This window comes from Pontibacter russatus, from assembly GCF_009931655.1.
Lineage (GTDB): Bacteria > Bacteroidota > Bacteroidia > Cytophagales > Hymenobacteraceae > Pontibacter > Pontibacter russatus.
Map to the genome: position 1 here is coordinate 2895882 of NZ_CP047984.1, position 230686 is coordinate 3126567.

The 230686-nt window shown below is 55.7% G+C and carries 202 protein-coding genes, 5 tRNA genes and 1 pseudogene (2 of these 208 only partly in view); 125 read left to right on the forward strand and 83 right to left on the reverse strand.

Annotation, left to right across the window (positions count from 1 at the left end; genetic code table 11):
• Positions 1-282 carry the final stretch of a hypothetical protein gene (locus GSQ62_RS11775; RefSeq protein WP_161889685.1) on the forward strand. It extends 1107 nt beyond the left edge of the window, so only the last 282 of its 1389 coding nucleotides appear in the window; its start codon lies off the left edge, out of view; its stop codon occupies positions 280-282.
• A gap of 166 nt (positions 283-448) precedes the next feature.
• Here GSQ62_RS11775 and GSQ62_RS11780 read toward each other — a convergent pair.
• A tRNA-Phe gene (locus GSQ62_RS11780) sits at positions 449-521 on the reverse strand.
• 166 nt (positions 522-687) lie between these two features.
• On the opposite strand from GSQ62_RS11780, the gene GSQ62_RS11785 reads away from it, so the two are divergent.
• The 10 genes from GSQ62_RS11785 to GSQ62_RS20865 all read left to right on the forward strand — a co-directional run bounded on the left by GSQ62_RS11785 (position 688) and on the right by GSQ62_RS20865 (position 11023).
• Positions 688-2061, forward strand: a complete 1374-nt coding sequence (locus GSQ62_RS11785) for a (Fe-S)-binding protein (protein ID WP_161889686.1) — start codon at positions 688-690, stop codon at positions 2059-2061.
• Positions 2062-2203: 142 nt separating this feature from the next.
• A complete protein-coding gene (locus GSQ62_RS11790) occupies positions 2204-2989 on the forward strand; it encodes a (Fe-S)-binding protein (RefSeq protein ID WP_161891423.1) in 786 nt (261 codons plus the stop codon).
• Positions 2990-3133: 144 nt separating this feature from the next.
• Complete coding sequence (locus GSQ62_RS11795) at positions 3134-3616, forward strand: hypothetical protein (RefSeq protein WP_161889687.1); 483 nt, start codon at positions 3134-3136, stop codon at positions 3614-3616.
• Positions 3617-3643: 27 nt separating this feature from the next.
• The gene (locus GSQ62_RS11800; RefSeq protein WP_161889688.1) at positions 3644-5593 is read left to right on the forward strand and encodes an OmpA family protein; all 1950 of its coding nucleotides are present in this window, start codon (positions 3644-3646) and stop codon (positions 5591-5593) included.
• Between the two features lie 270 nt (positions 5594-5863).
• Entirely contained in the window at positions 5864-6748 is an 885-nt protein-coding gene (locus GSQ62_RS11805) for a hypothetical protein (RefSeq protein ID WP_161889689.1), read from the forward strand.
• Between the two features lie 164 nt (positions 6749-6912).
• Positions 6913-8082, forward strand: a complete 1170-nt coding sequence (locus tag GSQ62_RS11810; protein WP_161889690.1) for an AIR synthase related protein — start codon at positions 6913-6915, stop codon at positions 8080-8082.
• Positions 8083-8407: 325 nt separating this feature from the next.
• A complete protein-coding gene (locus tag GSQ62_RS11815) occupies positions 8408-9085 on the forward strand; it encodes an outer membrane beta-barrel protein (protein WP_161889691.1) in 678 nt (225 codons plus the stop codon).
• A gap of 30 nt (positions 9086-9115) precedes the next feature.
• Positions 9116-9805: an outer membrane beta-barrel protein gene (locus GSQ62_RS11820; RefSeq protein ID WP_161889692.1), complete on the forward strand. Its 690-nt coding sequence runs from the start codon at positions 9116-9118 to the stop codon at positions 9803-9805.
• Positions 9806-9862: 57 nt separating this feature from the next.
• Entirely contained in the window at positions 9863-10636 is a 774-nt protein-coding gene (locus GSQ62_RS11825) for a DUF4476 domain-containing protein (protein ID WP_161889693.1), read from the forward strand.
• A 192-nt stretch (positions 10637-10828) separates the two neighbouring features.
• Positions 10829-11023 (forward strand): endonuclease domain-containing protein, encoded by a 195-nt coding sequence (locus GSQ62_RS20865; RefSeq protein ID WP_237587146.1) that lies wholly within the window; start codon positions 10829-10831, stop codon positions 11021-11023.
• Between the two features lie 244 nt (positions 11024-11267).
• Here GSQ62_RS20865 and GSQ62_RS11835 read toward each other — a convergent pair whose 3' ends face one another.
• Positions 11268-11768: a DUF4293 domain-containing protein gene (locus tag GSQ62_RS11835; RefSeq protein ID WP_161889694.1), complete on the reverse strand. Its 501-nt coding sequence runs from the start codon at positions 11766-11768 to the stop codon at positions 11268-11270.
• A 64-nt stretch (positions 11769-11832) separates the two neighbouring features.
• On the opposite strand from GSQ62_RS11835, the gene GSQ62_RS11840 reads away from it, so the two are divergent.
• The 3 genes from GSQ62_RS11840 (at position 11833) to truA (ending at position 14695) form a co-directional block, all read left to right on the forward strand.
• A complete protein-coding gene (locus GSQ62_RS11840) occupies positions 11833-13032 on the forward strand; it encodes an acetyl-CoA C-acyltransferase (RefSeq protein ID WP_161889695.1) in 1200 nt (399 codons plus the stop codon).
• A 289-nt stretch (positions 13033-13321) separates the two neighbouring features.
• Entirely contained in the window at positions 13322-13873 is a 552-nt protein-coding gene (locus GSQ62_RS11845) for a GAF domain-containing protein (RefSeq protein ID WP_237586603.1), read from the forward strand.
• A gap of 78 nt (positions 13874-13951) precedes the next feature.
• A complete protein-coding gene (truA, locus tag GSQ62_RS11850) occupies positions 13952-14695 on the forward strand; it encodes a tRNA pseudouridine(38-40) synthase TruA (RefSeq protein WP_161889696.1) in 744 nt (247 codons plus the stop codon).
• A gap of 63 nt (positions 14696-14758) precedes the next feature.
• Here the strand turns inward: truA and GSQ62_RS11855 are convergent, their stop codons facing one another.
• Complete coding sequence (locus tag GSQ62_RS11855; RefSeq protein WP_237586604.1) at positions 14759-15139, reverse strand: PH domain-containing protein; 381 nt, start codon at positions 15137-15139, stop codon at positions 14759-14761.
• Positions 15140-15552: 413 nt separating this feature from the next.
• On the opposite strand from GSQ62_RS11855, the gene bshC reads away from it, so the two are divergent.
• Both bshC and GSQ62_RS11865 read left to right on the forward strand, forming a co-directional pair.
• Positions 15553-17115: a bacillithiol biosynthesis cysteine-adding enzyme BshC gene (bshC, locus tag GSQ62_RS11860; protein ID WP_237586605.1), complete on the forward strand. Its 1563-nt coding sequence runs from the start codon at positions 15553-15555 to the stop codon at positions 17113-17115.
• Entirely contained in the window at positions 17115-17693 is a 579-nt protein-coding gene (locus GSQ62_RS11865; protein WP_161891426.1) for a 5-formyltetrahydrofolate cyclo-ligase, read from the forward strand. The genes bshC and GSQ62_RS11865 overlap by 1 nt, the downstream gene beginning before the upstream one ends.
• Here GSQ62_RS11865 and GSQ62_RS11870 read toward each other — a convergent pair whose 3' ends face one another.
• The 6 genes from GSQ62_RS11870 to mnmD form a co-directional block, all read right to left on the reverse strand.
• On the reverse strand, positions 17694-18782 hold the full coding sequence (locus GSQ62_RS11870) for an endonuclease/exonuclease/phosphatase family protein (protein WP_161889698.1): 1089 nt from the start codon (positions 18780-18782) through the stop codon (positions 17694-17696). It lies immediately after the preceding gene.
• A gap of 238 nt (positions 18783-19020) precedes the next feature.
• Positions 19021-20028 carry an aldo/keto reductase gene (locus GSQ62_RS11875; protein ID WP_161889699.1) on the reverse strand — a complete coding sequence of 336 codons (1008 nt, stop codon included), beginning with the start codon at positions 20026-20028 and terminating at the stop codon, positions 19021-19023.
• 242 nt (positions 20029-20270) lie between these two features.
• Positions 20271-20582: a hypothetical protein gene (locus GSQ62_RS11880; RefSeq protein WP_161889700.1), complete on the reverse strand. Its 312-nt coding sequence runs from the start codon at positions 20580-20582 to the stop codon at positions 20271-20273.
• A gap of 207 nt (positions 20583-20789) precedes the next feature.
• Positions 20790-21839 carry a DUF748 domain-containing protein gene (locus GSQ62_RS11885; RefSeq protein ID WP_161889701.1) on the reverse strand — a complete coding sequence of 350 codons (1050 nt, stop codon included), beginning with the start codon at positions 21837-21839 and terminating at the stop codon, positions 20790-20792.
• A 155-nt stretch (positions 21840-21994) separates the two neighbouring features.
• Positions 21995-22489 carry a glutathione peroxidase gene (locus GSQ62_RS11890; RefSeq protein ID WP_161889702.1) on the reverse strand — a complete coding sequence of 165 codons (495 nt, stop codon included), beginning with the start codon at positions 22487-22489 and terminating at the stop codon, positions 21995-21997.
• Positions 22490-22604: 115 nt separating this feature from the next.
• Entirely contained in the window at positions 22605-23285 is a 681-nt protein-coding gene (mnmD, locus tag GSQ62_RS11895; RefSeq protein ID WP_161889703.1) for a tRNA (5-methylaminomethyl-2-thiouridine)(34)-methyltransferase MnmD, read from the reverse strand.
• A 270-nt stretch (positions 23286-23555) separates the two neighbouring features.
• On the opposite strand from mnmD, the gene GSQ62_RS11900 reads away from it, so the two are divergent.
• The 3 genes from GSQ62_RS11900 to rlmN all read left to right on the forward strand — a co-directional run bounded on the left by GSQ62_RS11900 (position 23556) and on the right by rlmN (position 26078).
• On the forward strand, positions 23556-23984 hold the full coding sequence (locus tag GSQ62_RS11900; protein ID WP_161889704.1) for an acyl-CoA thioesterase: 429 nt from the start codon (positions 23556-23558) through the stop codon (positions 23982-23984).
• Between the two features lie 197 nt (positions 23985-24181).
• Entirely contained in the window at positions 24182-24766 is a 585-nt protein-coding gene (locus GSQ62_RS11905) for a hypothetical protein (protein ID WP_161889705.1), read from the forward strand.
• A 238-nt stretch (positions 24767-25004) separates the two neighbouring features.
• Positions 25005-26078, forward strand: a complete 1074-nt coding sequence (rlmN, locus tag GSQ62_RS11910) for a 23S rRNA (adenine(2503)-C(2))-methyltransferase RlmN (protein WP_161889706.1) — start codon at positions 25005-25007, stop codon at positions 26076-26078.
• A gap of 90 nt (positions 26079-26168) precedes the next feature.
• Here the strand turns inward: rlmN and GSQ62_RS11915 are convergent, their stop codons facing one another.
• The 5 genes from GSQ62_RS11915 to GSQ62_RS11935 all read right to left on the reverse strand — a co-directional run bounded on the left by GSQ62_RS11915 (position 26169) and on the right by GSQ62_RS11935 (position 31436).
• Positions 26169-27131, reverse strand: coding sequence for a YihY/virulence factor BrkB family protein (locus tag GSQ62_RS11915; RefSeq protein WP_161889707.1), 963 nt, complete (start codon positions 27129-27131; stop codon positions 26169-26171).
• A 446-nt stretch (positions 27132-27577) separates the two neighbouring features.
• Positions 27578-29032, reverse strand: coding sequence for a DUF4403 family protein (locus tag GSQ62_RS11920; protein WP_161889708.1), 1455 nt, complete (start codon positions 29030-29032; stop codon positions 27578-27580).
• Between the two features lie 96 nt (positions 29033-29128).
• Positions 29129-29446: a thioredoxin family protein gene (locus GSQ62_RS11925; RefSeq protein ID WP_161889709.1), complete on the reverse strand. Its 318-nt coding sequence runs from the start codon at positions 29444-29446 to the stop codon at positions 29129-29131.
• Positions 29447-29540: 94 nt separating this feature from the next.
• On the reverse strand, positions 29541-30269 hold the full coding sequence (locus GSQ62_RS11930) for a DUF3891 family protein (protein ID WP_161889710.1): 729 nt from the start codon (positions 30267-30269) through the stop codon (positions 29541-29543).
• A 192-nt stretch (positions 30270-30461) separates the two neighbouring features.
• On the reverse strand, positions 30462-31436 hold the full coding sequence (locus tag GSQ62_RS11935) for an NAD-dependent epimerase/dehydratase family protein (RefSeq protein WP_161889711.1): 975 nt from the start codon (positions 31434-31436) through the stop codon (positions 30462-30464).
• Positions 31437-31751: 315 nt separating this feature from the next.
• Here GSQ62_RS11935 and GSQ62_RS11940 point away from each other — a divergent pair, with 315 nt between their 5' ends.
• From GSQ62_RS11940 to GSQ62_RS11955, 4 genes are all read left to right on the forward strand, one after another.
• The gene (locus tag GSQ62_RS11940) at positions 31752-32870 is read left to right on the forward strand and encodes a hypothetical protein (RefSeq protein WP_161889712.1); all 1119 of its coding nucleotides are present in this window, start codon (positions 31752-31754) and stop codon (positions 32868-32870) included.
• A gap of 170 nt (positions 32871-33040) precedes the next feature.
• Entirely contained in the window at positions 33041-34231 is a 1191-nt protein-coding gene (kbl, locus tag GSQ62_RS11945; RefSeq protein ID WP_161891427.1) for a glycine C-acetyltransferase, read from the forward strand.
• 98 nt (positions 34232-34329) lie between these two features.
• Positions 34330-34617: a hypothetical protein gene (locus tag GSQ62_RS11950; protein WP_161889713.1), complete on the forward strand. Its 288-nt coding sequence runs from the start codon at positions 34330-34332 to the stop codon at positions 34615-34617.
• Positions 34618-34638: 21 nt separating this feature from the next.
• Positions 34639-34836, forward strand: coding sequence for a PLDc N-terminal domain-containing protein (locus tag GSQ62_RS11955; protein ID WP_161889714.1), 198 nt, complete (start codon positions 34639-34641; stop codon positions 34834-34836).
• Positions 34837-34941: 105 nt separating this feature from the next.
• On the opposite strand, the gene cdaA is transcribed toward GSQ62_RS11955, so the two are convergent.
• Both cdaA and folP read right to left on the reverse strand, forming a co-directional pair.
• Positions 34942-35787: a diadenylate cyclase CdaA gene (cdaA, locus tag GSQ62_RS11960; protein ID WP_161889715.1), complete on the reverse strand. Its 846-nt coding sequence runs from the start codon at positions 35785-35787 to the stop codon at positions 34942-34944.
• Positions 35784-36650 carry a dihydropteroate synthase gene (gene folP, locus GSQ62_RS11965; RefSeq protein ID WP_202621776.1) on the reverse strand — a complete coding sequence of 289 codons (867 nt, stop codon included), beginning with the start codon at positions 36648-36650 and terminating at the stop codon, positions 35784-35786. The genes cdaA and folP overlap by 4 nt, the downstream gene beginning before the upstream one ends.
• Before the next feature lie 35 nt (positions 36651-36685).
• Between folP and GSQ62_RS11970 the strand changes: the two genes are divergently transcribed.
• From GSQ62_RS11970 to GSQ62_RS11985, 4 genes are all read left to right on the forward strand, one after another.
• Positions 36686-37231 (forward strand): DUF1599 domain-containing protein, encoded by a 546-nt coding sequence (locus tag GSQ62_RS11970; RefSeq protein WP_161889717.1) that lies wholly within the window; start codon positions 36686-36688, stop codon positions 37229-37231.
• 224 nt (positions 37232-37455) lie between these two features.
• Complete coding sequence (locus tag GSQ62_RS11975; protein WP_161889718.1) at positions 37456-38547, forward strand: BT_3928 family protein; 1092 nt, start codon at positions 37456-37458, stop codon at positions 38545-38547.
• 138 nt (positions 38548-38685) lie between these two features.
• Positions 38686-39195 carry a shikimate kinase gene (locus GSQ62_RS11980; protein WP_237586606.1) on the forward strand — a complete coding sequence of 170 codons (510 nt, stop codon included), beginning with the start codon at positions 38686-38688 and terminating at the stop codon, positions 39193-39195.
• Between the two features lie 96 nt (positions 39196-39291).
• The gene (locus GSQ62_RS11985; protein ID WP_161889719.1) at positions 39292-39900 is read left to right on the forward strand and encodes a sterol desaturase family protein; all 609 of its coding nucleotides are present in this window, start codon (positions 39292-39294) and stop codon (positions 39898-39900) included.
• 98 nt (positions 39901-39998) lie between these two features.
• Here GSQ62_RS11985 and GSQ62_RS20680 read toward each other — a convergent pair whose 3' ends face one another.
• Positions 39999-40169, reverse strand: a complete 171-nt coding sequence (locus GSQ62_RS20680; RefSeq protein ID WP_202621777.1) for a hypothetical protein — start codon at positions 40167-40169, stop codon at positions 39999-40001.
• Positions 40170-40782: 613 nt separating this feature from the next.
• Here GSQ62_RS20680 and GSQ62_RS11990 point away from each other — a divergent pair.
• The gene (locus tag GSQ62_RS11990; RefSeq protein WP_161889720.1) at positions 40783-42294 is read left to right on the forward strand and encodes a malate:quinone oxidoreductase; all 1512 of its coding nucleotides are present in this window, start codon (positions 40783-40785) and stop codon (positions 42292-42294) included.
• Between the two features lie 469 nt (positions 42295-42763).
• On the opposite strand, the gene GSQ62_RS11995 is transcribed toward GSQ62_RS11990, so the two are convergent.
• The 3 genes from GSQ62_RS11995 to GSQ62_RS12005 form a co-directional block, all read right to left on the reverse strand.
• Entirely contained in the window at positions 42764-43399 is a 636-nt protein-coding gene (locus GSQ62_RS11995; RefSeq protein ID WP_161889721.1) for a hypothetical protein, read from the reverse strand.
• Between the two features lie 421 nt (positions 43400-43820).
• Positions 43821-44339, reverse strand: coding sequence for a GyrI-like domain-containing protein (locus GSQ62_RS12000; protein ID WP_161889722.1), 519 nt, complete (start codon positions 44337-44339; stop codon positions 43821-43823).
• Positions 44336-46105 (reverse strand): ABC transporter ATP-binding protein, encoded by a 1770-nt coding sequence (locus GSQ62_RS12005; RefSeq protein WP_161889723.1) that lies wholly within the window; start codon positions 46103-46105, stop codon positions 44336-44338. Before GSQ62_RS12005 ends, GSQ62_RS12000 begins: the two co-directional genes overlap by 4 nt.
• A gap of 250 nt (positions 46106-46355) precedes the next feature.
• Here GSQ62_RS12005 and pheS point away from each other — a divergent pair, with 250 nt between their 5' ends.
• From pheS to GSQ62_RS12030, 5 genes are all read left to right on the forward strand, one after another.
• Positions 46356-47381 carry a phenylalanine--tRNA ligase subunit alpha gene (pheS, locus tag GSQ62_RS12010; protein ID WP_161891429.1) on the forward strand — a complete coding sequence of 342 codons (1026 nt, stop codon included), beginning with the start codon at positions 46356-46358 and terminating at the stop codon, positions 47379-47381.
• Between the two features lie 236 nt (positions 47382-47617).
• On the forward strand, positions 47618-48475 hold the full coding sequence (locus GSQ62_RS12015; protein WP_161889724.1) for a 3-hydroxyacyl-CoA dehydrogenase family protein: 858 nt from the start codon (positions 47618-47620) through the stop codon (positions 48473-48475).
• The gene (locus tag GSQ62_RS12020; RefSeq protein ID WP_161889725.1) at positions 48468-48893 is read left to right on the forward strand and encodes a Rieske (2Fe-2S) protein; all 426 of its coding nucleotides are present in this window, start codon (positions 48468-48470) and stop codon (positions 48891-48893) included. The genes GSQ62_RS12015 and GSQ62_RS12020 overlap by 8 nt, the downstream gene beginning before the upstream one ends.
• Before the next feature lie 125 nt (positions 48894-49018).
• A tRNA-Asn gene (locus GSQ62_RS12025) sits at positions 49019-49092 on the forward strand.
• A 397-nt stretch (positions 49093-49489) separates the two neighbouring features.
• Positions 49490-50746 (forward strand): hypothetical protein, encoded by a 1257-nt coding sequence (locus tag GSQ62_RS12030; protein WP_161889726.1) that lies wholly within the window; start codon positions 49490-49492, stop codon positions 50744-50746.
• 389 nt (positions 50747-51135) lie between these two features.
• Here the strand turns inward: GSQ62_RS12030 and GSQ62_RS12035 are convergent, their stop codons facing one another.
• From GSQ62_RS12035 to GSQ62_RS12075, 9 genes and pseudogenes are all read right to left on the reverse strand, one after another.
• Positions 51136-53343, reverse strand: a complete 2208-nt coding sequence (locus GSQ62_RS12035) for a family 43 glycosylhydrolase (RefSeq protein WP_161889727.1) — start codon at positions 53341-53343, stop codon at positions 51136-51138.
• A gap of 202 nt (positions 53344-53545) precedes the next feature.
• On the reverse strand, positions 53546-53725 hold the full coding sequence (locus tag GSQ62_RS21160; RefSeq protein ID WP_394351320.1) for a hypothetical protein: 180 nt from the start codon (positions 53723-53725) through the stop codon (positions 53546-53548).
• Complete coding sequence (locus GSQ62_RS12045) at positions 53697-53846, reverse strand: hypothetical protein (RefSeq protein WP_161889729.1); 150 nt, start codon at positions 53844-53846, stop codon at positions 53697-53699. The genes GSQ62_RS21160 and GSQ62_RS12045 overlap by 29 nt, the downstream gene beginning before the upstream one ends.
• A gap of 83 nt (positions 53847-53929) precedes the next feature.
• Positions 53930-55492, reverse strand: coding sequence for a glycoside hydrolase (locus tag GSQ62_RS12050; protein ID WP_161889730.1), 1563 nt, complete (start codon positions 55490-55492; stop codon positions 53930-53932).
• Positions 55493-55616: 124 nt separating this feature from the next.
• On the reverse strand, positions 55617-57254 hold the full coding sequence (locus tag GSQ62_RS12055) for a RagB/SusD family nutrient uptake outer membrane protein (protein ID WP_237586607.1): 1638 nt from the start codon (positions 57252-57254) through the stop codon (positions 55617-55619).
• Positions 57255-57303: 49 nt separating this feature from the next.
• Positions 57304-60387, reverse strand: a pseudogene (locus tag GSQ62_RS12060) (SusC/RagA family TonB-linked outer membrane protein).
• A 163-nt stretch (positions 60388-60550) separates the two neighbouring features.
• Positions 60551-64756, reverse strand: coding sequence for a hybrid sensor histidine kinase/response regulator transcription factor (locus tag GSQ62_RS12065; protein WP_161889732.1), 4206 nt, complete (start codon positions 64754-64756; stop codon positions 60551-60553).
• 740 nt (positions 64757-65496) lie between these two features.
• Positions 65497-65907, reverse strand: a complete 411-nt coding sequence (locus tag GSQ62_RS12070) for a hypothetical protein (RefSeq protein WP_161889733.1) — start codon at positions 65905-65907, stop codon at positions 65497-65499.
• Positions 65908-66045: 138 nt separating this feature from the next.
• Positions 66046-67830: an ABC transporter ATP-binding protein gene (locus GSQ62_RS12075; RefSeq protein WP_161889734.1), complete on the reverse strand. Its 1785-nt coding sequence runs from the start codon at positions 67828-67830 to the stop codon at positions 66046-66048.
• 153 nt (positions 67831-67983) lie between these two features.
• On the opposite strand from GSQ62_RS12075, the gene GSQ62_RS12080 reads away from it, so the two are divergent.
• From GSQ62_RS12080 to coaE, 8 genes are all read left to right on the forward strand, one after another.
• Positions 67984-69084, forward strand: coding sequence for a Glu/Leu/Phe/Val family dehydrogenase (locus tag GSQ62_RS12080; RefSeq protein WP_161889735.1), 1101 nt, complete (start codon positions 67984-67986; stop codon positions 69082-69084).
• Between the two features lie 152 nt (positions 69085-69236).
• Positions 69237-70412 (forward strand): transcription antitermination factor NusB, encoded by a 1176-nt coding sequence (gene nusB, locus GSQ62_RS12085; protein WP_161889736.1) that lies wholly within the window; start codon positions 69237-69239, stop codon positions 70410-70412.
• Between the two features lie 83 nt (positions 70413-70495).
• On the forward strand, positions 70496-70801 hold the full coding sequence (locus GSQ62_RS12090) for a YtxH domain-containing protein (RefSeq protein ID WP_161889737.1): 306 nt from the start codon (positions 70496-70498) through the stop codon (positions 70799-70801).
• Between the two features lie 3 nt (positions 70802-70804).
• Complete coding sequence (locus tag GSQ62_RS12095) at positions 70805-71803, forward strand: isocitrate/isopropylmalate dehydrogenase family protein (protein ID WP_161889738.1); 999 nt, start codon at positions 70805-70807, stop codon at positions 71801-71803.
• Between the two features lie 44 nt (positions 71804-71847).
• Positions 71848-72396 carry a DUF1573 domain-containing protein gene (locus tag GSQ62_RS12100; protein WP_161889739.1) on the forward strand — a complete coding sequence of 183 codons (549 nt, stop codon included), beginning with the start codon at positions 71848-71850 and terminating at the stop codon, positions 72394-72396.
• A gap of 37 nt (positions 72397-72433) precedes the next feature.
• Positions 72434-72742: a preprotein translocase subunit YajC gene (gene yajC / locus GSQ62_RS12105; protein WP_161889740.1), complete on the forward strand. Its 309-nt coding sequence runs from the start codon at positions 72434-72436 to the stop codon at positions 72740-72742.
• Between the two features lie 40 nt (positions 72743-72782).
• The gene (locus GSQ62_RS12110) at positions 72783-73751 is read left to right on the forward strand and encodes a YbbR-like domain-containing protein (RefSeq protein WP_237586608.1); all 969 of its coding nucleotides are present in this window, start codon (positions 72783-72785) and stop codon (positions 73749-73751) included.
• Between the two features lie 4 nt (positions 73752-73755).
• A complete protein-coding gene (gene coaE, locus GSQ62_RS12115) occupies positions 73756-74352 on the forward strand; it encodes a dephospho-CoA kinase (RefSeq protein ID WP_161889742.1) in 597 nt (198 codons plus the stop codon).
• Positions 74353-74546: 194 nt separating this feature from the next.
• On the opposite strand, the gene GSQ62_RS12120 is transcribed toward coaE, so the two are convergent.
• Positions 74547-74621 (reverse strand) — tRNA-Val (locus GSQ62_RS12120).
• 211 nt (positions 74622-74832) lie between these two features.
• On the opposite strand from GSQ62_RS12120, the gene GSQ62_RS12125 reads away from it, so the two are divergent.
• Positions 74833-77328, forward strand: a complete 2496-nt coding sequence (locus GSQ62_RS12125; RefSeq protein WP_237586609.1) for a DUF3971 domain-containing protein — start codon at positions 74833-74835, stop codon at positions 77326-77328.
• Between the two features lie 374 nt (positions 77329-77702).
• Here the strand turns inward: GSQ62_RS12125 and GSQ62_RS12130 are convergent, their stop codons facing one another.
• The 3 genes from GSQ62_RS12130 to GSQ62_RS12140 all read right to left on the reverse strand — a co-directional run bounded on the left by GSQ62_RS12130 (position 77703) and on the right by GSQ62_RS12140 (position 81293).
• On the reverse strand, positions 77703-78869 hold the full coding sequence (locus GSQ62_RS12130) for a mechanosensitive ion channel family protein (RefSeq protein ID WP_202621780.1): 1167 nt from the start codon (positions 78867-78869) through the stop codon (positions 77703-77705).
• A 9-nt stretch (positions 78870-78878) separates the two neighbouring features.
• Complete coding sequence (locus GSQ62_RS12135) at positions 78879-80105, reverse strand: Glu/Leu/Phe/Val dehydrogenase dimerization domain-containing protein (protein ID WP_161889745.1); 1227 nt, start codon at positions 80103-80105, stop codon at positions 78879-78881.
• A gap of 114 nt (positions 80106-80219) precedes the next feature.
• Positions 80220-81293 (reverse strand): anhydro-N-acetylmuramic acid kinase, encoded by a 1074-nt coding sequence (locus tag GSQ62_RS12140; protein WP_161889746.1) that lies wholly within the window; start codon positions 81291-81293, stop codon positions 80220-80222.
• Between the two features lie 184 nt (positions 81294-81477).
• Here GSQ62_RS12140 and GSQ62_RS12145 point away from each other — a divergent pair, with 184 nt between their 5' ends.
• A complete protein-coding gene (locus tag GSQ62_RS12145; protein ID WP_237587147.1) occupies positions 81478-81732 on the forward strand; it encodes an ArsR/SmtB family transcription factor in 255 nt (84 codons plus the stop codon).
• Between the two features lie 127 nt (positions 81733-81859).
• Here the strand turns inward: GSQ62_RS12145 and hemA are convergent, their stop codons facing one another.
• Positions 81860-83143: a glutamyl-tRNA reductase gene (gene hemA, locus GSQ62_RS12150; protein WP_161889747.1), complete on the reverse strand. Its 1284-nt coding sequence runs from the start codon at positions 83141-83143 to the stop codon at positions 81860-81862.
• Between the two features lie 112 nt (positions 83144-83255).
• Between hemA and GSQ62_RS12155 the strand changes: the two genes are divergently transcribed.
• Together GSQ62_RS12155 and GSQ62_RS12160 are read left to right on the forward strand one after the other, a co-directional pair.
• Entirely contained in the window at positions 83256-84437 is a 1182-nt protein-coding gene (locus GSQ62_RS12155) for a sensor histidine kinase (RefSeq protein WP_161889748.1), read from the forward strand.
• A gap of 95 nt (positions 84438-84532) precedes the next feature.
• Positions 84533-85468 carry a GNAT family N-acetyltransferase gene (locus tag GSQ62_RS12160; protein WP_161889749.1) on the forward strand — a complete coding sequence of 312 codons (936 nt, stop codon included), beginning with the start codon at positions 84533-84535 and terminating at the stop codon, positions 85466-85468.
• Positions 85469-85566: 98 nt separating this feature from the next.
• Here the strand turns inward: GSQ62_RS12160 and GSQ62_RS12165 are convergent, their stop codons facing one another.
• Both GSQ62_RS12165 and dusB read right to left on the reverse strand, forming a co-directional pair.
• Complete coding sequence (locus GSQ62_RS12165) at positions 85567-86472, reverse strand: DMT family transporter (RefSeq protein ID WP_262886659.1); 906 nt, start codon at positions 86470-86472, stop codon at positions 85567-85569.
• Between the two features lie 177 nt (positions 86473-86649).
• Positions 86650-87645, reverse strand: a complete 996-nt coding sequence (dusB, locus tag GSQ62_RS12170) for a tRNA dihydrouridine synthase DusB (protein ID WP_161889750.1) — start codon at positions 87643-87645, stop codon at positions 86650-86652.
• A 53-nt stretch (positions 87646-87698) separates the two neighbouring features.
• Here dusB and GSQ62_RS12175 point away from each other — a divergent pair, with 53 nt between their 5' ends.
• The 4 genes from GSQ62_RS12175 to GSQ62_RS12190 all read left to right on the forward strand — a co-directional run bounded on the left by GSQ62_RS12175 (position 87699) and on the right by GSQ62_RS12190 (position 91722).
• On the forward strand, positions 87699-88667 hold the full coding sequence (locus tag GSQ62_RS12175) for a CPBP family intramembrane glutamic endopeptidase (protein ID WP_161889751.1): 969 nt from the start codon (positions 87699-87701) through the stop codon (positions 88665-88667).
• Between the two features lie 52 nt (positions 88668-88719).
• Entirely contained in the window at positions 88720-89547 is an 828-nt protein-coding gene (locus tag GSQ62_RS12180; RefSeq protein WP_161889752.1) for a phosphatidate cytidylyltransferase, read from the forward strand.
• Positions 89548-89641: 94 nt separating this feature from the next.
• Positions 89642-90916, forward strand: a complete 1275-nt coding sequence (locus GSQ62_RS12185) for a Glu/Leu/Phe/Val family dehydrogenase (RefSeq protein ID WP_161889753.1) — start codon at positions 89642-89644, stop codon at positions 90914-90916.
• A gap of 122 nt (positions 90917-91038) precedes the next feature.
• Positions 91039-91722, forward strand: coding sequence for a phosphatidylserine decarboxylase family protein (locus GSQ62_RS12190; RefSeq protein WP_161889754.1), 684 nt, complete (start codon positions 91039-91041; stop codon positions 91720-91722).
• A gap of 205 nt (positions 91723-91927) precedes the next feature.
• On the opposite strand, the gene GSQ62_RS12195 is transcribed toward GSQ62_RS12190, so the two are convergent.
• Positions 91928-92410 carry a GAF domain-containing protein gene (locus GSQ62_RS12195; RefSeq protein WP_161889755.1) on the reverse strand — a complete coding sequence of 161 codons (483 nt, stop codon included), beginning with the start codon at positions 92408-92410 and terminating at the stop codon, positions 91928-91930.
• Between the two features lie 95 nt (positions 92411-92505).
• Complete coding sequence (gene ribD / locus GSQ62_RS12200) at positions 92506-93543, reverse strand: bifunctional diaminohydroxyphosphoribosylaminopyrimidine deaminase/5-amino-6-(5-phosphoribosylamino)uracil reductase RibD (protein WP_161889756.1); 1038 nt, start codon at positions 93541-93543, stop codon at positions 92506-92508.
• Positions 93544-93865: 322 nt separating this feature from the next.
• On the opposite strand from ribD, the gene prmC reads away from it, so the two are divergent.
• The 4 genes from prmC to rfbA all read left to right on the forward strand — a co-directional run bounded on the left by prmC (position 93866) and on the right by rfbA (position 97992).
• Positions 93866-94720, forward strand: a complete 855-nt coding sequence (gene prmC, locus GSQ62_RS12205; protein ID WP_161889757.1) for a peptide chain release factor N(5)-glutamine methyltransferase — start codon at positions 93866-93868, stop codon at positions 94718-94720.
• A 181-nt stretch (positions 94721-94901) separates the two neighbouring features.
• Entirely contained in the window at positions 94902-95933 is a 1032-nt protein-coding gene (galE, locus tag GSQ62_RS12210; RefSeq protein WP_161889758.1) for a UDP-glucose 4-epimerase GalE, read from the forward strand.
• Positions 95934-95944: 11 nt separating this feature from the next.
• Positions 95945-96994: a dTDP-glucose 4,6-dehydratase gene (gene rfbB, locus GSQ62_RS12215; protein WP_161889759.1), complete on the forward strand. Its 1050-nt coding sequence runs from the start codon at positions 95945-95947 to the stop codon at positions 96992-96994.
• Between the two features lie 137 nt (positions 96995-97131).
• Complete coding sequence (gene rfbA, locus GSQ62_RS12220) at positions 97132-97992, forward strand: glucose-1-phosphate thymidylyltransferase RfbA (protein ID WP_161889760.1); 861 nt, start codon at positions 97132-97134, stop codon at positions 97990-97992.
• Positions 97993-98075: 83 nt separating this feature from the next.
• Here the strand turns inward: rfbA and chrA are convergent, their stop codons facing one another.
• Complete coding sequence (gene chrA, locus GSQ62_RS12225) at positions 98076-99248, reverse strand: chromate efflux transporter (RefSeq protein ID WP_161889761.1); 1173 nt, start codon at positions 99246-99248, stop codon at positions 98076-98078.
• Positions 99249-99317: 69 nt separating this feature from the next.
• Positions 99318-100292, reverse strand: a complete 975-nt coding sequence (locus GSQ62_RS12230; RefSeq protein WP_161889762.1) for an isopenicillin N synthase family dioxygenase — start codon at positions 100290-100292, stop codon at positions 99318-99320.
• A gap of 103 nt (positions 100293-100395) precedes the next feature.
• On the opposite strand from GSQ62_RS12230, the gene GSQ62_RS12235 reads away from it, so the two are divergent.
• Complete coding sequence (locus GSQ62_RS12235; protein WP_161889763.1) at positions 100396-101235, forward strand: hypothetical protein; 840 nt, start codon at positions 100396-100398, stop codon at positions 101233-101235.
• Between the two features lie 303 nt (positions 101236-101538).
• Positions 101539-101928 carry a Dabb family protein gene (locus GSQ62_RS12240; RefSeq protein ID WP_161889764.1) on the forward strand — a complete coding sequence of 130 codons (390 nt, stop codon included), beginning with the start codon at positions 101539-101541 and terminating at the stop codon, positions 101926-101928.
• Between the two features lie 66 nt (positions 101929-101994).
• Here the strand turns inward: GSQ62_RS12240 and floA are convergent, their stop codons facing one another.
• The 3 genes from floA to proS form a co-directional block, all read right to left on the reverse strand.
• Complete coding sequence (gene floA, locus GSQ62_RS12245) at positions 101995-102981, reverse strand: flotillin-like protein FloA (protein WP_161889765.1); 987 nt, start codon at positions 102979-102981, stop codon at positions 101995-101997.
• A gap of 10 nt (positions 102982-102991) precedes the next feature.
• The gene (locus GSQ62_RS12250) at positions 102992-103465 is read right to left on the reverse strand and encodes an NfeD family protein (RefSeq protein WP_161889766.1); all 474 of its coding nucleotides are present in this window, start codon (positions 103463-103465) and stop codon (positions 102992-102994) included.
• A 213-nt stretch (positions 103466-103678) separates the two neighbouring features.
• A complete protein-coding gene (proS, locus tag GSQ62_RS12255) occupies positions 103679-105157 on the reverse strand; it encodes a proline--tRNA ligase (protein ID WP_161889767.1) in 1479 nt (492 codons plus the stop codon).
• Positions 105158-105354: 197 nt separating this feature from the next.
• Here proS and GSQ62_RS12260 point away from each other — a divergent pair, with 197 nt between their 5' ends.
• From GSQ62_RS12260 to GSQ62_RS12270, 3 genes are all read left to right on the forward strand, one after another.
• Positions 105355-106530, forward strand: a complete 1176-nt coding sequence (locus GSQ62_RS12260) for a hypothetical protein (protein ID WP_161889768.1) — start codon at positions 105355-105357, stop codon at positions 106528-106530.
• Positions 106531-106563: 33 nt separating this feature from the next.
• Complete coding sequence (locus GSQ62_RS12265; protein ID WP_161889769.1) at positions 106564-108129, forward strand: OmpP1/FadL family transporter; 1566 nt, start codon at positions 106564-106566, stop codon at positions 108127-108129.
• Positions 108130-108317: 188 nt separating this feature from the next.
• Positions 108318-110555, forward strand: a complete 2238-nt coding sequence (locus GSQ62_RS12270; RefSeq protein WP_161889770.1) for a S9 family peptidase — start codon at positions 108318-108320, stop codon at positions 110553-110555.
• Positions 110556-110639: 84 nt separating this feature from the next.
• Here the strand turns inward: GSQ62_RS12270 and GSQ62_RS12275 are convergent, their stop codons facing one another.
• From GSQ62_RS12275 to GSQ62_RS12285, 3 genes are all read right to left on the reverse strand, one after another.
• On the reverse strand, positions 110640-112532 hold the full coding sequence (locus GSQ62_RS12275) for a chloride channel protein (RefSeq protein ID WP_161889771.1): 1893 nt from the start codon (positions 112530-112532) through the stop codon (positions 110640-110642).
• 231 nt (positions 112533-112763) lie between these two features.
• Entirely contained in the window at positions 112764-114209 is a 1446-nt protein-coding gene (locus GSQ62_RS12280) for an aldehyde dehydrogenase (RefSeq protein ID WP_161889772.1), read from the reverse strand.
• Positions 114210-114526: 317 nt separating this feature from the next.
• Positions 114527-115315 (reverse strand): SDR family oxidoreductase, encoded by a 789-nt coding sequence (locus tag GSQ62_RS12285; protein WP_161889773.1) that lies wholly within the window; start codon positions 115313-115315, stop codon positions 114527-114529.
• Positions 115316-115437: 122 nt separating this feature from the next.
• Here GSQ62_RS12285 and GSQ62_RS12290 point away from each other — a divergent pair, with 122 nt between their 5' ends.
• The 12 genes from GSQ62_RS12290 (at position 115438) to GSQ62_RS12345 (ending at position 131272) form a co-directional block, all read left to right on the forward strand.
• A complete protein-coding gene (locus GSQ62_RS12290) occupies positions 115438-115977 on the forward strand; it encodes a 3-hydroxyanthranilate 3,4-dioxygenase (RefSeq protein WP_161889774.1) in 540 nt (179 codons plus the stop codon).
• Positions 115978-116247: 270 nt separating this feature from the next.
• Positions 116248-117312 carry an amidohydrolase family protein gene (locus GSQ62_RS12295; protein ID WP_161889775.1) on the forward strand — a complete coding sequence of 355 codons (1065 nt, stop codon included), beginning with the start codon at positions 116248-116250 and terminating at the stop codon, positions 117310-117312.
• A gap of 271 nt (positions 117313-117583) precedes the next feature.
• Positions 117584-118858 (forward strand): kynureninase, encoded by a 1275-nt coding sequence (gene kynU / locus GSQ62_RS12300; protein ID WP_161889776.1) that lies wholly within the window; start codon positions 117584-117586, stop codon positions 118856-118858.
• A gap of 120 nt (positions 118859-118978) precedes the next feature.
• On the forward strand, positions 118979-120442 hold the full coding sequence (locus tag GSQ62_RS12305; RefSeq protein WP_161889777.1) for a potassium/proton antiporter: 1464 nt from the start codon (positions 118979-118981) through the stop codon (positions 120440-120442).
• Between the two features lie 233 nt (positions 120443-120675).
• Entirely contained in the window at positions 120676-121083 is a 408-nt protein-coding gene (locus GSQ62_RS12310) for a hypothetical protein (protein ID WP_161889778.1), read from the forward strand.
• A gap of 237 nt (positions 121084-121320) precedes the next feature.
• The gene (locus GSQ62_RS12315; RefSeq protein ID WP_161889779.1) at positions 121321-121497 is read left to right on the forward strand and encodes a hypothetical protein; all 177 of its coding nucleotides are present in this window, start codon (positions 121321-121323) and stop codon (positions 121495-121497) included.
• Between the two features lie 313 nt (positions 121498-121810).
• Complete coding sequence (locus GSQ62_RS12320) at positions 121811-124045, forward strand: cation:proton antiporter (protein WP_161889780.1); 2235 nt, start codon at positions 121811-121813, stop codon at positions 124043-124045.
• 288 nt (positions 124046-124333) lie between these two features.
• Complete coding sequence (locus GSQ62_RS12325) at positions 124334-126589, forward strand: cation:proton antiporter (protein WP_161889781.1); 2256 nt, start codon at positions 124334-124336, stop codon at positions 126587-126589.
• A gap of 106 nt (positions 126590-126695) precedes the next feature.
• A complete protein-coding gene (locus tag GSQ62_RS12330) occupies positions 126696-127622 on the forward strand; it encodes a mechanosensitive ion channel family protein (RefSeq protein WP_161889782.1) in 927 nt (308 codons plus the stop codon).
• Between the two features lie 199 nt (positions 127623-127821).
• The gene (locus GSQ62_RS12335; protein ID WP_237586612.1) at positions 127822-129099 is read left to right on the forward strand and encodes a cation:proton antiporter; all 1278 of its coding nucleotides are present in this window, start codon (positions 127822-127824) and stop codon (positions 129097-129099) included.
• Positions 129100-129244: 145 nt separating this feature from the next.
• On the forward strand, positions 129245-129823 hold the full coding sequence (locus GSQ62_RS12340) for an alpha-ketoglutarate-dependent dioxygenase AlkB family protein (RefSeq protein ID WP_161889783.1): 579 nt from the start codon (positions 129245-129247) through the stop codon (positions 129821-129823).
• Between the two features lie 69 nt (positions 129824-129892).
• Positions 129893-131272: an FAD-dependent oxidoreductase gene (locus GSQ62_RS12345; RefSeq protein WP_161889784.1), complete on the forward strand. Its 1380-nt coding sequence runs from the start codon at positions 129893-129895 to the stop codon at positions 131270-131272.
• Positions 131273-131296: 24 nt separating this feature from the next.
• Here GSQ62_RS12345 and GSQ62_RS12350 read toward each other — a convergent pair whose 3' ends face one another.
• The gene (locus GSQ62_RS12350; RefSeq protein WP_161889785.1) at positions 131297-133795 is read right to left on the reverse strand and encodes a TonB-dependent receptor plug domain-containing protein; all 2499 of its coding nucleotides are present in this window, start codon (positions 133793-133795) and stop codon (positions 131297-131299) included.
• 235 nt (positions 133796-134030) lie between these two features.
• Here GSQ62_RS12350 and GSQ62_RS12355 point away from each other — a divergent pair, with 235 nt between their 5' ends.
• Entirely contained in the window at positions 134031-134531 is a 501-nt protein-coding gene (locus GSQ62_RS12355) for a DUF4168 domain-containing protein (RefSeq protein ID WP_161889786.1), read from the forward strand.
• Between the two features lie 69 nt (positions 134532-134600).
• Here GSQ62_RS12355 and GSQ62_RS12360 read toward each other — a convergent pair whose 3' ends face one another.
• A complete protein-coding gene (locus tag GSQ62_RS12360) occupies positions 134601-136160 on the reverse strand; it encodes a hypothetical protein (RefSeq protein WP_161889787.1) in 1560 nt (519 codons plus the stop codon).
• Between the two features lie 113 nt (positions 136161-136273).
• Positions 136274-136408, reverse strand: coding sequence for a hypothetical protein (locus GSQ62_RS21005; protein WP_262886631.1), 135 nt, complete (start codon positions 136406-136408; stop codon positions 136274-136276).
• A gap of 119 nt (positions 136409-136527) precedes the next feature.
• On the opposite strand from GSQ62_RS21005, the gene GSQ62_RS20685 reads away from it, so the two are divergent.
• Complete coding sequence (locus tag GSQ62_RS20685) at positions 136528-136881, forward strand: hypothetical protein (RefSeq protein WP_202621781.1); 354 nt, start codon at positions 136528-136530, stop codon at positions 136879-136881.
• Positions 136882-137176: 295 nt separating this feature from the next.
• Positions 137177-138220 (forward strand): methyltransferase domain-containing protein, encoded by a 1044-nt coding sequence (locus tag GSQ62_RS12370; RefSeq protein WP_161889788.1) that lies wholly within the window; start codon positions 137177-137179, stop codon positions 138218-138220.
• A gap of 69 nt (positions 138221-138289) precedes the next feature.
• Here GSQ62_RS12370 and GSQ62_RS12375 read toward each other — a convergent pair whose 3' ends face one another.
• The 4 genes from GSQ62_RS12375 to GSQ62_RS12390 form a co-directional block, all read right to left on the reverse strand.
• Complete coding sequence (locus tag GSQ62_RS12375) at positions 138290-138814, reverse strand: hypothetical protein (RefSeq protein ID WP_161889789.1); 525 nt, start codon at positions 138812-138814, stop codon at positions 138290-138292.
• Positions 138815-138916: 102 nt separating this feature from the next.
• Positions 138917-140059 carry an FAD-dependent monooxygenase gene (locus tag GSQ62_RS12380; RefSeq protein ID WP_161889790.1) on the reverse strand — a complete coding sequence of 381 codons (1143 nt, stop codon included), beginning with the start codon at positions 140057-140059 and terminating at the stop codon, positions 138917-138919.
• A 71-nt stretch (positions 140060-140130) separates the two neighbouring features.
• Complete coding sequence (locus GSQ62_RS12385; protein ID WP_161889791.1) at positions 140131-141192, reverse strand: lysylphosphatidylglycerol synthase transmembrane domain-containing protein; 1062 nt, start codon at positions 141190-141192, stop codon at positions 140131-140133.
• 107 nt (positions 141193-141299) lie between these two features.
• Positions 141300-142073 (reverse strand): segregation and condensation protein A, encoded by a 774-nt coding sequence (locus GSQ62_RS12390; protein WP_161889792.1) that lies wholly within the window; start codon positions 142071-142073, stop codon positions 141300-141302.
• Between the two features lie 358 nt (positions 142074-142431).
• Here GSQ62_RS12390 and dxs point away from each other — a divergent pair, with 358 nt between their 5' ends.
• The 3 genes from dxs to GSQ62_RS12405 all read left to right on the forward strand — a co-directional run bounded on the left by dxs (position 142432) and on the right by GSQ62_RS12405 (position 146517).
• A complete protein-coding gene (dxs, locus tag GSQ62_RS12395) occupies positions 142432-144354 on the forward strand; it encodes a 1-deoxy-D-xylulose-5-phosphate synthase (RefSeq protein WP_161889793.1) in 1923 nt (640 codons plus the stop codon).
• A gap of 229 nt (positions 144355-144583) precedes the next feature.
• A complete protein-coding gene (locus GSQ62_RS12400) occupies positions 144584-145366 on the forward strand; it encodes an alpha/beta fold hydrolase (protein WP_161889794.1) in 783 nt (260 codons plus the stop codon).
• Between the two features lie 212 nt (positions 145367-145578).
• Positions 145579-146517 (forward strand): NAD(P)/FAD-dependent oxidoreductase, encoded by a 939-nt coding sequence (locus tag GSQ62_RS12405; protein ID WP_161889795.1) that lies wholly within the window; start codon positions 145579-145581, stop codon positions 146515-146517.
• 328 nt (positions 146518-146845) lie between these two features.
• Here GSQ62_RS12405 and GSQ62_RS12410 read toward each other — a convergent pair whose 3' ends face one another.
• The gene (locus GSQ62_RS12410; protein ID WP_161889796.1) at positions 146846-147268 is read right to left on the reverse strand and encodes a lipocalin family protein; all 423 of its coding nucleotides are present in this window, start codon (positions 147266-147268) and stop codon (positions 146846-146848) included.
• Positions 147269-147475: 207 nt separating this feature from the next.
• Here GSQ62_RS12410 and GSQ62_RS21090 point away from each other — a divergent pair, with 207 nt between their 5' ends.
• A complete protein-coding gene (locus tag GSQ62_RS21090; RefSeq protein WP_161889797.1) occupies positions 147476-147796 on the forward strand; it encodes a LysM peptidoglycan-binding domain-containing protein in 321 nt (106 codons plus the stop codon).
• A gap of 286 nt (positions 147797-148082) precedes the next feature.
• Here the strand turns inward: GSQ62_RS21090 and GSQ62_RS12420 are convergent, their stop codons facing one another.
• Entirely contained in the window at positions 148083-148502 is a 420-nt protein-coding gene (locus tag GSQ62_RS12420) for a nucleoside-diphosphate kinase (protein ID WP_161889798.1), read from the reverse strand.
• Positions 148503-148730: 228 nt separating this feature from the next.
• Between GSQ62_RS12420 and GSQ62_RS12425 the strand changes: the two genes are divergently transcribed.
• The 3 genes from GSQ62_RS12425 to GSQ62_RS12435 are packed head-to-tail and all read left to right on the forward strand — an operon-like array spanning position 148731 to position 151285.
• The gene (locus tag GSQ62_RS12425) at positions 148731-149756 is read left to right on the forward strand and encodes a DHH family phosphoesterase (protein ID WP_161889799.1); all 1026 of its coding nucleotides are present in this window, start codon (positions 148731-148733) and stop codon (positions 149754-149756) included.
• Between the two features lie 20 nt (positions 149757-149776).
• Positions 149777-150742, forward strand: a complete 966-nt coding sequence (locus GSQ62_RS12430) for an FKBP-type peptidyl-prolyl cis-trans isomerase (protein ID WP_161889800.1) — start codon at positions 149777-149779, stop codon at positions 150740-150742.
• 27 nt (positions 150743-150769) lie between these two features.
• Positions 150770-151285: an FKBP-type peptidyl-prolyl cis-trans isomerase gene (locus GSQ62_RS12435; RefSeq protein ID WP_161889801.1), complete on the forward strand. Its 516-nt coding sequence runs from the start codon at positions 150770-150772 to the stop codon at positions 151283-151285.
• 81 nt (positions 151286-151366) lie between these two features.
• On the opposite strand, the gene recO is transcribed toward GSQ62_RS12435, so the two are convergent.
• From recO to GSQ62_RS12455, 4 genes are all read right to left on the reverse strand, one after another.
• Entirely contained in the window at positions 151367-152080 is a 714-nt protein-coding gene (gene recO / locus GSQ62_RS12440; RefSeq protein WP_161889802.1) for a DNA repair protein RecO, read from the reverse strand.
• A gap of 136 nt (positions 152081-152216) precedes the next feature.
• Positions 152217-154559: a type IX secretion system anionic LPS delivery protein PorZ gene (gene porZ / locus GSQ62_RS12445; protein ID WP_161889803.1), complete on the reverse strand. Its 2343-nt coding sequence runs from the start codon at positions 154557-154559 to the stop codon at positions 152217-152219.
• Between the two features lie 163 nt (positions 154560-154722).
• Positions 154723-155316: a thymidine kinase gene (locus GSQ62_RS12450; protein WP_161889804.1), complete on the reverse strand. Its 594-nt coding sequence runs from the start codon at positions 155314-155316 to the stop codon at positions 154723-154725.
• A gap of 89 nt (positions 155317-155405) precedes the next feature.
• Entirely contained in the window at positions 155406-155726 is a 321-nt protein-coding gene (locus GSQ62_RS12455) for a 2Fe-2S iron-sulfur cluster-binding protein (protein WP_161889805.1), read from the reverse strand.
• An 18-nt stretch (positions 155727-155744) separates the two neighbouring features.
• Here GSQ62_RS12455 and GSQ62_RS12460 point away from each other — a divergent pair, with 18 nt between their 5' ends.
• The 4 genes from GSQ62_RS12460 (at position 155745) to GSQ62_RS12475 (ending at position 159440) form a co-directional block, all read left to right on the forward strand.
• Positions 155745-156869: a hypothetical protein gene (locus GSQ62_RS12460; RefSeq protein WP_161889806.1), complete on the forward strand. Its 1125-nt coding sequence runs from the start codon at positions 155745-155747 to the stop codon at positions 156867-156869.
• A gap of 292 nt (positions 156870-157161) precedes the next feature.
• Complete coding sequence (locus GSQ62_RS12465; protein WP_161889807.1) at positions 157162-157554, forward strand: hypothetical protein; 393 nt, start codon at positions 157162-157164, stop codon at positions 157552-157554.
• Between the two features lie 312 nt (positions 157555-157866).
• Positions 157867-158304, forward strand: coding sequence for a hypothetical protein (locus GSQ62_RS12470; protein ID WP_161889808.1), 438 nt, complete (start codon positions 157867-157869; stop codon positions 158302-158304).
• Between the two features lie 143 nt (positions 158305-158447).
• Entirely contained in the window at positions 158448-159440 is a 993-nt protein-coding gene (locus GSQ62_RS12475; protein WP_161889809.1) for an AAA family ATPase, read from the forward strand.
• A gap of 764 nt (positions 159441-160204) precedes the next feature.
• Here GSQ62_RS12475 and GSQ62_RS12480 read toward each other — a convergent pair.
• The 7 genes from GSQ62_RS12480 to GSQ62_RS12510 form a co-directional block, all read right to left on the reverse strand.
• A complete protein-coding gene (locus GSQ62_RS12480) occupies positions 160205-160906 on the reverse strand; it encodes a gluconate 2-dehydrogenase subunit 3 family protein (RefSeq protein ID WP_161889810.1) in 702 nt (233 codons plus the stop codon).
• A gap of 17 nt (positions 160907-160923) precedes the next feature.
• Positions 160924-162666, reverse strand: a complete 1743-nt coding sequence (locus tag GSQ62_RS12485; RefSeq protein ID WP_161889811.1) for a GMC family oxidoreductase — start codon at positions 162664-162666, stop codon at positions 160924-160926.
• A gap of 333 nt (positions 162667-162999) precedes the next feature.
• Positions 163000-164466 (reverse strand): Gfo/Idh/MocA family protein, encoded by a 1467-nt coding sequence (locus tag GSQ62_RS12490; protein WP_161889812.1) that lies wholly within the window; start codon positions 164464-164466, stop codon positions 163000-163002.
• Positions 164467-164592: 126 nt separating this feature from the next.
• A complete protein-coding gene (locus GSQ62_RS12495; RefSeq protein WP_161889813.1) occupies positions 164593-166161 on the reverse strand; it encodes a RagB/SusD family nutrient uptake outer membrane protein in 1569 nt (522 codons plus the stop codon).
• Positions 166162-166191: 30 nt separating this feature from the next.
• Positions 166192-169311: a SusC/RagA family TonB-linked outer membrane protein gene (locus tag GSQ62_RS12500; RefSeq protein WP_161889814.1), complete on the reverse strand. Its 3120-nt coding sequence runs from the start codon at positions 169309-169311 to the stop codon at positions 166192-166194.
• Between the two features lie 1113 nt (positions 169312-170424).
• On the reverse strand, positions 170425-173280 hold the full coding sequence (locus GSQ62_RS12505; protein ID WP_161889815.1) for a TonB-dependent receptor: 2856 nt from the start codon (positions 173278-173280) through the stop codon (positions 170425-170427).
• Between the two features lie 80 nt (positions 173281-173360).
• Positions 173361-174731: a hypothetical protein gene (locus tag GSQ62_RS12510; RefSeq protein ID WP_161889816.1), complete on the reverse strand. Its 1371-nt coding sequence runs from the start codon at positions 174729-174731 to the stop codon at positions 173361-173363.
• 572 nt (positions 174732-175303) lie between these two features.
• Between GSQ62_RS12510 and GSQ62_RS12515 the strand changes: the two genes are divergently transcribed.
• From GSQ62_RS12515 to rodA, 32 genes are all read left to right on the forward strand, one after another.
• On the forward strand, positions 175304-176494 hold the full coding sequence (locus GSQ62_RS12515; RefSeq protein WP_237586613.1) for a porin: 1191 nt from the start codon (positions 175304-175306) through the stop codon (positions 176492-176494).
• 210 nt (positions 176495-176704) lie between these two features.
• Positions 176705-177706, forward strand: coding sequence for a PstS family phosphate ABC transporter substrate-binding protein (locus tag GSQ62_RS12520; protein ID WP_161889817.1), 1002 nt, complete (start codon positions 176705-176707; stop codon positions 177704-177706).
• 75 nt (positions 177707-177781) lie between these two features.
• Positions 177782-178657: a phosphate ABC transporter permease subunit PstC gene (gene pstC, locus GSQ62_RS12525; RefSeq protein WP_161889818.1), complete on the forward strand. Its 876-nt coding sequence runs from the start codon at positions 177782-177784 to the stop codon at positions 178655-178657.
• On the forward strand, positions 178650-179507 hold the full coding sequence (gene pstA, locus GSQ62_RS12530; protein WP_161889819.1) for a phosphate ABC transporter permease PstA: 858 nt from the start codon (positions 178650-178652) through the stop codon (positions 179505-179507). Before pstC ends, pstA begins: the two co-directional genes overlap by 8 nt.
• Before the next feature lie 7 nt (positions 179508-179514).
• The gene (gene pstB, locus GSQ62_RS12535; protein ID WP_161889820.1) at positions 179515-180279 is read left to right on the forward strand and encodes a phosphate ABC transporter ATP-binding protein PstB; all 765 of its coding nucleotides are present in this window, start codon (positions 179515-179517) and stop codon (positions 180277-180279) included.
• Between the two features lie 75 nt (positions 180280-180354).
• Complete coding sequence (gene phoU, locus GSQ62_RS12540; protein ID WP_161889821.1) at positions 180355-181035, forward strand: phosphate signaling complex protein PhoU; 681 nt, start codon at positions 180355-180357, stop codon at positions 181033-181035.
• 336 nt (positions 181036-181371) lie between these two features.
• Complete coding sequence (locus GSQ62_RS12545) at positions 181372-182013, forward strand: heme exporter protein CcmB (RefSeq protein WP_161891433.1); 642 nt, start codon at positions 181372-181374, stop codon at positions 182011-182013.
• A 135-nt stretch (positions 182014-182148) separates the two neighbouring features.
• Entirely contained in the window at positions 182149-182814 is a 666-nt protein-coding gene (gene ccsA, locus GSQ62_RS12550; RefSeq protein ID WP_161889822.1) for a cytochrome c biogenesis protein CcsA, read from the forward strand.
• A complete protein-coding gene (locus tag GSQ62_RS12555) occupies positions 182801-183082 on the forward strand; it encodes a CcmD family protein (RefSeq protein WP_237586614.1) in 282 nt (93 codons plus the stop codon). Before ccsA (GSQ62_RS12550) ends, GSQ62_RS12555 begins: the two co-directional genes overlap by 14 nt.
• 131 nt (positions 183083-183213) lie before the next feature.
• Positions 183214-183639, forward strand: a complete 426-nt coding sequence (locus GSQ62_RS12560) for a cytochrome c maturation protein CcmE domain-containing protein (protein ID WP_161889823.1) — start codon at positions 183214-183216, stop codon at positions 183637-183639.
• A gap of 92 nt (positions 183640-183731) precedes the next feature.
• On the forward strand, positions 183732-186329 hold the full coding sequence (gene ccsA / locus GSQ62_RS12565) for a cytochrome c biogenesis protein CcsA (protein ID WP_161889824.1): 2598 nt from the start codon (positions 183732-183734) through the stop codon (positions 186327-186329).
• A gap of 106 nt (positions 186330-186435) precedes the next feature.
• Complete coding sequence (locus GSQ62_RS12570; RefSeq protein WP_161889825.1) at positions 186436-187269, forward strand: Rossmann-like and DUF2520 domain-containing protein; 834 nt, start codon at positions 186436-186438, stop codon at positions 187267-187269.
• 78 nt (positions 187270-187347) lie between these two features.
• The gene (locus GSQ62_RS12575; protein WP_025608925.1) at positions 187348-187677 is read left to right on the forward strand and encodes a 2Fe-2S iron-sulfur cluster-binding protein; all 330 of its coding nucleotides are present in this window, start codon (positions 187348-187350) and stop codon (positions 187675-187677) included.
• Positions 187678-187758: 81 nt separating this feature from the next.
• A complete protein-coding gene (iscX, locus tag GSQ62_RS12580) occupies positions 187759-188001 on the forward strand; it encodes a Fe-S cluster assembly protein IscX (RefSeq protein WP_161889826.1) in 243 nt (80 codons plus the stop codon).
• A gap of 198 nt (positions 188002-188199) precedes the next feature.
• Positions 188200-188697, forward strand: coding sequence for a KdsC family phosphatase (locus GSQ62_RS12585; RefSeq protein WP_161889827.1), 498 nt, complete (start codon positions 188200-188202; stop codon positions 188695-188697).
• Between the two features lie 119 nt (positions 188698-188816).
• Positions 188817-189011 (forward strand): cold-shock protein, encoded by a 195-nt coding sequence (locus GSQ62_RS12590; protein ID WP_161889828.1) that lies wholly within the window; start codon positions 188817-188819, stop codon positions 189009-189011.
• 105 nt (positions 189012-189116) lie between these two features.
• Positions 189117-189959 carry a geranylgeranylglycerol-phosphate geranylgeranyltransferase gene (locus GSQ62_RS12595; protein WP_161889829.1) on the forward strand — a complete coding sequence of 281 codons (843 nt, stop codon included), beginning with the start codon at positions 189117-189119 and terminating at the stop codon, positions 189957-189959.
• Between the two features lie 201 nt (positions 189960-190160).
• On the forward strand, positions 190161-190607 hold the full coding sequence (locus GSQ62_RS12600) for a Fur family transcriptional regulator (RefSeq protein ID WP_237586615.1): 447 nt from the start codon (positions 190161-190163) through the stop codon (positions 190605-190607).
• 41 nt (positions 190608-190648) lie between these two features.
• Positions 190649-191146: a PaaI family thioesterase gene (locus GSQ62_RS12605; RefSeq protein ID WP_161889830.1), complete on the forward strand. Its 498-nt coding sequence runs from the start codon at positions 190649-190651 to the stop codon at positions 191144-191146.
• 148 nt (positions 191147-191294) lie between these two features.
• Entirely contained in the window at positions 191295-192101 is an 807-nt protein-coding gene (locus GSQ62_RS12610; RefSeq protein ID WP_161889831.1) for a hypothetical protein, read from the forward strand.
• 126 nt (positions 192102-192227) lie between these two features.
• A complete protein-coding gene (locus GSQ62_RS12615; RefSeq protein WP_161889832.1) occupies positions 192228-192440 on the forward strand; it encodes a hypothetical protein in 213 nt (70 codons plus the stop codon).
• The gene (locus GSQ62_RS12620; RefSeq protein ID WP_161889833.1) at positions 192427-192744 is read left to right on the forward strand and encodes a type II toxin-antitoxin system PemK/MazF family toxin; all 318 of its coding nucleotides are present in this window, start codon (positions 192427-192429) and stop codon (positions 192742-192744) included. Before GSQ62_RS12615 ends, GSQ62_RS12620 begins: the two co-directional genes overlap by 14 nt.
• 125 nt (positions 192745-192869) lie before the next feature.
• Positions 192870-193949 (forward strand): Gfo/Idh/MocA family protein, encoded by a 1080-nt coding sequence (locus tag GSQ62_RS12625; RefSeq protein WP_161889834.1) that lies wholly within the window; start codon positions 192870-192872, stop codon positions 193947-193949.
• Between the two features lie 111 nt (positions 193950-194060).
• On the forward strand, positions 194061-194762 hold the full coding sequence (locus GSQ62_RS12630; RefSeq protein WP_161889835.1) for a galactosamine-6-phosphate isomerase: 702 nt from the start codon (positions 194061-194063) through the stop codon (positions 194760-194762).
• A 116-nt stretch (positions 194763-194878) separates the two neighbouring features.
• Positions 194879-195667, forward strand: coding sequence for a phytanoyl-CoA dioxygenase family protein (locus tag GSQ62_RS12635; RefSeq protein WP_161889836.1), 789 nt, complete (start codon positions 194879-194881; stop codon positions 195665-195667).
• Between the two features lie 121 nt (positions 195668-195788).
• A complete protein-coding gene (gene purN, locus GSQ62_RS12640; RefSeq protein WP_161889837.1) occupies positions 195789-196394 on the forward strand; it encodes a phosphoribosylglycinamide formyltransferase in 606 nt (201 codons plus the stop codon).
• An 18-nt stretch (positions 196395-196412) separates the two neighbouring features.
• Positions 196413-197936 carry a bifunctional phosphoribosylaminoimidazolecarboxamide formyltransferase/IMP cyclohydrolase gene (gene purH / locus GSQ62_RS12645; protein WP_161889838.1) on the forward strand — a complete coding sequence of 508 codons (1524 nt, stop codon included), beginning with the start codon at positions 196413-196415 and terminating at the stop codon, positions 197934-197936.
• A 318-nt stretch (positions 197937-198254) separates the two neighbouring features.
• The gene (locus GSQ62_RS12650; protein WP_115565171.1) at positions 198255-199280 is read left to right on the forward strand and encodes a rod shape-determining protein; all 1026 of its coding nucleotides are present in this window, start codon (positions 198255-198257) and stop codon (positions 199278-199280) included.
• Positions 199281-199289: 9 nt separating this feature from the next.
• Positions 199290-200156: a rod shape-determining protein MreC gene (gene mreC / locus GSQ62_RS12655; protein WP_161889839.1), complete on the forward strand. Its 867-nt coding sequence runs from the start codon at positions 199290-199292 to the stop codon at positions 200154-200156.
• The gene (locus tag GSQ62_RS12660; RefSeq protein WP_161889840.1) at positions 200146-200679 is read left to right on the forward strand and encodes a hypothetical protein; all 534 of its coding nucleotides are present in this window, start codon (positions 200146-200148) and stop codon (positions 200677-200679) included. Before mreC ends, GSQ62_RS12660 begins: the two co-directional genes overlap by 11 nt.
• Positions 200676-202502: a penicillin-binding protein 2 gene (gene mrdA, locus GSQ62_RS12665; protein WP_161889841.1), complete on the forward strand. Its 1827-nt coding sequence runs from the start codon at positions 200676-200678 to the stop codon at positions 202500-202502. Before GSQ62_RS12660 ends, mrdA begins: the two co-directional genes overlap by 4 nt.
• A 3-nt stretch (positions 202503-202505) precedes the next feature.
• A complete protein-coding gene (rodA, locus tag GSQ62_RS12670) occupies positions 202506-203840 on the forward strand; it encodes a rod shape-determining protein RodA (protein ID WP_161889842.1) in 1335 nt (444 codons plus the stop codon).
• 189 nt (positions 203841-204029) lie between these two features.
• Here the strand turns inward: rodA and GSQ62_RS12675 are convergent, their stop codons facing one another.
• From GSQ62_RS12675 to mutS, 4 genes are all read right to left on the reverse strand, one after another.
• Positions 204030-204515 carry a hypothetical protein gene (locus GSQ62_RS12675; protein WP_161889843.1) on the reverse strand — a complete coding sequence of 162 codons (486 nt, stop codon included), beginning with the start codon at positions 204513-204515 and terminating at the stop codon, positions 204030-204032.
• A 420-nt stretch (positions 204516-204935) separates the two neighbouring features.
• Positions 204936-205019 (reverse strand) — tRNA-Leu (locus tag GSQ62_RS12680).
• Positions 205020-205101: 82 nt separating this feature from the next.
• Positions 205102-205174, reverse strand: a tRNA-Gly gene (locus GSQ62_RS12685).
• A gap of 287 nt (positions 205175-205461) precedes the next feature.
• Complete coding sequence (gene mutS / locus GSQ62_RS12690) at positions 205462-208086, reverse strand: DNA mismatch repair protein MutS (protein ID WP_161889844.1); 2625 nt, start codon at positions 208084-208086, stop codon at positions 205462-205464.
• Between the two features lie 505 nt (positions 208087-208591).
• Between mutS and GSQ62_RS12695 the strand changes: the two genes are divergently transcribed.
• The 5 genes from GSQ62_RS12695 to GSQ62_RS12715 all read left to right on the forward strand — a co-directional run bounded on the left by GSQ62_RS12695 (position 208592) and on the right by GSQ62_RS12715 (position 214864).
• The gene (locus GSQ62_RS12695) at positions 208592-209131 is read left to right on the forward strand and encodes an RNA methyltransferase (protein ID WP_161889845.1); all 540 of its coding nucleotides are present in this window, start codon (positions 208592-208594) and stop codon (positions 209129-209131) included.
• A 421-nt stretch (positions 209132-209552) separates the two neighbouring features.
• Entirely contained in the window at positions 209553-212045 is a 2493-nt protein-coding gene (locus tag GSQ62_RS12700; RefSeq protein ID WP_161889846.1) for an outer membrane beta-barrel family protein, read from the forward strand.
• A gap of 225 nt (positions 212046-212270) precedes the next feature.
• Positions 212271-213284 (forward strand): dipeptidase, encoded by a 1014-nt coding sequence (locus GSQ62_RS12705; protein ID WP_161889847.1) that lies wholly within the window; start codon positions 212271-212273, stop codon positions 213282-213284.
• Between the two features lie 180 nt (positions 213285-213464).
• Positions 213465-213650, forward strand: coding sequence for a hypothetical protein (locus GSQ62_RS12710; RefSeq protein ID WP_161889848.1), 186 nt, complete (start codon positions 213465-213467; stop codon positions 213648-213650).
• A gap of 554 nt (positions 213651-214204) precedes the next feature.
• Positions 214205-214864: a hypothetical protein gene (locus GSQ62_RS12715; RefSeq protein WP_161889849.1), complete on the forward strand. Its 660-nt coding sequence runs from the start codon at positions 214205-214207 to the stop codon at positions 214862-214864.
• 202 nt (positions 214865-215066) lie between these two features.
• On the opposite strand, the gene GSQ62_RS12720 is transcribed toward GSQ62_RS12715, so the two are convergent.
• The 4 genes from GSQ62_RS12720 to GSQ62_RS12735 form a co-directional block, all read right to left on the reverse strand.
• Positions 215067-215624, reverse strand: a complete 558-nt coding sequence (locus GSQ62_RS12720) for a DUF4142 domain-containing protein (RefSeq protein ID WP_161889850.1) — start codon at positions 215622-215624, stop codon at positions 215067-215069.
• A 132-nt stretch (positions 215625-215756) separates the two neighbouring features.
• Positions 215757-218075, reverse strand: coding sequence for a M20/M25/M40 family metallo-hydrolase (locus tag GSQ62_RS12725; protein WP_161889851.1), 2319 nt, complete (start codon positions 218073-218075; stop codon positions 215757-215759).
• Between the two features lie 137 nt (positions 218076-218212).
• Positions 218213-218995: a TerC family protein gene (locus tag GSQ62_RS12730; RefSeq protein ID WP_161889852.1), complete on the reverse strand. Its 783-nt coding sequence runs from the start codon at positions 218993-218995 to the stop codon at positions 218213-218215.
• Positions 218996-219164: 169 nt separating this feature from the next.
• Positions 219165-219662 (reverse strand): YajQ family cyclic di-GMP-binding protein, encoded by a 498-nt coding sequence (locus GSQ62_RS12735; RefSeq protein WP_161889853.1) that lies wholly within the window; start codon positions 219660-219662, stop codon positions 219165-219167.
• 647 nt (positions 219663-220309) lie between these two features.
• Here GSQ62_RS12735 and GSQ62_RS12740 point away from each other — a divergent pair.
• Positions 220310-220744, forward strand: coding sequence for a GNAT family N-acetyltransferase (locus tag GSQ62_RS12740; RefSeq protein WP_161889854.1), 435 nt, complete (start codon positions 220310-220312; stop codon positions 220742-220744).
• 10 nt (positions 220745-220754) lie between these two features.
• Positions 220755-221303 (forward strand): lipocalin family protein, encoded by a 549-nt coding sequence (locus GSQ62_RS12745; protein ID WP_161889855.1) that lies wholly within the window; start codon positions 220755-220757, stop codon positions 221301-221303.
• Positions 221304-221350: 47 nt separating this feature from the next.
• Here the strand turns inward: GSQ62_RS12745 and GSQ62_RS12750 are convergent, their stop codons facing one another.
• Complete coding sequence (locus GSQ62_RS12750; RefSeq protein ID WP_161889856.1) at positions 221351-221812, reverse strand: DUF4174 domain-containing protein; 462 nt, start codon at positions 221810-221812, stop codon at positions 221351-221353.
• A 148-nt stretch (positions 221813-221960) separates the two neighbouring features.
• Between GSQ62_RS12750 and GSQ62_RS12755 the strand changes: the two genes are divergently transcribed.
• Both GSQ62_RS12755 and GSQ62_RS21010 read left to right on the forward strand, forming a co-directional pair.
• Positions 221961-222503: a YfiT family bacillithiol transferase gene (locus GSQ62_RS12755; RefSeq protein WP_161889857.1), complete on the forward strand. Its 543-nt coding sequence runs from the start codon at positions 221961-221963 to the stop codon at positions 222501-222503.
• An 850-nt stretch (positions 222504-223353) separates the two neighbouring features.
• On the forward strand, positions 223354-223485 hold the full coding sequence (locus GSQ62_RS21010) for a hypothetical protein (protein ID WP_262886632.1): 132 nt from the start codon (positions 223354-223356) through the stop codon (positions 223483-223485).
• A 127-nt stretch (positions 223486-223612) separates the two neighbouring features.
• Here the strand turns inward: GSQ62_RS21010 and GSQ62_RS12760 are convergent, their stop codons facing one another.
• The 8 genes from GSQ62_RS12760 to GSQ62_RS12795 form a co-directional block, all read right to left on the reverse strand.
• Positions 223613-224143, reverse strand: coding sequence for a DUF2911 domain-containing protein (locus GSQ62_RS12760; protein WP_161889858.1), 531 nt, complete (start codon positions 224141-224143; stop codon positions 223613-223615).
• 162 nt (positions 224144-224305) lie between these two features.
• Positions 224306-224800 (reverse strand): GDYXXLXY domain-containing protein, encoded by a 495-nt coding sequence (locus GSQ62_RS12765; protein ID WP_161889859.1) that lies wholly within the window; start codon positions 224798-224800, stop codon positions 224306-224308.
• Positions 224790-225863, reverse strand: coding sequence for a DUF4401 domain-containing protein (locus tag GSQ62_RS12770; protein ID WP_161889860.1), 1074 nt, complete (start codon positions 225861-225863; stop codon positions 224790-224792). The genes GSQ62_RS12765 and GSQ62_RS12770 overlap by 11 nt, the downstream gene beginning before the upstream one ends.
• Positions 225850-226818: a DUF2157 domain-containing protein gene (locus tag GSQ62_RS12775; RefSeq protein WP_161889861.1), complete on the reverse strand. Its 969-nt coding sequence runs from the start codon at positions 226816-226818 to the stop codon at positions 225850-225852. Before GSQ62_RS12775 ends, GSQ62_RS12770 begins: the two co-directional genes overlap by 14 nt.
• 191 nt (positions 226819-227009) lie before the next feature.
• Positions 227010-227861 (reverse strand): hypothetical protein, encoded by an 852-nt coding sequence (locus GSQ62_RS12780; RefSeq protein ID WP_161889862.1) that lies wholly within the window; start codon positions 227859-227861, stop codon positions 227010-227012.
• A gap of 546 nt (positions 227862-228407) precedes the next feature.
• Positions 228408-228959, reverse strand: a complete 552-nt coding sequence (locus GSQ62_RS12785; RefSeq protein ID WP_161889863.1) for a hypothetical protein — start codon at positions 228957-228959, stop codon at positions 228408-228410.
• Between the two features lie 269 nt (positions 228960-229228).
• Entirely contained in the window at positions 229229-230197 is a 969-nt protein-coding gene (locus tag GSQ62_RS12790) for a sterol desaturase family protein (RefSeq protein WP_161889864.1), read from the reverse strand.
• Positions 230198-230428: 231 nt separating this feature from the next.
• Positions 230429-230686, reverse strand: partial view of an O-methyltransferase gene (locus tag GSQ62_RS12795; RefSeq protein WP_161889865.1) — the end only. 618 nt of this gene lie beyond the right edge of the window; only the last 258 of its 876 coding nucleotides appear in the window; its start codon lies off the right edge, out of view; its stop codon occupies positions 230429-230431.

A 230686-nucleotide genomic window follows, 5' to 3' on the forward strand; every position in this document is an offset into this window, starting at 1 on the left:
TTTAAGACAGAACGAGGTCGCATATTTAACTTTGCTTTGCCTTACCCGTTCGAAAATAAAGGCATTGGTTACAACTCCGCAGAGTTTGCTCAAATGAAAGCCGATATTGCCCAATATGGATCCCTTGTAGAGAGAGCCTGCGATCTAATACGACATTTTGAACTCGACCTTTACGATAATGCAATTGTGCCTGTTGCTCTGGCGCATCGGCATGCTTCTATCAGTATTATGCCAGGAGGTAAGGTGCTCGATCTGCTAACTAGAGCAAGCTTGTCCCGTTGAGGAAGATTCATCGTGGTAGAGGCTATTAGAAGGTAATAAGCATGTCGGTGGAAAGGCGAGCCTGTGGCTTTTAATCCGTAGGTGATACACTGGCCTTGTCTCACGTTTTCTTCAATATAGAAGCATATAAACAAAAAACCCTCGCCGTTTCTGGCAAGGGTTTCTGTGGTGATGAGTGGAATCGAACCACCGACACAAGGATTTTCAGTCCTTTGCTCTACCAACTGAGCTACATCACCAGCTCTGTTGTTGCCCTAATTCCGAAGGGTATGCAAAAGTAGCAACCAATTTTTAAGTAGCAAACAGAATCCGGTAAAATATTTTATAAAGCGCCTGCAACGTATATTATTCTGCGTATTCTGCTATCTTTAACTATAAATTAGTATGTATAACGAATAGTTTGCCGTGATAGGAATAGAGAATATCATCTTTTTGGTAGTGGCTGCCGTCGGCATCGGGCTGTTTGTTTGGCAGATCCGCAAGATCCGCAAAAACGTGCTGATGGGTCGGGACACAGTGCTGGCCGATAACCCGTCGGAGCGCCTCAGCAAGGTGCTGCTGGTGGCGTTCGGGCAGCAGAAAATGTTCAAGCGCATGCTGCCTGCCGTGCTGCACCTGTTCGTGTATGTCGGCTTTCTGGTCATCAACATCGAAGTAATCGAGATTCTGATTGACGGCGTCTTTGGCACGCACCGCATCCTGGGCTTCGCCGGAGTGCTGTACAGCGGGTTGATGTTTATCAACGAGATACTGGCAGCCCTGGTCATTGTGGCCTGCGCTGTTTTCCTGTGGCGGCGCAACGTTACGAAGGTGCCGCGCCTGGCTAACGGGGTAGAGATGCGTGCCTGGCCGAAGCTGGACGCCAACATCATTCTGGTGGTGGAGATTGTGCTGATGCTGGCGCTCTTCGTGTTCAACATTTCGGACCTGAAACTGGCGCAGTTGCGGGGCACCCATATAGCCGGGGCTTACCCCATCAGCTCCCTGTTTGTGAATGCGCTGGGCAGCGACCCGGAAACCTTATATATGGCGGGCCGCATCGGCTGGTGGTTCCACATCCTGGGTATTTTGGCGTTTATGAATTACCTGCCGAGCTCGAAGCACTTCCACATCATCATGGCTTTCCCCAACGTGTATTACTCCAAGCTGCTGCCCAAGGGGAAGTTCACGACAAACCCGGCGATAACGCATGAGATAAAGGCCATGCTGGACCCGAGCTACCAGCCGCCTGCCCCGGAGGTGGATGCGGAAGGCAATATGGTTATCCAGCGCTTCGGTGCCAAAGACGTGGAAGACCTGGCATGGAAGCAACTGATGGACGCCTACACCTGCACCGAGTGCGGCCGCTGCACATCGGTTTGCCCGGCCAACATCACCGGGAAACTGCTTTCTCCGCGCAAAATCGTGATGGACACCCGCGACAGGATGGAGGAGAAAGGCGAGCACCCGGCTATTTTCGCCCCGAACCACTACAAGGAGTTAGGGGTGGAGCGCGTGCATGTGACGGAGGAGAACACCCTGCTGCGCGGTTATATCACGCCGGAGGAACTCTGGGCCTGCACCACCTGCAACGCCTGCGTGGAGTCCTGCCCGGTGAACATCGACCAGCTTTCCACCATCATGGACCTGCGCCGATACCTGGTGCTGGAAGAGTCTGCCGCACCGGCTTCGCTGAACGCCATGTTCACCAACATCGAGAACAACGGCGCCCCTTGGGCCTTTTCCCCAGCCGACCGCTTTAACTGGGCGGAGGAGCTATATATGCCGAGTAAAAATTAGACAAAAGAATTTTTAGATAAAGGATAAAAGACTACATGATACAGGACCTGAGTTTTAAGTCCTTTATCTTTTGTCAAACAGTCCTTCGTCCATTTCAAAAACCCAGATGAAAGAAAATAGAAGACTAGTGAAAGTGCCTACTATGGCGGAGATGGCTGCCAGCGGCGAAGAGCCGGAAATCCTGTTCTGGGTGGGTTGTGCGGGCGCGTTCGATGACCGCTACAAGCGCGTGACGCGGGCCTTTGTGCAGATTCTGGAGCACGTGGGCGTGAAGTATGCTGTGCTGGGCACCGAGGAAAGCTGCACCGGCGATCCCGCCAAGCGTGCGGGCAACGAGTTCCTGTTCCAGATGCAGGCCATCACCAACATCGAGGTGATGAACGCCTACAACGTGAAGAAAATCGTGACGGCCTGTCCACACTGCTTCAACACCATCAAAAACGAGTACCCGGACCTGGGCGGAAACTATAAGGTAATACACCACTCTACCTTTCTGCAGCAACTGATTAACGAAGGCAAGGTGCATGTAAAGGGAGGCGAGGCCTTCCAGGGCCGCCGCATTACGTACCACGACTCCTGCTACCTGGGCCGTGCCAACAACATATATGAGGCGCCGCGCGAGGTGCTGGCCGCTCTAGATGCCGACCTGGTGGAGATGAAGCGCAGCCGCGCCAACGGCCTTTGCTGCGGCGCCGGCGGTGCCCAGATGTTCAAGGAGCCGGAGCCGGGCCGGAAGGATATCAACATCGAGCGCACAGAAGAGGCACTCGCTACGCTGGGCACTGCCGGAAACAGCGTGATTGCCACGGCCTGCCCGTTTTGCATGGTGATGATGAACGACGGCGTGAAGAACAAGGACCAGGAAGAAAACGTACAAGTTTTCGACATCGCCGAGCTCGTCGCGCAGGCCGAAGGGCTTAGCAAGTAATTGTTGGTTGTTAATTGTTGATTGTTAAATGGCTATATTGTTAAATGGTTGAATTGCTGAAAATCCATTTCATATATAATTCAACCATTTAACAATCAGCAATCAGCAACCAACAACAACCAACAAACAATCAACCCAACCAAAATGTACATCCCTTTTAACGAACTGCCGCCACATGCGCGGCTTTGGATATACCAGGCTAACAGGCCTTTAACGGAGGCGGAGCAGGCTAAAATAAAACCGCTGCTGCAACGTTTTGCAGAAGAGTGGAGCAGCCACGGCGCTGGCCTTCAGGCCTCGGCTGAACTGCTGCACCACCAGTTTCTGGTACTGGCCAATAACGAGACGGCCGTCGCCGCCAGCGGTTGCTCCATCGACAAGTCGGTAGGGTTTGTGCGGGAACTGGAGCAACTGCTGCAGGTCACTTTCTTCGACCGCACCCGACTGGCTTTCCTGAAGGCCGGAGCGGTAGAGATGGTGCCGATGCAGGAGCTGAAAAGCAAAGTTTCGGCGGGCGAGATAGATGAGAATACCCTTTACTTTGATACCTTGGTGAATAATTACGGGGAGCTGCAGGAGGCATGGCCGAAGCCTGCCGGCAACAGCTGGCTTTCCCGTTACTTCTGATTCGGCGAAACCTAACCACACGTGTTCATGCATGCAACGCTGCCACTTAAGACCATTGCGCAACAACTCAAAACGATAAGTGCATTCCTGCTGCTCCTGCTGCTGTTGGGCGGCTGTGCGGGCCAGTACATCAGCAAAGGCGACAAGCGCTTTGGGGAGGAGCAGTACGAGCGCGCCATCGAGTTTTATAAGCAGGGCCTTGGCAGCGCCGGCAATGCGGGGGAGGTAAACTACAAAATCGCCGAAGCCTACCGCCTGTCTAACCGCATCGCAGAGGCTGCGCCGTTCTACAAAGCCGCGCTTGACGCCAACTTCCGCAAAGAAGACGCCTATTATTACTATGGCATTGCCCTGAAAGCCAACGGCCAGTACGAGGAGGCCCTCCGGCAACTGCAGGATTATGTGCGCGTAGGCACCAGCCCGCAGCTGAAGGCACAGGCCGCACGCGAGGTAGAGAACCTCAGCACCATCAGCACCATCCTCAAAAAAAGCACTCCTTACGAGATAGAGAACCTGGAGGCGCTGAACTCTGAGGCCTCGGAGTTTGCGCCATATGTGCGCGAGAACGAACTGGTGTTCTCCTCCACCCGCGGGCCGGGCAAGGAGTATATGGGCAACGGCGAAGGCTTCCTCGATTTATATACCGCCACGCTCACCGACTCTGCCGCAGCGATGGGAGGGGCCGTGCGGCCATATGAGAACATCAACGCAGAAAATATCCACGACGCGCTGGCCACCTTCACCAACGAGGGAACCACCATGATTTTTGCCCGGGGCAATCAGGGCACCAAGAAAGGCCGCCGGAACGTGGATCTCTTCCTGTCCAACCTCCGCTCCGGCGCCTGGACCACGCCGCAAATCCTCAGCATCAGCGACCGCGAGGCCTGGGACTCTTCCCCGGCTTTCTCGCCGGACGGCAAAACGCTGTACTTCTCCTCCAACCGCAAAGGCGGCCTGGGCGGCAACGACATCTACAAAACCACCCTCGACGACAAGGGCCGCTTCTCCACGCCGGAGAACCTGGGGCCGGATATTAACACACCCGGCAACGAGAGCTTCGTGTCGGTGGGGCCGGACGGCACGGTATATATAGCCTCCGATGGTTTGCCCGGTTTAGGCAGCCTGGATTTGTTCCGCATCGAGAATGGGAAGCCCGTGAACATGGGCCAGCCCATCAACTCGCCCGGCGATGACTTCGGGATATATATAGGGGAAGGCAACATCGGCTATTTCTCCTCCAACCGCGAAGGCGGCAAGGGCGGCGACGACATTTACCGCTTCGTGAGAACGGACCGCAAACTGGTTAACTTCTTCGTGGACGGCATATTGTACCAGCAGCGGGATGGCGCAGGGCAGCAGCGCACGGTAGTGCCTGACAACACTGTGCTGCTGCAGGATGCGAACGGCAAGGTGCTGACGATGGCAAGCACGGACGCGAACGGCCAGTTCACCTTCGCCCTCGACTCGGCCTCCACCTACTCGCTGGTTTCGGAGAAGCCCGGCTTTTTCACGGCGCGCGAGCGCATCACGACGGTAGGCAAAATGCCGTCGCAGCAGGAACTGACGAAAGATGTGAACGAGGTGCGGCTGACGGCAGAACTGGTGCTGAACGAGATTGTGAAGGAGAAGGCCATTGTGCTCGAAAACATCTTCTACGACTTCGACAAGGCTGATATACGCCCGGATGCCGCCCTGGAACTGGACAAACTGGTGCAGGTGCTGGAAGACAACCCCGGAATCTCGATAGAACTCAGTTCCCATACCGACGCGCGCGGCAGCGATGTGTATAACGAAGATTTGTCGCAGCGCCGCGCCGAGTCTGCCGTGGAGTACATCATCTCGAAGGGCATCGACCGCTCCCGCATCACGGCCAAAGGCTACGGCGAGAGCCGCCCGGTGGTGCGCAACGCCGACACCGAAGAAGAACATCAGCGCAACCGCCGTACCGAGTTCAAGGTGGTGCGTATACAGGAGTAATCAGTGTAGCGCTACAAAGTAAACGGGCAGCAGGAGGTCTTCTCCTGCTGCCCGTTTTGTTATATAGGACGTATATATACCCCGAGAGCCTTTGCGCCGGATTATGATGCCGGGCCTCTGGCCCAGAAGGTCGGCCTGTCCCGAAGTATCTTCTTGGAAAGACTCCACATTCATCTCAGATTATAGTTGTAAAAAGGCGGCTGTTGTTTCCGTCCTTCTTGTTATATCGCAACAGGTTAATGTATCAGGGGTGCTGTAATCAAACTTAATGTGATGAATGTCAGGTGCATTTTAAAGAAATCGATTGCTAAGAGCATCATTTTAACAGGGCCTGCTATATGCCTTGTGGCACTTGCCTCTGGTAACCTTCACGCGCAAAGAAAGCACTATACACCGCCTGCTTTAGTAATGCCGCTGCACGCTCAAAGGAATCAGCTACATACTTCATTGGGAATAGGCCGGGGAGTGGATATTAACCTTTCTTATGCCCTTAGCGACCATCTGGCAGTGTTTGCCACTGGAACGCTTCATAACGGATGGTCGAGAAACAGGAGTCTTTTAGCGGGAATGTTAGGGGGGCACCCATCTTATTACAAAAAAGACAACCAGGCGCTTGCAGGTGGTTTAGGGTATTTTTGGAGACCGGATGCTAATTCGTCTAAAAGGTTTGAGACATATGTCGGAGCAGGTAAGTTTTACGTGGATGTTTATCGTGAATCCGAGAAGGGAACCGGTTATTTTATTTCCAGCGTACAGACCGGTTACTGGAGCCTGTTCTGGCAGCTTAGCTCCGGGAGAAAAGTAAAAAAATCTGAAATGGCCGCTGCGGTCAGGATTTCATATTCAAATTATGATGATTTGTATCATAAAGATCAGGGAGGGATGTACAAGCCAAGTGTAACCGAGGGGCTATGGGGAATGCACATTGACCCTGCGCTGAGCTACAGTTACCTATGGCGCAGCTTTAAGTTCAATGGACAGTTAGGCTTTTCCTGGCCTCTTTTCAAGGTAGCGGCCAAAGAAACTCGCACAGAGTACTTTTTAGGAGAAGAAATCGTAACAACCGAAGTGGAAAGGCAATCCGTAGGGCTGGCAGGACTGGCAAGGCTTAGCGTGCAGTATACATTCGATCTTAATCATAAGGCTGATAAGTAAGGAGCCAAGTGCTATGCTCGTTATTCAGTCCCGGCAGCAGGGCTGTTCCATGATAAGTAAGTGCACTTTTAGTTTCTCTAGGTTTTCCCATTCCCATCTTTCTGGCTTTTTATCGCTCTTATTCCCACATGCTTCGTAAATTTGCTGGCAAACCATACTTATTTATGGAAAATAGATACCTGCGCCGCGGCGTCTCTGCCTCTAAAGAAGACGTACACAACGCCATCAAGAACATAGACAAAGGGCTTTTCCCGAAAGCATTCTGCAAGATCATCCCCGACATCCTCACCAACGACCCGGAGTACTGCGCTATCATGCACGCCGACGGGGCCGGCACCAAGTCGTCGCTGGCCTATATGTACTGGAAAGAGACCGGCGACCTGAGCGTGTGGAAAGGCATCGCCCAGGATGCCGTGGTAATGAACACTGACGATCTGCTGTGCGTGGGCGCGACCGACAACATCCTGCTGTCCTCCACCATCGGGCGCAACAAGCACCTGATTCCGGGCGAGGTGATTGCGGCCATTATCAACGGCACCGAAGAGGTGCTGCAGATGCTCCGCGACAACGGCGTGGGCATCTATAGCACCGGCGGCGAGACGGCTGATGTGGGCGACCTGGTGCGCACCATCATTGTGGACAGCACCGTGACGGCCCGCATGCGCCGCGACGAGGTGATCTCGAACCACACCATACAGCCCGGCGATGTGATTGTGGGTTTCGCCTCCTACGGGCAGGCCACCTACGAAGACGAGTACAACGGCGGCATGGGCAGCAACGGCCTCACCTCGGCCCGCCACGATGTGTTCCACAAATACCTCTCGGCTTCTTACCCGGAGAGCTACGATCCGGAACTGCCCGTGGACCTGGTATACAGCGGCAACTACCGCCTCACCGACATCAACAAGGAAACCGGCCTGGAGATGGGCAAACTGGTGCTGTCGCCGACGCGCACGTATGCGCCCATTGTGATGGAGATACTGAAGGAGCACCGCCCGCACATCCACGGCATGGTACACTGCAGCGGCGGCGCGCAGACCAAGGTGCTGCACTTCACGGAGAAAGTACACATCGTTAAAGACAACCTGTTCCCGGTGCCGCCGCTGTTCCGCGTGATTCAGGAGCAGAGCCACACCGACTGGAAAGAGATGTACAAGGTCTTCAACATGGGCCACCGCCTCGAGATTTACCTGCCCGAAGCCTACGCGCAGGACCTGATTGCCATCTCCAAAGCATTCGGCGTGGAGGCGCAGGTGATTGGCCGCGTGAAGAAGAGCAGCAAGAACGAGCTGACCATTCGCAGCAGACACGGCGAGTTTTACTACGAGGGATAGCCAGCCATCAAATACTATATAAAGCGTAACTTTATATATAAGCCACGGGCCAAGCGCCTGTGGCTTTTTTCGTTTTATGATGTTACAATATTGCGCTTGTAGCTCTTTCAGAAAGGGGCGGAGTATGCATTGAAAGGGGTTTTAAAGGAGGGGAGTCAAAGAAAAGTTGAATTTGCGATGTTACAAAGCAGCTACAAAACACCTTGTTATTGGCAGTAAAACAGTATATTATTAGTGTAATAAATCTATATATAGTTAATTATATGAAGAAACTATTTTCACCCCCCCATTCTCTAAAGGCCTTCCAATTAGCAAGTTAATGCTGATGAAAAAATCTCTATTAGCTGTCCTGCTGCTTCTTTCCTCCTTTGCGGCAGCCGCACAGCAGCAAGATACGGCTAAACTTTCCGCTGAAGTTGAAAAAAGGTTCTATGTAGGAGTAGGGGTAAGCACTGTATCCTATATGCTTTCTTTTAACAGCATGCTGGGAGGGAGCATAGAGCCTTTGGTAACGCCACACATAGGTTACAGACTGAATCGAAGGCTCAATGTTCAGTTAAGCATAGGTTATGACAAAGACAGAGAGGCTTTTGGTGGAACATACTTTGAGAATGAGGAGGACGAGGATAAGGGAATACTAACTTACGATGATAGCTACAATACCACTTGGGGCTGGGCTGTACCAATTATGCTTGAATTCACTCCTTTTAACACAAACAAGCGACTACAGCTTTATACCACCGCCAAACTTGTGCCTACATACGGCGCCTCCGAATTCCAGAGTATAAGAAGACGTGAGGGTATCACGACGGTTCTGGCAACGGATGAAGGTTCTGGCTTCAATACTTTCTTTATTGGCGGACTGCTCCTGAAGTACAGAATTAACCGCCGCATAGATGCATACTTGGAGGGTAACTTAATATACAAAGACCTACAAAAGTATAGCCCATATGCGGAATATGGTCCAAAGACTTTTGGGATAGGCATTAACTACAAGCTATAGTCGAAACAGGAGAGCTATAAAAGGCACTTTATGAAATATTTACTGCCATCCCTTTTCCTGCTTTTCTCCTTTACGGCAATAGCGCAGCAGCCTGCAAAAGATAGCGCAGATGAGGGCAAGCTATATATAAGCGCTGGCCTAACAAATCTTGGGTACCACATTTACTACGACGAGCCAAAAAGCTCGGGGTCTATAAGGTCGGGCTACTTCCATCCTATCTCATTAAATATTGGATACAAAGTGAATGAGAGAATCAGGGTGCAGGCCGGGCTTGCTTACGGGTGGAGTAAAGACAGTGGGGAATGGTCTCCTGGTTCTGCGGATACTTTATTGTATCAAGACTACTCCCGAACGCGCGCCGTAGCAGTTCCTCTTTCCGCTCAGTTTGTGCTCTTCAAGGCTTTCAGGCGATTTCCTGTATATGGCACCGCCACCCTGATGCCTGCGTTTGGCTCTACCCAAGCAAAGAGTACGGAAACTCGCCACGGTGTTATCACATCCACCGAGGCGAAAGACAGGGGCATGAATGTGTTTGCCACGGCTGGCCTCGGCTTTAACTACAAAATCAGCAACCGGTTTACAGGGTACCTGGAATACCTCTTCTTCAAGACGAACCTGACCGGGAAGAATTCATATCACCACGACTGGAATCAGTTTGCGACAAAGTCAGAGCAGATTTACTGGTCTCTGGCGCTTGGCGTCAACTACAGGCTGAAGTAGCCTTTTCTGGCATAATAATTGGCTTCTCAGGAGTATAAGCTAAAACCTATACTCCTGATGAAAAAGCTTCTACTTCCGATCCTGCTTGTGCTGCTGGCGCTGCCGGTATGGGCACAAGCCTCCGTCCTCACCTTCAAAGCCGAGCGGGGCGAGCTGTTCCAGGTAAGGCTGGACGGGCAGACCATCAACCATACGCCCTCCACGTTCGTGCGCCTGAACAACCTGCGGCCGGGCAGGCATTACCTCGAGTTCAAGGTCAGGAGCCGGCATGGCGTATATAATCTGGGGCAGCGCGTGCTTGTACGGAACGGGGTGGAGTCCAACTATGGCGTGCGCACTGTGGGCAGAAGCGGGAAGGCCTACCTGCGCCTGCTCCGCGAAGTACGGGTAGCGCCGCCCGTTGTCGTGGTGCCGGTGCCGCGCTACCCTGACCGGTATGAAGACCGCAGGCATGACGGCCGCTATGAGGAACCAAGGCATGACGACCGCAATGACCGCACGCCTCCCCGCTACGAAGACTACGACGACGATGCCTGCCGCAACCTGCTGACAGCCGAGGAAATGGACCACCTGGTGCAGACCATGCGCAGCCGCGACTCCGAGAGCACCAAAATGAGCATCGCCCGGGAGGCCGTGCGCAACGGCAGCATCGCGGCAGAGGACCTGAAGCGCGTGCTGCAGGAGTTTGAGTTCGAAAACGCCCGTGTGGAATTCGCCAAATACGCCTACGACTACCTCTGCGACCGTGAGCACTTCTACTACATATACGACGCGTTCAGCTTCGACAGCAGCGTAGAGGAACTGGAGCGGTACAGCAATGGCAGGAGATAGGGTGGAGTTAGAAAGTTTAGAAGTTAAATCAGAAAATTTCCCTCCCTGGAGGGGTTAGGGGTGGGTAATCTTTGCAACATGAAGCGCAGAATTATATCATATAAGCCTTATTTGAAAGAATTGGCAAAGTAACTCCGCCATAATAGCACGCTTTCGGAGGCGCTACTTTGGAATGAGCTAAAGAACAGGCAACTGCCCGGGCTTGATTTCGACAGGCAGAAGCCGTTAGGCAATTTCATCGTTGACTTCTATTGCAAAGAATTGGTGTTAGCCATTGAAGTGGATGGAGACATTCACGACTATAAGCATACGGAAGACGTAGCAAGGCAAGCGACGCTCGAAAGCTTAGGTGTGTCAGATTCCTTCGGTTTGATGATGCCGAAATAAAGCATAACCTTTCCAATGTTACCAAGGAGATTGAAGAATGGGTTAAGGAACACCGGAAGGTGTAAATACCCACCCCTAACCCCTCCGAGGAGGGGAATCTACGACAGACTTATTTGCCGGGTCCCTGTCGCAACTTTAGAGAGTTATATATAAAAGCCGCTCCCGGAAGTTAATCCGGAAGCGGCTTTTCTTTTTAAAGCGTTCTCCGCTCTAATTCAGTTATTCAAAACTCAGTTATTCAAAATTACCTTAGCCTGTCTACAGACCGCACCAGGTCTTCGTCGCGTTTGATGAAGCGGTTGGAGAGGGCGTTCAGCAGCAGCGCGAGCAGCGACATATAAAAACCGGAGTGGTACGAGCCGTTGCCGTCTGCCTCCACCATGTCCGCGCCCACGTACAGCGCGTAATAGAGTGTGGTGCCAACAAGGGCGGCCAGCACCAGCGTGTTCAGCAGGCCCAGTTTCATCTGGGTCAGGCGGCTTTTGAACTGGAAAATCTCGTAGGCGGCGATCGCGGCGGCGGCAATCGCCAGCAGGCCGATGGCAAAGGTGCCGCGCTCCGGAAGCGTGCCGGCCCCGGCAGGCTCACCCTCCGCGTTCAGGACGGTAGACTTAAGGTTCCAGGCCGTAAGCACGACCGTTTCGCGGGTGATGGTATCAGTTTTAGACCAGAGCGGCAGAAACAGCATCGCCACCATCGCCACCACCAGCAGGAACAGAAACACGGATTGAATTCTTTGTATCATAAGGGGGTTGATTAACTTGCCATGAGATGCAAAATTAGACAAAGACCTGTAAAACAAAAATAAGATGCGCGCGGCCTATATAGTGGATATCATCCGGACCCCGGTCGGCAAGTTCGGGGGCGCCCTCAGCACCGTCCGCCCCGATGATATGGCGGCGCACGTATTAAGGGAAATAATGGCGCGCAACCCCATGCTGGACCCCGAACTGATTGAGGACGTCGTGCTGGGGGCCGCCAACCAGGCTGGCGAGGACAACCGCAACGTGGCGCGCATGGCGGTGCTGCTGGCAGGGCTCCCCAAGGAAATCGGCGGCGTGACCGTGAACCGGCTGTGCGCCTCCGGGCTGCAATCCATCATCGACGCCGCGCGGGCCATCTCCTGCGGCGACGGCGAGGCATATATAGCCGGCGGCGTGGAGAGCATGACGCGCGCGCCCTTTGTGATGGGCAAGTCAGAGACGGCTTTCGGGCGCACCGCCGAGGTATATGACACCACCATCGGCTGGCGCTTCGTCAACGAAAAACTCTCCAAGCTCCACTACCCGTACGGCATGGGCGAAACGGCAGAGAACGTGGCAGCGCGCTACGGCATTTCACGTGAAACCCAGGACGAGTTTGCCCATCTCTCACAGGTGAAATACCAGGCCGCCGCCGGGGCCGGTAAGTTCAAAGGCGAGATAGTGCCTCTATATATACCCCAGCGCAAAGGCGGGGATATAGCATTCGATACCGACGAGCACCCGCGCCTGACGTCGGTGGAGAAACTGAGCACGCTGGCCCCTGCTTTTAAAAAGGGCGGCACTGTGACGGCGGGCAACGCATCAGGCATCAACGACGGGGCCGCGGCGGCCATCGTGGTGTGCGGGGACGTGCTGAAGCGCTACAACCTCACCCCAATGGCGCGCGTGGTGGCTGCCGCCGTGGCTGGCGTAGACCCGGCATATATGGGCATCGGGCCGGTGCCTGCCACGCACAAAGCCCTGAAGCGCGCTGGCCTGCAGCTCCACGACCTCGACCTGGTAGAGTTGAACGAGGCCTTTGCCGCGCAGGCCGTGGCCTGCATGCGTGAACTCAACCTGGACCAGGAAAAAGTAAACGTAAACGGCGGTTCCATCGCCATAGGCCACCCGCTCGGGGCCAGCGGCACCCGCATCTCTGCCACGCTGCTGCACGAAATGAAGCGCCGCGACAACGTGAAATACGGGCTGGCCACCATGTGCGTGGGCGTAGGCCAGGGTGTCGCGGTGATATATGAGAAAGTGTAAAGCCCAGGCCTCCCAGCGTGCACACTTTCCCCGAAGCATTTCGGGAGCTCCTGCGAGCTCCTGGGGAGGCTTCAAAGCAAAAGCGGCTGCCTCCATTTGCGGAGTCGCCTATTACTTATTTTTATACTTTTTTTCACTTTTTCAGAACTACACACAAGCCGGTCTACGTATGCCTTGTTAGTGGATAGCACCAAAACGTGGCTGCCGCACAAACAAGTCTCCATAGCAACAATTCCATATATAAATCCAGGGGAGCATCGGCTGCCTCCATCAAAATAGGTCAAAGCGCGTGACGGAACGGGAAATTCATAACACGTTTATCGGGGTAAGCATCATTCCTGATAACGAAGAAGATAGATTGCAGAAACTGAAGGAGTACGACATACTGGACACGCCCGAGGAGGGAGCCTTCAACCATATAGCGGCCATGGCCACGCACATGTTCAATGTGCCGATTGCGCTCGTTTCGCTGGTGGATGCGGACAGGGTGTGGTTTAAGGCGAATGTGGGCATGGAAGGCGTGGCGAGTGCGCGCCGGGGCGAGAGCCTGTGCTCGCTGGCGGTGCTGAACGAGGGACTCACCATCTTCCCCAATGCCGCCACCGAACCCTGCCTGCTGGCCAACCCGCTGGTTTCCGGCAACTTTGGCCTCCGGTTTTACGCGGGTGCCCCGCTCACAACGGCAGACGGCCTGAACATCGGCACCTTCTGCCTGGTGGATAAACAACCCCGCGAGTTTGTGGAAAGCGACCAGAGAATGCTGAAGCACCTGGCGTCGATGGTGATGGAGGAGATAGAGAAGCGCTACCTGCGGCGCAAGGCAGAAGTTCCGGAGGTATAGAGTAACCGCGGCTACAAAAGCATGGGGCAACGCGCAGGCATATAGGGCTTGCGGGTTATTTTTATACCTTTGCCACCTATGCGTTACTTTCTGGAGATAGCCTACGACGGCACGCGCTTCCACGGGTGGCAGGTGCAGCCCAACGCCCTGTCGGTGCAGGAGGTGCTGGACGACTGCCTGAGCAAGGTGCTGCGCCAGCCCGTCAGTTCCACCGGCAGCGGCCGCACCGACACCGGCGTACACGCCAGCCAGCAGTTTGCGCACTTCGATGTGGCGCAGCCGCTCGACGCGCAGCAGGTGGTATACCGCCTCAACCGCATCCTGCCAACCGACATCGCCGCCATCAGCCTATATGAAGTCCCGGACGATGCCCATGCCCGCTTCGATGCCCACGCCCGCACCTATCACTATCATATCACTTTCGCCAAGAATCCCTTCCGGCGCTACCACGCCTACTACCACAGCCGCCCGTTGGATATAAAGCAGATGAACATGGCTGCCGCGCTCCTGCTGCAGCATGAAGACTTCACCACCTTCAGCAAAGTGAAAGGCGACACCACGCACTACCGCTGCCATATATATGAAGCTATATGGCGGAAGCAGGGGGAGGAGTTGGTCTTCACCATCAGGGCCAACCGTTTTCTGCGCGGCATGGTGCGGCTCCTCGTCGGCACGCTCGTGGACGTGGGGCGCGGCAAACTGACGGTGCAGCAGTTCGGGCAAATCATCACCAGCCAGGACCGACGCAAGTCCAGCGGGGCAGCCCCCGCAGAAGGCCTTTCCCTGGCCAAAGTGGAGTACCCGGAGGGCCTGCTGGCATAAAGGACGCAGGAGTAGGACCTGGGGCTTTAAGCCTCATAAAAGTGAGTAGGTGGAGACGGTAGCCTACTTCAGCACATACTTGCTCAGCACCCGGTACGCCTCGTTGATGTTGTCGCCTTTGCGGAAGTCCTGCTTGATGGTGGGCGTGGTCTCTCCGGTCAGCCATATCTTCAGTTCCGCGTCAAAGTCCATCATGCCGGCGCTCTCTTTCGAGAACGTTTTGATGCTGCCGTAGGGAATGCTCTGGTAGTCGATTTTGGAGCCGGTGAGGCCCTGCTTGTTCACCAGAATCAGACGCTTGTTGGTGAACACCAGCATGTCCCGGATCAGGCGGTACGCCCGTTCGATGCGCTCCTCGTCGATTAGGATCGGCTCGAATTCTTTCGCCAGTTTTTCGATAGACACCTCCGAGGCGTGTCCCATCATGCCGCTTAATAATCCCATGGTTTTATATATGTTGGTTGTGAATACTTATGTACGTGTGGGGGCGGATAGGTTGGTGGTGGTTGTCTGAATCAGGATTTTCAGGATGTATATATTGAGAAATCTACTGGCACAAAGCAACTGCATATGCTCCTCCTGACCTCGCGGTGTCTTTCAGACCCGCGAGCGTCTGATGCCGCAAGCGCTTGCGGCGTAGCGACCAGGACACTCACAGGTCTGGAAGACGCTGTGAGGCCTTATGTTTTCCCCTCATCCTGTGCATCCTAAAAATCCTGAAAATCCTGATTCAGACAAAGAAATAAAGCCGTTACTTTGTGCCGTAGCCGGAAAATCACAGAGGGCTGCAACACATTTCCGGGTTAGCTGTTAAAGAGGCTATACCCCAGGCAAACACGTAGATGGAAGTATCCACCATGAAGATAACAAAGCTTGACTACGCCGCGACCGGCGCCTTCTCCCAAACCATAGCCGATTACCTTTGTCGCGACGAGCGGCTGCGGCCCTTCTACAACCGCTTCCCGACCGTAGAGGCGTTTGAGGCGCAGCTGAAAGAGAAAAGCTTCAGCGACACGCAGCGGCAGACGCTGCACCGGGCGCTGCAGGAGCAGTACAGATCCATCGCCGACATCAACCCAAAAGTGCAGCAGAACATCGACCTGCTGCGGCAACCGAACACCTACACCATCACCACCGGCCACCAACTCAACATCTTCACCGGCCCGCTGTACTTTATATATAAAATCATCACCGCCATCAACACCTGCACCCAACTGCAGGAGAAATACCCGGACTATAACTTCGTGCCGGTGTACTGGATGGCCACCGAAGACCATGACTTCGCCGAGATCAACCACTTCAGCCTGTTCGGGAAAAAGTATGTGTGGGAGACGGAGCAGGCGGGCGCCGTGGGCCGCTTCACGACGGAGGGTTTGGAGAAGGTGCTGGACGAGTTGCCGGAGGCTTACCCCATTTTTGAAGACGCTTACCGCCACAGCAAAAACTTGGCAGACGCCACCCGTGCCATCACGCATGCCCTGTTCGGGGAATATGGCCTGGTGAGCGTGGACGGCGACCACGCGGAGCTGAAGAAGGCGCTGACACCGGTGGTGGAGAAAGAACTGACCGAGCAACTGTCGAACAGGCTGGTGGAGGAGGTGAACGCGCAGTTGGAGCAGCTGAGCTACAAGCAGCAGGTGTACTCCCGCGAAATCAACCTGTTTTACCTGCAGGACGGGCTGCGGGAGCGGATGGTGCAGGAGGACGGCCTATATAAAGTGCTGAACACCGACATCCGCTTTAGCCGCGAGGAGGTACTGCAGGAGGCGCAGGAGCACCCGGAGCGTTTCAGCCCGAATGTGATTCTGCGGCCGCTGTACGAAGAGCTGATTTTGCCGAACCTGGCCTATATAGGCGGCGGGGCAGAGGTGGCCTACTGGTTCCAGTTAAAGAAATTGTTTGAGGCCTACGAGGTGGCTTTCCCGGTGCTGATGCTCCGCAACTCCGGGCTATATATAAACCGGGGCAACGCCAGCCGCATGCATAAATTAGGCCTGAAGCCAGAGGACATGTTCATGGACTACCCCGAACTGAAAAAGCACCTGTCGGACCAACTGCACGAAGACGAAATAAACCTGGAGGCACAGCGCGAAGCCGTGGCCGCCGCCTTCGCCGGGGTAGAGAAGCTGGCGGGCGAGGTGGACCCGACGCTGGTGAAAGCCGTGGGCGCCGAGGCGCAGAAAGCTTATAACTCGCTGCAGATGCTGGAGAAGAAGATAGCCAAAGCCCGCGACAGCAAACATGAGCAGACCTTTAAGCAACTGGAGAACCTGAAGGAAAAGCTGTTCCCGGGCGGCAGCCTGCAGGAGCGGCACGACAACCTGCTCACCTACCAAACCAACAACCCTGATTTCATCCCTGCCCTCGTAGAGGCCTTCGACCCGCTGGAGTTCAAATTCACGGTACTGGAGGAGGCGTGATGCAGAAGGCGGAGCTACGCAAACGGATGCTGCAGCAACGGCGGGCCCTGCCGCCGGAGGAGGTGCAGCAGCGCAGCCAGCGCATCGCCGATACGTTTTTCCGCTACTTCCCGCTGCAGGCGGGCCAAACGGTGCATATATTCCTGCCCATCCTCAGAAACAACGAAGTCAACACCTGGCCCATCATCGAGCGGCTGCGGCGGGAGCACCCCGAGGTGCGTGTGGCTGTGCCGGTAACAGACGCTGCCCAAAACATGCTGACGCACCACCACCTGACAGACGAGGCCGTGCTGGTGGAAAATACCTGGGGAATACCCGAGCCGCAGCAGGCGCAGGTTATATATGCCGACGCTGTGGATATGGTGCTGATCCCTTTGTTAGCCTTCGATAAAACAGGTCACCGCGTAGGCTACGGCAAAGGCTTTTATGACCGCTTCCTCGCCGACTGCCGCCCGGATGTGCTGAAGATAGGTTTGTCGCTGGAGCCGCCTGTGGAACATATAGCCGATGCAGATGCCTTTGACGTGCCGCTGGACGCGGTGGTGATGCCGGAGGGGGTGTGGCCTGCAAAGCAGTAGCTACTTCTCCTCCCGGACCTCTTCAAATCCTTCCTGTATCGTTTCAGAGGCTTCCTCTAAGGTGTCTTCATCGGCCTCCGGCTCTTCCTGCTCGTACTTGTTTTCTGGGGCGAAGCTCAGCTTGATGTACATCGGGAAGTGGTCTGAGCCGATGTCGGGCAGCCGTTCGATCTGCAACAGCTTGAAATGATCGGAGTGGAAGATGTGGTCGAGGGGCCAGCGCAGCAGCGGGTAATTCGCGTTAAAGGTGCTGTAAAGCCCTCTGCCCACGCGCGGGTCCAACAGGCTACTCACTTCCTGGAAAAGCTCCGTGGTGCGCGACCAGGCCACGTCGTTGAAATCACCGGCCACCACCACCGGATACTTTGAGTCCGCTATGTCCCGGGCCACCAGCACAATCTCGGCATCACGTTTCTTGGAGTTAGGCGCTTCGGTGGGCACCGGGGGCTTGGGATGTACTGCGTGCAGTTCTACCCATATGCCGCTCCGCAGCTTTACATAGGTTTTGATAGACGGGATGTCCTCCTCCAGCAGGTAGTCGACCCTTTTCTGGCGCAAAGGCAGCTGGCTGTACAGGTGCATGCCGTACGTGTTGTGGAGCGGTATCTCTACCCGGTAAGGGTACTTCCTTGTAACTGGTTTGAGGGCTTTCTGCCATGCCGCGTCAGACTCCAGCAGCAGCAAAATATCCGGGGTCTTTTGCCGGACGAGCGCCATTAGCTTGCTATGGTCCTCGTTGCTCATGAGCACGTTTGATACCAGGATGCTCAACTCGTCTGCTTGTGTGCTGTCCTGCTGCTGTGCCTGTCTCACCTGCTCAGGGGCCATCAGGGTATAGGAATAAATTTTGACAGCCTGGTATATGATAGCAACGCCCAGACCGGCAAGGAGCAGCTTGTCGCGCTTGCGGCGCCTGCTGCCCAGCCAAAGGTAAAGCAGCAGGCAGAGCAAAGCTAAAGCGGCAAGTTGCAGGCGAGGGTAATCAAATACACGCACATACCATTCCTCAATGTCAAGCAGGGGCAGCGCAGTAGCAAGTATAGAGAAGGTCCCTAAGGCTTGTACAACAACGATGGCTGCTCTCTTCATATATATGGACGGGAGTATGTGCTTCAGCTTCAGTGGAGGTAAATATTGGTGAAGGTAGCATTTTCTGCCGTAATGTACGCACATGGATGGGTGCGGAGTAGCAGGTCCAGCGCAATGCGTGGCATACGCGTGATTGGCTTGCAATCAAAAAGCAGATGGGTTTATGATTGGGTATGCTAAGAAAAAAAGGCAGCCACCATATATAGCAGCTGCCTTTTCCATATATAAAAATCTGAGATTATACCTTTGCGGGCTTCACCAGTTCCAGCTTGTTCAGCTCTTCGGTTATAAAACTGATCTCGTCCGGGCTCAGTTTCACGTTAAGTGCCTTGGCGTTTTGTGTGGCCTGATCTGCGTTGCGGGCACCGACCAGCGCGATGGTGATACCCGGCTGCTCCACCGTCCAGCGGATAACGAGCTGGGACAGTGAGGCACCCTTTTCGTCGGCCAGTGGCTTTATCTTTTGCAGGAACGCGTTGGTGCGCTTCAGGTTCTCGTCCTGGAAGAAGTAGAGGTTGGCACGGTGGTCGCCTTCGCCGAACCGGTGGCCGGGCTTCATCTTGCCCGTCAGCAGGCCGCGCTCCAGCGGGCTGTAAGCCAGTATAGACTTGCCTTTTTCCAGGCAGTAAGGCACTACTTCGGCCTCAATGTCGCGCTTCACCATGCTGTAGGGCACCTGGTTCGATACCAAGTTCACGTACTTCTCCGCCTCCTGCATCTGCGCCACGTTGTAGTTGCAGACACCGGCGTGGCGCACCTTGCCTTCCTTTATCAGCTGGGCCACCGTCTCCATCGTCTCCCCGATAGGCGTAGTCACATCGGGCCAGTGGATCTGGTACAGGTCGATATAGTCGGTTCGGAGGCGGCGCAGGCTGTCCTCGCACTCTTTGATGATGCTCTCGCGCCCGGCATACCGGTGTATGTCAATGTCGCGGCCACTGTTGTCTTTGCTTTTAAAAGCGAGCTCGCCCTTTTTCAGGTCCCAGCGCATGCCGTACTTGGTCAGGATCTGCACCTTGTCGCGGGGCAGGTCCTTGATGGCTTCGCCCACGATTTCCTCGCTGATGCCCTGGCCATATATGGGGGCCGTGTCGATGGAGGTGACGCCGAGGTCGTAAGAGGCCCTGATGGCCTGAACGGCGTCTTTTCTTTCTGTGCCGCCCCACATCCAGCCGCCGGCTGCCCAGGCGCCGAACGTAACGACGGATACGCGGAGGTCGGAGTCTGCAATCTTTCTGTATTCCATGTCTGCTTTGTGTGATAGGTTCTCTATAGGCTCCACTTCGGAAGAGCGGGATAAGGCTAACAACGCCAGCGCGGGCAATAGGTTTAGCGGCGGCGGTGCGGATAATGGGTAAAAGGCTGTGCTGCAGTGGCTTAAGTTGGTGCTGAATTTGGTGAGGGTATATATGGGCCGGCAGGGGAAGGCAAAAAATAAGCCCCTCCCAGTTTTGCCGGGAGAGGCTTGCACAGCAGTAGCGGCGCTGGTTATTTGGCTTTGTTATAGACGATTTTAAACTTGTTCAGGTCGGCCACGGGGCCAAACTGGGTTTGCTCGATGGTTTTGCCCCGCAGGTAAATTCTGCGCAGGTGTACCTCGGCCGGCGACAGGTTTTTGGTGAAGTCAGAAGAAACCACCTTCGTGTAAAATTCCTTCGCCTCCTTCGACTCGCCCCTGCCAAAAGCATGCTTCGACTCATTCTTGTTCACAGGCAGGCCCGGAATGATCTGGTAGGAAGTAAAGACTACCTCATACCGGGGCTGGCACGCTTTGACAACTTTTTTAAGCAGCGTCTTCATATAGGATTAATTAAGTTATAGATGCTCTGTCTCTTCAAAAGAACATGCTTATTTTGAAGTTTGCTAATATTTTTGTTCCTAAATATGGCTGCTGTGCAATATTCTTTTCTACATATAAAGTTTTATGGGTTACGTTATATATGGGTAATTTCTGAGGCCGTATGAGGAGGGTTGCTGCAGGCAAAACTCAATTTATGAAGGGAGATGTTAATTTTCGTCTTCCTCTCTGTCTCTTGCTTTTCCTGCCTCATTCTCAAGGCTTTTGTGGAAAGCGTCGATAAAGGCGTGCCGCAGGATGTTCACGAACGTGCGCCAGGTGCTGGTGCCGGGGTTGTTGATGCTGCCAGAGATGGGCACCTGCGTGGCGATCTGATCTCTTTTCTGATTTTCGGCTGCCTCCGCGAACAATCCAATAACAGCCTCTTTGGCGGCGTGAAGAAAACCATCTTCTTTTTTGTCTTTTTCCCAGTTCAGTATTTTTACCTCTTCCAGGAAAGGCTTCACGAACCCGTCCAGCTGGCCATCCGTCAGCTTTACCCTGCTGTATATATCCAGCCGGCCCCTTTCCACGTCAAACTTCGCGCTGGCCCTGATGAAGTCGTTCAGGCTGGTCAGGTCCACCCCGGTCAGTTTCAGGCGCATGTCGAGGTCGGGGATTTTCTTCAGGAAATTGCCTTGCATGTAGACCCGCAGCAGGCCGCCGCCAACCGAGCGCCCGGAAGCCGTGACCGCAGAGGGAAGCGCCGTGGTCGAATCGGCCACGTTGGCCAGGTTCAGGGCCACTAGTTGCAGGTTTTCAACATGCATGCTTACGTCCGGGCTGGCGCTGAAGTCCAGGTACGCCACCCGCCCGTTGTTGATTACAAAACGGTTGATGGTGATGGGCATCAGGTCTTTCATCACCTTGGTCCAGTCGTCCTGCGTGGCCTGCTGCGCGGTGTCTGTCGCCGCCACAAGGTTCATGCGGGGCTGCTCCATCACCACTTCCGCCACAAGCTTTCCTTTAAAAAGGGATTTCCACTCAATAGACAGATCGGTTCGGGGGATTTGCAGAAAGGGGTACTCCGGGTTTCCGTTTTCCTCTGCCAGCACCAGGTTGTCGATGGTATAGGCGCCCCTGTAGAGGTGCAGGTCAATGTCGGCCACATGGCCGGTGTCGCCGGGCAGCGCATCCAGCGTTTTGTTCTCGTAATCTTTCACGAGATAGGGCAGGGCCACCCGCACAGCGAGCAGCAGGAGCATAACGGCCGCCATCATGTAAGTAGACCTCCTGAAACGCATGGCAATAGGGTAAACGCTTCGCTGCTTCAGGGGCTAAGCACAAGGGCAGGAACCCTGAAAGCAACGTTATATGTACGCAGGCGAGGTGGCGGCAGGTTTTCCGGGAAGGGGGGGACAGCGGAGCCCGAGGTTTAGCTTTGCGTCTTTGCCAGCAGCTTCGCTATATATGGCTCAAGCTTCTCTGGTTTGGTGATGGGGGCAAAGCGTTTCACAGGCTTGCCGCTGGCATCGATCAGGAACTTGGTGAAGTTCCACTTGATGCGGCTGCCCAGGATGCCGCCGAGCTCCGACTTGAGGTACCTGAACACCGGGTGCGCGTGGGGGCCGTTCACGTCCACCTTGTCGAACATCGGGAAACTGACGCCATAGTTGATCAGGCAGCCTTCCTCGATTTCCTCCTTGCCGCCCGGCTCCTGGTTGCCGAACTGGTTGCAGGGGAAACCCAGCACCACCAGCCCCTCGTCTTTGTGCCTGCGGTAAAGCGTTTCCAGGCCTTCGTACTGCGGCGTGAAGCCGCACTTGCTGGCCGTGTTCACCACCAGCACCACCTTGCCCTTATATGCCTCCATCGGCACCTCCCTGCCCTGCAGCGACGTGGCCGATAAGTCGTAAAATCCTGATGCCATGCGTGTGGTGTATGTTGTGTTACCTTAGACGGAACGTGTAGGGGCAAGGTTATATGCCCGGCCTGCGGCCATATATGCAGCGGCAGGAAAGGCAAGTACGTAAGGCAGAGACGGGCTACAGCACCACCGGCTTCACACCGCGCGTCATCTCGCGCTTGCCCGGAGGGCCGGGCAGCGCCTCCACCTCGAAGCCGGCGGCTTTGAGGCTGCGCTTGAAAGAGCCCTTGGCGCAGTACGTCACCAGCACACCGCCGGGGCGGGTGGCCTTGTACAGTTTCTCGAACACGGCGTCCGTCCAGAGTTCCGGCTGCTTCTCGGGGGCGAAGGCGTCGAAGTAAATGACATCGTAATAAGAGCGCGGCGGGACGAACTCCTCCAGCGTTTCGTGTATCTTCTGCAGCGTAAAGTACGGGATAATGTCCACCGGCTCGTTCCAGGGGCTGTCGTGCAGCTGGCGGAAGTAATCGAGCAGCTCGGGGTTCAGGATAAACTGCCCATACTGCAGTTGCTGCACCACCTCAGCGCTGAGCGGGTGCTTCTCCAGCGTGTCGTACTGGATAAAGGCCTTCTGCGCCAGCGCCACCGGAAACGTGAGGATGGCATTGAGGCCCGTGCCGAAACCGACCTCCAGCACTTTTATATCCTTTTTACTCTCCAGCACATGCTCCAGCCCGTGCTTTATAAACACATGCTGCGACTCCTGCAGGGCCCCGTGCACGGAATGATAATGCTCGTTCAGGTCTGCCACGTAAAGGGTGTTAGAGCCGTCCTTGGTCTGTCGAATTTCGAGGTGCATCTTTTTTATGTTACCTTACAAAGATACGCATTGTACGGGCCTGCCTGCAATATATGGAAGCCGAATATGCTACTAATTTCTTGATAAACATCAATTGTTATATGGCTACATTGCCGCATGGATAAATGGTTAAATGGCTATATGGTTAAATGGTTGTTGTCGGATAAAGCTACATACCCGGTTATGAGCCATTCAACAGTTTAACAATTCAACCAGTAGGCAATTCAACCATTTAGCAATCAAACTATTCATTCATCAAACCAGCAACCTATGGGCAGAGTAAAGGTAGACATACCCGGACACGTACACTTCGAGGCCAGGATTCCTATCCGCATCACTGACCTGAACTACGGCGCGCACCTGGGCAACGACGCGCTGCTCTCCCTGCTGCACGAGGCGCGGATGCAACTGCTGCAGCACTTCGGCTACGGAGAGCTGGACATGGGCGGTGCTGGCCTGATAATGGCCGATGTGGCCATCAGCTACAAAGGCGAAGCTTTCTACGGCGACACCTTATATATAAAAATGGCTTTTGATGACCTGAACAAATATGGCTTCGATGTGACCTACCACGTCCTGAACCAGCACGGCAGGGAGGTGGCGCGCGCCAAAACCGGCATGTTGTGCTTTGATTACAAGGCCCGGAAACTGATGCCGCTGCCCGCTGGCGTGAAAGCGAGGCTAGCGGCAGGCGCCTGAAATTTCAGTTCCTGCGTTAGGAAGGAAACACCTGACCGTATGGAAGATGATTTTGTCGTTCCGTCTCCTCAAAGAGAAAAATTGAAAGTGCGCTTTCGTTATATATAAAAATGGGCCAACACAATTTCCCGAACGTACACAGGATGTGCCCGGCCTCTGACGCAAGGGAGTAACAAAACCCAGTGATTTGCCAAAGCATGAAGCCACTCATAAGACACCTGCTGCTGCTGACACCCCTGCTCCTGTGCTCCTGCGTCACCTCCCGGAAGGTGGAGGATTACCTGGAGAAGGCCGAAAACCAGCCAGTCGCCGAGGCCATCGTCTCGGACTGGCTGGAGCAGAACCGGGAGTGGTACGCCGCAAAAGCCGCCAAAGATTTCCCGGCCAAGGACAGCATCGTCATCAAAAAAGAGCCAGTGCTCGTGCCCCTCTTCATCAAAGGCGAGCCCATTCCCCAGCCTGAGACACCAGCCCCGCGCAGAGTGCGGATGCCTCAGGCTGCGGTGGAAAGCCCGGATGTCTCTTTCTTTCAGAAGACCATCAAAGAAAAGGAACAACTGCTGCAGGAAAGCCTGGCGAAGGCGGAGGCTGCGCGCGCAGCGCTGGCGGTGGAGCGCAGCGCGCACCGGGAGACGAAGCAGCGCCTGAAAACTACAAAGGCAGAGCGTGACTACTACGAGGAAAAAAACCGGAAAAAGGTGTGGGCCCTGGTGGCAATGGGCATCTTCGCCGCTTTATATATCATCTTTAAAGTGGCGGCCTCGCGGGTGCGGGTATCGTAACGGTGCATATACAGGCTATAGGGTGGGGGATATAAAATGGCAGCCTGGTGTTTCTCCTGGGAGAAGGCGGGCCAGCCGTGAACGAAAGCCCTTGAATTATGTTTACCTTTGTGGGGGTAAAAGCCAGCAGGCGCGCCGTTTACAGGAAACTTTACTGCCGCTTACCGGAGTCCGGCCATGTATAGGCTTTCCTCCTTTTGGATAATCAGTTATAGAAACAGAACCGTACCTTTGCAGCATGACATTGATTGCAGACATAGATATTTTAAATAAGAAAGACATCCGGAAACTGACGCTCGACGACCTGAAGGCGTGGCTGGTGGAGCAGGGGGAGAAGCCTTTCCGTGCCAAGCAGGTGTACGAGTGGCTCTGGAAGCATTCGGCGCAGTCGTTTGCGGAGATGAACAACGTGAGCCTGGCGCTGCGCGAGAAACTGGAGCAGCACTTTTCCATCAACGGCGTGCAGGTGGCCACGCAGCAGCTGAGCAAAGACGGCACCATCAAATCGGCCTTCAGGCTATATGACAATAACATTGTGGAGGGCGTGCTGATTCCGCACAACGAGCGCAAGACGGCCTGCGTGAGCAGCCAGGTAGGCTGTTCGCTTACCTGCAAGTTCTGCGCCACCGGCTACATGGACCGCATCCGCAACCTGGATGCCGCCGAGATATACGACCAGGTGGTGCGCATCAACGAGCAAAGCCTGAAGCAGTACGGTGAGCCGCTTAGCAACATTGTGTATATGGGCATGGGCGAGCCGCTGCTGAACTACGCCAACGTGATGAAGAGCATCGAGCGCATCACGGCGCACGACGGGCTGGGCATGGCCGCCCGCCGCATCACGGTGAGCACGGCTGGCATCGCCAAGATGATCCGGAAGATGGCGGACGATGACGTGAAGGCCAACCTCGCGCTGTCGCTGCACGCGGCCAACGACGAGAAGCGCAACCAGATCATGCCCATTAACGAAACCAACTCGCTGGAGGCCCTGACCGACGCGCTGAAGCACTACCACGAGGTAACGGGACGCAAGGTGACCTACGAGTACATCGTGTTCAACAACTTCAACGACACCCTGCAGGACGCGGAGGAACTGCTGCGCTTCTCCCGGATCATCCCCTGCAAAATCAACCTCATCGAGTACAACCCGATAGAGAATGCGGATTACGAGAACACCGACGAGGCCCGCTGGCAGGACTTTATCTACTACCTCGCCGACCGCGGGGTGCAGGTGAACGTGCGCCGCAGCCGTGGCAAAGACATCGACGCCGCCTGCGGCCAGCTGGCCGTGAAAGAGAAGCAGGCCGTTTAAAACCTGTCGCCCTATATAAAGAAGCCCCTGCTGTAGCTACAGCAGGGGCTTCTTTATATAGGGCCAGCCGAGTCGGGGGTTATGATTCCACTACTTCGGTTCGTAGCGTCCCTGCGGCCTTGGCCTGCCGCTTTTGGTGTCGTGCGGCTCGTCCCGTACCTCCCGCAGCTCCACAAACACGGCATGCGATTTCGGGCGGATGTGCTGGCCAAACTTGTCGGCGTACTGCTGTGCCAGTTCCGAGCCGAAGAAGATGATCAGGGACGAATAATAAATCCAGACCAGGATGACGATGATGGAGCCTGCCGCGCCGTAGGCCGAGCCCGGGTCGCTGGTGCTGATGTAGAAACTGATCAGGAACTTGCCCAGCGCGAAAAGCAGCGCCGTGACGATGGCCCCAACCCAGACGTCTTTCCAGCGGATGTTGGCGTCGGGCAGGTATTTATAGATCAGGGCAAACAGCACGCTGATGATGCCGGCGGAAAGCACAAAATCGACCAGCCGGATAAAGAAGACGGCTATATCGGGGAATATCTTGGAGAGGTAGCCGCTGAGCACCGAAATGGCCGTGCTCAGCACCAGCGACACCAGCATCAGGAGCGCGATGCTCAGCACGATGCCAAACGAGAACAGGCGCACCTTCAGCATCTTCACAAAACTGTTGTTCGGCTTCGGCTTCAGGTTCCAGACACTGTTCAGCGACTCCTGCAGGGTGGCGAAAAAGGTGGTGGAGGCGAAAATCAGCACCCCGATGCTTATCCAGAAGGCGATGCCGCCCGACTCGTTCGTGGCCGCGTTCTGCACGATATTCTCGACCTCCTTGGCGGCTCCGGCTCCAATAGCGCTCCCTATCTGCTTCGACAACTCCCCTGACACTGCCGCCTCGCCCCATATATAGCCAGCGGACCGGATGATGATGATCAGGAGCGGCGGAATTGAGAAGATGGCATTGAACGCCAGGGCCCCCGCCAGCCGGAACGAGTTGTTGTCCATGAACTCGGAAGCAGAGGTCTTTATCAGGGAGAATATACTTTTTGCATTTATTTCAGCCATACCAAGCCTGTTGTTTTGTTCTTTTTGCAGGCACACCTTCTGATACGGCGGCCTTTTTATATAGGTTAATGCACAACTTCGGCAAAAAAACCAGTAACATGGCGCATTTCGGCAAGCGGGAAGCAGTAGAAGCGGGCTTTCCGGCTATATAGGGGCAAGAGGGCGGGCATATAGAAGGCGGGTCATATATGCTCCAACTACAGCAATTTAATTTTTCAGTGATGGGAGCAAGTCCTGTATCCCTGCAGCATTCCCGAACCCCGAGCCGGGGTTTTGTATATCCGAAGTTGTGAAGCACTTCAACCATAAAACCTGAGCTGCCAGCTGCTTACTTGGCTAAGCATGACCCGCGCCAACCCCCCCAGGGAGAGGAATTCCTGCAAAAGGAACTTATTCCCCTTCTGGGAGGGGCAGGTTTTTGGACAGATTATATAGGGATGGGTAAACTACAGCTTGTCGACGGTGGCCGTGAGGCTGCCGGTGGCGTTTACCACGGCTTTGATGCCCTCCGGGGTCAGGTAGATGTTTTCGGGGGTGATGTCCTGGATGCTGCCGCGCAACAGCAGCGACTCGTGTACGCGCCCCTGCCTGTCGAGCGTGGCCTGCAGCAGCTGTTTGGTGTCGTGCAGTTGCTGCTGCACGGGTATGCTCACCTGCTGCTGAATCATCTCAGTGAATTTGTTCCTGGCGAGCCAGTCGGCGGCGTTCAGCAGCTTGTCTTTCGTATCCAGGTCATACTCCACGTCGCGCACCCGGATGGAGGCGGAGGCGGCATCGTAGTAAGGCGTGCCGCGCAGGTATATTTTGCCCGCCAGCTTTTTGGTGAAGAGGCCTGCCTTGGTCCTGCCGTCAATGTCCAGCATCAGCACCAGTTGCTCCCCGTTTGGCGTCATGGACGCGTCCTTCACCGTTACCTGGCTTTTCCCGCCGTCAAATTTATAAGTCTGGTTGGCGACCTGTTTTTGCAGCAGCTGGCTGGCCTGCGCATACGGGACGGTGGCCGTCAGGCCGATTTGTATGTCGTCCGTCAGGCGGTTGTCCACTATCAGTTTGGGCAGGTTCCTGTTCAGCTGCACCTGGGGCTTCCCGCCGGTGGCGACGGCTATATAGGACGTGATGCCGAGGCGGGAGTGCAGGTTGCCGCTCCGGGCGGAAAGCGGCGCCATGCGCACTTCCTGCGGCTGCACCGTGAGCCAGGCGTTCAGGGCATTGTCCAGCTTGACGGGCTCCTGCAGCAGCAGCCAGGCGTCGGCCACATATTTCTTCATGTCGAGGTGCTGCTGCAACTCCTTGTCGAGCTGTTTGGAAAGGGAGCTTAGCTGCTGGCGCAGCGCCGGCTCCACAAAGCGGGCCAGGCCAATCTTCAGCGGGCCCAATTCGAGCACGGGTTTGGTGTCGCCCCACTCAAAGTCGCCGCTCGTGGTGGTGGAGATGCGGTAATCCTCCGTCAGCCTGATGCTGCTTTCCGTTTTGATGACCATGTCGAAGCGGGTGTCCTCAGTCTTGTCGATGGCAGGGCAAAGCTTGCAGGGGTCCCACTTCCAGCGGCCCTTGGCGTATATATGCAGCGGCACACTGACGTAGATTTTGTCCTGCTCGGCCCGCACAGCCATCCGGCCCTTCTTCGTGACCGTGACGGCCACGTTGTCGTCGCTCAGGTCCGTGTCTTTATATAGTACGCTGGCCACCTCCTGGTTCAGTCGGTTTTCGAGGGCGGCAATAGAGACGGAAACGGGCACCGTGATGGACGAAAGCCGCGGCTTATATATGGGTGCCGCCGAAGCGGTTGCCGCAGGGGCCTCTGTGTGGAGTTTGCTTGTGCTGGAGCAGCCTTGGAGCGCTTGGCCAAAGGCGAGGATAAGCAACAGGAAATAAACTATTCGAAGGTATGATTTCTGCACTGGTTCGCTGGATTTAGAAAAGTGGCGCAAGTTACCACAGCTTTTTGATTGCAGCTATACAGGGCCATATATAGGGCGGAGATTTTTAGCTGCCAGCTACTTCAGTTTGTCAAGCAGAATCTTCATCTCTGCTTCGTTCGATACCAGGCCGCACTCACGCAGGGTGCCGTTGCGGTAGGAGGCAAAGAAAGGCGTGCCCGACAGTTTTACCTCCTGGCTGGAGACAGGGTTCTCAGAGGCGTGCATGCGCACAAAGGCAATGTCGCTATAGGCGGGGCTTGCAGCAAATCGGGCGTAGGAGGGGGCCAGTTGTTTGCAGACCGCACAGGCCTCATCCACGAACTTCACGATTACTTTCTCTCGCTCAAATATCAGCTGCCTCAGGTCTTCGTCGTTGGATTCTGCAATGGACATGCGCGTAGGAAACAGGGTGTGTGAATGTTTTATATACAGACGGGCAGCGGGGAAGATTGGTTCAATGTGGCGTGCCTCATTTCAGGTCGGCTGCTCAGGAAGCGCCCAGCGTCCACTCCCTATACTGCGGCCTGGCCCCGTGCAGCGCCTGCGCCAGTTCCAGGTCGTTTCTGAACTGCAGTTGCGCCAGCACCCGGTACTCCACCTGCACCCGCAACTGTTCCGGGGCAAAGGGCCACGGCTCCACGCGCAGTTCGCTGTTTTGCAGTTGCCTCACAAAGTATGCTTTCCCATCCGGCCCAGCCGTTATCTCCAGGGCGCGCGCATCGGCGGGCAGCTCGTTGCGGCACAAAATCAGGGAGAGGCGGTCGCACCACTGCATGATGGCGTAGGCCCGCTCCGCCTCTTTCCGGCTGATGCCCAGGTGCTGGCGGCACGTGCGTTGCAGCGCCTTTTGCTCATCCAGAAAGGCAGTGGCGCTTTTGTGTTTCCCGCGCTGGCCCTCATACAGGAAGCTCATGTGCATGGAGGTGAGCAGCGCGACCCAGCGGCTCTGGAAGCGCACCGCGTGCATCAGGGCCCGCGCCTGCTCCAGGGTGGTGGGCAGCAGCGTGAAGTCGGCTGGGGCGCCAGCCGGTGTGAGGCCGTCTTTCCCGCGCCAGGTTTTCTGCCGGTTGTCGTGGTTGGCGATGGCGATGATGGTCTCCACCCAGTGCGGAGACTGCAGGTCCGGCTTCAGGTGATACGCCAGTTGTGCCGCCAGCACCCCGTGCGCCTGCTGATAGATGATTTCCCAGCCTTGCGGCACCGTGTTCACAATCATAAAAACAAATGCGCTGTTCCGGCTATATAAACTGGTTTTCGGGGCGAAGGTTAAGGAGTAACATTGTCCCTTCTGATTTCTCGATCTGAAAGAATAGAACACAGGAAACTCCCCTCCTTGGACAAGGGGGCAGGGGCGGTTTGAAATAAGCCGCATAAAGCACCACCAGTGATGTAAAAACGCATATATAACTTAAACCGCCTGCGCCGCCTTCAGCCTTTTCAGGTTAGCGATCATGTCCTCGGTCATGGTGTCGAGGTTATAGGCGGGCTGCCAGCCCCAGTCCTGCCGGGCAACGCTGTCGTCGACGCTTTTCGGCCAGGAGGCCGCAATTTGCTGGCGGGCGTCTGGTTTATAGACGATGTCGAAACCGGGGAGATGCTTTTTGATGGATCCGGCGATTTCTTCCGGGGAGAAACTCATGGCGCCCACGTTGTAGGAGTCGCGCACGCTGATCTGTGCTGCCGGCGCGTGCATCAGGTCCAGGGTGGCTTTCAGGGCATCGGGCATATACATCATGGGCAGGTACGTGTCCTGGTTCAGGAAGCACTCAAAGGTTTGGCCGTTCAGCGCCTTGTGGTATATATCCACCGCGTAGTCGGTGGTGCCGCCGCCGGGCAGCGATTTGTACCCGATGAGGCCAGGGTAGCGGAGACTGCGCACGTCCAGGCCAAGTTTCCGGAAATAGTACTCGCACCAGCGCTCGCCAGCCTGCTTGCTGATGCCGTACACGGTGTTCGGGTCCATGACGGTATGCTGCGGCGTGTGCTGGCGGGGCGTATGCGGGCCGAACACGGCGATGGAGCTTGGCCAGAACACTTTGCCCACCTGCTGCTCCAGCGCCAGGTCCAGCACATTGAAAAGGCCCTCCATGTTCAGGTGCCAGGCAAACTTCGGGTTCTTCTCGCCGGAGGCCGACAGCACGGCGGCCAGGTGGTATATCTGGCTGAACCTGTACCTGGTGGCTAGATCAGCGAGCACCTTTTTGTCCAGCACATCCACCTGCTCAAACGGGCCGGAATCGCGCAGGTCGGCTTGCCTGGGTGCCGCAACGTCGGCCGCCACCACGTTGGCGGGGCCATATAGGTCGCGGAGCGCGAGCGTAAGCTCGGAGCCCAACTGCCCGCAGGCGCCTATCACTAATACCGTTTCGGATGCGTTTGCCATTGTTCCTGCTAAAACTTTGCGCAAAGTAACTTATTTCGGGGCAATCCTGAAAGTAGGGGCCGCAAGAATGATGTGGCGCTTTGCCCTACGGGGCGCAGCTGCTAAAACTTGGGCATCCTATCCCAAAGGTGCGGCAGGCCGTACAGGTATAGGCAGAGGCATTGGCTATATATAGCCGCCTGGCGCAGACTGCGGGGGCAAGCAGATTTTATACTATATTTGTAAAGGATACGGCGCTTTGGTGCCTCCGCGCTGCCCATACGCCCGAAGCCCGTAAATTGCAGCGCAGCAGCAGGAAGGCAAAGCCACTACAGCATGACATTTGAAGAATACCTGATAAAGAAACGCGTGAATCAGGCGGCGTTTGCGGCCGGTGAACCTGCCCGCTATTCGGCGTGGCAGGACATGTACGCCCAGATGCACCAGAACAGTTTTTATGTAGCCGTGAAAATGCAGCTGAACAGCGTGCGCCTGCGCTATCACCTGGCAGAGGAGGATATACCCAAGCCCGCGCCAGCCGCAGCCGCGGAAGCCCCGCGCCCCGCTGCCCGGAGAGCGGTGCCCGCCCGTCCGGTTGCCGCCGCGGCAACGGAGGCTCCCATCATAACGGATGCCCCGCAGGAAACATCAGAAGAGAAAGGAGCTGCGCCTGCACCCAGGCCCGTAGTGCGCCGCCCCGCCGCCATGCAAAAACCAACGGAAGAGAGCGCCACGACAGAAAAGCCGGCAGGAGAACAGGCCGCGGCACCAACTGCCCGGCCAAAGCCAGTCATCAAACGGCCTGTTATATCCAGGCCAGCCACAGAAGAGGCGCCTGCAGCAGAGAGTGATGCCATGCCGCCTGTAGCAGGCGACATGCCAGTTTCAAGGCCAAGACCGGTAATAAAAAGGCCTGCGGCGCTGCAGCCAGGACAGGAAAAAGGAGAGGATAAAGCCCCTGACGCAGAACAGCCTGTTACAGCAGAGGTGCCTTCCGCCAAACCTGTGCGGCCAAGGGCAGTGATAAAGCGGCCAGCAGCGTTGCAGCAACCTTCGGAGGAAAAACAGGAACCACCGCAGGAAACAACCACAGAAGAGGCGCCTGCTGCAGCGGAAGAAGCTCCCAAGCCGCCGCGGCCACGCCCGGTGATGAAGCGGCCAACGGCACTTCAAAAACCACCTGCCGAAATGCCTATACCGGAAGATACACCTGCCGCCGCGACGGAAAATGCGGCAGCACCGGAGCAGCAGCCAAAACCGCCGAGGCCGCGGCCGGTCATCAAGCGCCCCGCGCCCCCGGCACAAGCTGCAGGAGAGAAGGAGGTGCCGACTACGCCGCCGCCTCCGGCACCGGAGGCTCCTGAGGAGGCGCTGCAGCCAAAGCCGCCGCGTCCGAGGCCCATCATGCGGCGACCGCCACCAAAACCGGAGGAAGGCGATGCGGCAGGCATATGAGTGTTTGATCGAGAATTACCTGCGGTATATATAAAAGCGGTATATACTATAAATTCATAGTCGTCAATTATATATAAAGTCTTGTGTCTCGATACCTGATACTGGTGTCCTTTCACGTAGCGGTATATAGCATCACGAACAACGAGAAACGAATAACGGACAACGAAAATATGTACGAAACCTTAAAAGCAGACCTGGAGCAGCAACTGGCCGAAATCCAGGAGGCGGGACTCTATAAAAAGGAGCGCATCATCACCACGCCGCAGGGCGCCGACATCAACACCACGGCGCAGACGCACGTGCTCAACTTCTGCGCCAACAACTACCTGGGCCTCTCGGCGCACCCGCGCGTAATAGCGGCAGCGAAAGAAACCATCGACACGCACGGCTACGGCATGAGCTCGGTGCGCTTTATCTGTGGCACACAGGACATCCACAAGGAACTGGAGCGGAAACTGTCGGAGTTTCTCGGCACAGAAGACACCATTCTGTATGCCGCCGCCTTCGACGCCAACGGCGGCGTGTTCGAGCCGCTGTTCGATGCCGAGTCGGCCATTATATCAGATGCCCTGAACCATGCGTCCATCATCGACGGCATCCGTTTGTGCAAGGCGCAGCGCTTCCGCTACGAGCACAACAACATGGCAGACCTGGAGGCAAAGCTGCAGGAGGCGCAGGGGGCAAAGCACCGGGTGGTTGTGACAGACGGGGCCTTTTCGATGGACGGCACCATTGCGCAACTGGACGTGATCTCGGAGCTGGCGGAGAAATACAACGCCGTGCTGCTGGTCGACGACTCGCACGCCACGGGCTTTATGGGCAAAACGGGCCGCGGCACGCACGAGTACCATCACGTGATGGGCAAGGTCGATATCATCACTGGTACGCTGGGCAAAGCGCTCGGGGGCGCGATGGGGGGCTTCACCTCCGGCCACAAGGAGATTATCGACATGCTGCGGCAGCGCTCGCGGCCCTACCTGTTCTCCAACTCGCTGGCCCCGTCTATCGTCGGCGCTTCCATCGCCGTGCTGGACCTGCTGAGCTCCACTACCGAGCTGCGTGACAAGCTGGAGTGGAACACCAAATACTTCCGCGAAAAGATTACGCAGGCGGGCTTCGATATCAAGCCCGGCGACCACCCGATTGTGCCGGTGATGCTGTACGACGCCCCGCTGGCGCAGGAGTTTGCCGCCCGCATGCTGGACAAAGGCATCTACGTCATCGGTTTTTACTACCCGGTGGTGCCGAAGGGGCAGGCGCGCATCCGGGTGCAACTCTCGGCCGTACACGACCGGGAGCATATAGACAAGTGCATCAGCGCGTTTGTGGAGACAGGGAAAGAGCTTGGTGTCCTGAAATAGGCGCAACAGGCCTTTTGCAGCGGCAAAGCCACCCCCGGATTTGGGAGTGGCTTTGCTATTTCCTATCTTGAACAGGCAATGACAGTAACGACACAGCGATGAACAACATAAAAATAAAACCGGGGCAGCTCTTATTGGGCACTGTGCTGTCGTGGCTGGTGATTTCTTTCCTGGCATATACCACGGCGGGCTTACGGGGCGAGGAGCACCTAACGGGCACGCTGCTGCAAATCGCGTTCTACTTTTCTGTGCTGCTGTCGGCGGAGGCCTATATCAGCATGCTGCTGAACCCGCAGTGGACGCGTGTGAACTTCGGCATGGTGCTGCTGCTCTGCGCGCCCGCGCTGCTTTACCTGATGTGGTTCGTGAGCGAGAAGCTGTTTTAACCCGCAAGCAGCCTGCAACCCATGGACCTGTTGAAGAACGCCCCTCTCATTACGTTACTGATTGCCCTTAACTATTCTTTGGTGGCCGTATCGCTGGTACACCTCATTTTCCGGACACACTACACGGTGGGGCAGCGGCTTACCTGGGTGGTGGTGCTGTGGGTGCTGCCAGTGCTGGGGCCAGCGGCCTACTGGCTCTTCTGGCTCCGGCGGAATTAGCAAAGCCTTTCAAAAAAGTTCGCAGAAACAACGGCATGCCTAACAGCTATATATAGCCGGTGCATGCCATCGCTCATAATCCCGCTGCGGTGCCATATATAGCGGTTAGGCCGCGCTTGCTGACTTCTCGGAGGCCGGGGCGGTTGTTGCCCGCTGGTCTGTATCGAAGAGGAACTGGTTCAGTTTGAGGCGCAGGTCGGCGGAAGAGAGGTTGCGGTAGGCCTGCCCGTTGCGCACCAGCGCGATCTGCCCCGTCTCCTCCGACACCACCAGCACGATGCTGTCCGTGATCTCCGTCAAACCGATGGCCGCACGGTGGCGCAAGCCCATGGAAGCCGGGATTTCCTGGTTCTCTGAAACGGGCAGAATGCAGCGGGCCGCTTTGATGCGGTTGTTGGAGATGATGACCGCGCCATCGTGCAGGGGGCTGTTCTTGTTGAAGATGGACATGAGCAGGCGCTTCGAGATCACGGCGTCAATCAAATCACCCGACTCGGCGTAATACTTCAGCTCGGAGCTTTTGGAGAAAACAATCAGGGCGCCGGTGTTTTTGCCCGCCAGCGATTTGGCCGCCTCTATAAAAGGCGTCAGGCTGAGCTTCTCGGCCTGCTCGCGGCGCCACGGGAAGCCCCGGAAAAAGCGGTCGTTGTTGAAGGCAGTGGTCTTGCCGATCATCAGCAGGAAACGCCGTATCTCCGGCTGGAACAGAATGATGGCCGCCAGCACGCCCACACCCATAAACTGGCCCAGGATAATGCTGAGCAACTCCATGCCGGCGGCGCGCACCACCAGGTACAGCAGGTAGATAGAGAGCAGGCCCAGGAAAATCTTCAGCGCCACGCTGCCCGTCAGGAGTTTGTACAACTGGTACAGCAGCACCGTCACCAGCAGGATATCGATGATATCGAGCAGCTCTATCTCTAAAAAGCCTATGCTGAATAAAAAGATCAAAGTATTGTTTTCTTATAGAGTTCCACTGTTTGCTTCGCTTCTTTTACGTCGTGTACCCGCAGAATGGCTGCACCCTTCATCAACGCCACCATGTTCAGGGCTATTGTGCCGGTGAGCGCGTCAGCCTGCCCGATGCCCAGCGTTTTATAGACCATCGACTTGCGCGAGAGCCCGGCCAGAACCGGCAGCCCGAACACACGGAGCTCGTCGAGGCGGCGCAGCAGTTCAAAGTTGTGGCTTACGGTTTTGGCGAAGCCGAAGCCGGGGTCCAGGATGATGTCTTTCACGCCCAGTTGTGTTAGCCGCGCTACCTGTTCCTGCAGTTCGTCCACCACTTCTACTGCCACATCCCCGTACTTAGCCAACGTCGTCATGGTCTGCGGCGTTCCACGCATGTGCATGAGTATATAGGGCACCTGCAGCCGGGCCACCGTCGGGAACATGGCCTCGTCCAAATGCCCGCCCGCAATGTCGTTGATGATGGCCGCACCTGCCTGCACCGCCGCTTCGGCCACCGCCGCCCTGAATGTGTCTACAGAAATCACCGCCTCCGGGAAGTTGCCGGCAATGGCTTCGATGGCTGGCGCTACTCGGTCAATCTCCTCCTGCACAGGTATATCGGTGGCGCCGGGCCGCGAGGAATAACCGCCAATGTCCAGCATGTCTGCGCCGTCGGCCAGCATGGCTTCGGCCCGCTGCAGCACCTCTTCTGTGGAGCGGAGGCGGCTGCCGGCGTAGAAAGAATCGGGGGTGACGTTCAGGATGCCCATGACCAGCGGGGCGTCCAGGAGCAGGAGCTTTCCGCGGCAGTTGAGTGTGGATTTTGTGCTAAAAAGCGTATCTTTCGCTTCCAAAGTTGGCATGTACGTCTGTTGATTTTAAAATTAAAGCTAAAAACTTGATTAATCAAACACTTCAGGAATATGATCAGGTCGTGCAGCGTTGCAAGGACACCTTTGTGAAGAAAACGCAGGATTATGGCACTGCCTGGCGCATATTGCGGCTTCCCTCCATCACCGACCAGATCTTTATCAAGGCGCAGCGCATCCGCTCCATCCAGGAGAAAGGGAAGCAGTTGGTGGAGGACGATATAAACGGGGAGTTTGTGGGCATCATTAATTATTGCATCATTGCGCTGATGCAATTGCACCTGCCCCCCGACGCAGACATGAACCTGTCGGCCCAGGAAGTGGAGCGGCAGTACATGCACCACATCGAAGAGAACATCAAGCTGCTGAACGCCAAAAACCACGATTACGGCGAGGCGTGGCGCGACATGCGCGTGAGTTCCATCACCGACATCATCCTGATGAAGCTCTACCGCACCAAGCAGATCGAAGACAACGCGGGGCAGACGCTGATCTCGGAGGGGGTGGAGGCCAACTACCGCGACATGATCAATTACGCTGTGTTCGCTTTGATAAAGCTGGGGTTTGCGGGGTGAGAGACTTCCAACCACCCCTAACCCCTCCTTGTCTAAGGAGGGGAGTCGGCCTATAGTAAAGCAGCGTAAAAGCTCTGTAGCTATAGTTTTTAATCGCAAGAAGTAAAAGTTTAACAAAATGCATCAGAGGCTAAGGTAGTAGGGGAATCTCCCCTCCTTAGACAAGGAGGGGCAGGGGTAGTTAGACCCGGAACTCTGACACGATACAACACATGAAATAACCAATGAAATATATAAGCACGTTCTGCTGGCTGTTTGTAGGAGTCCTGTTCATCTTTTCGGGGCTGATTAAAATAAACGACCCGGTGGGCACCGCCATCAAGCTGGAGGAGTATTTTGAGGTTTTCTCCACGGACATATCCCCGATTTTTAAATTATTCGAGCCGTACTCGCTGTTCCTGTCTATTTTTCTGAGCGCGGCGGAGATCGTGCTGGGAGTGGCGCTGCTGGTGCGCTGGCAACTGAAGGTGGTGATATGGGCGCTGCTGCTCATGATCGTGTTCTTCACTTTCCTCACCTTTTACTCGGCCTATTTCAACAAAGTGACGGACTGCGGCTGCTTCGGCGACGCCATCAAACTGACGCCCTGGGAGTCGTTTATAAAAGACGTGGTGCTGCTGGCCATGATCCTGGTGCTGCTGTTCACGCAGGAGCACCTGCGGCCCATCATGCGGCAGGCATCGGGGGCGGTGATCACCATCATCACGGCGGCTATCTCCATTATGGTGGGCTGGTACGCCTACGAGCACCTGCCCTATATCGATTTCCGGGCTTACAAGATAGGCAACAACATCCCGACGCTCATGCAGCCCTCGGCCCCGCTGCGGTACAAGTACATCATGACGAAGGGCGGGCAGCAGGAGGAGTTCGAAACATATCCCACCGACCCGGCCTATGCGTTTAAAGAGATGGTGGCCATCAACCCCGAGGATGGGCCCAAAATTACGGACTTTAACGTGTGGAACGACACCGCTGACTTTACGCAGGAGGTGCTGACGGGCAAGAAACTGCTGATACTGGTGCAGAGCGTGGACAAGGCCGAAAGGGCGAACTTCGAGGATATAAACAAACTGGTGAAGGCGGCAGAGCAGCAGGGCATTACGCCGATGGTGATAACCAGCAGCAGCGGCGCTGATTTTGAGGTGTTCCGCCACGAACTGAACCTGGCCGCCCCCTACTATTACGGCGACGGCACCGTGCTGAAGACCATCATCCGCTCCAACCCCGGTATCCTGCTGCTGCAGGACGGCACCGTAAAAGGCAAGTGGCACCACAACGACACCCCGGATATAGAAGAGGTAACGGCGCTGCTGTAGGCGTTGTTCGTGTTTCGTTATTCGTTTCTCGTGGTAGGCGCGCCTGCAAAATGAGGATATATAGCTAAGCACAAACCTTCGCCATAATTCCTTCAAGCATGGTGCTCATTTCTAATTCATAATTTCTAATTGAAGAAAATGAGAATTTTCCTGATAGGCATGATGGGCAGCGGGAAAACCACGCTGGGCAGGCAACTGGCGGCGGATCTGCACTGCCCCTTCGTGGACCTGGACGCATACCTGGAGCAGCGGGAGGGCCGCAGCATCGCCCAACTTTTTGAACAGGAGGGGCAGGAGCGGTTCCGGGAGATGGAGCGGGAGGCGCTGGAGGCCGTGGTGCAGGAATATGGCCATGCCGTCATCTCCACGGGCGGCGGCGCCCCCTGCTTCTTCGACAACATCGGATTTATGAACCACCACGGCAGAACTTTTTTCCTGGATGTGCCTGTCGAAGAGATTTCCAGAAGGCTCCTGGCCTCTGACCTGCAGGTGCGGCCCCTGTTGGCTGGTAAAACGCAAGAGGAGATTAAATCTTTTCTGCTTAAAACATTAAGCCACCGCAGGCAGTTTTATGAGCGCGCCGGCACCACGCTGCAAGGTGGAGATATAAGCGCTGTGTTGTTGCAGCAGTTGCTCAACAATAACTAAGGAGGTGCGTTAAATGAAAGATATAAGGACACTCCACGCGACGCACCCACCAAATTAAGTAGTTTTGCAGCATCATAAGTAAAGCAAAATATCCCTATGAAACCTAACCACAAAGGACGCGCCCAGATTTTCGAGAACCCCGTACTTGAGAGACTGACCCGAACGCACATTTCCCTGCCCATCACCATTTTCGTTGCCTTTGCCGCAGGCCTGGTTTATTATGGCATCACGCACAGCTTTATCGGGGTGATAGAGGCTGTCGGCCTGTTCTTGATTGGCTGGCTTCTTTTCTCGCTGCTCGAGTATGTGGCGCACCGCTTCCTTTTCCACATGAGCACCGACACGCCTGCCAAAGCGAGGATACAGTACACGTTTCACGGCAACCACCACGAGTACCCCAAAGACAAGGAGCGCCTGGCCATGCCGCCCATCGTGAGCGTGCTCGTGGCATCGCTGCTGTTTTTCGTGTTCAAGCTTGTATTCGGGCCGCTCGTGTTTGGCATATTGGCGGGCTTGCTGTTTGGCTACGCCATGTACCTGTTCGTGCATTACGCCGTGCATGCCTATGCGCCGCCCAAGAACTTCCTGAAGACGCTCTGGATACACCACAGCATCCATCATTACAAAGACCCGAACGTGGCCTATGGTGTTTCGTCGCCGCTCTGGGATTATGTGCTGGGCACTATGCCCAGGCGGTCGAGGTAAGCACCCTGTATACCACACCCGCAACCATATATAAATCAGAAAGGGAGCCTTTGAGGCTCCCTTTCTGATTTATATATGGTTCTATACTCCCGGCCCCCTCAGCCTCTGAACTTGCGCACCAGCCAGCCAACCAGCAGCACCACTAGCACGATGATGATGACAGCCGTCCACATGCCAGCCTCAAATATATCTCCAACAAGTTCGCAACTGCTCAGCGTCAGTGTGAGCAGCACGAGCAGGGTCATGAGGTAAACGCGTATATTTTTCATTTTCTTAGATGTTAAAAAGTCCGGACTGATTTTGAATATGGCTGGCAAGGCATCATCAGTCGCTTATATGATAATATTGCCATGTTAGCTGTTTACTGGCACTGGCCGAAAAAGGTTGAGCATACGGCGCTTCCGCGCAACTCCGGTAAGCGCAGAACGCGGAAAAAGCCGCCGGCGCCAGGCCTCCCGGACGCACCGGCAAAAGGCGGCCAAGGCTTTCGCGGACAAGGCCGGGCGCGTTCAGAATTTCACTTTCCCCGGAACAGCCGCTCTGTAAGGAGGCCGCCAGCCGCACCGGGCGGGGGAGATGGCCACGCGTTGTGCCCCGGCACCGAACATACCGCGTCACCGGCTGTTTATTCTGACAGTAAGCTGAGTTCCGGCAGGCGGGACAGTTATATGTGGCACAAAATCTCCGGGCCAGACGCAGCTTTTTTAGCCGGTGTGCTGTAAGTTTGCCGCTATAAGAGCAAACAAGGGAGCGGCCCGGAAATGCGCCAGGTCGCGGCATATAATTGAGAGGTTTTATGGCTCGTCGGCGCATAAAAACGTACGCTTTCTAAAGTTTGAAATGTTTTACCGACTTCATTGTCTTTCATAATTTATATATAGGATGAACCATAGCAACAATTCCGCAGATCCTGATGTAGTGCTGATCGGCGCTGGTATCATGAGCGCCACGCTGGGCGTGCTGTTAAAGGAGCTGCAACCTGACATAACCATCGAGATTTACGAGCGGCTGGATATGGCGGCGGCTGAAAGCTCCGATGCCTGGAACAACGCCGGTACAGGCCACTCCGCCTTCTGCGAACTGAACTACACACCGGTGCTCGCCGACGGGTCCATCGAGACGTCCAAAGCTGTTAAGATTGCGGAGTCGTTCGAGGTGTCGAAGCAGTTCTGGGCCTACCTCATCGAGGGCGACCTCATCAAGATACCCGGCAACTTCATCCGGAGCATCCCGCACATGAGCTTTGTCTGGGGCGATGCCAACGTCCGCTTCCTCGACAAGCGCTACAGGGCGCTCACGGAATGCCACCTCTTTAAAGGCATGGAGTACTCCGAGGACCCGAAGCAGCTGGCCGAGTGGATGCCGCTGATCATGGAGGGCCGCGACAAATCGCAGAAAGTGGCCGCCACCCGCATGGAGATAGGCACCGACGTGAACTTTGGGGAGCTGACCCGCCGCATGTTCGATTACCTGAAGGAGCTGGACGGCGTTACGCTGCACTTTAACCACGAGGTGCGGAAACTGAAGCGGCAGCCGGACAGCAGATGGCAGATAAAGGTAAAAGACAGGGCCTCAGGCGGCAAGCGGAAAGTAAAGGCGAAGTTCATCTTTATAGGGGCGGGCGGCGGCTCGCTGCACCTGCTCGAGAAATCGGATATACCGGAGGGCAAGGGCTATGGCGGCTTCCCGGTGAGCGGCCAGTGGCTGAAGTGTACAAACCCGGCCGTGATCAAAAAGCACCAGGCGAAGGTATATGGCAAGGCTGCCGTGGGCTCGCCGCCCATGTCGGTGCCGCACCTCGACACCAGGATGATCAACGGGAAGCGGGAGCTGCTCTTCGGGCCCTATGCGGGCTTCTCCACGAAGTTCCTAAAGAGCGGGTCTTACTTCGACCTGGCGCGTTCCATCAAAGTGAACAACCTGCGGCCCATGATGGCGGCCGGCATCAAGAACATCCCGCTCACCCGCTACCTCATCGACCAGGTGCGCCAGTCGCCGGAGGACAGGATGGCGGCCCTGCGGCAGTACTTCCCGAACGCCAGGAGCGAGGACTGGAAACTGGAGATGGCCGGACAGCGGGTGCAGGTAATCAAAAAAGATCCCAGGCACGGCGGCGTGCTGGAGTTCGGCACCGAGGTGGTGAGCGCCGCCGACGGTTCCATTGCCGCGCTGCTGGGCGCCTCGCCGGGGGCCTCCACGGCCGTGTCCATCATGCTGGACCTGCTGGGGCGCTGCTTCAAAAACAAGCTGAACTCCGCGGAATGGCAGGCAAAGCTGAAGCAGATGATTCCTTCTTACGGAGAGCCGCTCGGAGACGACGCCCGGCTGCTGGAGGAGGTCAGGGAGCACACCAGCGAGGTGCTCGGCCTGAAAAACATTGAGCAGCTACACTAAGCTACGATAAGTTATATATAGCAGAGCCCCTCCGGTGCGGTCAGATGACATCACATGCTGCCACGCCGGAGGGGCTTCCTGCTTCTACACCAACTCAGGCTGTAGAAATCGGATAAATACCCTTATTAACTACGCCTCGCACACACTCGCTGGGGCTATATATCCAACTGCCCCTCCTTAGACAAGCAGGGAGGTTCCTCTTGCTTCTTCTCCTTGCAGGCAACTGGCAATGCATGGGTATATAGGCTGGGCTTCATTTACAGGTATCTCACCAACTATAGGTACCATCGTTTGAAGAAGCAGGAGCAGACTCCCCTCCTGGGGTAGAAGCCCTCTACAAGGGCAAGGAGGGGCAGGGGTGGTTCGAAACATATACAGCTCTTGATCCTGACATCAGTCGCTCGAGTCCTTCAATAAAGTGCCGCTATATATAAAGCAGCAAAAAGGGAGAAAGTCGGACTTGCGCGGTTCAGTCGGTGCCCCTGGTTGTCAGGTGGGGGCCTGCGCCGGGGGCGAAGAGGCGCAAAAACTCGGTGGGCGCGGCCTCAAAATAGTCCTCCTCCAGGTTATGCGCCGCCATCAGGTGCCTGCAAACCTTCCCCTCATGGGCAAAGGGCAGCTTAAACCGGACGACATGCTCGCCGTCTACCAGGCGGGAACTGACCATAAACAGGGCGTTGTTTCGGTACCAGTGCCTTTTGCGGATGGCGAACCGCACGCTGTTCACAAAATAGTGGTCGAGCACGGTGCTTCCCCGGCCAGTGTACACCTCAAAAAAGTTCGTGACCTGCAGGTAGTGCGTCTTGCCGTCTCTGGCAGCCACCAGGGCACTGATTTCCGCCAACTGCCCCTGTGTGAAATGCACCACCTGCTTCTCATCCGGCACGTCCACCACCAGCAGAAACCAGGGCGACTTTTTGTAGGCTACCGTAACAGGGCGGACAAAGCGGAGGATGGCGTGGCTCTCCCGGACATCCGCAACATATGCTTCCGTGGCAGTCTCCTCCGCCGCCCCGAGCGAGGCCGTGATGTTTCCGAATTTCTCTTGCGCAGCGGCTGTTGTAGCCAGCAGCAGCGCAAGCAGGTAAAGTAAGCAGGTTTTCATGTAAAGGTAAAGGCTGAGGATGCGCGTGTTTACTGGTAATTGTCTCCGGTTAAGTACGCCACAAATATATAGTATATTATATATTAAGCAACCTATATATAACTGATCATTCGGTTTTTAGAAGGATCAGCTATCCTTTGTCACCTATATGGTATAGAAAGGCGCCTTCTCCATCAATCACATGGCGGACCTGGAGGAGTTTCAATCGCACCTATATGGTATAGAAAGCTGGAACAGCGGGGCTTATTGTGCGGTACGGGAACCAGGCTTCAATCGCACCTATATGGTGTATGCTGTGTCTGCAAACCTGTATAAGGGGGCAGGAGGCGGGGCAATAGGTTTTCCCATCCATGCTCCGAGTCTACAACCTGAAGCATGTGTGTTGTCGGAGCAGCGCAGAAACCGCTCACTTTATATATCCTCACTTCTTCACGGGCACCTCCACCACGCCCCGGTCACTCGCCGGGAACCACTCCACGTAAAAGTCCTCCAGCTTCAGGTTCTCTTGGTCGGCATATTCGAAAACGGCGGCGTAGAGTTTTCGTGGCAACAGGGCTAAATCAGCGTTTGCCTCTGCATGAACTACTTTGCGGCCACCCGGCACCACGCGCAGTTCGTAGCCTTCCGGAAGGGTTACGCTTGTGTCCGGTATGATGACGCCGATAAAAGCACGAATACTATCAGCGCTTTTATCAGGGTTGTTGTAGTAGATGTTGCCTAAGGTGCCAATCAGTTCGCCGCTCTTCATTAATCTGGCGGATATTCTAAAAGCGCCCTGTAAATCTTCATCTTTTAAGGAACCTTCAAATGGGATACCCGCCACATAGATAGTTTTGGAAGTGGTAACGGCAACCTCCGGCTCCGTGAAGCCGCCGAGGTAGGTGTACAGCACCAGCAGCACAATGGCCAGGCCAGCCATTACGTAAAAGAATTTTTTCATAAGTCGATCATGTTCTTGTACTGCATCCTGTACAGCTGCGCGTAGTAGCCGTTGTGCTCCAGCAACTCCTCGTGGTTGCCCATCTCCTTCAGCTCGCCGCGGTCCAGCACAATAATCTTGTCCGCCTTCTGGATGGTGGACAGGCGGTGCGCAATCACGATGGAGGTGCGGCCGTGCATCAGCTGGTCGATGGCGTACTGGATCAGTTCCTCGGTTTCGGAGTCAACGCTGGAGGTGGCCTCATCGAGGATGATGATCTCGGGGTTATAGACCATCGCGCGCACGAACGAGATCAGCTGCCGCTGCCCCCCGGAGAGGGTGGCGCCCCGCTCCATCACCTGGTAATGCAGGCCGCCCGGCAGCCGCTCGATGAACCTGCGCGCGCCCACCAGATCGGCGGCCTCCCATATCTGCTTTTCGGTGATGGCCTTGTTGCCCAGCGTGATGTTGTCGGCAATGGAGCCGGAGAACAGGAACACATCCTGCAGCACCACCCCGATGTGGTGGCGCAACACGCTCAGGTCGTACTCCTGCAGGTTGTGCCCGTCGATGATGATCTCGCCTTTGTTGATCTCATAGAAGCGGTTCAGCAGGTTGATGACCGAGGTTTTACCGGCCCCCGTGGCCCCCACGAAAGCCACTGACTCCCCGGCTTTCACCTCAAACGACAAATCGCGCAGCACCCAGTCTTCGTCCTGGTAGGCAAACCACACGTTCCGGAAGCTCACGTTGCCCCTTATCTTCTCCGGCGCATAGCTCCCGTTGTCAGGGATCATCTCCTTGCTGTCGAGCAGGCGCATGAGGCGCTCGGTGCTCACCACCCCCAGTTGCAGCGTGTTAAAGCGGTCGGCAATCATCCGGATGGGGCGGAAGAACATCTGGATATATAAAATGAATGCCATCAGCGTGCCCAGCGAGGTTTCGTCCTCGATCACGCCATGGGCCCCGTACCACACCAGCAGGCCCAGCCCGGCCGCCCCGATGATCTCCGCCACCGGGAAGTAGATGGAGTAGTAGAGCACCGAGCGGATGTTGGCGCGGGTATGCTCCTTGTTGATGGCCTTGAACTTTTCCATCTCCCGGTCCTCGTTGTTGAAGATCTGCACGATGCTCATGCCCGTTATATGCTCCTGCACAAAAGAGTTGAGTTTCGCCACCGCCGTGCGCACCTCCTGAAAAGTGCCTTTTATCTTCTCTTTGAAGATGTAGGTGCTTATGATCATGATCGGGAACGTGGAGAGGCTTACCAGCGTCAGCTCCCAGTCTATATAAAACATGAAGCCCACGATGAACACCAACTGCAGCACGTCGCCGATCATGGCGGCCAGGCCCTCGCTGAACACATCTGACAGCGTCTCCACATCCGACACGTTGCGCGTCACCAGCGTGCCGATGGGGGTGCGGTCGAAGAACTTCAGGCGCAGGTTCAGGATGTGGCGGTACAGCTTGATGCGGATGTCGCGCACCACGTTCTGGCCCAGCCACCCGGCGTAGTAGGTGTGCAGGTACTGCACAATGGCGTTGGCCACCAGCAGCACGCTCAGTATCACGAACATGCGCGTCAGGCCCTCCCAGTCGTTGTTCAGTATGTCGTTGTCCACGGTGTACTGAATCAGGAACGGGCGCACCGCACCCAGAATGGCCAGGGCAAACGTCAGGAACACGATAAAGTAAAACGTCCGGATGTAGGGCCTTACGAATGTGAAGAGCCGCTTCAGCACGTCAGAGTCAAGTACTATCCCGCTGTTTTTAGGTTTGTCTTCCAAAGTAGTAGAATCGCTATATGGCACGGCAAGGAATCTGCTTCCTGCCGCCCTCTTGTAACCATCTGTAAAGTTAATGGTTTTACGCGAAGGGTTTAACCCGGAATCACGAATCCCGCGCCATATACCCTGATAAACTCCCGGAGCGTTGTCACTTGTCATTCATCCTTCATCCTTTTTCATAACCCTCTTCGCCCCAACTCAGAACAGCCGGCATAGCGACTAAAGCGCCAAATGATTATCTTTGCACATGATGGTGGAGAACATACAACACGTAGCACACGAGATAGAGGTGGCGGCGCTCACGAACGCTGCCGAACTGGAGCAGTTCCGGATTTCCTATATAGGCCGCAAGGGCCGCATCGCCGACCTGTTCGATAACCTGAAGCAGGTGGCGCCGGAGCAGCGCCGCGAGGTGGGCCAGCAACTGAACGCATTAAAGAACCGCGCCCAGGAGCGCTTCGACCAGGCGCAGGAGCAGCTCGCCAGTGCCGCCGGCACGGCGGGAGACACCGGCTTTGATTTCACGCTGCCCCCCGTGCCCAACACGCTGGGCACGCGCCACCCGCTCTCGCTGGTGCGCCAGGAGATTGTGCGCATTTTTGAGCGCATCGGCTTTAACGTGGCCGAAGGCCCGGAGATGGAGGACGACTGGCACAACTTCTCGGCCCTGAACTTCCCGGAGAATCACCCTGCCCGCGAAATGCAGGACACCTTCTTTTTGAGTGAGAACAAAGACAAGCTGCTTCGCACGCACACGTCCACGGTGCAGGTGCGCCTGATGGAGAACAACCACCCGCCGCTGCGCAGCATCATGCCGGGCCGCGTGTACCGCAACGAGGCCATCTCGGCGCGGGCGCACATGGTGTTTCACCAGGTGGAGGGCCTGTACGTGAACAAGGGCGTGAGCTTCAAAGACCTGAAAGAGACACTCTATTACTTTGCAAAGGAGATGTTCGGGCAGGATACGCAAATCCGCTTCCGGCCGTCGTTTTTCCCGTTCACGGAGCCGAGCGCCGAGATTGACATTACCTGCTTTATCTGTAAGGGCGCGGGCTGCAACATCTGCAAGGGCAGCGGCTGGGTCGAGATTGGCGGCTCCGGCATGGTGGACCCCGCCGTGCTCCAGAGCTCCGGCATCGACCCGGGAATTTACTCCGGCTTTGCCTTCGGGATGGGCATTGAGCGCATCACCATGCTGAAATACCAGATAAAAGACCTCCGCCTCTTCACCGAGAACGACGTGCGCTTCCTGCGCCAGTTTGAGGGGGTTATTTGATGGTTGATTGCTGGTTGTTGATTGTTAAATTGCTTAATGGTTAGATAGCTGACTTCGCAGATAGTTGGCAGCTCAGCCATATAGCCATTTTCTTTTCAGTTGAACACTTCAGGTGGTATATAAGCGTTATCAACTTAGGAGGAAGGCAAACAAAAGCTGTATCAACCATTAAGCCATATAGCCATTTAACAATCAACAACCAGCAACCACCAATCAAACAATCACCAACCAAAACCATGCAGCTGGAGGAAATCAGGACAATCGGGGTAGTAGGCGCCGGCACCATGGGCCAGGGCATTGCGCAGGTCTGCGCGCAGGCGGGCTACAAAACCATCCTGTTTGACATCAGCGCGCAGGTGCTGGAGAAGGCGAAGCAGACGACCCTGAAGAACCTGGACGAGGGCATTGCACGGGGCAAACTGACGGAAAGCGATAAAGACGCTGCCCTGGGCAACCTCTCTTACACCGGCGACACCCTGCAATTAAGCTGCGACGTGATAATAGAGGCCGTGGTGGAGCGGCTGGAGGTGAAACAAAGCATCTTCAGGGAACTGGCCAGCATGAACCCGCCCGGCACCATACTGGCCTCCAACACCTCCTCTATTCCCATCACGCAGATTGCCGCCACCATCCCAAACCCGGAGCGCGTGGTGGGCATGCACTTCTTCAACCCTGCCCATATCATGAAACTGGTAGAGGTAATTTCCGGGGCCGCTACCTCGCCCGCTATCGCCCAGACCATAAAGGAGCTGGCCGGGAAATTAGGCAAGACGGCCGTGATGGCGATGGATTCGCCGGGCTTTATCGTGAACCGTGTGGCGCGCCACTTTTATGTGGAAGGGCTGAAACTGCTGGAGGAAGGCGTGGCCGACGTAGAGACGATTGATAGACTGATGCGGGCCAGCGGCTTCAAAATGGGCCCGTTTGAACTCATGGACCTGATTGGTGTTGATACTAATTATGCCGTAACCGCCTCCATGTTCGAGGCCTTTCATTATGACGCAAAATTCAGACCGAGCCGCCTGCAGCAGCAGAAAGTGGACGCCGGGCACCACGGCCGCAAGTCGGGCAAAGGGTTTTATATATATGAGTAAGCCCTGGGCGCTGTTCGTGCTCCTGCTCCTGCTTGCCACCGCCTGCAGCGACGGCAACCGGGTGGGCCCGCATATACCCGACGTGATTGTGGACGAGCAGCTGAACGTGAACAGCCAGCTGTTCCCGACGCTGCGCCAGGACGGTGGCTACGCCTATATCCCCGGCGGCTACAAAGGCATCCTGGTGGTGCGCCAGAACGCCGGCCAGTACTACGCCTTCGAGCGTGCCTGCCCCTACGACCCCACCGCCGCCTGCTCAAAGGTAGAGGTGGACCCTTCGAACCTGTTTATCGTGGACGACTGCTGCGGCTCCCAGTTCAACCTGCAGGGGGAGGTAACAGGCGGCCCGGCCGTGTATGGCCTGCGGCAGTACCAGACGGCCCTGATGGGCTCCGTGCTGTATATCACGAATCAGTAGGTTTGGGTTGATTTTTGACAGATTAAAACTTCCCGCAAAATTTTCGCGGCGCGTGCTTGCGTCATAAGCAAAACTGCCGTAATATTGCACCATCAATCAGCGCAACAGCTGCTGACGCGATAAATTCCTCCTTAGCTCAGTTGGTTAGAGCACATGACTGTTAATCATGGGGTCCCTGGTTCGAGCCCAGGAGGGGGAGCTTGATAATCAGCCACTTACAGGTAAAACTTGTAAGTGGCTGATTTTGTTTCTATGCTCTTCCCTCTGCCTATATAGCCTGCTGGTGCAGCAATTATTTGTCCCTGATCTATACCGCACTCAAAACTCCTACCGCACCAAATCATATATAGTAAGTCATATATAAATTAGGTCAATCACCACTGCACAAATGCAATGACTTAAAGTGAACTCAACCCATATATGCGTCTCATCTGCTGGATTGAGATAAAAGACCTTACCGTTCAACCCCTCTCATGTATATCAAGCCACTTTTTAACAAATGGCTTTTTTTCGGAATGGAGTGGCTCTAATTATTTTTCTTTATATATAAACATCCTTATATTCAGACCTGCGACCACAGAAAACAAACTCGTCCCATGAAAAAGCGCTACCTCTTGCCCTTCCTGCTCTTTGTTACCTTAACCTCATGCGAAGATGAGAAGGAGAATCCTTCACCCCAGCCTGATGCAAAGGCAGTTTCATTTAACTTCAGGCTTGACCCCCTGCCAGAGGAAACAAAGGATTTTGAGCTGATCATATCGCAGAAAGATGGAGAGGTGCTGCTTGACACTATGCTTGCAGGCAGGAGGGAACACGAGCTTAAAGTAAACTCGGAAGACACTAAGTTTAACGTCACCACCATTTACTCGAACCCGTCCACTAAAAAGTACTCAATGAGGACGTACGTGCAGGTGAACCCGGACGGCTGGCACATCGATGATGGCATTAACACCAGGGAAGAAGCCGAGACGGTGCCTTCTAAGGTCTACTACAGCAATGCTATAAACCATAAAAATTACGGCTCGAGTAGAATTGAGTTCGGCGCCATTAGGGTTGAATTGTTCAGGTTTTTCCCTCTTGGAAGTTCCATAGATGATCCCCTTATCCTTATGGTGGAGTATGACAGAAAGTTTAAAAACGACTTATCTTACCTGCTGCTGGCAGACCAGGGCAAGTACATCTTTGCCGAAGTGACATCACCGGAAACACATGTTGACTTTTCGAACGCAGGCACCGCCATCAAACGCAAGTATAAAAGGCCTGATGGTGTACCCCCTCTTACTTCGGTGCTTTTCGGATACACGAAGGCTGGCGACTACAGTAACCCGGTCACGCTTTACCTATCGAGCCGTAACCCTGAAGAATATGACCTGCAGTTCCCACAGACCGTTGTTGAGGAGTTTGAGCTGATGCTATCTTATATGGAGTTTGGAGGCTATATACATCAATACTGGCATGTCGACTCAACTGTCCCTGAGGAGATGCCCCTTCTGCCAAAGTCTGATTTTACCGTCACCAAGTCTCTGTTCAACGATTTCCAGGTGAAATTTGCGGAAGACAAACCCAGCACTTATGATTTGTTCTGGACGTCCAGGACCGCCAACCTCAATGCGGATTGGCAGGTTTTTCTTTCCCCGGAGGAGACCACCTTTAACATGGAGGGCTTCATCGAAAAGCTCAGCGCTACAACCCTGAAAGGGAAATCCCTCTCTGACTTTAGGCTCTACCGGGTCATGTCACAAACGGCCAAAGATTACACGCACCAGTCTATGCATAACTATCTGAACAACCCTCAGGCCTATTCGCGAAAGGAACTGAGGCAGTACCGTAGAATTTATATATTCACTTCTTAGCGAAAACTTCTCCTCCCGGTTACTTCTTCCTGCACCTCACCTGTTTCATGGGTTTTCTAATTCGATCAATTCCAAGTAAATCTTCAAGCCTCTCTGCTGTCTTTTTGCCGTTGTTTGTGAAACGCTAACAAGCGTGGGTATATATTTCACCACATATTACCAGTTCTAATTCCTCAGGACTTCAGTCAAGAAGCCGGCGTTGGACTCTGTCTCTGAAACAGCAGGTCCGAAGCAATCCTGACTGTTTCAGGCCGTAGGGGAGGAGGGGCTGAACTCTGGATATCAGCCCTTTTTATATATGCTTTAGAGCATTACAGAAAAGGCAAAGACAGTATACAGTGCCTGCCTAAAAGTAATGCTATTCGTAAGAATTCAGGGCCTGCGACTGCTTATGGGTTCTGCATTTTGCTGATCGCCTGCACCCCCTCATGCGTCGGCTTTGTTTGCCTGATGCTGCCGTCCGGGTTAAACTCCAGCTTGTCGATACTTACTTCCCGGTTATACCCGGCAGCTTCTCCCATATCGATTCCATTGGGATAATTGAAGCGATGGTACACGATATACCACTCGTCTCTGCCCGGGAGCTGCAGCACGGAGTTGTGGCCCGTGGCATAGATGCCAGCCGCCGGGTCCTTGGCGATCACCAGGTTGTTCTCCGGGGCTGTGATTTTACCGAGCGGCGTTTTGGATGTGCCGTAGCGCACGCGGTAGTTCTCGCTTCGCGTGTCGTCCTCAGACCACAGGAAGTAGTAAGTGCCGTTCCTGTAAAACACGGTGGTGCCCTCCCGGTAGGTGGCGTCCGGCGTCATCCCTTTCGTAGTGCCTGGCCTCAGAGACACCATGTCTTCGTTCAGCTCAGCGCCGGCCATATAGCCGTTGCCCCAGTACAGGTAGCTTTTCCCTGTTTTCGAATCGGTAAATACTTCCGGATCAATCTGCTGCCCTCCCGTTACGCCTTCCGGGAGCTTGTCAATCAGCGGGCTTCCGGAGTCTACAAAGGGGCCTGTCGGATTATCAGCCACGGCAACGCCTATCTTCTGTGCGGCTGTGAAATAATAGAAGTACTTGTACTGCCCGTCTATCTTTTTCTCGATGATACAGGGGGCCCAGGCATTCCGGTCGGCCCAACGCACATCCTTGTTCAGGTCCAGAATCACGCCTTCATCCTTCCAGTTCACCAGGTCCTCAGAAGAGAAAGTTTTGAAGTACGTGCCCGACCAGCCCGTAAAGCCGTCGCTCGTGGGGTATATATAATACTTGCCTGTCTTTTCAGAATACATCACATCCGGGTCGGCAAAGTAGCCTTGCAGCACCGGGTTGCGGGCTACTTTTGCAGTAACCTCATACGTTTCAGGCTGCTGCCCTTCCACGGCAACCATATAGGCCACAGGCCCGGAGGCAAAATCCTGCGGCCCCTGGGGTGTAACGCTCGTACCGGGGTATTTAAGGAACCGAGGGTCGAATGCCTGCAGGTCTGTGCCCGGCTTCAGGGGCAGGTAAAGCTTGCGGGTGGCGGTGTCTAAAGCAACATTCATGCTTTTGATCTCTTTTGCGCTGGCAGAGCCCACCACGTCATCGGTGGTTCCCCATTGGCGCATCAGCCTGGCTGCCTCTTCTGCCGTAATGGGTAGCACGGTGCCGTGGCGGGGATGGAAGTTCATACTAACTTCCTCGTCTATCACCGTAAAGTTTTGCAGGTCTTTGCTTTTGGTGAACTGGTACTTGCCTTTGGTGTACACATCGTACATCAGGATATAGTCTTCGCTGTTGTTCAGCTTAAAGACTCCCGAGCCCTCCACCTGGTCCTTCGTCTGCTGCACATACTCGTCCCGCAGCACGTATCCTTCGGTCAGTTTGTCGGACGTGGCCACTTTTATACCCGCGCCGTCTCCCTCTGTTTTGAAGAACAAATGATATTTCCCGTCCTTATATATGATGTCGCCATCGATGCTGGCCCCGTTGGTCGGGCTGAAGAAAAGTTGTTTCGGGGCGGTATCCAGTGCGGTAAAATCCGCGGTGGCATAGGCGTAGTAAATCTTGTCGGGGTCGTCTCCGTGCTTCATCGAAAAGTAAATCATATACTTCCTAGCCTCCGGGTCATATATGGTCTGCGGTGCCCATACCCGAAGCAAGTCTTCCTGCCCCGGAAACTGCTTCTGTATGTTCACCACACTGGATGTCCAATTGACCAGGTCAGTGGACTTGAGCAGCACCATAGCCCGGTTAGAGCTCCACCCGTTGGCGGACACCATATCCGTGACAACCATGTAGAACGTTTTGCCATCGGCCCCGCGCAGTATGTGCGGGTCGCGCACGCCCCCGGTAGAGCTGATTTTTTCCGAAGGAATGACAGGCATGTTCCCGTTCAGCGCCCTGTAGGTATACCCGTCAAGGCTGATGGCAAAGCGGATGGCCTCTTCGCTCTTTTGGTTTCCGGTAAAATACGTAAATAAATACGCCTCGTACTGCTGCTCGGACGTATTAGCTGCTGAACGCTTGGCTGTGGTGCTTTCTGAGGCACTACCTGAAATCTGCTTGCCGCAGGCGGTGGCCAACAGGCCTAAAACAGCTGCAAGGATATATAAACGTCCTTTCATGTCTTTCTGTATATATGAACTTCTTGTAGTGATGCAGGGGAATACAACCAATTCCTATATATATATAGGGAAACCCTACATATATAGGAGCATGCCCAATTTAATAGTGCATTCCCCTATAAAGCAAATGCTCCGCTTAAGCATCCGGCTAACCAAGCAAGCGCCCTCTGCTACTGTACAGTCAACACGACTGTCTGCGGCTTTAGCCCCGGCGATTGAAGCGTTTTACCTTTACCTCGCCCTTCTTTTGTGCTGTCTGGAGATAAGCGAGTAGCTTTCCGTGTAATGCCTTGCGCTTGTTGGCTTTATAATCTTCGTGGCTCACCAGGCTTCCGCTCTCAAGCACAAGAAGTTCAGCAGGCCACTTCGGCATTGGCCACATCGCCCTTCATGAACTTCCAGCCATCATTGAACAGTACTTCTTTCCGTACTTGCTGTGCCTGTAGCGTTTGAGGCAGGCCAACAGACAGCAAAGCCAGCAGCAGAAAAAGTCCTTTATTCATCCTTCTTTGCTTTTGGTGGTTATGAATGTATGGTTGCACCTGCTTTGATACATTATATATAGCTGAATGCAACGTATATATGGCTACTGCAAAGTGGCCACCAGCGTGGTGACGGAACGCGGAGACAGTATGATGTCACTGTCGCTGCTTACGATGTCACCGGGTTTCAAATCCTCTTCCGCTGCTGTTACATAGGGCCTGATGCTGGTGATGGTAGCCCCTGTAGCGGCTAACTTTATTTTCACGGGCTCTATCCCCGCATTCACGGCTACGGTTATCAGTTGATTTCTTTCGGTATCGATGTAAGAAGAGGCCAGCAGCGTGTTAGCCTCCGCTTTGCTCCCTGCCAGCTTTGCGTCGACGCGCACAGCGCCAGGACGGATAAAGCGGCTGTAATTGCCCAAAGCCCACAGCATTTTGCTTTCATAGTACGCACCGTCTGCTTTGTCTTTATCGATATATACCAGCCCATCCTTGTAGTCATATGGGGAAACGGCCAGCCACCACTGCCAGGCCGTCGCATTCGCTATGGCCAGGTCGTTGTGGATGACACGCGCCAGGTAAATAGCCGGGTCAATTCCCAGGTTTCGTTTGTTGCCGTCCATTTCTCCGGCATTGTCGCCCAGGATACAGTACTCCGACATCCAGAACTCCAGCCCCGGCACAGAGGCTACTTTCGCGGCCAGCTTTTTCCGCTCGGCAACTGCCTGGTCGAAGGGAGAGGTTGTAAAGTAGCTGTGGGCAGAAACGGCTTTGCCCATATGGGAAAGGTCGCCGACATAATAGGACGAGCTGCTGTCAAAAAAAGCCTTTATCTGGTTGCCTCTGTTTGGTTTATCGGCCGCTTCATAGAGGTAATTTATTTTCCCGGCCTCGGCTATATCGATTTTGGTCTTGAGGCTTCTTCTTTCAAGGGATGTATTGAGCGCTTTGACGATACCGGCAATGTCTTCGTTCATGAAGGGAGTCCCTTCCTGCCCTCCGTCGCTCCAGTCCCACTGCGGCTCGTTTACCGGGCTGATGTAACCGAAACTGATGCCCTGCGTCCGCTCCACTCCCTGTATCACATCTGCCAGAAAATCAGCATATGCGTTATACCTGTCCGGTGCCAGGTTAGGCTTCGCATCGGAAGCGAACGCTTTGCCGTTCTTCGTTAAGTGGACGGGCGGGCTGTTTGGAAAGGCCAGGAACTTGTTCACGCCGCGTTCCTGCGCAGCCTTCAAAAACCAGACCTGCCCGGCTTGCCGCTGCCAGTTGTAACTTCCGTCCTCCTCCAGAAAAGATTCGGCCCGGCGCCACTCATCCCTGATGCCGCTTTGCTCCCCTTGCTGCGCGCTTCCGGCCCCAATGTTAAAGCGCCACAGGGATAAGCCGATACCTTCCGGCTGGCCACTCGACACCGTGTCTGTGCTGAAGAGCAAATCCGCGATGGCGTTTCTTTTCTCATCAGGCCAGCTTCCCACGAACTGACAGGCCCAGGCGTCGGAGGCCCCGAAATTATCTATCCGCTGGAATCTCTCTGAAGCGTCTATGCTCAGGGTAACCGCATCTGTCTGAAGGGAAGGGGACGTCTGGTCATCCTCCTTCGGGAGGTTGTCGGAACAGCCGATGAAACAGAAAGCTATCGCAGGTATGGACCATGACATGGCTGCTCGGCTTTTTCTGATGGAGCGCAATATTTTTATCATTATTGAATATATAAGCATTCCGTAAAGAAAACATAAAAAACACATGGTGCCATCTAAGAAAGAGGCACCATGTGTTGGGAGGTTAATATCCCGGGTTCTGCTCTAATTTACCGCCTGAGGCCTGTATCTCTGCCCTTGGAATGGGCAACCAGTAGTGCTTCTCTTCGAAGCGGCGTCCTTCCAGCGCCACTTTGCGGTCATATATAAAGGTGTCACCATTCTTGGTTATCTCAACACCGTATGCGGGGGCGTTCTCTGTGATGTCCGCAATTTTCCAGCGCCGCACATCGTAGAAGCGGTGCTCCTCAAAAGCCAGTTCCACCTGCCGCTCCCTGCGTATGGCCTCACGCATTTCAGCCTGTGAGAGCCCGGTTGGCACATCCGGCATATTGACTCCTGGTCTGCTACGGATTGTGTTTATTGCCTCGTAGACAGAGGCATCCGGGCCTGCGGCCTCATTCCGGGCCTCCGCGTAATTCAGGAGTATCTCTGCGTAGCGGAAGTAGATCCAGGGTTGCCTTCCTGCTATGTTCCATGGGTTTTGGATGGGGTTGGTGTCGTCCATGAATTTACGCAGGTAATACCCTGTCTGGGAGGTGTTCCAGCTGGATGGACCGTCTTTGCTGTCTTTACCGCCCGGCACGAACGTTTCCACAGGTCTGCCGCGGTACTCCGCGCCATTATACAGGATAGTCGCATAGAAACGGGGGTCTCTGTTAGCATAGGGGTTCTGGGGATCATAACCCGAGGTTGGGTCTTCAATCGTCTTGCCGTTGTCGAGCATATAAACATCCACCAGGTTCTGGAGCGGGGTGTTCCCTCCCCAGCCATCATACCCATTCGGGCCGTTTGCTATCTCCAGTGCCGTATGGCGGGAGTTCAGGTTATAATAGCGCGCAAAGATGATTTCATCGCTATTTCCTTCCTCCGCTACAAACAGGTTAGCGTAATCGGGGTGTAGACGGTACATGTCCATATCCATGACGTCCTGGGCTGCGTCTGCAGCTGCCTCCCAAGTGCCGGCACTGTACAGGGGGCTGGCGGCATACAACAGTAACCTTGACTTCAGGGCGAGTGCCGCACCTTTTGTTGCCCTGCCTTTTTCCCAGTTTCCGCTGTGCTCCAGCGGCAGCCCTTCCGCCGCCTCATTCAATTGCTGCACGGCGTAATCCATGCTTTCGGCAATGCTGGCCCGCTCAAAGAGAGCAGGCTCCGTGAAGTCCTCTCCCAGTTCGGCTACTCTATCGCCAATCAGCACCACCCCGCCATAATTGCGGATAAGGTCATGGTAACGGAAAGCCCTGATAAACTTAAGCTCCGCGATGAGCAGATCCTTGTGGGACTGGCTCATCTCTACCTTATCGATGTTCGCCAGGGCATAGTTTACCTCGCGTATGCTGCGGTAGCTTCTGCCCCACAGAGAGCCCGCTATACCCGTGTTCTCAGGCGACAGCTGCCCGCGCTGGATCAGCCAGGTTTCATCGTCGCTCCTGTAGATGGACTCGTCGGTAAGGGAACTCCAGAGCGCGTACTCCCAGCCTCTTCCGAAACCAGGCATGTTGCCGTCAGCCTCCTTGTTAGCCTGCCTTACCCCTAAATAACGGTTCACTACAAAGGCCTCAAAAAGAACGGAGTCCCCAATGATAGCGGCATCAGTCAGGCGGTCGGTGGGCGTTACATCCAGAAAGTCTTCTTTACAGGATGTGAATATCGATGCCATACCAATGGCACATGCTATTAATATCTTGGATTTCATGATAGCGCTGAGATTAGAATTTAACATTTACCCCTAAGTTGATGATCCTTTGCTGCGGATAGAACTGGGCATTGCTGGAACTTGTCTCGGGGTCGAAGTCCTTTATCTTTGTGAAGGTCAGCAGGTTGAAGCCATTGGCATATACCCGCACGTTTTCTATTTTAACTTTTGAGAGCAGCCCGGAAGGCAGAGAATAGCCAATTTCTGCATTCTTCAATCGCAGGAAGGCGGTGTTATATAGCCAGAAGTCGTTCTGATAAAGCCCTCCGCTCACCGCTGAGCCTGACCTTGTCTCCACACGGGGGTAACTGCCGTCTGTGTTTGTGGGGCTCCACCGGTTATCGGCCCAGGTGCTGAAGAAGTTGCCGCTTGTCCCGACATCGGGCAGCACATACTGCCGCACCCTGCCTTGCCCCTGAAGCAGCACCGACAGGTTGAAGTTTTTATAAGTCGCCCCTAAATTTACACCGTACATGATCTGTGGGATGTTGCCCAGTTCCGTTCTTACCCTGTCATCGGCCGTAATCTCGCCATCCTCATTTATATCCGCATATATCAGGTCTCCTAACCTGGTGCCCGGGGCCTGTGGATAAGTGTCTAAATCCTCCTGTGTGCGGAAAATGCCAATCGTCTGATACAGCAGATAGGTGTTCATGGGGCCACCCGTCTGCCTTTGATACTCCAGCACCCCGGGGGCTTCATCTATAAAAGCGATCTCATTCTTCGCGTAGGTGATGTTGCCCGATACATTGTAGCTGAACTCGCCAACTGTATTATCATACCCCAGGGTTGCTTCGATACCGTTGTTGTTCACCTGACCTATGTTCTCGGAGGGCACAAGCGGATCAGATCCCCAGGGGTTCACAATACCGGTAACATTCGGCACCGAGGCGTTTCTGCTCGCAAGAATGTCTTTTCGTTTCTGCTGGAAATAGATGAACTCAAAGGATATGTTTTTGAAGAGCACTCCCTCTACACCCATATCGGTTTTCTCGGCAACTTCCCAGGTTATATAGGGGTTGGCCAGCTTCACCAGGTCCACACCCGGATGCACCTGCCCGCCCAGCACATACCTGTTATCAAACACATAGTTGTTTATATACTGGTTGGCGCCCACGTTATCGTTTCCTAAACGCCCGTAGGAGGCACGGATTTTCAGGTTGTCAACAAAGCTCACGCTGTTTCTGAACCAGTCTTCTTCTGAAATCCGCCAGCCAACCGATATGCCGGGGAAATATCCGTACCGGCTGTCGGCAGGGAAGTTAGAGCTTCCATCCACGCGCAACTGTAGCTCGGCCAGGTATTTCTCCCTGTAATTATAGGTCGCCCTCCCTAAGTAGCTTCTTCTGGCGAACCTTAAACTGTACCCGCTGATATTCCTGTCGTTGGGGCCGGTGCCTCCCTGAGATAGTTCAGGGGTCAGGGAGGTGGGGAAGTTTCTTCTGTTGGCATCAAAGTACTCCACCCTGTTCTCGCTCTGCTCGTAACCGACAAAAGCGCTGACGCCGTGGTCTCCAAACTGGCGTGTGAAGTTTAACTTGATGTTGGAGGTGATCAGGGACGTGTTTTCCTGCGCCTGAAAGAGGGCGGCGTTGGGTTCGCCCACCGTAACCGGTGTGTAGGTGTCTCCGCCTTCGTAAGAATATACCAGGTAGGGCTTCGTGAAAGACTTGGAGAAGTTCTGCCCTTTGTCCACAGAGAAGAAGCCGTCTACTGAAAGCCCTTCCAGGAAAGCAAAATCATATTTGGCCTTTAAGATGCCATTGAAGATAAGCCGCTGATTTTTGTTCAGGCCTGCCGCATCCGTCACGATCATCACCGGGTTAATGCCGCCTTCAACTCCTGCAGAAGGCAAACCGTTCGGATACCTGGCCGGGATGAAAGGATACGCCCGGTAGGTGTTCCAGAAGATTCCGCCGGCGCCAAACTGGGGGAACTGCCTGTTTTCCTACCTTCCTGAAAGCGACAAGCCCACGCTGAACCGTTCTGTTACGTTTGCATCCAGGTTTGACCTGAAATTATATTGCATGTACTCGGTCGCGCCGTTTTTGTAGAGGCCGTCCTGATATACTGTGCCCAAAGAAGCAAAGTAGTTGACTTTTTCTGTGCCGCCGTTCACCGAAAGGTTCTGCCTGTTCTGCAGCGCCACCGGGTTCAGAACTTCATCCAGCCAATTGGTGTTCGGGTAGTTCAGGGGATCGGAGCCGTTTCTGAAAAGTTCGATCTCTTCCGGCGTGTACCGTTGGTTTAATCCCCCGGCCGTGTTGTTGTAGTAATCAATTTCATTCAGAAGGGTGGCGTAAGTGGCGGCATCCGCAAACTCAGGAAGTCGCGTCGGAGACGAGAAACCCTGGTTGAAGTTATAGGACACCACCGGTTTTCCGGTAGTTCCCCGCTTCGTGGTCACCAGAATAACCCCGTTGGCCGCCCTGCTGCCATATACAGCCGCCGAAGCATCCTTCAGCACCGTGATGCTTTCAATATCATTCGGGTCCAGCCGGTCCAGGCCACCTATCTGACCGGGCACACCGTCCACTACCACCAGCACATCATTGTTGCCCGTGGTGGCCAGGCCCCGAATGCGGACCTCCGCGCCATCATATCCGGGCTCGCCGCCGCGGTTGTTGATGATAACGCCTGAGACGCGCCCAGCCAGGGCGTTCGACAGGTTAGGCTGAGGGCTTTTGGTCACTGCTTCGCCCTCCACTTCCGAAACCGAGCCTGTGACAGTTGCTTTCTTCTGAGTGCCGTAGCCTACCACCACTACTTCCTCCAATGCCTTTGCATCGGGCTGCAGACTCACATCTATCGCTGTCCGGTTATCAATAGGCACCTCCTGAGGCAGGTAGCCTATATATGAAAAAACCAGGGTGCCTTCCAGTCCGGGAACGCTGAGTGTATAATTCCCCTCCACATCTGTCGGGGCGGCGGTAGAGGTCCCCTTCAGCAGCACGGTCACACCGGGCAACCCTGCTCCACCTTCATCGGTTACTCTCCCCTTTACAGTGGTGCCCTGCGCAAGCGCGCCGGCAACGGACAAAAGTACAAGAGGAAGGATGAGCAGGAACCTCATCCTTTTAAATAGAACTTGTTGCATATACAGTTTTGATTAAGTGGAAAATTCTGACCTGCCTGATGACACTCAGCCATATGCCTGAGTAATTAGTCACTGCAGCAAGAAGCAACAATATTAGCTGACCGGGCAGGGGGAAACTGTTATCTGATAGGGGGGATATGTTGATTTACTTACAGGAAAGGCACTAAACGGCTATTTCAGTCCCGTTTATATAGGTGGACGGGGAACATCCGAACTCTTTTGAGAAGCACTGCCTGAAGTACTTCTCGTCGTTGAAGCCAACCATATAGGCCACTTCAAAAACTTTGTGCCTGCCCGACTTCAGCAGCCTCGCGGCCTCCTGCATTTTCAGTGAGCGCAGGTACTCTACGGGAGAGGAGCCTGTCAGCGCCTTGATTTTTTTATACACGAGAGACCGGCTCAGATGGAGCGCGGCGGAAAGCTCGTTCACGTTAAAATCGGGGTTATCCAGGTTTGCCCTCAGTATCTCATATATGTTTTGCAGAAATTTCCCATCAATAGAATCTGCCTCCTTCTCGGGTTGCGGCTGACTGCTATGGAAGAGGTTCAGGTAAAACCTTTTTAGCTTCTCCTGAGACTGCAGGAGATTGTGTAGCTTTATCCGCAGCAGCTCCGGGCTAAATGGTTTTGTCAGGTAGGCGTCTGCTCCTGTTTCAAGGCCCTCTTTGTGATGTGTGAGCGCTGTCCTGGCAGTTAGCAGCACAACAGGGATATGGCTCGTGCGGATATTGGATTTCAGCTCCCTGCACATGACAATACCGTCCAGAACAGGCATCCTCACATCACTGATGACAATGTCCGGGTGGTGCGCGAGCGCCTGCTCCAAGCCTTCTTTGCCGTTTGCAGCCTCTATCAGATGATAGGTGTCTTCTAAGCAGCCTTTGAGAAAAGCCCTGATTTCTTCCTCGTCCTCTACTATCAGTATCTTCCTGAATCCTTTTCTATGGCCACTATTCCTGCCAGCCTTGCTTTCCGAGGCCGCTAAAACAGCCTCGGGTCTCCTTTCAGGCAGGGCAGGAGGGGCCTCGCCTTCTGAAATAGTGCCTGGCTCGAAATGGCCTTTGCCTAATAGCAGCTTAAACCCGAACCTAGAGCCTTCACCTTCTGTGCTCTCCGCGAAGATTTGCCCTTTGTGCAGCTCAATCAGTTTTTTTGCCAGCGCCAGCCCTAGTCCGGAGCTCATCGGCGCCACGGGGTTTCCCTGATAAAACCATTCGAAGATGTGCTTTAGCTTGCCGGCCGGGATTCCGATGCCATTGTCTTTCACCTCCACCACAACAAAGCCCGGCTGGTTTTCAGGTGTGGTTCCTCTTTCTGTGCTTATCGTCACAGCGATGGCGTTGCCCGTGCCAATGTATTTAAAGGAATTGGAGAGCAGGTTGTTGAGCACCATTTCCAGTTTTTCCCTGTCGTACCACACCAGGACGGGAGCATCCGGCGCATGGAGGCTGAAATCAATCCGTTTTCTTTCGGCCAGCTCCCGGAAAGTGGTATAAACCTCTTCTATGAATCCGGCTATATCCTCTCTTCTTACCTTTAAAACCATGTTCCCGGCGTCAGCCTTGCGGTAGTCCAGCAGTTGGTTAATCAGGTGCAGGAGCTTTTGGGCATTCTGGTAAACCAGGCGCAACTTCCTGCCGGAGGGTGTGGGCAGGCTCTCCTTCCCTATCATCTCCTCCAGAGGGCCGAGCATGAGCGTGAGGGGCGTTCTGAACTCATGCGATACTTCTGTAAAAAAGCTTAGCCTGTCTTTGGCGAGCTTGCGCTCCTTTCTGCTCTGGGCCTTGGCCAGCAGGAGCCTTCGCCTCAACTTCTTTTGCCTGTTACGAATGCTATAGCCCCAGTAGACGGCTCCTGCTAACACAAGCAAATAGAATAAATAAGCCAGGGGAGTCCGCCAGAGAGGGGGCAGCACACTGATTTGCACAGAGGTAAAGTCGTTGCCCCAGGCGCTGGCGCTGTTCGACGCTTTCACCATGAACGTGTAATCTCCCGGCTCCAGGTAGCGATAGGTGGCGGAGCGCTGGCTGCCGACATAGTTCCACTCCCTGTCTAACCCCTCCAGCTTATAGGCATAGCTGTTCTTCTCCGGGCTGGAATAATCCAGGGCTCCAAATTCAACGGTGAAAACAGACTGGTTGGGTTGAAGTACAACATTCCCGCCCTCTCCTATGGCCTGACTCTGGGAGCTTTCGGTATTCTTATTCAATTTTGCAGGCTTGTTAAACAGCTGTAAGCCCGTAATCATGACGTTAGGCGCGCTTAGCCTTTCTTTTACCTGGGCAGGATAAAAGATGGTGAGCCCCTGCGTGCCTCCGAATGCCATATACCCCTCCCGCTTGTTGTAGAGGGCCGAACCGGAATTGAACTGCCCGCTTTGCAGGCCATCTGACCCGTCGTAATTATAGAACTTTTTTGTCTTTACATCCAGCTTGGACAAGCCCTTGTTAGTGCTCATCCATATACTGCCAAGCAAGTCGGATAGGATGGCGTACACGGTGTTGTTTGCGAGGCCGGTCTGCTCACTGTACCTTACAAGCTCGTTTTTGGAGCTGTTGTACATCATCAGGCCATCTTCTTCGGTGCCAATCCAGAGGTTCTCTTGTGCGTCCAGGTGCAGCGCCAACACCACATCGCTGGATAAATAACCTTTCCCTTCCGGCTTGTAGTCGAATTTTGTGAAAGATTGCCTGGTGGGAGAGAACCTGTACAGCCCTCCCCCGTACGTTCCGATCCAGAGCGTGCCTTTTTTATCCTCAGCAATTGCCCTCACGTCATTCGAGGTCAGGCTGCTGTTAGAAGGGTTGAAGTTTTTGAAGGTTTGCGTCTCTTTGTCAAAGAGGTTAAGGCCGCCGCCGTTGGTGCCAATCCAGATGTTGTGCTTCGAATCCTCAAAAACAACTCTGACGTCGTTTCCTCCCAGGGAGGTGTTATCAGCGGGGGCATGCCTGAAGTTCACGAAGGAGTCCGTTTCCTTATTATATAGGAACAAACCTTGGGCATAAGAGCCGAACCACAGGTTTTGACTCTTATCCTGCAGGGCGCACAGGATAGCCTTGCCCTCCAATGCAATAGTGGGCTTGTCCGTGTCTTTATTCAGTTTATCCTTATATATACCGTCCGCGTCGGTTCCCAGCCACAGATTTCCTTCATTGTCTGCACAAATGCCATAATAGCTGATATCGCCCTCCACGCCCCCTGCAGTTTTCCCGTGCTGGAAGTGAATAAACCTTTCTTTCAGGTTGCTGACCATGGCAATGCCGTCGCCGTGTGTGCCTATCCACATGTTCTGGTCCTTGTCTTCATATATGGCTTGCACAGACCGCTGCGTAATCGGGCCGCCGTCTTTCCCCTTCACCTCCGTAAAGACAATGTTCTTTATGGAATGCCCGCCAAGTTGACGTAAATCCAGCTTGTAGGCTCCCCCGCCTTGCACGCCTATCCACAGCATCTCCTTGCTGTCTTCCCGAATCGACAAAATAGTGTTGCCACTAATGGGATACGCCTTCGCATCGAAACGGAAAACCTCCCCATTCTCTCTCTGGTATAAGACTAACCCATGGGACGTGCCTATCCAGATGTTATGCAGGTGGTCTTCGTATATGCTTCTAATGTTAGAGGATGACAAGGAGACGCGCTGTGAGAGTTTTCTGTCTTTTCCCAGGACAACACCTTTTCGCACCCGGAACACATTTACCCCGCCATCCTGCGTGCCGACCCACAGCAACCCCTTGCTGTCTTCATATAGGCTGATGACTTTGTCGCTTGAAAGCTCGTGGAGGGTTTGTTTGCTGTAGGGGATAAAGCTGTTCTTAGCCCTGTTGTAGTATGAAAAGCCGGAGTTGTAGGAAGCCACCCACAAATCTCCATTGCCGCTTTCGGTAATATCGGTAATATCGTTGCCTACAATAGCGCTTTTGTCGTTGGGGTCATGCTGGTAGTGTACAAAGCTTTCCGTTTTGGCATCGAAGCGGTTCAGCCCGTACCTGGACGAAGCCCATATCACTCCTTTGGAGTCTTTGAACACTTTTTGGATGAAGTTGCCTGTCAGGCTGAATGCCTGGTTCGGGACATATTTAAAGACTTTGAAAGAATAGCCGTCAAAGCGGTTTAGCCCGTCTTCAGTGGCAAACCACATCAGTCCTTTGTCATCCTGCGTGATGCTGGTAACCATCCCTAGCGACAAGCCATCTGCTACACCGTACTGCTTTATGATGTTCTCCGGCTGGGCAGGGATAAAAGAGGTATTCAGAAGAAAAGCCCCCAGCAGGATGCCCCACCGCACGATATATAAAGCCGGAGGAAAATCCGACCGTTTTTGGCTCAACCGGCTTTTCGTTATTCTTACCAACTGCGCTAATCCAGCCATAAAAGGATTTATAAAATATCCGGCTATTTCCGACATATAGCCTGGGCCAGGTTTTACATATGCCGGCTCAGGCTTTCGATGTTAAAATTAAACAGAAAGCTTGTCAAGCAAATGTAATTCTTCAATAATATATTCAACATCATTGAGATAGACAGGGTAAGGCAGCGATGAGGACATGTTTGGATTCTCGGTTTGCCATCATGGGGCTGTTGCGGCGGCTCCGCGATGGCCATTTTATCAACGGGCCTTTCGGCGCCTTCGCCAAAGGGCTTGTTCACCTCGCAGGGCCGGCAAGTAATATCGGGAGCTGCCACCAAAGAAAAAAGGGAGGCGCCCGGCCTCCCTTCTGAAGTTGTTAAGAACAGGAACGCCTAGCCCCTGAAGTGAGGGGAGCCAAGGTTGCTGCATATTTTGTCGCATATATCCCGGTACAGGTAAGCCGCCGTTTGTGTTGCTTTTGCATACAGAGCTGGCTGCTGCACTTGTTGCTTTCGAGATAGTCGCGTCGGCAGGGAAGCCCAAGAGCTTCCCATGAAATCACCCATATCCACGATAAAACCGGGGCCCCGCACCGCATCGCGAACTTCTATGACACAAATAAGGTGGAGCAAAGCCCTTGGCGCCGAGGCCTTCGCATGGCACGCGCCCCAGTGCCCACGGTTATAGCACTCCACACATGCTGTGCCTTCAAAATAGCCATGCAACCAGCGTGTCGGCGGTATTCACGCGGCGACCAGCATTTATTGCATCGCCTTGAACGCGTCCAGCTTTGCTTTCAGGGCGTCTACGTCGGCGTGGTGGCCTTTGGCGCACTCAGCGGCGTCCAGCTCCTGCAGCATCTCCTTCATCTGCCCCAGGTACGCAACCTTGTCTTTCTTCAGGCAGCCTTTCTGGCCGTCTTTGCAGGTGCCGTCCTCACTCATCGGTTTAAACATGCTGCCCTCGCCATATATAAGCCACTGCGGGTTCAAGTCCTCGAAGTGCTTTACGATGGCCACCAGCTCATCCAGCGCGTAGTTCTGGCCACATATAATGTTGGAGAGCGTGGTTTCGTCGCTGCCGGTCATGGTTTTCAACTGCTCCACCTCCAGCTCCTTGAGGTTAGTGTAAAACCTGAACCTTTTACCGATTTGTTGTAAGTCAACGGCCATATGCAAGTGTTTTTTGAGGGTTATCAGAATAACTATACGTGCTTATAACAGAATTTGCCCCAAATAAATCCCTTGAGGCGTTTTCGGTAGCCTACACAGTGCCTGCAGGGTGTGAACGGGGCTTAAGAAACGGTGAACCTACTCCAGGTCCTCCGACTGCAGCTGGCGCTCGTACAGCACCTTGTACAGGCCGTCCTGGTTTATGAGCTCCTCGTGCGTGCCGTGCTGCACAATCTCGCCGTCTTCCATCACCAGGATGCGGTCGGCCAGTTTCACCGACGATACCCGGTGCGAGATGATGATGCTGGTGCGGTTGTCCATGATGCGGCGCAGGCTGTTAAGGATGGCGTTCTCCGTTTTGGTGTCCACGGCCGAGAGCGAGTCGTCGAGGATGAGGATGCTGGGCTCCCGCACCAGCGCCCGCGCAATAGACACCCGCTGTTTCTGCCCGCCCGAAAGCGTGATGCCCCGCTCGCCCAGCTTTGTCTCGAACTTCTCCGGGAAGCGCATGATGTTCTCATACACGTCCGCGTCCTTCGTGGACTGCACCATCTGCTCTTCGGTGATAGCCGGCAGCCCGAAGCCGATGTTGTTGCTGATGGTGTCGGAGAACAGGAACACGTCCTGCGGCACGTACCCGATCTGGCTGCGCAGGCTCCGGATATTGTAGTCGCGCACGTCTATGCCGTCAATCAGGATGCGGCCGTTGGTCACGTCGTACATGCGCGGCAGCAGGTTGGCGATGGTGCTTTTGCCCGAGCCGGTGTTGCCGACAATAGCCAGCGTCTCGCCGTGCCGGATGTCGAACGACACACCTTTCAGCGCCTGGATGTTGGTGTCAGGATATATAAGATCCACGTTCTCGAACACGATGTCGCCTTTGATGGGCCTGCTGATGTTCTGGCGGGATATGATGTCGTTTTTGGTCTGGAGGAACTCGTTGATGCGCTCCTGCGAGGCCGCCGCCCGCTGCACGAGGCTGGCCGTCCAGCCGAGCGAGGTGACCGGCCAGGTCAGCATGTTCACGTAGATGATGAACTCGGCGATGTTGCCCGTCGTGATGCTGCCGTTGATGACCTCCTGGCCGCCTATATATACCGTGATGATGGTGCTGAGGCCCACCAGAAACAGGATAAGCGGGAAGAACAGCGCATTCACGAAGTTCAGCTCCAGCGACTTGTCGCGGTAGTCGTTGCTGGCGGTGGTGAAGTTGTTGTGCGAGTCGCTCTCGCGCACAAACGACTTGAGCACCCGGATGCCGGAGAAAGCCTCCTGCACAAACGTGGTGATGCCCGAGAGGCTGCGCTGTATCTCGTCGGACTTGCGCTGGATGATGTTGTTGACGTAATAGATGCTGATGGCCAGCACCGGCAGCGGGATGAGGGTGTAGATGGTCAGCTTCACGTTCACCGACAGCATATAGGGGATCACCATCAGGAACAGCACCACCAGGTTGATGCCGTACATGATGGCCGGGCCCACATACATGCGCACGCGGCTCACATCCTCGGAGATGCGCGACATCAGGTCGCCGGTGTTGTTGCGGCGGTAGAAGCTCAGCGGCAGGCTCTGGTAGTGGGCGTATATGTCGTTCTTCAGGTCGTTCTCGATCAGGCGGCTCATCACGATAATGGTCTGCCGCACAAAAAACAGAAACACGCCGCGCAGCAGGGCCATCACCAGAATCACCACGCCATATACCAGAATGCTGCTGGCAAAGATGTCGTACACCAGCTCCTGCTGCGCCAGCCCCTCGTACAGCCCGAACAGGCTGATGCCCTCCTTGATTAAGTTAAAGGCGTGGCGCACGATCTGCGCCGGCAGTATCTGGAAGAAGTTGGAGATAATAGTGAACAGGATGCCCAACAGGAGCCTGTATTTATATCGGAGCAGGTATTTGTTAATGTAACGTAATGATTTCACAGGATAAGTTTGCTGCCTTAGGGCGTTTACGTAGTCTCACAAAGTACAAATTGAAATACTAAAAAAAAGAATTAATTTTGCGTTGCGTAGGGGGAGAGGGTGCCGGTGGCGCCAGTGCTGCAAAGATAGAACAACGCATCATATCTATTATAAATGGCCAGGTTAAAAGAAGTCGGGGCGGGAAAGGACAAGTCGGTCTTCCATCAGCTATCAGAACACGATCACGAGAAAGTTGTTTTCTGCCACGACAAAGATACGGGTTTAAAGGCCATCATCGCTATCCACAACACCGTATTGGGCCCCGCGCTGGGCGGCGTGCGCATGTGGGCCTACGCCTCGGAGGCAGAGGCGCTGGCCGACGTGCTGCGCCTTTCGAGGGGCATGACCTACAAGGCGGCCGTGTCGGGCCTGAACCTGGGCGGCGGCAAGGCCGTGATCATCGGCGACGCCAAGCAGGGCAAAGACGAGGCGCTGCTCCGCAGGTTCGGCCGGTTCGTCAAAAACCTCAACGGCAGCTACATCGCCGCCGAAGATGTGGGCACCACCCCCAGGGACATGGAGTATATCCGGATGGAGACCGAGCACGTGTGCGGCCTGCCCGAGAGCATGGGCGGCAGCGGCGACCCGTCTCCCGTCACCGCCTACGGCACCTATATGGGCATGAAGGCCGCCGCCAAGAAAGCCTTCGGATCTGACTCGCTGGCCGGGAAGAGAATAGCCGTGCAGGGCGTGGGCCATGTGGGCGGCTACCTGGTGGAACTGCTGAGCAAGGAGAGCGCCGAGATTTATATAGCTGATATATATGAGGACCGCCTGCGCGAGGTGGCCAAAAAACACAAAGCCCAGGTGGCGTCCATGGAGGATATATATGGCCTGGAAGTGGATATCTACGCCCCCTGCGGCCTCGGAGGCACCATCAATGCCGCCACCATCGACCGCCTGAAGTGCCGCATCATTGCGGGCTGCGCCAACAACCAGCTGCGCGAGGAGGAAGTGCAGGGCCCGGCCCTGGCAGAGAAGGGCATTATATATGCGCCGGACTTCCTGATGAGCGCGGGCGGGTTGATAAACGTGTCGTCGGAGTTGGGGGGCTATAACCGCGAAAGCGCCTACGCCAAGGCCGAGCGCATATATGGCATCACGCTGGATGTCTTCGAGCTTGCTGAGAAAGAGGGACTGTCCACCCAGCAGGCGGCCGTGAAAATGGCGGAGAACCGCATCAAGCGCATCGGGAAAGTGCGCGCCACTTTTTAGACAGTCCTATATAACCCGGGCGCCGCAGGCTGCCTGGCAGGTGCGCGGAACTTTAGCCCGTTTTCTTCTCTTTAGGAGAGAGCCGCCCAAAATACTTTACCAGGCGCAGCCGCCTGTTTTTTACGATATACCCAACTTACGTTCTTTCAAATATGCTTAACCGCAGAACACTACGAATCAAGGCCATGCAGGCTATTTATGCTTACAAGCAGGCCGTGGGTTCCGATTACCTCCTGGCTTTGGACCATATAAGCGAGGATTTTGCCCCGGACCTGAACTCGATGGAGGTGCAGGACAGGAAACTGCTGGAGGGCAGAAAGCAAATCGCCACGCTGCTCTTCAAAGAGTGGCACGAAACCGGGCAGTTCGATGCGGAGGAGTCGGACAAGGAGACGGTGGACGCGGTGAACAGGGCGATCGTGTATTACCAGAACCTCCTCAAGAAGGACTACACCTTCTACGGCAACCAGATGCTGGCCGCCGTGGAGCGCATATATGACCACTATCTCGGCACGCTGCAGATACTGGAGGTGCTGGTGAGCCTGGTAGAGGAAGAGGAGGAGAAAAAGGAAAAGCGGTTTACGGCCACAAGCGGCCCCGACGTGACGCGCTTTCTGCAGAACCGCGTGGTGCAGCGCCTGCTCCGCAGCAAATCCTACCAGCAGCACATCATCCGGCGCAACATCAGTTGGGGCTCCGACATCAGCGAAATCCGGGCGGTATATAAAAGTATCCTGAAGCAAGACGAGGCCTTTCTGAACTACCTGGCGCTGCCCCAGCCGACCCTGGAGGACGACCTGGAAGCGGTGAAACATATTTTTAAAAACATTATCTTTAAAGAAAAAAACTTACAATCTTTGTTTGAGGAGCAGGATTTGAACTGGGTCGAGAACAAAGCCATTGTCAGGAGCCTCGTGAACAAAACCATCAAGATTTTCGGGGAGGAGCCCGAAGAGGAGGAGGTGCAACTGCTGGACCTTTCGGCGAACTGGGAGGACGATAAAGCCTTTTTCGAGGAGCTGTACTTCCAGACCGTGCAGGAGGAGGAGCGCTACGAGGCCATGATTGCCGAAAGCGTGAAGAACTGGGACGTGGAGCGGGTGGCCATGCTCGACAAGATTATCCTGAAGATGGCGCTCTGCGAGATGCACATCTTCCGCAGCATCCCCGTGAAGGTGACCATCAACGAGTACATCGAGATCTCGAAACTGTACAGCACACCCAAGAGCAAGCAGTTTATTAACGGCGTGCTTGACAAGATGGCACAGGATTTGACGACCAAAGGGGAGATCCGCAAATCGGGGCGGGGCCTGATCGACAACAAGTAGCAGGCGCTCTTCCCCGGGCCGGCCGGTGCGGCAGAAATGCCGTAAGGTATAAGAACGACCCGCGACTTAAAAGCATACGAACTATGAGTAAAACGACAACCGTATTATTGGCCTTCACGTCCGGCGCTGCCGTAGGTGCCATCACGGGCATCCTGTTTGCCCCCGAAAAAGGGAGGGAGACCCGCAGTTGGCTCAGCTACCGCTTGGAGAAATACCGTGACACGCTGGCCGACCTGACACAGCAACTGGTCGCCAAAACCGACAATCTGCCATCCAGCGCCAAGTCAGAAGGGCAGCGCGTGATACAGGACGCCAAAGACAAAGCAGAGAAGCTGCTGGGTGACGTGGACTCGCTCATCAACGAGATCAATAGCAGGAAAGAGATATAGCGCATGAGACAAGTTACCCTAATACCCGGCGACGGGATAGGTCCTGAGATTACAGAAGCTGTTAAAGCGGTCTTTAGTGCTGCCCACGTGCCCGTTGAGTGGGAAGAAGAGAACGCGGGCCAGACCACCTTTGATGCCGTTGGCGAGTTGATCCCCCAGACGCTGATTGCCTCTATCAACAAGAACAAGGTGGCCCTGAAAGGGCCCATCACCACGCCGGTGGGCAAGGGCTTCAAGAGCGTGAACGTGCAGCTGCGCCAGATGTTTGACCTGTACGCGAACGTGCGCCCCGCCAAAACCACCCCTGGCGTGAACACCCGCTTCGACAACGTAAACCTCGTGCTTTTCCGCGAGAACACTGAAGGGCTCTATTCGGGCCTGGAGATATTTGACGAGCGCCTGCAGATTGCCGATTCTATTTCCCGCGTGACCCGCGAGGGCTGCGAGAAAATTGTGCGTGCCGCCTTCGAATACGCCACCAAACACGGCTGCAAACGAGTGACAGCGGTACACAAGGCCAATATCCTGAAACATGCCGGGGCGCTTTTCCTGGGGGTGTTCGACGAGATCGCCAAAGACTATCCTGCCGTGCAGGCCGACAACATCATCATCGACAACATGTGCATGCAGCTGGTGGTGAAGCCGGAGAAGTTCGATGTCATTGTGACGACGAACCTGTTCGGCGATATCCTGTCTGACCTTTGTGCTGGCCTGGTGGGCGGGCTCGGCGTGGTGGCCGGTGCCAACATCGGCGACGAGATTGCCATATTTGAAGCCGTACACGGCTCTGCCCCGGATATAGCTGGCAAGGGAATCGCGAACCCGACCGCGCTGCTCCGCTCGGCTATCCTGATGCTGTACCACATCGATCTGAAAGAGGAGGCGAAACATATTGAGGCGGCGCTGGAGGCAACCCTGGCGCACAAAGAGGAGTGTACCGGCGACCTGGGCGGAAAGGCCGGCACCATGGAGTTTGCCCGCCACATCATCTCAAGATTATAATTCATATATAACCAAGTAGCATAGAACCCTTACACGTAACTGATATGAGAAAGAGCCTGATTTTTGCAGCAAGCCTTGCTGTAGCTGTTTTCACTGCTAGCTGCGACAACAACGCAGGGAACGATACAGTAGCAAGCGAAGCCTCCGTGGCAGAAAGCAACGCCGCACAGCCAATCGAGAACCCGAACGTGGTAACCGCCGCTGCTGAAGGCGAAGCCGGTGCCACAGACGCCAACGCTCCTGTCATTACCTTTGAAGAAACCGAGTATGACTTCGGCACCATTAAGCAGGGTGACGTGGTGGACCACACGTTCAAGTTCACGAACACGGGCAAGTCGCCGCTGATTATCGAAAGCGCCACGGCCTCCTGCGGCTGCACCGTGCCGCAGCCGCCCACAGAGCCGATTGCCCCGGGTGAGACAGGGGAGATTGACGTGAAGTTTAACAGCGCCGGTAAAATGGGGCAGCAGTACCCCACGGTTACGGTGCGTGCCAACACGCAGCCTAACATCGTGAAAGTGTCCATGAAGGGCAATGTGGAAGCCAACAGCATCCCGACTGCCGGAGCAGACGGACCGGTGCGCCGCAACTAAGCTGCCACGCCGTTTATAGAGTCTACACCCCAGCTATATGAAAAATATCCTGTTACAGGCGCCAGACGCGGGTATGCTGCCCCAGCTACTCATGTTTGGCGCCATTATCCTCGTCTTCTACTTCTTCATGATCAGGCCGCAGCAGAAAAAGGTGCGTGACCAGAAGAAATTCCGCGAAGAGCTCACCAAGGGCATGATGGTGATCACCATCGGAGGCCTGCACGGCAAACTGATTGCAATAGACGACGATACCATAACGTTAGAAGTTGATAAAGGCGTACGCCTGACGTTTGACAAGGCTTCCGTATCAATGGAGGCCACCATGAGGTTGCAAAAGCCAGCTTAAATTGCCTGTTGAGAAAGCAAAAGATATAGTTCTGTGGCTTGTGAGGCCATTCCAGCCACGCACAAAGCACTACTGGCGGGTAGTGGTGCTTTGCTTTGTGGCGGCCTCCACCTTCTGGCTTCTCAACGCGCTCAACAAAAGCTACTCCACGCAAACCACTTACCCCCTCCGGTTTGTGTACGACCAGCGCGCGCTCATTCCCATCAGGCCGCTGCCGGAGGAGGTTGCCATCAACGTGACCGGCAAAGGCTGGAAACTGCTGCGCAAGACCCTGCGCCTGGAGGTGCAACCGGCCGAAATCTACATCCGCAACCTGCCCCGCAACAACTACCTGCTCGGTTCGGCGCTGCGCCCGGCCCTGGTCAATTCTCTGGATGGCCTGGAGCTGAACTTTGTGGTGACAGACACCATCTTCTTCCACTTCGATGAAAAAGTAACCGAGCGCTTTCCGCTGCGCCTCGCCACCTCGCGCCCCCTCACCGACAACCAGCACGTGGTGCTCGGGCCGGTGCGCATTTCTCCGGACTCCGTCACCTTTACTGGGCCAGCGTCGCTTATTGACAGCCTGCCCAACCCCTTTGTGCTGCACCTGCCCGAGCAGCAGGAGCCGCTGACGGAGACCGCTGAGATATCGGTGCCGATAGAATACGGCGATGAGTCGCTGATACAGGCCAATGTGCAGGAGGCGCAGATAGCCGTAACCGTGAAGAGCCTCGCCCAGGACGAACGGCAGGTGCCCCCAGATCTGATCAATGTGCCGGAAGGCGTAAGGCTGGCCATACGGCCACCCCTCACGATGGTGCGTTACCAGGTGCTGCAGGACTCCCTGCCCTTGCTAGACCAACGCGGCTTTAAAGTAGTTTTGGATTACAGCAAGCTCCATGCGCAGGACTCCACCATAGTGCCCGAACTGGTGCAGAAGCCACGGGGCGTCCGCAACATTGTCATGTGGCCGGACAGGTTTAAAGTAGTGAGGCAGCAACAGGTGCAGCCACAGCAACCACAGTAGCATCATGCTGAAAATAGGCATCACCGGCGGAATAGGGGTAGGGAAGACAGTCGTCTGCCGCATGTTCGCGTTGCTTGGGGCACCTATATATGACTCTGACGCACGCGCCAAGTGGCTGATGCGCCACGACGAGGCGCTCCGGCAGGAACTCATAGCCGCCTACGGGCCCCAGACTTTCACGAAGGCAGGCGACTTAAACCGCCCTTACCTTTCCACGATTGTGTTCAACGACCTGGAGCGGCTGGAGCAACTCAACAGCTTGGTACACCCGCATGTGGGCAACGACTTCGCCAATTGGGCAGCCACGCACGCCGACAAACCCTATGTGCTGAAAGAGGCCGCTCTGATGTATGAGTCAGATGCCTGGAAACAGATGGACCAGATCATCACGGTCTATGCCCCGGCGGATGTGCGCATCAGGCGGCTGCTCCAGCGCGACCCGCACCGCACAGAGGCTGACATAAAGGCTATTATGGCCAAGCAACTGAGTGAGGAAGAGCGCATGGCCCGCGCCGACCATATTATATATAACGACGACCGGCAATTGCTCATCCCGCAGGTGCTGAAACTGCACGCGCATTTTTCCGCCATCACCGCATAGCTTCTTCTTATTTACTTTGTTTCTTGTTATATATAATCTGTCGCCAGCGAAGAGTGGGTGGCCGGATACGATAGCCCGACCTGTAGCGTTGCTTTAGCAGGGCATACAGGCAAAGCGGCTGTGGTATATAGGAATAGGCAAAACAACGAGAGGCAGGGACATAAAAAAAGGACAACTTTGCAGTTGTCCTTTTGTGGGGCGTACTGGATTCGAACCAGTGACCCCCTGCTTGTAAGGCAGGTGCTCTGAACCAGCTGAGCTAACACCCCATTCTATACCGTTAGGAACCTTTTGTCCCTGTTTGATGATGCAAATATGAAGCATATTTTTTTAACCGCAAAACATTTGCAGAAAAATTGTCAAAATTTTTTTCCGGGCAAACAGCCGCTTGTGCGCGTGTTTTAACTGCTGTACCTTTAGCTTCGGTAAGGCCCTATATATCTGAACTTTCGGGTGGTGAAAATGAGGTTTATTAAAAAAATGCTATTTTATGCAGTTGCCGTCATGGTGGCTGCCGTGGGCATAGCTGTGGCGTTGGTGTACACCTATCAGGATAAAATCATCGGGCTTTTTGTGGCGGAGGCCAACAAGCACATCCGGACCAAGGTGGAGGTGGGCCAGATTTCGCTTTCGCTGTTCGACAAGTTCCCGCATGTGGCCGTGAGCCTGGACCAGGTGAACGTACATGAGGGCCTGCCGGAGAGCGAGGAGTCGCTGGCGCGGGCCGATAAGCTGTACTTCACCTTCAGTGTGCTGGACGTGCTGCGCGGCACCTACAGCGTGAAGGAGTTTTATATGGAGAAGGGCGAGGTGTATGTAAAAGTGCTGCCGGACGGGACAGTGAACTACGAGGTGTTTGCCGCCGATACAACTTCTTCAGGCGGCAGCGAAGGCTTTTCTTTTGACCTGGAGAAGATGAGCCTGCATAATGTAGACATGCACTATATAGACCAGCAACTCCAGCACACCTATAACGTGAACGCGCAAGAGCTGGTGGCCGCCATGGCGATCACCCCTGAAGCCATTGTGATAGAGGCAAACGGCAACACCACCATCCATAACATCAAGGTGGGCACCGGCGAATATTTCAAGGGCAAAAAGGTTAATCTGGCAACAGACCTCACCATAGCCCGGAAGGAGCAGGCGATACAACTGCAGCCGTCGCTGGTGAAGATAGAGGGCGCTGCCTACGAGGTGGCCGGCGCTATCGACTATACCGGCCCCACGTTCCTCGACCTGAAGGTGGAGGGGAAGAACACCAACATACAGTCTATGCTGTCGCTGCTGCCGCAGGATATAACCCGTGAGTTCAGCCAGTACCGCAGCGAGGGGGATATATACTTTTCCGGCACCGTGAAAGGCAACGCGTCCGCGAAGGAAACACCCCTTATCAGCGTCAGCTTCGGGGCCCGCGATGCCTCCTTTTACCACCCCGATGTGAAGCAGCGGGTAGAGAAGATTAACCTGAAAGGCAGCTTTACCAACGGGGAGAAACAGAATGCCAGCACCTCCACGCTTAAGCTGGAGAACCTGAGCGGCGTGCTGAACGGAAGGCCGTTCAAGGGCAACCTGACGTACCGCAACTTCAACAACCCTGACATTGCCTTTGATGTGCAGGGGATGCTGGACGTAGGCTATGTGCTGGGGCTGGCCAAACTGGACGAGGTGCGCAAGGGAAGCGGCCTGGCTGACGTGCGCATTGCGTTCTCTGGCAACCTGAACGAGTTCAAGGCCCGCCCCGGCAACAGCACCGTCAGCACTACCGGTGATGTCACGCTGCACAACGTGTCGCTCACCATGCAGGACCTGCCCTTGCCGCTGCGCAACCTGAGCGGCAACTTCATGTTCAAGCGCAACGACGTGGCGGTGTCGGATTTCAAGGGCAGGTGGGGTGACTCTGACTTTGTGATAAACGGCATGTTCAGGAACATGATGGCCTGGCTGCTGCTGCCTCGGCAGCGCCTGCTGGTGGAGGCCGACTTCAAAAGCAATTACCTCAACTTCGACCAGTTGCTGAGCGAGGAGCAGAACACCGCCGAGGCAGACCGCACCGGCACCGGCGACAGCTACAAGTTTGCGATATCGCCGAACATCGCCTTCGACCTGAGCGCCTCCATCGACAGGCTCCGGTTCAGGCGCTTCCGGGGCAAGCAGGTGCAGGGGGAGGTGAAGCTGCGCAATCAGGTGTTGTCGTCGCCGAACATATCCTTTGAGGCCATAGGGGGCGAATTTGCGGTGCGCGGCTCTCTCGACGCCCGCACCCGCGACCATATCAAACTGAGCACAGCCGCGAAACTCACCAACATGAGCGTGGACAGCCTTTTCTACGTGTTTGAGAACTTTCACCAGAATTTTATAGAAGCGCGCCACCTGCGCGGCCAACTCACTGCCAACATCGTGTCGGATGTGTTCCTGAACAGCCAGCTCGACCCCAAAACCAATCTGCTGCAGGCCGAGATAGACGCCACCGTGCGCAACGGGCAGCTCATCAACTTTGCACCCATGCAGAAGATGTCGGCGTTTGTGAAACGCTCAGAGCTGGCCAACATGCGCTTTGCCGAGCTGCACAACAATTTCTGGATACAGCAGCGCACCATTTATATACCGGAGATGGATATCCGGTCCAATATTTCGGCAGCGCCCACGGTGTCCATATCAGGCACGCACACCTTCGACCAGCAGATGGATTACAAGATAAAGCTGCCCTTGTTCGGGAGCCGCCGCCCTGACAAAGACCTGGCTTTTGGAGTGGTGGCCGAAGACACGGATGCCGGTAACAGCAGCCTCTTCCTGACGCTGAAGGGGAATGAGCAGGATTTCAAGCTGGCTTACGACAAGGAGCGGGTGCGCCAGAAGGTGAAAACGGACCTGAAGGAGGAGGGACGGGAGCTGAAAGACCTGCTGCGCGGCAAAAAGCCGAAGACAGAGGAAAAGGAAGTGGAGCTGGCCGAGGACACCTACTTCGACTTCGATTAGGGTAAAACCAACAGGGAAAGCTGCTATAGCGATGTGTTATAAAGCACCCTGTAGCAGCTTTCTCTATATAAAGTGTAAATAGAGGTGGTTATATATGGAGTAATTTATATACTCCGTTCACATGCCAGTTTCATGCGTTCACGTTAAAAAAGGAGCTGTGTCAATGGTATTACGGGTTTCGCTGTAACTAAGGTCGGAGCGGGGCGTTAAAGAAATCAAAACTGCAACAAGGGTTTGCGGTAATGAGGTTTAGAACTAAATAATGAGTGGAGGCTACACTTCTGCAGCCGCCATTATAAAAATAGAAAATTAATAATATAAGGGTGAAAAAAAAGCCGGGGCTTCCCCGGCTTTTTTGTTCATATATAGTTAGGCTACTCCATATCCGATTCCCTTGTATAGGAAGGCCTTTCTAGCGTTGTGGTGGGTGGATTCTGCGACGGGCGCTTTAGGTACAGCGTCTGTGTCGGCATGGCAAAGGCTGCGCCGTGGCGTCCTACAATTTCCACAATCTTATAATTGATTTCCTCTTTCACATCAATGTACTCGTTCCAGTCCATGGTGTCCACAAAATACAGCACCATCACATCCTTCGAGTGGGAGGCAAGGTTCAGGAAACGCACGCGGCCGTCTGAATTGGTGCGGGGATGGCTGTCTATAAAGGCCTGTATATCGCGGGTGATGGCCCGCATTTGCTCGGAGGAGGTGTGGTAGGTAAGGCTGATGTCGAACTTGGCGCGCCGGAAAGTGCGCAGCGTCAGGTTGTCCAGCGGCTTGTCTATCATGAACTTGTTGGGCAGCGTCACAAAACTCTTCTCGAGGGTGCGGATGCGCGTGCTACGGAAGCCTATCTTCTCTACCACACCCACCAGCTCCGCCACCTGCACTAGGTCGCCCACCACAAAGGGCTGATCCAGGAAGATGGTGAAAGAGGCCAGCAGGTTCTCGAGACTCTCCTTGGCGGCAAAGGCAATGGCCAGGCCTCCCACGCCGAGCCCTGCCACCAGCCCTGCCACGTTCACCCCGAACACGAGGCCCAGCATCGCCAGGAACGAGAAAAGCACGATCAGCACCTTCGAGAAGTCCTTGAAGAAAGGCACCAGTTGATCGTCCAGTTTGGAGGCGGTCTTCTCGGCCCGGAGCTTAAATATCAGCCCAATGAAATCGACGAAGCGCAGGATCACCCACGTGAGCGCCACGATCACGAACACTTGGTAGGTGCGGAAGGCGAAGGCCTTGATGATGTGATCGCCGTCGCGTATCTCGGTGGGATCGAGGGGGTAGTTCAGCGCCACGAACGCGAAGTACATGAACACAAGGAAGAGCAGCACCTCCAGCGGCTGTATGAGCAGGCGCTTGAAAGCCTGCTGGTTGTCTTCCCCGGCCGTGAAGCGGTTTACCAGCTTATACAGTATCCTGGACAGCAACCGCGACAGCACGGTCTTGAAGATGAAGCCGAACAGCAGGATGCCCGCGAAAATCAAAAAATCACGCACCGTATTGCCTAAAAACTCATAGGCGAGTATTTCTCTCCAGTTCATGGTGTTCATTTACAGCAGCTGGCTTAGGGCTATCTCAAAACTTGTTTTAGCGATCTCGGTTTTCTGGGCGCGCTTCTCATAGGCTTTCTGCAGCGCCGTGCGGATGGTGGCGGAGATGTCCCCGAAAATAGCCTCGTCCGTGATCTCCACCTCGCTCTCCATCAGGTAGGCGAACACGCGGGCCATGCCGCAGTTGGCGATAAAGTCCGGGATCACGGCCAGGTTTCGGTCTGCGTACTCCCCGGTGGGGCCGAAGAATATCTCCGGGTCCTGGAAGGGCACATTAGCCCCGGAAGAGATGACCTCCATGCCGTTGCGGATCATCTGCTCTACCTGCGCCCGCGACACCAGGCGGGAGGCGGCGGCAGGAATGAAAATCTCGGCAGGCATGGACCATATATGCGCATTCACTTCCTCGAAAGGCAGCAGCCCTTCCGGGTTTAGCGTGTTGCCCTGCCGGTTGAGGAACAGGGCGGTTATTTCCTCAAAAGAAAAGCCCTCCCCTTTTATCAGACCGCCGGCCCTGTCGATGATGCCGACGATTTTAACGCCTTTGGAGGCCAGGTAGTACGCTGCGGAGGCGCCTACATTGCCCCAGCCCTGGATAATGGCCCGCTTGCCTTCGTGGTGGCCTCCCCAGATGGCATAAAAATGGCAGACAGACTCTGCCACGCCATAGCCCGTAATCATATCGGCGATGGTGTATTTGCGTGCTGTGGAGGGAGAGTAGTTCGGGTCCTCTATCACTTTCACCACGCCCTGGCGCAACTGCCCGATTTTGTTTATCTTCTGAGGCTCTGTGGCATTGAAGTGCCCGTGTACGATGCCCTCCTGTGGGTGCCAGAGGCCGTACTCTTCCGTGATGGGAATCACCTCGTGTATCTCGTCCACGTTCAGGTCGCCGCCGGTGCCGTAGTAGTTCTTCAGCAGCGGAATCACCACTTTGTACCAGCGCTCCAGCACGCCACGCTTGCGCGGGTCGGCCGGGTCGAAGTTGATGCCGGATTTGGCGCCCCCGATGGCGGGCCCTGACACGGTGAACTTCACCTCCATCGTCTTCGCCAGCGACTCCACCTCGCGCTTGTCGAGGCCCTTGCGCATGCGCGTGCCGCCCCCGGCGGCCCCGCCCCGCAGCGAGTTTATCACCACCCAGCCCTCCGCTTCGGTCTCAGCGTCTTTCCATTCAAAAACGATCTCCGGCCGCCTGTTCTCAAACTTTTCAAGTAGCTCTTTCATCTGTATCGCGTGTTTGTGCCCATAGCTTGCCAGCAGTTCCACAATAGATATGGGAGCAAGCCCTAACGTAGCGCAAAGGTACAAAATAAGAGCGGAGCGCGCAGGCGAAGCTGGTTAGAAGAGATAGATGCAGCCGCCGATGTTGTCCTGGGAGGCGCCGGTTACGCTGCGGAGGCAGTTATGTTCGCCGCGCCAGCGCAACACCCCTAAAAAGGCGAAGATCAGGGCCTCTTTGAACGACACTACCTCCGGCTCCGGCACTTCCACCTGGTACTGCTCCCCCAGGTATTCCTGCAGCAACTGCACCAGGAAAAGGTTGAAGGCGCCGCCGCCCGTTAAAAGCACCCGGTGACGCCCGGTGTGCAGCTGCGGTAGCGCTTGTTTTAGCTGTGCGGCGATGTGGTGGCAGGTGGTGTGCAGCTTGTCGGGTACGGAGGCAGGGGAGGCGTTGAGGCTTTTAAGGCTGTGCGCCAGCACCCACTCCTTCCCCAGCGACTTCGGCGCCGGTGCTGCGAAGTAAGCCGGCGCGTTCAGTTGCTGTAACAGCTCCGGCTGTAAGGCACCGCCCTGCGCCAGTTCCCCATTGTGGTCGTAGGCGCTCCCGGTGCTGTTGGCCAGGGTATTCAGCAGCATGTTGCAGGCGCATATATCAAATGCCAGCCTGCGGCCGTTCTGATTATAAGAAACGTTGGCGATGCCGCCGAGGTTGATGCAATAATCATACTCCCTGAAAAGCAGCTCATCCCCGATAGGCACCAGCGGCGCGCCCTGCCCGCCCAGGGCAATATCGAGCGTGCGGAAGTCGCTGACAACAGGCAACTTGGCGTGTGCGGCTATATAGGCGCCGTGCCCCAGCTGAAAGGAGATATGGTTGCCTGGCTGGTGGAAGATGGTGTGGCCGTGGGAGGCGACGAAGTCAGGCCGGATGCCGTGTTTCTGTACAAACGCGCGCACCTCCTCGCCCAGGTGTTTTCCGTAAGCATGGTGAAGCCGGACGAGCGCGGAGGCGGAGGCGTTCTCGGCCTCCCGGAGAGATTCAATTAGAGTATCAGAATATCCGGATGTATTTGTATGTAGTATCTTATATATCCAATTCTCATTTTCGTGCGTAATGCTACAGTGCGCCAGATCCAGGCCGTCTAAAGAGGTGCCTGACATCAGGCCGATTACATGAAAAGTAGTGTCCATCGCCAAAAATAGTAAATGCGCTCCAATGTTGGGTCCAGCCAAATAATGCAGGGCTCGTATATATCTTAATATGAATAAGATTGTTAACCCGTAATTTATTGTAGAAACTGTTAGGTATAATTATTAATTTATGAAAAGTTTATTATCAAGAGTAGAATCGAAGAAGATTGATAAGGCAGCGGCCATGCTAAAAGTACTGGCCCACCCGAAGAGATTGGCGATCGTTGATTTGCTTGGAAAGGAGGATAAAATGACTGTAACTGAGATATATAAGCAGTTAGACCTCCCCCAGGCCATCGCTTCGCAGCACCTCATCACACTAAAAGACAAGGGCGTCCTGTCCTCGTTTAAAGTGGGAACAAAGATCTATTACTCGCTTGCTATCCCCAAACTGATCGACGTGATCGACTGCCTGGAAGAGTGTTGCATTGACATTTAATACCGAAACACGCTACCCGTCCGCAGCCGGATCACCTGCTGAAACAGCCAAAGGCCTCTGCATTCCACTTAAAAATGGAGCCTGCAGAGGCCTTTGGCTGTTATTTTAACTAACAAAAAGTGACCGTTTACTCAGAAAAATGGTTTGTGGTAATTTCCTGGTTTTCGAGGTTGAACAAGTCGTTGAGCAGGTCGATCAGTGTCTCGGCCTCGCCGCGCTTGCAGGCGGCCTTTAACTGCAATACCGGAAGTTTTATAATTTTCTGCATCATGGACTTGGTGATGTTGTCCATCATTTTTGCCTCTTTCGGGCCCAGCTTTTTCATGTAGCGCGCCATCTCCTCCTGGCGGATAGTCTCCAGCGCGTTCTTCAGGCGGTTGATCGTCGGCGACACCATCATCTCCTTCGACCAGTCATTAAACTGTTCGATGGATTCGGCGATGATCTCCTTTACCCTGGGCACCGCGTTCAGGCGGAGCTGCAGGGCCTCCGACGCCTTGTTCTGGATGGCGTCGATGTTATACACCAGAACGCCGGGAACGGTTTCTACGTCCGCTTCCACGCTGCGCGGCACCGACAGGTCGATGAAGAATTTAAAAGAGAGCACATGCAGGCGCTTCACCATCTCTTTGGTGAAAAAAGGGGTTTCGCGGGCCACGGAGGATATGATCACGTCGGCGGCCTTCATGCCCTGCACGATATCCTCAAACGGCAGCACTTCCATGCCGCACTCCTCTGCCAGCCCTTTTGCCTTTGCCTGCGTGCGGTTTGTGATTCTCACGTTCTTAAAGCCCCCGTCTTTCAGGTTGCGGCAAACGTCTGCGCCTATCTCTCCCAGGCCAACCACCAGAATGCTCGGGTCCGCGATGTCAGCGGTCAGCTCCTCAATCAGCTCGATGGCGGCGTAGGAGGTGGAGGCGGCCCCGTCGCGGAAGGAGGTTTCCTGCACCACGCGCTTGTTGGTGAAGAAGATGGTGTGCATCAGCCGGTGCAGAAACGGGCCAGCGGTTTCGTTGTCGGCGGCCCACTGGTAAGCCTGCTTCACCTGATTGGAGATCTGCATATCGCCCACCACCTGCGACTCCAGCCCCATCGACACCTCAAACAGGTGCTGCACCGCATCGTCGTGTTCGTTCAGGATGGTGAAATAGTCGAGGTACTGGGAGATGTTCCGGATGCCTTTGGTGATGCCCAGCAGCTTCACGATCTCAGTGCTGTGGTCGGTGTCGGCGTTATAATAAACTTCGGTGCGGTTGCAGGTAGAGAGCACCAGTATGTCAGAAGCCTGGATAAAGCCCTTCAGCGTCTGTAGGAAAAGCCTGCAGGAGGTTTCATCTAAGGCAATCAGTTCCCTGATATCCAGCGGCGCTTTCCTGTAGGACAGGCTGATTGCTTTGAAATTCTGAAGCATAGTAACGTGTGTCTGCTAGAGTGTAAAGTTAACTTTCAATTTATTAAAATGAAACATAGTTGCCCTTAATGTTCAATTTATACTAATTTCAAATAAATTACGTGTACACTGCATGATCCCCATCTACTCCCAGAAGAACAGGATAAAGCTTGTCGTTGTCATTGTCGCTCTTATCATCGGGGCAGCCACCATCGCTTACACAAATGTGCTGGTCTCCAAGCTGTCGGAGCGGGAGCAGGAGCTGGTGCAGCTTTACGCCAAAGGCCTCCGCTATATGATAAACGCGCCCAGCGACGACAACATCGTGTTTATAGAGGAGGAGATTCTGTCCTCTAACAATACGGTGCCGGTTATCCTGACGGATGAAAACATCAACATACTTGACTCTAAGAACATCGATATCCCCGAAAACATTTCGGAAGACCCCGGGAAAGTTAACGATTACCTGCAGCGGCAGATAGAGAAGATGCAGGCGCAGCACGAGCCTATCGTGGTGCCCTGGGCGGAGGGGTCGGTGAACTATGTGTTTTACAAAGACTCGGCCCTGCTCTCGCAGCTTCGGTATTACCCTTATGTGCAGCTGATCGTGATTGCCTGCTTTGCCTCCATGGCCTACTTCGCCTTCAGCTACTCGCGCCGCGCCGAGCAGAACCGGGTGTGGGTGGGGCTGGCCAAGGAGACGGCGCACCAGTTGGGCACGCCGCTGTCGTCGCTGATGGCCTGGTACGAGTACATCAAGGTAAACCCGAAGTTTGAGAAAGAACCCATCATAGACGAACTGGGGAAGGATGTGCGGCGGCTGGAGGTGATTACCGAACGGTTCTCCAACATCGGCTCGGTGCCGACGCTGCGCGACGAGAACGTGCTGCAGGTAACGGAGAACGCCATCAATTACCTGCAGAACCGCATCTCGCGCAAGGTGGCCTTTTCCGTTTCCTCCACTTTCTCCCCGGACATCACGGCCAAAATCAACGTGTCGCTCTACGACTGGGTGATCGAGAACATCTGCAAAAATGCCGTGGACGCCATGGAGGGCAAGGGCAGCATTACCATACAGCTGCAACTGCTGGGCAAGAGCAGCATAGCCGTAGACATCACAGACACCGGCAAAGGCATCCCGAAAAGCAAGATAGACTCTGTTTTTATGCCCGGCTACACCACTAAAAAGCGCGGCTGGGGGCTTGGACTGGCGCTGGCCAAACGCATCATCGACAATTACCACGAGGGCAGGCTGTATGTAAAGTGGTCGGAGGCGGGCAAGGGCACCACGTTCCGGATCGTGCTGAATCGTTAATTGTTGAATTGCTAATTGTTGATTGCTGGTAGAGACGCAACAACTTGCGTCTTATGGTTTGAAAGCCCTTCGTAAATTCGCCTTTCATCTAACGTATGGTAGAAGCTGTAAAGTATACGCCGGAGCATAAAGCTGATTGGGATGCTTTCGTGGCGGGCTCCAAGAACGGCACCTTCCTGCTGCACCGCGCTTATATGGCGTACCACGCAGATCGCTTCACGGACCATTCGCTTCTCTTTTACCGCAAGAACAGGCTGATAGCCCTGCTGCCTGCCAACGAGGCGGGGCAGCAGGTGCAAAGCCACGGCGGCCTGACCTACGGCGGCATCATCAGCGACAGCCGCATGAAGACGCCCGTGATGCTGGAGGTTTTTGAGGCGATGCTGGCATGCTTCCGGGAGCAGGGTTTCCGGAAAATCATCTATAAAACCATCCCGCCTATATACCACCAACTGCCCGCCGGGGAGGATCTGTACGCGCTTTTCCGCCACGGTGCCACGCTTTACAGGCGCGATGCGAGTTCAGTGATAGATCTTGCGCAACCTGCTCTGTATGACAGGCAGCGCAGGTGGGAAGTGAAGAAAGCCAGGCAGGCAGCGGTGCAGGTAGTGGTTTCAGAAGATTACAACCGGTTCATGCAACTGGAGCAGGAGTTGCTTCAGGCAAAGTACGGCAAGCAACCGGTGCACACTGCCGCAGAAGTAACGCTGCTCGCCTCCCGATTCCCTCAGAACATCAAGCTATATATAGCCACCAAGGGCGAGGCGATGCTGGCGGGCGTGCTTCTATATGAGACAGCCACGGTGGCACATTGCCAGTATATGGGGGCTACCGCAGCAGGCAAGGCCTCGGGAGCATTGGATGTGCTGATTGACCACCTGCTGACAGTGGTATATCCCCATAAAAAGTACTTCAACTTCGGCATCTCCACCGAGGATCAGGGGAAGTACCTGAACGAGGGGCTTATCCGGAACAAGGAAAGCTACGGGGCCCGCACAGTGGTGCATGATTTCTATGAAATCGCGCTATAGAATTATGCCTGTGGTGTCTGACTCGGGTATATATGGCTATTTGGGGTGCTGTGGGGCAGGGTGCCTCTGCGGCGGTTACGCCCAGCCCTGTAGAGGCGCTACCTCGCCCGGTTCACCACAAACACGCCCAGCAGGATAACCGCCATGCCCATATAGTGCCAGGCATAGATATGCTCCCCGTCCAGCACGCCCCAGCCCAGCGCCACAACCGGGATGAGGTAATTGGAGGAACTGGCGAAAAGCGGCGTGGAAACGTGGATGAGTTTGTTGAGCAGGATAAGGCCGATGGCGGTACTGAACACAGCCAGGATGGCTATATATAACAGCGCCTCCCAGGCCCCGGGCACAGCCTGCAGTTTATATATGGCCCCGGTGGTGAAAAGGTAAGTCGCGGCAACCGGCCCCACCGTCAGTAGCGCCAGACTCGACATCACCACAGGTTTGATGCCCTGTAGCCGGAACTTGATGATGTTGGCGCTGCCGCCGTAGCAGATGGTGGCTACCACGATGAATAGCCCATAGTATTTGTTGTCGAGATCGGCGCTGCCGCTGCCCGAGAAGATGAGCATGGCCGTGCCTGCTATCCCAATCACGATGCCCAGCAGCCGCATCCAGGTGATGGACTGCCGGAAGAACATGGCCCCGATCAGCAGCGTGAACAGCGCCGTGAGCGAGTTAAGCACGCCCGCCAGGCCGCTGGCCAGGCGCATCTCGGCATAGGCAAACAGAAACGCCGGAAGCAGGTTGCCCAGCAGACCGCTGGCCGCGATAAACTTCCAGCGCCGCGGCTCAACCTTCCGGAGGTTCAGGATGGCGAAGGGCAATAGCGAGAGGCAGGCAATCACAATCCGCAGGGCGCCCAGCTCGTCCGCCGCGAAAACAACCAGCCCCTTCTTGATCAGGATGAAAGAGGTGCCCCATATAAGCGAAAGCACGACAATCAGAAACCAGGCAAGCGTGGAGGAGTCGCTTTTCTGCGGCGGGGGAGAGGGGGCGGGCTTGATAGTTAGAAAGTTAGAAAGGTAAGATTTTGGAAGTTAGAAAGTCAGAGAGGTAAGAGTTAGTGAATTAATAAAGCCTTTCCGGCCACCAGCTTTTTGGATTTGTTGCTATTCATATATGGCTGATCAGTTTATAACCCTTCAACTTTATAACTCTTACCTATCTAACTCCCAAACTCTCTAACTTTCTAACTCAGCATAGCTCATCGTCTGCGCGATTTCCTCCAGCGTGTCATATATCTCCTGGATGTCTTCGGACTGCACGAGGCGCATGCGCAGCGGCTTGAAGTACGGCAGGCCCCGGAAGTAGTTGGTGTAGTGGCGGCGCATCTCAAAAATGCCCAGCTTCTCACCCTTCCACTCCAGCGAGTGCGTAAAGTGCTGGCGGCAAACGGCCACGCGCTCCTCCAGCGTGGGCCCGGCCAGTGTTTCGCCGGTGCTCATATAGTGCTTTATCTCGTTGAAGATCCAGGGGTAGCCGATGCTGGCGCGCCCGATCATGATGCCGTCCACGCCATAGCGGTTTCGGTACTCGAGCGCCTTCTGCGGCGAGTCGATGTCGCCGTTGCCGAAGATCGGGATGTGCATGCGCGGGTTGTTTTTCACCTCCGCGATCAGGCTCCAGTCGGCCTCGCCCTTGTACATCTGCACGCGGGTGCGGCCGTGGATGCTCAGGGCCTGGATGCCGATGTCCTGCAGCCTTTCGGCGGTTTCCACGATATACTTCGTGTTCTCGTCCCAGCCGAGGCGGGTTTTCACGGTCACGGGCAGGTGCGTCGCCTTTACAATCTCCTCCGTCATCTTCACCATCTTGGGCACGTCGCGCAGCAGCGCGGCGCCGGCGCCTTTGCAGGCCACGTTCTTCACGGGGCAGCCGTAGTTGATGTCGATCAGGTCGGGCCCTGCCTGCGAGGAGACAATGGCCGCCTCGCGCATCGAGTCAATGTCCGACCCGAAAATCTGGATGCCGACCGGGCGCTCGTAATCAAATACGTCGAGTTTCTGGATGCTTTTGGCGGCGTCGCGTATCAGGCCCTCCGAGGATATAAACTCCGTGTACATCAGGTCGGCGCCGTTCGCCTTGCACACCTTCCGGAAGGGTGGATCGCTCACGTCCTCCATCGGTGCCAGCAGCAGCGGAAACTCGCCCAGGCCTATGTTCGCTATCTTTACCACAGCTAAATCTATTTTTTCGCGTAAATTTACGTCAATTAAACCTAATCTTCTGTATGAAAGGTTTCATCTCCAAAGATCTGCACCCGTTCTGGGTGCTGCTGCTGCTGCTGGTGTTTATGGCGGGAGGCTATTTCGTGGCCACGTTCCTGGTAAGCCTGCTGGCCAAGTGGATCTTTGGGATCAGCATTTTCCAGTTGATGGAGGTGGTCGCTGATCCGGCCTCGCACCCGCAGGGGCCGGGCGTGATGCTGCTGCTGCAGGGCGTGCTGCAGTTTATATCGTTCATCGTCGGCCCCATCATTCTCCTGCGCACCCTCGGCCTGGACCTCGGCCGCTACCTGAACCGCAAGGTGCGGCCGGCGCTGTGGCTGGTGCTGCTGAGCGGGCTGCTCATCGTCATCATCATGCCCGCCAACTCCGCCGTCATCAACTGGAACGCCACGCTCAATTTCCCAGATTTTATGGGCGGGTTTGAGCGCTGGGCGCGGCAGCAGGAAGACCAACTGGCCGAGATCATGAAGCTCATCACCCGCTTCGACACCGTGGGCGATCTGCTGATAGGGCTGGTGGTGTTCGCGCTGATACCGGCTATCGGGGAAGAGTTGGTGTTCCGGGGCATAGCGCAGCGGCAGTTTTACCGCTGGCTGAACAACCCGCATGTGGCGATATGGCTGGCGGCCCTGATATTTGCGGCCATCCACGTGCAGTTCTTCGGGTTTGTGCCGAGGCTTTTGCTGGGTGCGCTGTTTGGGTATTTATATTATTGGTCGGGCCGGATCGTGGTGCCGATCGTGGCGCATTTCGTGAACAACGGCTTCACCGTTTTCATGCTGTACCTGTACCAGACCCGCGCCGTGGACGCCGACATCGAGAGCACCGAGGCGATGCCGCTCTACATGATTCTGCTGTCGCTGGTGCTGAGTGCCGCCATTATCTATTACCTTTACCAGCAGTACAAGGCTTTGCCATTGCGGCCGGGCAACGCGGAGGTGGCCGCCGCTGAGGAAGAATTTCGCACGTGAGCGGGGCAAACCAATACCATGACCTGTCGCCCCGTCGACTTAAAACCGATTCATGAGTAAAAAGATATCCACCCTCAGTAATCTCAATCAACGCGTCATTGTCGGGGTGCTGGGTGCCGCCATCTTCATCGGGAGCATCTGCTTTAGCGAGTGGACTTATTTCGTGCTCTTCCTGGGGCTCACGCTGCTGGGCATCGCCGAGTTTTACCGCATCGTGCGGGTGCAGGGCATTCACGCCAACCGGGGCATCGGGTTTCTGCTGGGCGGGCTGTTCTACGTGTCGGTGTTCCTGGTGCAGGCGGGCATGATGCCCGGCGAGTTGCTGTACTTCTCGCTGCCGGTGCTTTTCTTCATTTTTATATATGAGCTTTACCGGAAACAGCCGCAGCCGTTCACCAACATTGCCTTCACCATTATGGGCGCCCTGTACGTGGCTGGCCCTTTCGGGCTGCTGCACGTGCTGGCTTATTTCGATGGCGGTTACAGGTGGCAGCCCATCCTGGGCCTGCTGCTGCTGATCTGGGCCTCCGACACCGGCGGGTATATAGCGGGCAAAAACTTCGGCAGGCACAAGCTGTTCGAGCGCATCTCGCCGGGCAAAACCTGGGAGGGGTGGGTAGGCGGCACGCTTTTCTCTATCGGCGTCGGCTACGTGCTGAGCCTCATCTTTGTAGAGTTGGAAGTATACCAGTGGGTGGGGATGGCCCTCATCGTTTCGGTGTTCGGGGTGCTGGGCGACCTGGTGGAGTCGATGCTGAAGCGCAGCCTGGGCGTGAAAGACTCGGGCACCCTGCTGCCGGGCCACGGCGGCCTGCTCGACCGCTTCGACAGCCTGCTGATGGTCATTCCCTTCATCGTCGCCTTCGTCAAAATCTTCTGAAAAAATGGCGCAAAGCCCGTAGGAGCTTGCGCGTAATATTCTCAAATTGCCGCATAACTGATTACTCACTACTAATTCTTAAACACACAAAACGATGTTATATAAAGAGCCTGCGCCTATAAAGGACAGAGAGAATCCTTTTGAATCAATGATGTCGCGCTTTAACGTGGCGGCTGAAGTACTGGGGCTGGATGAAGAAGTATATAATGTTTTGAAGTCGCCGACGCGGCAGGTGATCGTCAACATCCCCGTCACCATGGACGATGGCAAGGTGCGCGTCTTCGAGGGATACAGGGTAATGCACTCCAACATCCTGGGCCCGTCCAAGGGTGGTATCCGCTACGCCCCGGACGTGTTCCTGGACGAGGTGAAGGCACTGGCCGCCTGGATGACGTGGAAGTGCGCCGTGGTGGACATTCCGTACGGCGGCGCCAAAGGCGGCATCATCTGCGACCCTTACGCCATGTCCGCCGGTGAGATCGAGCGCCTCACAAGGGCCTACACCTCTTCGCTGGTCGACCTTTTCGGCCCGGACCAGGATATACCGGCCCCGGACATGGGCACCGGCCCGCGCGAGATGGCGTGGCTGATGGACGAATACTCTAAAACAAAAGGCTCTACGGTGCATGCGGTGGTCACAGGCAAGCCGCTGGTGCTGGGCGGTTCGCTGGGCCGCGTGGAGGCCACGGGGCGCGGGGTGATGGTGTCGGCGATGGCGGCGATGGAGAAACTGGGCATGGATCCGAACAAATCGACTGCCGCCGTGCAGGGCTTTGGCAACGTGGGTGCCTGGGCGGCCAAACTGATGGCGGAGCGTGGCGTAAAAATCCTGGGCATCAGTGACGTGAGCGGCGCCTACTGGAACGACAGCGGCATCGACATTGACGGGGCCATTGAGTACAAGAACGGGCACAACGGCCGCCTGGAGGGCTACAGAGGCGCGGAGCAAATGGACCCGGCCGAACTGCTGACTTCCAGGGTGGATGTGCTGGTGCCCGCTGCCGTGGAGGACGTGATCACGATCCACAACGTGGACCGGATACAGGCCCGCCTGATTGTGGAGGGAGCCAACGGCCCGACGTCTTACAAAGCCGACAGCATCATCAACGAGAAAGGCATCATGGTGGTGCCGGACATCCTGGCGAACTCCGGCGGGGTAACGGTATCGTACTTTGAGTGGGTGCAAAACCGCATGGGCTTTAAATGGACACTGCAGCGCGTAAACGAGCGGGCCGAGCGCATCATGAACGAGGCCTTTGAGCGCGTGTATGCCGCTTCACAGAAATATAACGTACCGATGCGCATCGCGGCCTATATCGTGGCAATCGACAAGGTGGCGATGACGTATAAGTACCGTGGCGGCTTCTAACACGTAAATTTTTACAACAATAAACGTAAGTTTATTATTTTTGAAGCAGAAACATGGCCCATTCATTTTTAAGGAATGGGCTATTGCTGAATGGAAGGCGCCTGCGGGTAACATAACTACGGATGAAGATTCATAAAGAAGGACGGAGAATTCTATTTTTTTTGCTGTTGATTTTGCTGGTGCTCAACCTGTTGCTCTATAACTTTAATGCAGACAACAACACCTTCAACAAAATCTTCTCAGCTGTTTCCGCCGTCCTGTTCCTGTTGATTCTTCAGTTTTTCCGCAGCCCGTACCGCAACCTGCTGCTGCACGAAGACCTGCTCACGGCCCCTGCCGACGGCAAGGTGGTGGTGATTGAGGAGGTGGATGAACCCGAATATTTCAAAGGCAGGCGCAAGCAGATCTCCATCTTCATGTCGCCCATCAACGTACACATCACGCGCAACCCGGTGTCGGGCATTGTCAAATATTTCAAGTACCACCCTGGCAATTACTTCGTGGCCTGGCACCCGAAATCGAGCACGCAGAACGAGCGCACCACGGTGGTGGTAGAGTCTACGGCTGGTCCGGAGGTGCTTTTCCGCCAGATTGCCGGTGCCATGGCGCGCCGTATCGTGTGGTACGTGAACGAGGGGGACGAGGTAAGCCAGGGCGAGGAGTTCGGCTTCATCAAGTTCGGCTCCCGGGTAGACGTGTTCGTGCCGCTGGATACGGAGATTAAAGTGGAACTGGGGCAGAAAACCAAAGGCGGCCAGACCGTTATTGCCCAACTGAAAACCGCACCACCGACGTTCTTCGGATAGGTATATAGAGGCAAGGGAATCATATATGGCAAGGCCGCTGCAGAAACATCTGCAGCGGCCTTGCCATAAAAGGGCCTCGCGCACGAAGACCTCGCAGCGTGCGCAGCTCCTGCGAGCGTCTGGTATATATAGCTTCAGCCCTTGATGTAGACACTCGCGGGACCTTCGGACACCGCGAGGTCAGCGAAAATGTGGTCGGCGAAAACTAATACCAGCTTGCCACCAGTTGCATCAGTTGCTCCAGGTAGCGTTTGTCCACTTCGTCAAAGTCGTTCAGCTTGTCGCTGTCTATATCCAGCACCAGCTTTACCTCACCGTCTTTTATAACCGGCACCACAATCTCGGACTTGGAGTCGCCGCTGCAGGCTATATGGCCGGGGAAGGCCTCTACGTCTGGTACAATGATGGTCTCGTGTCGGGTATAACTGGCGCCGCACACGCCTTTGTGGTAGGGGATGCGGGTACAGGCCACCGGCCCCTGAAACGGCCCCAGCACCAACTGCTGCTCTTTATTGAAGTACACGCCCACCCAAAAGAAGCCAAACCCCTGCCGGAGGGCGGCCACCAGGTTGGAGATGTTGGCAATCAGATCTGTTTCGCCGCTTACGAGCGCTTCGATCTGCGGTAGGAGAGCCTTATATTTTTCCTCTTTGGGGAGGCTCGCATCTATCAGAAGGGATTCTGCCATGGGCTAATTTTGAGTGACTGAATTGAATAATTAAATATGGGGTCGGTTAGTGTTAGACTGAAAAAGTTTTCCGTCTAACGTCTTGTGTCTAAAATCTAACGTCTGACGTAGTGAAACAACTGGTCGGGGCCTAAAGTTTGCGCCTGCTGTAGGTGGCCATATATCATGGCGGGCGCTTTGATGCCGCCGCCCAACGTTATATGCCTGCTCTTCAGCACGATGGCCTCGTCCCAGAGGTTGGCCTGCAGCAGGCTTTCGAGCAGAAACGTGCCGCCCTCCACCATCACCGAGAGCACGTTGCGCCGGTGCAGGTCCTGCATGAGCTGGGGGAGCAATGGCTCCTGCTCCTGAAGCTGCACAAAATCCAAATTCTCCACGGCCTCCTGCTTCCGGTAGTTATATACCACGGTCGGGTGGCTTCCGTCGAACAGGTGCAGGTGCCCGGGCAGCAGCAGGTTTTTGTCTATCACCACACGCAAAGGGCTTCTGCCGCCCCAGAGGCGGGTGTTCAGGCGCGGGTTATCGTATAGTGCGGTGCGGCTGCCGATCATAATAGCCTGCTCCTCAGATCGCCATTTATGCACCACCCGCTGCGCCAGTTTTCCGCTGATCTGCTCCTGCCGGTAATCGGCGGCGGCTATATAGCCGTCAGCGGTCTCCGCCCATTTTAACAGTATGTAGGGCCGCTTTTGCGCATGGAAGGTGAAGAAGCGTTTGTTCAGGTCCAGTCCGTCCTCCTCCAGCACACTCACTTTCACCTGCGCACCCGCCTCAATCAGCTTTTGGATGCCGCGTCCCGCCACCAGTGGGTTCGGGTCGGTGTTGCAGATCACCACATCCTTCACGCCGTGGCTGAGGAGCAAATCGGCGCAGGGCGGCGTTTTCCCGTAGTGTGAGCAGGGTTCCAGCGTCACATATACCCGGCTTTCCGGCAGCAGGCTTTTGTCCTCCACGGCAGCGATGGCGTTCACCTCGGCATGCGGCCCGCCGTAGTTCTGGTGCCAGCCCTCGCCGATAATCTGCCCGTCGTACACCACCACGCAACCCACCATCGGGTTGGGGTAGGTGAAGCCGCTGCCCAGGCGGGCAAGCTCCAGTGCGCGGCGCATATATAGTTCGTCGGAGGAGGCCATGAGTTAATTATGAGTTACGAGTTTCGAATGGGAAGGCATGGATAAATTGCTGCATGGTTAAATGGTTGATTGTTAAATCCTAGTATATGGGGGCTGGTTCAGCAACTACTACAGCTTGGCACGCACGTCCTGTTCAATCTACGGACCAGCAACATAACCATCAGGCCATTTAACAATCAGCAACCAACAACCAGCAATCAAACGGCAGCGGCAATACCACGAGAGCCGTGTTCCACACACTGACCCGGAACTCCTGATTCGGAACTCGAAACTCTAACCACTACTTTTGCAAAGATATCTAAATTGTAAAGAAAGAACAGGCGTGGCGACTATCCAGGAAATGCAGCAGTACATCCGGCAGAGCATACAGGCGGCGTACCCGGAGCCGGAGGCGGGCGCGGTGGCACAACTGGTGCTGGAGCAGGTGTTGGGGCAGTCGCGGGGGCAGCTGCGCCTGAACCGGCAGGAGGCGGTGAGCGAGGCGCAGGAGGCATATATAAACGCAGCGGTGGCGCGGCTGCAGCAGCAGGAGCCGGTGCAGTATGTGCTGGGCGTGGCGCACTTCTACGGGCTGGACCTGCGGGTGGATGAACGGGTGCTGATCCCGAGGCCGGAGACGGAGGAACTGGTGGACCTGGTGCTGAAGGAGCACAAGGGGCGGCAGGGACTGCGGGCGCTGGACATCTGCACCGGGAGCGGCTGCATTCCGCTGGCGCTGGCGGCCAACCTGCCGGGTGCGGCTATATATGGCCTGGAGGTGTCGGAGGGGGCGCTGGAGGTGGCCAGAGCCAACGCGGCCATATATAAGCTGCCGGTCACGTGGCTGCAGCAGGATATCTTTGAGCCGGTACAGGGAATTGCTGCCGGTTCGATGGACATCATCACCAGCAACCCGCCCTACGTGCTGGAGACGGAAAAGCAGCAGATGCGCCTGAATGTGCTGGAGTACGAGCCGCACCTCGCCTTGTTTGTGCCCGACGCCGATGCGTTGAAGTATTACCGCAGGATTAGCGAAGTTGCCCTAGAATTTCTGAAAGATGGCGGCAATTTGTACTTTGAGATAAACGAGCGCTACGGAGAGCAGGTGCGGGACCTGTTGCTGCAGGCCGGTTTCCCGGCGGCCGCCGTGGTGCAGGACCTGTTCGGCAAGGACCGGATGGTGCGGGCGGTGAAATAACCTGTCAACCTAAAGTATGGGTTCGATAAAAGGTTGTGTGTAAGGCGCAAATATATAACTTTGTACTTTTAGAGCACCGGCTTGGGAGCCAGCGCTTTGTGTACTGCAGGGAAAAGTGCAACATGCTTTCTGCAGCACGGCGTATATATGAAATCAGGCTTAACAACTAAATTTTAGCGCTTTGGCAAAAGAAAAAATACTGGTGACCGGCGGCGCGGGCTACATCGGCTCGCATACGGTGGTGGAACTGGCAGAGGCAGGCTACGAGCCTGTGATTGTGGATAATTTCTCTAATTCGGAGGAGCGCGTGCTGGATGGGATTGCGGCCATCCTGGGCCGGAGTATTCCCTGCCACCACATCGACTGCACCGATGCCGCCGCCCTGCGCGGCGTGTTCGAGCAGGAGCAGAACATTGCCGGTGTCATTCATTTTGCGGCCTACAAAGCCGTGGGGGAGTCGGTGGAGCAGCCGCTGAAGTACTACCACAACAACGTGGGCTCGCTGGTGACGCTGCTGCAGGTGATGGAGGCGTTCAAGGTATATAATCTGGTGTTTTCTTCATCCTGCACGGTATATGGCATTCCGGAGCAGCTGCCCGTAACGGAGCAAACCCCGGTGCAGAAGGCCAACTCGCCCTACGGCAACACCAAAAAAGTCTGCGAGGAGATTCTGACAGACCTGGCAAACAGCGGCAACAGCAGCACTAAGAGCATTGCGCTGCGCTACTTTAACCCTATCGGGGCGCACCCGACCGCGAAAATCGGGGAACTGCCGCTGGGCGTGCCGAGCAACCTCGTGCCGTTCATCACCCAGACTGCCGCAGGCATCCGCGAGCAACTCACCATCTTCGGCAACGACTACGACACGGCAGACGGCACCAACGTGCGGGATTATGTGCACGTGGTGGACCTGGCGAAGGCGCACGTGGCGGCGGTGGAGCGCATGCTGCAGGGCAAGGTGAAGGACATCGAATTCTTTAACGTGGGAACCGGCCGGGGCAACACGGTGCTGGAGGCCGTGCAGGCTTTCGAGCGCGCCACCGGTGTAAAGCTCAACTACAAAATAGGCCCGCGCCGCGCCGGTGATGTGCCGAAGATATATGCCGACGTGACCAAGGCCACCGAGGTACTCGGCTTCAAGACCAGCAGCACGCTGGAAGAAGCCATGAAAAGCGCCTGGGACTGGCAACTGTCCCTTCAGAAAGATAAATAACCAATACAAGCATGAAAATATTGATTACGGGCGGAGCCGGGTTTATCGGGTCGCATGTGGTGCGTTTGTTTGTGAACAAGTACCCCAGCTACCAGATCTTCAACCTCGACAAGCTCACTTACGCCGGAAACCTGGCGAACCTGACGGATATAGAGGAAAAGAAGAACTACACGTTCCTGAAAGGCGACATCGTGGACGCTGCCTATATAGAAAGCATCTTCAGCGAGTACGGGTTTGATGCCGTGATACACCTGGCGGCAGAGTCGCATGTGGACCGCTCCATTACCGACCCGCTGGCGTTCGTGCAGACGAACGTGATCGGCACGGTAAACCTGCTGAACACCGCCCGCCAGCACTGGGCCGCCAACCTGCAGGATCATCTGTTTTACCATATCTCCACTGACGAGGTATATGGCTCGCTGGGCGAAGAAGGACTTTTCACGGAGGAGACCGCCTACGACCCGCGCTCGCCTTACTCAGCCTCCAAAGCCAGCTCCGACCATTTTGTGCGTGCCTGGTACCACACCTACGGCCTGCCGGTAAAAATCTCGAACTGCTCGAACAACTACGGTCCGAACCACTTCCCTGAGAAGCTGATTCCGCTGGCCATCAACAACATCCAGCACGAGCGCCCGGTGCCGGTATATGGCAAAGGCGAGAACGTGCGCGACTGGCTGTATGTGATTGACCATGCCCGCGCCATTGATGTGATCTTCCATGAGGGGAAGGTGGGCGACACCTACAACATCGGCGGCGTGAACGAGTGGAAGAACCTGGACCTGATCGAGCTGCTCTGCGACCAGATGGACGAGAAACTGGGCCGTGAGAAGGGGCACTCGCGCAAACTCATCACCTTCGTGAAAGACCGGGCCGGACACGACCTGCGCTACGCCATCGACTCCTCCAAACTGATGGACGAACTCGGCTGGAAACCCTCTGTCACGTTTGAGGAAGGCCTCAGCAAAACCGTGGATTGGTACCTGCAGCACAAGGAGTGGCTCGAGAACGTGACCTCCGGCAACTACCAGCGCTACTACGAGCAGCAGTACGTTAGCCGCTAAAGCCGCTGAAAGGCGGCAATGGTTAATTGCTATATTGCTGATTGTTAAAAAAGCGATCAGCAAGAGATATAAGTATATAGTTGTTGGTAGTTGATGGCTTTGAAGACAATCAACAACCAGCAAGCAACAATCAAGAAATGAAAGGAATCATATTGGCCGGAGGCTCCGGCACCCGTTTACACCCCCTGACCATTGCGGTGAGCAAGCAGCTGATGCCGGTCTATGACAAGCCGATGATTTACTATCCGCTGTCTACGCTCATGCTGTCTGGCATCAAGGACATCCTGATCATCTCGACGCCGCACGACCTGCCGCTGTTCGAGCGGCTTCTGGGCGACGGCAGCCATATAGGCTGCAGTTTCAGCTACGCCGTGCAGGAGGAGCCAAACGGGCTGGCGCAGGCCTTCGTCATCGGGGAGGAATTTATTGGCGGCGATAAAGCGGCGCTGATACTGGGCGACAATATCTTTTACGGGTCGGGTATGAGCAAGCTGCTGCAGGCCAATAATGATCCGGACGGCGGGGTGGTGTTTGCCTACCACGTGCACGATCCGGAGCGCTATGGTGTGGTGGAGTTTGATGAGCATAACGTAGCCGTATCGATAGAGGAGAAGCCTAAGGAGCCAAAATCCAGCTTCGCGGTGCCGGGGCTGTACTTCTACGATAACGATGTGGTGGAGATCGCCAAAAACCTGCAGCCAAGCCCGCGTGGCGAATATGAAATCACGGATGTGAACAAAGAGTACTTACGACGAGGCAAACTGAAAGTGGGCATTCTGGACCGGGGCACCGCCTGGCTGGACACGGGCACCATCGTGTCGCTGATGCAGGCGGCCACCTTTGTGCAGGTGATCGAGGAGCGGCAGGGCCTGAAGATCGGCAGCATCGAGGAGGTGGCTTATCGCATGGGTTTTATCAACGCGGAGCAACTGCAGCGCGTGGCCGAGCCCCTGCGCAAGAGCGGCTACGGCGAATACCTGCTGCAAATTCTGAAGTAGATTTTATATATGAATTAGGTTTCATATATAAACCATGTATAAGACGAGGCCCGGCTGAGAAAACTTAGCCGGGCCTCGTCTTTTCAATTGATAATGATGCCCAGTAGCAGTCCTGTCAGGATAAGCACAGGCGCGGGTATTTTGGTGAAGAGGAGCAGGCAAAACGTGGCCACCACAATGCCGAAGTTCAGGGGCGTGTTCTCGATGGGGTGATAGAGCTGTATGGCCGCCGCTACCACCATGCCCGAACTCACGGCGCTGATTCCTTCCAGCGAGGCCCGCACCACCCGGTATTTCTTCAGGCCGTCCCAAAACCGGATAACGAAGAAGATGAGAAAAGTGCCCGGCAGGAAAATGCCGACGGTCGCCACAAAAGAGCCCAGCAACTGGCCCGGCAGGCCGAACTTCCGCATCGCCAGGCTGCCGACGAAGGAGCAGAAAGAGAAGGTGGGTCCCGGCAGGGCCTGCACAATGGCGTAGCCCGACAGGAACTCCTCCCCGGTGAGGTAACCTTTAAAGTCCACAAACTCGGTGAAGAGCAGCGGAATGAGCACCTGCCCGCCCCCAAACACCAGGCTTCCGTTCCGGTAAAAGTTCTCGAACAACCTGACCGGCAACGAGGAGGTCGTGGCACCCAGCACCGCCGCCGTTACCAACACCCCCACAAACAATATGAAATTGGCCCACTGGATGTGCAGCTTCTTGTCTTTTTCGAGCGGGTGCTGCTTAAAGCGCAGGGCCGTGACCGCGCCGCCCGCAAGCAGCATCACCGGAAACACCCACGGAGAGGAGAAGAAATACACCAGGATAGCCGAAATCACCATCAGCACAATGGCCGTTTTTGTCGTCACCACTTTCAGGCTGATGACATAGGCGGCGTAGGCCACAAAACCCACGGCCATGGGTAGGATAATCCGCAGGAACTCCAGGGACATGCCCTGCTGCTGCAGGTAGGAGATGCCGATGGCCGCCAGCGCCATAATGGTGGCGGCAGGCGTTATCCAGACAAGCAGCGTAAGGTACGCCAGGTTCGGCCCCCCGATCTTAAAGCCGATGGCCGTGATGGTTTGGGTGGAGGTGGGGCCGGGCAGGATCTGGCACAGGGCGTTCAGCTCTATCAGTTCCTTCTCCGTCAGGTAGCGGCGCTTGTCTACCAGTAGCTTGAACATCATGGCAATGTGCGCCTGCGGCCCCCCGAAAGCTGTGAGGGCCAGAATCAGGACATCCCTGAGAAAGATATAGTAGCGCAGGCTCATGTAGCATAAAAGTAAAAAAAGAGAGACAGGTTTTAGCTATCTCTCTTTTTAAAGTTTCAGGCAGCGCCTTTATGCTTTTTTCAGGCCGAGTTCTATGAGGCGCTCGTTCAGGTACTCCCCGGCGGTGGCGTCAGGGTAGGCTTTGGGGTTTTGCGCATCGATGCAGCTCTCCAGGCAGGTCAGGTCCATTTCGGAGCGCGGGTGCATGAAGAACGGGATGGAGTAGCGGGAGGTGTTCATCAGCTCGCGCGGCGGGTTCACCACCCGGTGGATGGTCGACTTCAGCTTGTTGTTGGTGAGGCGCGCCAGCATGTCGCCCACGTTTACCACCACCTGCTCGGGCAGGGCCGTAATCGGAATCCACTTGCCGTCGCGGCGCAGCACCTGCAGGCCGTCGGCGCTGGCGCCCATCAGCAGCGTGATCAGGTTGATGTCGCCGTGCTCGGCGGCGCGCACCGCATCGGCGGGCACACTGTCCGGGTCTTCAATCGGGAAGTAGTGGATGGGGCGCAGAATGCTGTTGCCGTTGTGTACTTTGTCGTCAAAGTAGCTCTCCTCCAGGCCCAGGTTGATGGCGATGGCCTTCAGCACTTGCTTGCCGGCCGCCTCCAGTTTGCGGTAAGCCTCCAGCGTCACCTCTCTGAAATCTGCTATCTCTTTCGGAAAGATGTTCTCCGGGTACTCGTCCTTAATCGGGTCGTTGTCCGTCACCTCCTGGCCCACGTGGTAGAACTCTTTCAGGTCGCCGGTGTTGCGGCCTTTGGCGTGCTCCTTGCCCTTGCCCACATAGCCGCGCTGGCCTGCCAGTCCCGGCACCTCGTACTGTTGCTTCACCTCGTCGGGCAACGCAAAAAATGCCCTGGTGGCGGCATACAGTTTTTGGGTCAGTTCATCACTCAACCCGTGGTTGCGCAGCGCGATGAAGCCGATATTCTGGTACGCATCGCTCAGCTGCCCCACAAACCTTGCCCTTCGCTCCGCGTCACCCGATGTAAAATCAGCCAGGTCCAGCGAAGGAACCTCCTCAAACAAAATCTCGCTCATATAGTAAAAACTGTATACTTTTTTGTAACTTATACGTAGATCGCAATATACGGAAAAATTAAAACCGCTAAATTAGCCCTGTCGCTAACTAAACCCAAAATTGATGAGAAAAACGTACTTGCTTCTGGCCTCGGCCCTGATGGTTGGATTCACCGCCTGTGACACTGCCCGGCAGACGCAGGATGTAGAAACACAGACTCCTGTGGCTCCGATTAACGAGGGTCCGATACCGGCTGGCGCTGTAATGAACAAAAACGGACTGAGTGTTTTTGCCTTCAACAACTCGCAGAATTACCCGGAGTCGCAATTGCGCCTGAACGTGCCTGCCGCAGGAAGCGTGGTGGAGCCTGGGCCTGTGCAGTTCGACTATACCCTGTCTAACTACCAACTAACGCGCATGACGCCGCACTCCAATGCCGAGCACCTGGCCAACTCGCAGCAGGGGCAGCACATCCACAACATCGTGGACAATGAGCCGTACACCGCGCACTACGAGACAGAGTTTACGAAAGAGATGAAAGAGGGAGAGCACGTAATTCTGTCGTTCCTGTCCCGCTCCTACCACGAGAGCCTGAAGCACGAGGGCGCGTACGACCTGCGCAAGGTTACGGTAGGCCGCCCCACCGAAAGCCTGGAATTCGACCTGTCGACCCCGCACATGTTCTACAGCCGACCCAAGGGCGAGTATGTAGGCAAGGATGCGGAGCAGATCATGCTGGACTTTTACCTCGTGAACACAGACCTTTCCGCCACGGGAAATAAAGTGAGGGCCACCATCAACGGCACCGAGTTTATGCTGGACAGATGGTTGCCCTATAGCATACAAGGTCTACCGATGGGCGAGAACACCATACAACTGGAACTGGTGGATAGCAGCGGCAACGTGCTGCCGGGCCCATACAACAGCGTGACGCGCACCTTCACACTGAAGCCCGCGGCTTAAGTTGTTCATTTTTATATATAGCAGAACGCCCACGTTAGACAGAATTCTGGCGTGGGCGCTCTGCTATATATGGCTTTGAGTGTTGCAGCTATATATAGCTCGCAGGAGAAGGCATATGTGCCTGCTGGGGTTTGGTGGCAGGGGATAATTTTAAAGTGATGGAGGGGAATTTAGAACTTGCTATATAGGGCCTTAAATAAAAGCACGATATTACTGTCTATTATATGGGAGAGCTTCATTGCGTTTTTTGTCCCTGCATTTCAAAAAGCTATTTCGGAATCAGATTATACTTTATTTAAACATATGAAACACCTGAAGATCACGCTGCTCCTGGTCATGCTTCTGGGCGTGAGCCCCTTCCTGCTTCTCAGCGCCGGTGCCTCCAAGGCTCAGAAACTGCGGCATGCGGTGGCTTTTAAGTTTAAACCCGAAGTTACCCCCGAGCAGATGAAGAAAGCTACGGAAGACTTCCATGCCTTGAAGGGAAAAGTGCCCCAGATACTAGAATTTGAGGGAGGACCGGATGTGGCCTTCCAGAAGAAGCGTGGAGGGTTTACCCACTGCTTTATTGTTACAGTGAGGGATGAGGAGGCGTTGGCAGCCTATGGGGCCCACCCAGACCACCAAGCCTTCAGCAAGTCTGTGGATCCGCTGCTGGCAGAAGTCATGGTGGTGGACTATTGGGCAGAGTAAGCAAAAGATTAACAGCAGGGGATGCCGCTGCCTCTGTTTGGGTGCAGCAGCATCCCCTGCTGTTGTCTACTCCCGCGGCTTGTTCGCGCCTCCCTGCCCCGGACTGGCGATGGAGTTGCGCATATCGGTGTCGGACTGGATGTTCTGCATGCGGTAGTAGTCCATAATGCCCAGGTGTCCACTGCGGAAAGCGGCGGCGATGGCCTGCGGCACTTCCACCTCCGCCTGAATTACGTTGGCACGCGCTTCCTGCGCCTTTGCCTTCATTTCCTGCTCCACGGCCACCGCCATAGCGCGGCGCTCTTCGGCTTTGGCCTCGGCCACGCGCAGGTCAGCCCCGGCCTGGTCTATCTGCAGTTTCGCCCCGATGTTCTCGCCCACATCGACGTCCGCGATGTCGATGGAGAGGATTTCGTAGGCGGTGCCCGCATCCAGGCCTTTCTGCAGCACCAGTTTTGAGATCATGTCGGGGTTTTCCAGCACGCTTTTGTGCGAGATAGAGGAGCCAATGGAAGTGACGATGCCTTCCCCCACCCGGGCCAGGATGGTCTCCTCGCCAGCGCCGCCTACCAGTTGGTTTATGTTGGCGCGCACCGTCACACGGGCCTTCGCAATCAGTTGGATGCCGTCCTGCGCCACGGCGGCCACATTGGGCGTGTTAATCACCTTCGGGTTCACGGAGGTAGTGACGGCCTCGAACACATTGCGGCCTGCCAGGTCTATGGCGGTGGCCTGCTTGAAAGACAGCGGGATGTTTGCCTTGTCCGCAGAAATCAGCGCTTTGATGACAGTTGGCACATTGCCGCCCGCCAGGTAGTGCGTCTCCAACTCGGTTGTCGTCAGGTCGATGCCAGCTTTGGTGGCGTTAATCATGGAGTTGACAATAAGGCTCGGCGGCACTTTCCGGATGCGCATGAACACCAGTTCCGCCAGGCCAACCTTCACGCCGGAGAAAAGCGCGGTGATCCAGAGGCTGATCGGCACGAAGTACAGGAAGATGACCAGGGCTACTATGACGCCTGCAATAATCAGCAATACGGACAGGTTTTCCATCTGTGTTTAGTTAGGAGATAGGTTCTACTATAATTTTATTCTGCTCCAGGCGGATGATGCGGACAGCGGCATTGGGCGCAACGAACTCACCACGGGTCTGTACCTCGTGCGGACGGTCGGCAAACAGCGCAGTGCCCTGCGGGCGCAGCGCCGACACGGTTCTCCCCTCTTCGCCTACCTGCAGCATATGGGGAGAGTCCTCATTCACATAGCTGCGGTTCCGGTCTTTCAGGGCAAACTTCGACCAACTATCGGAGCGGAAGCTGTAGACAAAGGCTGTTATACCTGCCAGTACCGAGATGGCCAGGATGATGTGCCCGATGGTGGTGCCGAGGGCAGCATAGCCGATCCAGATGCCGATGGCGGCGAGGATGAAACCAAGTATGCCCACCACGGTAGTGCCCGGCACGAAAACAAGCTCCACCACCACCAGCAGCAGGCCAATACCGATGAGCAATAAAACCGTGATCCAATCCAGTAGCATAGGGCAGGGAGCTTATATAGGTAAATATAGTGATTTAGAATTACGAATTACGAATTACGAATTACGAATTCTCAGCTTTGGGCAATCTTTGTCTGTGGGAGAAGCCCTGTATAAACAGCGCCGCCTCCGGTGCAGGAGGCGGCGCTGTTTATACAGGTTGTATATAGCCGGTGCTATCGCCGCTCATGGGAGACGATAAACGAACAACGGCCATCAATACGCTTTGGCGAAATACACGCGCTGCCTGCTTGGCTTGCCTGTCAGCATGTCCACGCCTTCCTCCTCCTCCGTGTCGAGGGCGATGCAGCGGATAGTGGCTTTTGTCTCTTCCTTGATGCGCTCCTCCGTTTCCGGGGTGCCGTCCCAGTGTGCCAGCACGAAGCCGCCTTTATTCTCCAGCACCTCTTTAAACTCCTCATAAGTGTCTACCCGGGTGGTGTGCTCCTCGCGGTAGTTCAGGGCTTTGCTGTAGATGTTCTGCTGTATCTCGTCCAGCAGAGCGGGTATATAAGCAGCGAGGGTGTCGAAGGCCTGCGTGCTCTTCTCCTTGGTGTCGCGGCGGGCCACTTCGGCGGTGCCGTTCTCCAGGTCGCGGGCGCCGATGGCCAGGCGCACCGGCACGCCCTTCAGCTCCCACTCGGCAAACTTAAAGCCGGGGCGCTCGGTGTCGCGGTCATCAAACTTCACGCTGATGCCTCTGGCCTCCAGTTCCTTCTTCAGGCCGTTCACCTTCTCGCTGATTTGCGCCAGTTGCTCCTCGCCTTTATATATGGGCACGATGACCACCTGGATAGGGGCCAGTTTTGGAGGCAGCACCAGCCCCTCGTCGTCGGAATGCGCCATCACGAGCGCGCCCATCAGGCGCGTGCTCACGCCCCACGAAGTGCCCCACACATGCTCCAGGCCACCGTCTTTCGTAGCAAATTTCACATCAAAAGCTTTGGCGAAGTTCTGGCCCAGGAAGTGTGAGGTGCCTGCCTGCAAAGCCTTTCCGTCCTGCATCATGCCTTCAATACAGTAGGTGTCCAGGGCGCCGGCAAAGCGCTCGCTTGGCGTCTTGACGCCCCGTATCACAGGCAGGGCGATGTACTGCTCCGCGAAGGTGGCGTATACCTCCATCATCTGCTTTGTCTCGGCAATGGCTTCTTCGGCGGTGGCGTGCGCGGTGTGGCCCTCCTGCCACAGGAACTCGGCCGTGCGCAGGAACAGGCGCGTGCGCATCTCCCAGCGCACCACGTTGGCCCACTGGTTTATCAGCAGGGGCAGGTCGCGGTAACTCTGTATCCAGTTTTTGTAGGTGCTCCAGATAATGGCCTCCGAGGTGGGGCGCACAATCAGCTCTTCCTCCAACCGGGCGTTCGGGTCCACGCGTAGCTTACCAGCGTTGTCAGGGTCGGTCTGCAGGCGGTAGTGGGTTACCACAGCGCACTCCTTGGCAAAGCCCTCGGCGTTCTGCTCCTCGGCCTCAAACAGGCTCTTGGGCACAAACAGCGGGAAATAGGCATTCTGGTGGCCTGTGGCCTTAAACATATCGTCCAGCACGCGCTGCATCTTCTCCCATATCGCATAGCCATAGGGCTTGATGACCATACAGCCGCGCACGGCGGAATTCTCAGCCAGTCCTGCTTTCTTTACCAGTTCATTGTACCACAGTGAGTAGTCCTCGCTTCTCTTAGGTAGCCCCTTGCTCATAATTTAAAACTCTTTTTGGTATATACCGCTTATCGTTAACGCGTTTGGAATAGATTTTGCTATATTAAGTATATAAAGCATCATATCATTCTGGCGTAAAATTACGTTAATATATTACACTATAAATAAGGATTTGCGCCATTGTGTGGTTATCTTTGATATAGCTCTAACTTAAGGGGTTCTTTACAGCACTAGCCATGAAAAAATATACCTTACTTACGATAGCCCCCGCCCTTGCGCTGCTAGCGGTGGGCTGCAGCAGCCCTGTAGCGATGCAGTCTACGGAGTACGACGACATGTACTACGGCGCATCCGACAAAACGGAGTACGTGCAGACGCAGGAGGCTACGGCTTCGTCGGGCCAGGAGTACCAGCAGCGCGGGGAGCCTGCAGAGGAGGCGCTTGCTGAAGGCGAGGTGCTGAACCCGGAGTATGCAGGCAGCGAAGCCGCCGTGAACAACTATTACACCGAGGAATACTACGACGGGCGTTCGTATGACCCGCGCGACAACTGGTACCAGCCGAACTACTCGTTCGTGGACCCTTACTGGGGATCGGCGTACTCGCCGCGCATGGCCAGCTACGCGTACTACGACCCCTTCTACGACCCTTTCTTTGATGATCCGTTTTCCTACAGCTCTTTCCGCCGCAACCCCTACTGGAACAACGGCCTGCGCCTTAGTGTGAGCTACGGGCTGGGCTGGGGCAGTGGCTTCTACAACCACCCGTACAGCAACTGGTGGCCCGGCAGCTACGGATACGGCCTCTATAACGGCTACCGCCACGGCTACTACAATGGCCTGCATAACGGCTACTATGCCAGCAACCCCTACGGCTATTACGACCGCCCGGTGATCATAACCAACCCGGTGCGTGTGCAGAACCGCCCGCGCGACTCGCGTAGCACTGTGGTTACCGAACGATCTTCTGTAGCAGGCAGGCCAGCCAGAGGCAATGTGTACGAAGGCGAAAGCAGGGGAGGCCGACAGGCTGCCACCAGAGGAGAGGCAGCAACCTCTCCGACAAACTCGCAGGAAAGCAAGGCCAGCCTCGAAAACCGCCCTGCCCGCCCAAGCCGCACCATCGAAAGCCGCCAGCGCCGCACGCAGGAGCCTGGGGTGGAAAGAAGCCAGGAGCAGCGACGCGAGGTAGTGCCCGCCCGTACAGAGCGTCCGGAGCGCCGCAGCACCCGCACTCAGGAGTTCCGGCAGGAGCGGCAGCAGGAGCAGCGCACATTTGAAAGCCGCCCGGACCGCACCTACGAAAGCCGTCCAGCGCGCTCTACCTTTGAGAGCCGTCCGGCGCCCTCCAGCAGCCCGGCGCAGCAAAGCAGCGGTTCATCCGGTGGTGGTCGTCCTCGTCGAGGCAACTAACAGCAATTCATTAAAAAGCTCAACCGAACATATATGAAAAAGATAGTTTTGGCCAGCCTGGCGTTCGCGCTGGGCTGGAGCGGAACTGCTTTTGCTCAAACCGAGGTGGATGCCCTGCGCTACTCTCAACTGGGCGTGGCAGGCTCCGCACGCACACAAGGACTGGGAGGCGCACAAACAGCTTTAGGCGCTGATGTATCAAACCTGGCAGGCAACCCCGCTGGTATTGGGATGTTCCGCCGCTCGGAGTTCAGCATTACCCCGGCTTTGCAATACAGCATTTCAGAGGCTACCGCAAACCAGGCAACGCAGTCCGACGAGCGCAACCTGCTCACTATTCCGCAGGCGGGCCTCATCCTCTCGAACCGCAAGGGCGACGAGGACGCCAGCGACTGGCGCGGCCTGAACTTCGGGATAGGCTTCACGCGGCTCAACAACTTCAACCAGCGGATCTCCTACCAAAACACCTCCGCCCCGCCCAACACCATTGTAGATTACTTTGCGGAGCGTGCCAACCTGAGGGCCCTGAATGCTGGCGAAACGCTGCAGGAAAGCCTGGATGACGAGTATGACGCCGGTTTCAACACGATAGAGGGCCTGGCCTACGGCAATTACCTGATTGATGTGCTGGAAGACGACCTCGGGCAGTATGCCGAGCCGCTCTATAGCTTAGGCGATATCGCCCAGAGCGAGGAGATCGAGCGCAGGGGGTCGCAGAACCAGATAGACATTGGCGTCGGCACCAGCTACCGCGACCGGATCTATATAGGGGCCTCTGTGGGAATCATAACCACGAACTTTACACAGGAGAGTATTTTCCGCGAGTCAGGCCACTATATAGCTAGCTTTAATGAAGACGGCAGCCCGGATGTGGAAGGAAATTACAGCCTGGAGCTGTACGATAATTTCACCACGCGCGGTGCAGGGGTTAACCTGAAGGTGGGCGTCATTGCCCGGCCCATCGACGCGTTGCGGCTAGGCGCCAGCATCCAGACGCCGACGGCCTTCACCCTGACTGACACGTACCAGCGCTCGCTGTCCTCCACCACGCTCAACCCCGACACCGGCGTGCCGGAAAGTTTTGAAGCCTTTGAGGACCCGGGCGACTTTACCTACCAGCTGACCACTCCGTTCAGGGCTACGGGCGGCGTGGCCGTTTTTCTGGGCAAATATGGCTTCCTGACCGGGGATGTGGAGTACGTGAACTACGCCAGCAGCCGCTTTAAAGAGGATGATGAGTTCGGAACCGGCACAACCGGCTTCTTCACCGATCTGAACGGCAACATCTCCAACACTTACCAGTCGGCGATGAACTACAGGATAGGCGCTGAGGGGCGTTACGAATCGTTCCGGGTGCGCGCAGGCTATGCCCACTCAGGAGACCCTTACCAAAGCGCTGCCCTGGATGGAGCCGTAAACTCCGTTACCGCAGGAGTGGGGGTGCGCCTCCAGAATTGGTATGCCGACCTTGCCTTTGTGAGTAGCAAGAGCGAGAGCCGCTTTTCGCCCTATCGGTTTTCATCCGAGGGCGGGGAGCCTGTAGTGGACCTTAACAACACGCAGAACTCGGTGCTGCTGACGGTGGGCTACAATTTTTAACGGCACCATATATAGAAGCTATATATAAAGATAGAGGCTATATATAAAAGACAGTTCCGGAAGCGGGGCTGTCTTTTTTCTTCCGGCCATATAGGGCGCGGCCGCCGGTCCGGTATATATGGCCGGCACCTATGGCGAAACGATATTATTCCTATAAATTTGATCAGAGAAACCCATATATAAACTGCATGCATCTCAAACTAAAAACGAATTTGCTGACTGCCATGCTGCTTTGCCTTGCTTTTGTGGCGCAGGCGCAGCAGAAAAAGGACCTTACCTTAGAAGACATTTACCAGAAAGGCGCCTTCCGGGCAGAATCGGTTTACGGCGTGAACTGGATGAACGACGGCCGCTACTACAGCTCCACGGTGCCGGACGAAAAGAACAGGGTGTACGACATCGTAAAGTATGACGTGACCACCGGCCAGCCTGTCGCCACCATCATCGAGGGCGAGCGCCTGGTGCCAGCCGGCGGCAACGCCCCCATCCAGTACGACGACTACACTTTTTCTTCGGACGAGCAGAAAGTGCTGTTCTCCACCGACACCGAGCGGATATACCGCCGTTCGTCCAAAGCGGAGTTTTATATATATGACATCGCCTCCCAAAAGCTGACGAAGCTGAGCGACGGCGGCCCGCAGCTATACGCCACGTTCTCGCCGGATGGCAAAAAAGTGGCCTTTGCGCGCGAGAACAACATGTTCGTGACCGACCTGGGCACGATGAAGGAAACGCAGATCACCACCGACGGCAAAACTAACTCCATCATCAACGGGTATGCCGACTGGGTATATGAGGAGGAGTTCTCTTTTGCCAAAGGCTTCCACTGGTCTCCGGACGGGAAGAGGATTGCGTTCTATACCTTCGATGAAACCAACGTGCCGGAGTATAACATGCAGCTGTGGGGCGAGCTGTATCCGCAGGATTACAAGTTCAAGTACCCCAAAGCCGGTGAGGCCAACTCGAAAGTGAAGGTGTCGGTGTATGACGTGAGCAGCGGCAAAACCGTGGAGATGGAAACCGGCAGCGAGGCCGATGTCTATATCCCGCGCATCAAGTGGACCGGCAACCCCAACCTGCTCTCCATCCAGAAAATGAACCGGCTGCAGAACACCCTGGAGATTCTGCATGCCAACGCCAGCACGGGCAAAGCGGATGTGGTGCTGAAGGAAACCAGCAAAACCTATATAGACGTCACCGACGACCTGACCTATCTGAAGGACGGCAAGCACTTCATCCACTCTTCTGAGAAAGACGGCTTCAACCACCTGTACCTCTACAGAATGGATGGCAAGCTGGTGCGCCAGATCACGGACGGCGCGTGGGAGGTAAGCGAGTTTGTGGGGTACGACGAGAAGAGTGACCGACTCTACTATATGTCCACGGAGGTGTCGCCGCTGGACCGCCACTTGTACAGCATCAGCAGCAAGGGCCGGAAAAAAGACCGCCTGACGGAGAAGCCGGGCACGCACGACATCAACATGAGCAATGACTTCAAGTACTACCTCGATTATTACTCCGCCGCCAACACGCCGCCCACAGTAAGCCTGCACACCGCCAAAGACGGCAAGCTGATAAAAGTGCTGGAGGACAACGAGGAGCTCAGAAACACGCTGGCGCAGTACAGCATCTCCAAGAAAGAGTTCTTCACCATTGACCTTGAAAACGGTGCTAAACTGAATGCCTGGATGATCAGACCGGCTGACTTTGACCCGAACAAAAAGTACCCGGTGCTGATGTTTGTATATGGCGGGCCTGGCTCCCAAACCGTGATCAACAGCTGGGGTGGCAGCAATTACCTGTGGCACCAGCTGCTGGCCGACAAAGGTGTAATTGTGGTGAGCGTGGACAACCGCGGCACCGGCGGCCGTGGCGCCGACTTCAAGAAGCTGACTTATGCCAACCTGGGCAAGTACGAGATTGAGGACCAGATCGCGGCGGCCAAGTGGCTGGGTGGGCAGCCGTACGCAGACAAAGACCGCATCGGCATATGGGGCCACAGTTTCGGGGGCTATATGACGCTGCTGGGCCTGGCCAAGGGCGATGGCGTGTTCCGGGCGGGCATATCGGTGGCCCCGGTCACCAACTGGCGCTTTTACGACTCCATCTACACCGAACGCTACCTCAAAACCCCGCAGCAGAACGCCGCCGGCTACGACGAGAACTCCCCGCTGTTCTTCGCCGACCAACTGCAGGGCGACCTGCTGCTGATCCACGGCACCGGCGACGATAACGTGCATTTCCAGAACTCCGTGGCGATGCAGGACGCACTTATCAGCGCCAACAAGCAGTTCGAGAGCTTCTACTACCCCAACCGCAACCATGGCATCGGGGGCGGCATCACCACGCTGCACCGTTTCAGGATGATGACCGACTTCCTGGAGCGCAAGCTGATAAACCCGGACGATGCTGAGGTGAACCAATAAAAAGGCTATATATAAATGAGGAAGGGCAGGCTATATATAGCCTGCCCTTCCTCATTTATATATAGCTTGCCTCCGGGGCTTGCACTACTTGTCTTTTACGCTCCTTGAGGTGAAGAACTTCTGCCCGCGGAGCAGTATTCTCATCCCGTTCCGTCTCAGCGAAATATCAGGCAGCATTTCCTCGTGCTCCTCAATGCCGTGCTTGTAGGTGGCGATGATATCCTTATAAGACAATACTCCGACAATGTTGTTGTCGTCGCTGGACACGACAGGAAGGACGTCTATGTTTTCTTTCGCCATCATCTCCACGGCGGTGCGCAGGCTGCTGTCCGTGGAGACAGAGATGTGCTTGCGCTTGATGAGGCTGCCAATGCTGCTCTCGGGGTTGTGGTGGTGGCTGAACAGGTTGGAAGAGCTCAGGATGCCCTTGAACGCGCCCGCATTGTCGGAGATGATGAAGTAATTGCTGTTGTAGTCCTGCTCCTTGCTGAGCCAGTCGCGCACCTCCTGGATGCTGTTCTCCTCGCTCAGCACCAGCCCGTGTTTGTTGGCGGCCTGTTCCGCCGTTACCTTCTCCAGAATGTCGGGCTCATAGGAATAAGGCGTCTTCACACCCCGGCGGGCTATCTTCTCCGTCATGATGGTGTTTTTCATGATGAAGAAAGAGATGATGTAGGAGGCCGCGCAGGCAGCCAGCAGCGGCAGCAGCGCATTCGCCTGCGAGGTGGACTCCAGAGCGAAGATAATGGACGTGAGCAGTGCCCGGGAAGCCCCCGCAAACATAGCCGACATGCCCACCAGGGCCGCCAGCGGAATCGTGATGCCGGACTCCGGGAAGAAATAAAGGACGGCGCTGCCCAGCAGCGAGCCGGTGGCGCCCCCGATAGTCAGTAAGGGAGCCAGCGTGCCGCCCGAGGTGCCGCTGCCCAACGCAATGGCCCAGGAAAGAAACTTGAGGATGCACAGCGAGAAGATAAGCTGCACCGTCATGTCGCCTGTTAGCAGGTCTGTGATGTTTTCGTAGCCAACGCCCAGGGTGCGCGGCGCGAAGAAACCGATGACACCGACTGCCAGCCCGCCGATGGCCGGCCACCACATCCAGTGGATGGGCAGTTTCTCAAAACCGTCCTCCACATAGTAAACGATCTTGGTCGTCAATACAGAGAGCACACCCATCGCAAGGCCGATGGCGCTGTAATAGGCGAGCGCAATGTTGCTGGGCATTGCAATAATTCCCTCCATCGGAAATACAGGCCCTTCCTCAAAAAGCAGGTGATGCCCTGCCGCGCCCGTAATACAGGCCAGCGCCACCGGGATAATGGAGCGCGGGGAGAACTCGAACAGCAGCAGTTCGATGGCCAGGAAAATGGCTGCGATGGGGGTGCCGAATATGGCCGACATACCGGCGGTGGCACCCGCTGCAAGTAATATCTTACGCTCGTTGTGGGTAATTTTCAGCAACTGCCCCAGGGTGGAGCCCAGCGCCCCGCCCGTCGCAATAATCGGGCCCTCCGCCCCGAAGGGTCCCCCGGTGCCTATGGCGATAGCGGAGGACAGGGGCTTCAGGTACGTGATGGAAGGCTTTATCTTACTTTGGTTCGTGAGCACCTGCTCCATGGCCTCGGGTATGCCGTGCCCCCGGATGGCCTTGGAGCCGTAGAGCGCCATCAGGCCTACAATAAGGCCACCCACGGCAGGTATAATGATTACGTAGAGCCCCAGGTCGTTTGCAGCCGGGCTTATGTATTCAACAGAAAACCGGCCGTAGAAGGCAATGTTGCTGACCAGGTCGATGAGGTAGATGAGCAGTTTGGCGATGCCGCTGATACAGGCGGCAACCAGGATTGCCAGGGCAGAAATTCTGAGTAGTCTTTTTTTGTCCTCGGTTATCCTGGGCCGGATGTTCTCGGATTCCAGCGTTGGCTTTAGCGCGACTGAAACAGGGATACCATTGTTTAAGTTTTTTGCTGATGTCATTAAAGAATTACTGTATGCTGTTGCCACCATTAAGCGGCTGATGTACTCGGGCGGTCGGGTGTTTCCCTGGCCCTACAACGCAAAGGTAATCAAAAGTACGCCAACTGGCAGTGCTTTCAGCAGGAAGAAGTCCCAGTGAGGCCTGATTTTGTGCAAGTTCAGCCTTGCCAATGAAGCACTTATATGTTGGTGCCAGGCTGAGGGCGCGGCTCATGCTCCTGCACGGCACAATTACAGCTTCACGCAAACGTTCTGCGACTCCGTGAAAAAGCGCAGCGCCTCAAAGCCACCCTCACGGCCCACGCCGGAGTTCTTCATCCCGCCAAATGGGGTCCGTAAATCGCGCAGCAGCCAGGTATTGACCCAGATGATTCCAGCGTGTACTTGGTGCGCCACACGGTGGGCACGGGAGAGGTTTTGGGTCCAGATGGTGGCGGAGAGGCCGTAGTCGGTGCAGTTGGCGTAGCGGATAACTTCTTCCTCGGTGTCAAACGGGGTGAGGGTGACGACGGGGCCGAAGATTTCCTCGGTGTTGGTGCGGCAGTCGCAGGGCAGGCCTTCTATCACGGTGGGAGATATAAACCAGCCGTTGGCGCAGCGCCCCGCTACCTGCACCCGGTGTCCTCCTGCCAGGATGGTGCCGCCTTCCTGCTTTGCCAGTGCTATATAGGACAGCACCTTCTGCATATGCCGCTCCGACACGACGGCTCCCTGCACTGTTGCCTCCTCCAAGGGATCGCCCACCGTCATGGCCTTTACCTTCTCCACAAACGCCTCCCGGAACTTTATATATAAAGGGCGCTCGACAAAAATGCGCGAGCCGCAGAGGCAGATCTGGCCCTGGTTGGCAAACGACGACTGGATGGAGGTGTGCAGGGCGTTGTCGAAATCACAGTCGGCGAAGATGATGTTCGGGTTCTTGCCACCCAATTCCAGCGACAGCTTCTTGAATAGGGGAGCCGCCGTGGCCGCGATGGAGCGGCCGGTAGCCGTGCCGCCCGTGAAGGAAATGACCGGCACCTTCGGGTGCGCGACGATGGCCGCACCTACTTTATGCCCGTAGCCGTGCACGATGTTGAGGACACCTGCCGGTAAACCAGCCTCCATGCAGATTTCCGAGAGCAGGTAGGCCGTCATGGGGGTTACTTCCGAGGGCTTCGCTACCACGCAGTTGCCGGCCGCCAGCGCAGGCGCAATTTTCCAGGTGAACAAATACAGTGGCAGGTTCCAGGGCGAGATGCAGCCTGCCACGCCGTGCGGGTGGCGGATGGTGTAATTGATGGCTTCGGTGCCCTCCATATAGTGCGCCTCCGAAGCGAAATGGGGAATGGCGGTGCCGTAAAAGCGCATGTTGCTGCTGGCCCGAGGGATGTCCACCGTCTTCGCCAGTTTCAGCGGCTTGCCATTGTCAGTAGATTCCGCTTCGGCCAGTTGGTCCAGGCACTCGTCTATCAGGTCGGCAATGCGCATCAGAAGCTGTCCGCGCTTTTCGGCAGGCGTTTTCGCCCAAGACGGGAAAGCCGCCTGCGCTGCCAGCACTGCCAACTCCACATCCTGTGCATCCGAGTCGGGGATGAGGCTATATACCTCCCCGGTGGCCGGGTTGTAGTTGTCTATATATTGCCCCGACACAGGTGGGGTTAGCTGGCCGTTGATATAGTTCTGGAGCTTTCTCACTGCGTTCGCAATTAGAAATTAAAAATTAGAAATTATGGGGAAGCGTAACCAGTTCTGGGTCCAACCACCCCAGGACATTTACCTCACACCAGCCCTCTCCTAAAAACAGGAGAGGGTGCTTTAGTTCTACTCCTTCCTTCTGCATAGCAAGCGCCTGCTTATATATGGTTGTATATGCTGGGCTTCATTTACAGCTATATCTTCAACTATAGTCTTTAAAATTAAAGGAGGCAGAACCAGACTCCCCTCCTTGGACAAGGAGGGGCAGGGGTGGTTGGATTACGTTTGCAGAACAATCAACAATCAACAACCACCAATCATATACTCCCCGTCCGCCCCCCGTCCACAGCCAGGCTGACGCCGTTTATATAGGCGGCGGCGGGCGTGGCCAGGAAAGCGGCGGTGGCGGCTACCTCTTCCGGCTCGGCAAAGCGGCGGGCGGGGATAGCGGCTTCCATCTCCTGCTGCACCTCCTCCCGGCTGCGCCCCGACTTTTCGGCCCGGCTCTCCACCAGCGACCAGATGCGGCTGGTTTTGGTGGAGCCCGGGAGTACGTTGTTGACCGTGATGCCAAACTGCCCCAGTTCGTTGGCCATTGTTTTGGCCCAGCTGGCTACCGCGCCGCGCGTGGTGTTCGACACGCCCAAACCTGGAATGGGCTCTTTCACGGAAGTGCTGATGATGTTGATGATGCGCCCGTAGCACGCTTTTTTCATGAACGGCACCACGGCCTGCACCAGTTGGTGGTTGTTGACGAGGTGCATGTTAAACGCCTTCAGGAACTCCTCCGGCTTTGCCTCCAGAATAGGCCCGCCGGGAGGGCCGCCCGTGTTGTTCACCAGGATGTGCATGGCGGCCTGCTCCTGCATATAAGCCTTTAGCTGCCTATATACCTCATCCGGGTTCGAGAAATCGGCCACGATATAATCATGCTGCTGCCCGCCGGTTCGCTCAAGTTCCCCGACTGCTTCTTTCAGCTTTTCTTCGTTACGGGCCACCAGCGTCACGCTGGCCCCCAGGGCTGCCAGTTCCAGGGCCACCGCTTTGCCGATGCCCTGCGTGCTGCCGCACACCATGGCGCGTTTGTTTTTCAGGTCTAAGTTCATAACCTGAATGTACGGAAATCCGCCCAAACCTGTATGGCCTATATAGCTGCGGACGTTGGTGAGGCTACCATTTTCAACTGCTTTTGCGTACCTTCAGGCTAGTAACCAAACGATACAGAACGATGGCCATAACACGACCTTTCAACTTCAAAGCCTGGATAGAGGAAAACCGCCACCTGCTGAAACCGCCCGTGGGCAACCAGCAGGTATATAAAGGCAACGACGATTTTATTGTGATGGTGGTCGGCGGCCCGAACGCCCGCAAGGACTACCACTACGACGAGGGCGAGGAGTTTTTTTACCAGTTGGAAGGCGACATTGTGCTGAAGATCATAGAAGACGGCAAGCCGGTGGATATTCCGATAAAAGAAGGAGAGATTTTCCTGCTGCCGCCCCGCGTGCCGCACTCCCCGCGCCGCCCGGCCAACACGGTGGGGCTGGTGATGGAGCGCTACCGCAAAGCGGGCGAGAAGGACGGCTTCCTGTGGTTCTGCGAAAACTGCGGCAACAAGCTATATGAGGAGTACGCCGACGTGACGGATATAGTGGGGCAACTGCCTGTGATCATGGACAACTTCTGGAAGAGCGAGGAGCGCCGCACCTGCAGCAATTGCGGCGAAGTGATGCGACCGCCTGTTCAGCCAGCCGGGGCGGCAAAATAAACTGCCCGAACCACACAACTCCTGACAAGCAAAAAGCAGCCAGCCCATACATACCAGCTATATATGGCCAGGCTGCTTTTTTACTGTCTGAGCCGCCATCTATATATAGGCAGAAGATAGAGCCGCGCTAAATTTTCTGCCTGTATTGATTGATTCCCGCCTGGCTACTTTTGCCACTCAACGTGCGTAGAAAGAAGAAAATCAGTATCTTGTTGGATTGCCTTTTGCCGCGCGTCCGGCAGCCAGACCACTTTCATCCTGTTCGTTCACATGCACGAGAAAAAGCTCCAAACCGCGTCCGTTGCGGGTGCCGACCTGTTCAAGATCGACATCCACACGCATATACTGCCGCGCACGTGGCCGGACCTGCGGGAGCGCTACGGCTACGGCGGCTTTGTAAGGCTGGAGCACCACAAGCCCTGCTGTGCCCGCATGATGATGGACGACAAGTTCTTCCGGGAGATACAGGACAACTGCTGGGACCCCGAAGTGCGCATGCACGAGTGCAGCCAGCACCGGGTGGGCGTGCAGGTGCTGAGCACGGTGCCCGTCATGTTTAACTACTGGGCCAGGCCGGAGCACACCCACGACCTGTCCCGGATGCTGAACGACCATATAGCCGGCGTGGTGGCCGACTACCCGGACCGGTTTGTGGGCCTGGGCACGCTACCGATGCAGGCGCCGGATCTGGCGGTAAAGGAGCTGGAGCGTTGCGTGAAAGAACTGGGGCTGGCGGGCGTCCAGATCGGCACGCACATCAACGAGCATAACCTGGACTCGCCTTACCTCTTCCCGGTTTTCCAGGCGGCGGAGGAATTGGGCGCAGCTGTTTTCGTGCATCCCTGGGACATGTTTGGCAAGAAGAAGATGAGCAAATACTGGCTGCCCTGGCTGGTGGCTATGCCCGCCGAGACAAGCCTCGCCATCTGCTCCATGATTTTCGGCGGTGTGTTCGAGCGCCTGCCGAAGCTGCGCGTGGCCTTTGCACACGGCGGCGGCTCTTTTCCGGCCACCATCGGCCGCATCGCCCACGGCTTTGAGGTGCGGCCCGACCTCTGTGCCGTCGACAACAACGTGAACCCCCGCGAGTACCTCGGCAGGTTTTACCTGGATTCGCTGGTGCATGAGCCGAAGGTGCTGGAGTACCTGGTGGAGTTGGTGGGGGCAAACTGCATCGCCCTTGGCACTGACTACCCGTTCCCGCTGGGCGAACTGGAGCCGGGCAAACTCATCGAATCCATTCCTTATGGGCAGGCCACCAAAAACCGCATGCTGCACGGCACCGCCCTGGAGTGGCTGAACCTGCAGAAAGAGCAGTTTGTGAAAGGGAGTTGATTTCTAGTTGCACTGCATAATCATCGTGGCTGGACAGATATGCAAGGCCCATTTGATACTGACATTGCATATATTCCCTATATGATTTATAGATAGCTCTGCTCCCAAGAACCTCGCAGCGTGCGCACCCGCCCCGCAGGCTTGCGGGAGCTCCTGCGAGCGTCTGCCGCAACGCCTGTTCCTCTCATCCGTAACTCAAAACGCAAATTCGTATATTCGCAGCGTTCCCAAAACAATACCTGCCGCGGCAGCTTCTATATATAAAATCCGCATGAACTACCAGAATACCCTTGCCTTTGCGCAGGAGCAGGACCGGCGCGACCCGCTTTATCACTTCCGGGATCGCTTTTACTATCCGCAGGTAAACAGGCAGGATGCCATCTACTTCTGCGGCAACTCCCTGGGGCTGCAGCCAAAATCGGCGCAGATGTACATCGACAATGAAATGTACAAGTGGGCGAACCTGGCTGTGGAAGGCCACTTTAAAGGAGAGGAGCCCTGGGTGAATTACCATGAACTGCTGGCGCCGGGTGCTGCCCGCGTGGTGGGGGCCAAAGAGAGCGAGGTGGTGATCATGAACCAACTGACCGTGAACCTGCACCTCATGCTGGTGTCTTTCTACCGCCCGCAGGGCAGGCGCTATAAAATTATCACCGAAGGCGGCGCTTTCCCCTCCGACCAGTACGCGCTTGAGACACAGACAAAATTCCATGGCTATAACCCCGATGATGCCGTCATTGAACTGTTCCCGCGCGAGGGGGAGCACACGCTGCGCACGGAGGATATACTGCAAAGCATACAGGCACATGCCGACGAGCTGGCGCTGGTGATGATGGGCGGCATTAACTACTACACCGGGCAGGTGTTCGATATGGAGGCCATCACGAAAGCAGGGCATGCGGCTGGTGCTTTCGTTGGCTTTGACCTGGCGCACGCCGCCGGGAACGTGCCGCTGCGCCTGCACGACTGGGATGTGGACTTTGCCGTGTGGTGCACCTACAAATACCTGAACTCCGGGCCCGGCGGCACCTCCGGGGTATACGTACATGAGCGTTTCGGCAATGACCTTTCCATCCCGCGTTTTGCCGGCTGGTGGGGGCACAATTCAAAAGAGCGCTTTCAGATGAAAAAAGGCTTCCGGCCGATGGCAGGGGCGGCAGGCTGGCAACTGAGCAACAGCCAGATTCTGCCGATGGCCGTGCATCGCGCCTCGCTGCAGCTGTTCGACGAGGCAGGCATGGAGAGCCTCCGCGCCAAAAGCGAAAAGCTGACGGGCTACCTCGAGTACCTGATAGATGACGTGAAGGCGGGGGAGGACGTGCTGGAGATGATTACGCCGCGCGACCCGCAGGCCCGCGGCTGCCAGATTTCGCTGCTCGTGAAACAGCACTCCCGCCTGCTGTTCGAGCGGCTGATGAACGCCGGTATTATTGTGGATTACCGGGAGCCGGACGTGATCCGGGTGGCACCCGCGCCGCTCTACAACGGCTTTGAGGAAGTGTACCGCTTCTCCGAGATTCTGCACCAATGCCTCCGGGACGTGTAGAGGCACGGGCGGTGCAGCCGGCAGGCGCGGCAAAATCTTCGCCTGCCGGTTATGCTTTTGTTATCCGTTTATATATAAATGCTAGGTATATGGTTAAACGTAGCGTGGTAAAGGATAAGAATGAACTTTACGATTGAAGACATACTGCTCGGAGCATCCGTGCTGCTCCTGATAAGCATCCTGATCAGCAAGAGCCTGGGCCGGTTCGGTATCCCGGCGCTCATCCTGTTCCTGGGCGTGGGTATGCTGGCCGGCTCGGAGGGCATCGGCGGTATACACTTCGACGATTCTCTTACGGCACAGTCAATGGGCAGCATTGCTCTGACGCTCATACTTTTCTCGGGAGGCCTGGACACGCGCTGGGAAAATATACGGCCAATCCTATGGCGTGGGGTGGTGCTCTCCACGCTGGGGGTTTTTATCACGGCCATGCTGCTGGGGGTGTTTGTTTCCTGGGTTACGGGCTTCACCCTGCTGGAGGGGTTGCTGCTCGGCTCCATTGTTTCCTCTACCGATGCGGCGGCCGTATTCTCTATTCTCCGCTCCAAAAACCTCGGGCTCAAACACAACCTGAGGCCCACACTGGAGCTGGAGTCGGGCAGTAACGACCCGATGGCCTATTTCCTGACGGTGAGCTTTACGTATCTGGTGATGAACCAGGAGGAGGCCAGCATCCTGCAGCTGGTGCCCATGTTCCTCATGCAGATGAGCATCGGCGGAGCCATGGGCGTGGCCATGGGCCGGGGCATGGCCTGGGTTATCAACAACATCAAGCTGCAGCAGGAGGGGCTGTACCCGGCGCTCACGCTGGGGATGGTTATCTTCACCTACGCGTTTACCAACCTCATCAGCGGAAACGGCTTTCTGGCTGTCTATATAGCGGCGGTGGTGCTCGGCAACAAAAACTTTATCCACAAGGGCAGCCTTACCCGGTTCTACGACGGGGTGGCCTGGCTCATGCAGATCATGATGTTCCTGACGCTGGGCCTGCTGGTGTTTCCCTCCGAGATGCTGCCCGTCATCGGCACGGGCCTGCTCATCTCGCTGTTCCTGATGTTAGTGGCCCGCCCCGTCAGCGTGTTTCTCGGGCTCGCCTTTTTCAAAGTGTCCCTGCCCGAAAAATTGTACATCTCCTGGGTGGGGCTCCGGGGGGCGGTGCCCATTGTGTTTGCCACCTACCCCTTGCTGGCGGGCGTGGAGAAGTCGGGGATGATCTTTAACATCGTGTTCTTTATCGTACTCACCTCCGTCATGCTGCAGGGCACCACGCTGTCGGTGGTGGCAAAATGGCTCGGGCTGAGTGAGCGGGACAACAAACCAAAAAAGATACAGCTGGGGGAGGAGATGGGGTACGATGCCAAAAACGCCCTGGTGGAGGTGGAACTGACAAGCCAGAGCACCGCCATCGGCAAATCTATTGTGGAGCTGCTGTTTCCCAGAACCGCGCTGATTGTGCTGATAGACCGGGGAGGGAAATTCGTGACGCCCAATGGCGGCACTGTGCTGGAGAGCAACGACAAGCTGCTGGTGATGGTGGACAACGACGAGGAACTGGAAAAGGTGAACGCGGCTCTGGGCCTATAGCCTGAGTACCCGGGCGAGCACTCTCCCTGGAGGCATCGCACATCCTATACAGTTAGTAACACCCATATCGGATGGGTTTTGCGCAGCGGGTATGCGCAAAATCTTAGTGGATAAGGGCATAATCTGTGAGGCGCGATACAAATGTCCTGTGTCCTTCTACTTCTATATAAAGTACCACTGCTGGCAGGCTACTGCTCAAATCGGGGCCATGCGGTTTCATTTTAGCCCCGGATGTGCTATTTTTGTACCGCATGATGCTGCACAGGAAAACGACAGGCTATTATTTCCGCTATCCGCTTATGGCGGTGATGCTGCTCTGGGCGCTCACCCTGCCGGGGCAGGAGGTGGCGGTCTATAGCTTTCTGTTTCATGGCACGGCATCCGGGTTAACCCTCCAGTCGGCGACAGCTGCAGGCGAGGGGCAGGCGGCGGTACAAGAGCAGGCGGTGCAGGCATTCCAGGACGCCAGAGTGTCTTCCTGCCCGGAGATAGACCTGGCGCAGCCCATAAAGCAGCCCCTGCTGCTGCTGGCCTTTGCCGCACCCACCAACGAACCGATCCCTGCTTTTTCCACAGGCGCTGCAGGAGTCAGGCTTTTAGCGCAGCTGCTGCCCGCCACGCTGCAACCCAACGCTCCTTAGGGCTTCCTCCTCTTTCTCTTTTTTCAGAAGGCAAGCGCGTGGTTGCGCCCCTGGCCGCGCCCGCTTTTGGCGGGATATGCCATATGGAGGCGGACTGCGCCCGCAGCGCAGTCCGCCCAGAGCCATGGGCCTGGCTGGCATGCTGCCGTGCCTTCTGCCTTTCATCTTATTCAGAAGCGGGCGCGGCCTCCCAAAAGCATTGCCGGGCCTGTTCGGGTTAGCTGTAAATAGAGCGCTATGGCAAACTTTGCAATCGTTATTTCATGGGCGGCCATCACCGGGATCATGGTGGGTTTGGTCGCCCCGAAGAGGAGCCTCTTCTGGTATCCCGGGGAGCAGAACAGGATAAACGTCCTCGTCATATATGGCTTCCTGCTCCTGATGTCGTTTATCGTTTTCGCCGTAACGGAGTAAGCCTGCCGGAGAGCGGGAACCGCGGGGGCTTATATATAAAGTTCATATATAAACGCCCTAACAAAATGAGCTTCATCTGCTTTGTCATCCTGCAAACTATATACCCGGAAGGACGGGAAAACTGTAACTAAACCGTATAGCTGCCCGGCATTTATATAGGGCACTTCTGCCGCGCATAAAGTCTGGCCAATTGTTCCGGAGCCCGCATGATGGCAGCATGCAGAGATGAACGCAATTTACCGTATATTGTAGATTGCGTATAGCTTGTAGCACTTATTCAGTACGCTTTTCTTTAGGAGACAACCATCTTTGAATGACACATTTACCGAACTTAATTACGGATTTAGGGCTGATACTTGGGGCAGCAGGCGTTACCACCCTTCTTTTTAAGTGGCTGAAGCAGCCCCTGGTGCTGGGATACATCATCGTCGGGTTGCTGGTGGGGCCGCACACGCCCCTTTTTCCCTCCATCGTCGAAACCGAGAACATTAACATATGGGCCGAGATTGGCGTCATCTTCCTGCTGTTCAGCCTGGGGCTGGAGTTCAGTTTCAAGAAGCTGGTGAAGGTGGGCGGGGCCTCCTCCATCATGGCTTTCGTGGAGGTGGTGGTGATGCTGCTGCTCGGCTACGTCACGGGCCAGTTGCTCGGCTGGTCCACGATGGACAGCATTTTCCTGGGCGGCATCCTCTCCATCTCCTCCACCACCATCATCATCCGTGCGTTTGAGGAGCTGGGCGTGAAGTCGCAGCGGTTCGCGGGGCTGGTGTTCGGGGTGCTGATTGTGGAGGACCTAGTGGCTATCCTGCTGCTGGTGCTGCTCTCCACGCTGGCGGTGAGCCAGCAGTTTGCTGGCTCCGAGATGCTGGAGGCGGTGCTGAAACTCGGCTTCTTTCTGCTGCTGTGGTTCCTGGCGGGTATTTTTCTCATCCCCACTTTCCTCAGGAGGGCCAGCAAGCTGATGAACGACGAGATGCTGCTGATCGTTTCGCTGGCGCTCTGCCTGCTGATGGTGATACTGGCGGCGCAGGTGGGCTTCTCCCCGGCGCTGGGCGCCTTCATCATGGGCTCCATCCTGGCCGAGACGACCAAGGCGGAAAAGATAGAGCACCTCATCGCCCCGGTCAAGGACCTGTTCGGGGCCATCTTCTTCGTGTCGGTGGGCATCCTCATCGACCCGTCCATGATGGTGGAGTATGCCGGGCCCATCGCGGTGATAACGCTGGTGACGCTGGTGGGTAAGTTTATGAGCATCACGAGCGGCGGCCTGATGGCGGGACAGGGGCTGAAGACATCTATACAATCTGGTATGAGCGTCTCGCAGATCGGCGAGTTCTCCTTCATCATCGCCACGCTCGGTCTCACCCTCAACGTGACCAGCGACTTCCTCTATCCCGTGGCCGTGGCGGTGTCGGCCATCACCACCTTCACCACGCCCTATATGATCCGCTATTCCGAGCCGCTGTACAGGTCGGTGGAGCGGGTGCTGCCGGAGAAGTGGAAAGCCTCGCTGAGCGAATACAACTCCGGCGCGCAGACCATCGGCACCACCAGCGACTGGAAACTGGTGCTGCGGTCCTACACCCTCAACCTGGTGGTATACTCCGCCATCATGATTGCCATTGTCATCCTCTCTGCCAGCTACGCCAATCCCTTTATTCGGGAGAACGTGGTGGGCGGCAACCTCGGAGACCTGCTGACCACGGCGGTCACGCTTGTTTTTATGGCGCCTTTCCTGTGGGCCCTGGCCATCCACCACCCGCAGCAGGAGGCGCAGGGGCGTATATGGGCGAACAAGAACTACCGCAGCCTGATCATCGTGCTGGAGTTTGCCCGGATCGGCATCGCCATTCTGTTCATCGGGTTTCTGCTCCACCAGTTCTTCTCGGTGCAGGTCGCCATTGTGGTGGGCCTGATCATTATTGCGCTGCTGGCCGTTTTCTCCCAGCGTATCCAGGCTTTCTATATCCGGATAGAGACCCGCTTTATGAACAACCTGAACGCCCGCGAGATCAGCGAGGCAGCCAAAATGCACCACACCCTCACGCCCTGGGACGCCCGCCTGACCAGCTTCGATGTCTCGCCTGAGTCCGTCATAGTAGGGAAGAGCCTCGTGGAGCTGCAGATAAGGGAGAAGTATGGGGTAAACGTGGCCGTGATAGAGCGGGGCAGCCGCACCATTATGGCACCCACGCGCAACGAGCGGGTGCTGCCCGGCGACCGTATATATGCTTTCGGGACGGATGACCAGATGGAGACCTTCCGGCAACTGATGGAGGCGGAGGTGGAGACGGCCGCAAACGGCGGGGACGGGAAAGAAGACATCCGGCTTCAGAAGCTTCTGGTTACGGGCAACTCGCCGCTGCTGCACACCTCCATACGGGAGGCGGGGGTGCGGGAGAAAACCAAGGGCCTGATAGTGGGCGTCGAGAAAAACGGCAGGCGCATCCTCAACCCGGACTCTGACCTGGTGTTTGAGGAAGGCGACATTGTCTGGATAGTGGGCAGCCCGTGGCGCATCAGCAAACTGGAGGCGGCCATGCATTAGCGCGGGGCAGGCGGAGAGACGTGCGCCCCGTGCATTCATTGTCGGAGCCGGCAGCAAGCCGTGCCCGGTTTATATATACCCATATAAGAGGCAGGGAAGCGGCACCAAGGGCAGTTCGGGGGCGCTGGCTGCCACCAGCCCGGAGCCATATAGAAGCGGTTAAATGCGGCATATAGCAGCAACTCCTGTGGCAGGGCATATACAGCAAGTGTGAACTTCGCGCCTTTGCGTAGTCTTTCGGGTTACCTGTGTTTTACTATGCGCAAATGAATCAGAGCTAAAAACCACATGACGCATCTCCCACACTTAATCGCCGATTTAGGCCTGCTGCTCGGGGCCGCTGGCATTACCAGCCTGTTGTTCAAATGGATTAAGCAACCCGTGGTGCTGGGGTATATCATCGCTGGCCTGCTGGTGGGGCCGCACTTCTCGTTTTTCCCCTCCATAGCCGACACAGGCAACATCCGGATATGGGCCGAGATTGGCGTCATCTTCCTGCTGTTCAGCCTGGGGCTGGAGTTCAGTTTCAAGAAGCTGGTGAAGGTGGGCGGCTCCTCGTCTGTCATGGCCCTGACGGAGATCGTGGTGATGCTGCTGCTCGGCTACGTCACGGGCCAGTTGCTCGGCTGGTCCACGATGGACAGCATTTTCCTGGGCGGCATCCTCTCCATCTCCTCCACCACCATCATCATCCGTGCCTTTGAGGAACTGGGCGTGAAGTCGCAGCAGTTCGCGGGGCTGGTGTTCGGGGTGCTGATTGTGGAGGACCTGGTGGCTATCCTGCTGCTGGTGCTGCTCTCCACGGTGGCGGTGAGCCAGCAGTTCGCTGGCACGGAGATGCTCACCTCCGTCCTGAAGCTCGGCTTCTTTCTGATGGTATGGTTTCTGGGAGGCATCTTTCTCATCCCCACTTTTCTGAAGAAAGCCGGGAAATACATGAACGAGGAGACGCTGCTGATCGTGTCCATCGCGCTTTGCCTGCTGATGGTGATACTGGCGGCGCAGGTGGGCTTCTCCCCGGCGCTGGGCGCCTTCATCATGGGCTCCATCCTGGCCGAGACGACCAAGGCGGAAAAGATAGAGCACCTCATCGCCCCGGTCAAGGACCTGTTCGGGGCCATCTTCTTCGTGTCGGTGGGCATCCTCATCGACCCGTCCATGATGGTGGAGTATGCCGGGCCCATCGCGGTGATAACGCTGGTGACGGTTGGCGGCAAGTTTATGAGCATCACGAGCGGGGCGCTGATGGCGGGCAAAGGGCTGAAGACCGCTATCCAGTCGGGCATGAGCGTCTCGCAGATCGGCGAGTTCTCCTTCATCATCGCCACGCTCGGGCTGACGTTGAATGTGACCAGCGATTTTCTGTACCCGATTGCGGTGGCGGTGTCGGCCATCACCACCTTCACCACGCCCTATATGATCCGCTACTCCGAGCCGCTGTACAGGCGCATCGAGGCGCTGCTGCCCGCCAGGTGGCAGAAGGCGCTGAACAGGTATAACACGGGCGCCCACACCATCTCCACCACCAGCGACTGGAAGCCGGTGCTGAAGTCTTACGCCCTGAACCTGGTCATCTTCTCCGTTATCATTGTGGCCATTGTCATGTTCTCGGTGCGTGTGCTGAACCCCTTTATCATGGAGAATGTAGCGGGAGGCAACTCGGGCGATTTGCTGACGACTACCATCACGCTGCTGGCCATGGCCCCCTTCCTGTGGGCGCTGGCTGTGTACCACCCGCAGCAGGAGGCGCAGGCCAGGCTCTGGGCAAACAAGAACTACCGCAACCTGCTGATTGTGCTGGAGTTTGTGCGGGGCCTCGTCGCGGTCCTGTATGTGGGCTTCCTGCTCAACCAGATTTTCTCTGTCCGGGTAACGCTCGCCATCAGCCTGCTCATCATCGCGCTGCTCGCCTTCTTCTCCAAAAGGATCCAGGGCTTTTACTCAACAATAGAGAGCCGCTTTTTGTCCAACCTCAACGCCCGGGAGATTGAGGAGTTCAAACGGATGCACCACGACATTGCCCCCTGGAACGCCCACCTCACCAGCCTCGACATCAAGCCACGGTCTGTAGTTGTGGGCGAAACCCTCGAGCACCTTCAGATAAGGGAGAAGTTCGGGGTGAACATTGCCGTTATCGAGCGCGGCGGGTATACTGTGATGCCTCCCACCAAGGATGAGAGGGTATACCCCGGCGACAGAATCTATATCTTTGGGACGGATGAGCAGATTGAGACATTCCGGAAGTATATAGAGGAAAAAGCGATGCTTGCCGCCAACGAGGGCGCAGAGCGCGAGGACGTGCGGCTTCAGAAGCTTGTCGTGACCCACAATTCGCAGCTGTTGCACAAAACCATACGGGAGTCGGGCATCCGGGAGAAAACCAAAGGGCTGATAGTGGGCATAGAGCGGGACGGAAAGAGAATCATGAACCCCGACTCATTCCTGTCCTTCGCCGAGGGAGACATCCTGTGGGTGGTGGGCACGCCCTGGCGCATCAAGCAACTGGAGGCAGACAAGCAGGATAGCGCACCCTTGCAGAGGTGACCGGCTATATATGAATTGCCCCGGCACCGCTGCGGCGGGGCAACAACCTGTCTCTTATATATAAATCTATATATAAGGCGGGAGGAAACTTAGAAAAGATTTTTGTATGCGAAGAGTAGAACACTGGATTGAAGAGGCCGTAGGCCTGCCAGCCGATGTCCAGCATAACATACTGTCGTCTGTGGTGGTGCTGGCGGGGCTGTGGATCATCAGCAGGCTGCTGCTGCGCGTTGCCTCCCAGCGCCAGACGGACTCCCGGAAACTGTTCCAGTGGAAAAAGACGACAAACTATGTGGTGACGGGGCTGGGCATCATCTTCCTGGCGAATATATGGTTCGATGGCTTCCAGTCTATCGCCACGTTCCTGGGGCTGCTTTCCGCAGGCTTGGTGGTGGCCCTCCGCGACCCCATCGTGAACATGTTTGGCTGGGTGTTCCTGATATGGAAGCGGCCTTTCAAGATAGGGGACAGGATCAAGATAAATGAATACACCGGCGACGTGATCGACATCGCTTTTTTCCAGTTCACCTTAAACGAACTCGGGCAGTGGGTCGACTCTGAGCAGGCGACGGGGCGCGTGGTGCACCTGCCAAACAGCTATGTCTTTACGCATGCGCAGATCAACTACAACTACGCCTTCCCTTTTCTGTGGAACGAGGTGCAGGTCCATATCACCTTCGAGAGCGACTGGCAGAAAGCCAAAACCATCCTGCAGGGCATCGCCAACAGGTGCTCGGTAGAGTTGAGCGAGACGGCAGAGCAGCGGGTGAGGCGGGAGTCGCAGCGGCACCTTATTTTCTACCAGAACTTCCAACCCAAAGTGTACACCAAAGTGCGGGAGAACGGCATTCAGCTGACCATCCGCTACCTCTGCAACCTGAACGGCCGCCGCGACAGCGAAAACCAGCTCTGGGAAGAAGTGCTGCATCAGTTCAAGGGGGCCCCTGATATCAGGTTCGCCTACCCCACCACCCGCTTTTACCAGACGCCTGGAGACCAGTTGCAGGGCCCGCAGACAAACAGGCCCGCTTAAATTTGCCGCCTTGTCGCCCTGCCTCTTCTTCCAAAGCGCCTTCTCTATTCTGAGGCAGCCCATGCCTGCTTCTCGTCATCAGGCTACCGGCATGACTATAAATGCGCGAACTACGTAGTTATGCCTACTCCGGCCAGTATATCAGGCTTAAGGAGCTATAAGAAGGGCGGCACAGCACTGGCGCTGGCAGCAAACTCATATGAATGACTATATAATAGCGATAGCCGTGATAGGTTTTGCCGCCATGTCCATGACGTGGGTGCCGGCCCTCATGGAGAAGACGCCCTTTTCATACCCTATCGTGTACCTGTTGCTGGGGATGCTCCTATACCTGCTGCCCCTGGGGCTGCCCACACCCGACCCGCTCTGGCAGGAAGACTACGTGGTGCGGCTCACCGAATTCAGCGTCATTATCTCGCTGATGGGCACGGGCCTGAAGATCAGGCGGAAGTTCGGGTTCAAGAGGTGGCGCATACCGTTGCGGCTGGTAAGCATCACCATGTTGCTGAGCATTGCGGCCATCGCGCTGCTGGGGTGGAGCGTGCTGGGCTTTTCGGTGGCGGGCGCCGTGCTGCTGGGCGCCGTGCTGGCCCCAACCGACCCGGTGCTGGCGGAGCAGGTGCAGGTAGGCCCGCCACATGAGGAGGAGGAGGACGTGGTGCGCTTCTCGCTCACGGCCGAGGCGGGGCTGAACGACGGCTCGGCTTTCCCGTTCACGTGGCTGGCCATCGTGCTGGCCGTGTCGGCCGGGGCGGGGGGCGACTGGTTTGCAGACTGGCTGCTGCGCGATGTGCTGTACAAGGTAGCGGTAGGGATAGGGGCGGGCTTCCTGATTGGCCGCGGGCTGGCTTTTCTGGTTTATATCCTCCCCAGAAAGACGAAGTTCCCGAAGGCGGAGCACGGCTTTCTGGCCCTCTCTGCTACCCTGGTTACCTATGGGGTAACCGAATTGCTGCACGGCTACGGTTTTATTGCTGTGTTTGTGGCGGCGCTTGCCATGAGCAGCGTGGAAGAGGAGCACGCGTATAATACCGAAATGCATGATTTCGTGAACCAGGTGGAACGCATTATCATGGTGGTTTTGCTGGTGCTGTTCGGCGGGAGTATCGTCACCGGTATCTTAGATTACCTGACCTGGCAGGGCGCCTTGATTGGGCTGGCCTTTTTGTTTCTCATCAGGCCCCTCACTGCCTTACCGAGCCTGCTGGGGACGTTCTCCACCGCCAAGGAGAAACTGGCAATCTGCTTTTTTGGCATCCGGGGCATCGGCTCGTTTTTTTACCTCTCGTTCGGCTTAGATAAAATTGCCTTGCCGGAGGCTAATGAGCTGTGGTCGGTGGTGGCGTTTATCGTGATGGTGTCCATCATCCTGCATGGCATAACCGCCACCAAAGTTATTACTGATTTAGATATGGAGCGCAAGAAAAGCCGCCGCCCCGTCCCTGACTCAGACCAAACCCCGGAAGATATTTTTTGAAAAGCATCTGTCAAGAATTAATGTACACATCAGCTTGAGACATTCTTCTTTGTCATCCTTCCAAGATGACAGAATGGAAATCAGCTTGTAAATCATATATAACAGCATTCCTGCTATATATCTGAACCACTTGCACAATTACCCCTTGCAAAAGTTAGACTTGCCCGACGCCACCATCTGTTACGCGCCGCACTTCTTCGGCCCGGAAGAGAGCGATGCGTACTTTCAGGCGCTGGAGCAGCATATAAACTGGCAGCAGGAGCACATCAGGATGTTTGGCAAGGAACTGCCGATGCCGCGCCTCACCGCCTGGTACGGCGATAGAAGCTACACGTACTCGGGGCTATACAACGCGCCGCAGCCGTGGGTGCCGGTGTTGCAGGAACTGAAGAACCAGGTGGAACTGGCCAGCGGCCATATATATAACAGCGTGCTCCTGAACTTCTACCGCCACGGCAACGACAGCATGGGCTGGCACGCCGACAACGAGCCGGAGCTGGGGGAGGAGCCAGCCATCGCCAGCCTGAGCCTTGGCGGCGAGCGCCGCTTCAGCCTGAAGCACCGCACCCGCAAAGACCTGGAGCCGGTATATATAACGCTGGCGCACGGCAGCCTGCTGCTGATGCAGGGCCCCACGCAACACCACTGGCTCCACCACATCCCCAAAACCAAGCGCCCCGTACAACCACGCATCAACCTCACTTTCCGGCACGTGAAAGGCTAGCAGACGTTGCCAATCCGGGCCGGATACCGTTACTTTACAGCGTCAAGCGGCCCTGGGCCCTGCATCTATATGACCGAGAAAAAGAACATAGCCATCATGGGAGCCGGTTTGGTGGGCTCGCTGCTGTCGTTGTACCTGGCCAGGCGCGGCCACAGGGTAGACCTCTACGAGCGCCGCCCCGACCTCCGCACCACCGTGGTGGACCGCGGCCGCTCCATCAACCTTGCCCTCAGCGACCGGGGCTGGCGTGCCCTCAAAGGCATTGGCATAGAGGAGGAGGTGCGCAAGGTGGCCATCCCGATGCGCCGCCGCGTGATGCACGACGAACGGGGCAACCTCACCTTCCAGCCCTACGGCAAAGAGGGGCAGGCCATATACTCCGTGTCAAGGGGCGGGCTGAACGTGGCGCTGATGAACCTCTCGGAGCCGAACCCGGACATCACCTTCCACTTCAGCCGCCAGGCCTTGGACGTGAACCTGCGCACCAACGAGGTGCAGCTGCGCAACCTGGAGACAGGCGCGTTGGAAACGGTGCAGCCGGACCTGCTTTTCGGGGCCGACGGGGCTTTCTCGGTGGTGCGGGGGGCGATGCAGAAAACGGAGCGCTTCAACTACGAGCAGCGTTACCTGGAGTACGGCTATAAGGAACTGACCATCCCGGCGGCGGCTGGCGGCGGATGGGTGATAGAAAAGAACGCGCTGCATATATGGCCGCGCGGCAACTATATGATGATCGCCCTGCCCAACCTGGACGGCAGCTTCACCTGCACGCTTTTCTTTCCCTACGAGGGCGAGCACTCTTTCGCCGCCATCCAAAAAGAGGAGGATTTGCTGCGCTTTTTCCAGGAGGTGTTCCCGGATGCCCTGCCGCTGATGCCGGATTTGGCGGAGGAGTATTTCGGGAACCCGGTCGGCTCGCTGGTGACGGTGAAGTGTTTCCCATGGAGCTTTGAGGGCAGGTCGCTGCTGATCGGTGACGCCAGCCATGCGGTGGTGCCCTTTTACGGCCAGGGCATGAACGCCGGTTTTGAGGACATCACGGTGCTGGACCAGATGCTGGAAGCCTTTGAGGGCGATGACTGGGAAGGTCTTTTCAAGGCTTTCGAGCGCCGCCGCAAGCCCGACGCCGACGCCATCGCCGACCTGGCCGTGCTCAACTTCATCGAGATGCGCGACAAGGTGGCGGACCCGCGTTTCCTGCTCCGCAAAAAGATAGAAGGTAAAATATCAGCGCAGTACCCCGACCACTGGATCCCGCTTTACTCCATGGTCACCTTCACCGACCTGCCCTATTCCTACGCCCTCGAAACAGGCCGGAAGCAGGACGAGATCATGCAAATGGTGATGAAGCACATCAAAACAGTGGAAGACTACGACAAGCCGGAGGTGCAGCGCCTGCTGGAGAAACAGCTCATCCGGAAAGAAAAACTCAAGCCATATAGGGGGTAGGGCCAGACAAATTTTCCGTCAGGCTTATTTTGGAGCAGTGGTTGGCGCGGTGCCTAAAACTGCAGTCTGGCTGCCGATTAAGCCATCGGGCGTAATGCCTTCCGCCACCACATGTATGGCTTCCACGTTATCCGCGTTGTAGAAGCTAACCGTTGCCTTGCCATGGGTATCCGTCACGACGTGCGGAGCCCAGAGAAGTGTAGCGCGCATGTCGGGCAATTCATGCTCCGGTTTCTGTGCGTTATACTTTGGCGCGTAAAATTCCCTTGCCTTGTAATAGCCAGCCAGGGAGGTGGAAAGCACACCCGGTGCGTCGACGTTTGCATAGGTACCGGCAGCACGCTTGGTATAAACGGCAATCACCCCGTTGTAGCCACGCGAGCCGAAAATAGTGGAGGCGTTTTTCAGGATGTCGATTGTCTCCACCAGCGCCGGGTCTATGGATGTGATCATGCTGATGTCTGTGGGCGTTCCGTCCAGCAGAAACAAAGGCTCGCCTCTCCCCCTGATGGACACGATCGTGTTGGGCCAGTCCCCTCTGACCGCCACGCCAGGCACCCTCCCCTGTATGGCCTCCAGCACGTTTCGGTAAGAGGCGGCGCTGACCAGGTCTCCCATCTGCACCACATTATCGGGGCGGCTGTACATCTTCCTGAAACCCTGTTCCGCTTGCTGCTTCCCTTCGATAACCACCTCTTGCAGCAGGTGCTCCCCATTGGCAATGGCATAGGCTTCATCGGCCTTCTCCTTTTCTTCTGCCCGCTTCAGGTAGGCTTCTATATAGGGCGGTCTTGCCTCAGGAAGCGGGGCCGGGCTCATGTGCAACGAGGGGAAGGTACGGGAATCCAGCACGATGGAAACATCTTTCCGGCCGTTCTCATTTTCGGCCTGCAGGAACAGCGCGGCATTGCCGTAAAAATCCAGGCCGTCGATTTGGAAGTTCCCCGCGGCGTCAGTGGTCGCCTGCGCCCACAGGGGCTCGTCAGCTGGCAGGTAGAGCTGTACCCTGCTGTTGGGCCAGGGCTCCCCGCCGTTGAGGTGTTTTACCTGCCCGCTCACGGTCAGGCCCCGCTTTATCGGATAATTAACAGCAGGGAATTTGGCGGCAAGGATGTCTTTCCACACAAACCTGCTCCAGCCCTGGGTCAGCATCAGGTTGTCCAGCGCCTGCTTGGTAGCGGGGAGCTGGTCCTTGAAATAGTAGGCGGGCTGTTCAATGGCACCCTGCAGGTCGGACGACAGCAGCAGGTAAGTATGGATGTTGCGCGCGTAGGGGCGGTGGCTCAGCGCTGCATCCGTAGCAGCCAGCGATAAATTCGCAGCAACAGGGCCGCCGTTCGCATCGGTTGCCGTAATCTCCAGTTGCACCAGCTCTCTGGGCCCATAAGAGGGCTTGCTGCTCTTGATAGATAGGGTAAGATTATTTTGCCGCTTCCGGATGAAAACCAGACGCTCGCTCAGCGGCTCGCCGGTGGCCGCATCAAAGAGCGTGAGTTGGGTAACCCCTGCCGGGAAGTTCTCTTTGGGCACCTCCACGATAAAGGAAGAATCTGTGAACTTTGCTTTGGAGGCATAGCGCACCACCCCCCGCGACTGGCCAATCAGCACGACCTCCCTGCCGCCGGGTTTGCCCGCCACCTTTTGCGCCACTTGAACGTACAGCTTGTCCTCCAGAAAGTTGTTCACCTGCATCCGGACCCCGCGTTCCTGCACCTCGGGGAACGGGAAGTTCGTGGGCTGCCCGCTTTCGCCGGCCTTTACACGGGCAGTATAGGTAGTGCCGTACCCCGGCGTGAATACAAAGCTGCCCATGCCCAGGTGCGTACTCCTGAACACGGCTACTTCTTCTCCTTTTTCATTGAGCAGGCTGCCCGCGATGGGCGTTCCCCTGCCTGCCGCGTCAATGGCCTTGAAAGCGACCCGGCTCTCAATTCCGTCTATCAGGTTGCCGCTCTCAGGAAAGAACTGGACATCCAGATTGGGGGAGTTCCTATCCTTTACTGAATCAGAGTAGCCGCTACTATATGCTTCTTCAGCCTGAGGCGGGGCGCCAGCGCTATTTTTCCAGATGCGGAAGTCTTGCTTGAAGAAGAAACCATCCGAAAAATTGCGCATCCAGTTGGTGTAGGCGCGCACCCTGTACGTGCCCGCTTCCAGGGAATCGGCGAGAGCGAAATCACCGGACGCCATACCGCCCCTTACCTGGAGTATGTTCCTCTGTATGACTTTACCAGTTGGCGAGATTAGCTCCACATACGCGTTTCGGGTGGCTGAATCGGGGGTAAGAAAAGCGGCATTCACAAGATAGGCCTTGTACCACATGTCTTCGCCGGTAGCATAGTAGGGCTTGTCGAAGTGCAGGTAGATTTTTTCCTGGGGGTAGTTTTTGCTGAAGAAGTTGGCCTGGGCGATAATCCTGGTGATGAGATCATCTGTTACTGTTTTGAAAGCCCCTAAAGTAAAAAGCACGGACAGGCTGGTTATGGTTGACAGCAGGAAGAGCCTTTTCTTTTTTCGCGTCATGGTTAAAAGATTAGGGGCGGTAGATGTTTGAACTACAATATAACGAATTTTTAATAATCCGCTAAATGCTGTGTCTTAAAAGCCGCCCATCACTGGAGGCACCGGCACCTTACCGCCTGCAGAGGCCGCTGTGCAACTATTTTGCTCAAAGAGGGGTATAAATGTGTCTGCAAGGGCGGAGAGTTATCTCTTGCAGACACATTTATCCATCTCGTAATTCTTAAATCCGAACTTTATGAACTTAACAAATAAACTTAGAAGGGCAGCGATAGCTGTGCTCACCATTGGCTTTGCTTCCTTTGGAACAGTGGCCATGGCGCAGCAGGCCACACCACCTGCGCAGCAGCAACAGGCCGCACCACAGGACATTTCTGATGCCGACCTGAAGCAGTTTGCTGACGCCAGCAACCGCCTGATGGCGGTGCAGCAGGAAGGCGAAAAAACTATGATGGGCATTCTGGAGGAAGAGAAGCTGAGCGTTGACAAGTTCAACCAGATGGCGCAGGCGCACCAGCAGCAGAAACTGGCCGAAGTGGGTGCCACCGCCGAGGAAATGGCTGCCTTCAACAAAGCAGCGCAGCGCATGATGGAACTGCAGCCCGCCATGCAGAAAGAAGTGGAAACCGCCATCCAGAAAGACGGCATGACGCTGGAGAAATATGAGCAGATCATGCTTGTTTACCAGCAGGACCCCTCGCTGCAGGAGCGCGTGAACAAGCTGATGGGGCAGCAGTAAACGGCCCTCTGTATATATAAAAAAGCCCTGCTGGTGCATACCGGCAGGGCTTTTTTATATATACAGAGGCTATTCCTGGCCCTGCGGCTCTGGTGCCTCCTGGCCGTGGGCAAACTCCATGATGCGGAAAGTCCTGGCCTTGCGGTCGTAGTAGCCGTAGTGCAGTTTGTCGCCATAGCGGTACACCGTCTTGTACTCCGGCTCCCGCTTCAGCTCCTCCTCAAAGGTTTCGATCTTATCCTGCAGCACCTCTGCCTTCGCGTCCTCTACCTTCGTCAGGTTATCGGCATCGAGCACAGACCGGAAATAAGTGCTGGTGCCCGGCCCCGAAGCATAGCTGCCGCCCTGGCCGTAGGGGTCGTAGAAGTAGCGGCTGTAGTAGGGCGAGTTCAGGTAATAGCTCGGGATGTTGTAGGCAGGCGTCCAGCGGCCCGGCACCATCATCAGGCCGCGCGACGTCCGTACGTAGCGGTCGGGCGTGCGCACCATGCGGGTTCTGTCGTCCATGCCGCTGCGCTCTGCGGGCGCCTCGTAAGAGCCTATCGTCAGTTGCAGCGTGCTGTCGTTGAAGGAGTCCACGGTGATGGCCGGCACGCCGTCGGCCAGGTTCTTCATCACCTTCGACGTTTTCTCGATCACGGTCTTGTCGGGGGAGAAGATGGCCTTTGCGCCGCGCTGCTGCACAGGTGTGGATTTGATGGCGATTTCCTCATCGCCGGTGTAGGTGTACTCCTTGATGGGCTCCAGCGTCTCAAAGTCGTAGGCTGTGAGCTTAAACTTGTCTTTCTCCATGTTCACCCGGAACAGCTTGTCCTTATACAGGAAGGAGTTGAAGGTCGGGTCGTTGCGCTGCTCCAGCGGGGGCAGGGTGCGGTACTCCGTCTCGCCGGTTTCCCAGTCCAGGGCCAGAATCTCGGTGGTCGCCTTGTTCCGCTCGCCGCCTCTCAGATCAAAACCATCAAAAATCATATAGATCTTCCCGTCCCGGAGGTAGATCTTGCTGCGGTGGTGCCCGGTGAATACGTTGTGCTCAATGTCGTCGCTCACATAAATCAGGTCCTCTTCGCGGGCGTAGCGGTCGCGGGTGCGGGGCATCTCGGGCTTGAACACCCGGTGCTCCAGACGCGCCACGTTCTCGTCGTTGTCGCGGTAGAGGTGCAGGTTGTTGTCCCGGTCGGTGTAGAGCATATAAAAGTGCTCGTCGTTGCCGAAGCCACCCAGGAACTCGGCGTTGCGGGCTATCTCCAGTTGCTCGTCCTGCATGCTGCGGAAGGCGCCTGTGTGGCGGTTCACGGCGAAGGGGCGCACGTACTCGCGGCGGCCGTTGGTGTAGCGGCTGTAGAAGATAAACTCATCGTCGGTGACGCGGGTGCCCAGTATCTGCGGCTCCTGCGAGAAGCGGTACGGAATCTCATGCTGCGCCAGTTGCTCCCCTGTTGGCGAGAGCAGGGCGATGTTCAGCCGCCCGTTTTGGTAAAAGTAAATGACTACGTTGCCGTCCTCGTCTGCCACGGTCACCAGGTCTTCGGCGCGGTTCATCGGTAATTCTATATTGGCGAACTCTCTCTGGGCTTGGGCCGCTGTGGCAAAGGCACCCGTGAGGAGCAGGCTCAGGAATATTTTGCGCATAGGATAAGGAATTAGATGATATACAGCTATAACGTGCAAATTTTTGGCCAAAGTATTCAAAAACAATGGCTAAGCAATAAATTTTCCTGTGGGATTCATTCGTGTGTCTGATGTTATGGCTTGATCTCTGTTTCCGGCGCCTGCCTGAAATTCCAAATTCTTTGGTCTTCCGGAACAACGCCTGCCGCCGCGATGGAATTATAAATGCCGTCGAAGTGTTCCTGCCGGATGCAAGGGTGCAAGCCCATGTGTTAATTTTAGCAGCAACCATTGTATAGCACTATCCTAATCTTTATATTGGGCAGTATCCGGTAACACAGCAGAAAAGCAGCACCGTTGCCGTCATGCCCTTGCCAAACCCTGTATCATGAAAATCGTCGCTCAAACCTTATTGTCTGCCGCCTTTTTAGGCATGGTGGCCTGCTCGGCCAAAGAGCAGAAAGAGACCATCACCACAGCGCCCCTGAACCTGCCCACGGCTGCGCCGGTAGCGGACACTGCCTCCGGCGCGGTGGCAGGCCTGAACCCGGCGCACGGCCAGCCCGGCCATCGCTGCGATATACCGGTCGGGGCCTCGCTGAGCCTCCCGGTGCAGCCTAACCTGAACGCACAGCCCACGGTTACGCCCCCGCCAACGCAAGGGGCCGTGGCGGGCCTGAACCCACCGCACGGCCAGCCCGGCCACAGCTGCGCCATCCCGGTGGGGGCGCCGCTCAACTAGCAAGTATAAAGCATCCCGAGTAGCCACGGCCATATATACCGGACTGCATAAGAAGCTCCGGCATATATGGCCGTGGCTACTTATTCCTGCAGCGCGCCATTAAATCACGGCAGCGCTGTCGGCGGCGCGATTTCGTAACGCGCTCCCCCCTAAGATGTAAATGTACCATGCGACGGCAACAACAAATGCTGATTTCAAGCCCATACCAGTAGCATACCATGCGGTGGCTTTGGGGATATAGCGCATTTTTCCATAACTTCCATAGCCGTACAAGTGCAAAACAATCAAACACTCCATGCTACTCCCTAGACTAAAGAACAATGGCAAGGTGACGTTGTGGCTCAATCCGCTGCAGTTAAAAGTCAGGAGGCAGATACAGGATAAAATGAATTCAGGTGTTTATGAATTCGAGCGTCTTCAGGAATGCGTTATATGTAAAAGCAGCAGTTGGGAGTTGATAGGGGAAAGGGACAGGTATGGCTTGTATTACCCCGTAAACATCTGCCAGAAATGCGGCCTCGTCTTTGTAGATCCCAGAATTGATCAGAAATCCTATAATCAGTTCTACAGCACAGAATACAGGAAGTTATACCTGGGCGCCGAAAAGCCAACGGACTACTTCTTTCAGCAGCAGTACAGGCAGGGCGAAAGAATCTATAATTTTCTGGCGGACAACAATATGTTGGACAGCAGCCACAAATCTGTTTTGGAAGTTGGGAGCGGCGCAGGCGGAATCCTTTTATATTTCAAAGAAAAGGGGTTTGAGGTTAAAGGAACTGATCTTTGCGAGGAGTACATCGAGTATGGGAAGAGCAACTATAATTTAGATCTGTATGCCTCAAACCTCAGGGGCCTTAAGCTCTCAAAGCAGCCGGATATAATCATTTACTCTCATGTGCTGGAGCACCTCCTGAATCTGGAGGAAGAGCTCGCGCTTGTCAAAAGCATATCCAAACCTAATACGAAAATATATATTGAGGTGCCGAGCTTAAAGCAAATGCACAAAGTGTACGACTATAATATCCTGAAATACTTTCACATTGCACACACTTACCATTTCACTCTTGCTACCTTAAAAAATTTACTGACGAAAAATGGGTTTGACCTCGTGGTCGGAAACGAACAGGTAATGTCAGTTTTCCAACCTGCTGCATCTGCCAGCAAATCAATAACCAATGATTATGATTCGGCAATCGCTTATATAGAAAAGTACGAAAAATTAAGATGGGTGTATTACCTGTTCCCTAAAGCGATAAAATACTATGCAGGGATGGTGATTATAAAAGCTTTGGAGAAATTGGGATGGAAGGAAAAGGTGAAAAGCATTTTGGGCAGATGATTTACCGCTCTGGGATAGGTTATTTCCTTACGGCCGTTGGTGCGAGTGTGCAGCAGGAATGCCCGCTTTTCAGTTCGCCGCCGCCGTAGCACCCTCGCCCTCCGGGCAGCCAGCTTCTACCATCTCCCTCAGGTTGTCGATGCACTCTACGGGGATAAAAGGATAGGTGGTTTCGTCGCCGGAACAGTACTTGAAAGTGGCGAACCTGGAGCGGCTGCGGGGATATACCCAGCGGTCGGTGTTGCAGCCATATACGAAGAGCGGGAACTCGGTGTAGTCATAATCCACGAACGACACCACTTCTCCATTGTTCACAAACAGCAGCCTGCGGTTCAACTCCGGCACGGCGGCGCCTTTCCACTTAAAACCGATGGCGTCGCTGATGGCCTTCTCATCCTCGGGGGCCTGAAAGAAATACATCGTTTCCCACTCAAAGTCCGTCAGGCTGTCCAGCGCGATTACCTGATAGCCATCCGCGCCAAGCTCCTCCCTCTCTACTGCAGCCTGCAGCTTTTCCAGCAGGGCATCATTGCTGTCGGAGCAGCCCGTCAGGAAAAAAAGTATGGCAAGTGGCAGCAGGAGATTTCGTGTCATAACCAGGAGTTTATATATAGCTGGCGTGCTTGTGACGCCCGTTTGAAAAGGCAGGCGGTTTGGTTTATAAATCAGCCCGATGCCGAATATAAAGCTTTTTCGTTAAAAGTCCACCTGGTAAAGCCACTCCATCTGCCTTTGCGTGATACCCTGGGGCATCGTTCGGAAAAGGCCGTTGCGCAAGAGGCCCGGCACGGGATGCGGCCACTGCGCCACCTGCCCCAGCAACCGCGACAGGCGGATAACTTTGGCGGTGCGCGCCAGCCTCCTTTTCTCATATAGCCTCAGGGCGGTTTCCAGAACCGGCTCCCGCTGCAGGCACTGGCCCAGCACCACGGCATCTTCGATGGCCTGGCAGGCGCCCTGCCCCATGTTGGGCGTGGTGGCGTGGGCGGCATCCCCCAGCAGCAGCACCCGGTCATATATAAAATGCTTCAGGGGCTTTAAGTCCGCGATATCATTCCAGAGGAGCTGTTCGGGTTTGGTGGCGGCCAGCACTTCCGCCACCGGAGCATGCACGCCTGCAAAGTGGCTGGCAAGCTGCGCTGGCGTCATCTGGCGCATATGGGGGTCCTGCTCCGGCGCGTTGATGCAGGCGTACCAGTAAATGCGGCCACCGGGCAGCGGCGCCATGCCCACCCGCCCCTGCGGTGCCCACGTCTCCGCCGAAATCATCGGATTTATATATACCCCCGGGTTTTGGATGACGGCGCGCCAGCAGGTGTAGCCGGCGTAGCGCGGCTGGCTGTGCGGCAACAGTCGCCGCCGCACCACGGAGTTGATGCCGTCGGCCGCCACCAGTAAATCGGCGGAAGCCTGGGCGCCGTCCGTAAAGCGCGCCTGCACCTGCCCGCCCTGCTGGGTTATATGCTCACAGCGCTTGCCCAACACAAGAGAGCCGGGCTGCAGGTGGTTTTGCAGCACTTCGTGGAGGTCGGCGCGGTGTATCACAAAGTTGCTGATACCGTACTTCCGGCTCAGGGGGCGGGTATCGAGGTTGCGGATGGTGCCTCCTTTTTCGTCGAACATCACCAGGGCTTCGAGTTGCTTGCCGCGTGCCACCACTTCCTCCGACACCCCCAGGCGTGCCAGGCCCTGCATGGCGTTGGCCGCCAGGCCCACACCCGCGCCGACCGCCTTCAGCTCGGGCGCCGCCTCATATATAGTGGTGTCAAAGCCGCCCTGCTGCAGCGCAATAGCCGCACACAAACCCCCGATTCCTCCCCCGATGATGATGACCTTCATATAGCTGCCTTCCGGAGAAGACCTTTATATATCCTGGAACATATGTAGCGGCGCAACATTTTGCGTCGCTGCTACACCCGCACCTCGCTCTGGTGCGAATGGTGGCCGAAGACCTTGGCCACCCACCTCGGCAGGAAGACAGAGCCTAAAATAAGGTAAGGGTAATAGGTGATGAGGCGGTAAAGCACTACCACGATGGTGCTGAAGCCGCCGAGGAACAGGCCGAAAAAGCTCGGAAAGGCCATCTCCACGATACCGGCGCCGCCCGGCGTAATGGCGATCAGCATCACAATCCAGAAGACGAGGTTGCGGGAAATAATCAGCAGGTGCTCGCTAAGGCTCACGTCCACGAAGGCGGCGATGAGGCAGTTGAGCAGAAAATAGCGGGCGCTCCACACAAAGATGGTGGAAAGGATGGCGCGGGACCAATAGTTGAAGCCTTTGCCCTTCAGTTGCTCCGACGCCCACATAATCTCGTTGCCGTGCTGGAACGCATTGACGCGCCACTTGCGCAGGAAGCCGATGGAGGTGATTTTCAGCAGCAGCCACTTGAACGCGCGCGGGCGCACAAACAGCGCGTAAATCATCAGGAGGGTATATACCGCGATGAGCCCGTAGCTGATATAAAAAGCGGACTGCAGTTTGGCCACATCCGAGGGGTCGAGGTTAAAGGTGGGGAACACCTGCCCCTGCGTGGCCAGCAGGGCAATGGGCGCGGCCAGAATGAAGAACATGTTATCGAGCACCGCCGTCAGCATCACGTACGCCAGCGACTTGCCCAGCGGAATGCCCTCTTTGTTGAGGATGATGGTGGCGACGGTGGTGCCGCCCACCACCGAGGGCGTCACGGCCGAGGCAAACTCCCAGAGCATGATCACATCCAGGCTGTTGCGCCAGGTCAGGAACTTGTCGGTGAGGCTGCGGATGCGGTACATATAGCCGAAGTCGCGGACAAACAGCACGAGCAGCGCCGCCACCAGCCACCACACATTGGCCTGGGCGATGCCCCTGAGCTCGCCCATTTTGTCGTCGCGCATAAAAAGCCAGACGGTGGCCGCAAGGCCCAGCAGCACGGGTATCAGTATTTTAACCGGGCTAAAGCTCTTGAGTATCGTCTTTTTGTTCTGATCCATAGGAGTGGTATGGCGCTTGAGCCGCGCTGCTTAGCGGCGCGTAAAGCTATTAACTATTCTTGGGCGAAACAGTTTGCCCAAACCAAGGTTTTGTGCCGCGGCACCGGCTATTCCTCCAGCAGCAACTGCATGACCTGCGTGGCCTGCCCTTCGGCCGCCGTGATGATGAAATCGTTGAAGCCCTCGCCCACTTCCACGCCGATCAGGTTGAGCTGCAGCATGTCCAGAATAGCCAGAAAGTTGAAGATCATCCCGATCTTATCCGGGAACTCGGCGATGAGCTGCGAGAAAGCGAGCTGGCTGCGCTCCGTCACCATCCGCATGATCAGGTCGCGCTGGTCCTCGATGGTATACGGATAGGTGACGACCGTGTGCTTCGGCCGGGTCTGCTCCTCTGCGTAGCGTGCCATCGCCCGCTCAAACACGCGCATCAGCCTGTACAGGCTCAGATCCTGCAGCTCGTACTCGAAGTGGTTGGCGCTGGCGATCTGCTGCAGCTCCTCGTGCAGGTTGCCCCGGCTCTCCTGCGCCAGGCGCTGCTCCTCCATCAGGGCCAGGTCCGGCACGGCACCCTTGTACTTCTTGTACTCCAGCAGGTGCTGCACCAGTTCCTGGCGCGGGTCAATCTCGTTGCCCGCCTCGTCCTTCTCCACGCGCGGCAGCAGCATTTTGGCCTTGATGCGCATGAGCGTGGCGGCGGTGAGGATAAAATCGCTGGCGACTTCAATGTTGAGCTGCTCCAGTTGCTGCAGGTATCCCAGGAACTCGTTCGTGATCTGAAAGATGGGGATGTCGTGGATATCCAGCTCGTCGCGCTCGATGAAGAAGAGCAACAGGTCGAACGGCCCTTCGAATAATGGTAATTTAATCTCGAAACTCACCTTGTATGCTATATTGTTTGGCCGCCGGGGCAGCGCGGGTTACAAAATTAGGGATTTTTGGCAGAAGCCAGCTATGGGCAGGCTCCTGCTACAACCAAACGCAGGGCGGGCATGGTTCATAACCTCCGGCACAAAACGCGGGTATAGCGCTTTGCCGCACCCCCGCAGGGCACAGGGCCTGCTCCATATATGGCAATGATATATAAAAGACTTTTCTGCAGCTGCGCCGTATGTAACAGCAGGAGCGGAGAGTCGGCCCGGATTACAGAAATTTGTTAACTTTGCCCATTGGCCGGGAGCGCAGGCACATGTAAACTTTTGCTAAGACATTTTGTTAGAGGTCAATAAGGACGATTCTATGATTATTCAACCCGGAGAGCTACTGGCCTCTATCAACACCCCTGCCGACCTTCGGAAACTGAAGGAGGCCCAGCTGTTGCAGGTATGCCAGGAGCTGAGGCAATACATCATTGATGTCGTTTCGATCCACGGCGGCCACTTCGGCGCCAGCCTTGGCGTGGTGGAGCTCACGGTGGCGCTGCACTATGCCTTCAACACGCCGTACGACCAACTGGTGTGGGATGTGGGCCACCAGGCCTATGGGCATAAAATCCTGACCGGCCGCCGCGACATTTTCCACACCAACCGCAAATACGGCGGCATCTCCGGCTTCCCGAAAAGAAAAGAAAGCGAGTACGACACCTTCGGCGTGGGCCACTCCAGCACGTCCATCTCGGCGGCGCTGGGCATGGCCGTGGCCTCCAAATACAAACACGAAGACAAGCGCCAGCACATCGCTGTGATAGGCGACGGCGCCATGACGGGCGGCATGGCCTTCGAGGCACTGAACCACGCGGGCGTGGCCAATGCCAACCTGCTGGTGGTGCTCAACGACAACTGCATGAGCATCGACCCCAACGTGGGCGCGCTGAAGGAATACCTGACCGACATCACCACCTCCCGCACCTATAACAAAGTGCGGGACGAGGTGTGGAAAATCCTGGGCAAGATCAGCAAATTCGGCCCAGACGCCCGCGCCATCGTCTCGAAGATAGAGAGCGGGGTGAAAGCGGCCATCCTCAAGCAGAGCAATTTGTTCGAGGGCCTCAACTTCCGCTACTTCGGCCCGATAGACGGCCACGACATCGACCACCTGGTGTCGGTGATGGAAGACCTGAAGCACATACCCGGCCCGAAAATCCTGCACTGCCTCACCACCAAGGGCAAGGGCTTCGCGCTCGCTGAGAAAGACCAGACCAAATGGCACGCGCCCGGCCTGTTCGATAAGATCACGGGCGAGATATACGAAAAGCACTTCGACAAGCCGCAGCCGCCGAAGTACCAGGACGTGTTTGGCCACACCATCGTGGAACTGGCGGAGCAGAACCCGAAAATCATGGGCGTGACGCCCGCCATGCCTTCCGGCTGCTCGCTCAACATCATGATGCAGGCCATGCCCGACCGCGCTTTTGACGTGGGCATTGCCGAGCAGCACGCCGTTACCTTCTCCGCCGGCCTGGCCACGCAGGGCCTGATTCCGTTCTGCAACGTTTACAGCACCTTTATGCAGCGCGGCTACGACCAGGTGGTACACGATGTGTGCCTGCAGAACCTGCCGGTGGTTTTCTGCCTTGATCGGGCCGGGTTCGCCGGCGCCGACGGCCCCACCCACCACGGCGCGTACGACATTGCCTATATGCGCTGCATCCCGAACATGGTGGTGTCGGCCCCGATGAACGAGCAGGAACTGCGCAACCTCATGTTTACGGCCACCCAGGAGGGCGCCGGCCCGTTCACGATCCGTTACCCAAGAGGGGAGGGCGTGATGCCGGACTGGCGCACCCCGCTGGAGGCGATCGAGATCGGCAAAGGGCGCACGGTGCAGGAAGGGGAGAAGGTGGCCCTGCTGACCTTCGGCCATATAGGCAACTATGCGGTGGAGGTGTGCGCGAAGTTGAAGTACGACGGCATTACCCCCGGCCACTACGACATGCGCTTTGCCAAACCACTGGATGCCGAACTGCTGCACCGCATCTTCCGCAAGTACGACAAAGTGATAACCGTGGAAGACGGCTGTCTGCAGGGCGGGTTTGGAAGCGCTGTGCTGGAGTTTATGGTGGACAACGGCTACACCTCGCAGGTAAGGCGCCTGGGCATTCCGGACCAGATCTTCGAGCACGGCTCCCAACTGGAACTGCACAAAGAAGCAGGCATGGACCCGGCGGCTATCGAACAAACTGTGCGCGAGATGGTCGGCGTGCCCGTGAAAGTCAGAATATAGACGGATACAAAACTTTATATATAACCTCACAGCGTTTCTGAAACCTGTGAGGTTTTTTGTTTCTGATGTTTTGTCTTGAGCAGGCCATATCCAACTACCCCTGCCCCTCCTTAGACAAGGAGGGGCAGGGGTAGTTGGTTTTCATATATAAAAATCGTATCGACCCTGATTCCGTTTGAGATTCTAAAGAACGACAGCCATCTTGTGCCTAAACTTAACCTCTGTCAACATGGAAAACATATATACAGACGCAGGCTCCGGCGACACGCTGGTCTTCCTGCACGGCTTCTGCGAGAGCAAGCAGGTCTGGGCCGGATTTGTGGCGCCGTTGCAGCAGCGGTTCAGAGTCATCACCCTCGACCTGCCCGGCCACGGCGATAACACAGCCAGCAGCAGCCCCTATACCATGGAAAGCCTGGCCGATGAGGTGAAACAACGGTTAGATGAACTGGAGGTGAAAAAATGCCTCCTGGTTGGGCACTCGATGGGCGGCTATGTGGGTATGGCCTTCGCCGAAAAATACGGCCATAGGCTCCGTGGACTCTGCCTTTTCCACTCCTCCGCCCTGCCCGATACGGAGGAGAAGAAAGCGAGCCGCACCAAATCCATCGACTTTGTGGAGCGCCACGGCGTTACAAGCTTCGTCAATCCGCTGATTGAGCCGCTGTTTTACGAAGGTAACCGGGACCGCCTGCAGCAGGAGATAGAGATGATGAAGGAGATTGGCCGCCAAACGCCCCAGGCCGCCGTCGTGAGCGCCCTGGCTGCTATGCGCGACCGGCCCAACCGGGCGCATGTGCTGCGGGAGGCAAAGTACCCGGTGCAGTTCATTTTCGGGAAAGACGACACGGCCGTGCCGCTGGACAAAGCCCTGGAGCAATGCCACCTGCCCGACTACGGCACAGCGCTGTTCCTGGGCAAGACGGGGCATATGGGCATGTTCGAGCGTACGGCTGAGACACAGAAAGCCCTGGTGAAATTTGCCGAGACGGTGTTTGAGTTAGTGAGTTAGGAAGTTAGTGAGTTAAAGAGTTGATATTTTTGAATCTGAACCTTCAGCGAAATAAAATTCATTTTTCATATATGCAACAAAGTTGCATATATGAAAAAGACTGTTACCTTTACCTGGGCAAGATAAGGATGGACAGTAAGCCATAGCCTGCCGCTTTCCGCTTACTTCCGCCCCCTGTCTTAGCAGCAGTAATCTCACTTAAAGGAGCATATATGGAGGGTAACAAAAAACTGGATGTAATTATCGTTGGCGGAAGTTATGCGGGGCTTTCGGCAGCCATGAGCTTAGGCCGTGCCCTGCGGCAGGTTCTGATTATTGACAGCGGTGAACCCTGCAACCGGCAGACACCGCACTCGCACAACTTCATTACACAAGACGGCAACGCCCCCGGGCAGATTGCAGCAACCGCCAAAGAGCAGGTTTTGAAATACCCCACTGTAAGATTTCACGAAGGGCTCGCCGTTCGCGGCAGGAAAACGGAAGCAGGATTTGAAATCGAGACACAGGCAGGCGAGGGGTTCTCGTCCAGGAAGCTACTGTTTGCGACAGGGCTGAAAGACATGATGCCTCCTATCGAAGGCATTGCGGCCTGCTGGGGTGTTTCGGTGCTGCACTGCCCTTACTGCCACGGGTACGAAGTGAAAAACGAGAGAACGGGCATTCTCGCCAATGGCGACATGGCTTTTGAGTTTGGCAAATTGATCTACAACTGGACGAAAGATTTGACCGTCTTTACCAATGGGCCGTCCCGCTTAACCGGAGAGCAAGCCAGCGTTCTGGAGGAGCACCATATCCGGGTGAATGAAAAAGAAGTGAGCCAGCTTCTTCACCACCAAGGGCAGCTGCATACCATTGTATTTAAAGATCAGTCGGAGTTTGCCGTCAAAGCGCTTTACGCTAGGCCTGCCTTTACGCAGCATTGCAGTATTCCTGAAGAACTGGGATGTGAACTGACAGAACAAGGGCTGCTCAAAACGGATATCTTTCAGAAAACGACCGTTGAAGGCGTGTTTGCATGTGGCGACAATTCCACGCTTGGGCGCGCTGTTTCCCTTTCTGTTTCGGCAGGCACCATGGCCGGGGCGTCTCTGAACAAAGAACTTATTGAAGATGCGTTTCGCGGTTCTGTAACAGCGCCCGGTACTATATAGCCACTGGGTTTGCAGCAAGCGCATGCCTGCATTGGAATTATATATAGCTGGGGCTCGCGCTGTAAAACCGGTTCGGTTTGAAGAATGGGGGCGCTTCCTTTTCCCCGGAGAAGCCAGGGGGTAGGTTATTTTTCAGCAGCCAACTTCATCTAAAACAAAGCCTGCACAGGATGATATGCCGACATGCGCTGTGCCGGGATGCGACCTGCCGGAGGCAAAACAGCTGGTGGCCCATAAGCAAAACGGCAGCCCGCTTTTAAGCAGGCCGCCGCCAAAAAATCGAAACTTCTCCCGTGTGTACTCCTGAATAGCGAAGAGTGTTGCCCTTTTACTTTGCTTTCAGCTTCATTTCGGCGCCATCGGGCACTTTCAGGTTCATCTCGTCTTCCGTCAGCTTCGTCACCTCAAAGTTCTCGGATACGTTGTCGTTCTCAAACTGAAGTGTCAGGCGCCTGGCAGACTGGTCGAAAGACCAGGTGCCTGTGCGGAGCTGGCCGCCCTCGCCCAGCGCAAAGCGGCCATCGGCGTAAAACTGCATGCTGCCATTGGCGGCTTCTGCCTGTTCCACCTCTTCGCCGGCAGCGTCCAGTTGCTCGTCGGCCACCCAGGTCTTGCTGCTCGGGCCGGAGATCATGCTTTCAGCCCCCACTTTGTCTTCTCCGCCGCAGCTTGCCAGCACCACCGCCAGCAGCAGGGCCAGCAGCGTGTGCAGCGCGCTTCTACCGGTATACTCTCTTTCTATTCTGCTCATAGTTTTACTGTTTAAATTGTATATTTTATATATAGCCATGCCCTAAGCGGGCACGGGTGCAAGCTGCTTACGGCCTTCAGAGGCCTGCCGTTGCAATTGGTGCGGCACAACTAACTTCCACAGCAAGCGTATTTTACCATAATGCGGCTTGTGTGAACCACCATAAGCCGCCTTATGCTATATAACTGACCTAAAATTTGTACTGATATGGGATTGATGGATTTTTTCAAAAAAGGGAAAGAGGCGCCTGCCAAGCCAGTCGCTACTCCTAAAAGCGCGCCGCGCACGGCTGCCCCGCCGGTTAGCCCCACGCATGCAGCCGCCGCCAACGACAACCTGAAAAAGGCAGCGGCCCCTGCCCAGGACACCTACACGGTGCAGAGCGGCGATTCGCTTTCGAAGATTGCCAAGAGCCACTACGGGGACGCCGGTGACTGGAAACGCATCTATGAGGCTAATAAGACACTTATCGGTGCCAATCCGGATCTGATCCACCCGGGCCAGCGGCTTGTGATTCCGAGAGACTAGACCTTACGCTATATGCTATATAAACAGCGGCCAGCATCAAATGCTGGCCGCTGTTTATATAGCCCCCGTCTGCATCCCTTTTTGCATGTCGGCGGGACGCCCAATCCAGGATTCTGCCGGAAAAATTGCAACCCAACCCCAACTAGCAGACTAGCACATTAAAAGCCTGGCCTTCCTATAGGAGGCAGGCAGGTATATATAGCCTTTGCGACACAGGGTGGCGCAAAAACAAAAGCCGCCCAACCTGTAGGGGCGGGCGGCTCTTATGTCTGCAAGTAATTTTTTCTTAGAAGCGCTCGTCGGCACTAAAGAAGAAATCGCCTTCAATTTGTGCGTTTTCGTCGGAGTCGGAGCCGTGTACGGCGTTAGCTTCAATCGACTTGGCGTATTTCTTACGGATGGTGCCTTCCTCGGCCTGTGCCGGGTTGGTGGCGCCAATCAGCTTGCGGAAGTCCTCTACGGCGTTGTCCTTCTCCAGGATCATGGCTACGATGGGGCCGGAAGACATATAGGAAACCAGGTCGCCATAGAACGGACGCTCTTTGTGTACCTCGTAAAACTTACCGGCACGCTCGGCTGTCAGTTTTGTTTTCTTCATCGCCACAACACGGAACCCGCCTTGCTCAATCATTTGGGTAATGCCGCCGATGTGGTTGTCGGCCACTGCGTCAGGCTTAATCATGGTGAATGTGATGTTTCCGGCCATCTTTTCTAATCTTTATAGGTTTTACGTCTGTTTTGGGACTGCAAAAGTAGGCATTTCAAGTAAAAGCAGCATACTTTTCTGTTATACTTTCACCAGCCGCCAGGTATGCTGCGGGTTTTTGAGGCGCTGCCGGGCGGTGGCAAGGGGCTTATTTTATTGCTTAAGAAGTATTTTATGCTGAAATTGGCGCCTTATATCCTTATCTGTCAGAGGATTTAAAACGATAGTATGCACAATATCAATGCTCTGAAAGAGCTTCTGCGGGAGCCTAAAGAGGTGATGATCACCACACACCACAAGCCGGACGCCGATGCGCTGGGCTCTTCGCTGGGGTTGGCGGGTTACCTCAAGAAGAAAGGCCACCGCGTCACGGTTATCACGCCTTCTGACTACCCGGACTTCCTGAACTGGATGGAGGGCAACAGCGAAGTGATCGTGTACACCGAGCAGAAAGACGCCCTGGTGCAGCGGATCATCGCCGAGTCGCAGGTCATTTTCTGCCTCGACTTCAACACGCTTTCCCGCATCCACGAGATGGGCGAGTACATCCGGCAGGCCGGGGGCACCAAGGTGCTGATAGACCACCACCTGCAGCCCGAGGACTTCGCCGACCTGAACTACGCCAACACCAGCGCGGCCGCCACGGCCGAGATTGTGTATGACCTGATAAAGGAAATGGGCGATGCGGACCTGATTGACACGGGCATCGGGGAGTGCCTCTACGCCGGCATCATGACGGACACCGGGTCTTTCCGGCACCCGAGCACCTCCCAAAATGTACACCTCATCATCGCCGACCTGCTGCAGATAGGCGTGAAGAGCTCCGACATCCACCGCCTTATATATGACAGCTCCACGGAACTGCGCCTGCGCTTTTTGGGTTATGCCCTGAAAGAAAAGCTGGTGGTGCTGCCGGAGTACAGAACGGCTTACTTTGCGATTACGGCCGACGAGCTGAAGGCGTACAACTCCAAAACAGGCGACACGGAGGGGCTTGTGAACTATGCGCTTTCCATAGAGGGCATTGTTTTTGCCGCCCTGATCATTGACCGCACGCAGGCGGTGAAAATGTCGTTCCGGTCGGTGGGTGATTTCTCGGTCAACGAGTTCGCGCGGACGCACTTCAACGGCGGGGGGCACAAAAACGCCGCCGGGGGCATCTCAACGGACACGCTGGAGGCCACCGTCCAAAAATTTGAAAGCCTGCTGCCGCAGTACAAAGACCAACTGCAGCACAGCGCCACAACCAAGTAAAATTTTCACAACTTATATCCATGCTATCTAAAACTAAATTTTTGCTGCCGGTAGTGGCCGGCGCACTCTTGTTGCAAGGCTGCGACAAAAACAACGATCAGTTTTATACGACGGCCGATGGCCTGACCTATAAAATATACGAGAAGGAAGAAGGCGGAGCGTACGAGAACAAGGGCGAGGTTGCCCCGGGAGACTCCACCGGCGCCAAAATCGGGCAGGTGGTGACCATGCAGATGTCTTACCAGAACGCCGAGGACTCGGTGCTGTTCGACTCCCGCACCCAGGAGCAGCCGGTGATGATCCCGGTGATGGAGCCCACCTTCAAGGGCAGCCTGGAGCAGGCCCTGATGATGCTCTCGCCCGGCGACAGCGGCGTGTTTAAAGTAAGCGCCGATTCGCTTTTCGCCAAGACGTTCTCGCAGCCCATGCCCCCGTTCATCAAGCCGGGCTCACAGCTGACGTTCTTTATCAAGGCCGAGAAGGTGCAGTCGAAAGAAGAGGCGATGGTGGACCAGCAGAAAATGTTTGAGGAGCAGATGAAGAAGGCCGAGGCCCAGGCCGCAGAGCAGATCAAGATCGACGACAAGAAGATTCAGGAGTACATCGAGGCAAACAACCTGGAGAACGTGCAGAAAACCGAGTCGGGCGTGTATTATGTCGTAAACGAGCCGGGCACTGGGCCGGAGCCCGGCGAGGGCGACCTGGTTTCGGTGCATTACAAGCTGTCTTTCCTGGACGGCAAAGAGCTGGAGAACTCCCGCACCAATCCCATGGGCAACGGTGAGCCATTCCAGTTCCCGCTGGGCCAGGGCCGCGTTATCAAAGGTTGGGACGATGCCATCAAGGAGCTGAAGGAGGGAAGCAAGGCCACTCTGCTGGTGCCTTCCACGCTGGCCTACGGCGCACAGGACCGTGGTCCGGACATGCCTGCCAATTCTGTTCTCCGCTTCGATGTGGAGCTGGTGGACGTGGAGGCGCAACAGTAATTGCATAAATTACATATGAAATACCTTATGTTATATATAAAGAGGCGGAGCAGCCTATTACAGGCGCTTTTCCTCTTTATGGCCATCGGCACGCTTGCCTCCTGCGACAAGGACGAGCCGTTTGACCCTGTAAAGCAGCGGGAGACGGACAACAGGCTGATTCTGGAGTACATGGTGGCGAACAACGTGGACACCAGTGCCGTGACCCGCACCAACTCCGGCCTGTTTTACCAGCTATTGGAGGCAGGCACAGGGGCCAGGGTGGAGTCCGGTGACGACGTGGAAGTGAAGTACAAAGGCTGGTACCTGAACGGCACCGAGTTCGACTCAAACTACGACAGCTCCGCCCCGTTTGTACTGAAGGTTGGCGCGCAGCAGGTGATACCGGGCTGGGACGAAGGCCTGCAACTGATGAGCGAAGGCGAGAAAGCGCGGTTATATATCCCGTCTCGGCTGGCGTATGGCCCAAACCCGCGTTATGGAAGCCCGATTCCCCCTAATTCGGTGCTCATTTTCGACGTGGAAATAGTGGACATCAAGTAGCAGTCTGACAACTAATTGAAAAGGCCGGGGCTATATGTAGCCCCGGCCTTTTTTGTGCGCGTAAGTTTGGTTGAGGGTTTCCTACTCCGCCAGTACCTCCGAAAGTATCGCCAGCGATTTTATCTCACCCAGTTTGTCCACGTGCAGCTGGTAGTAGCGGATGAGCACGTCGAGCAGCTCGCGCCGCACGCGGCCGTTCGGCACGATGCCCGGCGCCGGCTCGCCCAGCAGCCGGTCGAAATACTGCTCGTGCGCCTGCAGGGCCATTACCGTGGGGGCCGAGGTGGCCGACTGCGCGTTGGCCGAAAACGCCACCTGCTCCACTATCTCCGCCCCGGAGCCGGGCCCAAAGCCCAAGTGGTAGCTGAGTTGCAGCAGAAACACGAGGTGGAAGTTCTCGAAGCCCCGCTCCTGATTGTCAAAATAGATAATGGCGTTGTAGAGGAAGTGAAACAGCACCGGGTTTTCCTCCTCCTCCTTCACCGTGCGCGACACCATCTCGGAGAGAAACAGCAAGATGCTGCTCTTCCGGATATCAAACGGAATGGAGGAAAAGGGATGCGCCATCTTGTACTCCGACATGCGGGTGAGGCCGCCCCGATGGGAGGTGTAGACCACCATCTCGAGCAGCGTGAACGGCTGGAACAGGGCCACGCGGGAGCCGGGGCCCTTCTTGCGCACGCCGTTCACAATATACGACTGCACCCCAAGCGCCTCCGTATATATCCGCGCAATCACCGACGTCTCGCGGTACTTGATATGGTTGAGTACGATACCCCGCGTTTTAACTAACATATCTTTTGGGCTCAGGTAGCAGGACGCGTAGAAAACGTAGGATGGTTAACTCGCATGGGCTTAAACAGCTATATATAACCGCAAGCGGATGAATTTTAGTATATGAAAGCAATCCGCAACAAGCAACTGTGCTGCCTTACTCCAGTACGGCGATTTTGCTGATACAGGTTTGCTTCCCGCTCTCGTCTGAGCTCATCACCAGGTACACGCCAGCCTTCACGCGCCTGCCGTTGTAGTCGCGGGCGTTCCAGGCAAGGGTGCCGCCGGTGGCCCGCGTTTTATATACCAGCGTGCCGGAGATGTCGGTGATGCGCACATGGGCGTTGTTCGGCAGGCCCGACACGCCAACCAGACCGGTATAGTCGCGGCGCACGGGGTTCGGGAACACGGTGGCACATTCCGGCTCTCCCTCTGTAACGGTGGCACCTGCCCGGTAGGAGGCAAGGCCGCCTGCCGTGGCCACAAACACTTCGCCTGTCTGGTGCTCTACCGCCACCGACAGCACGCTGTCGGAAGGCAGCGGGCTGTTTTGGGAGGTGTAATGCTGGAGCAGTTCATCGCCATCCGGGCTGAAGAGCCAGAGGCCGTCCTCGGTGCCCACCCACTTGCGGTTTGCCCCGTCCACAGCGATGGCGCGCACGGTCTGCCCGTTCAGCAGGGGCCGCCCGTCAATGATGGGCAGGTAAGCGTCATAGGGTTGCGTCTCGAAAGCAAACCGGGGATTGTAATAAACAGCAATGCCGCTGGCGGTGCCCACCCATATATCGCCGCTCATGTCTTTGGCCATGCCGTAAACGGCGCCGTCTGGCAAGCCCCCATTCCCTTCACCAACTGAGAGAATCTTTACCCGGTTCTGCACTTCGTCATATACCGCAAGGCCGCTGTTGGTGCTGTGGCGGGAGAAAGACAGCCATTTCTGCCCGATATCGTCGAGCAGGAGGAGTTCCAGGCTGGTTTCGCCTGCCACTCCCGGCAGCCTGAACGATGTCCAGGTGCCGTCCGGCTCCAGCCTGTGCAGCCCCGGTGCGTTTGCCTGCCGGTTCGGGTTCACCACCCACACATTGCCCGCCGCATCCACGGCCATATCCGTCACGCGCACCTGCTCGCCGCCTTCAGGCGCGGAGGTGCTGACAAGGGTGCTGTTGCTGTTGTCGTACAAAACTGGCTGGCCCGGGCCACTCCATTCCAGCACGCCGTCGCCGTAGCTGCCGAAGTACATTCTGTCGGTGATGGGGTTATATATAGCCGCCACCAAGTCCTGCGTGGGTATATATTCCTGCGGGTTGGGGTACAGAAACTGGTTGTAGCTGGTCCACCTGCCATTCTCATGCACAAAAAAGCCGTCGCGGATGCCGGAGGGAGTATAGCCTTCGGTGTAGCCGCCGCTCAGCACATAGGTTTTCCCACTGTGTGTGTATAGCCGGAAGCTGCCGCCCGAATAAGGTCCGTCCGGGGCGAAAGCGGCAGCATTGGTGCCATCCATATGCAGCCGCACCAACCCACTCACGCTGTCTGCCACCCATATGTAGCCGTCGGCACCCACCACGGCGTCCTGCGGCTGGCGCAGCGGTTCGTGCGTCAGCGCCTGCGCCTGCTGTTGCTGGTTCAGCAGCACCACGCTGGCAGTTGTAGCCACGGCCATATAGCCGTTCCCGGCAGCAAGACTGCGGATAGCTGCTGTAGAATCCACCACTGCTGACCTTTGCCAGTTTTTCCCGCTCAGCCTATATAAACCACTGGCTGCGGTGCCGGCATATAGCTTATCGTTGAAGGCCGCCAGACTGGCAGCAGCACCGGGGGTTGGCAAACTATTGCTCAGGGCAGACCAGCTGCGGAAGTCCTGCAGGTTGGTGCCGTTCTGCTGCGCCGCCAGCACGCCCAAGTTTGTGGCTATATAGATGCTGTCGCGCAGGATGGCAGTGCTCTGTACACTGACCATTCTGCCGCCCAGGCCCAGGTTGCTGTAGGTGGCCTTCACCTCCAGTTTCTGGAGGTCCAGCACCACCACCCCGAAAGAGCAGGAAAGGTAGGCCAGCCCGTTGTGCAGGTATATATGGTTGATTCTCTTTTTGCCGGGGATGGCTTTCCGGAAGATGTCCTGGATGTTATAGATGGTATTGCCGCGCAGCAAACCGACCTGCGTGCTGGCGTAGGCGATGACCAGGGTACCGGTGGCCGCATCGTAGCCGATGGCGCTGATCTGCTGCTCCCGCAGGCCATCCACCTTCGAGATGGTTTGGGTGGCGTTGAACTCCCGATCATAATAAAAGAGCCCATTTGGAACCGCGGCATAGACCCTGTCTCCGGCATCTGCCACGGCCATGGCCTGCTGGTAAGGCACGTGCATCCGCCAACTGCCGAGCGGGAGGGTGCTCTGCCCCAAGATCTGCCTGCCGGGCAGCAACAGCCCCAGCACCGCCAGTATATAAAGGCAGGTGCTATATAGCTTCTGACGGAAAACAGGTGTGCGGTTCATCATTTATATATAAGTACGAGGACAAAATGGGCCCGCCCGCTCCAAAGTGGCATTATGGATTAGGGGCATTGCCGCGTGTTTTCACCGGCAAGGTGGGCGCTCGTCTCATCGGGTTTATATACAGCTTGTCGGTGGAAGCGCCTGCCCTGGTGCGCCGCAACAACGCTTATTTCTTGTTTTTCATGCCTTCCACGAAGCAGTGGCGGCAGCGGGCCTCATATGCGTCTGCCTCGCCTAAAAGCACCTGCTGCTCTGAGGCGTCGCTGCGGAAAGAGTAGGTGGCAATGTCGCCGCACTGCACGCACACGGCATGTACCTTGGTTACGTACTCGGCCACGGCCATCAAGGCGGGCATCGGCCCGAAGGGCTGGCCCAGGTAATCCATATCCAGGCCGGCGGCGATGACGCGCACCCCGCTGTTGGCGAGTTTCACGCACACTTCGGCCAGGCCATCGTCGAAAAACTGGGCCTCGTCCACGCCCACCACGTCGCAGCTGCCGCCCAGCAGCAGCATGTCCTGCGCAAAATCGATGGGGGTGGAGCGGATGGCGTTGGCGTTGTGCGACACCACATCCTCCTCGTGGTAGCGCTTGTCTACGGCAGGCTTGAAAATCTCGATCTTCTGCTTTGCAATCTTCGCCCGGTTCAGCCGCCGGATAAGCTCCTCCGTCTTCCCCGAGAACATCGATCCGCAGATCACCTCGATCCATCCTCTTCTGGCAGCCCGGCTGCCGTTGCCTACGCGTGGTTCAATAAACATTGCTGGTGGTGTGGAAATGCGCTATGGGTTGATTGCTAAATGGTTGAATGTTTAAATTGTTGATTGCTGTATTGTTGATTGTTAACTTTCTAACTATATATCAGGTGCGGCAGCTTGGTCTGCTCGGGAACTTTTCCGATGGCGTCGCCGCCCTCCAATGTACACTGGCAGGCCAATCGTTCGTTATCCTGCAGGCGGCCCCAACTGCGGTAGCGGATTTCGGCCTCCGTCAGCGGGCCAAAATGCTTCAGCCCCTGCAGTACAATTATACGGCAGGTGGTGCAGCGGCCCTTGCCCCCGCAGGCATGCATCCAGTCCTGCCCCTGGGCTTGCAGGGCCTGGAGCAGCGTTTGCCCCGGTGCAATTTTTACTTGAAGCTGCGCGAGGTTTTGCACCGTCAACTTCGGCATAATTTTATAACTTTACAGATGAAAGCATACCCCATGGAAGACAAATATAATCAATTACACATAGAGCGTTACAGCAGGCAGCTGGCAAATCTGCTCTGCGACCGCCACTTTGCCACCAACGATACCCTGAACGGCCCTCAGCTGCTTCATTTTACCCCGATCAGGCAGATAAACCTGTTTGTGATAAAGGAGCTGCTGCTGAAGTGGCACCAGGAGATGGCCAACCTCCGCAGCCCCTACTTCGACTACGAGCACGAGGATGTGAAAGAGGCGCTGCTGCATTTTATGAATGTTATCTCGCGCAAGATACTGATGAAGCGCAACGCCTTTGAGCCGTTGCTGCAGAAAGCCATATACGACACCTTCCTGGTGGTGCTGGCCCCTGTCGCCACGTTTGAGGAGAAGTTTCTGCGCATACAGGAGGAAATCGCGCTGCCCAAGCTGCAGGAGAACCTGAAGTACATCGACATCGACAAACCGCTTTTTGCCGGCTTTATAGACACCCTCTCCGCCAGCAGCCGCGACCGCGAGTATATCCTGAGCCGCTTTAAGCTCTACATAAACGCCAACCAGGACAAACGCACGCCGCTGGCGGAGCTGCTGCAGAAGTTCAACAGCCTGCTGCCGATCACGGAACAGGAGGCGACGGGGCAGGAAGCCGTGGTAGAGGCCACTCCGCTGCCTAAGCCTACGCCCGCCGCGCCGGTGCGGGAGCAGGAGGTGGTGTCGCCGATACACACGGCGCAGCGTGAGGCCTCCGCCCCTGCGGCGCCCTCCCAGCGCCCTGCCTACCGCCCCCACGAGGAAGATGCGGAAGAGGAGGCGCCTAAAAACATGCGCCCCACCCTGAACGACAATTTCCGGAAGGCTCCTGCCGCCTCGCTCGCCGACACGCACAGCAACCAGCGGATCGAGTCGCTGAAGAACTCTATCTCCATCAACCAGCGCTTCAGCTTCATCAACGAGCTCTTTAACGGCGAGAACATGGCCTACTACCACACCATCAAGGCCCTGGACGAGTACACGGACCCGGAGGCGGCCAAGCGCTATATAACCCACGAGGTGGCCAGCCGCTACGACTGGAGCAAGAAGCAGGAACACGTCAATAAACTCCTGCGCCTGATCGAGCGGAAGTATGCCTGACGGCTTCCGCAACTCCACCAGTGGCGCTTGCCGCTGGAAATCCGTTTAGACAATCTTTTGTACCTTTAGCGGGATAAAATGGCGCCCTTCCCGAAAAACAGGAAACAAGCCCGGAAGAGCGGCGTAGGCTTTTGCAAATGCGCACCTCATATACTAATTATGCAGTTGCCGCATGCACTAGCCGGTTGCCGGAACCCGGAAACGGCAGAGTTTGTTACCCGGAAAATTTGCCCAGACTGACACAAACAGGAAATAAACCCGTAATTCACAAAAGAGAACCTTATTAGCAGCCATGAGAGAAGATTTTGACTACGACGACGACTTCGCCCACAACGACTACGACGACGAGGAGGAGGATGATGACTTCGGAATGACCTTTGAGGAGGACTTGTACCTGATGATACGGGAGAAACTCCGCGACACCATTCAGGAGTTTAAGGGCAGGTATCCTGCGGCCATGAAAAAACTGGAGAGCGCTGTCAGTTCCTTTAAAGTGAACGTGAAGAACACGGATGACGCGAAGTTCTACCCGCTGGCCGCCAAGCTGCTGAGCGAGCATATAAAGCCGCTGGCGCAGGAGTACGAGGAGGTGCAGGAGATATATGACAACATGCAAACAGACATCACGCGCTTCAAAAACCAGCGGGCGCATGGGTTCGAGGGTGACCTGTACCTGTCGGAATAACAGCTAAGAATAGGACAATGGAAGCCCGGCTTGCAGCAGCAAGCCGGGCTTTTTTAAGCCCTCCCTACACAATACCAGTTTTCCAGTGCAATTTTCAATGAACTTTTACGTTATCAATGGTAGTTGTTGCTTTGGGTCTGTTTTACACTTACTTTCGGGCCTGCAATTAAAAAAATAGTTTTTTTCTGATATGCTTGCAACCCTTTGCCTGTTTTTGGAATCTTCTTTGCAGAAAGGTTTTGGGAAACAGTCCTATTACGATTACTGCGCTATAACATATACTATACAACAAACTTAATCGCTTCATTACACATGGCTGCAAACAAGCTTCTTGAAGGAGAGCAGTACCTTATCCAGACCATCGATAAGAGAATTGTGCTCACCACGCACCGACTCATGCAGTTCGGCTTCTCCTGGGCGCTTCCCAGAAAGCGCTCTGTCATGCTGGAGGACATCGTCACCTGGGAAATCAGGCAGACGGGCACTCCCCTGTACCTGGGGCTGAGCGCTGCCCTGGCCCTCACCACGTATTTCGATGATGCCTTTGCGCTCTTCAGCGGCTTCTTCCTCATTCTTTACTTCATGACCCGCTACCGCAAAATCCACATCAGGACACATGACTCGGTGATGGTGCTGCCCCTGGACGTGGTGGAGGAGAGCAGCGGCATAAACGTGCTGATTGACACGGTGCGCGTAGCGCAGCGGGACCGTCTGGAGCAACTCAAGAAAAATACGGCAGTTGCGGCCTGACCATACGGCTGGCAATATCCGGTAAAAAGGCTTCGGGCCATGCAGCATACCTTCTGCATGGCCCGAAGCCTTTTTACCGGCACAATATTCCCCCACTAATCTCGTATTATGACTATATTGAGGCGGTTTAAGGAATAAAGCAGATGCCAGTAGAAGAACTGATATACCCGGACAGGGTAAAGGCGCACCAGCAAAAGATAAAGCAGGTACTGAGTGAGGTGAGCAAAGTGGTGGTAGGGCAGAGCTATATGGTGAACCGCCTGCTGATTGGCCTGCTCACTGGCGGGCATGTGCTGCTGGAGGGAGTGCCCGGCCTGGCGAAAACCCTTACCATCAACTCGCTGTCCAAGGCGCTGCACCTCGATTTCCAGCGCATCCAGTTCACCCCGGACCTACTGCCCTCCGACCTCATCGGCACGATGATATATAACCAGAACGCCTCTGCGTTTGAGGTAAAGAAGGGGCCGATTTTCGCGAACCTCATACTGGCCGACGAGGTGAACCGCTCCCCGGCCAAGGTGCAGTCGGCGCTGCTGGAGGCGATGCAGGAGAAACAGGTAACCATCGGGGAGACCACTTACCGGCTGGACCTGCCGTTCCTGGTGCTGGCCACCCAAAACCCTGTGGAGCACGAAGGCACCTACCCGCTGCCCGAGGCGCAGGTAGACCGCTTCATGATGAAGGTATATATAGACTATCCGAAGAAAGAGGACGAGCTGGAAATCATGCGCCGCATGGCCAACATGAGCTACTCCGACACGGTGTCGAAGGTGCTTTCGAAGGAAGATATTTTCTCTATCCGGAACGAGATAAACCAGGTGCAGATATCCGAGACGCTGGAGAAGTACATCATTGAGCTGGTGTTTGCCACCAGGCGCCCCGCCGAGTATGATTTGCTTGATTTTGCGCCCTACATCGAGTTCGGGGTGTCGCCGAGGGCCAGCATAGCCATGAACCGGGCGGCCAAGGCGGTGGCTTATTTTGATGAGCGCGACTATGTGCTGCCCGAGGATATAAAAGAAGTGGCGCACGACGTGATGAATCACCGCATCATCCTAAACTACGAAGCCGAGGCCGACGGCGTGAGGACAAAAGACTTTATAGAAGCCATCCTCCGGAAAGTGCCCATCAGCTAAGGTTTTGTATCTCCCTATATGGCAGTCGCAGTTATATTATATATGGCGGGATAAAATCAGGGAGTAAGAGATAAAGCATATGGCTGTATACCTGCCATTGCTATATATAACTTATATACAACCTATATATAACTGACGTTACGCAAAAGGCAAAGCAGTTTAAAGAGTACCCTTTTGAAGCAGGTGTATATGGTATATGGCGCGGATCTTCCCTCGTGAATGCTATCCCGCGGCCTCCGGGCGCCTGTATAAGGCACCCAGCCATTCCCCCAAGCTTATCTTGTAGGGAAAACACGCAGCCATTCAGATTGAAGCAGCGGCTATATATAAGGCAGCAAGTTTATAAATGCGAAAATAGCCTTTGATAACCTCTTGACAAACTGGCCTCATATATAGCCACATTTGCGCTGTCGCTAAACTTGCGGCATGAACTAAATATTCTTCCCTACAAGATGAGCTTCAAAGGGGTAGGAGTGGGGCATGTTTCAACGACGAGAGTAAATCGTAGTTTGGGTTTGAATTATGCAGTTTATATATGGATGCAATCTATATATAAACTGCCGCCTATATAAAAGCGGACCGGGGGCCCTGTGGTAGTAGACACGAGTGGGGACGCTCGCGCCATATTTACGCGGCTTTCAAAGGAGAAAAAAGAAACTTGCGTAACAGCAGATATATAAGCGTGAGAGAGGATGCCCCTCAAAGACCCCCTCTCTCACGGTTATATATAGCTTCAATGTTTGGCAACCAGACAGTATAGATGCCTAACTGTCCCAGGTCATGATCTGGCCGCGCTCCTCGTTTTTGAGGCACTCTGCCAGCGTTTTCTCGTCGTAAGCCAGGCCATATTGTTTCAGCACGTCATCCGGCACGCCGTCCCAGGCATTGGGTGTGTTGCCTTTGTATGCCATGTCCTCTATGCCCATTTTGCTTGAGAAAAAGCCGGTGGCCGTCAGGTTGCGCATCTGGTTGAAGAAAGCCACTCCCTGTTGGTTTTCAGGGGCGGCATTCTCCGGATAGGCAATCATGTCCACCAGTTCAATCCGCTGGGCCTCGCTTGCCTCTGTGAACGACTTGCCGAAAAGCTTGTTCGACTTTATATCCAACCAGCGCAGCCCGCCCCGCATCGGGGTCTGGTTTTCGGGCCTATCCTTCACAATGAACTCAATAAACGCCGGCACGCCGGCTTCCGAGGCGCTGCCCGATCGGCTGTCGGCCGGAATGATGATGTCGCTCAGCACCGTGATGGTAGCCATTTCCGCCTCGGTAAAAAACTGCTCTTCCATCAGGCGGGCATCCCGCTCTTTTTCTTCCGGTGTGCGGCCATATCCTTCTAAGGAAGCGGCTTTCTTAGCGTCCTTGGCGCTTTTCTCCTCGGTCTTGACATCGCTGTCGCAACCTATGAGCAGCGTGCCCGCGCCGAGCGACCCGATGGCCAGCGCTTTCAGGGATTCTCTTCTATCCATACTCTATAAATTTTATACTATGCTATATTCTGCTTCTTGAGCTGGTCCATCATATACTCAGAGGCCCGCATGGACAAAGCCATAATCGTCCAGGTCGGGTTTTTATCGGCCTGCGACACAAAAGGCCCGCCATCCACCACAAACAGGTTTTTTACCTCATGCGCCTGGCAGAACTTGTTCAACACCGAGCGTTTCGGGTCATTCCCCATGCGGGTAGTGCCCACTTCATGAATGATGCGGCCAGGGTTTGCTAAACCGTACATATCCTCTTTTCCCGGTTTGTTGCCGAGCGCCACGCCGCCCATGGCCTCGATAATGTTCTCGAAGGTGTCCTGCATGTGTTTGGCCTGGTTGATTTCGTGGTCGCTCCAGGTGTAGTTGAAGCGCAGCACCGGGATGCCGTATTTATCCACCACGTTCGGGTCTATCTCGCAGTAATTATCCTCGCGGGCAATGCACTCGCCGCGACCCGCAAACCCTACGTTGGCCCCATAAAACCGGCGGTAATCATCTTTCAGCGAAGCCCCGTAGCCACCCGCCTGTTTCATCTTACCGTCGCTCCCGGCATATTTGCCATTCATGTTCTCGATGCCGGAGCCGAATCCATAGCCGGGCATGCCCATGCCGCCGCCATATTCGATGTGATAGCCCCTCGCAAAATCCAGTTTGCTGTTATCGAGCCACCACGGCGAGTACACGTGCATGCCGCCCACGCCGTCCTCGTTGTAGCGCTTGCGGTCCATCAGGTGGGGGATGAAGGCGCTCCGTGAAGCGCCGGTAGAGTCGTGCAGGTATTTGCCGACCATGCCGCTGGAGTTGGCCAGACCGTCGGGATGTTGCGCTGATTTGGAATTGAGCAGCAGGCGGGCAGACTCGCAGGCGCTGGCGGCCAGCACAATCACTTTGCCGTTTACCTGATACTCCTGCAGGTCGGTTTTATCGGTATATAAAATCCCGGTTGCTTTGCCGGACTTGTCTGTCAGCACCTCGCGGGCCATGGCATTGGTATATACCTCCACATTGCCCGTATTTCGGGCCGGCTTCACAAGGCAGGTAGACGCTGAAAAGTCGGCATGCACTGAACAGCCCCGGCCGCACTGGCCGCAGAAGAAACACGCGCCACGGTCCTTGTTGATGGGTCGCGTCAGCATCGACTTGCGGGCCGGGATAACGGGTATGCCGATACCCACCGCTGCTTTCTTGATCATGAGCTCGTGGAGGCGCGGCTTGGGCGGCGGCAGGAAGTAACCATCCGGGTCGTTCACTAGCCCTTCGTTCGTACCGAACACGCCCACCATCTTGTCCACGCGGTCATAGTAGGGCTTCACGTCTTCATAGGAGATGGGCCAGTCGTCGCCCAGCCCGTCCAGGCTTTTGTGCTTGAAATCATGCGGACCGAAGCGCAGGGAGATACGGCCCCAGTGGTTGGTTCGGCCGCCCAGCATCCGGGCGCGGAACCAGTCAAACTCGGTGCCCCCGTTTCGGGTGTAAGGCTCTCCGTCGATTTCCCAGCCACCGTAGGCCGCGTCAAAGTCGCCGAAAGCCCGGGTCGTGCCCGCGCCGCGGCGCGGCGACTGGTAAGACCATTTTAGCTGGGTTTGCTGCTCCGGGTTGGCCGGGTCGTAATCCGGGCCCGCCTCAAGCAGCGCGACTTTCACGCCCGCTTCCGACAGTATTTTCGCGGCCATGCCGCCCCCCGCACCGGAGCCTACAATGACGACGTCGTATACTTCGCCCTTCTTCTTGATTTGAAATGCCATAATATTGGTTTGATTTATATATGAGCGTGTTTAAAATTCATCCTTTGCGCTGCAAATTGAACATAAAGGAACCTGCCTTCATGCTTTTTTCGCCCCATAGCGCTGCTATGAACCTCAAAAACTATTTCGCCAGAACCCTTTCAGTTTAAATTTCGCTTGCAAAAGCGAAATTTAAACATGCTCTGAGCGCTCCTAAAAGGTAAATAATTTTGTTGATAATATTGCAAACAGGCTATACTGGAATTGCCCAGAAACGGCAGAAAGTGGCATAGAGCAGCAGAAGCGTCCAGCATATGCTGGCACCTCAGGCATATCCAGCTTTATGCCCGGAGGCTAAACGCCCAGGTTCCAGCCTTCGCGGTAAGTGCGCTTTACGAACTGGTTCACATCCTCGAAGTTGGTGACCCGCATGTTCTGGTTGTCCCAGAGCATTTTCATGTTGCTGCCGGGGTAGTCGAAGCCGTTGCCGGAAGCCCTCGGTTTGGCCATGTCGGCGCCTCTGATACCAAGGTTAGCCATCAAGATAGCCTCGGTTAGCGGCCCCGCTAAATCAAACGGCGAGCTCATTTCCTTTTTACCGTATCCCGCGATAGCCCCTTCCACCCACTGGGCATAATGGCCGTCGGCGCTGCCTGGAACGCGGGCATACGTTTGCTTCACCTTTACTTCCTCCATGCGGGAGAGGGGCAGCAGGCGCGGGTTGGCAGCGTATTCACTGGCCATCATCTTGCCCTTGGTGCCAATAAACAAAATGCCGCTGTTGCCGTCGCCAAACAGTTCGTTTGCCCCCAGTTCTTCCGGGCGCTCCGGCTTGATGCCGCCGTCCATCCAATGCAAGGTGACAGGCCCTTTGGTCTTGCTGGTTTTGGGGAAGGTTAAAGTGGCATGACTGGACGGCGGGCAGCTATCCGGGAAAATACCCCGCTTGCCCCAGCCTACAAACACACTGCCCACGCTGGCCTGCACATCGGTGGCATACTTGAGGTCCAGCACCCGGAATGGGGCTTCCATCAGGTGACAGCCTAAGTCGCCGAGGGCGCCGGTGCCATAATCCCACCAGCCCCGCCAGCTGCGCGGCACTACCTCATCCACGTAATCTTTATAGGGTGCTGTGCCCAGCCATAAGTTCCAGTCTAGTTCTTTGGGAACCGTCGCCTTGGCGGTTGGCCAGGGAATGCCTTGCGGCCATATAGGGCGGTTGGTCCAGCAGTAAACCGTTTCCACATCCCCGATTATCCCGGCGTCGAACCACTCGTGCAATTGCCTCACGCCGTCGCCTGAGGCGCCCTGGTTTCCCATCTGGGTGACTACTTTGTAGCGGGCCGCGGCTTCGGTGAGTTTGCGTGCCTCGTATATATCGTGCGCCATCGGTTTCTGCACATACACGTGCTTGCCTAGTTGCATGGCGCCCATCGCCTGCACGGCGTGGTTATGGTCTGGCGTGGATACTGAAACGGCATCAAAGTTCTTGGCTTCTTTGTCGAACATCTCCCGCCAGTCCTTGTAATATTTGGCTTTGGGGAAATTTTTGACTGAGGTGGCGGCCTGGCGGTCGTCTACGTCGCACAGGTACGCAATATCGGCTTTCCCGCTTTTATAAAATGAGTCTATATCTGAGCGCCCTTTGCCTCCAACCCCGACCGCGGCAATGACCAGCCGGTCGCTTGGGGCCAGAAATCCTTTTCCGCCCAGCACGTGGCGCGGAACAATCATAAACCCGGCTGCCGTTACCGCGGCCGCTTTCAGGAAGCCTCTGCGGTCGGAGGCCGTTTTCTCCTGATTGGTAAATTCCTTCTTCATGGTCCTTCTTATGAAATGTTGTTCTGGATGATTAATAAAACAGCAGGTCTGTTTCTGCCGCAGGCTTCTCCTGCAAGCAGACAGCAAAAAGCCTGGTACAGGGCGTACCAGGCTTTTAATGAAACTTTAAAATTCAGGATATCCCGGATTCTGCGGGCTGAGGTTCGGGTTGTTTCGTCTCTCCGGCGTTGGCAGCGGGAACAGCAGGTGCTTTTCTTCCAGGGCCTTGTTTGAGTTGAGGTTGATGTGCCCTACGAAATCATCGAAGCTGTCCGTGGTCTCGTTGTAGGCCTTTCGTAGCCGCACCATGTCAAACCAGGTGATGCCCTCGTAAGCCAGTTCGTGCCAGCGCTCGCGCCACACCGCCTCCCGGAAGGAAGCCTGGTCGAAAGTGCCCAGGTCAGGGGTAGTCAGCTGTGCTCTGTCGCGGATGCGCTTCAGGGCATCATAGGCTTCCTGCGTGGGGCCACCCAGTTCGTTTTGCGCCTCGGCATATATCAACAGCACATCAGCGTACCGGATGATGGGCACGTTCAGGTTGTTGTTGCGCGTGGGCGTGAGGCCGGGGGCGCCAGCAGAGGTGACGTTGAAGTGCTTGAAAATATAAGGAGCACCCAGGTCAAACTCTTCGCCTGTGCCATTGGTGTAGTAGCTGGTATAGAAATAGCCCTCCTGGTTTTTTGCCCGCAGATCGCCCTCCTCATATGAGTTGTAGAACGAGGTGGTGGGCACCGTGCTTCCGGTTCCGGATGGTCCGGCATATGTCACCGGCTTAAAGTTCGGGTACATGTTCTCCATCGGGTTGCCCGCCACCAGGTTGTTGTACTGCACCATAAAAATATGCTCCAGCGTATTCTCCGTGCTCTCGTGGTGTACCTCGGCATAGGTAGGGAACAGATTAATGGAGCCGGGGTTGGCGTTGGCATAGGATATCACCTCGTAGGCCTTATCGGCCGCCAGCTGGTAATGGGAGGCGCCTTTCTGCAGGGGGTAGCCCGCCATGGTCAGGTAAACTTTTGCCAGCATGGACTTAACGGCGGCCAGCGATGCCCGTCCGGAAGCATCCATCCACGGCAAGCCGGCTGCTTCCGCCTCGGTCAGGTCAGACACAATCAACGCGTAAACCTCTTCTTTGGGTGCCCGGGCAGGCATAAAGTCCTCTGAGGTCAGGCTTTGCGGAGTGGTAATCAACGGAACATCCCCCCACAACTGTACTGCCCGGAAGTAGGCCCATGCCCGCAGGAACTTCGCTTCGCCCATGATCTTCTTTTTCTGGGCCTCGTCCATTGGCGTGATACCCGGAACTTTTTCGAGCAGCAGGTTGGTCTGCGCTATCAGCCGGTACAGGCCGTTCCAGTAGTTGGCCACATGGCCGGTGGTGCCGTCATATATCAGGCCGTACAGGTTGTTCAGGTCCGAGTTCTGGCCGGTTTCGGTAGTGGATGTTCCGGTGGGCGCCTCCAGCATCTGCCAGGTCGACGAAAATATTCCCGAGCCTTCGTATACCAGGCGGGTATCGGCATAGGCTGCATATAGAGCGGCTTCAGCGTGATCCGGTATGGTATAGAAGTTATCCGGCGTGAGGTTGGAAGGCGGCGTTTCTTTCAGGAAATCATCTTCACATCCCGCTGTGCCCAGCAGGAGGACGCCGCAGAGAAACACTTTCGATAAGTATTTTAATTTATAAATCTTCATGATGAGTTTCTTTTGAATTAGGTAAATCAATTACAAGCCGATCTGCAGACCTAACAGGAAGGTTCTTGGCTTGGGATAGCCGTGCCAGTTCTGTCCCTGCGAGAACACGTTCTGGGCATCTGAATCGCGAATGCCAACGGTCTCAGGGTCTCCGATGAGCTCGTCATCGACCAGCAAGAACAGGTTTTGGGCGGAGGTATAAATGCGCAGGCGGCTCAGCCTGATTTTCTCTGTAACAGCATTAGAGAAGGTATAGCCCAGCAGGATGTTTCTGCCCCGGATAAAGGAGCCGTCCTTGATCCAGTGGGTGTCCACGTTGGTGATATAGCCAGCGCGGGTGTTGCGCACCTCGGCAATCATGGTGTTCTGGTTTTGCGGCGTCCAGGCGTTCAGCACGGTTTTGTAGCTGTTGGCCAGGGCCTGGCGATCCTCGCTGGAGTGCAGGGTCATGTCCAGCACATCGTTGCCGTAAGAGTACTGCAGGTCTACCAGCAAGTCAAAGTTTCTGAAGCGGAAGGTGTTGGTCAGGGCACCCCAGGCTTTCGGGCTGCCATTGCCGATGATGCTGCGGTCAGCGTCGGTGATGGCATTGTCACCGTTCACATCCAGGTACTTGATGTCGCCCGGCATAAGCGTCTGTCCGGGGCGGTAGCTGGTAAAGCGGGCGGCTTCCTCCCGCTCGGCCTCGCTCCAGATGCCCACGCGGGTCAGGCCCCAGAAGGAGCCCACTGGCTCGCCGACGCGGATGATGTTTGTCTGATTCGTGAAGTTAGGACCGCCCACCCCGAAGATATCAGCCGGTGATGCCAACGTCAGCACCTTGTTCCGGTTCATGGAAACGTTGAACCCGGTGCTCCAGGAGAAATCACCCCCATCGATGTTAACCGTGTTCAGTGACAGTTCTATGCCTTTGTTCTCCATGGAACCCACGTTCTTACGTACAGTAGCGTAGCCAGAGGTACGAGGCACAGGGGCATCCAGCAGCATGTCAGTGGTCTTGCGGTAATACACATCCGCTTCCAGCATAATGCGGTTGTTCAGCAACCCGAGTTCCACACCAATATCTGTCTGGGCTGTCTTCTCCCACTTCAATTCGGGGTTCGCCAAGCGACCTAGGCCGGTTCCGACTACCCGTATATCACCAATAACGGCAGCGTAGGTAGAGCTTAAAAGTGGCAAGGACTGGTAAGGTGCAATCTCAGAGTTACCTGTCAGGCCGTAACTGCCACGCAGTTTCAGGTTAGAGATAACGCTGCTGCCCTTCAGGAAGTCCTCTTCTGAAATACGCCATGCGAGCGCAGCCGAAGGGAAAAAGGCATATTTGTGGTTTTCACCGAAGCGAGAAGAACCGTCTGCCCGACCTGTAACAGTAAACAGGTACCTGTCCATCAGGCTGTAGTTGATACGGCCGAAGTAAGAGTTATAGGCCGTAGTGGAAGCCTCTGTGGCCACGGATGGTGACGTGCTGCCAGCGTCCAGGTTGTTGTACAGGAAATAATCGGTAGAGAAGTTACGGATGGAGGCATCCGAATTAAAGAAATCAGTTTCCTGCCAGGATATGCCCAATAAGCCGGTGAAAGCATGGATGTCGCCGAAGGTCTTGTTATAGGTCAGGTAATTCTCCACAGACCAGAAGGTTTCTTTCCGGTTACGGGAAGCGGCGTTTCCGCGGTTGCCGATGTCCAGGGTGCGGGTAGTGGATTCGTTGTTTTCCTGGGTGAGGATGTTGGTGCCCAGCACGGTGCGCATCTCCAGGCCTTCCGCAAACCTAATGTTTGAGTAGAGGCTACCGATTGTCGTCTGGGTGTTGAGCAGGTACTTACGGCCATGCAGGCGGTGCATTGAACTCATGGTGCCTTCCGCTAACGGGTAGTCCCGGTTGTTGGCAAACGTGCCGTCGGGGTACCTCACCGGCAGGAAAGGGAAGTCTTCCACAATCTGACGGGCCACTTGGTCCGATATGTCCACCAAATTTTCCGTCTGGTTGTTGTAGCTCAGCGTTCCGCCCACTTTCAGCCATTTTTTTATCTGGTCTTCAATGGTGAACCTACCAGAATAGCGCTTCATATAGGAATTCTTTAAAAACCCTTGGTCGTCGCGGTAGCCCAGGGAAAGGGAATAGGTGGTGCGCTCGTTACCGCCGCTAAAGCCCAACTGGTGGTTCTGGGAAAGCTTGGACTGCGTAGTTTCCTTCAGCCAGTCGGTGTCGTGCATCGGGTTGCCATTGGCATCAAAAACGCCTTGAGCAACCAGGAAGGGGTTTGATCGCTTCAGTGCCGGGTTCAGTGATTCCCACTTGCCTTCGGCCCAACCAACCGGATCGTATTTCTCCATGTTCCGCCAGGCCAGTTCCTCTACTGCCAGGTATTCCGCCGTGTTCAGCACCTCCGGACGGTTCGGACCAATGGCAGTTGTGCTGAAATCCACGTTGTAGCTGATCTGGCCTTCTCCGGCGCGACCTTTTTTGGTCGTTACCATGATTACCCCATTGGCGCCCCTGGCGCCATATATAGCCGTGGAAGAAGCGTCTTTCAACACCTCAATGGACACGATGTCGCTAGGGTTAATGTAATCTATCGGGGAACTTGACTGTGCCAGGTTGCTCTGCGGCATCATCACCCCGTCTATCACGTACAGTGGGTTGTTAGAAGTATTGATTGAACTGAATCCACGGATTCGGATATTGGTTCTGCCCCCCGGGCGGCCTGAGTTGGTGTTTACCTGCACGCCGGGCATTTTGCCAGCCAGAGCCTGGTTTAGGGAAGGCATAGCTCGCTCACGTAGTTCGGCTTCCTTTACCGAGGCCACGGCGCCGGTCACGTCTGAGCGTTTCTGGGTGCCGTAACCGATCACCACCACCTCTTCCAGCGCCTTCACATCTGTCTGAAGCTGGATATCAATCACAGACCTGTTTCGGATGGGCACCTCCTGGTTCACGAACCCGATATAGGAAAATACGAGTGTGCCATTCTCCTGCCCGTCCGGAACGGCCAGACTGTAGGTGCCGTCCACGCCGGTGCTGGCCCCGATGGAGGTGCCTTTCAGCACCACGGCTACCCCTGGCAATGGCTCCCCGTTGCTACTGTCGGTTACCTTGCCGTTTACCTGAATAGCATAAGGCAATGCGGCGCTCGGAAGCCCTTTTCCCATAGGCGCGATGGCGTTCGCTGGCCGATACAGGTCCGTGGCCTGTATTTGTGTGGCAGGCAGCGCTGCGCACAAGGCAAAAGAAAGCAGGCCTGTACGGAAATACCGACCCTTTGCTTTTGCATAATCATCGTCAAAAAGATTTGTAAACCGGTGTTTCATAATTCATTACATTTTTAGTGAATAGTAAGCTCAGGTTGCAATTTTGTACACATGCTTCATGAGGAAGCATATGCAAGGAATAGGATATATAGAGGGCTCATGTGTGCTGAGTGATAGATCAGGTGGGTTTATCCTGAAACAGGCACCTGCTAATGAATGCTTTCAACTGCCCGGGCCTTAGCCATAACCCCGGCGGCGCGCCTCTGCCGCCCCGCCACCAGAGATAATGGGCAGAGCTAAAACCGAAGAGGCATCCCATAGCGGGGCGCAGCCTGGCTATAACCAACAGGCCGTTCTGCTCTTTCTCTCATACACCTTCCTCCCTGCTGGAAAAGTAATAGGCTATATATAACTATACTAAGTTTCAGGGGCGTGAATGCATGTTTAGCAGCTAAAATTAGAAGAAGCATGGCTTCCTTTATTTTAGAGCAAAAGTGCAGTCTGTTTATACCCTGGCGGAAAAGTATAAGGGACTATCCAAAAAATTTGTTAGAAAGATGAACTTAGGATAATGCCTGAGTGAGTGGGCACTTAGGTTGTCTAAATCTATGTGTTTATTTTTATATCGCAATAGATTCGGTCATAATTTTTTGCTTTCGACAGCGCTCGGCAAGCCTGATGAAAATGAAGGCGCTTTCTGCGGCAGCCTAATGCAGGTTATCCCTATCACCTATTCGCACAGGGCACGCGCCTGCATGGCCCTGTATGCCCGATGGTTACAGCCTCGGGCATATATAAAACAAGGCTCAAAGGCGGAGCAGCAACTGGTTTGCGCTCCGCCAAAGCTTAAGGCCTATATAAATAAAGGAGCCCGCCATATAGGCGGGCTCCTCGCAAAGCGGGAGACTAAGCCGCTCTGCTGGTGGCTGCCACGATGCTTCTCACCCATACATGTGCAACCAGTATTCATCTCGTACTCGTCTGTTCCCGACGCCGGGGGCAGCAGGTGCCGCATCAGTTTATCAGGTAGGTCACGCCGAGCGAGTACGTTCTGCCCAGCTTGTAGGAAGTATATATAAACTCCTGCCCCTTGTACTCATGGCTGTTTTTGTAGGCAGGGTCAAAGATGTTGTCGGCGGAGGCCTTTGCCGTGAGGTGCTGGCCGATGCGCTTGGAGACCACCAGGCTGCCCATCGGGCGGGAGCGCTCGTAGATGTTCGGGGTGCCCCCCACCGAGATGGCAGAGATACGGTCGCCGAACACGTTGTAGCTGGCCGTGGCGATGAGGCCCAGGGGGTCGCTCTGGTACGTGAGGCTGGCGTTGGCCACGTAAGGCGACTGTCCGAACAAGGGCCTGGTGGCCGCGGCATCGGGCCTTACGGCGCGAATCTGCTCAAGCTCAAGGGGCGTAATGGCTACCTCCGACCTGATGAGGGAAAGGTTGGTGCCGACCAGGAAGTTCTGCAGCGCGGGCGTGATAAACGACAGGTTCTTGTTCACCTCAAACTCCAGCCCATATACCTTCGCGTTGGCCACGTTCTGAATAAAGATCTCATTATTTTGCGCCAGCGTGTTGATGGCCCGCTCTATCGGGTTGTGGAAGTTCTTGTAGAACGCGCTCACGCTGAGGTACTCGCCCAGCCCCGGGTACCACTCCCACCGTGCGTCGAAGTTGTCGATAGTGGTGCGCTCGAGGTTGGCGTTGCCGGTAAAGGCGGGCTCCCCCACAAAGTCGAAGGAGGTATAGGGGGCAATCTCCCGGAAGTTGGGCCGGGCCAGGGTTTTGGAGTAACCCAGCCTGAGGTTCATTTTCTCGGTGAGGCTGTACGAGGTGTTGACGGAGGGAAGCAGGTCCACCGTGTTCAGTTCTCCAGGCTCCAGCTGGTCGTTAAAGCTTTGCACGTATATATCCGTCGCCTCCACGCGGGCACCCGCCACTACCCGCAGCTTGCCTGTCAGCGGCAGGTCCACCATGCCATATCCCGCATATATGGCTTCCTCGCCGTCGTAGTTGTTGGTGCGCTGCGATCCGTCCTGCAGGTAAACGCCGTAGCGGTAGATGCCACCGCTCTCCGCGTCCTGCGGGCGCGCCACGATGCCCAGGTTCTGCGGGGCGAAAAAGGCCGGGATGCCCCCGTTGTAGTCGTAGTCGCTGGAGAAGCGGTAGCGGTACACGTTCTCACGGAAAGCCCTGTCCTTGCGGAGCGCGGCCACCCCGACTTTGGCTTTCGCCTCCAGGCCGTTCCATATCGTGAAGGGTGTCTCCAGGTTCAGCTTTAGGTCGAGGTTCGTTTCATCCAGGGTTCTGAAAAACCGTGCCGGCAGGGTATAGGCCGCCGCCTGAATGCGGAAGGCGGTGTCAGCCCCGGACACAAAGTAGTCGTTGGCGAAGAAGCGCAGGTCCGGCTCATCCTGCTCCGACAGCGTAAAGGAGGTCAGCCAGGTTACCTTGCTGTTCTTCAGGCCCGGCAGCACGTGCTCGCCCTTTAGCTGGCCGCTGGAGAGGGAGCGCTGCAGGTAGTGCAAGGCACGCGATTCGAAGATGGCCGTGTTGTCGAAAATGCCGGAGGTTTCGGGGAAGATACCGCTCAGGAACCGGCTGGAGTTCTGCCCGCTCTGGTTCCGGATAAGGTTCAGGGAGACTTTGTTGTTGCTGTTGAGTTTGTAGGAGAAATTCGCCAGGAAGCCCAGCGTCACGTCCTCCACCCCTCTTTTATCGGCAAGCAGCCTTTTCACAAACAGGTCCTCGGCGTTGGCGCTGTTCAGTTCCCACAGGCCGAACGTGCCGTTGCCGTAGTAAGAATAGCCCCGCTGGTACGACAAGCCCACCACATAGCCGAACTGCCGGCCGAACACATCCGTCTGGTTGCCCAGCGAGAAGGAGTGGGAGTGATTGAGCGGGGCAACCATGGTGCGCGGCGCCATCTCGCTGTTGAACGCATTCGTCGCCTGGTCTATCTGCTCTGCGCTTTCCTTGTTGGTATAACTTTCGTAGGGCACGGCATAATCAACCTCGTCGGGCACCGCCCTTGTTCCGTCGTCAAAGCCCAGCCAGTCCGTCTCGCCTTTGTTGCTCGTCAGGAAGTTGCCGTTGAAGGTGGTCTGGTCGTTATAGCCGAGGGAAGTGGAAAGCTGCAGGGTGAACCTGTCCGGGAAATCCTTGGTGGTGACGTTCACGAAACCGCCTGAGAAGCTGCCGGGCATGTCCGGGGTGAAGGTTTTGGAAACCGTCAGGTTGTCAATCAGGTTAGCGGGGAAAAGGTCCATCTGCACAGTGTTCCGGTTGGGGTCCAGGCCGGGAATCTCAGCGCCGTTCAGGGCTGTCTTCACGTAGCGGTCGCCGAGGCCGCGCACATACACGTACTTGCCGTTTTCAGTGGAGATGCCCGTCACACGGGACAGGGCCGCGGCGGCGTCGCTGTCTCCGCTCCGGGAGAACTGCTCGGCTGAAACGCCGTCCATTACCACCGCCGCGTTTTTCTGGGTGTTGCGCAGGGTGTTTACGGAACTTCGGATGGCCCTGCCTTCAATGACGACTTCCTGTAGTTTGGTGGTGGCTGCGCCAAGGCTGATGTTCAGCACGGTCACCTCGTCTTTTTTCACGACAACGCCTGCTACAGTTTCAGGCTCGAAGGATATATAGGATGCCTGCACCTCGTAGGTGCCGGGCTCCAGGTTGGTGAGGTTAAACTTTCCGTCCAGGTCGGTCGCTGTGCCGGTGGCCGTGCCTTTTACCACAACGGTGGCCCCGATTAGTTCTTCGCCCGTCTCGCTGCTGGTGAGCTGCCCCCGGATAACCCCGCCCTGTGCAAAGGCCGCCGTCACGGAGGCGCACAGCAGGAGAAGGAGGCTTGAAAATTTACGTGTCATATATAAATTGGTGAGAATGTTTTGATAGAAATGGGGTACAGCGCCTTGAAGTCTATATGGCTGTACCCCATCCAGGAATGTTATTGCAGGTAACCGAGCTGGTCCAGGTAAGTCCAGCCTTTCATCCAGTTGTCAGTGCCGTTGAAGGCTCCTATGTAGTCGGCCGTTGTGAAGAAGCCGTCGGAGGGTTTTGCGGCTGCGCCAGTCAGGGCCATGCCTGCGGCAAGCGGGTTCAGGGCTTTGTTGTTCATTCTGCTGATGCCCGCCAGCACGGGGTCGGCTGTCACGCGGTTGTTGTTGGCCTCCAGGTGCGTCAGCAGGTAATCCTGGTTGGCTGCCGCCGCGGCTATCCCGGCAAACGTGTTGTCCGCCACGTTCCAGAAGATGTTGTTTCCGAATACCAGATCGCCTGCCTCCAGCCGCGCACGGCTGTCGCCTACCTCTGTGTCCTCAACCACCACACCTCCTGTAAAGTCCGCGAAAAGGCTGTTGTAGATTTTTCCGCCGGCGTTGTCTACCAGCATCACCGCATTCTGGCCAGCCTTTGTCTTGCCGCCGATGATGGTGGCGTTATATATCACCGGGATAGAGAAAGGCTCCGCGTCGTCCGGGCTTGAGCCGCCGTCGAACTCCCCACCGGTGCCACCCGCGCCTTCGTTGTATATACCGAACCAGAACTGGTTCTTGCCCCGCCATCCCTGGTCGTAGTCAAACATGTCGTCGCCGTTGAAAGCGGACACTAAGTATTTGGTGTTGACGGTGCCGCCGAACCACTCAAAGCCGTCGTCCTGGTTCGAGAAGACCTCCACATACTCGATCACTGTGCCGGAGCCTACGCCGCCCATGGTCAGGCCGTTGATCTCGTTGTTGGCGCCGATGAGCGTGCCCGCGTGTCGGATAGACACATACCGGAACACCCCGGAGTTGTCCTGCTCATTCGTGCCGCCGTACTGGCCCCGCACCTCCTCCGTCGGGATGCCCTCAATGGCGCCCGTGCCGCCGGTTTTGTTGATGGTGGAGTTGCCAAGGATAATCACCCCGCCCCAGAGGCCGGTGGCATCCAGCGGAATATCGTCTGTCCGGCTCAGGTCATCCTCCTCTGTCGTGAAGATGATGGGGCTCCCGGCAGTGCCCTCCGCCTTTATTTTGCCGCCGCGCGCCACAATCAGCGCGCTGGCGTTCTCGCCCTCGCCCGGCCTGCCTTTGATCACGGTGCCCGGCTCAATGGTGAGTGTCTGGCCTTCGTTCACGAACACAAAGCCATCTAGTATATAAGTGTTCTCTGCCGTCCAGGTGGTGGTGCCCACGCCTTCCGCCAAAGAAGTCACCACAATGTCCTCTCCCTCCTCTATCACCGGAGCGGTGCCGTCTTCCCTTTCGTCGCAGGATGAGAAGGCAAGGGCTGAGCCTGCCAGTAGCAGCGTGGCTACGAATTTGCTTTTGAACTCCATGTTTCTCTGAATTTGGTTGGTTAGTCTCTTTTTTTGGTTTCTGATTGCCTTGAAACGGTGGCAGAACCGCTACAAAAGCGTTGCATTAGCCCATGTGCCGGCCGCTGTTTCATTTCGCTGCGACAAAGGTAAAGGGACTACTTTAAGCCAGCTTTAAGGCCCGGTTATGATATGGTTAAGGATGGGCCGCCTTTGTTAAGGAGTGGTTACTCCATTGTTAGGAAGGGATTATCCGGAAGTTACCTGCGCGTTACGCGCGGGCTCCATTGCCTGATTTTGTATCGGCGGCACTTGCCAATTCTGCGCTATTCTGCTCTGAGGGGCTTTTCTATGATATATGGCCACGCCGCAGGCGCTAAACCAGGCGACAGAATCTTAACATTAGGGTAACATAGCGGTAATTCCGTAGTAATATGAAGATCGTTACTTTGCACCGTTGCCGGAAGAGGGCAGCGGCGGCCTGACTAGCTGACGCGCCCCGACAGACAGCGACAGTTGCTGACAAGGCAGCTTGTTACCCGTAAGGCTGAAACCTTATATGGAATTTGATTTCTCACCAAAAACCACTGATTGTGCACCACACAGTAAAGGGAGCGCTGTTTCTGCTCCTGCCGCTTCTCGCCTGGGGCAACTCCGCCCATAGCCAAAGCCTTATCGACAGCCGCCTCGGCAAAGGGGTTCAGGTCATGGCCGCCGACTCCTCCTTCAGCATGCGCTTCGGCACCAGGTTCCAGACACTATATGAGGGGAGCGTCAGCTCCGGACCGGGTGCCACCTGGGAAGATCGTTTCCTCATCCGCCGGGCGCGCCTGAAGTTCGAGGGGTTTGTGTTCTCGCCGAAACTGGAGTACAAGATAGAACTGGGCCTGAGCAACAGCGACATCGGCAGCGACACGCCGGAACAGACAGACAACGCCGACAACGTGATACTGGACGCGGTGGCTAAATGGAATTTCGCCCCGAACTGGGAATTGTGGGTGGGGCAGACGAAACTGCCGGGCAACCGCGAGCGCATCGTCTCCTCCCAGAAAATGCAGTTCGTGGACCGCAGCCTGCTCAACTCACGCTTCAACATCGACCGCGACGCTGGCCTGCAACTCCACCACGCCCACTATATAGGCGGCATGCTGGTACGCGAGGCAGGCGCTATATCCATGGGTGAGGGCCGCGACATTACCGTGGACAACGCCGGTGGATATGATTACACCGCCCGGGTGGAGGTGCTGCCGTTCGGGGAGTTTGAAGGCGAGGGCGAATATGTGGGCACAGACCTGGCGCGCGAAGAGACGCCGAAACTGGCTGTGGCCGCCGCTTACGACTTTAACGACGACGCCTCCCGCGCACGCGGCCAGTTGGGCTCTTTCCTGAGCGGAACGCGCGACCTGCGCACCCTGTTCCTGGATGCCATGTTCAAGTACAGGGGCTTTTCGGCCATGGCGGAATATGCCAGCAAGAAAGCACCCGATGGCCCTGTGGTGGCCTTTGGCCAGGATGGCGACGTGGATGAGACCTTTGTGACCGGAAATGCCTTTAACATACAGGGCGGCTACCTTTTTAAAACCAATTGGGAAGTGGCCGGCCGCTACACCACCTACAACCCAACGCAGGTGACGGGGCTCCGGGAGCAGGATCAGTATACCCTCGGCTTGTCGAAGTATATAGTGGGGCACACCCTGAAGGTGCAAAGCGATGTTTCCCTGATACAGGAAGAGGGACGTGAGGAGGCATACCAGTTCAGGATGCAGCTGGAGGTGTCCCTGTAAAAAATAACGGAATCTTAACAATTACTTAACACCCCGCAGGCTGTGAGTTGCGCGCCGGTGCCGCAACTTTGCGGTTATAAGACTGTCGGATAGGAGCGGGTGGGCCGCCGTTCCACACAACAACTTGGCTCTCATCAGAGTATATTCCAAATAATTGATTTTTACCCATACAGGCCTCAGCTTCATAGCCAACCTAAAACGATATATAGCATGTTCAACTTCAGGTACAGACATAACAAGACAAACGCAGCACTGCTTATAGGGGGCGCATTGTTCCTAGGCGCATGCGGCGGGAACGGAGGCGCAGAGAGCGACCTGTCGGGCAGCATTGAAATTGACGGCTCCTCCACGGTTTATCCCATCACGGAGGCGGTGGCGGAGGAGTTCCGCGCCGAGGCGCCGGATGTGAGGGTGACGGTGGGCGTGTCGGGCACAGGCGGCGGCTTTCAGAAATTCTCGCGCGGCACCATCGACATCGTGAACGCCTCCCGCGAAATCAACCCTGCCGAGGCCAGCCAGGCCGAAGGAAACGGCATTTCTTATGTAGAGTTGCCGGTCGCCTACGACGGCCTGACCGTGGTGGTGCATCCCGAAAACGACTGGGCGAAAGACATCACGGTGGAGGAACTGAAGAAGATATGGGAGCCAGCCGCACAGGGCACCATCAAGACGTGGAATCAGATCCGGCCGGAGTGGCCCGACAGGCCGCTGCGACTGTACGGACCGGGGGTTGAGTCCGGCACATACGACTACTTTACGGAGGCTGTGGTAGGCAAAAGCCACTCCAGCCGCGGCGACTATACCGCCAGCGAGGACGACAACGTGCTGGTGCAGGGCGTATCCACCGACCCGAACGCGCTGGGCTTCTTTGGCTATGCGTATTATGAGGAGAACAAGGGCAAGCTGAAGGCGATACCCGTGGACGACGGAGACGACAGCAACGGAGCAGGCGCAATCCTCCCATCCATCGAAACGGTGAAGGACGGATCTTATGCCCCGCTGTCGCGCCCGCTGTTCATCTACGTAAGCTCAAATATTGCCGAAAACCCGGCAGGGGTGGAGTTCGTGAACTTCTACCTCGACAATGCCGCCGCGCTCAGCGAGGAGGTAGGCTATATTCCGCTGCCAGCCAAGCTGTACGAGGAGCAGAAGGAGAAATTCGGTGAGTTTGCCGGAAGCGCCGCACCCAGCGAGGCCGCAGCGCAGCAGTAGCGGCTTGAAACTAAACAAGTGCCGCTGCGACAACTATATAGGATTGCTGCAGCGGCATCTAAATAAACCAGCATCTTGAGAGCATCAGAAAAAATCATCGAGGGTTTGTTGTGGCTGTCCGCCGTCATCACGATTCTTATCACGATTGGCATCATCTGGGTGCTGCTTTCCGAAGCCATCGATTTCTTCCAGGTTGTGTCGCTGGTGGAGTTCCTGACGGCAAAGCAATGGACGCCGCTTTTTGCCCAGAAGGAGTTCGGTATTCTGCCGCTGGTGGCTGGCACGCTGCTCACCACCGGCATCGCCATTGCCGTCGCGCTGCCCCTTGGGCTGACCATCGCCATCTACCTCAACGAGTACGCGCACGCCCGCATGAAGCAGGTGGTGAAACCGATGCTGGAGGTGCTGGCCACCATCCCGACGGTGGTATATGGCTTCTTTGCCCTGACCGTGGTGACACCTTTTCTGCAGACGCTCATCCCAAAACTGGCGGGCTTCAACGCACTTTCGGCGGGTATGGTGATGGGCATCATGATCATCCCGATGATTTCTTCCTTAAGCGAGGACGCCATCAGCGCCGTGCCGCGTTCGTTGCGCGAGGCCGCCTACGGCATGGGCTCCACGCGCCTGCAAACGGCCTTCGGGGTGATGGTGCCGGCCGCCTCCTCGGGCATTGTGGTGTCGGTGATACTGGCCATCTCCAGGGCGGTGGGCGAGACCATGATCGTGGCCATCGCCGCCGGGCAGCAGCCCCGCCTCACCCTGAACCCGCTGGTGCCCATCGAGACCATCACCACGTACATTGTGCAGGTAAGCCTGGGCGACGTGCCGCAGGGCTCGCTGGAGTACAAGACCATTTTTGCGGCCGGTATCACGCTCTTCATCTTCACGTTTGCGCTGAACAACCTCAGCTTCTGGATAAAAAAGAAATACCAGGAAAAGTATGACTAACTCAGACATCAACAGGCTCAAAGACAAGGCCTTCCAGGTTTTCGGGGTCTTTTGCACCCTCATCGGGCTGGTGGTGCTGGGCATCTTCCTCTTCGATATTATTCTGGAGGGCGCCAAGCGCATCGACTGGGACTTCCTCACCAGCCTACCCTCGCGGAGGGCCAGCCGCGCCGGTATCCTCACCGCCTGGGTCGGCACGATTTGGATACTGGTGCTCACCACCATCATTGCCTTCCCGCTGGGCGTTTCGGCGGGCGTGTACCTGGAGGAGTACAGCAGGAAGAATAAACTGAGCAACTTTCTGGAGATAAACATCTCTAACCTGGCCGGGGTGCCCTCCATCATATATGGCTTGCTGGGGATCGAGATTTTCGTGCGCCAGATGCGCCTCGGCAACAGCCTGCTGGCAGGCGCGCTCACGCTGTCGCTCCTTATCCTGCCCATCATTATCGTGACGACGCGCGAGGCCATCAAGGCCGTGCCGCGCAGCGTGCGCGACGGATCTTATGCCCTGGGTGCCTCCAAGTGGCAGACTATCTGGAACCAGGTGCTGCCGGCTTCGTTCGGGGGCATACTGACGGGCATCATCCTGGCGTTATCCAGGGCAGTGGGCGAGGCGGCGCCGCTTATCGTGATCGGGGCGCTGGCCTACGTGCCGTTTACCCCCGCCTCGCCGCTGGACGAGTTCACGGTGCTGCCGATCCAGATATTTAACTGGACCTCGCGGCCACAGGAGGCGTTCCAGACAAACGCGGCGGCGGCCATCATCATCCTGTTGATCATCACCTTCCTGCTGAACGGCATTGCCGTATACCTGCGCAACAGGCAGCAGAAAAAAATCAAGTGGTAAGACACCCATGAGCAAAAAGACAAATAAACTGGAGGCCATCAACCTCGATGCCTACTACGGCGACTTCCATGCCCTGAAGGGCATCAACATTGCCATGGAAGAGAAGAACGTGACCGCCTTCATCGGGCCTTCCGGCTGCGGCAAGTCCACGTTTCTGCGCACCTTCAACCGCATGAACGACTATATAGACGGCTTCCGGACGGAGGGGGACATTCTGCTGGACGGCCGCGACATATATGCCAAGGAGGTGCGTGTGGATGAGCTGCGCAAGGAAGTGGGCATGGTGTTCCAGAAGCCGAACCCGTTCCCGAAGAGCATTTTTGAGAACGTGGTATATGGCCTGAAGATACAGGGCATCAAGAAAAAAGCTATATTGGAGGAGGCGGCGGAGAAATCGCTGAAAAGGGCCGCGCTCTGGAACGAGGTGAAGGACAACCTGAACAAGTCGGCCCTGGCCCTGTCGGGCGGGCAGCAGCAGCGGCTGTGCATTGCCCGGGCGCTGGCCATCTCACCCTCGGTGCTGCTGATGGACGAGCCGGCCTCCGCCCTCGACCCGCTCTCCACGGCCAAAATCGAGGAGCTCATATATGAGCTGAAGAACGACTACACCATCGTGATCGTGACGCACAACATGCAGCAGGCCGGACGCGTGAGCGATCACACGGCGTTCTTCTATATGGGAGAGCTGGTGGAGTACGCCAAGACCAGGACCATGTTCACGAGCCCGCAGGACAACCGCACCCAGAACTATATCACGGGCCGCTTCGGTTGAGCTGCCCCGCTTGCTGCATTCGTTCCCGGTGTTTCCCATATATAAACTTCCCATATCCATATATAAATAGACAAGATGCCGCATATAGATGTAGAGTTAGAGAAGCTTAAGACAAAACTGCTGGAGATGTGGGACCTGGTGGAGTACCAGTTGCAGAGCGGGCGCGAAGCCGTGCTGAACGCTGACCAGGAACTGGCCAGGCAGATCATCAAGCGCGACCTCAAAGTGAACAGGTTTGACGTGAAGATAGACCGAATGTGCGAGAATTTCTTTGCCCTGTTCACGCCTGTGGCCGTGGACCTGCGCCTGGTGCTGGCCGTGCTGAAGATAAACGCCAACCTGGAGCGCACCGGCGACACAGCCGAGGGTATTGCCCGCTTTGCCAAAAAGCTGGACGTGCCCGTCAGCAGCGAGCTGCTGGAGCTGACGAACCTGCTGCCCATGTACGACGAGGCCCTGTCGATGTTTGCCGACTGCCGCGTGGCTTTCAAGAACAACGACCCGGTGCTGGCCAAATCCGTGATCAAGCGCGACAAGACGCTGAACAAGATCTACCGCAAGTCGGATGGCATTGCAACCAGGTATATGGCTGAGAACCCGGACAGGATATCGGAGGCCCTGGCCATCCTCTCCATCATCAAAAAGCTGGAGCGCGTCGGCGACCAGGTGACCAACATCGCCGAGGAGGTCATCTTCTACCGCGAAGCCAAGGTGGTGAAGCACAGGCAGGACAAAAAGCGGAAGAAGGGCGAGTGATGATTGCTAAATGGTTTAATTGTTGGATCAGCAACACAAGTTTATATATAGCACGGGCCGCAGCGGTCCGTGCTTTTTTGTTGGGGAGGATTGCATAATATTTTATTCCGCAAATTCTCAACTTGCGGCTTTTATATAGGCAGGTTTTCACATTCTATGCTGCAAGTTTGAGTGCAGCGGCAACTTGCGGTATGAATTAAGCCATCCAACCAGCAACTAACAATCAACAACCGACAACCAGCCAACAATCAACAGCTAAAACTACCTTCCCAACTATTTGTGCCGTACCTTTGCAGCAAAACCCGCAAAGTGCTGTTCAAAGAGATTATATACCTGATACAGAAGGACCTAGTGCTGGAGTGGCGGCAAAGGTACGCCTTCAACGGCATGCTGCTGTACGTCAGCAGTACGGTGTTTGTGTGCTACCTCAGCTTCGGGCTGCGCTCCGGCGCGCTCAGTGTGCCGGTCTGGAACGCGGTGCTCTGGATCATCCTGCTGTTCACGTCGGTAAACGCCATCGCCAAGAGCTTTATGCAGGAGAACCGGGGGCGGTTGCTTTATTTCTACTCGATCGTGAGCCCACAGGGCGTTATCCTGTCCAAGATTATATACAACGCCCTGCTGATGCTGGTGCTGGCGCTCATCTGCTTCCTGTTTTACGCGCTGGTGCTGGGCAACCCGGTGCAGGATGTGCCCATGTTCCTGCTCACCATCCTGCTGGGGGCCATCGGCTTCGCCACCTCCCTCACCATGATTTCGGGCATCGCCTCCAAGGCCGCCAACAGCGGCACCCTGATGGCCGTGCTCAGTTTCCCGGTTGTGGTGCCCATGCTGCTGATGCTGATCAAAATGTCGAAAAATGCTTTGGATGGCCTGGACCGTAGCACCAGCCTCGACGAACTGCTTACCCTGCTTGCCATAAACATGATTGTTGTCACTGTATCTTACATTTTGTTCCCGTACCTTTGGCGTTCATAAATGAAAAGACGCAAGTATCAGGACATCAGACTTAAGATTTGGTATCAGGTAAAGAACTCAAATGCAAAATATGAAGTTTCTGAATTTAGAAAAGAGTCTAATGTCCTGTGTCTAACTTCTAATATCTATCTATAAATGAAGAACAACTGGTGGAAAGTGCTGGCCGTGTTGCTATTGGGGTTTACCGTAGTGGCAGGCATGCTGACGGAGGTTCCCCGGCTGGCCATCCTCAACGAAACCATCCGCAACCTTTACTTCCATGTGCCGATGTGGTTCGGCATGATCCTGATCCTGCTGGTGTCTGTCGTCTACTCCTTCAAGTACCTCCGCAACCCCTCCATCAAGAACGATGTCATCGCCGCTGAGGCAGCCAAAGTAGGGATTCTGTTCGGTGTGCTGGGCATTGTGACGGGCATGGAGTGGGCCAAATTCACCTGGGGCGAGTACTGGAGCAACGACCCGAAGCAGAACGCCTCGGCCATTGGCCTGCTCATCTACTTTGCCTACCTCGTGCTGCGCAGCTCTTTCAACGAGCAGCAGCAGCGGGCCCGCATCAGCGCGGTCTACAACATCTTCGCGTTTGCCGCCCTTATCCCCCTGCTGTTTATCCTGCCGCGCCTCACCGACTCGCTGCACCCCGGCAACGGCGGCAACCCCGGCTTCAACACCTACGACCTGGACAGCCGCCTGCGCATGGTGTTTTACCCGGCCGTGCTGGGCTGGACCCTGCTGGGCATCTGGATTGTGAACGTAAAATCGAGAGTGGAATTACTCAGACAACGCATATATGAGAATGTTTAGAATACTGGCCGCCTGGTGCCTGATGCTCGGCGCCACGCTTGGGCTCACGCCCGCTACACAGGCCCAATCGGAGCAAACGGAGGTAGCATTTTCGGCGCCGCAGCCGGACGTGGAGATGGCAGACACCCTGCGCCAGGACGGGAAGATATACGTGGTGGTGGTGGTGCTGCTGACGGTGCTGGCGGGCACCATCCTGTACCTGGTGGTGATAGACCGCAAGGTGAGCAAGCTGGAAAAGCAGCTGAAAGACGATTTAGTAAACCGCTAAGGCGCGTACGGTAAAGCGGAAGGCTTGCTCTTTGCGGGGCGAAAATTAGCCTGCCGCCATGGATTTATATTAGCCTTGCACGTGTTAGGCTTTCGGAATAAGGAATCAGATCACTCATTATCCCTATATAGATGAAAAAGTCACACATCATCGGAATCATCGTCATCGCGCTGGCCATCGGCATCATCATGTCGTCTGCAGGCGATGCCAGCACCTATGTGTCCTTCGGCGAGGCCATTGAGCGCGCCGAATCAGGCAACGACACCAAGGTACACGTGGTGGGCCGCCTGAAGAAAGACGCGCAGGGCCATATAGTGGGCATGAACTACGACCCGCTGGTGGACCCCAACTACTTCACCTTCACGCTGGTGGATACCAACCGCGTGGAGCAGCAGGTGGTGTACTTTAACCCGAAGCCGCAGGATTTTGAGCGCTCCGAGCAGGTGGTGATTACAGGCAGCATGCAGAAGAACGTGTTCGTGGCCGACAAAATCCTGCTCAAGTGCCCGTCTAAGTATGTGGAAAAAGAAGTGCAGCAAAACACGGCAAGCCTTTAAATCAGTTTAGAGTTGAGAGTTCAGAGTTAAAAGCGAGGACTCTTATGCCGATCAACTCATGACTTTTAACTTTCAACTTTTAACTATCTGAGATGATAAATACGCTGATCGGGGATATTGGCCATGCAAGTGTGATTGTGGCTTTTGTGGCGGCCATTGTGTCCTCCTACGCCTATTTTATGGCCTCGCGCACCAAGGCGGGGGCCGCCGATAACAGCTGGCGCAACATGGCGCGTGGTGCGTTTTACGTACACGCCGCGGCGGTGCTGCTGGTGATCTTCGCGCTGTTCAACATTATATATGAGCACCGCTACGAGTACTATTACGCCTGGAGCCACTCCTCTAACCACCTGCCGGTGTACTATATGATTTCCTGCTTCTGGGAGGGCCAGGAGGGGTCTTTCCTGCTCTGGATCTTCTGGCATGTGATGCTGGGCGTGGCCCTGATCAACGGCGGCAGGAAAAACAAGGAGTGGGAGGCCCCGGTGATGGCGATGTTCTCGTTCGTCCAGCTCTTCCTGACCTCCATGATACTGGGTGTGGTGATCGGTGACCTGAAGATCGGTTCCTCTCCCTTCATCCTGATGCGTGATTTCATGCCGGACGCCCCGGTGTTTGCCATGGACCCTAACTTTGTGCCGCAGGACGGCACGGGCCTGAACCCGCTGCTTCAGAACTACTGGATGGTGATTCACCCGCCCACACTGTTCCTGGGTTTTGCGGCCACGCTGGTGCCGTTTGCCTTTGCCATGGCCGCTCTTTGGAAAGGAAAATTTGTGGAGTGGGTGAAGCCTGCCCTGCCCTGGGCGCTCTTTGCTGCGGTAGTGCTGGGCGTAGGTACCGTGATGGGTGCTTACTGGGCTTACGAAACGCTGAACTTCGGGGGCTACTGGAACTGGGACCCGGTGGAGAACGCCGTTTATATCCCGTGGCTGGTACTGGTGGGCGGTATCCATACCATGATTGCCTACCGCCGTGGCAAGCAGGGCCTGAAGGCATCCTATATCCTCGTTATCGCGTCTTTCATCCTTATCCTGTACGCCACCTTCCTGACGCGCAGCGGCATTCTGGGTAACGCCTCCGTTCACTCCTTCACCGATCTGGGGCTGTCTGGGCAGTTGTTTGCTTACCTGGCTGCCTTTGCCGTGCTAGCTGTTGGCCTGTTGGTGTACCGGTGGAAGCGCATCCCAACGACAGAGAAAGAACTTTCGACCTACAACGGCGAGTTCTGGGTGTTCATTGGCGCGGCGGTGCTTTGCCTGGCGGGTTTCCAGGTGCTTGCTACCACCTCCATACCGGTATATAACTCCTTCCTGGGCTTTATTGGGATAGAGTCTAATGCCGCGCTGCCCGCCGACCAGATTGAGCACTACACCAAGTTCCAATTGTGGGCCGGTGTGGGCATCGCCATCCTGTCTGGTATCGGCCAGTTGCTGTGGTGGAGCAAAGGCGAAAAGACGCGAAACACCTTTATTGATGCCATTATGCTGCCGGGCATGCTCACGCTGCTGTTCGCCAGTTTGATCATTGTGCTGTCGAAAATGGGGATGCTTTCCGAGACCATTGACAACCCGGTGTATATCACCCTGCTGGTGGCGGCGCTGTTTGCAGTGTTCGCCAACCTGAGCATCATCCTGAACCTGATCCATAAGAAAGTGACGCTTTCGGGCGGGGCGGTGTCGCATATAGGCATTGCCCTGATGCTGATCGGCATCCTGTTCTCCTCGGGCTACTCCAACATCATCTCCCAGAACACGTCGGGCATGGTGTACTCGCGTGAGTTCCCGGACGATATCAACCGCGACAACGTGCTGCTGTGGCGCAACACACCCGTAGATATGGACAAGTACACCGTGAGCTACCACGGCCAGTTCCAGGAAGTGGACGGCGTGCCGGAGTACGTGAACAAGGAATTGCTCTTCCCGACCATGGACCCATATAAAGCCATTGCGCGCGGCGACATCAAAGTAGGTGACAAGGTGTACTTCAAGACGGGCGATACGCTGGATCTGGAATCGCCGGAGAACACTTACTACCAGGTGCTGTACAAAGAGCGGGAGGGAGATGATGAATTTACCCTTTACCCGCGGGCGCAGGTGAACCCGAACATGGGTCTGCTGGCCTCGCCGGACATCAAGCACTTCGCCGACAAGGACCTGTACTCGCACGTGTCGTCTGTGCCGGACCCGAACGAGGAGAAGGACTGGGGCGACCTGCAGGAGTTTGACGTGGCCGCCGGAGACACCATCATCCTGAACGACTATGTGGCAGTGTTCAACGGCATAGAGCGCATCGATCAGGTGCCGGGCGTGGTGCTGGCGGAAGGCGACGTGGCCGTGCAGGCTGATCTGAAGATTATGGGCGAGCGCAAAGACTACCACGCGCACCCGGTGCTGATGATCAAGGACCAGATGATGGGGCGCGTGCCGGAAGAGGTGGCCGACCTTGGCCTGCGCATCACGTTCATGAACATCGACACCCAGAACAACCGGTTTAAAATCGGGGTGAACGCCACGCAAAAGGACTATATCATCCTGAAGGCGATGGAGAAACCGTTTGTGAACATCCTCTGGATAGGCACGATTGTGATGAGCATCGGTTTTGTGATGGCCATTGTGCGCCGCAAACGGGAAGGCGGCACGCCAAGGCCTGCCGCTCCAAAGAAAACCCGGGAAGTGCAGACAGCTTAAACATGATTTCCGCCGAAACTGAAAAGCCTTTGCTGATGAAGCAAGGGCTTTTCAGTTTTACAACGCCGCAGCTATATACAGCACCCAGAAAACGCACCAGCAATATATGAATTCATCTGAGAAGAAACGCATTGCCGTGATAGGGGCGGGCAACGTGGCCTGGCACCTGGCGCCCGCGCTCGCCGCCGCAGGACACACCGTCACAGCCATATATAGCCGCAGCCCCGCCTCGCGCGAGGCGCTGGCCCGACTCCTGCCAGCGGCGCAGCCCATATATAGCCTCGACCTGCTGGAGATGGCCGTAGAGGTGGTGCTGATTGCCGTGCCGGACGCCGCCCTGGCCGGGGTAGCCGCCGCCCTGAAGGTGGCGCCCGGCACGGTGGTGGCGCATACCTCCGGCTCGCAGCCGCTGGCGCTGCTTCAGCCAATTCAGGGAGCCCACATAGGCGTGTTGTACCCGCTGCAGACGTTTTCCAAATCCAAGCCCGTGGACTTTGCCGGTGTGCCGCTGCTGGTGGAGGCGCAGGATGCGGAAACGTTGCGGCAACTGGAAATGCTGGCCCAAAGCATCAGCAGCAAGGCGTATAGGGTTCCGTCCGAAGCCAGGAGGCAACTGCACTTGGCGGCGGTGTTTGCCTGCAATTTCACCAACCATTTGCTGGGCATCAGCGAGCAACTGCTGCAGGAGGCGAACCTGCCAAAGGAGTTGCTGCAGCCCCTGATAGCAGAAACCATTGAGAAAGCCTCCCGGCAAGACCCTTTTTCGGTGCAGACGGGCCCGGCCGTGCGCGGAGATGACAATGTGCTGCAGGCGCACCTGCAAATGCTGCAGCCGTACCCCCGCTACCAGGCTATATATAGGCAACTGTCCCAAAGCATACAGGCGCAGGCATCGGGTGAGGCAAATCAATTTAACCTAAAGGACGGTTCTCCTGTTTAAGTAGAGAGCCTGATGCAACAGCTGTTTTGATTCGGCTGCAGGCCTTTGTAAATTGCGCACCAAACACAGATAGAAGAAATGAAAGTTGTAAATATAACCTTTAAGTTTGCTGATGGCTCCCCGGACGAGACGCACCCTGCCGTGGAGGGGGAGTCGGTGCTGGACGTGGCCCTCAACAACGATATAAAACTGCAGCACAACTGCGGCGGCGTGTGCGGCTGCAGCACGTGCCACGTATACGTGGAGGCTGGCATGGACGACCTGCCGGAGATATCCGACAAAGAAGAAGACTACATCGACCGTGCCGTGGACCCGCGCATCAACTCCCGCCTGGGCTGCCAGTGCGTGGTGCAGGGCAACGAAGACATTGTGGTGACCATTCCCGAGCAGGACTTCCTGGGGCACTAAAAACATTTAACATTGATCATTTATCAGGTCTCGTCATACAGCATTGATAAATGTTAATTGATAATTGATAACTGAAAAGACATGAACAAGAGCTACGAGCCCCCCATCCACTGGAACGATTACGAAGACATCGCGATGGCGCTGTACGAGAAGTTCGGCGACGACTTCACCGAATCCAAGATATACCGCATCCGCTTCACCGAACTGCTGGACTGGGTGCTGTCGCTGCCTAATTTTGAGGGCACACGCGAGCAAGCCAACGAAGGCCACCTCGAGCAAATCCAGTCGGCCTGGGTATATGAGTGGCGCGACAACCAGGACTAAACTTTATATATAACTTCCGGCCAAGCGCCATATTCCGATATTTTTAAAGGCTCTTCCTGGCGAGGGGCCTTTATCATTTGGAGCAAGCCATATATAAACAAGCCATATATAAATTCGGGGCCGCTAAATCTTGTGCATATTTTTTGGCCCTCGCCCGTTTTTCTTTGTTCTTTTGCCTGATATTTTTGCTTTCGACCTATGTCCATTACCCAGACAGATTTAACCCGCATCAACACGTTTATTTTTGATGTGGACGGCGTGCTGACCGACGGCCTGCTGTATTGCTTCGCGGACGGGGAGCAGGTGCGGGCCTTCAACATCAAAGACGGCTTCGCCATCAAGCACGCTATCAGCCAGGGCTACCGCGTGGCGGTCATCTCCGGCAAAGACGAGCCGGGCGTGCGCAAGCGCCTCAAGCAGCTCGGCATCGAGGACATGTACCTGGGCAGCGAGGAAAAGGTGGACACCTTCGAGGATTATATATACATGCAGGGCATCCACCCGGCCACGGTAGCCTATATGGGCGACGACATGCCGGACTTCGAGGTGATGCAGCGCTGCGGGCTGCGCGCCTGCCCCGCCGACGCCGCCGATGACATCAAAGAGATCAGCACCTTCGTCTCCACCAAAAAAGGCGGCCGGGGCGCCGCGCGGGAGCTGATTGAGCAGATTATGAAGGCGCAGGACACGTGGTAAAACGCCGTATATGCTTTTTCTTCAATCCAATAGAAGATTTCTCTTAATGTGATATTGTATATATAAAAATAAATCCTTAGTTTACGTTCAGTTAATTACCTAATAAATTATTCATCTTTATGAAGACAGGAAAAGTAAAGTTTTTTATTGAGTCAAAGGGTTTTGGTTTTATAACTGAAGACGAGACAAACGAGGATTTCTTTGTGCATGCAAGCGGCCTGAACGGCGTGGAGATTCAGCAGCACGACCGCGTAGCTTTTGATACGCAGGAAGGCAAAAAAGGAATCAACGCGGTAAACGTGAAGAGAATCTAACACTGTTTACGCCACCGTTACCGGAAAAGCCCCTTGAACAAGGGGCTTTTTTATTGCCGTTTGCACCCGCCGCCGTACCTTTGCGTTGTTTTACCATCCCACCGCATGAAGCCCTTTTTAACTCTGATACGCGCCCAGAACCTGCTGATGGTTGTGCTGAGCCAGGCGCTGGTGCAGGCCTGTCTGCTGTCAGTGGGGGTGAGGTGGGCAAAGGTGCTGGAGCCGGGCTTTCTGGCCCTTACCCTCTCCACGGTGTGCATCGCGGCGGCAGGCTATATCATCAACGACTACTACGATGTGAAAATCGACGCCATCAACAAGCCGGACCGGCTGCTGGTGGGGCGCATCATCCGCAGGCGGCGGGCCATGTTCGCCCACCTGGTGCTGTCGCTCATTGGCGTCGTGATGGGGGCGTTGCTGCTGGTGCGGGTGGGGCTGATCAACCTGGGGGCGGTGCTGCTGCTGTGGGGCTACTCGGCGCGGCTGAAGAAACTGCCGCTCATCGGCAACATCGCCATCGCGCTGCTGTCGGCGTCTATGCTGCTGGTGGTGGCCGTGTATGCCGGTATGCTGAACATGACCACGCTGGGTTATGCCCTGTTCGCCTTTCTCATCTCGCTCATCCGGGAAATCATCAAAGACATAGAGGATATGAAAGGCGACGCCACCTTCGAGTGCCGCACGCTGCCCATTTTGTTGGGGATGCGGGGTGCCAAATACGTGCTTTACCCGCTCCTCGCGCTTTTCATGGCCCTGCTGGTTGCCAGCGTGCTGCACCCCTCCACGCCGCAGCTGTTCGACGTATATATGCTGGTGCTGGTGCTGGCTCCCAGCGTCTGGATGGCGGTGAAACTGGCGCGCGCCGACCGCAAGGCAGACTTCACGTACCTGAGCAACCTGAACAAACTCATCATGCTGCTGGGCATCCTGTCGATGCTGCTGGTGTAAAATGCCTGGATTATATAGGGCTGCAGAGCAGGAATTCTGCCAGGTTTATATATTCCCTGGCTATCATTGAAGGATTTGATACGCTGCGGCGCAAAATGAGAAAGCACCAAAAGGCAGGCGGAGCCTGTATCAGGTTGAACGGCACATGGAGACATATTGCCTTGCTAGCCTCCCTTTTTAAAGTGTATATTTGCTAACGCCATGGAAAACCTACACAGCAACGTAATGCAGAAGGCACAAGAGTTGCTGCAGCAGTACATGCTCCGCAAAACCAACTGCCGGTTAGAGGTGCTGGCGCTGCTGCTGCAGCACAACCACGCGCTGGCCCACTCCGACATAGAGCGGCAACTCGGAGACAGATATGACCGCGTCACGCTCTACCGCACGCTGCACTCATTCGAGGAAAAGGGGCTGGTGCACAGCATCAACGACGTGAGCGGGGTAGTGAAATACGCGCTTTGCCAGGAGGCCTGCAGCCAGCACCAGCACCACGACAACCATATACACTTCAACTGCACGTCCTGCGGCCAGACCTTCTGCCTGAACGAGGTGAACGTGCCCGCCCCCGCTTTGCCGGCGGGCTACAGGGTGCAGAGCCTGCACTTTTCGGCGCGGGGCATCTGCCGCGCCTGCGCCGCCGCGGCCTAAGCCCGTTTTCTGCATAAGCAAACCTGTTTACACCCGATGCCATGTCCCGCCAGCCAGACCATGCCGCCGCTTTCCGTGCCCTGGTGCTATCCCCGGCAAAGTTCCGGCTGTTTCTGCTGGGCCGGCTGCCCATGGCCTATATGGCGGGGCTGCGCGTAACGGACCTGAGCGGGGAGCACGCCACGGTGCGGGTGCCTTATAAATATCTCAACAAAAATCCCTTCCAGTCTATTCACTTCGCCTGCCTCAGCATGGCCGCCGAACTCTCAACGGGCGTGCTGTGCATGATGCAGGTATATAAAGCAGATCCGGCTATCTCCATGCTGGTGGTGCATATGGAGGCTGATTTCACAAAGAAAGCCGTAGGCAACATCACCTTCACCTGCCACGATGGCAAGGCCATCGCCGAGGCCGTTGAGCGGACAAAGGCAACCGGGCAAGGTGTGACGGTGGTAGCCACCAGCATCGGCGTGGACGAGAGCGGCGACCAGGTGGCCTCCTTCCGTTACACCTGGTCGCTGAAGGCGAAGCGGCAATAGAGCGTTTTTGTTTGTTATCTCAGGTCCTATATATAAGCATAAGTTTATATATTTAACAGAGCCTTTATTCCTCATATTTGGCTATATTAGGTAGCTAAACGTAGTAGCTCCGCTTAGCCCACAGTTAGCACATATAATATATAATGAAATGAAACTGTCTCATTTCTTTTTACTCATTGCTTTGCTGTTTGTGGTAAGTTGCTCATCAGGCAAGATGGAAGATGAATTATTAGGTGCTTGGATTCCTAAACATAATACATCAGGGACCTTTATCTTCTTCCCTGATTCTGCTTGGGTGCTTGTAAGGGATACGATAAAAGCATATACATATAAAATTGAAGATAAAGAATTAAAGATATATAGCTTGAATAAACAGTTTGGAGCTAATGCTGTAGTCAAAGAAAGCTTTCCTATTCGCTGGCTAAAGGAGGACTCTTTGATTCTTTATCATGAAGTCATGAAAGATGTAGGAGTAAATCTTACTTATCAAAAAGTAAATTTATTTCCAGAAAGAGTTGATAAGATTCAGTTCTCATATTTTAATGGCTGGCAAATAAGTAAAGATGTTGAAATTGATTCAGCAGGTAACTTTACAGCTTGGGAGTATAACTTTTGGACTGATGAAACATTCAAGTCAACAGGGCTTATAAATGAACCTGATGTGATAAAAATATTATGGGGAGCCAACTTTCTAACCAATCTCCCAGCCTCTTTTGAATTTTCGAAGAATCACTGCGATGATTGCGCTCCTTATGGACTTTCTGTTTATAAAGATGGAAAGGTGGAATCTTTCTATGCATCTGAAGCAAAAAAACCGAGTGCTGCTAATCTTGTTTTTTCAACATTACTCGATATAATTAGAAAATCAGAGAAAATCGAAACTGATACAAGAGCACCTAAACTCCGAAGCGATATTTACATTACAAGGGACACAACAGTAATAGAAGAAAAATAACAAGTGCTACACAGTTCAGCCTTTATGCTCGGCTGACGCCTCGCCATCTGTTATACCAACACGTTGGGGTACACTTGCAATTAAAGAAGGCTAACCATTTCCTGTTAAAATTTGTATATTCAGGATATGGGAACGGCAGAAATAATAAAAGAAATAAAAAGGCTTCCAATGGACAAGAAACTAAAAATTGTCGAGCAAACATTGAAGTCAATCAGAGAAACCGAAAGCAAGAACCAGCTTGAAAGGGCAGCTGCAGCTTTGTGTGGCGATTATACAACCGACAAAGAACTAACAGCTCTGACCAGCCTTGACTTCGAAGATTTCTATGAAGCAAGGTGAGATATGGCTGCTTAACCTGGACCCAACAGTCGGTGCTGAAATCAAAAAGACAAGACCAGCCATTGTCGTCATTGACAATGCTTTAGGCAAATTGCCCTTAAAAATAATCGTTCCGCTCACGGACTGGAAAGACAGGTATGCTATTGCGCCGTGGATGGTGAAAATAACACCTGATAAAACCAATAACCTTTCCAAGCCATCCGCAGCAGACTGTTTCCAGGTGCGCTCCTTGTCAGAACTCCGCTTCGTCAAAAAAGTGGGTAAGCGCAAATCAGTTGGAAGAGATAAAGTCCGGATTAGCTAAGGTTTTTTCCATAGAAGATTGAAGAAAAATCTACCCCAGCCAAGTTCATAAGCCATACTTCGGCTACGCCTCCCTCACCTTATATATAAGGCATTTAAAACAGAGCATTCTAAAAACGGATAACTATGGAAAAGAAAGTAGGTGTGGGCCTGATTGGTTCGCAGTTTATTTCAACAATTCATGCGGAAGCCTTGAAAAGAGTGGCTGATGCCGAGGTGCTGGCCGTCATGTCCCCTACAGAGGGAAACGCCAGAAAGTTCGCGGAGAAATTCAACATTCCCAACCAATTTACCAACCTGGACGACATGCTGGCCATGGACGAACTGGATATGATTGTGATTGGGGCCCCCAACTACCTCCACTGCGACATCACCCTGAAAATAGCCGAAGCAGGAAAGCATGTGGTGGTTGAAAAACCGCTTTGCATGAACCTGGAGGAAGCCGACCGGATGATAGCGGCCTGCAAAAAGGCCAATGTAAAGCTGATGTACGCGGAAGAACTCTGCTTCACGCCAAAATATGTACGCCTGAAAGGCCTGCTGGATGAAGGCGCGCTGGGCAGGCCGGTATTGTTTAAGCAGTCGGAAAAACACGATGGCCCGCACGCCGACCATTTCTGGGATGTGGAAAGATCTGGCGGCGGGGTTACCATGGACATGGGCTGCCACGGCATACAGTTTTTCCGGTGGCTGCACCCGGGTGTGCCCATTAAGTCTGTATATGCACAAATGAGCACGACGGTACACCAGGCGAAAACCAAGGGAGACGATAACGCCATTGTGATTCTGGAGTTTGAGGACGGGGTGGTGGCCATGATGGAAGAAAGCTGGACAAAGCTGGGCGGTATGGACGACAGGGCCGAGATACACGGCACGGAAGGCGTGGCCTATGCCGATGTACTGCAGGGCAACTCCATCCAGACCTACAGCAACAGGGGCGTGGGCTACGCAGTAGAAAAGGCAGGGAACACCGTGGGCTGGAGCTTTACCATGTATGAGGAAATCTGGAATTACGGTTTTCCGCAGGAGTTCGAGCATTTCGTGGACTGCGTGAAAAACGACAGGCAGCCGCTGGTAACCGGAGAGGACGGCAAAGCCGTGCTGGAAGTGATTTTCGCCGCCTACGAATCAGCCGGAACGGGAAGAAAAGTAGCATTGCCTTTTAAAACCGATGCTGAAAAACCCATCCGGCTTTGGAAAAATTAAGTCGGTATATATAATAACAAGGATGGCGTTTGCCTTCTCCACCGTTTCCAGGAGCGCACCAGGGGGTAAGGCATATTAACTCAAGTTACGATATAAAACAGCCCGTGTCTTATGAACATCCAACACTTCAGGGATTATGAGGCCATGAGCGTTGCCGCTGCCCAAATGGTTTATGCGTCCATCCAAGCCAAACCCGACCTGCTGCTTTGCGCTGCAACTGGCAATTCGCCCACAGGCCTCTACCTGCAGCTGCAAAAGTACTATGCGGAAAGCAGGGAGGACTTCCAGGATTTGCGTGTGCTAAAGCTGGATGAGTGGGGCTGGCTCCACGCAGCGCATCCCGCCACCTGCGAATATTATCTGCAGAGATACCTTATCCGGCCGCTGGGCATAAGTAAGGAGCGGTATTTTGGATTTGATGCCAACACGAAAAACCCTGAGCAGGAGTGCGCAAGGGTGCAGGCCATACTGGCAGCGAATCAGCCAATCGGTATCTGCATTCTGGGCATGGGGGTGAACGGGCATATGGGGCTTAATGAACCCGCCGCGCAGCTGATTGACCACTGCCATGTGGCGCAGCTGGCTGCCACCACGCTCCACCACGACATGGTATCCGATCTGGAGACGAAGCCGGCATATGGCCTTACCCTGGGCGTAAAAGATATTCTGGCTGCCCAGCATATCATCCTGCTGGTGGCAGGTGCAGGCAAGGAAAAGGCAACACAGGAACTACTTTCAGGAAGGATTACGAACGAATACCCGGCAACGCATCTTTGGGCACATCAGAAAGTTGACTGCCTGGTGGTGGGATAACCTGATTCGCTTGTTCAACGGGTTTTCGCCTACGAACCCATTGTGTGGCAAAGAGGGTATATGGGAGCGCATGCTGCTTAAAGGCAGAAAAGTGTATAAGTAGTTTTTCCCAGCATATGAAACAGGCGCTTGATAAAGGTCAGATAGAGCAATTCATACAGCACGGCTATGTAAGGCTCGATAACGCTTTCCCCCGCAGCCTGGCAGAGGAAGGACGCAACATCCTGTGGAAAGACACCGGCTGCAACCCCGACGACCCGGCAACCTGGACACAGCCCGTGGTGCGGCTCGGTGATTATACCCAAGAGCCTTTCGACAAAGCCGTGAACACGCCTTTGCTTCACGCTGCTTTCGATCAGTTGGTTGGCGCAGGAAGATGGCTTCCCCGCCATAGCCTCGGTACGTTCCCCGTTCGCTTTCCGAGCGCGGATGATCCGGGAGATGCCGGCTGGCATGTGGACGCGAGTTTTCCGGGGGCAGACCCGGCTGATGTTTTCTCGGCGCGGGTGAACATAAACTCGAAAGGGAGGGCGCTGCTGATGCTGTTCCTTTTCTCGGATGTAGCGGAGCGGGAGGCGCCCACCCGCATCCGGGCAGGCTCGCACCTGGATGTGGCCCGCCTCCTGGCCCCGCACGGAGCCGCAGGCCTGTCGTTTATGGGGCTGGCCGACCAGCTATATATAACCGCCGGCAGGCAGGAGGTACTGGCCACCGGCGAGGCAGGCACCGTTTACCTGTGTCATCCCTTTCTGGCGCACGCAGCGCAGGCGCACCACGGCCAAGCGCCCCGGTTCATGGCGCAGCCCCCGCTTCTTCCGGCGGGAGAATTTAGGCTTAACCGGTCAGACGCCGCTTACTCACCCATGGAAATAGCCATCCGGAAGGGAATCGGGTTAGGAGAGTGACTCCTGCGCCATATAGGCATTGCCCTTTTCTCATCCCCCATATACCATATATAATGGCCGCACCCGCTGGCTTCTACAGGCAAACCCCTTATATTTGCGTTTTCATGACACGTGCATCCTTTTGAAACGACCAGACAAGAAAAATATAGTCATCTTCGCCTCGGGTTCGGGGAGCAACGCCCAGCGCCTGCTGGAGCACTTTGAGCACCACCCCAGTATTCGTGTGGCCGCCCTGTTCTCCAATAACCCGAAAGCCTATGCCCTCGAAAGAGCCGAGACCTACCGCGTCCCGGCTTTTTTGTTTAACAGGGAAGACTTCTACCACTCCGACAAGGTGCTGGAGCAGCTACGGCAGTTCGAGCCCGACCTGATTGTGCTGGCCGGTTTTCTGTGGCTGGTGCCCCAAAACCTGCTCCGGGCGTTCCCCAACCGTATCATCAACATACACCCGGCGCTGCTGCCCCAATACGGTGGCAAGGGCATGCACGGCCGGCATGTACATGCGGCTGTGGTGCAGGCGGGCGAGCCCGAGTCGGGCATCACCATCCACTATATAAACGAGGAGTATGACAAAGGCACGTTCATCCTGCAGGAGCGCTGCCCGGTGCTCCCCGGCGACACACCCGAGGCCCTGGCCGCCCGCGTACTGCAACTGGAGCACCGGCACCTGCCGCTGGTGGTAGAGCAGCTGCTGACAGAGCAGGATCAACAGGAAAAGAAAGACTAAACTTAAACAGCCATACCCATGCAACCCGTTAAAATCAAATCCGCACTCATCTCTGTTTATTATAAAGACCGCCTGGAGCCGCTGGTGGAGCTTCTGAAGCAGCACAACGTGACCATCTACTCCACGGGCGGCACGCAGACCTTCCTGGAAGAGCAGGGCGCCAAAGTGGTGGCCGTGGAGGACCTGACCGCGTACCCGTCTATCTTCGGGGGCCGGGTGAAGACGCTGCACCCGAAAGTGTTCGGCGGCATCCTGCACCGCCGCGACAACGAAAGCGACCTTTCTGAGAGAGAGAAGTTCGAGATCCCGCCCATCGACCTGGTGGTGGTGGATTTATATCCCTTTGAGGAAACGGTGGTCTCCGGCGCTTCGGAGGCAGACGTCATTGAGAAGATCGACATCGGCGGCATCTCCCTGATCCGGGCGGCGGCCAAGAATTTCAAGGATGTGCTGATTGTCTCGTCGCGCGACCAGTACGGCGAGGTGGTGGAACTGCTGCAGACCAAGGACGGCGCCACGGATATAGAAGACCGCAAGCGCTTCGCGGCCAAAGCCTTTGACGTCTCCTCGCACTACGACACGCACATTTTCAACTACATGAACTCGGGCGAAGAGAACCCTGTGTTCAAGCAGAGCCTGCGCCAGAGCACGCCGCTGCGCTACGGCGAGAACCCGCACCAGAAAGGCACTTTCTACGGCAGGCTGGAAGACCTCTTCGAGCAACTGAACGGCAAGCAGCTGTCCTACAACAACCTGGTGGACGTGGATGCCGCCGTGGCCCTGGGTGCCGAGTTTGAGGAACCGACCGTGGCAATCCTGAAGCACACCAACGCCTGCGGCTGCGCCACCGCCGACACCATCAAGGAAGCCTACCTGCTGGCGCTCTCGTCTGACCCGGTGTCTGCCTTTGGCGGCGTGATCATCGCGAACAGAACCATTGACCTGGGCACGGCCGAAGAACTGAACAAGCTGTTTTTCGAGGTGCTCATCGCCCCGGAGTATGATGCCGACGCGCTGGAAGTGCTGCGCTCGAAGAAAAACCGCATCCTGCTGAAGCAGAAGGAGGTGGAATTGCCGAAGAAGCTGTTCAAAACCCTGCTGAACGGCGTGATTGAGCAGGACAAGGACCTGGCCACAGAGACAGAAGCCGATTTCAAAACCGCCACGAAGCGCGAGCCGACGGCCCAGGAGAAAAAAGCGCTGGTGTTTGCCGCCAAGGTCTGCAAGCACACCAAGTCGAACACCATTGTGCTGGCCACCGACAAGATGATGTACGCCAGTGGCGTGGGACAGACCTCCCGCGTGGATGCCCTGCGCCAGGCCATCGAGAAAGCCCGCAGTTTCGGCTTTGACCTGAGCCAGACGGTAATGGCCTCCGACGCGTTCTTCCCCTTCCCGGACTGCGTGGAGATTGCGGACCAGGCGGGCATCAAAGCCGTGGTGCAGCCCGGCGGCTCCATCAAAGACCAGGACTCCATTGCCTACTGCGACGCACACAACATGGCGATGGTGATGACAGGCGTGCGCCACTTCAAGCATTAAGCTTTAACTCCTGCTATATATAAAATCCCCGGCACCGCAAAAGGCCGGGGATTTTTGTACCTTTCCTGAAGGCCTGACTGACCAGCAATTTGAAGATAAACGGGAGTATATTCAATTTCCTTATATAGGCACTCGTTATATAAACTCCTGTATAAACTTGTATGCGCCAGGCTGGCCTGCAGAAAACTTTATATTTTACACGCTTTGGGTGGCGCATTATTAATTCCGCTGAATTTCACTAATTTTGCTGCAAGTTTCTGATTAGAAATATTGTATATCTAAAATATAATTGGGCACAGTTTCGCCTGCACCTCCACAATGGGACTATTCAACTTCTTAACCAGTGATATAGCGATTGACCTTGGTACTGCCAATACCCTGATCATACATAACGATAAAATAGTTGTAGACGAACCTTCCATCATCGCAGTAGACCGCACCACGGGCAAAGTGCTCGCCATCGGCCGCCAGGCGATGCAGATGCACGAAAAAACCCACGAGAACATCAAGACCATCCGCCCGCTGAAAGACGGGGTGATCGCCGACTTCCACGCGGCCGAGGAGATGATACGGGGCATGATCAAGATGATCGACACGGGCCGCCGCCTGTTCCAGCCGTCGCACCGCATGGTGATTTGCATTCCTTCGGGCATCACGGAGGTGGAGAAGCGCGCGGTGCGCGACTCGGCCCAGCATGCCGGCGCCAAGGAGGTGTGGATGATTCAGGAACCCATGGCCGCGGCCATTGGCATCGGCATTGACGTGGAGCAGCCCATCGGCTCTATGATTGTGGACATCGGCGGGGGTACCACCGAGATTGCCGTGGTGGCGCTCTCGGGTATTGTCTGCGACCAGTCCATCCGCATTGCGGGCGACGTGTTCACCAAGGACATCCTGGACTATATGCGCCGCCAGCACAACCTGCTGATAGGCGAGCGCTCTGCCGAGAAGATCAAGATTGAAGTGGGCGCGGCCCTCACCGAGATCGAGAACCCGCCTGCCGACTACGAAATACGCGGACGCGACCTGATGACAGGCATCCCGAAGGTAATCAAGGTCACCTACCAGGAAATCGCCATCGCGCTGGATAAGTCTGTTTCTAAGATTGAAGAGGCCGTGCTGAAGGCCCTGGAGATTGCCCCGCCCGAGCTTTCTGCCGACATATATGACAACGGCATCCACCTGACGGGCGGCGGCGCGCTGCTGCGCGGCCTGGACAAGCGCCTGGCCGCCAAAACGAAGCTGCCCATCCACATTGCCGAGGACCCATTAAGAGCCGTGGTGCGGGGCACAGGGGCCGCCATCAAGAACATCGAAGGATTTAAGAACGTGCTGCTGACGTAACAGGACTTCATGCGGAATCTTTTTGCATTTATATACCGGTTCCGTGCGTTCCTCGTGTTTGTGTTGCTGGAGGTGCTGTGCGTGTACCTGATCGTGCGGTATAACACGTACCAGGGTGCCGCGTTCTTCAACTCTGCCAACAAGTATGTGGGGCAGGTGCTGGAGTACCAGCGGGGCATCACCGACTACTTCCGGCTAAGCTCCGTCAACAACACGCTGGCCCGCGAGAACGCGGAGCTGCGCAGGGAACTGATGCAGTACCGCGTGCAGCAGGAGTCTGACAGCACCGCAGCCCTGGACACCACCCTTTACCTTGCCTCCGACACCAGCCGCACGGCGCCCTACCTGCTGCACGCGGGCCGGGTCATCAACAACTCCGTGCGCCGCATGAACAACTACCTGACGCTTGCCATCGGCTCGGCCGACGGCGTGGAGCCGGGCATGGGCGTGATTTCGCCCGACGGCGTGGTGGGCCGCGTGAAGACGGTGTCCGAGCATTACGCCACGGTTACCTCTGTGCTGCACTCCCAGATGCTGGTTTCCGCCAAAATCAAGAAAGACGACACCTTCGGCACCATCAAATGGACCGGCGGCGACTACCGCACCGCGATGCTCGAGTACATCCCGCTGCACGTGCATCCCGAGGAAGGCGACACGGTGGTGACGAGCGGTTTCAACACGGTGTTTCCGGAGGGCATCCCGGTGGGCACCATCGCCTCGGTGGAGAAGGAGCAGGACAAGAGCTTTTACACGATAAAGGTGCGGCTGGCGGTCGACTTTGCGCAGCTGTCTTATGTGTACGTGGTGGAGAACACGACCATGTACGAGCGGGAGAATTTAGAACAACAAGCAGGCGTGGTGACGGATGATCAGTAGCTTTGGCATAAAATATATCCTACAGTTTTTTCTGTTCGTGGCGCTGCAGATTCTGCTGCTCGACAACCTCGTGCTTTTCGGCACCGGCTTCTGCTTTGTATATGTGGCTTTCCTGCTGTTCCTCCCGCTGGGTATCAACAGGTTGTGGCTGCTGCTGCTCGGGTTCCTGGTTGGCTTCACGGTGGATATGTTTTACGACACAGTGGGCATACACGCCGCGGCAAGCGTGCTGCTGGCCTTTTTAAGGCCCCACGTATTGAACCTTCTGACGCCCCGCGATGGTTACGATACCAGTGATTCTGTTAACATACACGTGATGGGGTGGCGCTGGTTTCTGGCTTATTCGTTTACACTGATTCTGTTCCACCATGCGGCAGTTTTCTTCCTGGAAACAATCAACTTTCAGGCGGCTTTGTACACCCTGAGCAAGATTCTCCTCAGCACGCTTTTCACGGCTATTGTAATGGTGATACTGCAACTCCTGTTCTTTTCGCCTAAACGGGAACGGATAGATTACCGATGAACTATTTAGAAAACCGCAAATACGTCATTCAGGGCATCTTTATACTGGTGGGTGCCGTTTTTGCCCTCCGGCTGTTCTACATCCAGGTGGTGGACAGCAGCTACAAGCAGGCGGCCGAAACCAATGCCATCAAGCCGGTTATCCAATACCCTTTCCGGGGCCTGATTTACGACCGCAACGGGGAGTTACTGGTGCAGAACACACCTGTGTATGACATGATGGTGGTGCCCAAAGAGGTGCAGGAACTGGATACCATGCGCCTGGTGGAGCTTGTGAACCTGCCGCTGGAGGATGTGCGGGAGCGCCTGAAGAAGGCCCGCGCCTACTCCTACGTGCAGCCCTCCGCCTTTTACCAGAAACTCAGCACCCAGGAGTTCGCCCGCATCCAGGGCAGCCTCATCGACTTTCCCGGCTTCTATATAAACGCCCGCACGGCCCGGGGTTACCCGCACCAGAGCCTGGCGCATGCGCTGGGGTATATAGCCGAAATCAGCCCAAGGCAGCTGGAGGACTCGGCCTACAGCGACTACCGCCCCGGCGACTATATCGGCAAGAGCGGCATTGAGCTGGAGTATGAGGAGTACCTGATGGGCAAGCGCGGCGTGAAGTACAAGATGGTGAACGTGCGCGGCGTGGAGAAGGGCTCGTTTAAGGATGGCGCCTACGACACGCTCTCCGTAGCCGGAAAGAACCTCATCAGCACCATCGACCTTGACCTGCAGCAATATGGCGAGTTCCTGATGAACGGGGCGAAGGGAAGCGTGGTGGCCATCGAGCCCAAGACCGGCGAGGTGCTGGCTTATATATCAGCCCCGTTCTACGACCCGAACCTGTTCACGGGCAAGGACTACGGAAAGAACTATATGGAGCTGCTGAGCGAGCCCAACAAAACGATGTTCAACCGCCCGGTGATGGCGAGCAGCAACCCGCCCGGCTCCATTTTTAAGCTGGCGCAGGCGCTCGTGGGGCTGCAGGAGGGTGTTATCACACCCGGTACCGGCTACCCCTGCAACCAGAGCCTGGTGAAGTGCTCGCACGCCCACGCGGCGCCCACCAACCTGAGCACCGCCATCCAGACCTCCTGCAACCCTTATTTTTACCAGGTGTTCCGGGCCATCGTGAACCAGGGGAAATCCAAAAACACTTACAAGGACACCGCCATCGGCCTGGCCGACTGGCGCGAGCAGATCACCACCTTCGGCTTCGGCAGGGAGCTCGGCATCGACCTGCCAAATGAGAAAGAGGGCATCATCGCCTCCACCGCCATGTACGACCGCATATATGGGGAGAACCGCTGGAAGTTTTCCACCATATACTCCCTCAGCATCGGGCAGGGCGAGTTGGGCGTCACGCCTTTGCAAATGGCCAATTTTATGGCGACCATTGCAAACAGGGGCTACTACATCACGCCGCACATCATCCGCTCCATCGGCGAGAGGGGGGAGCCGCTGCCGGAGTACCAGGAGCGACATTACACCGCCGTGGAGTCACGCCACTTTGACCCGGTGATAGAAGGCATGTCGGCTGTGGTGAAGTCGGGGACGGGACGGAACGCGTCGCTGGAGAAAATGGGCATTGAGGTGTGCGGCAAAACGGGCACGGCCGAGAACCCCCAGGGCAAGGACCATGCGGTGTTTGTGGCGTTTGCCCCGAAGGATGACCCAAAGATAGCCATTGCGGTGTATGTGGAGAACGCGGGCTTCGGAGCACAGTCGGCGGCGCCTATTGCGGGCCTGATGATAGAGCAGTACCTGACAGACTCCGTTACCCAGAAGAAGAAGGAAGACTGGGTGCTGAGCAGAGAGTATCTTAATATTGACTAAGGAATGGGAGTAGAGCAGAAAGTACTGGGCAGCAGCAGGGGGATTGTGTCGCCTGTGGCGGGCAGGCATACGTCCGGCAGCCGCCTGCTCCAGAACATGGACTGGGTAACGGTGCTGCTGTATTTCCTGCTGGTGGCGCTGGGCTGGATGAACATATACGCCGCCGTGTACAGCCCCGACAATGTGGTGAACATCATGAGCTTCGATATCAACTCAGGCAAGCAACTGGTGTGGATTGCGGCCTCGCTGCTGCTCATCGTGGTGCTGCTGGTGGTGGATTACAAGGTGTATGAGCATCTTGCGTACCCTATATATGGCGCTGTCATCCTGCTCTTGCTGGTGACGCTGGCAGTGGCCGAGCCGATTGCCGGCTCCAGGTCGTGGCTCGATTTGGGGGGAGGCATCCGGCTGCAGCCGGCCGAGCTGGCAAAGTTTGCCACGGCCCTGGCCGCCTCCAGGTTTCTGAGCACCATCAGCCTGCGCCAGCAGAACTTCAAAGACCAGATGAAGCTTGCGGCCATTACGCTGCTGCCTCCGGCCATCATCATCCTGCAGAACGAGACAGGCTCGGCCCTGGTGTTTGCCGCTTTTATCCTGGCTTACTTCCGGGAGGGCATGTCGCCGCTGATCCTGATTATCGGCGGCTCCGTGGCCGCCATTTTCATCCTCACGCTCCTCATCCCGAAACTGTACCTGATTCTGGCGCTTACGGTGCTGCTCGCGCTGGCCACCTGGCTCGACTACCGCCTGCTGCGCCGCTACAAGACGATGATCGCTCTGTGGACCCTTATCGTGGGGATGATCTTCAGCGTGGACTTTTTTGTGAACAACGTGCTGCAGCCGCACCAGCAGAACCGCATCAAGGCGCTCATCAACCCGGAGGCGGACCCGCTGGGCTATGGCTGGAACGTGACCCAGTCTAAAATAGCGATTGGCTCCGGCGGCTTCTGGGGCAAGGGATTCCTGGAGGGCACCCAGACCAAGTTTGACTTTGTGCCGGAGCAAAGCACCGACTTTATCTTCTGCACCATCGGCGAGGAGCAGGGCTGGGTGGGCAGCACCGTGCTGATTGCCCTGTTCGTGCTCCTGCTGATCCGTATCGTGCGGGTGGCAGAGCGGCAGAAATCTGTTTTCGGGCGCACCTACGGGTACTGCGTGGCCTCCATTATCTTCTTCCACTTCCTGGTGAACGTAGGCATGACGATTGGGCTGGCGCCCGTGGTGGGCATCCCGCTGCCTTTCTTCAGCTACGGCGGCTCCTCGCTGTGGTCTTTCACCATTCTGCTGTTCATCCTCATCGCCATCGACGCCAACCGCAGCCAGGACCTGGCCCGTTAGCACCACATTCCTGCCTGTAAAGCAAGCTGCTTTCCGGGCAGGAAACCATTGGCTATATATAAAAGAAGCGGGGCAGCCATATGCAGCTGCCCCGCTTCTTTTATATATAGCCTGTCACGGTGGTCCTTGCTTGAAGTTCTGACTGGCTGCTGATATAGCATCCGCAGAAAACCCGGCAGGCTGTGCTCTCTACTGGTTCTTGTCCCAGGCCTCAAACGTCTCGGAGGGGACATCATGGCTGAAGGTCTTTTTGAGTTCCAGCGTTTCGCCATCTTTGATATCAAAGTACTTGTAAGAATAGGCCAGACTACCGCTTTGCGAGGATTTCATCAGAACCACGTAAACAAAGTACTTTCCGGGCTCGATGGGCTCGTTCATATGGTCGCCTACCGATCCGTACTTTGCCGACTTGTATTCTCCGGAATTTTTGTCGTAGAGAGAGCCGATGTGTATGTCAGAACCCGAGGCTTCCACATCAAAATCCCTGTCCTCGGCGGGCCATATATGAATAATGGCTTTTGCAGGCTCCCGTTTGATTGAGCCGGAGGATGCTTTCACCTCTTTCCTTACTTCAACATCAATCGTGGTTTCCTGTGGCCCCGTATCAGCCTCGTCATCTTGGCAGGCAGTCAGGAACAGGCACAGGAGTAGGGGAAGCAATAATATTTTTTTCATGAGCGTAATTGTTAAAGAATAATTGATAATAAAAGGGTTAAACGATCAGGTGATATGACGGCTTTTGCGGATCATGACTTAATACGGCTTGCTGTTTATATAGTTATACCTCTTTATTTGGGTGGTATAAGCTTCGCTGCCATGTATTAAATTGACTGCGACAACCGGGCAACAGCTTCATGCTGCCCCCTTGTTTGGTTGCTCGTTGGGAGAGAGGCACTTACTGCACTGGCACTCGTTTCAGAGAACTTGCAGGGGCAATCTACCAAAGGATATACGCAGCAGTGCCTAGATTATTGCAGCTGCCGAAACTTTAAGGAGAGGCCTCCAGTGCAATGCAGGCGCCTCAGGTTGCCTGAGGCTGGGCAGACAGAGCTTAACCCAATAAAAAAGCCGCTCAAAGAAAGCGGCTTTAGAGTGTACCAGGAGCGGGAATCGAACCCGCACGGCCTTGCGGCCACAAGATTTTAAGTCTTGCGTGTCTACCAATTCCACCATCCCGGCAAGCTCCAGGGGCGGGCCCCGAAGTGTAGACTGTAAAAAGCAAAGACGTTGTGGTCTACAACGTCTTTGCTTTTGTGTGCTGAGCGGGAGACGGGATTCGAACCCGCGGCCTCGACCTTGGCAAGGTCGCGCTCTACCAACTGAGCTACTCCCGCTTTTGTTATTCCCAAACCACGCAGTGATTTAGTGTTGCAAAGATATAGACAAAATCTTACTTGTCAATAGCCGCCTCCAAAAAAATCTCCTCCCCGGCCCTTTATTCCTGATTTTCAGGATTAAACTTTTCAGAAGCCGCCTGCTGCACCGGTATGGCCGCTGAAGTAATAACACTGCCTTTCAGCCACTCTATATATATAACAGCCCTCAAAATTATATATAAACCGGCAGGCCCTGCCGCGTCAGGTAAAGGGCTGTATATAAACGGCAGCAGGCAGCTGAGGTGTCAATGCTTTACCGACTTCCCTTGTAGCAGCATTTTCAGCTCGTTCAGCTTCAGGAGCGCCTCCACCGGGGTGATAGTGTTGATGTCCAGGTTTTCCATCAGTTCTTTCAGGCGCACCAGCTGCGGGTCGTGCAGCTCGAACATGCTAAGCTGGTAATTGCTTTTGGGCACTTCCTTCATCTTCTGCTGCGGCGCCTGCTCCGACACTTTCTCTTTTTCGAGGTGGTGCATGATCTCGTCGGCGCGCAGCACCACGTTGTTGGGCATGCCCGCCATCTGCGCCACGTGTATCCCGAAGCTGTGCTCGCTGCCGCCCTCCACCAGCTTCCGCATAAACAGGATTTTCCCACCTGCCTCCTTCACCGACACGTTGAAGTTCTTCACGCGGGGCAGGTCCTCGGCCAGTTGGTTCAGCTCGTGGTAATGCGTGGCGAAAAGTGTTTTGGCCCTGAACTTCGGGTGGTTGTGCAGGTGCTCCACGATGGCCCAGGCAATGGAGATGCCGTCGTAGGTGCTGGTGCCGCGGCCAATCTCGTCCATCAGCACCAGGCTGCGGTCTGAGAGGTTGTTCAGGATGCTGGCCGTCTCCGTCATCTCCACCATAAACGTAGACTCGCCCTTCGAGAGGTTGTCTGAGGCGCCCACGCGGGTGAAAATCTTGTCGATGATGCCCAGGTTGGCGGCGGCGGCCGGCACAAAGGAGCCAATCTGCGCCATCAGCACAATCAGGGCCGTCTGGCGCAGCAACGCGCTCTTGCCAGCCATGTTGGGGCCGGTGATGATGATGATCTGCTGGGCCTCGTGGTCGAGGAAGATGTCGTTGGGCACGTAGGCCTCCCCCAGCGGCAACTGCTTCTCAATGACCGGGTGGCGGCCGCTCTTTATCTCCAGCACATGGCTGTCGCTCACGTCGGGCTTCACGTAGTGGCTGCTCAGGGCAATTCCGGCAAAGGAACTGAGGCAGTCGATGATGCCGATGACCCGGGCGTTCTGCTGCACCTGCGCCACATAGTCGAGGGCGTGCAGCACCAGATCGTTGAACAGGCCGAATTCGATGGTGAAGATGCGCTCCTCGGCGTTCAGGATCTTCTCCTCGTAGGTCTTCAGCTCTTCCGTTATATACCGCTCCGCATTCACCAGCGTCTGCTTGCGTATCCAGGAGGCGGGCACCTTGTCTTTGTGGGCGTTGCTGACCTCCAGGTAATACCCGAACACTTTGTTGTAGGCAATTTTGAGGGAGCCGATGCCCGTGTTTTTGACTTCGCGCTGCTGCAGCTGCGCCAGGTAGTCCTTGCCCGAGAAGGCAATGCTCCGCAGTTCGTCCAGCTCGGCGTTCACGCCCTCGTTTATCATGTTGCCCTGGTTGGTGAGCATGGGCGGCTCCGGCTTCAGCACGTTCCGGATTTCCTCCCGCAGCCCGTCGCAGGGAGCCAGTTGCGCGGCCAGCCGCTGCAGGGCCGGTATATCACTAAGCGCCAATGCCTTTTGAATGGGCAGAATAGCCTCCAGCGCCTTTGCCAACTGCACCAGCTCGCGCGGGTTTACGCGGCGCACTGCCACTTTCGAGATCAGCCGCTCCAGGTCGTTTATCTGCTTCAGGTGCTGCGTGAGCTCGGCCAGCAGTCCGCTGTGCTTTGTCAGGGCCTCCACGGTGTCAAGGCGGCGGCGGATTTGGGCCACGTCTTTCAGCGGCAGCACTACCCACTTCTTCAGCAGGCGCCCCCCCATGGGCGTCACGGTCTGGTCGAGCACCTGTATGAGCGGCACGCCCTCGGGGTGCTGCGGAAACAGCAGCTCCAGGTTGCGCACCGTGAAGCGGTCGAGCCATACATACTTATCCTCCTCGAGGCGCGAGATGGTGGCGATATGGCTGATCTCGTGGTGCTGCGTTTCGGAGAGGTAGTGCAGGATAGCGCCCGCCGCAATGATGCCTTCCGCCATGCCCTCGATACCAAAGCCCTTGAGCGAAGCGGTCTTGAAATGGCGCGTCAATGACTCGTAGGCTGTGTCGTGGTTAAACACCCAGGGCTCCAGCGCATAATACCGGAAGTCGGGGCCGTAATTTTCTATGAAGGTTTCTTTCTCGCGCTTGCAGAACAGCACCTCGGCCGGGGCCAGGCTCTGCAGCAGTTTGCTGATATAGCTCTTGTCGCCCTGCGCGGTGATGAACTCCCCGGTGGACACATCCAGAAAAGAGATGCCAGTTTCTGTCTTGCCGAAATGCACGGCCGCCAGGTAATTGTTGCTGCGCCTCTCCAGCACCTGGTCGTTGAAGGACACGCCGGGGGTAACGAGTTCCGTCACGCCCCGCTTCACGATGCCTTTCACCGATTTAGGGTCTTCCAGCTGGTCGCAGATGGCCACGCGCTCCCCGGCCCGCACCAGTTTGGGCAGGTAGGTGTCGAGGGAGTGGTGCGGGAAACCGGCCAGGGCCACTTCGGAGGAGGAACCGGCACCGCGCTTGGTCAGCACAATGTCGAGGATTTTGCTGGCCTTAATGGCATCCTCCCCAAAGGTTTCGTAAAAGTCGCCCACCCTGAACAGCAGCAGCGCCCCCGGGTGCTTCCCCTTGATGACGTTGTACTGTTTCATGAGCGGGGTAACGCTGCCGTTTTCTGCCTTCATACTTCTATATTTGATGCTTTCGCAGATGCGCAAGCAATGATAATGTCTAAGTTATATATCAGAGGAGGTTTTTATAGATAAACCCCTCTGTTGCTCTTCAGGGGATTCCTAAACCCTGGTATTCTTTCCTGATGTTACCGCTTCGGATTTGTAATCCGAAACTTCATGAGTGGCGGGTTAATTATCCCCCTGTCTGCCGTAGCTGTTGGTTTCGGTAGCGGATTGCAAATCCGAAGCTATTATACTTCCGGATTATAAATCCGGAAGAGCTATATGGTTTGCTCCCCGAACATTCCTGTCCGACAGGATGGGTTTCGGATTTTTCAATCCAAAACAGCTATACAACAGTTAAGCCATTTAAGCCTTTCACAATCGAGCCATTTAACCATCCACAGCCGCCAATCCACAATCAGTATCCCGTTTGACTTTTGCCCAAAACCGCCAGACCTTTGCAGCAGCGCTGGAAACAAAAGGTCTTATGTCTAAAGTCTTGCGTCTAAAAAATATGCGGAAACTCTCGATGGACGAACTCAACCGGGACTCGGTGGAGGACTTCAAAAATAAGAAAAAAATACCGTTAGTCTTGGTGCTCGACAATGTGCGCAGCCTGAATAATGTGGGTTCGGTGTTCCGGACGGCCGATGCGTTTATGGTGGAGAAAGTATACCTCTGCGGCATTACCGGCACGCCTCCGCACCGCGACATCGAGAAAACGGCCCTCGGCGCAACGGAGTCGGTGGCGTGGGAGCACGCGCCCGACACGCTGGAACTGGTGAAGCAACTGCAGGCCGACGGCTACCATATATGCGCCGTGGAGCAGGCGGAGAACAGCACGATGCTGAACGGCTTTCAGCCGGAACCGGGGCAGCCATATGCTTTTGTGCTGGGCAACGAGGTGATGGGCGTGGAGCAGGAGGTGGTGAGCGTGGCGGAGGTGGTGCTGGAGATTCCGCAGTTCGGTACCAAACACTCACTAAACATCTCCGTGGCCGCAGGCGTTGTGGTGTGGGATTTCCTGAGCAAGACACTGGCGCAGCAGGCTTAGCCCGGCTATATATGCGCTGTTGGAATACATATATAGCCCGAGCAGAGTATTATTCCCCTCCTCGGAGGGGTAGGGGTGGGTTTCGAGTTATCGGAATTCGCTCAAATTTATATATGGCAACCTGAGTTATATAGAAAGCACTGGCCTGGTTGGCGCTTTTTCTTTTCAGGAGCAGGCAATGGTAAGGAATTGCCGATTTCTCACCATATGCGATATATGCGGCGGCAGCTTCGTAAAAAAAGGCGCCCATCATTAAACCTTCGTCGCGCTGCCTTGTCATATAATCAGAATTTCCCAAGCCCTGCATGACAGGGGGAAAGCTTTTGCCACCGTTGGGGCCAATTATTTGGGCTGTACCAGCCTATTGCCCGAGTTGCCTGCTACTGTTTCCGATTGAACACAAACTACCGCCACCAAAACTATGAAAACACATCATCATTCCCTTTTCCTGTTACTCTTCCTTTTTCCGCTTGCCCTGCTGGCGCAAAACCCCCAGGGCACCACACAGGGCCGCGTCAGCGGCACTCTGGTGCAGGGCGAAGCGAAAAGCCCCGTCGGATTCGCCAACGTGGTACTACTCGCGCTCCCGGATTCCAGCCTGACCACGGGCGCCACCACCGGTATGGACGGCACCTTTTTGCTCGACCGCGTGCCGCTGGGGCAGTACGTGCTGCGTGCATCCAGAGTGGGATATAGAACCCGTTATGTGCCGGACATACGCGTGACGCAGGCGCAGCCCCAGGTGGCGCTGGGGAGTGTGTCGCTGAATGCCGGCGCCACCCAGCTGAGCGAGGTGGAGGTGACGGCGGAGGAGGCGCTGGTGGAATACGCGCTCGATAAGCGGGTGGTGAACGTGAGCCAGGACATCAACGCGCAGAGCGGGACGGTGGCCGAGGTGATGCAGAGCCTGCCGTCGGTAACAGTGGATATAGACGGCAACGTGGCCATGCGCGGCAGTTCCAACGTCACCATCCTGGTAGACGGCAAGCAGTCTTCGCTCTCGAATATTCCGCTGGACCAGATTCCGGCCAACCTCATCGAAAGCATTGAGCTGATTACCAACCCATCGTCCAAATATAACCCCGAGGGCACCTCCGGCATCATCAACCTGGTGCTGAAGAAAGAGAAGAAGCCCGGCTTCAACGGCGTTGCCTCTGTAACGGCGGGCACCTACGACAACTACAACGCCTCCCTGAACCTGAACTACCGCTACAACAAGTGGTCGCTGCACGGGGGCTACGATTTCAGGCAGCGCACGCGGCCCGGCAGCAGCGACAGCTTCACCGAAAACTATTACCTCGACAGCCTGACCGGCCGCATCGACAGCACCAGTTACCGCCTGCAGGAAGGGGACCGCAACAGCCTTGACCTGTCAAACAACTTCCGCATCGGCGCCGACTATTACCTCACCCCGAACCATACGCTGTCGGCTTCGGCCCTGTACCGTGTCGGCCAGGACGAGGGCTCCAACAACATCCTGTACCGCTTCGAGGACGAGAACCGCCTGCTGCAGAGCACCAGCCGCCGCATCACCGAGGATATGGAAGACGAGCAGGCGATGGACCTGACGCTGGGCTACCGGCAGACCTTCGGCCGCAAAGGGCAGGAACTGACGGCGGACGCGGTATATACTACCAACGTGGATGTGGAGGAGAGCATTTTCCGGCAGCTATATGAAAATGGTGACTCGGAGTCACTGCCCGAGGTGCAGCAGACGTTCGTCGATGACAGCAACACCGAGTTCGTGGCCAAAGCCGACTATGTGCATCCCATCTCGGAAGACAGTCGCCTCGAAACCGGCTTCCGCACCACGTATGAACAACTGGATGAGGACTCCCGCTTTTTTGACCTGGACAACACTACTGACGAACTGGTGTACAACCCGCTGCAGAGCAACCATTTTGTGTATGACGAGCAGGTGTACGCCATATATGGCAACTACAGCAACAAGTTCAAGTCATTGAGCTTCCAACTGGGGCTTCGGGCCGAGCAGACTTTTACCAAAGCCGACCAGCGCACCTCCGACGAGGTGTTCCATAACGACTATTTCAGCCTGTTCCCGAGCCTCTTCATCACCAACGACTTCGACGAGAACAACAAGGTGCAGTTTAGCTACAGCCGCCGCATCAACAGGCCGCGGAGCCGCTTCCTCAATCCTTTCGTGGACATGACAGATCCGTACAACACGCGGTTTGGAAACCCGGAGCTGCGGCCGGAGTTCATCAACTCGCTGGAACTGGGCTACCTGCGCTACTGGGGCGACATCTCCTTTAACTCAAGCGTCTTCTTCCGCCACACCACCGATGAGATAGACTGGTTCCGCACCGTTACCACCGTAATCGTGGATAGCGTGGAGGTGCCGGGCACGAAGACTACTTTCCTGAACCTGGCGAGCAACTCCTCCTATGGGATTGAGCTGGGGCTGAATTACCCGATTGCGAAGTGGTGGCAGGTCAACGCCAACGCCTCGGGCTTCCGGACGCAGCTGAGCACCATGCAGGGCGACACAGAACTGAGCAGCAGCCAGCTGAGCTGGGACGCGAAACTCAACTCCACCATGACGGTTTGGAAAGACCTGGATATCCAACTCTCCGCCTTTTACCGCGCGCCTACCGCCGATATACAGGGCCGCCGGGAGCAGATGTTCAGCACTGATTTTGCCATGAAGAAGGACGTGCTGAAAAAGAAGGCCACGGTGTCGCTGCGCGTGTCGGATGTCTTCAACACCCGCCAGTTCAACTTCCTCAGCTACGGCCCCGAGTTCAGGACAGAGAGCGAGAACAGGCGCCAGTCGCGCATCATCTACCTTGGTTTCACCTACCGCATCAACAGCGACGAGAACCAGAACAACCGCCGCCAGCGCAACGGCAACGACCAGGAGCAAGGCGGCGATATGGACGAGGGATTTGAGTAGAACCTCACCCCGGCCCTCTCCTTTTGAAGAGGGCCCCTGCCCCAAAACAGGAGAGAGTTGAAGTATATCACTTCATGTAAATTGATTCATGCGACAGCTTATATATAAATCCGGTCAGATGGAACGTTAAACTCTATCCGGCCGGATTTATACATGCCAACACCATATAGAATCCAACAGCCCGCCACCCGCTCCCGTATCTAACACCAACCAACACCACTTTACATGCAGCCAAGCACACCGAGCCGCCTCCCCATCATCGACATGCACTGCGACCTTTTGGTATACCTGACGGATGTGCCCGGCTCGACGCTGGAAAAAGTGGAGGAGATTGGCTGCAACCTGCCGGCACTAGCGGCAGGCAACGTGAAGCTGCAGGTGATGGCGCTCTACTCCGCGGCGGGCCCCGGCAGCAGCGACTACGCTGCTCTGCAGCGCGACATGTTCCGGCAACTGGCCGAAGCGGAGAGCAACTGCCTGACCGCCGTCAACGATATAAACAGCCTGCGCCAGGCGCTTCAAAGCGAGAGCGGCGTGGGGATGGTGGCGGCCATCGAGAATGCCGCCGGGTTTTGCGAGGCCGACGAGCCGCTGGAGGACGGGTTTAAAAAGCTGGAGAAGATTATCACCGCCTGCGGCCGCGTGCTATATATCAGCTTCACACACCACACCGAGAACCGCTTCGGCGGGGGCAACATGAGCCACAAAGGCATCACGCGCGACGGGAAAATGCTGCTCGACTACCTGCACGGCCGCCGCATTGCCGTGGATATGTCCCACACCAGCGATGCCCTCGCCCACGACATCCTCACCCATATAGACCGGGAGCGCCTTGATGTTCCGGTTATCGCCAGCCACTCCAATTTCAGGCCGGTGTGGGAGCACAACCGTAACCTGCCCGACGAACTGACCCAGGAGATCATCCACCGCCGGGGCCTGATTGGGGTAAACTTCGTGCGTGCCTTCCTGCACACTGACGACCCCGAGGCACTGCTGCACCACATCCGCTACGGGCTGAGCCAAGGGGCGCAGGACGCCATCTGCTTTGGCGCCGACTACTTCTATTTCGCGGATTGCCCGGACCCCAGCCGTTTCCCGTTTTACCACAAGGCGCACGAGGAGGCGGCCACCAGCTACGGGTATATACTAGAACGGCTGCAGCAGGAACTCCCGCAGGACCAACTGGCGCGGCTGGCTTACCAGAACGCACAGCGGTTTATCGAGCGCATCTGGAGCTGATTTTTCCTTGTTTATATAGAGGCAGCGGCTTTATGCTCACTTGCCCGCAACTTTATTCTCGATCAGGAGGTATTGGTTTGTATCAGGAATTTATTATATTTATACGATGCTATATATAGCTTGCCGAAATCCTTTGGCTTAAACCTGTGTGGCTTCTGTCTAACCAATAAACCTACACCTATGAAATTTATCGGGCTGCTCCTGTTTCTGGCAGGTATCGTGTCGCTGCTTCTGGAATTTACCGGAGCCAACCTTGTCGTGCTGAACTGGCTGGACCAGTTTGGCGAAACAGGCAGCTTGGCCATCCGCATCGGGGTAACGCTGCTCGGCGGAATTATATACTACCTGCGCCGCCACGACGATTAGGCCAATCTGAAATTTTCTGTATTTTATCCGCCGCGCCTAACGTGCATCAGCAAAAGGGTGCGGCAAGCAGACCATATAGGCGTATCAGGGGCTGGCCAGCTCAGCCTTGTTCACTCTCCCCATTCTGAGAGCAGCTGCCTGATTTGAGTAAGGTGACTTTCGGCAAAACCAGGCGGTGTTGCCAACGCTGAAGGAACAGCTACTGCAACACCGCTTGGTTTTTCCTCAATTTTTTTCCTCTGCTTTGAATTCCGGGCAATGCTCCTGCGCTTACGTTAATTTAGCAGGAGCATCGTTATATATAAAGGAGGATAAATACAAAGGTTGTTGGTTTTTAGATGCTTATGATAGAAGGAGGCTGTGGCGGCTGCCTTGTTCGGCAAGAAGGGTTGCAGGAGAGAGATGCCCTTTGGGGCTGAAGCGTGACTCCGGCGGTGCCCAGGGCATAAAATAATATATAGAACGTTTGCCATACGGGCCAAAACTCCGTATATCATTTTACAGCACCCGTACTATACCAACATCACAAAACACAACGTTAACCCCGACGGCTCATGGATGCTCAGGAATACTCGCCGCTCTACATACAGATAAATGAGCTGTACATCGACACGGTGGTGATAGACGACACAGAGTTTATCACGCTCTGGTGTTTTACCGTGCTCGACGATGAGTATAAGTTTGTGTACCTGGGTTGCGATTTCTGCCAGTTTAACCAAATACTGATTGCGGCCGGCGACAAGGGGAAGGAGATCGCCCTGCACATGGCCAACGTCCTCAACCAGCCGTATGATGTGCCCACGCTCATCCCCATCAAAGAGCAGTTCGACGAGTACCTGGAGCTGACGAGCCACGACATCATCGTGTATGAGCCCATGGCCGTGGAAGACGATTTCGAAGAATACGACGAAGAGGACGAGGACCTGCCGATAGAGCAGCTGTTCGGCGGGAAGCCCAACAAGACGCAGCAGAAGTACCTGATTTACCAGCTCGACAAGCTGTATCCCTCCAAGGTGTTTGAACCCGAGAAAATCATACACGAAGAGCTGGTGGACTGCTTTGAGGATGACTCACTGGAGCTTGCCCAACTGTATTACGACTATATGAACGCCGTGGAAAACGGCTATTCCGAAGGCGAGGCCCGCCAGGTGGCCGGTCTCGAAAAAGAACTCTTCTTCCGGATGGCCCGTAAAGCCGCCGATCTCTGGAAGTAGGCTGCTTTTCCTATATGCCTGTCCTCGGGCATCGGCCTGCGCGGCTATATAAAGTCAGGCCTCTCATATTGAATTCCGGTATTGCCATCCCACTGTCTGTATATCCCTTATTGTTTAAGGCTGCTAATTTCTGCGAGGCAAGCCTTTGGGCAGCGGCAAAAGGGACCTTCCTGCACACCGATTTATATATAAATCACACAACTTACTGCTCCGCCACCACCACAGAGTCAGGTTGGGCCAACAGGTCCAGCTCTTCCCGCAGATGCGCCCGCATGCCCATCAGCCAATTGCGGGTTTCCTGGTCGTCGGCTTTGCTGAGTGCCTCTTCGTAGCGGTCCAGCTGCGCGAGGTGCGTGCTGACGATGAAGTCGCGGTAGCGGGTGTCGAACTCCTCGCCCTCCAGCAGCATGAATTCCTGCACCAGGCCTTTATCCGCTTCACCGAGGCTGTCGGGCAGTTGTATCCGCTTGTTTTTCGCCACCAGCCTCCGTAGCCGCTCCAGGGCCTGCGTATGGAAATCGGCTGACCGCCTGCCCAGGTTCCGTATGTTTTCAGTTCCTCCTTTCTCTGTGGCCATATCGCTTATCTCTGTTTGCAGGAGGTTGCTGCTGGCGGCATAGTCCCAGAAGGCAGGATCGTGCTGCAGGCTTTGGGCAACGGTAATTGTATTTGTCTCACCTTCGGGAGAGGACTTGCCGCAGGCAAGCAGCAGCAGGAATGCAGCGTAAAAAGGGATAAGTCGAAGTTTATCAGCTAACATATGGACAGGTTCAGGCAGTGTGGTTTTATGACTATACTACGTATGCTGCAAGTTTGGTTGGGGCCAGCGAAAACTTCCGTAAAAAGTACAGCCATGCCTGCCTGGTGTGCCACACGCTTTGGGGCGGCCGCGTCAGAAGGTGTAGGTTTTCCGCACCACGGTCAGGTTGCTTTCCCGGCCCTGCTCGGCAATCACGTGGGCTGGTTTCGGCTGTTTCACCAGTTGCTGCGGCAGCCCGATGCGCTGGTCGTAGAGGTGGAGGGTGAGCGGAGTGCCGGACTTCAGCCGGAGTTCCAGTTCCACCTCTTTGTTGGTAGGCAGGCCGTGCAACCGTGTAAAAAACACCGGTCCCTGCGGCGCTTCCAGCGGCTGCAGTTGCAGCGGCTCGCCTGCCAGCGAAACACCCAGCAGGGCGTCGGGCGTTTGCGGTGCCAGCACCAGTTCGAGGTGGGCCGCCCGGCGCGGGGAGGACAGGCGCAGGCGCAACAGGCGCTCGCCTCCTGCCACCGAGTCCAGCATCACCTCCGCTTTGGGGGCGGGCAGCGGCAGCGCTTCGGCTCCGCTCTTCAGGTACTGGATGCCGGCGTGCGGGTAAATTTCTGTTAATGGCCCCGTGGTAGCCTGTTTAAAGAACTGGGTGTTCCAGTCGTCGGTGGTCTGGAAGGCGGAGGCCCAGTAAGCCTTGCCGGTGTCGGTGTTGAGGAAGTAGCTGACGTGGCTGTGCAGGGGGCGCTGGGGAGAAGGCTTTTCGTGGTCGATGGCGCGGGCCACCTCCAGGCCGCCCGCCAGCAGCAGCGCCAGGGGCAGCAGCGGCACACCGCGCCAGCTAAAGCTGCGCTCGATGACGCGGAGCAGGGGCAGCAGCAGGCCCAGCAGCAGCACAAAAAGCGCCACCATCGCCATGGGCAACTGCAGGGCGAATGCCACGAACACTACCTGCACTATCGGCATCATCAGAAAAACAGCAGGCACAGCCGCCGCCAGCAGAAGCAGCGCAAACCGGAAGTTTACTTTTGGCAATGCGTATAGCCCCGTCAGGAAAACGGCCAATACGCCCGCCAGGGAGAATAGCAGCGGAAACAGCAGCAGGTAGGCCGCATTGGGCACCAGCACGTACAGCACCACCATCAGTACAAACTGGAACACCAGCACGCCCATCACCAGCGAGAACAGGCGCAGCCAGCGCGACACCAGCCAGCTCAGCAGCAGGAACAGGCCCAGCGCCAGCAGCAGGTAAGCGATAAAAAAGTAATCGGCGCTGTATAAGCCGTTGAAGGGGTGGGAGAGCGGCAGCAGGCGCAGCACCAGGCTGTTGATGGGGAAGAACAGCGCCACCATAACAGCCAGCAGCAGCAGGTACAGAAAGAAACCGCCAGCCACCTGCCCCACCGAAACCGCCTTCTTCCGCAGGCCCACCCGCACCGTGACCACCAGCAAGAGCGTGGAGACTGCCACCCACAGCAGGTTGAGGTTTGCGTTGTAACGGATTACCCAGCCGTTGATGAAATTGAAGAAAACGGAGTCGGGGGCCTTGGTGTCCGTGAGGGATATATGGCCCAAGTGCCGCGTGAGGGCCAGCAGGTTGCTGCCGTGGTGCTGCAGGCTGCGCTGACTCAGGTTCTCGGGCGCATCGCTGGCTTTGTGGTAATGCACGAAGCCCGCTATAAAGGCGGAGTTAAGGCCCGTGTACCCGGCGTCTTTGAAGATGGTGAAATCGGTGTTGTTGGGCATGCGGCTATATATCTCGTAGGCCAGCGAACTCACAAAAGGGTAGGGGGCCGCGGCGATGTATTGCTTCACCACCCAGCCGTTCTGCGGACTCACCTCAAAGGTCATGCTGGGCCCCTCGTTGCCACGCGCTTCCAGGTTCAGCACCAGCGCCACGTCCTGCGCCCAGGGGTGTTTCATAAATGCCTTGGCGCCATATAGCCCGTATTCCTCGCCGTCCGTCAGCAATACAATCACGTCATGCGCCAGCGGCTCCGACTGCTGCAGGGCGCGCACCGTTTCCAGAATCGCGGCCACGCCCGCGCCATCGTCTGCGGCGCCGCGCGCGTTGGGCTGCGAGTCGTAGTGGGCCATCAGCAGGATGGCTTCGTTGCCGGCGCCAGTTCCCTCCAGCCTGCCGATCAGGTTGTAGACATACCCCACGTAAGCCGCTTTGCCCGCCTCGTTCACGGCCGTCGCCTCCTGCACCTGCGGGCGCAGCCCGAGTTGCCGCATCTCCTGCAGCAGGTACTTCCTTGCTTCGGCGTGCGCGGCGGTGCCCATGGCGTGGGGCTCCTGCGCCAGCTCGCGCACGTGCTGCATGGCCCTGCCTGCCGCGAATTCGGTTGTAGGGGCATCGGCAGGTTTTGGGCTGGGAGGCTGCAGCAGGTAGATGCTCAGCAGGGCAAACCCCGTGAGCGCCAGCAGCAGGAAGGCGGCAGCGGCATAATGGCGGTACTGCATAGGCAGAAGGCGATTTGGCGAAGATATAAACGCTTTCTAAGATATAAATTATTCCGCATATAGCCGTGGCCCGAAAGCAAACCGGCACCGCCTGCTGCAGGCGGTGCCGGTTTCATAGATAGGCTTATGTAGGGCTGCTAAAGAACCTGCTCTTTCTCCGGGCCCAGCACCTCGCTCTGGCGCAGGTGTACCGGCTCCGTTTTTTTGCGGAGCCGCAGGTTCAGCACCTCCACCACCAGCGAGAAGAACATGGCAAAGTAGATATAGCCTTTCGGGATGTGCTGGTGCAGCGCCTCCACCACCAGCATGAAGCCGATCAGAATCAGGAACGAAAGGGCCAGCATCTTCACCGTCGGGTGCTTGTTCACAAAATCGCTCACGTACTTGGCGAACGCCAGCATGATGCCCATGGCCAGGATAACGGCGATGATCATCACGATGACTTCCTGCGCCAGCCCCACGGCCGTCAGGATGGAGTCAAAGGAGAAGACGATGTCGATGAGCACAATCTGCACCAGAATCTTACTGAGGGTGGCCTTTCCCTCCCCGGTGGCATGCCCTTCTTCCTCCCCCTCCAGCTTGTTGTGAATCTCGGTGGTGCTCTTCGCCAGCAGGAACAGACCGCCCAAGAACAGGATGATGTCGCGCCAGGAAACCGCGAAATCTTCGTTTGTGAAAGGAAGGTTGATGCTGAACAAGGGCTCGCTGGCACTCACAATCCAGGAGATGAACAGCAGCAGGATGACGCGGAAGATCAGCGCCAGGGCCAGCCCGATGGTGCGCCCTCTGGCCTGCTGGTCGTGCGGCAGCCGGCCCACCACAATCGATATAAAAACAATGTTGTCGATGCCGAGCACCACCTCCATGAAGGTCAGCGTCAGCAGGCTTATCCAGGTGTCCGGATTAGCAAAAATTTCCATAGGATTTTTTGTTAGTTGTTAATTGTTGATTGTCAGCTGCTGGTTGTTGTATGGCTCAATGGTTAAACTGTTTTATTGTTTTTGGAAACGGCGGTGCCCCTTGTCCCCGTCAGGAAGCCGTTCACCATTGAACAACCAGCAACTGACAATCCACAACCAGCAGCCAGCGTTAGCTCTTCATGTTGATGAACTGCAGCGGCATGCCTATCTGCTCGGTGTTGCCGCGCAGCAGGGCGATCACCTCCTGCAGGTCGTCTATTTTCTTGCCCGTCACGCGTATCTGCTCGTCCATGATGGCCGCCGTCACTTTCACCTTGCTGTCCTTGATCAGTTTCATGATCTTTTTGGAGGTCTCCTTGTCGATGCCGGCTTTCACCTTGATGTCCTTTTTCACCATCGCCCCCGACTGGTACGCCTCTTTCGAGAAGTCGAGCGCGGTGCCGTCCAGCCCCTGCTTCACCATTTTGCCGAGCAGCACGTCCTCGGTGTGCTGCACGCGCATGTCGTTCTCCATGGAGATGTGTACCTCGTTGCTTTTTTTGTCGTACTCGAGGCTGCCCTTGGTGTCGCGGAAGTCGTAGCGGTTCATGATCTCCTTGCGGGCCGTGTTCACGGCATTGTCCATGGTCTGCGGATCCACCTTGCTCACGATGTCGAAAGATGCCATAGTTTTATTGTTGAAGTTGTGTCTGAATTTAGATTTACACGCTATAAAGCCGACAAAGTTATTTTTTTAGCCGTCAGGTGCAAAATAAATGGCGCGGGGCCTTCTGCTACCTGCCTTGGCTGCAGGTTGTTGTTTTTTGAATAGCTTCCTGGTTAAAGAATTGAAAAGACCTGCCGACGCAGTGATAGAGCGGCAACGCACGTACTACAGGAAAGGGCGGTTGGCTTTATGGCTGATACAGGACGTTATATTTGGTACAGGGCGCTACGCAAAAAAGTAAAGCAGTTTTTTATGATCGGTGAGTTAGGGCCATATATCAATGCCGCCCACTTAAGAAATTTTTCTTTGTCATCTCGAACAACGTGAGAGATCTAAACAGAATTCCAGGTAGATTTCTCTCAGCTACGGTGGCTCTCATCGGCTCACGCCTCAAGCATGTTCGGAACGACAATTTACCTGTAGTCGTCTTTAAGTGGACGGCATTGGGACGCAAGCGCCATATATGGCTATATAGGCTTTCCCTCAGGGGCATTTTTCGGCAGGGGCCGTAAATTGCAGCTTAAGTCATATATAAATATCAGCCCGATCTGCTACAACATCAAAAACAGCCACTTAACAATCAACAGCCATCAACCAACTATCAAACAATGGAAGTAATAGAGCCCGCCACGCCGGAAGAATTTGAGAAATACTACCGCCTGCGCTACGAAGTCCTGCGCCAGCCCTGGGGCGAGCCGGAGGGAAGCGAGCGCGCCCCGGACGACGCCACCGCCATACACGCCATGCTGGTAGAAGAGAACGGCGAGGTCGTGGGCGTCTGCCGCCTGCACCTGAACACGCCCCAGGAGGGGCAACTGCGCTTTATGGGCATCCGGGAAGACAAGCGGGGCCAGCAACTGGGCTTCCGGCTGATGGAGTACATGGAGGCGCGCGCCAAAGCCCTGGGGGCCATTACCCTGATGCTGCACGCCCGCCCGAACGCCGTTAACTTTTACCGCCGGAACGGGTATGAGGTAGTAAAAGAATCTTATATCCTGTTTGGCACCATGCAGCACTACCTGATGACCAAGCAACTGAGCTAACCTATAGGCTATGAAAAAACGAACAAAATACTGGCTGACTGCCGGGGGCCTGGTGGCCGCTGCCGCCGCTGTGGGCAAATACAGCAAGAAAAACGACCCGCTCGACACAGTACCCGAGGTGGACCTGGATCTGTATCAGGGCCGCTGGTACGAGATCGCGCGGCTGCCGCAGCGCTTCGAGAAGGGCTGCCACTGCGTTTTCGCCGAGTATACCAGGCACCCGGACGGCCATGTGGAGGTATATAACTACTGCCGCAAGGGCGGGCCCGGCGGCAAAGAGAAAACCGCCAAAGGCAAGGCCTTTCCGGTGGCGGGCAGCCACAACAGCAAGCTGAAAGTACAGTTCTTCTGGCCCTTCCGCGGCGACTACTGGGTGCTGGAACTGGACCCTGACTACCAGCACGTGCTCGTTGGGGCGCCAGACCGCGCCAGCCTCTGGGTGCTCTCCCGCACGCCCCGGTTAGACCCAGCCATATATAACCGCCTGGTCCAGTCGGCGCGGCAAAAAGGCTTCCCGGTAGAGAAACTGCAGCTCACGGACCAGAGCTGCCATATATAGCTTAACCCGCTACGCAGGAGTGTGGCCGTAGCGAAATTGGGGCGGGATCAGTCGGTGTCGCTGCGCATCTCCTGCCGGCGCATCGGCATCTGGTCAATGCGGCCGAAGATCTTATCTAGGCCGACAGGCGAAGTGTTTCGACTTTTTTCTGTGCCGTCTTTGCCAATTAATAGCACGGTAAACGACTCCGGCGGCACCCGGAAGCGCGCGCGCAGCGTCTGGCTCCGCCGTCGCCGTTGCAGCGCGCCGTCTATATATACTTTGTCCGGCCCCACCAGCTCCACCACCACCACCATGTCCCGCTCCCGGAGGCCCGGCGCATCCGCCTGAATGTTTTCTTTCTGGCGGAGATAGTCGGGGTTGCTTCCTGAAGGGGAGAAAAGCAGCAGCGGCCGTTTCTTCCATTTATATTTTTCAAGGTCGGCTTCCATAGGTTTCAGCTGCGCGTCGGCCCGCAACCCGACAAGCAGCAAACCGGCCACCACCAGGGAAATTGTTGTCTTCTTCATCTTCCTGCATACGCGTGCAGTGCGCTGCCCGGTTGGTGCTGGCGCGCCAAATGTACGGCTTGCTCCGCCTGCTATATACAAAGGCGGCAAAACAGTTGCGGCGCGGCCGGATATTCCGTAAAATCAATTTGTCCAAAACACCTCAACGATGACATCAACCGAAGAAACAGAGCGACTGCGCTACCCCATTGGCAAGTACAGTCATGCCACGCCGTTAACTGATGAGCAGGTAGCGGAAGCCATCCTGTCCATTGCCGGGCTGCCTTCCAGGCTGCAGGAGGCAGTGGCAAACCTCACGCCCACGCAACTCGACACGCCTTACCGCGACGGCGGCTGGACGGTTCGCCAGGTGGTCCACCATCTCCCCGACAGTCACCTGAACGGCTACACCCGCCAGAAGCTGGCCCTGACGGAAGAAAATCCCACCATCAGGCCATACCGGGAGGGGGAGTGGGCCATGCTGCCGGACAGCCTGCAGGGCGCGCCAGAAATTTCGATAGCATTGCTGACAGCTTTGCACCAGCGCTGGGTGCTGCTGCTCAGGAGCCTGCAGCCGCAGCAACTGGAGCGGAGGTTCATTCACCCGGTTGGCGGGGAGCAGCGACTCCGGGAGCATATCGGGTTGTATGCCTGGCACGGGGAGCACCATTTAGCCCATATTACCGAACTGAAGAAACGGAAAGGCTGGTGAGAGAAGTAGCTTTCTGTGATCTGGATGCCATATATCAGGAACATCAGAAGTAGACCCATTATATCCGAGCATGAAATACATATTGATAATAGAAATGGCTTATATATGGGAAAATGGTTGATGGTTATTAAGCAGATTGCTAATAAAATATTTTTTCAGGTTTTTTGTTGAAAAATTTTGAATTAATAGAATCTTCCTCTACATTTGAGACATCAAACACAATGTAGGGTGTTGAAACTGGCAGACAAGCCCTCCGATCTCGGGGGTGGAGGCTCCGGGACAAAGCAGCTTTTTGACCTAACGCTAGTACAAAGATATTTGCCTAACCGCTCCGTGGAGGTTCGATTCCTCCCCCTACAGCCACAAAGCCTCTCTATCAACAATAGAGAGGCTTCTTTTTTCCCTCCCCAGACCTACTCCTGCTAAACCATGCTTATCATCCACTTGGCTGCCCCACGCACGAGTAGCATCCGCTTAACAGCAGGCACCGCGCCTTTGTGAAGATGCCTATATAGAAGCCATATAGCCCAGGGCTCCGCCTGCTGCCAGACTTGATTTGAAAGGTCCGTGGCAGGCCGGTGCAGCGCTTACTGCCAAAGAATAACGATACCTGTAAATATTCTAATATTTTATTAAACCTTTATATATATAAAGGAGTATATAGGTATATAGAAAATTTAGCCTTATGCATCCCGTCCTGTTGTTCTGCTTCCTGTTTGTCAGGGCGATTATGAACATGCTCGAGAGCAACCCAAAGAAAAGGTACGGAAACCCGGAAGCCAAGTAGGCCGCAGGGCACGCCTTCTCATTTGATGGTTGGTGCGGGCACAGTATTCAGAATTTAAGTGAATTGGCAATGACAAAAGATGAATTAATGGCGTTCAGGGAGTGGTTCCGGAATGCTTACCCAAACAGCAAGATGGTGCTGCGCCGCGCCTACGTGGAGGAGTGGCGCAGGACGAAAGCAACGAGCATAAGGTAGTTGGTGTGATTCCTGTGTGCTGCAAGCCTCATTTTGGCCTGAGGGAGTATGGGCATAAAAAAACCTGCGCCACAAGCTCGGGGCTTGTAGCGCAGGGTATCAGATGTTGATCATTTATATATAACCGCTACTTAGCCGGTGTGATGGCAATGGGCAGTTCCAGTTTCTCCCAGCGCAGCACAAGGCCGCCGTCTGTCACCTCATAGGCGAGGCGCTCGTTCATAGAAGAGGAGGATGTCGGTTTGGCCGTAACGCGCAGCGCGTCCTGCTTCTCGTCGTACTGCGTGCCCCACTGCTTGGCGGTTTTGTTGAAAATCACGGTCCACTCGTCTTCCCCGGGGATGGTGTAGAAGCTGTAGGTTCCGGCTGGCAGCGCCTTGCCCTCCACCATCACATCCTTATCCACGGTAAAGGTAGTGGCCTCGTTGGCCCCGGCACGCCACACTTTGCCATAGGGCACCAGGCCTCCCCATATCTCGCGGCCCTTCACGGCCGGGCTGCTGTAATTTACCGTAACGGTGGCATCGCCTATTTTGCCTGTTGCCTCGGCGGGCGGGCTTGGCTTTTGTGCGTTATCGTTTTGGGCCCAGGATACGGTGGAAACCAACAGGCAGACAAGCAACAATGCCAGCGAATTGAAAATACGTGTGTGCTTCATAAGTAATTAGCTTTGGTTTGGTTAAAAGATGAACGTAAGAAAGGAGCCAATGCGTATGGCCTGTTTGCCACAGCCTTTGTTTCAGCCCTTAGTATACGCAGGCTATATAATTTAGCTAACCCGGCACTGCATTATTTTCATCAGAAAAAGATTGAGGAGCATTTACCTGCCGGGCTGGATAAGTTGGCGATCGGCCGTATACAGGCCAACCAGGATGCTGTTGCCCTGTGCGTCCACTTTCAGGCCGCCGAACGCCGCCCCCGCAAACAGGTCGCCCTGGCCTTCCTCAAAAAAGTAAGACTCTGCCCCGATGTGCAAGGTCCAATCCCCTTTGTGGTATCCAATCAGTTGTTCCCCGGCTGCCAGCGGCGTCTTTTCCGGCTGGTACCGCACCAGGTGCGCCACGCTGTCCTCATCCACCCGCACCACCACATAGCCTCTTCCGGGCAGACTATCAGGCTGAGGCACCTGGCTGATGGCGTAGTTCAGGCGCATGTAGTCGCCCTGCATCAGCGACCGCGGGTCTACCGGGGCCAACTCCAGCAGCACCAGTTTGCCATTGGCAAGGGTTTTCTCCTTCTCCAGCACCGACCAGTTAAAGAAGCCCAGCAGCAGCACCAGGTTCAGCAGGATAAGGAGGCTTTTCTTAGTTTTCATACCCTTTCAGGTGTTTCTGGAGGAGCAGGTAGCCCCCTGTAAACAAGGCGCCGGTCAGCACCAGCAGGCCGGATTTCTGGAGGAGCGTGAACTGCAGGTCGTAGTAGTAGAGGATAACAAAGTAAATCAGCGCCAGCAGGCCGATGATGAAGCTGGTTCTGTGCCCGATGTAGAAACTGGTGAGCATGACCAGCAGCGCGCCCGGCACGGCAGGCGAGAGCACGGTGGGTGCCAGTACCAGTCCGCAGCAGGCATATACCAGCACCTGCTGCCTTCTGTTTGCCAGTCCCGCCTGCCGCACCGCCTTCGACACCACCAACAACACCGCCGCTACCAGCAGAAGCCCGGAGAGCCAGTAATGCGTGATGTTGGCAGATGCCAGCCGCTGATGCACCAGCAGCGCCAGCGCTGCGACAAGCGTTACCACCAGCCCCATCCGCACAGGGCCGTAGAGGCGGCTAAACCAAGGTCTTTGGCTGATCAGCGCCGCTTCCCGCAGGCTCATATAGGTCAGCAGCCCCGCCACAATGCCAATGTAGCCGTGCAGCAGGTTATATGCCCCAAGGTCGAGTATGATGGCGGCCAGGCTCCCGCAGAAAACAAGCACCGCCAGAAACGTGAAGATGCTGTTAACGGCGGTATACAAAACACCCAGCGCGATGAGGGCCAGGAGCATATATAACGCGGGCTCGTTTTGCACTAACTCTGAGAAGCCGAGGCTAAAAAGAAAATAGCCGAAGATGTGGAAAGAGACGCAGGATGTCTCCACCATGATATCGTTTCTCAGACGAAGCACCACTACTGACCCTGCCAGCAGCAGCAGTCCGGTAACAAGCATGCCCACGGGCGAGTCGTACAGGCCGGTGGCCAGCAGGAAGCCCAGCAAAAACAGGCTGGCAAGGATGCCCCCGAATATTGTCAGCAGCTTCACGGGCAGGTTGGCGAGCAGCGGCGTGCGTTGTTTCACTTCCTCGTCGATCCGGGCCCGGTCATATATAAAAGTCTCTCCCTCCGTTTCGCGCAGCTGGCGCAGCAGCGTGTCGAGGGGCTCAGTGTTTTCCATGCCATTTATTGTTTATGCGGATAATGCCGTGGACCAGCAGGGTAGTGGCCCCGATAACAAAAAGGCCGATGAGCAGCAGGAACAGCTCCGGGGCTTTGTCGGACAACCGGGCCAGGAGCGAGGCTGCCACCACAATGCCGCTGAACGGGATGGCCGACAGGTAGAAAAGGTCGCGGGCGCGGTGCCCGTGCCAGATGCCTGCGGCATAGCCTGCCGCCGCCAGCAGAAAGCAAAGGCCCCGGTCCTCCTCCAGCGTCTCAAACGTATTGATCACCATGCTAAGGGTGATGGCCGTGACGGCGGCCAGCGCGAACACGCGCGGAAACCAGCGGGTGGCGGCGCTCACGCTCCCCCTCGCCGTAAGCGCTTCCCAGGCCAGCACGGTGGCGGCATTCAGCACAAAAAGCAGGTCCAGCAGCACGGCAAACGGCCAGTGCGTGGCCACCTGTTGGGCATACAGGATGAGCGTGGTGTTGACCAGGGCCATGAAAAGGAGCCACAGCGGCGGGTACTTCGCCACCACCACCCACAGCGCCACGCAGCAGGTCCAGCCCAGGAAAAAGTCATATGCGTTGGCGCCCGTCTGGTAAATCTGCCCGAACACGGCAAAGAGCACCCCCACCAGCACGGTGTTGCCGGTGAGCAGCAGGTTTTTGGTGCCTTCGCTGCGCCTCGAAAGCAGGAAATAAGCCGTGACACCGAGAACGAGCGCCTGCAGCAGCCCCAGCTTCAGGAACTTGTGCATGGCCGCCCAGTTGTAGGCGAAGAAGAACACGACTCCCGCCACCAGAAAACTGATTCCGGCGCCCAGCAGGAGCGCCCGCACCAGCGTGGCCCAGTTGCGGGCGCTGGCATATATACCGGCGCTTCGGAGCATGGCCTCGATGCCGCCGGCCCGCCAGTTGCTGTGCCGGGCAATGCTATAGAGCAGGTCGCGCGTGATGTGGGGCTTCATAGGGGTTGCATTTGGCTGCTATATAGGCAACGGCCGTGTTTTAGAAAGCAGCGGCTGCACAGGGTTAAGGTACTAAAGCAACGGCCCAGAAGCAACAGCCCGCAATAAAATAGTAGCGCAGCTATATACAGTTGAAAGGCGGGTTTATATATGCTGAATTTACCTCCGGCCTCTGGCATGCAAAAGCAGGCTCACACCAGTGGGTTGTAATTCAGGATCTCCACCATCCGCTGATGGTACAGCCTGGCCACCTGCTCAAAGCCCTCCTTCCGGAGATGGATCTCGTTGTGCCACTGCGCCTCGTCCGGGAAGCGGCCGCGCAGGTCGATGTGGTGGAAGTTAGGGTATAGATGGCCCAGGCCGATGAGCAGCTCGTTGTATATATCCACCAGCCGGCGGATAATCCGGTCCTGCTCGCTTCGGGCGGTGATGGCTTTGCGGGCGAAGGCTGGCAGCACCCAGGGGCCCGAGAACCGGATGCCTGCCAGCTCGTACTGCGTGCCGTTGGGGATGGCGTAGTCGTAGCCGTGCATGAGGACATGGATCTCCGGGTCCTCCTGCCACACCTGCTCCAGAAAACTGACGATGGCGCTCCGGATGTACCCGTTCACGCTGTCCCTGAAAAAGGCTTCCCTGAACAGCGGCAGCCCCGACCGCTTGTGGTGGAGGTACTGCACCAGCTCCGATCCCACCACATCGTTGCCGCCGGCACTGAGAAGCACGAATTTCGGCTTCAGGTTTTCGATGGAACGCAGCGTCTCCCGCATGCTCACGGGGCCGAAGTTATTGGCCCGGTGTACGCGCGTGGCAATCGCGAAGTCGGTGCCATATACCATGTTCTCCAGCGTGTCGCCGGGCTTGCTGTGCCTTTTGATGGCGTAGCCCATCTGCCGGAGGTGGTCGATTACGTCTTTCACCACAGGGTAAGAAAACCAGGAGTCGCCCTCGGCCACAACCTTACGGTCTTTGTTGGTGCGGGCGTCGAGGAGCGAGCGCATCGATTTCTCCTCCAGGTCTGTTTTGAGTTCTTGGATAGTGGCCATATAGGAAGATGGTTTGGGTTCAGGCTATATATCCCCTACGCACAAAGCGCTGCGGTTACCGGCGAAAGCCCCTTGGTTCGCTGCTGCCCCTCAAAATCATCTAGCTGGCTATCAGCCCCGTCTAAGCTTAACTAATATATCTGAAGCAGTTTTCCTGGTTATCATTAAATTTTATTTATGGCCATATAATTAAAACTAATTAACTAAAATGGCGTTATATGTGATATAATCGCACATAAAATTTATTTTTGTTGAAATATTTGCAAAACAGAAATAGAGTCTCTACCTTTGAGACATCAACATACAATGTAGGGTGTTGAAACTGGCAGACAAGCCCTCCGATCTCGGGGGTGGAGGTTCCGGGACAAAGCAGCTTTTTGACCTAACGCTAGTGCAAAGATATTTGCCTAACCGCTCCGTGGAGGTTCGATTCCTCCCCCTACAGCCACAAAGCCTCTCTATCAACAATAGAGAGGCTTTCTTTTATTCCTCGTACCGCCGCAGTTCCTCCCGATCAATAAACTTGGCAAGGCTTCATGTCCTGAGCTAGTTCCAATCGTTCAACGACACTGTTGCGGGCCTATGGCTGCTACTTGAGGCTTGGTTAACTTGCTTTCCTCTCTTTAAGAGTGTAACTGTTACCGCACCGGTATCGCCTACCCGGGCTGCGGAAATGTAGGCAATGCAGTTACAAAAAGCCTTAAACTGATACTTAGCAGGTAAACTGACATTCTTGATGGTGCGTGTAGTCCGGTTTTCAGTTAAATATTCGATATCAGCTCTTTCAGCCGTTCCTTCTATCAAATACTCTAATTTATAATCGTAAGAGATTATCGTTGTTATACTTGGCCCGGTGCGGAATTCAAACACCTTAGTGGTAGTTTCGCCAGGTACGATATCATATTTCAACCCAAACTTGGTAGCGACCTCTTTTCTTTCTCCTTTTTTAAGCTCTATACTGGGTTCACCCTTCGTGCTCTTGAGCGTTATGTCGTAGCCAGAGTCATTTATTATCAAGAACCACATAGGTATGTAATCATCTTTTTTACAACCCGCTACTACCAACAGAAACAACAGGTAAGGAAGCACCTTCTTCATTTGCTATATAATATATAAAACCTCCTGAATATATGAATTTTAATACAAGTAGCGTTATAGTTGAATATAAACTTATGTAAATCTTGAATCAGAAGTTGGCCCAAAGCAGGAAAGCTACGGCAACTTTGCCAAATACCGACCTTGAGCAGCAGCAGCCGGAGATTAACAGAAAAGGCCAGCGCAGGCGCTGACCTTTTCTGTTAATCTCCGGCAAGTTGATCCGCGCTGAAACACGCTGCAGGCAAAAGCTCCGCAGCAGTTATACCGGCTTACGCCACCGCCTCTTCTTTTCGGTCTGGCGCCGGCGAGGCATGCCCTGCCGCCCGTTGCGTCTCCAGCTCACGCTGCATCTGCTTGGCCGTTTTGGTGCTGCCGTCGGGGCTCCAGCCTGGCGGGTAGAAGATGTACTTGAACTTATGCTCCCACGTCTTCGCCTTCCGCACGTCCTTCCATATGTCGCTAAATTCATGGAAGTTGAGCTTGACTGGGTTGTGCGACTGCGGCGGGTGCAGCACGCCAAACCTGGGCGCTATATGGTGCTCCCGGTTCTGGTACGTTCCAAAAAGCTTGTCCCAGATGATGAAGATGCCGCCGTGGTTTCGGTCGAGGTACTCGGTGTTGCAGGCATGGTGTACCTGGTGTACCCAGGGCGTGTTGAAGATTTTGTTCACGCCCTTTATATCCGGCACCAGCGTGGAGTGCAGGAAGAACTGGTAAATAGAGTTGAAGGACATGCACAGGGCCAGCATCACCGGGCTGAAGCCCAGCGCCGGAAGCCAGAACCAGTAGATGGGTTTGTACAGGAAAATGGTCCAGCCGTTGCGGAAGGCCGTGCCGAGGTTAAACTTGTCGGAGGAGTGGTGTACCACGTGCGCCGCCCAGAACAGCCGGACCGTGTGGCAGAACCGGTGGTGCCAGTAAAAGCTGAAGTCGTCGCCGATGAGGCAGAGCGCCCACACCCACCAGGCCCAGCCCAGGCTCTCGTAGCCCAGGAACTGCTCGCGCAGGGGCTCAAACAGTTTATATATCAGAAAGAAGAACCCAATCTGGTAGGCCTTGGTGAGGGTATTGAGGACGGCGGCGCCGATGCCCACCCAGGTGCTCGCGACGGTGTCTTTCTTCTCGTAAAGTTCTATGTCTTCGCGGTAGCTGATATATAGCTCCGCCAGGATGAAAATGACAAAAACGGGAAAGACGTAGACGAAGGGGTTGGGCAGGTTTTCAAGCAGGATTTCCATGGGTGCGAAGGACGATGAAGGAAGGAGGAGCCCGCATGGCTCCCTTGATTTTGACGAAGTTAGTCATATAGCCCGCCGATTCCAAAGGGACGCTGGCAGGCAGGAGGTTCCCGCTCCGCTATATATGGCCCACGCCGGTCCTTTGTCCTCTTAAAGCAAGAGCTCCCGGCTTTATATGTCGTGTCTAATGACTCCACAATGCGTGCAACTCCTCCGCCCTCCCGGACCTGGCTACCAGTTCTCCCGGAAAATCTCCGGCCTTGGCAGACACTCGCCCATGTCGTAGTGGGCTTTGGGGCCCGTGCCGCTGCCCACCACGCAGATTCCCTTGTAGAAGAGGTCGACTGTCTCTGAGAACTGCGGGTCCCGCACCATCTTTTGCCATCCCGCATGCATGTCATCCGACCAGTAAATATCGTCGTGTACGATGAGCGCCCCGGGCTTCAGCATGGGCAACACGCGCTGCGTGTAGTGCAGGGTGGCCTTCTG

Bases quoted from the DNA above. Each gene is read 5' to 3' on its own strand.
- GSQ62_RS11790 (WP_161891423.1), top strand. From the start codon at position 2,204: ATGGCGGAGATGGCTGCCAGCGGCGAAGAGCCGGAAATCCTGTTCTGG.
- GSQ62_RS11795 (WP_161889687.1), top strand. From the start codon at position 3,134: ATGTACATCCCTTTTAACGAACTGCCGCCACATGCGCGGCTTTGGATA.
- GSQ62_RS11800 (WP_161889688.1), top strand. From the start codon at position 3,644: ATGCATGCAACGCTGCCACTTAAGACCATTGCGCAACAACTCAAAACG.
- GSQ62_RS11810 (WP_161889690.1), top strand. From the start codon at position 6,913: ATGGAAAATAGATACCTGCGCCGCGGCGTCTCTGCCTCTAAAGAAGAC.
- GSQ62_RS11815 (WP_161889691.1), top strand. From the start codon at position 8,408: ATGAAAAAATCTCTATTAGCTGTCCTGCTGCTTCTTTCCTCCTTTGCG.
- GSQ62_RS11820 (WP_161889692.1), top strand. From the start codon at position 9,116: ATGAAATATTTACTGCCATCCCTTTTCCTGCTTTTCTCCTTTACGGCA.
- GSQ62_RS11825 (WP_161889693.1), top strand. From the start codon at position 9,863: ATGAAAAAGCTTCTACTTCCGATCCTGCTTGTGCTGCTGGCGCTGCCG.
- GSQ62_RS11835 (WP_161889694.1), bottom strand. From the start codon at position 11,768: ATGATACAAAGAATTCAATCCGTGTTTCTGTTCCTGCTGGTGGTGGCG.
- GSQ62_RS11840 (WP_161889695.1), top strand. From the start codon at position 11,833: ATGCGCGCGGCCTATATAGTGGATATCATCCGGACCCCGGTCGGCAAG.
- truA (WP_161889696.1), top strand. From the start codon at position 13,952: ATGCGTTACTTTCTGGAGATAGCCTACGACGGCACGCGCTTCCACGGG.
- GSQ62_RS11855 (WP_237586604.1), bottom strand. From the start codon at position 15,139: ATGGGATTATTAAGCGGCATGATGGGACACGCCTCGGAGGTGTCTATC.
- bshC (WP_237586605.1), top strand. From the start codon at position 15,553: ATGAAGATAACAAAGCTTGACTACGCCGCGACCGGCGCCTTCTCCCAA.
- GSQ62_RS11865 (WP_161891426.1), top strand. From the start codon at position 17,115: ATGCAGAAGGCGGAGCTACGCAAACGGATGCTGCAGCAACGGCGGGCC.
- GSQ62_RS11870 (WP_161889698.1), bottom strand. From the start codon at position 18,782: ATGAAGAGAGCAGCCATCGTTGTTGTACAAGCCTTAGGGACCTTCTCT.
- GSQ62_RS11875 (WP_161889699.1), bottom strand. From the start codon at position 20,028: ATGGAATACAGAAAGATTGCAGACTCCGACCTCCGCGTATCCGTCGTT.
- GSQ62_RS11880 (WP_161889700.1), bottom strand. From the start codon at position 20,582: ATGAAGACGCTGCTTAAAAAAGTTGTCAAAGCGTGCCAGCCCCGGTAT.
- GSQ62_RS11885 (WP_161889701.1), bottom strand. From the start codon at position 21,839: ATGATGGCGGCCGTTATGCTCCTGCTGCTCGCTGTGCGGGTGGCCCTG.
- GSQ62_RS11890 (WP_161889702.1), bottom strand. From the start codon at position 22,489: ATGGCATCAGGATTTTACGACTTATCGGCCACGTCGCTGCAGGGCAGG.
- mnmD (WP_161889703.1), bottom strand. From the start codon at position 23,285: ATGCACCTCGAAATTCGACAGACCAAGGACGGCTCTAACACCCTTTAC.
- GSQ62_RS11900 (WP_161889704.1), top strand. From the start codon at position 23,556: ATGGGCAGAGTAAAGGTAGACATACCCGGACACGTACACTTCGAGGCC.
- GSQ62_RS11905 (WP_161889705.1), top strand. From the start codon at position 24,182: ATGAAGCCACTCATAAGACACCTGCTGCTGCTGACACCCCTGCTCCTG.
- rlmN (WP_161889706.1), top strand. From the start codon at position 25,005: ATGACATTGATTGCAGACATAGATATTTTAAATAAGAAAGACATCCGG.
- GSQ62_RS11915 (WP_161889707.1), bottom strand. From the start codon at position 27,131: ATGGCTGAAATAAATGCAAAAAGTATATTCTCCCTGATAAAGACCTCT.
- GSQ62_RS11925 (WP_161889709.1), bottom strand. From the start codon at position 29,446: ATGTCCATTGCAGAATCCAACGACGAAGACCTGAGGCAGCTGATATTT.
- GSQ62_RS11930 (WP_161889710.1), bottom strand. From the start codon at position 30,269: ATGATTGTGAACACGGTGCCGCAAGGCTGGGAAATCATCTATCAGCAG.
- GSQ62_RS11935 (WP_161889711.1), bottom strand. From the start codon at position 31,436: ATGGCAAACGCATCCGAAACGGTATTAGTGATAGGCGCCTGCGGGCAG.
- GSQ62_RS11940 (WP_161889712.1), top strand. From the start codon at position 31,752: ATGACATTTGAAGAATACCTGATAAAGAAACGCGTGAATCAGGCGGCG.
- kbl (WP_161891427.1), top strand. From the start codon at position 33,041: ATGTACGAAACCTTAAAAGCAGACCTGGAGCAGCAACTGGCCGAAATC.
- GSQ62_RS11950 (WP_161889713.1), top strand. From the start codon at position 34,330: ATGAACAACATAAAAATAAAACCGGGGCAGCTCTTATTGGGCACTGTG.
- GSQ62_RS11955 (WP_161889714.1), top strand. From the start codon at position 34,639: ATGGACCTGTTGAAGAACGCCCCTCTCATTACGTTACTGATTGCCCTT.
- folP (WP_202621776.1), bottom strand. From the start codon at position 36,650: ATGCCAACTTTGGAAGCGAAAGATACGCTTTTTAGCACAAAATCCACA.
- GSQ62_RS11975 (WP_161889718.1), top strand. From the start codon at position 37,456: ATGAAATATATAAGCACGTTCTGCTGGCTGTTTGTAGGAGTCCTGTTC.
- GSQ62_RS11980 (WP_237586606.1), top strand. From the start codon at position 38,686: ATGAGAATTTTCCTGATAGGCATGATGGGCAGCGGGAAAACCACGCTG.
- GSQ62_RS11985 (WP_161889719.1), top strand. From the start codon at position 39,292: ATGAAACCTAACCACAAAGGACGCGCCCAGATTTTCGAGAACCCCGTA.
- GSQ62_RS20680 (WP_202621777.1), bottom strand. From the start codon at position 40,169: ATGAAAAATATACGCGTTTACCTCATGACCCTGCTCGTGCTGCTCACA.
- GSQ62_RS11990 (WP_161889720.1), top strand. From the start codon at position 40,783: ATGAACCATAGCAACAATTCCGCAGATCCTGATGTAGTGCTGATCGGC.
- GSQ62_RS11995 (WP_161889721.1), bottom strand. From the start codon at position 43,399: ATGAAAACCTGCTTACTTTACCTGCTTGCGCTGCTGCTGGCTACAACA.
- GSQ62_RS12000 (WP_161889722.1), bottom strand. From the start codon at position 44,339: ATGAAAAAATTCTTTTACGTAATGGCTGGCCTGGCCATTGTGCTGCTG.
- pheS (WP_161891429.1), top strand. From the start codon at position 46,356: ATGGTGGAGAACATACAACACGTAGCACACGAGATAGAGGTGGCGGCG.
- GSQ62_RS12015 (WP_161889724.1), top strand. From the start codon at position 47,618: ATGCAGCTGGAGGAAATCAGGACAATCGGGGTAGTAGGCGCCGGCACC.
- GSQ62_RS12020 (WP_161889725.1), top strand. From the start codon at position 48,468: ATGAGTAAGCCCTGGGCGCTGTTCGTGCTCCTGCTCCTGCTTGCCACC.
- GSQ62_RS12030 (WP_161889726.1), top strand. From the start codon at position 49,490: ATGAAAAAGCGCTACCTCTTGCCCTTCCTGCTCTTTGTTACCTTAACC.
- GSQ62_RS12035 (WP_161889727.1), bottom strand. From the start codon at position 53,343: ATGAAAGGACGTTTATATATCCTTGCAGCTGTTTTAGGCCTGTTGGCC.
- GSQ62_RS21160 (WP_394351320.1), bottom strand. From the start codon at position 53,725: ATGTGGCCAATGCCGAAGTGGCCTGCTGAACTTCTTGTGCTTGAGAGC.
- GSQ62_RS12045 (WP_161889729.1), bottom strand. From the start codon at position 53,846: ATGAATAAAGGACTTTTTCTGCTGCTGGCTTTGCTGTCTGTTGGCCTG.
- GSQ62_RS12050 (WP_161889730.1), bottom strand. From the start codon at position 55,492: ATGTCATGGTCCATACCTGCGATAGCTTTCTGTTTCATCGGCTGTTCC.
- GSQ62_RS12055 (WP_237586607.1), bottom strand. From the start codon at position 57,254: ATGGCATCGATATTCACATCCTGTAAAGAAGACTTTCTGGATGTAACG.
- GSQ62_RS12065 (WP_161889732.1), bottom strand. From the start codon at position 64,756: ATGGCTGGATTAGCGCAGTTGGTAAGAATAACGAAAAGCCGGTTGAGC.
- GSQ62_RS12070 (WP_161889733.1), bottom strand. From the start codon at position 65,907: ATGGCCGTTGACTTACAACAAATCGGTAAAAGGTTCAGGTTTTACACT.
- GSQ62_RS12080 (WP_161889735.1), top strand. From the start codon at position 67,984: ATGGCCAGGTTAAAAGAAGTCGGGGCGGGAAAGGACAAGTCGGTCTTC.
- nusB (WP_161889736.1), top strand. From the start codon at position 69,237: ATGCTTAACCGCAGAACACTACGAATCAAGGCCATGCAGGCTATTTAT.
- GSQ62_RS12090 (WP_161889737.1), top strand. From the start codon at position 70,496: ATGAGTAAAACGACAACCGTATTATTGGCCTTCACGTCCGGCGCTGCC.
- GSQ62_RS12095 (WP_161889738.1), top strand. From the start codon at position 70,805: ATGAGACAAGTTACCCTAATACCCGGCGACGGGATAGGTCCTGAGATT.
- GSQ62_RS12100 (WP_161889739.1), top strand. From the start codon at position 71,848: ATGAGAAAGAGCCTGATTTTTGCAGCAAGCCTTGCTGTAGCTGTTTTC.
- yajC (WP_161889740.1), top strand. From the start codon at position 72,434: ATGAAAAATATCCTGTTACAGGCGCCAGACGCGGGTATGCTGCCCCAG.
- coaE (WP_161889742.1), top strand. From the start codon at position 73,756: ATGCTGAAAATAGGCATCACCGGCGGAATAGGGGTAGGGAAGACAGTC.
- GSQ62_RS12125 (WP_237586609.1), top strand. From the start codon at position 74,833: ATGCTATTTTATGCAGTTGCCGTCATGGTGGCTGCCGTGGGCATAGCT.
- GSQ62_RS12130 (WP_202621780.1), bottom strand. From the start codon at position 78,869: ATGAACTGGAGAGAAATACTCGCCTATGAGTTTTTAGGCAATACGGTG.
- GSQ62_RS12135 (WP_161889745.1), bottom strand. From the start codon at position 80,105: ATGAAAGAGCTACTTGAAAAGTTTGAGAACAGGCGGCCGGAGATCGTT.
- GSQ62_RS12140 (WP_161889746.1), bottom strand. From the start codon at position 81,293: ATGGACACTACTTTTCATGTAATCGGCCTGATGTCAGGCACCTCTTTA.
- GSQ62_RS12145 (WP_237587147.1), top strand. From the start codon at position 81,478: ATGCTAAAAGTACTGGCCCACCCGAAGAGATTGGCGATCGTTGATTTG.
- hemA (WP_161889747.1), bottom strand. From the start codon at position 83,143: ATGCTTCAGAATTTCAAAGCAATCAGCCTGTCCTACAGGAAAGCGCCG.
- GSQ62_RS12155 (WP_161889748.1), top strand. From the start codon at position 83,256: ATGATCCCCATCTACTCCCAGAAGAACAGGATAAAGCTTGTCGTTGTC.
- GSQ62_RS12160 (WP_161889749.1), top strand. From the start codon at position 84,533: ATGGTAGAAGCTGTAAAGTATACGCCGGAGCATAAAGCTGATTGGGAT.
- GSQ62_RS12175 (WP_161889751.1), top strand. From the start codon at position 87,699: ATGAAAGGTTTCATCTCCAAAGATCTGCACCCGTTCTGGGTGCTGCTG.
- GSQ62_RS12180 (WP_161889752.1), top strand. From the start codon at position 88,720: ATGAGTAAAAAGATATCCACCCTCAGTAATCTCAATCAACGCGTCATT.
- GSQ62_RS12185 (WP_161889753.1), top strand. From the start codon at position 89,642: ATGTTATATAAAGAGCCTGCGCCTATAAAGGACAGAGAGAATCCTTTT.
- GSQ62_RS12190 (WP_161889754.1), top strand. From the start codon at position 91,039: ATGAAGATTCATAAAGAAGGACGGAGAATTCTATTTTTTTTGCTGTTG.
- GSQ62_RS12195 (WP_161889755.1), bottom strand. From the start codon at position 92,410: ATGGCAGAATCCCTTCTGATAGATGCGAGCCTCCCCAAAGAGGAAAAA.
- ribD (WP_161889756.1), bottom strand. From the start codon at position 93,543: ATGGCCTCCTCCGACGAACTATATATGCGCCGCGCACTGGAGCTTGCC.
- rfbB (WP_161889759.1), top strand. From the start codon at position 95,945: ATGAAAATATTGATTACGGGCGGAGCCGGGTTTATCGGGTCGCATGTG.
- rfbA (WP_161889760.1), top strand. From the start codon at position 97,132: ATGAAAGGAATCATATTGGCCGGAGGCTCCGGCACCCGTTTACACCCC.
- chrA (WP_161889761.1), bottom strand. From the start codon at position 99,248: ATGAGCCTGCGCTACTATATCTTTCTCAGGGATGTCCTGATTCTGGCC.
- GSQ62_RS12230 (WP_161889762.1), bottom strand. From the start codon at position 100,292: ATGAGCGAGATTTTGTTTGAGGAGGTTCCTTCGCTGGACCTGGCTGAT.
- GSQ62_RS12235 (WP_161889763.1), top strand. From the start codon at position 100,396: ATGAGAAAAACGTACTTGCTTCTGGCCTCGGCCCTGATGGTTGGATTC.
- GSQ62_RS12240 (WP_161889764.1), top strand. From the start codon at position 101,539: ATGAAACACCTGAAGATCACGCTGCTCCTGGTCATGCTTCTGGGCGTG.
- floA (WP_161889765.1), bottom strand. From the start codon at position 102,981: ATGGAAAACCTGTCCGTATTGCTGATTATTGCAGGCGTCATAGTAGCC.
- GSQ62_RS12250 (WP_161889766.1), bottom strand. From the start codon at position 103,465: ATGCTACTGGATTGGATCACGGTTTTATTGCTCATCGGTATTGGCCTG.
- proS (WP_161889767.1), bottom strand. From the start codon at position 105,157: ATGAGCAAGGGGCTACCTAAGAGAAGCGAGGACTACTCACTGTGGTAC.
- GSQ62_RS12260 (WP_161889768.1), top strand. From the start codon at position 105,355: ATGAAAAAATATACCTTACTTACGATAGCCCCCGCCCTTGCGCTGCTA.
- GSQ62_RS12265 (WP_161889769.1), top strand. From the start codon at position 106,564: ATGAAAAAGATAGTTTTGGCCAGCCTGGCGTTCGCGCTGGGCTGGAGC.
- GSQ62_RS12270 (WP_161889770.1), top strand. From the start codon at position 108,318: ATGCATCTCAAACTAAAAACGAATTTGCTGACTGCCATGCTGCTTTGC.
- GSQ62_RS12275 (WP_161889771.1), bottom strand. From the start codon at position 112,532: ATGACATCAGCAAAAAACTTAAACAATGGTATCCCTGTTTCAGTCGCG.
- GSQ62_RS12285 (WP_161889773.1), bottom strand. From the start codon at position 115,315: ATGAACTTAGACCTGAAAAACAAACGCGCCATGGTGTGCGGCAGCACG.
- GSQ62_RS12290 (WP_161889774.1), top strand. From the start codon at position 115,438: ATGGCCATAACACGACCTTTCAACTTCAAAGCCTGGATAGAGGAAAAC.
- GSQ62_RS12295 (WP_161889775.1), top strand. From the start codon at position 116,248: ATGCACGAGAAAAAGCTCCAAACCGCGTCCGTTGCGGGTGCCGACCTG.
- kynU (WP_161889776.1), top strand. From the start codon at position 117,584: ATGAACTACCAGAATACCCTTGCCTTTGCGCAGGAGCAGGACCGGCGC.
- GSQ62_RS12305 (WP_161889777.1), top strand. From the start codon at position 118,979: ATGAACTTTACGATTGAAGACATACTGCTCGGAGCATCCGTGCTGCTC.
- GSQ62_RS12315 (WP_161889779.1), top strand. From the start codon at position 121,321: ATGGCAAACTTTGCAATCGTTATTTCATGGGCGGCCATCACCGGGATC.
- GSQ62_RS12320 (WP_161889780.1), top strand. From the start codon at position 121,811: ATGACACATTTACCGAACTTAATTACGGATTTAGGGCTGATACTTGGG.
- GSQ62_RS12325 (WP_161889781.1), top strand. From the start codon at position 124,334: ATGACGCATCTCCCACACTTAATCGCCGATTTAGGCCTGCTGCTCGGG.
- GSQ62_RS12330 (WP_161889782.1), top strand. From the start codon at position 126,696: ATGCGAAGAGTAGAACACTGGATTGAAGAGGCCGTAGGCCTGCCAGCC.
- GSQ62_RS12335 (WP_237586612.1), top strand. From the start codon at position 127,822: ATGAATGACTATATAATAGCGATAGCCGTGATAGGTTTTGCCGCCATG.
- GSQ62_RS12345 (WP_161889784.1), top strand. From the start codon at position 129,893: ATGACCGAGAAAAAGAACATAGCCATCATGGGAGCCGGTTTGGTGGGC.
- GSQ62_RS12350 (WP_161889785.1), bottom strand. From the start codon at position 133,795: ATGACGCGAAAAAAGAAAAGGCTCTTCCTGCTGTCAACCATAACCAGC.
- GSQ62_RS12355 (WP_161889786.1), top strand. From the start codon at position 134,031: ATGAACTTAACAAATAAACTTAGAAGGGCAGCGATAGCTGTGCTCACC.
- GSQ62_RS12360 (WP_161889787.1), bottom strand. From the start codon at position 136,160: ATGCGCAAAATATTCCTGAGCCTGCTCCTCACGGGTGCCTTTGCCACA.
- GSQ62_RS21005 (WP_262886631.1), bottom strand. From the start codon at position 136,408: ATGGGCTTGCACCCTTGCATCCGGCAGGAACACTTCGACGGCATTTAT.
- GSQ62_RS20685 (WP_202621781.1), top strand. From the start codon at position 136,528: ATGAAAATCGTCGCTCAAACCTTATTGTCTGCCGCCTTTTTAGGCATG.
- GSQ62_RS12370 (WP_161889788.1), top strand. From the start codon at position 137,177: ATGCTACTCCCTAGACTAAAGAACAATGGCAAGGTGACGTTGTGGCTC.
- GSQ62_RS12375 (WP_161889789.1), bottom strand. From the start codon at position 138,814: ATGACACGAAATCTCCTGCTGCCACTTGCCATACTTTTTTTCCTGACG.
- GSQ62_RS12380 (WP_161889790.1), bottom strand. From the start codon at position 140,059: ATGAAGGTCATCATCATCGGGGGAGGAATCGGGGGTTTGTGTGCGGCT.
- GSQ62_RS12385 (WP_161889791.1), bottom strand. From the start codon at position 141,192: ATGGATCAGAACAAAAAGACGATACTCAAGAGCTTTAGCCCGGTTAAA.
- dxs (WP_161889793.1), top strand. From the start codon at position 142,432: ATGATTATTCAACCCGGAGAGCTACTGGCCTCTATCAACACCCCTGCC.
- GSQ62_RS12400 (WP_161889794.1), top strand. From the start codon at position 144,584: ATGGAAAACATATATACAGACGCAGGCTCCGGCGACACGCTGGTCTTC.
- GSQ62_RS12405 (WP_161889795.1), top strand. From the start codon at position 145,579: ATGGAGGGTAACAAAAAACTGGATGTAATTATCGTTGGCGGAAGTTAT.
- GSQ62_RS12410 (WP_161889796.1), bottom strand. From the start codon at position 147,268: ATGAGCAGAATAGAAAGAGAGTATACCGGTAGAAGCGCGCTGCACACG.
- GSQ62_RS21090 (WP_161889797.1), top strand. From the start codon at position 147,476: ATGGGATTGATGGATTTTTTCAAAAAAGGGAAAGAGGCGCCTGCCAAG.
- GSQ62_RS12420 (WP_161889798.1), bottom strand. From the start codon at position 148,502: ATGGCCGGAAACATCACATTCACCATGATTAAGCCTGACGCAGTGGCC.
- GSQ62_RS12425 (WP_161889799.1), top strand. From the start codon at position 148,731: ATGCACAATATCAATGCTCTGAAAGAGCTTCTGCGGGAGCCTAAAGAG.
- GSQ62_RS12430 (WP_161889800.1), top strand. From the start codon at position 149,777: ATGCTATCTAAAACTAAATTTTTGCTGCCGGTAGTGGCCGGCGCACTC.
- GSQ62_RS12435 (WP_161889801.1), top strand. From the start codon at position 150,770: ATGTTATATATAAAGAGGCGGAGCAGCCTATTACAGGCGCTTTTCCTC.
- recO (WP_161889802.1), bottom strand. From the start codon at position 152,080: ATGTTAGTTAAAACGCGGGGTATCGTACTCAACCATATCAAGTACCGC.
- porZ (WP_161889803.1), bottom strand. From the start codon at position 154,559: ATGATGAACCGCACACCTGTTTTCCGTCAGAAGCTATATAGCACCTGC.
- GSQ62_RS12450 (WP_161889804.1), bottom strand. From the start codon at position 155,316: ATGTTTATTGAACCACGCGTAGGCAACGGCAGCCGGGCTGCCAGAAGA.
- GSQ62_RS12455 (WP_161889805.1), bottom strand. From the start codon at position 155,726: ATGCCGAAGTTGACGGTGCAAAACCTCGCGCAGCTTCAAGTAAAAATT.
- GSQ62_RS12460 (WP_161889806.1), top strand. From the start codon at position 155,745: ATGAAAGCATACCCCATGGAAGACAAATATAATCAATTACACATAGAG.
- GSQ62_RS12465 (WP_161889807.1), top strand. From the start codon at position 157,162: ATGAGAGAAGATTTTGACTACGACGACGACTTCGCCCACAACGACTAC.
- GSQ62_RS12470 (WP_161889808.1), top strand. From the start codon at position 157,867: ATGGCTGCAAACAAGCTTCTTGAAGGAGAGCAGTACCTTATCCAGACC.
- GSQ62_RS12475 (WP_161889809.1), top strand. From the start codon at position 158,448: ATGCCAGTAGAAGAACTGATATACCCGGACAGGGTAAAGGCGCACCAG.
- GSQ62_RS12480 (WP_161889810.1), bottom strand. From the start codon at position 160,906: ATGGATAGAAGAGAATCCCTGAAAGCGCTGGCCATCGGGTCGCTCGGC.
- GSQ62_RS12485 (WP_161889811.1), bottom strand. From the start codon at position 162,666: ATGGCATTTCAAATCAAGAAGAAGGGCGAAGTATACGACGTCGTCATT.
- GSQ62_RS12490 (WP_161889812.1), bottom strand. From the start codon at position 164,466: ATGAAGAAGGAATTTACCAATCAGGAGAAAACGGCCTCCGACCGCAGA.
- GSQ62_RS12495 (WP_161889813.1), bottom strand. From the start codon at position 166,161: ATGAAGATTTATAAATTAAAATACTTATCGAAAGTGTTTCTCTGCGGC.
- GSQ62_RS12500 (WP_161889814.1), bottom strand. From the start codon at position 169,311: ATGGGAAAAGGGCTTCCGAGCGCCGCATTGCCTTATGCTATTCAGGTA.
- GSQ62_RS12505 (WP_161889815.1), bottom strand. From the start codon at position 173,280: ATGACACGTAAATTTTCAAGCCTCCTTCTCCTGCTGTGCGCCTCCGTG.
- GSQ62_RS12510 (WP_161889816.1), bottom strand. From the start codon at position 174,731: ATGGAGTTCAAAAGCAAATTCGTAGCCACGCTGCTACTGGCAGGCTCA.
- GSQ62_RS12520 (WP_161889817.1), top strand. From the start codon at position 176,705: ATGTTCAACTTCAGGTACAGACATAACAAGACAAACGCAGCACTGCTT.
- pstA (WP_161889819.1), top strand. From the start codon at position 178,650: ATGACTAACTCAGACATCAACAGGCTCAAAGACAAGGCCTTCCAGGTT.
- pstB (WP_161889820.1), top strand. From the start codon at position 179,515: ATGAGCAAAAAGACAAATAAACTGGAGGCCATCAACCTCGATGCCTAC.
- phoU (WP_161889821.1), top strand. From the start codon at position 180,355: ATGCCGCATATAGATGTAGAGTTAGAGAAGCTTAAGACAAAACTGCTG.
- ccsA (WP_161889822.1), top strand. From the start codon at position 182,149: ATGAAGAACAACTGGTGGAAAGTGCTGGCCGTGTTGCTATTGGGGTTT.
- GSQ62_RS12555 (WP_237586614.1), top strand. From the start codon at position 182,801: ATGAGAATGTTTAGAATACTGGCCGCCTGGTGCCTGATGCTCGGCGCC.
- GSQ62_RS12560 (WP_161889823.1), top strand. From the start codon at position 183,214: ATGAAAAAGTCACACATCATCGGAATCATCGTCATCGCGCTGGCCATC.
- ccsA (WP_161889824.1), top strand. From the start codon at position 183,732: ATGATAAATACGCTGATCGGGGATATTGGCCATGCAAGTGTGATTGTG.
- GSQ62_RS12570 (WP_161889825.1), top strand. From the start codon at position 186,436: ATGAATTCATCTGAGAAGAAACGCATTGCCGTGATAGGGGCGGGCAAC.
- GSQ62_RS12575 (WP_025608925.1), top strand. From the start codon at position 187,348: ATGAAAGTTGTAAATATAACCTTTAAGTTTGCTGATGGCTCCCCGGAC.
- iscX (WP_161889826.1), top strand. From the start codon at position 187,759: ATGAACAAGAGCTACGAGCCCCCCATCCACTGGAACGATTACGAAGAC.
- GSQ62_RS12585 (WP_161889827.1), top strand. From the start codon at position 188,200: ATGTCCATTACCCAGACAGATTTAACCCGCATCAACACGTTTATTTTT.
- GSQ62_RS12590 (WP_161889828.1), top strand. From the start codon at position 188,817: ATGAAGACAGGAAAAGTAAAGTTTTTTATTGAGTCAAAGGGTTTTGGT.
- GSQ62_RS12595 (WP_161889829.1), top strand. From the start codon at position 189,117: ATGAAGCCCTTTTTAACTCTGATACGCGCCCAGAACCTGCTGATGGTT.
- GSQ62_RS12600 (WP_237586615.1), top strand. From the start codon at position 190,161: ATGGAAAACCTACACAGCAACGTAATGCAGAAGGCACAAGAGTTGCTG.
- GSQ62_RS12605 (WP_161889830.1), top strand. From the start codon at position 190,649: ATGTCCCGCCAGCCAGACCATGCCGCCGCTTTCCGTGCCCTGGTGCTA.
- GSQ62_RS12610 (WP_161889831.1), top strand. From the start codon at position 191,295: ATGAAACTGTCTCATTTCTTTTTACTCATTGCTTTGCTGTTTGTGGTA.
- GSQ62_RS12615 (WP_161889832.1), top strand. From the start codon at position 192,228: ATGGGAACGGCAGAAATAATAAAAGAAATAAAAAGGCTTCCAATGGAC.
- GSQ62_RS12620 (WP_161889833.1), top strand. From the start codon at position 192,427: ATGAAGCAAGGTGAGATATGGCTGCTTAACCTGGACCCAACAGTCGGT.
- GSQ62_RS12625 (WP_161889834.1), top strand. From the start codon at position 192,870: ATGGAAAAGAAAGTAGGTGTGGGCCTGATTGGTTCGCAGTTTATTTCA.
- GSQ62_RS12630 (WP_161889835.1), top strand. From the start codon at position 194,061: ATGAACATCCAACACTTCAGGGATTATGAGGCCATGAGCGTTGCCGCT.
- GSQ62_RS12635 (WP_161889836.1), top strand. From the start codon at position 194,879: ATGAAACAGGCGCTTGATAAAGGTCAGATAGAGCAATTCATACAGCAC.
- purH (WP_161889838.1), top strand. From the start codon at position 196,413: ATGCAACCCGTTAAAATCAAATCCGCACTCATCTCTGTTTATTATAAA.
- GSQ62_RS12650 (WP_115565171.1), top strand. From the start codon at position 198,255: ATGGGACTATTCAACTTCTTAACCAGTGATATAGCGATTGACCTTGGT.
- mreC (WP_161889839.1), top strand. From the start codon at position 199,290: ATGCGGAATCTTTTTGCATTTATATACCGGTTCCGTGCGTTCCTCGTG.
- GSQ62_RS12660 (WP_161889840.1), top strand. From the start codon at position 200,146: ATGATCAGTAGCTTTGGCATAAAATATATCCTACAGTTTTTTCTGTTC.
- mrdA (WP_161889841.1), top strand. From the start codon at position 200,676: ATGAACTATTTAGAAAACCGCAAATACGTCATTCAGGGCATCTTTATA.
- rodA (WP_161889842.1), top strand. From the start codon at position 202,506: ATGGGAGTAGAGCAGAAAGTACTGGGCAGCAGCAGGGGGATTGTGTCG.
- GSQ62_RS12675 (WP_161889843.1), bottom strand. From the start codon at position 204,515: ATGAAAAAAATATTATTGCTTCCCCTACTCCTGTGCCTGTTCCTGACT.
- mutS (WP_161889844.1), bottom strand. From the start codon at position 208,086: ATGAAGGCAGAAAACGGCAGCGTTACCCCGCTCATGAAACAGTACAAC.
- GSQ62_RS12695 (WP_161889845.1), top strand. From the start codon at position 208,592: ATGCGGAAACTCTCGATGGACGAACTCAACCGGGACTCGGTGGAGGAC.
- GSQ62_RS12700 (WP_161889846.1), top strand. From the start codon at position 209,553: ATGAAAACACATCATCATTCCCTTTTCCTGTTACTCTTCCTTTTTCCG.
- GSQ62_RS12705 (WP_161889847.1), top strand. From the start codon at position 212,271: ATGCAGCCAAGCACACCGAGCCGCCTCCCCATCATCGACATGCACTGC.
- GSQ62_RS12710 (WP_161889848.1), top strand. From the start codon at position 213,465: ATGAAATTTATCGGGCTGCTCCTGTTTCTGGCAGGTATCGTGTCGCTG.
- GSQ62_RS12715 (WP_161889849.1), top strand. From the start codon at position 214,205: ATGGATGCTCAGGAATACTCGCCGCTCTACATACAGATAAATGAGCTG.
- GSQ62_RS12720 (WP_161889850.1), bottom strand. From the start codon at position 215,624: ATGTTAGCTGATAAACTTCGACTTATCCCTTTTTACGCTGCATTCCTG.
- GSQ62_RS12725 (WP_161889851.1), bottom strand. From the start codon at position 218,075: ATGCAGTACCGCCATTATGCCGCTGCCGCCTTCCTGCTGCTGGCGCTC.
- GSQ62_RS12730 (WP_161889852.1), bottom strand. From the start codon at position 218,995: ATGGAAATTTTTGCTAATCCGGACACCTGGATAAGCCTGCTGACGCTG.
- GSQ62_RS12735 (WP_161889853.1), bottom strand. From the start codon at position 219,662: ATGGCATCTTTCGACATCGTGAGCAAGGTGGATCCGCAGACCATGGAC.
- GSQ62_RS12740 (WP_161889854.1), top strand. From the start codon at position 220,310: ATGGAAGTAATAGAGCCCGCCACGCCGGAAGAATTTGAGAAATACTAC.
- GSQ62_RS12745 (WP_161889855.1), top strand. From the start codon at position 220,755: ATGAAAAAACGAACAAAATACTGGCTGACTGCCGGGGGCCTGGTGGCC.
- GSQ62_RS12750 (WP_161889856.1), bottom strand. From the start codon at position 221,812: ATGAAGAAGACAACAATTTCCCTGGTGGTGGCCGGTTTGCTGCTTGTC.
- GSQ62_RS12755 (WP_161889857.1), top strand. From the start codon at position 221,961: ATGACATCAACCGAAGAAACAGAGCGACTGCGCTACCCCATTGGCAAG.
- GSQ62_RS12760 (WP_161889858.1), bottom strand. From the start codon at position 224,143: ATGAAGCACACACGTATTTTCAATTCGCTGGCATTGTTGCTTGTCTGC.
- GSQ62_RS12765 (WP_161889859.1), bottom strand. From the start codon at position 224,800: ATGAAAACTAAGAAAAGCCTCCTTATCCTGCTGAACCTGGTGCTGCTG.
- GSQ62_RS12770 (WP_161889860.1), bottom strand. From the start codon at position 225,863: ATGGAAAACACTGAGCCCCTCGACACGCTGCTGCGCCAGCTGCGCGAA.
- GSQ62_RS12775 (WP_161889861.1), bottom strand. From the start codon at position 226,818: ATGAAGCCCCACATCACGCGCGACCTGCTCTATAGCATTGCCCGGCAC.
- GSQ62_RS12780 (WP_161889862.1), bottom strand. From the start codon at position 227,861: ATGGCCACTATCCAAGAACTCAAAACAGACCTGGAGGAGAAATCGATG.
- GSQ62_RS12785 (WP_161889863.1), bottom strand. From the start codon at position 228,959: ATGAAGAAGGTGCTTCCTTACCTGTTGTTTCTGTTGGTAGTAGCGGGT.
- GSQ62_RS12790 (WP_161889864.1), bottom strand. From the start codon at position 230,197: ATGGAAATCCTGCTTGAAAACCTGCCCAACCCCTTCGTCTACGTCTTT.